This window comes from Polynucleobacter sp. MWH-HuK1 (assembly GCF_018881815.1).
Lineage (GTDB): Bacteria > Pseudomonadota > Gammaproteobacteria > Burkholderiales > Burkholderiaceae > Polynucleobacter.
This window is the reverse complement of the sequence record NZ_JACVPP010000001.1, coordinates 1,435,654-1,664,463: the sequence shown is the minus strand read 5'-3', so window position 1 is coordinate 1,664,463 and position 228,810 is coordinate 1,435,654. Positions and strand designations below refer to the sequence as shown.

At 44.7% G+C, this 228,810-nt stretch carries 233 protein-coding genes, 10 tRNA genes and 1 riboswitch (1 of these 244 only partly in view); of the genes, 138 read left to right on the top strand and 105 right to left on the bottom strand.

The annotated features are described in order from the left end of the window. From ICE93_RS08585 to mnmH, 15 genes are all read left to right on the top strand, one after another. Positions 1-666 carry the 3' portion of a c-type cytochrome gene (locus ICE93_RS08585; RefSeq protein WP_216187331.1) on the top strand. Its footprint begins 426 nt before the window's first position, so 666 of the gene's 1,092 nt are visible here — the last part of the coding sequence; its start codon lies off the left edge, out of view; the stop codon is at positions 664-666. A gap of 81 nt (positions 667-747) precedes the next feature. Further along, entirely contained in the window at positions 748-1,200 is a 453-nt protein-coding gene (gene soxY / locus ICE93_RS08580; protein WP_216187329.1) for a thiosulfate oxidation carrier protein SoxY, read from the top strand. A 54-nt stretch (positions 1,201-1,254) separates the two neighbouring features. Next, the gene (gene soxZ / locus ICE93_RS08575) at positions 1,255-1,563 is read left to right on the top strand and encodes a thiosulfate oxidation carrier complex protein SoxZ (protein ID WP_068321433.1); all 309 of its coding nucleotides are present in this window, start codon (positions 1,255-1,257) and stop codon (positions 1,561-1,563) included. Positions 1,564-1,615: 52 nt separating this feature from the next. Next, complete coding sequence (gene soxA, locus ICE93_RS08570) at positions 1,616-2,431, top strand: sulfur oxidation c-type cytochrome SoxA (RefSeq protein ID WP_216187327.1); 816 nt, start codon at positions 1,616-1,618, stop codon at positions 2,429-2,431. A gap of 19 nt (positions 2,432-2,450) precedes the next feature. Beyond that, a complete protein-coding gene (soxX, locus tag ICE93_RS08565; RefSeq protein ID WP_216187325.1) occupies positions 2,451-3,089 on the top strand; it encodes a sulfur oxidation c-type cytochrome SoxX in 639 nt (212 codons plus the stop codon). Between the two features lie 47 nt (positions 3,090-3,136). Continuing rightward, positions 3,137-4,867, top strand: a complete 1,731-nt coding sequence (gene soxB / locus ICE93_RS08560; protein WP_216187322.1) for a thiosulfohydrolase SoxB — start codon at positions 3,137-3,139, stop codon at positions 4,865-4,867. A 22-nt stretch (positions 4,868-4,889) separates the two neighbouring features. Next, the gene (locus tag ICE93_RS08555) at positions 4,890-5,327 is read left to right on the top strand and encodes a DsrE family protein (protein ID WP_216187320.1); all 438 of its coding nucleotides are present in this window, start codon (positions 4,890-4,892) and stop codon (positions 5,325-5,327) included. A gap of 10 nt (positions 5,328-5,337) precedes the next feature. Continuing rightward, positions 5,338-6,291, top strand: coding sequence for an MBL fold metallo-hydrolase (locus ICE93_RS08550; RefSeq protein ID WP_216187318.1), 954 nt, complete (start codon positions 5,338-5,340; stop codon positions 6,289-6,291). A 71-nt stretch (positions 6,292-6,362) separates the two neighbouring features. Then, complete coding sequence (locus ICE93_RS08545; protein ID WP_255554566.1) at positions 6,363-6,680, top strand: hypothetical protein; 318 nt, start codon at positions 6,363-6,365, stop codon at positions 6,678-6,680. Positions 6,681-6,701: 21 nt separating this feature from the next. After that, on the top strand, positions 6,702-7,823 hold the full coding sequence (locus tag ICE93_RS08540; protein ID WP_216187316.1) for a YeeE/YedE family protein: 1,122 nt from the start codon (positions 6,702-6,704) through the stop codon (positions 7,821-7,823). Between the two features lie 19 nt (positions 7,824-7,842). After that, complete coding sequence (locus ICE93_RS08535; RefSeq protein ID WP_216187314.1) at positions 7,843-8,280, top strand: YeeE/YedE family protein; 438 nt, start codon at positions 7,843-7,845, stop codon at positions 8,278-8,280. 1 nt (position 8,281) lies between these two features. Further along, a complete protein-coding gene (locus ICE93_RS08530) occupies positions 8,282-8,725 on the top strand; it encodes a YeeE/YedE family protein (RefSeq protein ID WP_216187312.1) in 444 nt (147 codons plus the stop codon). Between the two features lie 55 nt (positions 8,726-8,780). After that, positions 8,781-9,125 carry a TIGR01244 family sulfur transferase gene (locus ICE93_RS08525; RefSeq protein ID WP_216187310.1) on the top strand — a complete coding sequence of 115 codons (345 nt, stop codon included), beginning with the start codon at positions 8,781-8,783 and terminating at the stop codon, positions 9,123-9,125. A gap of 22 nt (positions 9,126-9,147) precedes the next feature. Further along, on the top strand, positions 9,148-9,567 hold the full coding sequence (locus tag ICE93_RS08520; protein ID WP_216187309.1) for a thioesterase family protein: 420 nt from the start codon (positions 9,148-9,150) through the stop codon (positions 9,565-9,567). 6 nt (positions 9,568-9,573) lie between these two features. Further along, positions 9,574-10,650 (top strand): tRNA 2-selenouridine(34) synthase MnmH, encoded by a 1,077-nt coding sequence (gene mnmH / locus ICE93_RS08515; protein WP_216187307.1) that lies wholly within the window; start codon positions 9,574-9,576, stop codon positions 10,648-10,650. On the opposite strand, the gene trxC is transcribed toward mnmH, so the two are convergent. Next, positions 10,647-11,192, bottom strand: coding sequence for a thioredoxin TrxC (gene trxC / locus ICE93_RS08510; protein WP_216187305.1), 546 nt, complete (start codon positions 11,190-11,192; stop codon positions 10,647-10,649). The two genes, mnmH and trxC, sit on opposite strands and share 4 nt — an antisense overlap. On the opposite strand from trxC, the gene ICE93_RS08505 reads away from it, so the two are divergent. From ICE93_RS08505 to ICE93_RS08495, 3 genes are all read left to right on the top strand, one after another. Next, on the top strand, positions 11,178-11,558 hold the full coding sequence (locus ICE93_RS08505) for a rhodanese-like domain-containing protein (protein WP_216187303.1): 381 nt from the start codon (positions 11,178-11,180) through the stop codon (positions 11,556-11,558). The genes trxC and ICE93_RS08505 overlap by 15 nt on opposite strands. 27 nt (positions 11,559-11,585) lie before the next feature. Then, on the top strand, positions 11,586-12,038 hold the full coding sequence (locus ICE93_RS08500; protein ID WP_216187301.1) for an OsmC family protein: 453 nt from the start codon (positions 11,586-11,588) through the stop codon (positions 12,036-12,038). 74 nt (positions 12,039-12,112) lie between these two features. Next, complete coding sequence (locus tag ICE93_RS08495) at positions 12,113-12,247, top strand: DUF3149 domain-containing protein (protein ID WP_216187299.1); 135 nt, start codon at positions 12,113-12,115, stop codon at positions 12,245-12,247. 62 nt (positions 12,248-12,309) lie between these two features. Here ICE93_RS08495 and ICE93_RS08490 read toward each other — a convergent pair whose 3' ends face one another. Beyond that, positions 12,310-13,488 carry an acyl-CoA dehydrogenase gene (locus tag ICE93_RS08490; protein ID WP_216187297.1) on the bottom strand — a complete coding sequence of 393 codons (1,179 nt, stop codon included), beginning with the start codon at positions 13,486-13,488 and terminating at the stop codon, positions 12,310-12,312. A gap of 103 nt (positions 13,489-13,591) precedes the next feature. On the opposite strand from ICE93_RS08490, the gene ICE93_RS08485 reads away from it, so the two are divergent. Further along, complete coding sequence (locus ICE93_RS08485) at positions 13,592-14,302, top strand: queuosine precursor transporter (protein ID WP_216187295.1); 711 nt, start codon at positions 13,592-13,594, stop codon at positions 14,300-14,302. Positions 14,303-14,406: 104 nt separating this feature from the next. Further along, positions 14,407-16,014, top strand: a complete 1,608-nt coding sequence (locus ICE93_RS08480; protein ID WP_216187294.1) for an ABC-F family ATPase — start codon at positions 14,407-14,409, stop codon at positions 16,012-16,014. Between the two features lie 40 nt (positions 16,015-16,054). On the opposite strand, the gene ICE93_RS08475 is transcribed toward ICE93_RS08480, so the two are convergent. The 4 genes from ICE93_RS08475 to ICE93_RS08460 all read right to left on the bottom strand — a co-directional run bounded on the left by ICE93_RS08475 (position 16,055) and on the right by ICE93_RS08460 (position 19,627). Beyond that, positions 16,055-16,324, bottom strand: coding sequence for a DUF1289 domain-containing protein (locus ICE93_RS08475; RefSeq protein ID WP_216187292.1), 270 nt, complete (start codon positions 16,322-16,324; stop codon positions 16,055-16,057). Further along, positions 16,321-17,493, bottom strand: coding sequence for a GNAT family N-acetyltransferase (locus tag ICE93_RS08470; RefSeq protein ID WP_216187290.1), 1,173 nt, complete (start codon positions 17,491-17,493; stop codon positions 16,321-16,323). Before ICE93_RS08470 ends, ICE93_RS08475 begins: the two co-directional genes overlap by 4 nt. 2 nt (positions 17,494-17,495) lie before the next feature. Continuing rightward, entirely contained in the window at positions 17,496-17,882 is a 387-nt protein-coding gene (gloA, locus tag ICE93_RS08465; protein ID WP_216187288.1) for a lactoylglutathione lyase, read from the bottom strand. 74 nt (positions 17,883-17,956) lie between these two features. Then, positions 17,957-19,627 (bottom strand): electron transfer flavoprotein-ubiquinone oxidoreductase, encoded by a 1,671-nt coding sequence (locus ICE93_RS08460; RefSeq protein ID WP_216187286.1) that lies wholly within the window; start codon positions 19,625-19,627, stop codon positions 17,957-17,959. A 158-nt stretch (positions 19,628-19,785) separates the two neighbouring features. Here ICE93_RS08460 and ICE93_RS08455 point away from each other — a divergent pair, with 158 nt between their 5' ends. The 16 genes from ICE93_RS08455 (at position 19,786) to ICE93_RS08380 (ending at position 33,862) form a co-directional block, all read left to right on the top strand. Next, positions 19,786-20,487 (top strand): CoA transferase subunit A, encoded by a 702-nt coding sequence (locus tag ICE93_RS08455; protein ID WP_216187284.1) that lies wholly within the window; start codon positions 19,786-19,788, stop codon positions 20,485-20,487. Between the two features lie 42 nt (positions 20,488-20,529). Next, entirely contained in the window at positions 20,530-21,180 is a 651-nt protein-coding gene (locus tag ICE93_RS08450) for a CoA transferase subunit B (RefSeq protein WP_068321494.1), read from the top strand. Positions 21,181-21,261: 81 nt separating this feature from the next. Further along, entirely contained in the window at positions 21,262-23,085 is a 1,824-nt protein-coding gene (locus tag ICE93_RS11500; RefSeq protein ID WP_216187282.1) for an alpha/beta fold hydrolase, read from the top strand. A gap of 21 nt (positions 23,086-23,106) precedes the next feature. After that, positions 23,107-25,137, top strand: coding sequence for a bifunctional (p)ppGpp synthetase/guanosine-3',5'-bis(diphosphate) 3'-pyrophosphohydrolase (locus ICE93_RS08440; protein WP_216187280.1), 2,031 nt, complete (start codon positions 23,107-23,109; stop codon positions 25,135-25,137). Between the two features lie 18 nt (positions 25,138-25,155). Then, positions 25,156-25,232: transfer RNA gene (locus tag ICE93_RS08435), tRNA-Val, on the top strand. A gap of 133 nt (positions 25,233-25,365) precedes the next feature. Continuing rightward, a complete protein-coding gene (thrS, locus tag ICE93_RS08430) occupies positions 25,366-27,288 on the top strand; it encodes a threonine--tRNA ligase (RefSeq protein WP_216187278.1) in 1,923 nt (640 codons plus the stop codon). Between the two features lie 42 nt (positions 27,289-27,330). Beyond that, entirely contained in the window at positions 27,331-27,855 is a 525-nt protein-coding gene (gene infC, locus ICE93_RS08425; protein ID WP_205627502.1) for a translation initiation factor IF-3, read from the top strand. 138 nt (positions 27,856-27,993) lie between these two features. After that, on the top strand, positions 27,994-28,191 hold the full coding sequence (rpmI, locus tag ICE93_RS08420; protein WP_215324428.1) for a 50S ribosomal protein L35: 198 nt from the start codon (positions 27,994-27,996) through the stop codon (positions 28,189-28,191). 25 nt (positions 28,192-28,216) lie between these two features. Continuing rightward, positions 28,217-28,582, top strand: a complete 366-nt coding sequence (gene rplT, locus ICE93_RS08415) for a 50S ribosomal protein L20 (protein WP_011902675.1) — start codon at positions 28,217-28,219, stop codon at positions 28,580-28,582. 25 nt (positions 28,583-28,607) lie between these two features. Beyond that, a complete protein-coding gene (gene pheS / locus ICE93_RS08410; RefSeq protein ID WP_216187276.1) occupies positions 28,608-29,654 on the top strand; it encodes a phenylalanine--tRNA ligase subunit alpha in 1,047 nt (348 codons plus the stop codon). 33 nt (positions 29,655-29,687) lie between these two features. Next, a complete protein-coding gene (gene pheT / locus ICE93_RS08405) occupies positions 29,688-32,144 on the top strand; it encodes a phenylalanine--tRNA ligase subunit beta (RefSeq protein ID WP_216187273.1) in 2,457 nt (818 codons plus the stop codon). A gap of 49 nt (positions 32,145-32,193) precedes the next feature. After that, a complete protein-coding gene (locus tag ICE93_RS08400) occupies positions 32,194-32,517 on the top strand; it encodes an integration host factor subunit alpha (RefSeq protein ID WP_068321512.1) in 324 nt (107 codons plus the stop codon). Then, positions 32,495-32,845: a MerR family transcriptional regulator gene (locus ICE93_RS08395; protein ID WP_216187271.1), complete on the top strand. Its 351-nt coding sequence runs from the start codon at positions 32,495-32,497 to the stop codon at positions 32,843-32,845. The genes ICE93_RS08400 and ICE93_RS08395 overlap by 23 nt, the downstream gene beginning before the upstream one ends. 25 nt (positions 32,846-32,870) lie before the next feature. Further along, positions 32,871-32,947, top strand: a tRNA-Pro gene (locus tag ICE93_RS08390). A gap of 34 nt (positions 32,948-32,981) precedes the next feature. Next, complete coding sequence (locus ICE93_RS08385; RefSeq protein WP_216187270.1) at positions 32,982-33,395, top strand: PaaI family thioesterase; 414 nt, start codon at positions 32,982-32,984, stop codon at positions 33,393-33,395. A gap of 182 nt (positions 33,396-33,577) precedes the next feature. Then, on the top strand, positions 33,578-33,862 hold the full coding sequence (locus ICE93_RS08380; RefSeq protein ID WP_216187268.1) for an H-NS family nucleoid-associated regulatory protein: 285 nt from the start codon (positions 33,578-33,580) through the stop codon (positions 33,860-33,862). Between the two features lie 85 nt (positions 33,863-33,947). Here the strand turns inward: ICE93_RS08380 and ICE93_RS08375 are convergent, their stop codons facing one another. Continuing rightward, entirely contained in the window at positions 33,948-34,646 is a 699-nt protein-coding gene (locus tag ICE93_RS08375; RefSeq protein WP_216187266.1) for an excisionase family DNA-binding protein, read from the bottom strand. Positions 34,647-34,945: 299 nt separating this feature from the next. Here ICE93_RS08375 and ICE93_RS08370 point away from each other — a divergent pair, with 299 nt between their 5' ends. The 9 genes from ICE93_RS08370 (at position 34,946) to bamC (ending at position 46,400) form a co-directional block, all read left to right on the top strand. Beyond that, on the top strand, positions 34,946-37,801 hold the full coding sequence (locus ICE93_RS08370; protein WP_216187264.1) for a 2-oxoglutarate dehydrogenase E1 component: 2,856 nt from the start codon (positions 34,946-34,948) through the stop codon (positions 37,799-37,801). 48 nt (positions 37,802-37,849) lie between these two features. Continuing rightward, positions 37,850-39,064 carry a 2-oxoglutarate dehydrogenase complex dihydrolipoyllysine-residue succinyltransferase gene (odhB, locus tag ICE93_RS08365; RefSeq protein ID WP_216187262.1) on the top strand — a complete coding sequence of 405 codons (1,215 nt, stop codon included), beginning with the start codon at positions 37,850-37,852 and terminating at the stop codon, positions 39,062-39,064. Positions 39,065-39,076: 12 nt separating this feature from the next. Then, positions 39,077-40,513 (top strand): dihydrolipoyl dehydrogenase, encoded by a 1,437-nt coding sequence (gene lpdA, locus ICE93_RS08360; RefSeq protein WP_216187260.1) that lies wholly within the window; start codon positions 39,077-39,079, stop codon positions 40,511-40,513. Continuing rightward, positions 40,514-41,617 carry a cell division protein ZapE gene (gene zapE, locus ICE93_RS08355; RefSeq protein WP_216187258.1) on the top strand — a complete coding sequence of 368 codons (1,104 nt, stop codon included), beginning with the start codon at positions 40,514-40,516 and terminating at the stop codon, positions 41,615-41,617. Between the two features lie 9 nt (positions 41,618-41,626). Next, the gene (locus ICE93_RS08350; RefSeq protein ID WP_216187256.1) at positions 41,627-42,478 is read left to right on the top strand and encodes a 3',5'-nucleoside bisphosphate phosphatase; all 852 of its coding nucleotides are present in this window, start codon (positions 41,627-41,629) and stop codon (positions 42,476-42,478) included. 51 nt (positions 42,479-42,529) lie between these two features. Beyond that, positions 42,530-43,732 carry a tryptophan--tRNA ligase gene (locus tag ICE93_RS08345; protein WP_216187254.1) on the top strand — a complete coding sequence of 401 codons (1,203 nt, stop codon included), beginning with the start codon at positions 42,530-42,532 and terminating at the stop codon, positions 43,730-43,732. A 6-nt stretch (positions 43,733-43,738) separates the two neighbouring features. Further along, positions 43,739-44,305 carry a bifunctional 2-polyprenyl-6-hydroxyphenol methylase/3-demethylubiquinol 3-O-methyltransferase UbiG gene (locus ICE93_RS08340; protein ID WP_216187252.1) on the top strand — a complete coding sequence of 189 codons (567 nt, stop codon included), beginning with the start codon at positions 43,739-43,741 and terminating at the stop codon, positions 44,303-44,305. Between the two features lie 77 nt (positions 44,306-44,382). Then, a complete protein-coding gene (gene dapA, locus ICE93_RS08335; RefSeq protein WP_216188347.1) occupies positions 44,383-45,255 on the top strand; it encodes a 4-hydroxy-tetrahydrodipicolinate synthase in 873 nt (290 codons plus the stop codon). Next, complete coding sequence (gene bamC, locus ICE93_RS08330) at positions 45,255-46,400, top strand: outer membrane protein assembly factor BamC (protein ID WP_216188346.1); 1,146 nt, start codon at positions 45,255-45,257, stop codon at positions 46,398-46,400. Before dapA ends, bamC begins: the two co-directional genes overlap by 1 nt. Before the next feature lie 61 nt (positions 46,401-46,461). Here the strand turns inward: bamC and ICE93_RS08325 are convergent, their stop codons facing one another. Together ICE93_RS08325 and ICE93_RS08320 are read right to left on the bottom strand one after the other, a co-directional pair. Further along, the gene (locus ICE93_RS08325; protein ID WP_216187250.1) at positions 46,462-46,662 is read right to left on the bottom strand and encodes a hypothetical protein; all 201 of its coding nucleotides are present in this window, start codon (positions 46,660-46,662) and stop codon (positions 46,462-46,464) included. Positions 46,663-46,771: 109 nt separating this feature from the next. Further along, positions 46,772-48,004, bottom strand: a complete 1,233-nt coding sequence (locus tag ICE93_RS08320) for a cupin domain-containing protein (protein WP_216187248.1) — start codon at positions 48,002-48,004, stop codon at positions 46,772-46,774. Positions 48,005-48,054: 50 nt separating this feature from the next. Here ICE93_RS08320 and ICE93_RS08315 point away from each other — a divergent pair, with 50 nt between their 5' ends. Further along, positions 48,055-48,648, top strand: a complete 594-nt coding sequence (locus ICE93_RS08315; RefSeq protein WP_216187246.1) for a peptidylprolyl isomerase — start codon at positions 48,055-48,057, stop codon at positions 48,646-48,648. A 73-nt stretch (positions 48,649-48,721) separates the two neighbouring features. Here ICE93_RS08315 and cysE read toward each other — a convergent pair whose 3' ends face one another. Both cysE and ICE93_RS08305 read right to left on the bottom strand, forming a co-directional pair. Next, positions 48,722-49,483, bottom strand: a complete 762-nt coding sequence (cysE, locus tag ICE93_RS08310; protein WP_216187244.1) for a serine O-acetyltransferase — start codon at positions 49,481-49,483, stop codon at positions 48,722-48,724. A 23-nt stretch (positions 49,484-49,506) separates the two neighbouring features. Next, a complete protein-coding gene (locus tag ICE93_RS08305) occupies positions 49,507-50,259 on the bottom strand; it encodes an RNA methyltransferase (protein ID WP_216187242.1) in 753 nt (250 codons plus the stop codon). A 142-nt stretch (positions 50,260-50,401) separates the two neighbouring features. On the opposite strand from ICE93_RS08305, the gene ICE93_RS08300 reads away from it, so the two are divergent. Next, positions 50,402-51,190 (top strand): inositol monophosphatase family protein, encoded by a 789-nt coding sequence (locus ICE93_RS08300; RefSeq protein ID WP_216187240.1) that lies wholly within the window; start codon positions 50,402-50,404, stop codon positions 51,188-51,190. A 29-nt stretch (positions 51,191-51,219) separates the two neighbouring features. Here the strand turns inward: ICE93_RS08300 and ICE93_RS08295 are convergent, their stop codons facing one another. From ICE93_RS08295 to ICE93_RS08285, 3 genes are read right to left on the bottom strand one after another with little or no spacing between them, the layout of a single operon-like run. Beyond that, complete coding sequence (locus ICE93_RS08295) at positions 51,220-52,002, bottom strand: UDP-2,3-diacylglucosamine diphosphatase (protein WP_216187237.1); 783 nt, start codon at positions 52,000-52,002, stop codon at positions 51,220-51,222. Beyond that, a complete protein-coding gene (locus tag ICE93_RS08290; protein ID WP_216187235.1) occupies positions 51,999-52,502 on the bottom strand; it encodes a peptidylprolyl isomerase in 504 nt (167 codons plus the stop codon). Before ICE93_RS08290 ends, ICE93_RS08295 begins: the two co-directional genes overlap by 4 nt. A 49-nt stretch (positions 52,503-52,551) precedes the next feature. Continuing rightward, positions 52,552-53,400: a M48 family metallopeptidase gene (locus ICE93_RS08285; protein WP_255554560.1), complete on the bottom strand. Its 849-nt coding sequence runs from the start codon at positions 53,398-53,400 to the stop codon at positions 52,552-52,554. Between the two features lie 60 nt (positions 53,401-53,460). Between ICE93_RS08285 and cysS the strand changes: the two genes are divergently transcribed. The 7 genes from cysS to ICE93_RS08250 all read left to right on the top strand — a co-directional run bounded on the left by cysS (position 53,461) and on the right by ICE93_RS08250 (position 60,365). Next, complete coding sequence (gene cysS, locus ICE93_RS08280; protein WP_216187233.1) at positions 53,461-54,882, top strand: cysteine--tRNA ligase; 1,422 nt, start codon at positions 53,461-53,463, stop codon at positions 54,880-54,882. Then, positions 54,882-55,556 carry a DNA-3-methyladenine glycosylase gene (locus ICE93_RS08275; protein WP_216187231.1) on the top strand — a complete coding sequence of 225 codons (675 nt, stop codon included), beginning with the start codon at positions 54,882-54,884 and terminating at the stop codon, positions 55,554-55,556. The genes cysS and ICE93_RS08275 overlap by 1 nt, the downstream gene beginning before the upstream one ends. Before the next feature lie 9 nt (positions 55,557-55,565). Then, positions 55,566-56,537, top strand: a complete 972-nt coding sequence (locus tag ICE93_RS08270) for an acetyl-CoA carboxylase carboxyltransferase subunit alpha (RefSeq protein WP_216187229.1) — start codon at positions 55,566-55,568, stop codon at positions 56,535-56,537. Further along, on the top strand, positions 56,503-57,801 hold the full coding sequence (tilS, locus tag ICE93_RS08265) for a tRNA lysidine(34) synthetase TilS (RefSeq protein WP_216187227.1): 1,299 nt from the start codon (positions 56,503-56,505) through the stop codon (positions 57,799-57,801). Before ICE93_RS08270 ends, tilS begins: the two co-directional genes overlap by 35 nt. Before the next feature lie 60 nt (positions 57,802-57,861). After that, positions 57,862-59,112: an aspartate kinase gene (locus ICE93_RS08260; RefSeq protein WP_216187225.1), complete on the top strand. Its 1,251-nt coding sequence runs from the start codon at positions 57,862-57,864 to the stop codon at positions 59,110-59,112. A gap of 72 nt (positions 59,113-59,184) precedes the next feature. After that, positions 59,185-59,279 (top strand) — tRNA-Ser (locus ICE93_RS08255). 132 nt (positions 59,280-59,411) lie between these two features. Beyond that, on the top strand, positions 59,412-60,365 hold the full coding sequence (locus tag ICE93_RS08250; RefSeq protein WP_370624626.1) for a Bug family tripartite tricarboxylate transporter substrate binding protein: 954 nt from the start codon (positions 59,412-59,414) through the stop codon (positions 60,363-60,365). 78 nt (positions 60,366-60,443) lie between these two features. Here the strand turns inward: ICE93_RS08250 and ICE93_RS08245 are convergent, their stop codons facing one another. Beyond that, a complete protein-coding gene (locus ICE93_RS08245; RefSeq protein ID WP_216187223.1) occupies positions 60,444-60,992 on the bottom strand; it encodes a hypothetical protein in 549 nt (182 codons plus the stop codon). Positions 60,993-61,193: 201 nt separating this feature from the next. Between ICE93_RS08245 and ICE93_RS08240 the strand changes: the two genes are divergently transcribed. From ICE93_RS08240 to ICE93_RS08215, 6 genes are read left to right on the top strand one after another with little or no spacing between them, the layout of a single operon-like run. Further along, entirely contained in the window at positions 61,194-61,373 is a 180-nt protein-coding gene (locus ICE93_RS08240; protein WP_216187221.1) for a hypothetical protein, read from the top strand. Position 61,374: 1 nt separating this feature from the next. Beyond that, a complete protein-coding gene (locus tag ICE93_RS08235) occupies positions 61,375-61,674 on the top strand; it encodes a hypothetical protein (protein WP_216187219.1) in 300 nt (99 codons plus the stop codon). 24 nt (positions 61,675-61,698) lie between these two features. Continuing rightward, positions 61,699-62,148, top strand: coding sequence for a Smr/MutS family protein (locus ICE93_RS08230; protein ID WP_216187217.1), 450 nt, complete (start codon positions 61,699-61,701; stop codon positions 62,146-62,148). 58 nt (positions 62,149-62,206) lie between these two features. Further along, positions 62,207-62,548, top strand: a complete 342-nt coding sequence (locus ICE93_RS08225) for a YqjD family protein (RefSeq protein WP_216187215.1) — start codon at positions 62,207-62,209, stop codon at positions 62,546-62,548. Between the two features lie 6 nt (positions 62,549-62,554). Further along, entirely contained in the window at positions 62,555-62,923 is a 369-nt protein-coding gene (locus tag ICE93_RS08220; RefSeq protein ID WP_216187213.1) for a phage holin family protein, read from the top strand. Continuing rightward, positions 62,920-63,201 (top strand): YqjK-like family protein, encoded by a 282-nt coding sequence (locus ICE93_RS08215; RefSeq protein WP_216187211.1) that lies wholly within the window; start codon positions 62,920-62,922, stop codon positions 63,199-63,201. Before ICE93_RS08220 ends, ICE93_RS08215 begins: the two co-directional genes overlap by 4 nt. Here ICE93_RS08215 and ICE93_RS08210 read toward each other — a convergent pair. After that, positions 63,198-63,716, bottom strand: a complete 519-nt coding sequence (locus tag ICE93_RS08210; RefSeq protein ID WP_216187209.1) for an adenine phosphoribosyltransferase — start codon at positions 63,714-63,716, stop codon at positions 63,198-63,200. The two genes, ICE93_RS08215 and ICE93_RS08210, sit on opposite strands and share 4 nt — an antisense overlap. 11 nt (positions 63,717-63,727) lie before the next feature. On the opposite strand from ICE93_RS08210, the gene ICE93_RS08205 reads away from it, so the two are divergent. Both ICE93_RS08205 and ICE93_RS08200 read left to right on the top strand, forming a co-directional pair. Next, entirely contained in the window at positions 63,728-64,282 is a 555-nt protein-coding gene (locus ICE93_RS08205; RefSeq protein ID WP_216187207.1) for a 5'-methylthioadenosine nucleosidase, read from the top strand. A gap of 57 nt (positions 64,283-64,339) precedes the next feature. Then, positions 64,340-65,932: a GMC family oxidoreductase gene (locus ICE93_RS08200; protein WP_216188343.1), complete on the top strand. Its 1,593-nt coding sequence runs from the start codon at positions 64,340-64,342 to the stop codon at positions 65,930-65,932. Between the two features lie 2 nt (positions 65,933-65,934). On the opposite strand, the gene ICE93_RS08195 is transcribed toward ICE93_RS08200, so the two are convergent. Genes ICE93_RS08195 through ICE93_RS08175 form a run of 5 tightly spaced genes read right to left on the bottom strand, consistent with a single transcriptional unit; the run spans position 65,935 to position 72,550 of the window. Then, entirely contained in the window at positions 65,935-66,387 is a 453-nt protein-coding gene (locus ICE93_RS08195; protein WP_216187205.1) for a DUF2147 domain-containing protein, read from the bottom strand. 27 nt (positions 66,388-66,414) lie between these two features. Next, positions 66,415-67,611 (bottom strand): acetyl-CoA C-acyltransferase, encoded by a 1,197-nt coding sequence (locus tag ICE93_RS08190; protein WP_216187203.1) that lies wholly within the window; start codon positions 67,609-67,611, stop codon positions 66,415-66,417. A 17-nt stretch (positions 67,612-67,628) separates the two neighbouring features. Further along, positions 67,629-70,070 (bottom strand): 3-hydroxyacyl-CoA dehydrogenase/enoyl-CoA hydratase family protein, encoded by a 2,442-nt coding sequence (locus ICE93_RS08185; protein WP_216187201.1) that lies wholly within the window; start codon positions 70,068-70,070, stop codon positions 67,629-67,631. A 10-nt stretch (positions 70,071-70,080) separates the two neighbouring features. Further along, positions 70,081-71,868, bottom strand: a complete 1,788-nt coding sequence (locus ICE93_RS08180; protein WP_216187199.1) for an acyl-CoA dehydrogenase C-terminal domain-containing protein — start codon at positions 71,866-71,868, stop codon at positions 70,081-70,083. A gap of 31 nt (positions 71,869-71,899) precedes the next feature. Then, a complete protein-coding gene (locus ICE93_RS08175; protein WP_255554557.1) occupies positions 71,900-72,550 on the bottom strand; it encodes a TetR/AcrR family transcriptional regulator in 651 nt (216 codons plus the stop codon). A gap of 234 nt (positions 72,551-72,784) precedes the next feature. On the opposite strand from ICE93_RS08175, the gene ICE93_RS08170 reads away from it, so the two are divergent. From ICE93_RS08170 to ICE93_RS08155, 4 genes are all read left to right on the top strand, one after another. Continuing rightward, positions 72,785-73,483: an outer membrane protein gene (locus ICE93_RS08170; RefSeq protein WP_216187197.1), complete on the top strand. Its 699-nt coding sequence runs from the start codon at positions 72,785-72,787 to the stop codon at positions 73,481-73,483. A gap of 144 nt (positions 73,484-73,627) precedes the next feature. Beyond that, on the top strand, positions 73,628-75,304 hold the full coding sequence (locus ICE93_RS08165; RefSeq protein WP_216187195.1) for a long-chain-fatty-acid--CoA ligase: 1,677 nt from the start codon (positions 73,628-73,630) through the stop codon (positions 75,302-75,304). Further along, entirely contained in the window at positions 75,301-76,275 is a 975-nt protein-coding gene (locus tag ICE93_RS08160; protein ID WP_216187193.1) for a nitronate monooxygenase family protein, read from the top strand. Before ICE93_RS08165 ends, ICE93_RS08160 begins: the two co-directional genes overlap by 4 nt. A 69-nt stretch (positions 76,276-76,344) precedes the next feature. Beyond that, positions 76,345-77,082 (top strand): 1-acyl-sn-glycerol-3-phosphate acyltransferase, encoded by a 738-nt coding sequence (locus tag ICE93_RS08155; RefSeq protein ID WP_216188341.1) that lies wholly within the window; start codon positions 76,345-76,347, stop codon positions 77,080-77,082. A 28-nt stretch (positions 77,083-77,110) separates the two neighbouring features. Here ICE93_RS08155 and ICE93_RS08150 read toward each other — a convergent pair whose 3' ends face one another. The 5 genes from ICE93_RS08150 to ICE93_RS08130 all read right to left on the bottom strand — a co-directional run bounded on the left by ICE93_RS08150 (position 77,111) and on the right by ICE93_RS08130 (position 82,158). Beyond that, complete coding sequence (locus ICE93_RS08150; RefSeq protein ID WP_216187191.1) at positions 77,111-77,536, bottom strand: DUF4442 domain-containing protein; 426 nt, start codon at positions 77,534-77,536, stop codon at positions 77,111-77,113. Between the two features lie 42 nt (positions 77,537-77,578). Beyond that, positions 77,579-79,321, bottom strand: a complete 1,743-nt coding sequence (locus tag ICE93_RS08145) for an IlvD/Edd family dehydratase (RefSeq protein WP_216187189.1) — start codon at positions 79,319-79,321, stop codon at positions 77,579-77,581. A gap of 90 nt (positions 79,322-79,411) precedes the next feature. Next, entirely contained in the window at positions 79,412-80,275 is an 864-nt protein-coding gene (locus ICE93_RS08140; protein WP_216187187.1) for a transporter, read from the bottom strand. 18 nt (positions 80,276-80,293) lie between these two features. Then, the gene (locus ICE93_RS08135) at positions 80,294-80,821 is read right to left on the bottom strand and encodes a hypothetical protein (protein WP_216187185.1); all 528 of its coding nucleotides are present in this window, start codon (positions 80,819-80,821) and stop codon (positions 80,294-80,296) included. Positions 80,822-80,850: 29 nt separating this feature from the next. Next, positions 80,851-82,158: a U32 family peptidase gene (locus ICE93_RS08130; RefSeq protein WP_216187183.1), complete on the bottom strand. Its 1,308-nt coding sequence runs from the start codon at positions 82,156-82,158 to the stop codon at positions 80,851-80,853. A gap of 283 nt (positions 82,159-82,441) precedes the next feature. On the opposite strand from ICE93_RS08130, the gene ICE93_RS08125 reads away from it, so the two are divergent. Continuing rightward, positions 82,442-82,801, top strand: a complete 360-nt coding sequence (locus ICE93_RS08125; RefSeq protein ID WP_216187181.1) for a hypothetical protein — start codon at positions 82,442-82,444, stop codon at positions 82,799-82,801. Between the two features lie 346 nt (positions 82,802-83,147). Here ICE93_RS08125 and ICE93_RS08120 read toward each other — a convergent pair whose 3' ends face one another. The 7 genes from ICE93_RS08120 to ICE93_RS08090 all read right to left on the bottom strand — a co-directional run bounded on the left by ICE93_RS08120 (position 83,148) and on the right by ICE93_RS08090 (position 87,244). Continuing rightward, positions 83,148-84,251, bottom strand: a complete 1,104-nt coding sequence (locus ICE93_RS08120) for a hypothetical protein (RefSeq protein ID WP_216187179.1) — start codon at positions 84,249-84,251, stop codon at positions 83,148-83,150. A 157-nt stretch (positions 84,252-84,408) separates the two neighbouring features. Continuing rightward, on the bottom strand, positions 84,409-84,717 hold the full coding sequence (locus ICE93_RS08115; protein ID WP_216187177.1) for a hypothetical protein: 309 nt from the start codon (positions 84,715-84,717) through the stop codon (positions 84,409-84,411). A 104-nt stretch (positions 84,718-84,821) separates the two neighbouring features. Continuing rightward, positions 84,822-85,268, bottom strand: a complete 447-nt coding sequence (locus ICE93_RS08110; RefSeq protein ID WP_216187175.1) for a hypothetical protein — start codon at positions 85,266-85,268, stop codon at positions 84,822-84,824. Further along, entirely contained in the window at positions 85,269-85,514 is a 246-nt protein-coding gene (locus tag ICE93_RS08105; RefSeq protein WP_216187174.1) for a hypothetical protein, read from the bottom strand. Between the two features lie 127 nt (positions 85,515-85,641). Further along, positions 85,642-86,076, bottom strand: coding sequence for a hypothetical protein (locus tag ICE93_RS08100; RefSeq protein ID WP_216187172.1), 435 nt, complete (start codon positions 86,074-86,076; stop codon positions 85,642-85,644). Further along, complete coding sequence (locus tag ICE93_RS08095) at positions 86,077-87,087, bottom strand: site-specific integrase (RefSeq protein WP_216187170.1); 1,011 nt, start codon at positions 87,085-87,087, stop codon at positions 86,077-86,079. A gap of 81 nt (positions 87,088-87,168) precedes the next feature. After that, a tRNA-Asn gene (locus tag ICE93_RS08090) sits at positions 87,169-87,244 on the bottom strand. A gap of 21 nt (positions 87,245-87,265) precedes the next feature. On the opposite strand from ICE93_RS08090, the gene thiD reads away from it, so the two are divergent. Continuing rightward, positions 87,266-88,150, top strand: coding sequence for a bifunctional hydroxymethylpyrimidine kinase/phosphomethylpyrimidine kinase (thiD, locus tag ICE93_RS08085; protein ID WP_216187168.1), 885 nt, complete (start codon positions 87,266-87,268; stop codon positions 88,148-88,150). Positions 88,151-88,156: 6 nt separating this feature from the next. Here the strand turns inward: thiD and thiE are convergent, their stop codons facing one another. From thiE to ICE93_RS08040, 9 genes are all read right to left on the bottom strand, one after another. Then, positions 88,157-89,083: a thiamine phosphate synthase gene (thiE, locus tag ICE93_RS08080; protein ID WP_216187166.1), complete on the bottom strand. Its 927-nt coding sequence runs from the start codon at positions 89,081-89,083 to the stop codon at positions 88,157-88,159. Positions 89,084-89,105: 22 nt separating this feature from the next. Then, positions 89,106-89,924 (bottom strand): thiazole synthase, encoded by an 819-nt coding sequence (locus ICE93_RS08075; RefSeq protein ID WP_216187164.1) that lies wholly within the window; start codon positions 89,922-89,924, stop codon positions 89,106-89,108. A gap of 23 nt (positions 89,925-89,947) precedes the next feature. After that, the gene (gene thiS, locus ICE93_RS08070) at positions 89,948-90,145 is read right to left on the bottom strand and encodes a sulfur carrier protein ThiS (RefSeq protein WP_216187162.1); all 198 of its coding nucleotides are present in this window, start codon (positions 90,143-90,145) and stop codon (positions 89,948-89,950) included. Further along, complete coding sequence (locus ICE93_RS08065; RefSeq protein WP_216187160.1) at positions 90,136-91,275, bottom strand: FAD-dependent oxidoreductase; 1,140 nt, start codon at positions 91,273-91,275, stop codon at positions 90,136-90,138. Before ICE93_RS08065 ends, thiS begins: the two co-directional genes overlap by 10 nt. A 23-nt stretch (positions 91,276-91,298) precedes the next feature. Continuing rightward, a complete protein-coding gene (thiC, locus tag ICE93_RS08060; protein WP_255554555.1) occupies positions 91,299-93,239 on the bottom strand; it encodes a phosphomethylpyrimidine synthase ThiC in 1,941 nt (646 codons plus the stop codon). Between the two features lie 37 nt (positions 93,240-93,276). Then, positions 93,277-93,384: riboswitch (TPP riboswitch) on the bottom strand. Positions 93,385-93,469: 85 nt separating this feature from the next. Continuing rightward, the gene (locus tag ICE93_RS08055; protein ID WP_216187158.1) at positions 93,470-94,303 is read right to left on the bottom strand and encodes an NUDIX hydrolase family protein; all 834 of its coding nucleotides are present in this window, start codon (positions 94,301-94,303) and stop codon (positions 93,470-93,472) included. Between the two features lie 202 nt (positions 94,304-94,505). Continuing rightward, a tRNA-Arg gene (locus ICE93_RS08050) sits at positions 94,506-94,580 on the bottom strand. A 178-nt stretch (positions 94,581-94,758) separates the two neighbouring features. Beyond that, positions 94,759-95,991, bottom strand: coding sequence for an MFS transporter (locus tag ICE93_RS08045; protein ID WP_216187156.1), 1,233 nt, complete (start codon positions 95,989-95,991; stop codon positions 94,759-94,761). 5 nt (positions 95,992-95,996) lie between these two features. After that, positions 95,997-97,217, bottom strand: coding sequence for a CaiB/BaiF CoA-transferase family protein (locus ICE93_RS08040; RefSeq protein WP_216187155.1), 1,221 nt, complete (start codon positions 97,215-97,217; stop codon positions 95,997-95,999). A 79-nt stretch (positions 97,218-97,296) separates the two neighbouring features. On the opposite strand from ICE93_RS08040, the gene ICE93_RS08035 reads away from it, so the two are divergent. Beyond that, the gene (locus ICE93_RS08035) at positions 97,297-99,285 is read left to right on the top strand and encodes a DNA topoisomerase IV subunit B (protein WP_216187153.1); all 1,989 of its coding nucleotides are present in this window, start codon (positions 97,297-97,299) and stop codon (positions 99,283-99,285) included. A gap of 104 nt (positions 99,286-99,389) precedes the next feature. Further along, positions 99,390-101,729 (top strand): DNA topoisomerase IV subunit A, encoded by a 2,340-nt coding sequence (gene parC / locus ICE93_RS08030; protein WP_370624625.1) that lies wholly within the window; start codon positions 99,390-99,392, stop codon positions 101,727-101,729. Positions 101,730-101,738: 9 nt separating this feature from the next. On the opposite strand, the gene ICE93_RS08025 is transcribed toward parC, so the two are convergent. Continuing rightward, entirely contained in the window at positions 101,739-102,698 is a 960-nt protein-coding gene (locus ICE93_RS08025) for an XdhC family protein (protein WP_216187151.1), read from the bottom strand. A gap of 53 nt (positions 102,699-102,751) precedes the next feature. Here ICE93_RS08025 and ICE93_RS08020 point away from each other — a divergent pair, with 53 nt between their 5' ends. Next, positions 102,752-103,411, top strand: a complete 660-nt coding sequence (locus tag ICE93_RS08020; protein WP_216187149.1) for an NTP transferase domain-containing protein — start codon at positions 102,752-102,754, stop codon at positions 103,409-103,411. 6 nt (positions 103,412-103,417) lie between these two features. On the opposite strand, the gene ICE93_RS08015 is transcribed toward ICE93_RS08020, so the two are convergent. From ICE93_RS08015 to ICE93_RS08005, 3 genes are all read right to left on the bottom strand, one after another. Continuing rightward, positions 103,418-103,876 carry a RidA family protein gene (locus ICE93_RS08015; RefSeq protein ID WP_216187147.1) on the bottom strand — a complete coding sequence of 153 codons (459 nt, stop codon included), beginning with the start codon at positions 103,874-103,876 and terminating at the stop codon, positions 103,418-103,420. Between the two features lie 66 nt (positions 103,877-103,942). Beyond that, complete coding sequence (locus ICE93_RS08010; protein ID WP_216187145.1) at positions 103,943-105,118, bottom strand: VWA domain-containing protein; 1,176 nt, start codon at positions 105,116-105,118, stop codon at positions 103,943-103,945. A 27-nt stretch (positions 105,119-105,145) separates the two neighbouring features. Next, on the bottom strand, positions 105,146-106,015 hold the full coding sequence (locus tag ICE93_RS08005; protein WP_216187143.1) for a MoxR family ATPase: 870 nt from the start codon (positions 106,013-106,015) through the stop codon (positions 105,146-105,148). Between the two features lie 162 nt (positions 106,016-106,177). On the opposite strand from ICE93_RS08005, the gene ICE93_RS08000 reads away from it, so the two are divergent. Together ICE93_RS08000 and ICE93_RS07995 are read left to right on the top strand one after the other, a co-directional pair. Then, positions 106,178-106,543 carry a cytochrome c gene (locus ICE93_RS08000; RefSeq protein WP_216187141.1) on the top strand — a complete coding sequence of 122 codons (366 nt, stop codon included), beginning with the start codon at positions 106,178-106,180 and terminating at the stop codon, positions 106,541-106,543. Between the two features lie 29 nt (positions 106,544-106,572). Next, the gene (locus ICE93_RS07995) at positions 106,573-106,926 is read left to right on the top strand and encodes a cytochrome c (protein WP_216187139.1); all 354 of its coding nucleotides are present in this window, start codon (positions 106,573-106,575) and stop codon (positions 106,924-106,926) included. Between the two features lie 74 nt (positions 106,927-107,000). Here the strand turns inward: ICE93_RS07995 and ICE93_RS07990 are convergent, their stop codons facing one another. Further along, complete coding sequence (locus ICE93_RS07990; protein WP_216187137.1) at positions 107,001-107,639, bottom strand: GntR family transcriptional regulator; 639 nt, start codon at positions 107,637-107,639, stop codon at positions 107,001-107,003. Between the two features lie 94 nt (positions 107,640-107,733). Here ICE93_RS07990 and scpA point away from each other — a divergent pair, with 94 nt between their 5' ends. Genes scpA through ICE93_RS07950 form a run of 8 tightly spaced genes read left to right on the top strand, consistent with a single transcriptional unit; the run spans position 107,734 to position 116,811 of the window. Further along, complete coding sequence (gene scpA, locus ICE93_RS07985) at positions 107,734-109,908, top strand: methylmalonyl-CoA mutase (protein ID WP_216187135.1); 2,175 nt, start codon at positions 107,734-107,736, stop codon at positions 109,906-109,908. A 14-nt stretch (positions 109,909-109,922) separates the two neighbouring features. Beyond that, the gene (gene meaB / locus ICE93_RS07980) at positions 109,923-110,948 is read left to right on the top strand and encodes a methylmalonyl Co-A mutase-associated GTPase MeaB (RefSeq protein ID WP_216187133.1); all 1,026 of its coding nucleotides are present in this window, start codon (positions 109,923-109,925) and stop codon (positions 110,946-110,948) included. A 10-nt stretch (positions 110,949-110,958) separates the two neighbouring features. Next, positions 110,959-112,491 (top strand): acyl-CoA carboxylase subunit beta, encoded by a 1,533-nt coding sequence (locus ICE93_RS07975; RefSeq protein WP_216187131.1) that lies wholly within the window; start codon positions 110,959-110,961, stop codon positions 112,489-112,491. A gap of 15 nt (positions 112,492-112,506) precedes the next feature. Beyond that, positions 112,507-114,543: an acetyl-CoA carboxylase biotin carboxylase subunit gene (accC, locus tag ICE93_RS07970; protein ID WP_255554550.1), complete on the top strand. Its 2,037-nt coding sequence runs from the start codon at positions 112,507-112,509 to the stop codon at positions 114,541-114,543. Between the two features lie 14 nt (positions 114,544-114,557). Further along, complete coding sequence (locus ICE93_RS07965; protein ID WP_216187129.1) at positions 114,558-115,025, top strand: VOC family protein; 468 nt, start codon at positions 114,558-114,560, stop codon at positions 115,023-115,025. A gap of 33 nt (positions 115,026-115,058) precedes the next feature. Next, the gene (tsaB, locus tag ICE93_RS07960) at positions 115,059-115,763 is read left to right on the top strand and encodes a tRNA (adenosine(37)-N6)-threonylcarbamoyltransferase complex dimerization subunit type 1 TsaB (RefSeq protein ID WP_255554549.1); all 705 of its coding nucleotides are present in this window, start codon (positions 115,059-115,061) and stop codon (positions 115,761-115,763) included. Continuing rightward, positions 115,763-116,293 (top strand): ribosomal protein S18-alanine N-acetyltransferase, encoded by a 531-nt coding sequence (rimI, locus tag ICE93_RS07955; protein ID WP_216187127.1) that lies wholly within the window; start codon positions 115,763-115,765, stop codon positions 116,291-116,293. Before tsaB ends, rimI begins: the two co-directional genes overlap by 1 nt. Further along, complete coding sequence (locus ICE93_RS07950) at positions 116,290-116,811, top strand: DNA polymerase III subunit psi (RefSeq protein ID WP_216187125.1); 522 nt, start codon at positions 116,290-116,292, stop codon at positions 116,809-116,811. Before rimI ends, ICE93_RS07950 begins: the two co-directional genes overlap by 4 nt. A gap of 17 nt (positions 116,812-116,828) precedes the next feature. Here ICE93_RS07950 and lplT read toward each other — a convergent pair whose 3' ends face one another. Then, positions 116,829-118,148 carry a lysophospholipid transporter LplT gene (lplT, locus tag ICE93_RS07945; RefSeq protein ID WP_216187123.1) on the bottom strand — a complete coding sequence of 440 codons (1,320 nt, stop codon included), beginning with the start codon at positions 118,146-118,148 and terminating at the stop codon, positions 116,829-116,831. A 74-nt stretch (positions 118,149-118,222) separates the two neighbouring features. On the opposite strand from lplT, the gene alr reads away from it, so the two are divergent. Further along, positions 118,223-119,314 (top strand): alanine racemase, encoded by a 1,092-nt coding sequence (alr, locus tag ICE93_RS07940; RefSeq protein WP_216188332.1) that lies wholly within the window; start codon positions 118,223-118,225, stop codon positions 119,312-119,314. Positions 119,315-119,363: 49 nt separating this feature from the next. Here alr and ICE93_RS07935 read toward each other — a convergent pair whose 3' ends face one another. Further along, entirely contained in the window at positions 119,364-120,251 is an 888-nt protein-coding gene (locus ICE93_RS07935; protein ID WP_216187121.1) for an outer membrane protein assembly factor BamD, read from the bottom strand. A 20-nt stretch (positions 120,252-120,271) separates the two neighbouring features. Between ICE93_RS07935 and ICE93_RS07930 the strand changes: the two genes are divergently transcribed. From ICE93_RS07930 to ICE93_RS07900, 7 genes are all read left to right on the top strand, one after another. Further along, positions 120,272-121,312, top strand: a complete 1,041-nt coding sequence (locus ICE93_RS07930) for an RluA family pseudouridine synthase (protein WP_370624608.1) — start codon at positions 120,272-120,274, stop codon at positions 121,310-121,312. Beyond that, entirely contained in the window at positions 121,309-122,070 is a 762-nt protein-coding gene (pgeF, locus tag ICE93_RS07925) for a peptidoglycan editing factor PgeF (RefSeq protein ID WP_216187119.1), read from the top strand. The genes ICE93_RS07930 and pgeF overlap by 4 nt, the downstream gene beginning before the upstream one ends. A gap of 116 nt (positions 122,071-122,186) precedes the next feature. Beyond that, positions 122,187-123,824 carry a class I poly(R)-hydroxyalkanoic acid synthase gene (phaC, locus tag ICE93_RS07920; protein ID WP_216187117.1) on the top strand — a complete coding sequence of 546 codons (1,638 nt, stop codon included), beginning with the start codon at positions 122,187-122,189 and terminating at the stop codon, positions 123,822-123,824. A 29-nt stretch (positions 123,825-123,853) separates the two neighbouring features. Then, the gene (locus ICE93_RS07915; protein ID WP_216187115.1) at positions 123,854-124,594 is read left to right on the top strand and encodes a 3-ketoacyl-ACP reductase; all 741 of its coding nucleotides are present in this window, start codon (positions 123,854-123,856) and stop codon (positions 124,592-124,594) included. A 118-nt stretch (positions 124,595-124,712) separates the two neighbouring features. Beyond that, positions 124,713-125,273, top strand: coding sequence for a polyhydroxyalkanoate synthesis repressor PhaR (phaR, locus tag ICE93_RS07910; protein ID WP_216187113.1), 561 nt, complete (start codon positions 124,713-124,715; stop codon positions 125,271-125,273). Between the two features lie 2 nt (positions 125,274-125,275). After that, positions 125,276-126,634 carry a 30S ribosomal protein S12 methylthiotransferase RimO gene (gene rimO / locus ICE93_RS07905; RefSeq protein WP_216187111.1) on the top strand — a complete coding sequence of 453 codons (1,359 nt, stop codon included), beginning with the start codon at positions 125,276-125,278 and terminating at the stop codon, positions 126,632-126,634. Between the two features lie 91 nt (positions 126,635-126,725). Beyond that, complete coding sequence (locus ICE93_RS07900; protein WP_216187109.1) at positions 126,726-127,910, top strand: acetyl-CoA C-acyltransferase family protein; 1,185 nt, start codon at positions 126,726-126,728, stop codon at positions 127,908-127,910. 30 nt (positions 127,911-127,940) lie between these two features. On the opposite strand, the gene serB is transcribed toward ICE93_RS07900, so the two are convergent. Both serB and mfd read right to left on the bottom strand, forming a co-directional pair. After that, positions 127,941-128,828: a phosphoserine phosphatase SerB gene (serB, locus tag ICE93_RS07895; RefSeq protein WP_216187107.1), complete on the bottom strand. Its 888-nt coding sequence runs from the start codon at positions 128,826-128,828 to the stop codon at positions 127,941-127,943. 18 nt (positions 128,829-128,846) lie between these two features. After that, entirely contained in the window at positions 128,847-132,392 is a 3,546-nt protein-coding gene (mfd, locus tag ICE93_RS07890) for a transcription-repair coupling factor (protein ID WP_216187106.1), read from the bottom strand. A 23-nt stretch (positions 132,393-132,415) separates the two neighbouring features. Between mfd and ispD the strand changes: the two genes are divergently transcribed. The 9 genes from ispD (at position 132,416) to ICE93_RS07845 (ending at position 141,664) form a co-directional block, all read left to right on the top strand. Next, a complete protein-coding gene (gene ispD / locus ICE93_RS07885; protein ID WP_216187104.1) occupies positions 132,416-133,165 on the top strand; it encodes a 2-C-methyl-D-erythritol 4-phosphate cytidylyltransferase in 750 nt (249 codons plus the stop codon). Between the two features lie 9 nt (positions 133,166-133,174). Then, a complete protein-coding gene (ispF, locus tag ICE93_RS07880; RefSeq protein WP_216187102.1) occupies positions 133,175-133,678 on the top strand; it encodes a 2-C-methyl-D-erythritol 2,4-cyclodiphosphate synthase in 504 nt (167 codons plus the stop codon). A 78-nt stretch (positions 133,679-133,756) separates the two neighbouring features. Beyond that, a tRNA-Leu gene (locus tag ICE93_RS07875) sits at positions 133,757-133,843 on the top strand. A 57-nt stretch (positions 133,844-133,900) separates the two neighbouring features. Next, positions 133,901-135,238, top strand: coding sequence for a trigger factor (tig, locus tag ICE93_RS07870; protein ID WP_216187100.1), 1,338 nt, complete (start codon positions 133,901-133,903; stop codon positions 135,236-135,238). A gap of 30 nt (positions 135,239-135,268) precedes the next feature. After that, the gene (clpP, locus tag ICE93_RS07865; RefSeq protein WP_216187098.1) at positions 135,269-135,898 is read left to right on the top strand and encodes an ATP-dependent Clp endopeptidase proteolytic subunit ClpP; all 630 of its coding nucleotides are present in this window, start codon (positions 135,269-135,271) and stop codon (positions 135,896-135,898) included. Between the two features lie 30 nt (positions 135,899-135,928). Further along, complete coding sequence (gene clpX / locus ICE93_RS07860; RefSeq protein ID WP_216187096.1) at positions 135,929-137,290, top strand: ATP-dependent Clp protease ATP-binding subunit ClpX; 1,362 nt, start codon at positions 135,929-135,931, stop codon at positions 137,288-137,290. A gap of 188 nt (positions 137,291-137,478) precedes the next feature. Continuing rightward, a complete protein-coding gene (lon, locus tag ICE93_RS07855) occupies positions 137,479-139,911 on the top strand; it encodes an endopeptidase La (protein WP_216187094.1) in 2,433 nt (810 codons plus the stop codon). 107 nt (positions 139,912-140,018) lie between these two features. Beyond that, positions 140,019-140,094: transfer RNA gene (locus ICE93_RS07850), tRNA-Val, on the top strand. A 106-nt stretch (positions 140,095-140,200) separates the two neighbouring features. Continuing rightward, the gene (locus tag ICE93_RS07845) at positions 140,201-141,664 is read left to right on the top strand and encodes a peptidylprolyl isomerase (protein WP_216187092.1); all 1,464 of its coding nucleotides are present in this window, start codon (positions 140,201-140,203) and stop codon (positions 141,662-141,664) included. A 1-nt stretch (position 141,665) separates the two neighbouring features. Here ICE93_RS07845 and ICE93_RS07840 read toward each other — a convergent pair whose 3' ends face one another. Continuing rightward, a complete protein-coding gene (locus ICE93_RS07840) occupies positions 141,666-142,337 on the bottom strand; it encodes an arylesterase (RefSeq protein WP_216187090.1) in 672 nt (223 codons plus the stop codon). A gap of 2 nt (positions 142,338-142,339) precedes the next feature. On the opposite strand from ICE93_RS07840, the gene ICE93_RS07835 reads away from it, so the two are divergent. Genes ICE93_RS07835 through ICE93_RS07825 form a run of 3 tightly spaced genes read left to right on the top strand, consistent with a single transcriptional unit; the run spans position 142,340 to position 147,840 of the window. Next, on the top strand, positions 142,340-143,014 hold the full coding sequence (locus tag ICE93_RS07835; protein ID WP_216187088.1) for an ABC transporter ATP-binding protein: 675 nt from the start codon (positions 142,340-142,342) through the stop codon (positions 143,012-143,014). A gap of 21 nt (positions 143,015-143,035) precedes the next feature. Then, positions 143,036-147,073: a phosphoribosylformylglycinamidine synthase gene (gene purL, locus ICE93_RS07830; protein ID WP_216187086.1), complete on the top strand. Its 4,038-nt coding sequence runs from the start codon at positions 143,036-143,038 to the stop codon at positions 147,071-147,073. Positions 147,074-147,084: 11 nt separating this feature from the next. Further along, a complete protein-coding gene (locus ICE93_RS07825) occupies positions 147,085-147,840 on the top strand; it encodes a spermidine synthase (protein WP_216187084.1) in 756 nt (251 codons plus the stop codon). 92 nt (positions 147,841-147,932) lie between these two features. On the opposite strand, the gene ICE93_RS07820 is transcribed toward ICE93_RS07825, so the two are convergent. Then, positions 147,933-150,518, bottom strand: a complete 2,586-nt coding sequence (locus ICE93_RS07820; protein WP_216187083.1) for a bifunctional aconitate hydratase 2/2-methylisocitrate dehydratase — start codon at positions 150,516-150,518, stop codon at positions 147,933-147,935. A 207-nt stretch (positions 150,519-150,725) separates the two neighbouring features. After that, positions 150,726-150,914, bottom strand: a complete 189-nt coding sequence (locus ICE93_RS07815; protein WP_216187082.1) for a superinfection immunity protein — start codon at positions 150,912-150,914, stop codon at positions 150,726-150,728. Positions 150,915-151,025: 111 nt separating this feature from the next. Here ICE93_RS07815 and ICE93_RS07810 point away from each other — a divergent pair, with 111 nt between their 5' ends. Genes ICE93_RS07810 through ftsB form a run of 4 tightly spaced genes read left to right on the top strand, consistent with a single transcriptional unit; the run spans position 151,026 to position 155,223 of the window. Then, positions 151,026-152,687 (top strand): CTP synthase, encoded by a 1,662-nt coding sequence (locus ICE93_RS07810; RefSeq protein WP_216187081.1) that lies wholly within the window; start codon positions 151,026-151,028, stop codon positions 152,685-152,687. A 9-nt stretch (positions 152,688-152,696) separates the two neighbouring features. After that, entirely contained in the window at positions 152,697-153,560 is an 864-nt protein-coding gene (gene kdsA, locus ICE93_RS07805) for a 3-deoxy-8-phosphooctulonate synthase (RefSeq protein ID WP_216187080.1), read from the top strand. Between the two features lie 52 nt (positions 153,561-153,612). Continuing rightward, positions 153,613-154,899: a phosphopyruvate hydratase gene (eno, locus tag ICE93_RS07800; RefSeq protein WP_216187079.1), complete on the top strand. Its 1,287-nt coding sequence runs from the start codon at positions 153,613-153,615 to the stop codon at positions 154,897-154,899. A gap of 18 nt (positions 154,900-154,917) precedes the next feature. After that, positions 154,918-155,223 (top strand): cell division protein FtsB, encoded by a 306-nt coding sequence (ftsB, locus tag ICE93_RS07795; protein ID WP_216187077.1) that lies wholly within the window; start codon positions 154,918-154,920, stop codon positions 155,221-155,223. 13 nt (positions 155,224-155,236) lie between these two features. Here the strand turns inward: ftsB and ICE93_RS07790 are convergent, their stop codons facing one another. After that, entirely contained in the window at positions 155,237-156,202 is a 966-nt protein-coding gene (locus ICE93_RS07790; protein WP_216187075.1) for an Hsp33 family molecular chaperone HslO, read from the bottom strand. A 65-nt stretch (positions 156,203-156,267) separates the two neighbouring features. On the opposite strand from ICE93_RS07790, the gene gltX reads away from it, so the two are divergent. From gltX to ICE93_RS07770, 4 genes are all read left to right on the top strand, one after another. Beyond that, positions 156,268-157,665 (top strand): glutamate--tRNA ligase, encoded by a 1,398-nt coding sequence (gltX, locus tag ICE93_RS07785; RefSeq protein WP_216187073.1) that lies wholly within the window; start codon positions 156,268-156,270, stop codon positions 157,663-157,665. A 78-nt stretch (positions 157,666-157,743) separates the two neighbouring features. Next, positions 157,744-157,819, top strand: a tRNA-Ala gene (locus ICE93_RS07780). A gap of 32 nt (positions 157,820-157,851) precedes the next feature. Then, positions 157,852-157,927 (top strand) — tRNA-Glu (locus ICE93_RS07775). A gap of 53 nt (positions 157,928-157,980) precedes the next feature. Further along, positions 157,981-158,057, top strand: a tRNA-Asp gene (locus ICE93_RS07770). Positions 158,058-158,138: 81 nt separating this feature from the next. Here the strand turns inward: ICE93_RS07770 and ICE93_RS07765 are convergent. Beyond that, positions 158,139-158,741: a hypothetical protein gene (locus ICE93_RS07765; protein ID WP_216187071.1), complete on the bottom strand. Its 603-nt coding sequence runs from the start codon at positions 158,739-158,741 to the stop codon at positions 158,139-158,141. Between the two features lie 150 nt (positions 158,742-158,891). Here ICE93_RS07765 and hyi point away from each other — a divergent pair, with 150 nt between their 5' ends. The 4 genes from hyi to ICE93_RS07745 all read left to right on the top strand — a co-directional run bounded on the left by hyi (position 158,892) and on the right by ICE93_RS07745 (position 161,943). Beyond that, on the top strand, positions 158,892-159,668 hold the full coding sequence (gene hyi / locus ICE93_RS07760) for a hydroxypyruvate isomerase (RefSeq protein ID WP_216187069.1): 777 nt from the start codon (positions 158,892-158,894) through the stop codon (positions 159,666-159,668). Between the two features lie 34 nt (positions 159,669-159,702). After that, positions 159,703-160,290, top strand: coding sequence for a YqiA/YcfP family alpha/beta fold hydrolase (locus ICE93_RS07755; RefSeq protein WP_216187067.1), 588 nt, complete (start codon positions 159,703-159,705; stop codon positions 160,288-160,290). Between the two features lie 82 nt (positions 160,291-160,372). Continuing rightward, positions 160,373-160,942, top strand: a complete 570-nt coding sequence (locus ICE93_RS07750) for an HNH endonuclease (protein ID WP_370624607.1) — start codon at positions 160,373-160,375, stop codon at positions 160,940-160,942. 206 nt (positions 160,943-161,148) lie between these two features. After that, positions 161,149-161,943 carry a DUF3108 domain-containing protein gene (locus ICE93_RS07745; RefSeq protein WP_255554547.1) on the top strand — a complete coding sequence of 265 codons (795 nt, stop codon included), beginning with the start codon at positions 161,149-161,151 and terminating at the stop codon, positions 161,941-161,943. A 3-nt stretch (positions 161,944-161,946) separates the two neighbouring features. Here the strand turns inward: ICE93_RS07745 and ICE93_RS07740 are convergent, their stop codons facing one another. From ICE93_RS07740 to mltG, 6 genes are all read right to left on the bottom strand, one after another. Further along, a complete protein-coding gene (locus ICE93_RS07740) occupies positions 161,947-162,504 on the bottom strand; it encodes an ion channel (RefSeq protein WP_255554546.1) in 558 nt (185 codons plus the stop codon). Positions 162,505-162,573: 69 nt separating this feature from the next. Beyond that, positions 162,574-163,281: an ankyrin repeat domain-containing protein gene (locus ICE93_RS07735; protein WP_216187065.1), complete on the bottom strand. Its 708-nt coding sequence runs from the start codon at positions 163,279-163,281 to the stop codon at positions 162,574-162,576. Between the two features lie 2 nt (positions 163,282-163,283). Beyond that, positions 163,284-164,069 carry a TatD family hydrolase gene (locus ICE93_RS07730; RefSeq protein ID WP_216187063.1) on the bottom strand — a complete coding sequence of 262 codons (786 nt, stop codon included), beginning with the start codon at positions 164,067-164,069 and terminating at the stop codon, positions 163,284-163,286. 30 nt (positions 164,070-164,099) lie between these two features. Continuing rightward, entirely contained in the window at positions 164,100-165,221 is a 1,122-nt protein-coding gene (locus ICE93_RS07725) for a DNA polymerase III subunit delta' (RefSeq protein ID WP_216187061.1), read from the bottom strand. Next, entirely contained in the window at positions 165,218-165,859 is a 642-nt protein-coding gene (gene tmk / locus ICE93_RS07720; protein WP_216187059.1) for a dTMP kinase, read from the bottom strand. The genes ICE93_RS07725 and tmk overlap by 4 nt, the downstream gene beginning before the upstream one ends. 11 nt (positions 165,860-165,870) lie before the next feature. Beyond that, positions 165,871-166,944, bottom strand: a complete 1,074-nt coding sequence (mltG, locus tag ICE93_RS07715; protein ID WP_216187057.1) for an endolytic transglycosylase MltG — start codon at positions 166,942-166,944, stop codon at positions 165,871-165,873. 20 nt (positions 166,945-166,964) lie between these two features. On the opposite strand from mltG, the gene ICE93_RS07710 reads away from it, so the two are divergent. Both ICE93_RS07710 and ICE93_RS07705 read left to right on the top strand, forming a co-directional pair. Next, positions 166,965-167,972 carry a folate-binding protein YgfZ gene (locus ICE93_RS07710; RefSeq protein ID WP_216187055.1) on the top strand — a complete coding sequence of 336 codons (1,008 nt, stop codon included), beginning with the start codon at positions 166,965-166,967 and terminating at the stop codon, positions 167,970-167,972. Between the two features lie 6 nt (positions 167,973-167,978). After that, entirely contained in the window at positions 167,979-168,836 is an 858-nt protein-coding gene (locus ICE93_RS07705) for an NRDE family protein (RefSeq protein WP_216187053.1), read from the top strand. A 2-nt stretch (positions 168,837-168,838) separates the two neighbouring features. Here the strand turns inward: ICE93_RS07705 and ICE93_RS07700 are convergent, their stop codons facing one another. Next, positions 168,839-169,321, bottom strand: a complete 483-nt coding sequence (locus ICE93_RS07700; RefSeq protein WP_216187051.1) for a PaaI family thioesterase — start codon at positions 169,319-169,321, stop codon at positions 168,839-168,841. 54 nt (positions 169,322-169,375) lie between these two features. Here ICE93_RS07700 and ICE93_RS07695 point away from each other — a divergent pair, with 54 nt between their 5' ends. From ICE93_RS07695 to ICE93_RS07675, 5 genes are read left to right on the top strand one after another with little or no spacing between them, the layout of a single operon-like run. Next, positions 169,376-170,842, top strand: coding sequence for a YdiU family protein (locus ICE93_RS07695; protein ID WP_216187049.1), 1,467 nt, complete (start codon positions 169,376-169,378; stop codon positions 170,840-170,842). A 25-nt stretch (positions 170,843-170,867) separates the two neighbouring features. Further along, positions 170,868-171,287: a peptide-methionine (R)-S-oxide reductase MsrB gene (msrB, locus tag ICE93_RS07690; RefSeq protein WP_216187048.1), complete on the top strand. Its 420-nt coding sequence runs from the start codon at positions 170,868-170,870 to the stop codon at positions 171,285-171,287. Positions 171,288-171,310: 23 nt separating this feature from the next. Beyond that, positions 171,311-171,859, top strand: coding sequence for a septation protein A (locus tag ICE93_RS07685; protein ID WP_216187046.1), 549 nt, complete (start codon positions 171,311-171,313; stop codon positions 171,857-171,859). Continuing rightward, positions 171,856-172,140, top strand: a complete 285-nt coding sequence (locus ICE93_RS07680) for a BolA family transcriptional regulator (RefSeq protein WP_216187044.1) — start codon at positions 171,856-171,858, stop codon at positions 172,138-172,140. Before ICE93_RS07685 ends, ICE93_RS07680 begins: the two co-directional genes overlap by 4 nt. Before the next feature lie 46 nt (positions 172,141-172,186). Continuing rightward, a complete protein-coding gene (locus ICE93_RS07675; RefSeq protein ID WP_216187042.1) occupies positions 172,187-172,981 on the top strand; it encodes a peptidylprolyl isomerase in 795 nt (264 codons plus the stop codon). A 13-nt stretch (positions 172,982-172,994) separates the two neighbouring features. Here the strand turns inward: ICE93_RS07675 and ICE93_RS07670 are convergent, their stop codons facing one another. The 4 genes from ICE93_RS07670 to ICE93_RS07655 all read right to left on the bottom strand — a co-directional run bounded on the left by ICE93_RS07670 (position 172,995) and on the right by ICE93_RS07655 (position 176,708). Next, the gene (locus ICE93_RS07670; protein ID WP_216187040.1) at positions 172,995-174,152 is read right to left on the bottom strand and encodes an MFS transporter; all 1,158 of its coding nucleotides are present in this window, start codon (positions 174,150-174,152) and stop codon (positions 172,995-172,997) included. A 13-nt stretch (positions 174,153-174,165) separates the two neighbouring features. Then, the gene (gene aroC / locus ICE93_RS07665) at positions 174,166-175,281 is read right to left on the bottom strand and encodes a chorismate synthase (RefSeq protein ID WP_216187038.1); all 1,116 of its coding nucleotides are present in this window, start codon (positions 175,279-175,281) and stop codon (positions 174,166-174,168) included. Positions 175,282-175,324: 43 nt separating this feature from the next. After that, positions 175,325-175,780 (bottom strand): CBS domain-containing protein, encoded by a 456-nt coding sequence (locus ICE93_RS07660; protein WP_216187036.1) that lies wholly within the window; start codon positions 175,778-175,780, stop codon positions 175,325-175,327. Positions 175,781-175,859: 79 nt separating this feature from the next. Beyond that, positions 175,860-176,708 carry a YhjD/YihY/BrkB family envelope integrity protein gene (locus ICE93_RS07655; RefSeq protein WP_216187033.1) on the bottom strand — a complete coding sequence of 283 codons (849 nt, stop codon included), beginning with the start codon at positions 176,706-176,708 and terminating at the stop codon, positions 175,860-175,862. Positions 176,709-176,730: 22 nt separating this feature from the next. Here ICE93_RS07655 and wrbA point away from each other — a divergent pair, with 22 nt between their 5' ends. The 4 genes from wrbA to ICE93_RS07635 all read left to right on the top strand — a co-directional run bounded on the left by wrbA (position 176,731) and on the right by ICE93_RS07635 (position 179,438). Next, the gene (gene wrbA, locus ICE93_RS07650) at positions 176,731-177,348 is read left to right on the top strand and encodes an NAD(P)H:quinone oxidoreductase (RefSeq protein WP_216187031.1); all 618 of its coding nucleotides are present in this window, start codon (positions 176,731-176,733) and stop codon (positions 177,346-177,348) included. 8 nt (positions 177,349-177,356) lie between these two features. Further along, positions 177,357-177,743, top strand: a complete 387-nt coding sequence (locus tag ICE93_RS07645) for a DUF2069 domain-containing protein (protein ID WP_216188323.1) — start codon at positions 177,357-177,359, stop codon at positions 177,741-177,743. Positions 177,744-177,746: 3 nt separating this feature from the next. After that, positions 177,747-179,162 carry an FAD-binding oxidoreductase gene (locus ICE93_RS07640; protein ID WP_216187029.1) on the top strand — a complete coding sequence of 472 codons (1,416 nt, stop codon included), beginning with the start codon at positions 177,747-177,749 and terminating at the stop codon, positions 179,160-179,162. A 90-nt stretch (positions 179,163-179,252) separates the two neighbouring features. Continuing rightward, positions 179,253-179,438: a hypothetical protein gene (locus ICE93_RS07635; RefSeq protein ID WP_015420997.1), complete on the top strand. Its 186-nt coding sequence runs from the start codon at positions 179,253-179,255 to the stop codon at positions 179,436-179,438. 64 nt (positions 179,439-179,502) lie between these two features. Here the strand turns inward: ICE93_RS07635 and ICE93_RS07630 are convergent, their stop codons facing one another. From ICE93_RS07630 to ICE93_RS07595, 8 genes are all read right to left on the bottom strand, one after another. After that, positions 179,503-180,396 (bottom strand): alpha/beta fold hydrolase, encoded by an 894-nt coding sequence (locus ICE93_RS07630; RefSeq protein WP_216188321.1) that lies wholly within the window; start codon positions 180,394-180,396, stop codon positions 179,503-179,505. A 146-nt stretch (positions 180,397-180,542) separates the two neighbouring features. Further along, positions 180,543-181,226: a DUF3313 domain-containing protein gene (locus tag ICE93_RS07625; protein ID WP_216187026.1), complete on the bottom strand. Its 684-nt coding sequence runs from the start codon at positions 181,224-181,226 to the stop codon at positions 180,543-180,545. 65 nt (positions 181,227-181,291) lie between these two features. Then, positions 181,292-181,621, bottom strand: a complete 330-nt coding sequence (locus ICE93_RS07620; RefSeq protein WP_255554544.1) for a hypothetical protein — start codon at positions 181,619-181,621, stop codon at positions 181,292-181,294. Between the two features lie 244 nt (positions 181,622-181,865). Then, the gene (locus tag ICE93_RS07615) at positions 181,866-182,384 is read right to left on the bottom strand and encodes an Rrf2 family transcriptional regulator (protein ID WP_255554543.1); all 519 of its coding nucleotides are present in this window, start codon (positions 182,382-182,384) and stop codon (positions 181,866-181,868) included. Positions 182,385-182,512: 128 nt separating this feature from the next. Continuing rightward, complete coding sequence (locus tag ICE93_RS07610; protein ID WP_062309796.1) at positions 182,513-182,809, bottom strand: hypothetical protein; 297 nt, start codon at positions 182,807-182,809, stop codon at positions 182,513-182,515. A gap of 37 nt (positions 182,810-182,846) precedes the next feature. After that, positions 182,847-183,212 carry a hypothetical protein gene (locus ICE93_RS07605; protein ID WP_062309798.1) on the bottom strand — a complete coding sequence of 122 codons (366 nt, stop codon included), beginning with the start codon at positions 183,210-183,212 and terminating at the stop codon, positions 182,847-182,849. 66 nt (positions 183,213-183,278) lie between these two features. Further along, complete coding sequence (locus tag ICE93_RS07600; RefSeq protein WP_062309800.1) at positions 183,279-183,701, bottom strand: hypothetical protein; 423 nt, start codon at positions 183,699-183,701, stop codon at positions 183,279-183,281. A gap of 27 nt (positions 183,702-183,728) precedes the next feature. Then, positions 183,729-184,223, bottom strand: a complete 495-nt coding sequence (locus ICE93_RS07595; RefSeq protein ID WP_062309802.1) for a hypothetical protein — start codon at positions 184,221-184,223, stop codon at positions 183,729-183,731. Positions 184,224-184,468: 245 nt separating this feature from the next. Between ICE93_RS07595 and ICE93_RS07590 the strand changes: the two genes are divergently transcribed. Then, complete coding sequence (locus ICE93_RS07590; RefSeq protein ID WP_216187023.1) at positions 184,469-185,368, top strand: hypothetical protein; 900 nt, start codon at positions 184,469-184,471, stop codon at positions 185,366-185,368. On the opposite strand, the gene ICE93_RS07585 is transcribed toward ICE93_RS07590, so the two are convergent. Continuing rightward, positions 185,361-185,927 carry a site-specific integrase gene (locus ICE93_RS07585; protein ID WP_216187021.1) on the bottom strand — a complete coding sequence of 189 codons (567 nt, stop codon included), beginning with the start codon at positions 185,925-185,927 and terminating at the stop codon, positions 185,361-185,363. The two genes, ICE93_RS07590 and ICE93_RS07585, sit on opposite strands and share 8 nt — an antisense overlap. Before the next feature lie 312 nt (positions 185,928-186,239). Here ICE93_RS07585 and ICE93_RS07580 point away from each other — a divergent pair, with 312 nt between their 5' ends. The 4 genes from ICE93_RS07580 (at position 186,240) to ICE93_RS07565 (ending at position 189,484) form a co-directional block, all read left to right on the top strand. Next, positions 186,240-187,463 (top strand): hypothetical protein, encoded by a 1,224-nt coding sequence (locus tag ICE93_RS07580; protein ID WP_216187020.1) that lies wholly within the window; start codon positions 186,240-186,242, stop codon positions 187,461-187,463. Between the two features lie 698 nt (positions 187,464-188,161). Further along, on the top strand, positions 188,162-188,623 hold the full coding sequence (locus ICE93_RS07575) for a DUF6641 family protein (protein ID WP_216187018.1): 462 nt from the start codon (positions 188,162-188,164) through the stop codon (positions 188,621-188,623). Positions 188,624-188,736: 113 nt separating this feature from the next. Next, complete coding sequence (locus ICE93_RS07570; protein WP_255554540.1) at positions 188,737-189,102, top strand: DUF6876 family protein; 366 nt, start codon at positions 188,737-188,739, stop codon at positions 189,100-189,102. Between the two features lie 22 nt (positions 189,103-189,124). Continuing rightward, the gene (locus tag ICE93_RS07565; RefSeq protein ID WP_216187017.1) at positions 189,125-189,484 is read left to right on the top strand and encodes a hypothetical protein; all 360 of its coding nucleotides are present in this window, start codon (positions 189,125-189,127) and stop codon (positions 189,482-189,484) included. A 49-nt stretch (positions 189,485-189,533) separates the two neighbouring features. Here the strand turns inward: ICE93_RS07565 and ICE93_RS07560 are convergent, their stop codons facing one another. After that, positions 189,534-190,223, bottom strand: coding sequence for a nitroreductase (locus tag ICE93_RS07560; RefSeq protein ID WP_216187015.1), 690 nt, complete (start codon positions 190,221-190,223; stop codon positions 189,534-189,536). Between the two features lie 114 nt (positions 190,224-190,337). On the opposite strand from ICE93_RS07560, the gene ICE93_RS07555 reads away from it, so the two are divergent. Continuing rightward, the gene (locus ICE93_RS07555; protein ID WP_216187013.1) at positions 190,338-191,255 is read left to right on the top strand and encodes a LysR family transcriptional regulator; all 918 of its coding nucleotides are present in this window, start codon (positions 190,338-190,340) and stop codon (positions 191,253-191,255) included. Here the strand turns inward: ICE93_RS07555 and ICE93_RS07550 are convergent. Genes ICE93_RS07550 through ICE93_RS07540 form a run of 3 tightly spaced genes read right to left on the bottom strand, consistent with a single transcriptional unit; the run spans position 191,252 to position 193,597 of the window. Next, positions 191,252-191,536, bottom strand: a complete 285-nt coding sequence (locus ICE93_RS07550; protein WP_216187011.1) for a YciI family protein — start codon at positions 191,534-191,536, stop codon at positions 191,252-191,254. The genes ICE93_RS07555 and ICE93_RS07550 overlap by 4 nt on opposite strands. Before the next feature lie 14 nt (positions 191,537-191,550). Beyond that, positions 191,551-193,185: a GMC family oxidoreductase N-terminal domain-containing protein gene (locus ICE93_RS07545; protein ID WP_216188317.1), complete on the bottom strand. Its 1,635-nt coding sequence runs from the start codon at positions 193,183-193,185 to the stop codon at positions 191,551-191,553. A gap of 25 nt (positions 193,186-193,210) precedes the next feature. Next, a complete protein-coding gene (locus tag ICE93_RS07540) occupies positions 193,211-193,597 on the bottom strand; it encodes an alcohol dehydrogenase catalytic domain-containing protein (protein WP_216187009.1) in 387 nt (128 codons plus the stop codon). 246 nt (positions 193,598-193,843) lie between these two features. Between ICE93_RS07540 and ICE93_RS07535 the strand changes: the two genes are divergently transcribed. Beyond that, on the top strand, positions 193,844-195,031 hold the full coding sequence (locus tag ICE93_RS07535; protein ID WP_216188315.1) for an ABC transporter substrate-binding protein: 1,188 nt from the start codon (positions 193,844-193,846) through the stop codon (positions 195,029-195,031). A gap of 55 nt (positions 195,032-195,086) precedes the next feature. Here ICE93_RS07535 and ICE93_RS07530 read toward each other — a convergent pair whose 3' ends face one another. Both ICE93_RS07530 and ICE93_RS07525 read right to left on the bottom strand, forming a co-directional pair. Continuing rightward, entirely contained in the window at positions 195,087-195,980 is an 894-nt protein-coding gene (locus ICE93_RS07530) for an EamA family transporter (RefSeq protein ID WP_216187007.1), read from the bottom strand. 2 nt (positions 195,981-195,982) lie between these two features. Then, complete coding sequence (locus ICE93_RS07525) at positions 195,983-196,483, bottom strand: acyl-CoA thioesterase (RefSeq protein WP_216188313.1); 501 nt, start codon at positions 196,481-196,483, stop codon at positions 195,983-195,985. Positions 196,484-196,749: 266 nt separating this feature from the next. Here ICE93_RS07525 and ICE93_RS07520 point away from each other — a divergent pair, with 266 nt between their 5' ends. After that, positions 196,750-198,243 carry a CoA-acylating methylmalonate-semialdehyde dehydrogenase gene (locus tag ICE93_RS07520; RefSeq protein ID WP_216187005.1) on the top strand — a complete coding sequence of 498 codons (1,494 nt, stop codon included), beginning with the start codon at positions 196,750-196,752 and terminating at the stop codon, positions 198,241-198,243. Between the two features lie 548 nt (positions 198,244-198,791). On the opposite strand, the gene ICE93_RS07515 is transcribed toward ICE93_RS07520, so the two are convergent. The 13 genes from ICE93_RS07515 to ICE93_RS07455 form a co-directional block, all read right to left on the bottom strand. Continuing rightward, positions 198,792-199,040, bottom strand: coding sequence for a hypothetical protein (locus ICE93_RS07515; RefSeq protein WP_216187003.1), 249 nt, complete (start codon positions 199,038-199,040; stop codon positions 198,792-198,794). A gap of 114 nt (positions 199,041-199,154) precedes the next feature. Then, the gene (locus ICE93_RS07510) at positions 199,155-201,158 is read right to left on the bottom strand and encodes a hypothetical protein (RefSeq protein ID WP_216187002.1); all 2,004 of its coding nucleotides are present in this window, start codon (positions 201,156-201,158) and stop codon (positions 199,155-199,157) included. A 993-nt stretch (positions 201,159-202,151) separates the two neighbouring features. Then, the gene (locus ICE93_RS07505; protein ID WP_216187001.1) at positions 202,152-202,694 is read right to left on the bottom strand and encodes an HPP family protein; all 543 of its coding nucleotides are present in this window, start codon (positions 202,692-202,694) and stop codon (positions 202,152-202,154) included. A gap of 39 nt (positions 202,695-202,733) precedes the next feature. Then, on the bottom strand, positions 202,734-203,324 hold the full coding sequence (locus tag ICE93_RS07500) for a nitroreductase (RefSeq protein ID WP_251368764.1): 591 nt from the start codon (positions 203,322-203,324) through the stop codon (positions 202,734-202,736). Continuing rightward, a complete protein-coding gene (locus tag ICE93_RS07495; RefSeq protein WP_216187000.1) occupies positions 203,314-203,988 on the bottom strand; it encodes a carbonic anhydrase in 675 nt (224 codons plus the stop codon). The genes ICE93_RS07500 and ICE93_RS07495 overlap by 11 nt, the downstream gene beginning before the upstream one ends. 14 nt (positions 203,989-204,002) lie before the next feature. Next, the gene (gene narI, locus ICE93_RS07490; RefSeq protein WP_216186999.1) at positions 204,003-204,704 is read right to left on the bottom strand and encodes a respiratory nitrate reductase subunit gamma; all 702 of its coding nucleotides are present in this window, start codon (positions 204,702-204,704) and stop codon (positions 204,003-204,005) included. After that, a complete protein-coding gene (narJ, locus tag ICE93_RS07485) occupies positions 204,701-205,378 on the bottom strand; it encodes a nitrate reductase molybdenum cofactor assembly chaperone (protein ID WP_216186998.1) in 678 nt (225 codons plus the stop codon). The genes narI and narJ overlap by 4 nt, the downstream gene beginning before the upstream one ends. Before the next feature lie 9 nt (positions 205,379-205,387). Then, positions 205,388-206,911 (bottom strand): nitrate reductase subunit beta, encoded by a 1,524-nt coding sequence (narH, locus tag ICE93_RS07480; protein ID WP_216186997.1) that lies wholly within the window; start codon positions 206,909-206,911, stop codon positions 205,388-205,390. 12 nt (positions 206,912-206,923) lie between these two features. After that, positions 206,924-210,697 carry a nitrate reductase subunit alpha gene (locus ICE93_RS07475; protein WP_216186996.1) on the bottom strand — a complete coding sequence of 1,258 codons (3,774 nt, stop codon included), beginning with the start codon at positions 210,695-210,697 and terminating at the stop codon, positions 206,924-206,926. A 19-nt stretch (positions 210,698-210,716) separates the two neighbouring features. Continuing rightward, entirely contained in the window at positions 210,717-212,099 is a 1,383-nt protein-coding gene (locus tag ICE93_RS07470; RefSeq protein WP_216186995.1) for a NarK family nitrate/nitrite MFS transporter, read from the bottom strand. 24 nt (positions 212,100-212,123) lie between these two features. Then, the gene (locus ICE93_RS07465) at positions 212,124-213,386 is read right to left on the bottom strand and encodes a nitrate/nitrite transporter (protein WP_216186994.1); all 1,263 of its coding nucleotides are present in this window, start codon (positions 213,384-213,386) and stop codon (positions 212,124-212,126) included. A 126-nt stretch (positions 213,387-213,512) separates the two neighbouring features. After that, positions 213,513-214,172, bottom strand: coding sequence for a response regulator (locus ICE93_RS07460; protein WP_216186993.1), 660 nt, complete (start codon positions 214,170-214,172; stop codon positions 213,513-213,515). Between the two features lie 33 nt (positions 214,173-214,205). Continuing rightward, positions 214,206-216,056 carry a type IV pili methyl-accepting chemotaxis transducer N-terminal domain-containing protein gene (locus ICE93_RS07455; protein WP_216186992.1) on the bottom strand — a complete coding sequence of 617 codons (1,851 nt, stop codon included), beginning with the start codon at positions 216,054-216,056 and terminating at the stop codon, positions 214,206-214,208. Positions 216,057-216,083: 27 nt separating this feature from the next. Between ICE93_RS07455 and ICE93_RS07450 the strand changes: the two genes are divergently transcribed. After that, complete coding sequence (locus ICE93_RS07450; protein WP_216186991.1) at positions 216,084-217,046, top strand: hypothetical protein; 963 nt, start codon at positions 216,084-216,086, stop codon at positions 217,044-217,046. Between the two features lie 6 nt (positions 217,047-217,052). On the opposite strand, the gene ICE93_RS07445 is transcribed toward ICE93_RS07450, so the two are convergent. From ICE93_RS07445 to ICE93_RS07430, 4 genes are read right to left on the bottom strand one after another with little or no spacing between them, the layout of a single operon-like run. Next, positions 217,053-219,470 (bottom strand): adenosylcobalamin-dependent ribonucleoside-diphosphate reductase, encoded by a 2,418-nt coding sequence (locus tag ICE93_RS07445; protein ID WP_223146624.1) that lies wholly within the window; start codon positions 219,468-219,470, stop codon positions 217,053-217,055. Continuing rightward, positions 219,451-220,671 carry a nitronate monooxygenase family protein gene (locus ICE93_RS07440; protein ID WP_216186989.1) on the bottom strand — a complete coding sequence of 407 codons (1,221 nt, stop codon included), beginning with the start codon at positions 220,669-220,671 and terminating at the stop codon, positions 219,451-219,453. The genes ICE93_RS07445 and ICE93_RS07440 overlap by 20 nt, the downstream gene beginning before the upstream one ends. A gap of 31 nt (positions 220,672-220,702) precedes the next feature. Next, positions 220,703-221,857 (bottom strand): NnrS family protein, encoded by a 1,155-nt coding sequence (locus tag ICE93_RS07435; protein ID WP_216186988.1) that lies wholly within the window; start codon positions 221,855-221,857, stop codon positions 220,703-220,705. An 11-nt stretch (positions 221,858-221,868) separates the two neighbouring features. Continuing rightward, positions 221,869-222,294 (bottom strand): PAS domain-containing protein, encoded by a 426-nt coding sequence (locus ICE93_RS07430; RefSeq protein ID WP_216186987.1) that lies wholly within the window; start codon positions 222,292-222,294, stop codon positions 221,869-221,871. Between the two features lie 176 nt (positions 222,295-222,470). On the opposite strand from ICE93_RS07430, the gene ICE93_RS07425 reads away from it, so the two are divergent. Continuing rightward, the gene (locus ICE93_RS07425; RefSeq protein WP_082784112.1) at positions 222,471-222,662 is read left to right on the top strand and encodes a DUF3079 domain-containing protein; all 192 of its coding nucleotides are present in this window, start codon (positions 222,471-222,473) and stop codon (positions 222,660-222,662) included. Positions 222,663-222,666: 4 nt separating this feature from the next. Further along, entirely contained in the window at positions 222,667-223,140 is a 474-nt protein-coding gene (locus ICE93_RS07420) for a hypothetical protein (protein ID WP_216186986.1), read from the top strand. A 141-nt stretch (positions 223,141-223,281) separates the two neighbouring features. Here ICE93_RS07420 and ICE93_RS07415 read toward each other — a convergent pair whose 3' ends face one another. Next, positions 223,282-223,620 (bottom strand): hypothetical protein, encoded by a 339-nt coding sequence (locus ICE93_RS07415; RefSeq protein WP_216186984.1) that lies wholly within the window; start codon positions 223,618-223,620, stop codon positions 223,282-223,284. A 155-nt stretch (positions 223,621-223,775) separates the two neighbouring features. Here ICE93_RS07415 and ICE93_RS07410 point away from each other — a divergent pair, with 155 nt between their 5' ends. Together ICE93_RS07410 and ICE93_RS07405 are read left to right on the top strand one after the other, a co-directional pair. Continuing rightward, on the top strand, positions 223,776-223,973 hold the full coding sequence (locus ICE93_RS07410; RefSeq protein WP_216186982.1) for a hypothetical protein: 198 nt from the start codon (positions 223,776-223,778) through the stop codon (positions 223,971-223,973). 2 nt (positions 223,974-223,975) lie between these two features. Continuing rightward, entirely contained in the window at positions 223,976-224,329 is a 354-nt protein-coding gene (locus ICE93_RS07405) for a hypothetical protein (protein ID WP_216186980.1), read from the top strand. Here the strand turns inward: ICE93_RS07405 and ICE93_RS07400 are convergent. Both ICE93_RS07400 and ICE93_RS07395 read right to left on the bottom strand, forming a co-directional pair. Continuing rightward, a complete protein-coding gene (locus ICE93_RS07400) occupies positions 224,326-224,637 on the bottom strand; it encodes a hypothetical protein (RefSeq protein WP_216186978.1) in 312 nt (103 codons plus the stop codon). The two genes, ICE93_RS07405 and ICE93_RS07400, sit on opposite strands and share 4 nt — an antisense overlap. Before the next feature lie 66 nt (positions 224,638-224,703). Then, a complete protein-coding gene (locus ICE93_RS07395; RefSeq protein WP_216186976.1) occupies positions 224,704-225,273 on the bottom strand; it encodes a phasin family protein in 570 nt (189 codons plus the stop codon). 143 nt (positions 225,274-225,416) lie between these two features. On the opposite strand from ICE93_RS07395, the gene ICE93_RS07390 reads away from it, so the two are divergent. Further along, positions 225,417-226,097: a response regulator transcription factor gene (locus ICE93_RS07390; RefSeq protein WP_304609451.1), complete on the top strand. Its 681-nt coding sequence runs from the start codon at positions 225,417-225,419 to the stop codon at positions 226,095-226,097. Between the two features lie 426 nt (positions 226,098-226,523). Here ICE93_RS07390 and ICE93_RS07385 read toward each other — a convergent pair whose 3' ends face one another. From ICE93_RS07385 to ICE93_RS07375, 3 genes are all read right to left on the bottom strand, one after another. Beyond that, positions 226,524-226,835, bottom strand: a complete 312-nt coding sequence (locus tag ICE93_RS07385; RefSeq protein ID WP_216186974.1) for a helix-turn-helix domain-containing protein — start codon at positions 226,833-226,835, stop codon at positions 226,524-226,526. Positions 226,836-226,907: 72 nt separating this feature from the next. Continuing rightward, complete coding sequence (locus ICE93_RS07380) at positions 226,908-228,284, bottom strand: sensor histidine kinase (RefSeq protein ID WP_216186972.1); 1,377 nt, start codon at positions 228,282-228,284, stop codon at positions 226,908-226,910. 174 nt (positions 228,285-228,458) lie between these two features. Beyond that, on the bottom strand, positions 228,459-228,810 hold a 352-nt coding region (locus ICE93_RS07375), incomplete at its 5' end, for a cation transporter (RefSeq protein ID WP_216186970.1).

Below are 228,810 nucleotides of genomic sequence, written 5' to 3'. Positions count from 1 at the left end.
TGGAATGCACCAAGATCCCTAACCCCGGATGAGACATATGCTTTAGTTGCATTCATCTTAAGTATTGGCGAAGTAGTTCCAGATGATTTCGTGCTCAGCAATACCAATATTGCTGAAGTGCAAGCCAAAATGCCTAACCGCAACGGTATGACAAGAAAGCATGGCTTCTGGAATGTTAAAGATAAGCCCGATGTCAATGGTTCTTCTTGTATGAATAATTGCATGGCATTTGTGCAAATCGGCTCTACATTGCCTGATTTTGCGCGTGATGCGCATGGCAATATTGCAGACCAGAACCGTATGTATGGGCCATACCGTGGTGCGGACACTACTAAGCCGCCGATTACAAAACTTCCTGGAGCATCGGGTGAGGGTTTAGCTCACGCTAAAGATACTCATTCCAACGCTCCAAAAGGTGCTGCTGCCTTGTTTAAAAACGAGAATTGCTCTGCCTGCCATGCGCCAAACGCTAAGCTGGTTGGGCCATCCATAGCTGATATATCGGCTAAGTACAAAGATCAAAGTGGCGCTGTAGATAAATTGATGACTAAGGTTAAGAATGGCGGAGCTGGAGTTTGGGGCTCAATACCAATGCCACCACAAGCACAATTGTCAGACGCTGATCGCAAGGTGCTGGTGGAGTGGGTGCTATCAGGGGGTAAATAAGGGGTGCTTAGGTAATAACCAGTATGGTTTATTAGAAAGCAGATAATATATTCATAGTAAGAGATTAATAAAGGAGTTTTTATGAATCAGCAGCGACGCAGTTTATTGAAATATTCAGCCGTATTTGGCTTGATGGCTTCTGCGGGTCTTATTAGCGTAGCCCAAGCACAAGAGTGGAATAAAGCCGCTTTTGAAGGCAAGAGCCTTGACGATGTATTTAAGATCTTGGGTGCCGGTAGCCCAGAGAAGTCTGGTGCAGTTACTTTGAATGCCCCTGACATCGCAGAAAATGGTGCGGTTGTGCCAGTCGGCATTACAACCACTCTTAAAGCAGAGCAAATGGTAATCTTGGTTGAGAAAAACCCAAGCGCCTTGGCTGCGCAATTCTTTATTCCTGCTGGCACAGAACCATTTGTTACTACCCGTATCAAGATGGGCCAAACTTCAAACGTATACGCTTTGGTAAAAGCGGATGGCAAGTGGAGTATGTCCGTTAAGGAAGTAAAAGTTACTCTAGGTGGTTGCGGCGGTTAATCCCCGAATCTATCTGAATACCATTAATTAATTACTAGATTACAAGAGGAAAACATGGCTGATCCAATGCGCGTTAGAGCTGCTGAGAACGGTGGAATTGTGGATGTAAAAATTTTGATGAAGCACGATATGGAATCTGGTCAGCGTAAAGACGCTTCCGGTAAAACAATTCCCGCTTGGTTCATCAGCACAATTAATGTCAAAGCAAATGGCAAGGATGTATTGAATGGTCAATTTGGTCCAGCAGTTTCTAAGGATCCATTCTTGAACTTTAAATACAAGGGCGCTAAGGGCGACAAGATTGTTGTGAGCTGGGTAGATAGCAAGGGTGACAAGCGCACAGATGAAGCAACCGCTTCTTAATTGCTTGTCTTAATCGATCTTTACTATCACCTGAGTTTTGAAAGGGTTGCAAATGCAGCGTAAATTAACTTTAGGGTTGGCCTCTGGATTGTTGGCTGCCTTACTAGCAGTGCCATCGTCAGTCTTTGCGCAAAAGAGTGCAACAGACGATATCGCTAAATATCGCGAGATGATCGCTGACGGCAACCCTTCGGAGCTCTATGAAGCAGCCGGTGAAGATCTATGGAAAAAACCAGCAGGCCCAAAAAACGCTACACTTGAGAAGTGTGATTTAGGTCTGGGGCCTGGTGTTGTGAAGGGTGCAGCAGCTCAGTTGCCGCGCTACTTTAAAGATACCAATAAAGTGCAAGACCTCGAGTCACGCTTGATGACTTGTATGCAAGTACTGCAGGGACGTGATCCTCAAGAAATGATTGATGCACCTTTCCAAAAGGGCCCTAAAAAAGATATGGAGGCGATTGTTGCTTACGTAGTCACCGCTTCTAAGGGCGACAAAATTAAGGTGAGCACCAATCATCCCAAGGAAAAAGAAATGTATGAGCTCGGTAAGCGCGCATTCTTCTTCCAAGGCGGCCCTATGGATTTCTCTTGCGCATCTTGCCATGCTGAAAACGGTAAACGTATTCGTTTACAGGATTTGCCTAACTTAACCGAGCAAAAAGGCGCTGCTATGGGTTGGGGTTACTGGCCAGCATATCGCGTTTCAAGCGGTCAGTTTTGGACGATGCAGCAGCGCTTAAACGATTGCTATCGTCAGCAGCGTTTTCCATTCCCAATTTACGGTTCAGATGTGACGATTGCATTGTCTATGTATATGGCCAAGACTGCCAATGGCGGCACAGTTGAAACTCCTGGATTAAAGCGTTAAGAGATAAGAGACAAAGATCATGAAAAATACAAATATCAAAAAGCTCTTAACTATCGCTGGATTTATTGTTGCTTCAAGCTTGTTTCAAAACGTAGCTTTGGCTCAACAAAAGAACGACCCAAAGTTCAACAAAATGATGACCGATAGCTTTAAAGCTCAAGGCATTGCAGGCTTGGATCGTATCGATCAAGATGCAACTCAGAAGTTTTGTTCAGACCCTGTATTTGCAAATAGCAAGCAGGGCGAGAAGATGCGTGAAAAGATTCAAAAAATAAATATGGATTCCATCAAGCAGCCGTCTGATGGTAAATATATTGGTGACTGGAAGAACGGCGAGAAGATTGCTCAAAGCGGTCGCGGTGCAACTTGGACCGATAAGGCTGATACCGTGATTGGCGGTGGTTGCTACAACTGTCACCAGATTGACGCCAAAGAGATCTCTTATGGAAATATCGGGCCGTCATTGACTGGCTACGGTAAGCTACGTGGTTACTCACAAGAGGTGGTTACTTACACTTGGAATCGCATCAATAATTCCAAAGCGTATAACGCCTGCAGCAATATGCCACGCTTTGCACACTTCAAACTCTTAAATGAGCAGCAGATTCAGGATGTCATGGCTTTACTGCTTGACCCTGCCTCTCCAGTTAATCAATAACGAATCAAAGAACAGGCCGACAGGCCTGTTTTCATAAGGGGAATGTTATGTCTTTAAGTCGCCGCGAATTTTTGCAGGCATTGGCTATTGCATCTGCAGGTGGAATGAGTCTGCAGTCTAATTTTGTTAATGCGCAAAGTAATGCACAAAAGTTTTATGACTTGCCTAAATTCGGTAATGTTCACTTCCTGCATTTCACGGATTGTCATGCGCAACTACTGCCTATTTACTTTCGCGAGCCTAATGTTAATTTGGGTATTGGTGCGCAAGAAGGCAAGACTCCACATTTGGTCGGCGAATATTTCTTAAAGGCTAACGGTATAGCGCCAGGCACACGTGATGCCCATGCATTTACTTACCTAGATTACGTTGCAGCAGCCCAGAACTACGGCAAGATGGGTGGCTTTGCGCATATGGCTACTTTGGTTAAGCAAATGAAAGCAAATCGTCCAGGCGCTTTATTGCTTGATGGTGGTGATACCTGGCAAGGTTCGGGTACGGCTCTATGGACCAATGGTCAAGATATGGTTGACGCTGCTTTGGCATTGGGTGTGGATGTCATGACTCCTCACTGGGAAATGACTTTAGGTGAGAAGCGCGTGATGGAAATCGTGAATGGCGATTTCAAAGGCAAAGTAAATTTTGTTGCACAAAATATTAAAACCGCCGATTTCGGTGATTCAGTATTCAATCCTTACGTCATGAAGGTGCAAAATGGCATTCAGGTTGCCATCATTGGTCAGGCTTTCCCATACACACCAATTGCTAATCCTCGTTATTTCACTCCAGATTGGACCTTTGGCATTCAAGAAGAAAACCTCCAGAAGACAATTAATGAAGTGAAATCTAAAGGAGCCAAGGTTGTGGTTCTGCTCTCCCATAACGGTATGGACGTAGATTTGAAAATGGCTTCTCGCGTAAGCGGTCTTGATGCCATCATGGGTGGACATACACACGATGGCGTACCTATTCCGGTTAAGGTTAAGAACTCTGGTGGTGTAACTCTGGTAACTAATGCTGGGTCTAATAGCAAGTTCTTGGGTGTGCTTGATTTTGATGTGAAGGGCGGTAAGGCTGTAGATTTCCGCTATAAGCTATTCCCAATTTTCTCGAACATGATTCCTGCAGACCCAACGATGAACAAACTGATTGCAAAAATCAGAGCTCCATATGAGGCAAAGTTGAATGAGAAATTAGCTACCACAGAGGGTTTGCTATATCGCCGCGGTAACTTTAACGGTAGCTTTGACCAACTGATCTTGGATGGTTTGATGGCACAGAAGAATGCGGAAATTGCTTTCTCACCTGGCTTCCGTTGGGGAACAAGCTTGCTACCAGGTCAGGCAATTACTCGCGAGAACCTATTGGATCAAACCGCGATCACATATCCGTACACTACGGTTACAAATATGAGCGGTGAAACTATCAAGACTATTCTTGAGGACGTAGCTGATAACTTATTTAACCCAGACCCGTATTACCAACAGGGCGGTGACATGGTACGTGTTGGTGGTATGCAGTACACCATTGATCCAGCGCAAACAGCCGGCAAGCGTATTACTGATATGCGCTTGAACGGTAAGCCCATTGAGGCAAACAAGATTTATAAAGTTGCAGGGTGGGCGCCAGTGAGTGAAGAGGCAAAGAATGCTGGTGGCGAGGCAATCTGGGATGTTATTGAGAGGCACTTGCGTGATGTCAAGGTAGTGAAAGCTGTTAAGCTCAACGAGCCAATCATTAAGGGCGTTTCAAATAACCCTGGTATGGCTCCAATCTAATAATATTGCCAAGGATGTGCGCATGAAAAAACTACTTTCCATCATTGCTGCCATTGCACTTGCATTTGGGTTTGCTGCTGTTGCATCAGCTCAGTCCACCGGCAATACAAAAGTGGTCTATCACATTGACGATGCTGAAACACAAGGCCTTAAAGGTCTGCGCAATATCCGCAATCATTTAGATGTCGCGCCACAAACCACCATTATTGTGGTGACACATGCGAATGGTGTTGACATCATGATGGAGGGGGCGAAGGATAAAAAGAATAATGTGGAATACGCACCATTGGTCGGCGCTTTAAAGTCTCGTGGTGTGAAGTTTGAGGTTTGCGAGATCACCCTCAAGAATCGCAATTTGAAAAAAGATCAGTTCACTTTAGACGCTGATTTCACACCATCAGGTGTGGTTCGAGTTGCCGATCTGCAATATAAAGATGGTTTTGCTTACATCAAGCCATAAGCCGTCTTCTATGAATTGCTTCAAAAGTCTTGCGGGGATCATGATGGGATCCCTTATCTTTTTGGGCTCAGCTTTCGCGCAGGGACATCCGAGCGATACGATTCAGCTAAAGCCAATAAAAGTAGCGCCCCATACTTATTTTGTACAAGGCTTTCCAGAAATGGGAAGTAGCGCTAATCAAAACTTTATTTCTAATGCTGGCTTTGTAGTGACTCCTGGCGGAGTGGTTGTAGTCGACGCCTTGGGCTCACCGATTCTTGCGCAGAAGCTCATAGCTGAAATCAAGAAAATTACTCCACAGAAGGTGGTTGCTCTAATCGTAAGCCATTACCACGCTGACCATGTTTATGGTTTGCAAGAATTTAAAAAGCTTGGCGCCAAAATCTATGCTCAAGGTGAGGGAAGAAACTATCTCTCCTCTGAAACCGCTAAGCAACGCTTGATCGCTTCAAGAATCGATTTCGCTCCTTGGGTTAATGCAAACACCAAATTAATCTCTGCAGATGTATGGGTGGATCAAAAAACTAAGTTAACTATTGGCGGAGTAGATTTCTTTGTTAGCAGGGTGGGACCTGCTCATGCCCCTGAAGATCTGATGGTGTATGTGCCGTCTGAAAAGGTGCTATTTGCAGGAGACCTGGTATTTAGGGGTCGCATTCCTTTTGTTGGAAACGCCGATAGCAAAGGATGGCTGATTGCTCTAGACGAGATTGAAAAGCTCAATCCCAATATCGTGATTCCAGGGCATGGTAATTACTCGGTTAAGCCAGCCGAAGATATTGCCTTTACAAGGGATTACCTCAAATATTTGCGTGAATCTATGTCTAAAGCAGCGATTAACCTAGACCCCTTCGAGGATGCCTATAAACAGGCCGATTGGTCTGAATACGAGGGGATGCCCCTCTTTAGGGCAGCCAACCGCATGAATGCCTATAACGTCTATTTGTCGATCCAGGCTGAGTAAGTCAGGCAACTAAGGCAAATTCAGCCATTGGGCCTTAAAATAGAGGATTAATGCTAAATCCTTGATTTGTAATGAAAATGACTTTTCTCCAATCTATCACCGCAATGGCATTCAGTGCGCTTATTAGCGCTCCAGCGCTTGCTTCTCCAGATTTGGCAAATGGCAAGACCATAGACCAGCAAAAGTGTTACGCCTGTCATGCCAAAAAAACTGGCTTTGGTAATGGTGACATGATTTACACCCGCTCTGATAGTAAGGTGAAATCTTTCGCCAATTTAAAAAAGATGGTATCTCTCTGTAATACAGAGCTCCGCCTTGATTTATTTCCTGAGGATGAAGCGGACGTTACTGCTTTTCTCAATCAACAGTTTTATAAATTTAAACCTTAATTTTTTCAAGATTTGATCGCTATGGATGTTGTAGATATTAGTTCTTTAAGTAAGTCCGTTCTCTGGGCTACTTTTGCCATCACCTTTTTTCTCGGCGCTGTTATGCAGAAAACTGGGTTTTGCAGCATGGGCGCAATTTCTGACATTTTCATCATGTCTAGTTGGGGTCGTTTAAAGCAATGGTTTTTGGCTATCGGTGTTGCCATTATTGGATTCACCTTGATGTCTTATGCTGGATTAATTGATCCACTCAAAAGTTTTTATACCAGCAGTAAATTTTTATGGCTTTCCACTATCGTTGGAAGTATTTTGTTCGGTTTAGGTATGGTGTTGGCATCAGGATGCGGCAGTAAGACTCTGATCCGTATTGGCGGCGGCAACTTAAAGTCGATTGTTGTATTCATGGTACTTGGATTAACGGCCTATATGACAATGCGCGGTTTCTTGGGTGTGGTACGTATCAATACTCTAGATACATTTTTTGTCGCCTTTAATACCTCACAAGATTTACCTAGTCTCTTGAGTGGGCCTCTTGGCATTGCTCGTCCACAACTTCATCTAGCTCTAGGATTGATCATTGGCGCAGCGTTCATTGCTTATGCTTTAGCTAGCAAGGTATTTTGGACAGCTGAAAATGTATTTGCAGGCATTGCCGTAGGATTGGCAATCTGTGCGGTATGGTGGGTATCAGGCAACCTAGGATATGTTGCGGAAGATCCAAATACTTTGGAAGAAGTATTTTTGGTTACAAATTCAGGTCGTATGGAAAGTCTATCGTTTGTAGCTCCATATGCTTACTCCCTAGATTGGTTGATGATGTATAGCGATACATCTAAAGTGCTCACAGTAGGCATTGTTGCTGTACTCGGCATGATTTTGGGTTCTGCTGTGATATCGATTGCCACCAAATCATTTCGCTGGGAGTCCTTCCGCAATACTGAGGACACTGCCAATCATTTAGTTGGTGCTGCGCTAATGGGTTTTGGTGGTGTAACTGCTTTGGGTTGTACAGTAGGGCAGGGTTTGAGTGGAATCTCCACTCTTGCTATTGGATCATTGTTGGCATTACCTGGATTTATCTTGGGGGCTTATTTAGGTCTGCGTTATCTACAAGTACGCCTTGCTCCTAACCCTTGCAGTTAATCTTAATTACGGCTAAATAATGCAAATTGATTGGATGTCTTTTACCCCCATTCCTTCCTTATTAGGTGGGATGATTCTGGGAGTTGCTGCGGCCCTTTATGTTTTATTGCATGGTCGCATTTTGGGTATTAGCGGAATTGTTTCTGGCTTGCTGCATCCTAAATTGACTGATTCAGCATGGCGTGTTGCTTTGATTTTGGGTTTAATCACCGCACCTTTTATGGCGGCGTTATTTTTTGGCATGTTTCCAGTGGTAGAAATTGAAGCGGATTGGATTGCTGTTGTGATTGCCGGGCTTTTGGTTGGCTTTGGCGCTCAATATGGCTCAGGTTGCACTAGCGGTCATGGTATTTGCGGTCTTTCACGCTTATCACCACGCTCATTAGTTGCAACACTCTCATTTATGGGTGCAGGCTTTATTACTGTTTACATACTGCGTCACTTGATTGGAGTTTGAGATGAGAAAACATTTCAACCTTCTTGGGCAATATGCCATTGGCGTACTTTTTGGCTGGGGTTTGATTATCTCTGGCATGAGTAATCCACAAAAGATCTTGGGATTTTTGGATTTAGCTGGCAACTGGGACCCTTCATTAATGTTTGTCATGATGGGTGCCGTGATTGTGGGCCTGGCGGGGTTCTATGTTGTTAGTAAGAGAACTGAAGCTTTCTTTGGTGGGGCGCTACATATTCCTACACGTAGAGACATTACCAAGCCGCTGATTATTGGAAGCTTGATTTTTGGGGCTGGCTGGGGAATCGCTGGCTTTTGTCCTGGTCCGGCATTGGTTGCTCTGGGCGCTGGCCACCTGAAGGCTTTGGTATTTGTGCTTGCCATGCTTGCAGGTATGGAGATTTGCGAACGATTTTTTACTGCTCACAAGGGCAAGCCAAGCCCCTGAGCAAACCCTGATTTAAAATCAACCCTGTTCATATTTATTCGATATAGAGGGTTTCATGAGTCTTCCAATTTCTTGCCATACTGCTCAGTTTGGTACTCTCGGTCAGATCGACCCAAGCCATCTGGCTGAAATCGCTAAACAAGGCTATAAGAGCGTAATTAATAATCGTCCAGATGGTGAGGGTGGTCCCGATCAACCAACCAATGCATCCATTCAGGCTGAAGCAGAGAAGCTGGGTTTGAACTACGTTTACTTACCGGTGGTTCCGGGTGCATTTACTCCAGCGCAAGTTCAAGAAATGGCGCGCCTTTTAAAAACATTGCCAGGGCCCGTTCTCGCATTTTGTCGCTCTGGCGCACGCTCAACGAATTTGTACCAACTTGCTTTGCAGCTCGGATAATTTACTGAGTATTCGCTGAACCATGCGTATCAATATTCCCGAAGAACGAAAATTAGTGCATGTGATGATCATGCCTATTCGTTGGGGTGATATGGATGCGTATGGTCATGTAAACAATACTGTTTACTTTCGCTATATGGAGCAGGCTCGTTGTGAGTGGATAACCGCTATGGGTTACGAGGTTGCCCCTGGTCGCGAATCTATGTTGATGCTCAATGGCTTCTGCAATTTTTATCAACAACTCTCCTTTCCAGGTGAGTTGATATTAAAGACCTCCATTGGTGCTATTGGCAGAACCAGTTTGGATGTCTATACCAGCATGGCTTTAACTACCTCGCCCGAAGTCGAGGCGGCTATTGGTGGGGCGACCATGGTGTGGGTAGATCTCACTACTAATAAATCAGCGCCTTGGCCTGAGCATATTTTGCAAAAGTTGCGCTAGTTCATTGTGCAACCCAGCAATCCTCACATCTTAAGAATTGATCAATTTCTATCTGAGTTAGATCAGTTTGATCTCATTATTGATGTTAGGTCACCTGCCGAGTTTGCTTTGGATCATATTCCTGGTGCGGTCAACTACCCAGTTCTTGATAATGAAGAGCGTGCCAAAATAGGAACACTCTACAAACAAGAGTCTCCATTTGCAGCCAAAAAACTGGGTGCAGCCCTAGTCTCTAAAAATATTGCCACTCATCTTGAAAATCACTTTCTGGAATTACCCCGTGAATGGCGGCCATTAATTTACTGCTGGCGTGGTGGTGAGCGAAGTGGCGCCTTTACTCACATTCTCAATCGGATTGGTTGGAAAGCTAAACAACTAGAAGGTGGTTATCAAAGTTTTCGTCGTACCGTGATTAATGGTCTAGACCAGGTAGCTACTCAATTTTCATTTCAGGTTATTTGTGGAATGACGGGCAGCGGTAAAACGCGAGTACTCCAGGAGATTTGCGCTCTGGGTGCGCAGATCCTTGATTTGGAGGGTTTAGCAGTCCACCGTGGTTCGGTGCTTGGTAATGAGCCTAATGAAGACCAGCCATCGCAAAAAGGTTTTGAGACTGCATTGTGGAATGCCCTGCGTTCGCTTGATCCTTCTAGGCCAGTATTCGTGGAGTCCGAGAGCAAGAAGGTAGGGGGCTTACACGTACCCGACGCCTTGATGGAAAAAATTCGTAATGGTGCCTGTATTGAGCTGAGATCGAGCACACAAACACGAGTGTCCTGGTTAATTCGTGAGTACCATCACTTCTTAACCGATACCGATAATTTCAAGCGCAAGTTGGCGTTGCTAACGGCTCATTATGGAAAAGTGCAGATTGCTAAATGGAATGAAGCAATCGATGCGGGTAATTTTCCGGAGCTGGTTGAAGAGTTGTTGGTAAAGCACTACGACCCTTCCTATCAATCATCCATTGTGCGTAACTTTCCTCAATACAAAGTGGAGAATTTCGTGCAACTAAAAAACGATAGTGACGATGCTTTTAAGTTATCGGCCAAAGAGATTCTTGCCAATAGCAGTGGATACTAATTTGCTAGATCTCTCACAAACTGTTCGAGCTGAGCTGGCGGCAACGCTCCACTGATACGCTTTAACTCAAGCCCATTTTTGAAGCCTGATAAGGTGGGTATTGATCGGATTGAAAACTCCTGCCCAATACCTGGGTTTGCTTCAGTATCCAATTTAATATGCAGAACCTGCTCACCATGTTTTGCAGCGCTGGCCTGAAAGATTGGAGCAAACATTTTGCAAGGTCCACACCATGGCGCCCAAAAGTCCACAATTACAGGTAGCTTACTTTGGCTTAGTATCTCTTTAAAGCTTGCCTGATCGGCATCGATGGGCCCCAATAACAAGCTGGCCTTACACACCCCACATATTGGTTTTTGGTTAACTCGTTCAAGGGGCAAGCGGTTGAACTTGTTGCAGCTTGGGCATTTAATCAACATATGTACTGAATTCCTTAAAGCATTTATATTATGCACAAAATTTGACTTTTTCTTTATAACATTATATAATAAAATATAATGATAGTACATTGTTTGAGGAGAATGTGAATGAAAACTGCTCATGAATTAGTTGCAATAGCTAAAGCATCAATTAATGAGGTTGCCTTAGTAGACGCAACTCGCGCCATTCAGGATGCGGACTTACTATTAGATGTTCGCGAGGCAGATGAATATACAAGTGGACACATTCCTGGGGCAATCCATATACCTCGTGGTCTTCTAGAATTTAAATTAAGTAACGATCCCAATTTAAGTTCCCGGGGTCTCAAAATAGTGTTGTATTGCAAAAATAGCGGTAGAGCAGCTTTGGCATCACAGTCGCTACATGAGATGGGCTATGTGCATATTCAATCTATTGCTGGTGGGTTTGATGCGTGGGCTCAGGCAGGCAACCCCATTGCCAAGCCAGAGCCAATCATATTTGATTAGGCGAACCGGCAAATAAAGGAGTTAATCATGGGTGGAAATCCAGCAGTAAGGCTGAAACAGCAGACTGACTATCGGTTTGCCATTTATTACAACGAGGACAAGTCTCCGATCATGGGGGATGAGCCACCACCCTTGGGTAAATCAGAGGGTGCAACTCCTTCGCAATTATTAATTGCAGCAGTGGCTAATTGCTTATCAGACTCATTACTATTTGCTTTAAGAAAATTTAAACAAAATCCTGAGCCCATAGAGACTTTGGCTACTTGTGAAATTGGACGCAATGAACAGAATCGTTTGCGGATATTGGCTATTCGGGTAGAGATTCATATTGGCGTGCTAGGCGATACACTTGAAAATCTTGATAGGGTTTTGGCTCAATTTCAGGAATTTTGTACTGTTTCATCAAGTGTTAGCGTAGGCATTCCGGTTAATGTGTTTGTGCTTGATAGTTCAAAAAAACAGCTCTATCCAGCAAGCTAATCGGTGTTTTTTTGATGTTAATCAAATAATCATTTTTTAAATACCCTATAGTGAACTTACTGGAGGGAAGAAAAATGAAAATGCTATTTGAGTTATTTGGATCGTTTGCGGGTCAATTAAGTTTGGCAGTGATTCTTTTTATGATAGGTATGGTCATTTTCTTTGCCCGTTTATTTATTAAAAAGAGTGCTGAGGGCGGCGAACAGTAATTGCCCACAAAAAAGCCCTTGAGTTTATTCAAGGGCTTTTGTACTAACTGGCTATGTTTTGTTTAGCTAAATGCCTGGATCCCTGTTTGCGCACGACCCAGAATGAGGGCGTGAATATCATGAGTACCTTCGTAGGTGTTGACCACTTCCAAGTTCATCATGTGACGCACAACGCCATACTCGTCAGAAATACCGTTACCACCATGCATGTCACGCGCCATCCGTGCAATTTCTAGAGACTTGCCGCAAGAGTTGCGCTTCATGATGGAGGTAATTTCTGGAGCGGCGATACCTTCATCTTTCATGCGACCCAGGCGCAAGCAACCTTGAAGTCCTAAAGTAACTTCAGTTTGCATGTCAGCCAACTTCTTTTGAATCAACTGATTTGCAGCAAGAGGCTTGCCAAACTGCTTGCGGTCCATAGTGTATTGGCGAGCCGCATACCAGCACCACTCGGCTGCGCCAAGAGCACCCCAAGCAATGCCATAGCGTGCTGAGTTCAGGCAAGTGAATGGGCCTTTAAGGCCTTCAATTTCTGGGAATTCATTTTCTGCTGGAACGAATACTTCGTCCATGACGATTTCACCGGTGATGGAAGCACGTAGCCCCATCTTGCCGCTGATTTTCGGTGCGCTTAAGCCCTTCATGCCTTTTTCAAGGATGTAACCACGAATGATGCCTTCATCATTTTTCGCCCAGACCACAAATACATCTGCAATTGGGGAATTGGAGATCCACATCTTGGATCCAGCCAAAGAAAATCCGCCAGGAACTTTCTTAGCGCGAGTAATCATGCCGCCCGCATCAGAGCCATAGTTAGGCTCCGTTAAGCCAAAGCAACCAATCCATTCGCCGCTTGCTAATTTAGGAAGATATTTTTGCTTCTGTGCTTCGCTACCAAATTCATTGATGGGAACCATCACTAAAGATGACTGCACACTCATCATGGAGCGATAACCAGAATCCACACGTTCGATTTCACGGGCGATTAAACCGTAAGAGACATAGTTTAGATTTGCTCCACCGTACTGCTCAGGGATAGTGATTCCTAAAAGACCAAGTTCACCCATTTCGCGGAAGATGGCGGGGTCAGTAGTTTCATTGCGATAGGCGTCATGAATGCGCGGCATTAATCGGCCCTGAGCATATTCAGCGGCAGCATCGCGAACCATGCGCTCTTCTTCAGACAGCTGGGTATCAAGAAGTAGGGGATCTGCCCAGTTAAAATTTACTTTACTCATTACCTTGTCATCCTCTATGCGGTGTTGTAGTTACTTTTAGCCTGCGCCCTGCGAATTTTCGGGAATGCAGATATTCTGTTCCTATTATCCATTTTCTGGACTTATGAACTCGCCTAGACGTCACCATCGCTATTACGACCTTATTCTGACTGCCTTCGTGGTGGTTTTATTGTGTTCGAACTTTATTGGTGCTGGTAAGGCGGCTGTTATTGATCTTCCCTATTTTGGGAGTGTGCCATTTGGCGGGGGAATTCTATTTTTCCCGATAGCCTATTTCTTTGGTGACATCCTCACGGAAGTCTATGGCTATGCATATGATCGTAGAGCTGTTTGGGCTGGGTTTGGTGCTCTCGCTTTTGCCGCAATAATGGCGCAGATTGTGATTGCTTTACCGGTTGCTCCTGGCGACTATATGGCTAATTATCAGCATGGACTAGAAACAGTTTTTGGAAACTCTTGGCGTATTGCCTTAGCCTCCATGTTTTCTTTCTGGTGCGGCAGTTTAGTTAACAGTTATGTGCTGGCAAAGATGAAGATCTGGACCCAGGGTCGTTTTTTATGGATGCGTACGATCGGTTCCACGGCGGTGGGTGAGATGGTCGACTCCTCCTTTTTCTATATGTTGGCGTTTTATGGCATTTGGCCAACCCATGAAATTATTCAGGTGGCCTTGGCGCAGTACGTTCTCAAGACCTCCTGGGAGGTCTTGGCAACCCCATTAACTTACTTGGTCATGAACTACCTCAAACGTAAAGAAAACGAGGATTTCTACGATATTCATACGAATTTCACGCCATTTAGGGTCAAAGTCTAAGTAAGGCCAGACTTCCTGCCAACAAAGACCCCTAAGCCGTTAAAATAACGGTCTTTGCCTCAGTCTGGGGTAACTATTGAATTTCAGAAAGTTAGAAAACATCCGTGCTGTCAGCATCTAATATCACTATGCAGTTTGGGGCAAAGCCCCTGTTTGAAAACATTTCCGTGAAGTTTGGCGGCGGCAATCGTTATGGCCTCATTGGCGCTAATGGTTGCGGTAAATCAACCTTTATGAAAATTTTAGGTGGCGAGCTTGAGCCAACTAGCGGTAACGTGAGCTTAGACCCAGGTATTCGTTTGGGTAAATTGCGTCAAGATCAATTTGCATACGAAGATGTACGCGTTCTTGACGTAGTGATGATGGGGCATGAAGAGATGTGGAAGGCTGCGGCAGAGCGCGACGCGATCTACGCTAACCCCGATGCTTCTGATGAAGATTACATGAAGGCTGCTGAGCTTGAAGGCAAGTATGCTGAGTATGGTGGTTATACGGCTGAAGCAAAAGCAGGGGAGTTGTTATTAGGCATTGGTATTCCTATTGAACAGCACAACGGTCCGATGAGTAACGTGGCTCCCGGTTGGAAATTGCGTGTATTGCTAGCGCAAGCATTATTCTCTGATCCAGATGTATTGCTGCTGGACGAACCAACCAATAACTTGGATATTCATTCCATTCATTGGCTTGAAGATATCCTCAATCAAATTAAGAGCACCATCGTCATCATTTCCCATGATCGTCACTTTCTCAATGAAGTCTGTACGCATATGGCCGATATGGACTATGGAACCTTGAAGGTCTACCCAGGAAATTATGATTCCTATATGCTGGCATCAGTGCAGGCGCGGACACAGCAACTGAGTAATAACGCAAAAGCCAAAGAGAAAATTGCTGAACTGCAGGCGTTCGTGGCACGATTCTCTGCAAATGCTTCAAAGGCAAAACAAGCTACCTCACGCCAGCGCCAACTTGAAAAGATTGAAGTTGTTGAGGTTAAGCCATCATCACGTCAAAACCCATTTATTCGTTTTGAATACGAGAAGAAGTTGCACAACATGGCGGTGGAGTGCAATGCTTTAACAAAAGCCTATGATCGCGTGATATTCAAGAACTTTAAACTGGGTGTGCGTGCAGGCGAGAAGATTGCCATCATTGGACAGAATGGTGCCGGCAAGACAACTCTACTTAAGGCTATTTTGAGTAAACGTTTTGAAGGCATTGCTGTAGATAGCGGTGATGTGAAGTGGGCTGAAAATGCTAACGTTGGCGTGATGCCTCAAGATAATACCGAGTTGTTCGCAAAAGACGAATTGCTCATGGACTGGATGAATAACTGGCGCAATACAGGTGACGACGATCAAGTGATTCGCGGTACCTTGGGTCGTCTCTTATTCTCGGGTGACGATATTGGCAAGTCAGTTAAGGTTCTTTCCGGTGGTGAGAAAGGCAGAATGATTTGGGGTAAGTTGATGCTCCAAAAATACAACGTTCTAGCAATGGATGAACCAACCAATCACATGGACATGGAATCTATTGAGAGCTTACAAATAGCACTCGAGAAATATGATGGCACTTTGATATTTGTTTCTCACGACCGTGAGTTTGTATCTGCATTGGCTAACCGCATCCTAGAGGTGAAGATGGATGGCACAGTGGTAGATTACTCTGGAACCTACGAGGAGTATCTGCGTAGCCAAGCCTTGGAAGGCTAGGGCAAATCCTCAGCAGTTGAAAAACGCTATAAATAAGCCCTTAAGCGGGCTTATTTTCTTTGATCTGTCGTTGAAAGCGGGTTGCTGTACCTTGTTCGCGGATACGCTTCCAAACTGCATCTTTTTCTTCTTGAGAAAAGAATACCCAATTACTTACTTCTCCAAGTGTGCGACCGCAGCCCTGGCAGATTTCATCGTAAAGAGTGGTGCACACACCAATGCAAGGGGAGTCGGACTCATTGTCCCCGGTGGATAGGGAATGAGAGCCATCTTGCGACGCTGATTTGGTATCGTTGCTTCCGGAATTCATGGCTGTACTTTAGACGATTTCAAAGGACTGTGCTCGGCTAGCTCATCAACATAAGCCCCAATCCCTTGGTGCTCACGATCTAAGAAGTGTTGCACTGCTTTTGCAAAACGTGGGTCAGCAATAAAATGGGCTGACTGAATCGTGGTTGGTAAGAAGCCACGCGCCATCTTGTGCTCACCTTGGGCGCCACCTTCAAAGGTCTGTATCTTATGTGAAATGCAGTATTCAATGGCTTGGTAATAGGCGGTTTCAAAGTGCAAGCAAGGAATGCGTTCAATCGCACCCCAATATCTACCATAAGCCTTGGAGGTTTTAGGGTCAATCACTAGTAATGATGCAGCAATAGGATTACCTGCGCGTTCAGCAATAATTAAATGAAGGTTCTCAGGCATTCGTTGTGCCCATAACTTAAAGAATGCCCCGTTCAGATATGGATTGGAGCGATGCTCTAAGTATGTATTTTCATAGCAGCGATAGAAAAATTCCCAATCGGCATCCGTTGAGGATTTTCCTGGTACGTGTCTAAAGCCAATAGACTCTCTAGCCACATGCTCGCGTTCACGCCGAATATTTTTGCGGCGCTTCATTGTGAGGGCTGCTAAAAATTGATCAAAGCTTTCAAAGCCCTGGTTGTGCCAATGAAATTGCACAGAGTCACGTAGCATGAAACCTTGCTCTTGAAAGCTTTTGGATTCTGAGGCGAAAGGAAATAAAACATGCGCTGAAGATAGATTGTTTTGAACAACTAAAGTTTTTAAGCCTTCAATTAAATGCTGCCTAACTATGTTGGTATCAACGTGACTGGCGCTCAGCACGCGCGAACCTTGAACAGGGGTAAAGGGGATGGCACAAAGTGCTTTTGGAAAGTACTGCATGCCTTGTTGCTCATATGCCTGCGCCCATGACCAATCAAACACAAATTCGCCATACGAATGTTGCTTTAAATACAGAGGCATTGCGCCTATCAACTGTTCTTGATCTTTTAGGAGTAGGTGCGCAACTTGCCAGCCAGTATCGCCTCCAACACAACCCGTCTCTTCTAGTCCGCTGAGAAATTCATGATGCAGAAAGGGTCCTGCATCAGCTGGGAGGAGGGTATTCCAATCTTGGCATGGGATGTCGCTTAAGCGATCGAGTATTCCTAATTGATAAGAATCGGGCTGGGCCACGATTAACGCTGAATCAGCTCTATTTTGTAGCCATCAGGATCGGTCACAAATGCAATGATGGTGTCGCCGCCAGCTACTGGTCCAGCTTCACGAGTGACATTGCCGCCAGCCGCTTTTATCTTGGCGCACGCAGCATACGCATCTGGAACGCCAATAGCGATGTGACCATAAGCTGTTCCCATTTCATAGCTAGTAACCCCATGGTTATAGGTCAGCTCAATTTCAGCCTGTCCATCTGCATTACCTTTGCCGTATCCCACAAAAGCGAGGGAGTATTTTTGCTCAGGACGCTCAGTGGTACGCAGTAAATTCATACCCAGTACTTTGGTGTAGAAATCAATGGAGCGATTTAAATCGCCAACGCGCAGCATGGTGTGTAGGATCATCATGAGCTAAATATAACGCTATTTATTAAATTGTGTGTTGAATCAAAAACCCCGGCAGGTAACCGGGGTTGTGCTTATTACATGGATGCGTAGTTCGGACCACCACCACCTTCTGGCGTAATCCAGATAATGTTTTGGGTCGGATCCTTAATGTCACACGTCTTGCAATGTACGCAGTTTTGCGAATTGATTTGTAAACGTGGCTTGCCGTCAGTTTCTATATACTCATATACGCCAGCAGGGCAGTAACGTTGCTCTGGTCCTGCATAAGTTTTGAGATTGATATCCACAGGTACGGAATCATTCTTCAAAGTTAAGTGAATAGGTTGATTCTCGGCATGATTCGTATTGGAAATAAATACGGATGAGAGGCGATCAAAAGTAATTTTCCCATCTGGTTTTGGATAATCAATTGGCTTATGCTGTGCTGCAGGCTCTAGGCATTCATGATCGGCATGTTTTAAATGGATAGTCCAAGGCATATTACCGCCCAGTAACTTTTGCTCTAAACCAACCATTAGGGTGCCCAGATAGAGGCCTTTTGACATCCATGGCTTGAAGTTGCGTGCTTGATTAAGTTCTGTGTGTAACCAACTATTTTGGAATGCAGTTGGGTAGGCTGATAAAACATCTTCAGACCGGTTTTCATTAATTGCTGCGACAGCCGCTTCTGCAGCCAGCATACCTGTTTTAATTGCGGCATGGCTGCCTTTGATGCGTGAGGCATTTAAATAACCAGCATCACAACCAATCAGCGCGCCACCCGGGAAGGCAGTTTTTGGCAGGCTGTTTAAACCACCAGCAGTTAACGCACGTGCACCATAAGCAATACGCTTGCCTCCTTCAAAAGTCTCTCGAATCTTTGGATGCAATTTATAGCGTTGGAATTCTTCAAAAGGAGAGAGGTAAGGGTTCTTATAGGAGAGCCCAACAACTAAGCCAACTGCAACCTTGTTGTCACCTAGGTGATAGAGGAATGAGCCGCCATAGGTATCGCTCTCCAATGGCCAGCCTGCCGTATGCACAACCAGCCCTGGCTTACTCTTGGAGGGCTCTACTTCCCAGAGCTCCTTGATGCCAATACCGTAGCTTTGTTGATCAGCATCTTTATCTAATGCAAATTTAGAGATGAGCTGTTTGCCAAGATGGCCGCGTGAACCTTCAGCAAAGAGGGTGTATTTGCCGCGTAATTCCATGCCAAGTTGAAATTGATCGGTCGGGTTACCTTCTTTATCTAAACCCATTGAACCAGTAATCACCCCGCACACTGCGCCTTGATCGTTATACAGAATTTCTGCTGCAGGAAAGCCTGGAAAAATTTCAACGCCAAGATTTTCTGCTTGCTGACCTAGCCACCGAGTCACGTTTGCAAGGCTAACAATATAGTTGCCTTCATTTTTAAAGCAGCGAGGTAACATCCAATTCGGAACTTGATAGGAGTTATCGCTTGTTAAGAATAAAAATTGATCTTGAGTAACTTCTGTTTCCAATGGTGCGCCCAATGCTTTCCAATCTGGAAATAACTCAGTAAGCGCCTTTGGATCCATTACCGCACCGGAAAGAATGTGCGCGCCGATTTCAGAACCCTTTTCCAGGACGCAAACGCTGATCTCTTTGCCGGAAGCATTGGCCAGTTGCTTGGCTTTAATGGCGGCCGATAACCCCGCAGGCCCACCTCCAACGATGACTAAGTCATAGTTCATGGAGTCTCTGGGACCAAATTGCTCTACCAGTTCAGCAGCATTCATTCAATTTCTCCGAAATTTCTAAAAAATAGGGCTTTTCAGCCCTAATATTTTAGTTCCAACTGACAAAAACCGATTTTGTGCCAAGACCGTCCAGATCAGCGGGCTTGAGGCGTTATGATTGCTTTTTTACCCATTTTGGCAATATTAGGACAAAAGTTATGAATAAAACTTACCCATCGGCAGTTGATGCCTTACGGGATATCTTAAAAGACGGACAAAAATTAGCTGTTGGTGGCTTTGGTCTTTGTGGCATTCCTGAAGCTTTGATCCAGGCAGTGAAGGATTTGGGCGCTCAAAACTTAACTGCTATTGCAAATAATGCTGGTGTTGATGGTTTTGGATTGGGCTTGTTGCTGAACTCACGCCAAGTCAAAAAAATGGTTGCTTCATACGTAGGCGAAAACAAAGAATTTGAGCGTCAGTACTTAGCCGGTGAGTTGGAGTTGGAATTTACGCCACAAGGAACCTTGGCTGAAAAATTACGCGCTGGTGGTTGCGGCATTCCTGCCTTTTATACAAAGACGGGTGTTGGCACTTTAGTGGCCGAAGGTAAAGAGGAAAAGGAATTCGATGGTGAGAGATACATCATGGAGCGCTCAATTGTTTCTGATATCTCTTTGGTGAAAGCTTGGAAAGCAGATAAGTCAGGTAACTTGGTCTATCGCTATACAGCACGTAACTTTAATCCAGTAGTAGCCATGGCTGGCAAGATCACTGTGGCTGAAGTAGAGGAGATTGTCGAGAACGGTCAACTTCACCCTGATGAGATTCATACACCTGGTATTTATGTACACCGCTTGGTGCTTCATACAACGCCAGAGAAGCGTATTGAGCAGCGCACACTGACTGCAAAAGCGTAGTTTCACGAATAGCAATAGAACAGAATATTTAGGAAGATCGATATGCCTTGGACAAGAGATGAGATGGCAGCACGTGCTGCTAAAGAATTAAAAGACGGTTACTACGTGAACTTAGGCATAGGTATGCCTACATTGGTTGCGAACCATGTACCAAAGGATATGGAAGTATGGCTCCAGTCGGAGAATGGCTTATTGGGTATTGGCCCATTTCCAACCGAAGAAACGATTGATGCCGACCTGATCAATGCAGGCAAGCAAACGATTACTACTTTACCTGGTTCATCCATTTTTTCTTCTGCAGATTCTTTTGGAATGATTCGTGGCGGCAAAATTAATATTGCGATTTTGGGTGCAATGCAAGTGAGCGAACACGGCGATTTGGCCAACTGGATGATTCCGGGAAAAATGGTCAAAGGCATGGGCGGCGCAATGGACTTAGTAGCAGGTGTAAAACATGTTGTTGTGCTGATGGAGCACGTCGCCAAGAAAAAAGATGGCACGGAAGAGCTCAAAATTTTGCCTAAGTGCACATTGCCTTTAACGGGTGTTGGCGTTATTAGTCAAATCATCACGGATCTTTGTGTCCTTGACATCACCCCTAAGGGCTTAAAGCTAACTGAGCTGGCTCCTGGTGTAACCAAAGAAGAGGTCATTGCCAAGACAGGTGCCCCTGTCGATACAACGGGTTTCTGAGCAATTTATCCAGATGAATGAAATAATGGAATCACTATGTCGGGATTCCATTTTTCTCATTCAAAGCCCTCGACGCCAAAGATGAACTCTGGCATGGATCCCGCACTCCACGCCCACAAAAAGGGCGATGCAAAGCACACCCATAGCAAGCAAGTCTCCAATCAAAATTTACTGTTAATTGCCCTAGTACTTACTTTAGGCTTTTCTGGTATCGAAGGAGCAGCAGCATACTTTGCAAATTCATTGGCATTGATTTCCGATGCGGGGCATATGGTGACTGATGCGGCAGCACTCGGATTGGCTTTGTTGGCACAAATTATTTCCCGCCGTCCACCGTCTCCAAAACATTCGTTTGGCTTTGGAAGGGCGGAAGCCCTAGCTGCATTTGTTAATAGTATTGTGATGCTGGCCTTAGTCGTATGGATTATGGTTGAGGCAATTAGTCGATTCTACGAGCCGCATAAGGTAGATGGTCTTACCGTAACAGTTGTTGCCGCTGTTGGTTTATTGATGAATATCGTGGTTGCATGGGTGCTATCGCGCGATAAGAAGAGTGTGAATACTCGCGCAGCCTTAGTTCATGTAATGGGTGATTTGCTCGGATCTATCGCGGCACTGATTGCTGGTGTAGTTATCCAATTAACCGGCTGGATGCCAATCGATGCCATTCTTTCCATTTTGGTATCGCTCTTGATTCTGAAATCCACCATCTCCATCCTTCATGAGTCATATCACTTCCTCATGGAGGGAGTGCCGCTCCATATCGATTATTTGCAGGTAGGCGCTGATTTAAGAAAAGTGCCGGGCGTACTTGCAGTGCATGATTTACATGTATGGGAGATGACCCCTAGCTTCCCGGCATTGATTGGCCATATTGAAATTGCCGATATTCAAGAATGGCCTCAGATCATGGCCAGAATTAATGAAATGCTTTTAGATAAGCACGGTATTGATCATGTGACCTTGCAGCCTGAAGTGATTGGTGAGGACCACGACCATGATCACGTAAGCCATGAAATTCACAATGAGACTCAGGCTTCCAACGTGTTCCATGATGGCGAAACGTTTTATGTAGATTGCACTAGTGGTGATGAAAAGCACCGCATGGCATATCACGCATGGGGCAATCCAAGCAATCCAGTGTTGATGTGTGTTCATGGCCTCACACGACGGGGCAGTGACTTTAAGACCCTGGCATTAGCGATGTGCAAAGACTATTACGTTGTCTGCCCAGATATTGTTGGCAGGGGTGATTCAGATCGACTTAGTAATCCTATGCTTTACGCCGTGCCACAATACGTTTCAGATATCGCTACGTTGGTTAAAAAGCTTGGTGTTTCACAAGTCGACTGGTTTGGCACATCCATGGGAGGTCTCATTGGAATGGTTTACGCAGCAATGCCAAATTCGCCAATACGCCGCATGTTGATTAATGATGTAGGTCCTCGAATTGAGCCTGAGGCTATAAAACGCTTGGGTTCTTATGTAGGCCAGCCATTTGCGTTTGCCAATCGCGAAGATGCTCTTACTCGCTTGAATGAAATCTGTGCCAGTTTTGGCGAACATACTCCGCAAGAGTGGGAAATCTATAACGGCCCTATGTTGATTCAGAAGGAGGGCAAATGGATCATGCATTACGACCCGAATATCTCAGTACCTTTTGCGTCAGTTAATCCAATCATAGCCAAGGCAGGCGAAATGGCAATGTGGCATGCCTTCAAGCAAATTCATATTCCGATGTTGATTGTGCGCGGTGGCAATTCTGATTTGTTATCTGCAGCAACGGTAGTAGAAATGTGCAAAGTAAATTCTTATGCGCGCAGCATTGAGATTCCAAATGTAGGCCATGCTCCTGCATTTGTAAAGCCTGAACAAATTGCGTTGGCAAAAGAATTCTTTAGTTAATTCCTTATTTCATTTTTGCCGATGGCAAATGCTTCCTCTAAACCCGAAAAGCTAGTCGTATTTCAGGATGCTTGGTATGGTGAGCCTGCTGAATCGCATGCACATGGAGTGTCGCAGATCCTGCAAGACCTCAACTTAGATGAAGCAAGCCTCATTGCAGCAACTAATATTGCGCGCACTCATGGCAAAGAAGCGCTTATCAAGCTTATTGGTGAAGAGTCCGCCAAGTTACTAATTGGTTATCGCGGTTTACGTCAGGCGCAAGCAAAATTGATGCGTGATGATGGAGGCCTCAGTGTCGCTGGCCAAGAAGAAATGCTGCGCAAAATGCTTTTAGCATTCGGTGATGACTTAAGGGTGGTGCTGATCTATCTCGCATCTCGATTACAGACTCTGCGCTGGATCACTCAGGAAAAAATCGAGATGTCAGCTGCTTGGGCACAACAAATTCTCAATATTGATGCCTCATTGGCAAATCGTTTGGGAATTTGGCAGATGAAGTGGGAGATGGAAGACTTGGCATTTCGTGCTCTATCTCCAGAAACGTATCGAGAGATCGCCAAGATGCTCGATGCAAAACGTATTGAGCGTCAATCCTTTATTGATCAAATTGTTTTACAGCTACAGGAAGAGCTTAAGGCTGCGCAAATAGATGGTGAGGTGCTTGGGCGACCTAAGCACATCTATAGCATCTGGAAAAAAATGCAAGGCAAGTCTTTGGATTTCGCAAACCTGTATGACGTGAGGGCATTTCGAGTATTGGTTGAGGATATAAAGTCTTGCTATGCTGTTTTAGGTATCGCGCATAACGTTTGGCAACCAGTGCCACGCGAATTTGATGATTACATTGCTAGGCCTAAACCCAACGGCTATCAATCCTTGCATACCGTAGTCATGAATGAAGACGGTACGGCATTTGAAATTCAGATCCGCACACAAGAAATGCATCAGCAAGCTGAGTATGGTCTGGCAGCACACTGGCGTTACAAAGAGGGTGCTTATGTTGGAATGGCCACACCACCCAATCTCGCTAAATCCCATAAGCCCAACGTCAATCATCAACAAGGCACTCATAGTGCTGAGGTTGCTTATGAAAGGCAGATTGCTTGGGCGCGTCAGCTCATCTCCTGGAAAGAAGATGCATGGGAGCAACTCAAGCACCATGAGATTGACGATCATATTTATGTGCTCACACCCTTGGGTAAGGTGATCTCATTGGAGAAGGGCTCAACACCAATTGATTTTGCTTATGCAGTACATACCAATCTTGGCCATCGTTGTAGAGGGGCTAGAGTAGATGGCGCTATGGTGCCGTTAGAGACATCGCTGCAAAATGGTCAAACAGTTGAAATCATTGCGGTGAAGCATGGTGGTCCATCGCGCGACTGGATTAGTCCTGATAAAAATTACCTGCGTTCGCAAAGAGCGCGCCAAAGAGTGCGCGCTTGGTTTAATGCTTTAGATGATGAGGGGGCGGGTCAGTCTAAGGTTGCCGAAAACAAACCAGACGCAACCCCAGAATTAAAAGTTGCTCCGATTAATCCAGAAATTATTTTGCGTAACAGCAGCCATAAAGCGGGTCGGGGTGGCGATGTTTTGGTGGTTGGGATAGATTCTTTACTTACCCAGTTAGCGCGTTGCTGCCGACCAGTGCCGCCGGATGCAATTGCTGGATTTGTGACGCAGGGTAGAGGGGTATCCATTCATCGGCGCTCATGCAAAACCTTCCGAGGTCTCCTCGAGCGCGCACCAGAACGGGTTATTCAAACCGCTTGGACTGCTTCAGCTGCGGATCCTATCGTCAACCAAGAGCAAAAACGGGTATTCCCAGCCGATTTGGTCGTAACTGGCCTAGATCGGCCTGAGCTCATGAGAGAGCTTTTTGAGATTCTCACGCGGCAGGGTGTTCATGTGATCGATTTGCGTAAATCAGGCAAAAAGGGCTTAGCTCAGATCCTTTTAACGGTTGAGGTGAAGGATTCTGAAGTGTTGCGAGTGGTTCAAAACAGCCTAGAAGTGGTCAAAGGGGTCACCCAAGTGCGTCGCCGGTGATAAACTCTATGGCTGTATAGGCTCGTAGCTCAGCTGGTTAGAGCACCACCTTGACATGGTGGGGGTCGTTGGTTCGAGTCCAATCGAGCCTACCAACGAATAAGACCCAAAAGGAAGTGCCGAAGTATCAATACGGGCTTCAAAGAGGCGCGGATGCCCATAAGCTACCGCGCTTTCTTTTTGGAAAAGAAGTCAGGAATGAAGTTCAGTAAATAAGATGGGATCATCATGCTAGTAGTTACTCTGCCCGATGGATCAAAACGTGAGTTTGAGGCATCTGTTCGCGTAGCGGATGTTGCGCAAAGCATCGGTAGCGGTCTTGCAAAAGCCGCCTTAGGTGGAATTGTTGACGGCAAGATGGTGGATACTAGTTTTGTTATTGATAAAGATAGTCAACTTGCCATCATTACCGATAAGAGTCCTGAGGCATTAGAGATTGTTCGTCATTCCACTGCTCACTTATTGGCGTATGCCGTAAAAGAATTGTTTCCTGAAGCGCAAGTTACCATTGGTCCAGTTGTAGAGAATGGTTTTTACTATGACTTCTCATATCACCGCCCATTCACTCCGGATGACTTAGTTGCTTTAGAAAAGAAAATGACTGAGCTCGCTAAAAAAGATGAGCCAGTAACCCGTACTGTAATGCCGCGCGATGAAGCTGTTGATTTTTTCAAGAAGCAGGGTGAAAACTACAAAGCAGAATTAATTGCAAGCATTCCGCAAGGCGAAGATGTTTCCCTTTATGCGGAGGGTAAGTTCACCGATTTATGCCGTGGACCACACGTGCCATCTACTGGGAAGCTCAAGGTATTTAAGCTCATGAAGCTTGCTGGTGCTTACTGGCGTGGCGATAGCAAGAATGAGATGTTGCAGCGTATCTACGGCACAGCTTGGTTGCATAAAGAAGATCAAGATGCTTACTTGCATATGCTTGAAGAGTCTGAGAAGCGTGATCATCGCCGCCTTGGCAAACAACTCGATTTATTTCATTTCCAAGAAGAAGCGCCAGGCTTAATTTTCTGGCATCCAAAGGGCTGGTCAATTTGGCAAGAGGTTGAACAATACATGCGTCGCGTGTATCAGCAAGAAGGCTACCAAGAAGTTAAAGCGCCACAAATTTTGGATCGTGGTCTTTGGGAAAAATCTGGTCACTGGGAAAACTACAAAGAAAATATGTTTACGACAGAGTCGGAGAATCGTGCTTATGCATTAAAGCCGATGAACTGTCCTGGTCATGTGCAAATTTATAACTCTGGTTTGCATAGCTATCGCGAGTTGCCATTGCGCATTGGTGAATTTGGTCAATGTCACCGCAATGAACCATCGGGTGCTTTACATGGTTTGATGCGCGTGCGTGGTTTTACACAAGACGATGGCCATATTTTCTGCACTGAAGATCAAATTCAATCTGAAGTGGCGGCATTTGATAAAGCAGTGCGTGCGGTTTATCACGATTTTGGTTTTTCTGAGGTTGCTGTCAAGCTGGCTCTGCGTCCTGCTAAACGCGTTGGCGATGACGCCATTTGGGATAAGGCCGAAGAAGCGCTGCGTGGCGCTCTGAAGGCTTCTGGCCAAGAGTGGGAAGAATTGCCAGGCGAGGGCGCTTTTTACGGTCCAAAGATCGAATATCACCTCAAGGACTCCATTGGGCGAACATGGCAGTGCGGCACAATCCAGGTCGATTTCTCCATGCCAGCCCGTTTAGGTGCTGAATATGTTGCTGAAGACAATAGTCGCAAGACTCCGGTCATGCTCCATAGGGCAATTGTGGGTTCTTTAGAGCGTTTTATCGGCATTTTGATTGAAAATCACGCTGGAAACATGCCTGTTTGGCTGGCCCCAACCCAGGCCGTAGTCCTCAATATCTCCGGAAATTCTGCTGCATACGCACAAAAAGTGCAGCAATTGCTGAAAAAACAAGGGTTTAGAGTTGAGTCTGATTTGCGGAACGAGAAAATTACGTATAAAATACGCGAGCACGCATTACAGAAGATCCCGTTTTTGCTCGTTGTAGGGGATAAAGAATCTGAAAGTAATACGGTGGCCGTTCGTGCCCGTGGCGGAGTGGATTTGGGTGTAATGCCCATTGATGCCTTCGTTGCCCGACTCCAGCAGGATATATCCCAGAAAGTCGGACCCGAGCCTAGCTAGGGTTAGAACGGTGTTTATTGTTTTTTTAAAGGAATTAAGAAGATCGCTACTGAAAAATTGCAACGCATTAACCGGGAAATTACTGCTCCTGAAGTGCGTTTGATTGGAATTGATGGTGAGCCCATCGGTGTAGTTAAGTTGAGTGAAGCCTTGGCTGCAGCAGAAGAGAAAGAAACCGACTTGGTTGAAATTGCTCCGACGGCTGTGCCACCTGTAGTCCGCATCATGGACTTTGGTAAATTCAAATACCAAGAAGCTAAGCGGATGCATGAAGCAAAGCTGAAGCAAAAGGTAATTCAGGTGAAGGAAGTTAAATTCCGCCCTGGTACTGATGATGGTGACTACGGTGTGAAGCTACGCAATCTAATCCGCTTTTTAGAGGATGGCGATAAGACAAAGATTACGCTGCGGTTTCGGGGTCGTGAAATGGCCCACCAAGAAATCGGAGTCAGAATGTTGGAGCGTTTGAAGTTGGATCTCGTTGAATACGGCCAAGTCGAACAGTTTCCAAAAATGGAAGGCCGCCAGATGGTGATGGTATTGGCTCCCATTCGTAAGGCTAAGTAAGAAGAAAATTCGCAGGAATTGTCTTTTTCTTATGTAGGGAGGTGCTGAAAGGCGCCGGTAGTTTGAAGTGCTTCTGGGTACAGGAAGAGTAACCGTCGGTTACCACCTATGTTGCACAAGTAATTGAAGGGGTGCTTTATGCCCAAGATGAAGAGCAAGAGTAGCGCTAAAAAGCGCTTCACGGTTCGCGCAGGCGGAACGATTAAACGAGGTCAGGCTTTCAAACGCCATATCCTCACCAAGAAGACCACAAAGAATAAGCGTCACCTCCGTGGTTCTGCAGAAGTTGCGAAATCTGACATTAAGTCAATTCGTTCCATGCTTCCTTACGCTTAACCTCAGACTAGATTAGGAGAATTAAATGCCAAGAGTCAAACGTGGGGTTACAGCAAGAGCCCGTCATAAGAAAATCACCGATGCTGCTACGGGTTACCGTGGCCGTCGTAAGAACGTATTCCGTATTGCTAAGCAAGCGGTTATGCGTGCTGGTCAATATGCATATCGTGACCGTCGCAACAAGAAACGTGTATTCCGCGCTTTGTGGATTGCTCGTATCAATGCGGCAGTTCGTCAGCATGACATGACCTACAGCGTATTCATGAATGGTATGAAGAAAGCCGCGATCGAGCTCGACCGCAAAGTACTTTCTGATATGGCCATTGCTGACAAAGCGGCTTTCGCTGCTTTGGTTACTCGGATCAAATCCGTAGTAAACGCTGCAGCTTAATCTTAGTTTTCTAAACTAAGCTGCAATGGTTTCTCTCGACCACATTGTCGAGGATGCTAGACGTGATTTCCTTGGGGCTGCCGATGCGGCAGCTCTAGAGGACGCGAAAGCCAAGTATCTCGGTAAGTCAGGTGTTCTCACTGAGCGCTTAAAAGCGCTTGGTGGAATGTCGCCTGAGGAGCGCAAGAGTGCAGGCGCCCAAATTAATCAAATCAAAACTCACGTAGAAGCTGCATTACAAGAGCGTCGCCAAGCTTTGGCTGATGCGGTATTGATGCAACGTCTTGCAGCAGAGTCTATTGACGTTTCCCTGCCTGGTCGTGGCCAAGCAGTAGGTAGCTTGCATCCTGTGATGCGCACCTGGGAGCGCGTTGAAGAGATCTTCCGCTCGATTGGTTTTGATGTAGCGGATGGCCCTGAAATTGAAACTGATTGGTTTAATTTCACTGCCTTAAATAGTCCCGAGAATCATCCTGCTCGCTCAATGCAGGATACTTTTTATATCGATGGCAAAGACTCCAATGAAAAGCCTTTGTTATTGCGCACGCATACCAGCCCAATTCAGGTTCGCTATGCGAGCGAACATGTTAAGAAATATGCCAACGCAGATGTGATGCCGCCAATCAAAGTTATTGCACCAGGTAGAACATATCGTGTTGATAGCGATGCAACGCATTCACCGATGTTCCATCAGGTTGAGGGTTTGTGGATTGCAGAGAGTGTTTCATTTGCAGATCTTAAGGGTGTCTATACAGACTTCTTGAGAACTTTTTTTGAAACAAACGAATTGCAAGTTCGTTTCCGTCCATCCTATTTCCCATTTACTGAGCCATCGGCTGAGATTGATATGGCCTTTGGAAGCGGCAAACTCGCTGGCCGTTGGTTAGAAATCTCTGGAGCAGGTCAAGTGCATCCAAACGTATTGCGCAATATGGGTATCGACCCAGAGCGCTATACCGGCTTTGCTTTTGGGTCTGGCCTAGAGCGCTTGACGATGTTGCGTTATGGCGTTGACGATTTACGTCTCTTCTTCGAAAACGATCTGCGTTTCTTGGCGCAGTTTCCCGCCTAACCAAATCTGTATTACTAAATCTTAGATCGCGCTATGCAATTTTCTGAATCTTGGCTCCGTCAGTATGTGAACCCATCACTTGATAGTGATGCACTTGGTCATGCAATGACAATGGCGGGTTTAGAAGTTGAAGAGCAGCATTCAGTAGCGCCTGCATTTACCAAAATTGTGATCGCGCAGATTCTGTCTGCTGAGCAACATCCCGATGCAGATCGCTTGCGGGTTTGCAAAGTAGACGCTGGTACAGGTCAAGAGTTACAAATCGTTTGTGGTGCACCCAATGCACGTGCTGGCATCAAGATTCCATGCGCTATGGTTGGCGCTGAATTGCCTCCTGCTGAAGCTGGCGGCAAACCTTTCATGATTAAAGTAGGCAAGCTGCGCGGTGTAGAGAGTCAAGGCATGTTGTGCTCTGGTCGCGAGCTTGGTTTGGGTGATGATCATGAGGGCATTCTTGAGTTACCTGCAGATGCACCAATTGGAAAAGATATTCGTGAGTATCTTAATCTCGATGATCAAATCTACGTCATTAAGCTAACGCCAAATAAGGCTGATTGCCTCTCATTAATGGGTATGGCAAGAGAAGTCTCAGCGATCACCGGTGCCGCACTCTGTGCGTCTAAGTGGACACCGCCTGCAGTAACAATCGAAGATAAGCGCAAGGTCACAGTTGAGGCCAAAGAGCTTTGCGGACGCTTTGCTGGTCGAGTAATTCGTGGCGTGAATCCGCAAGCCAAAACTCCTGAATGGATCGTGCAGCGTTTAACGCGAGCAGGTCAAAGAAGTATTTCTGCGCTAGTGGATCTTTCTAACTATGTCATGTTGGAAATCGGTCAACCTACCCACGTATTTGATATCGATAAATTAAGCGGTGATATCACTGTTCGCTGGGCTAAAGCAGGTGAAACCCTGGAGCTACTGAATGGTCAGACAGTGACTTTGCAAGACCTAGACTCTGCTGGAAGGATGCAAGATGCTGGAGTAGTGGCCGATCAGAATGGTCCGGTAGCGCTTGCAGGCATCATGGGTGGAAATCACTGTGCTGTATCTGATGACACTAAGAACATCTATGTGGAAGCAGCTTATTGGCTGCCTTCAGCTATTCAGGGTCGTGCACGTAGATTTAATTTTAGTACCGATGCTGCGCATCGCTTTGAGCGTGGCGTAGATCCGCAAAATACAGTGAATTGCTTGGAATATCTCAGTTCTTTAATTATTGAGGTTTGCGGTGGTCAAGCGGGCCCCGTGGATGATCAAGTGCTCAATGTTCCAGAGCGTAAGCCGGTCAAAATGCGTTTGGCTAGAGCAGAAAAAGTTATCGGCATTCCACTGACTAATGAGGTAGTGGCTGATGTATTTAAGCGTCTCGGTTTTGAATTTAAGCAAGAGGGCGATGCTTTTGTTGTGACTCCTCCAAGCTATCGCTTTGATATCGAAATTGAAGAAGATTTAATTGAAGAAGTCGCACGTATGTACGGCTTTGAAAATATTCCTGATCAACCACCGGTAGCTTCATTGAAGATGAGCGCTAAAGCGGAAGCGAAGCGTGGTATTCATCTACTACGTCAGCGTTTAGCATTGCAAGGGTACCAAGAGGCAGTGAACTTTGGTTTCACGGACCTTGAAAGTGAGCAGCGTCTTGCAGGTGCTAAAGAGCAAGATCTCATTAAGGTGCTTAATCCGATCGCCAATCAATATGGCGTGATGCGTAGCAATTTGTGGGGTGGCCTACTAGGCAATCTTAAAGCGAATTTAAACCGTGGTGCAGGGCGTGTTCGCTTGTTTGAGACTGGCCGCGTATTTAAACGTGACCCTAATGCGCAAGAAGAAGCCGGCAAAGTAGCGGGTTTTCATCAGCCTCAAAAAATTGGCGGCTTAGCTTATGGTTCATTCGTACCTGAGCAGTGGGCCAACGCAACTCGTGCAGTGGATTTCTTTGATGTCAAGGGTGATCTAGAGCGCGTCCTAGATCCTCTACATTTCGTGACCGAAGCTGCACAGCATCCAGCACTACATCCTGGGCGCTCAGCGCAAGTCTTTTTGAAGGCCGGCAAAAGCAATATTGCTATTGGTTGGATTGGTGAATTACACCCAGGCTTGCAGCAAGCTTACGAACTTCCCCAGGCACCAGTATTGTTTGAATTGGATTTAGAGCCAATTTGCGAACTTGGTTTACCTATGCCCGAAGAATTAAGTAAATTTCCTGCGGTGCAACGAGATTTGGCACTGGTGGTGAAGCAAAGTGTATCCGCACAGTCATTGTTAGATGTCATGGCTGCGAGCAAACAGAATTTTGTACGCAATATTGAGCTCTTTGATGAGTTCAAGCCAAAGGCGGGTTCGAGCAGCATGGCGGATGATGAAAAGAGTTTGGCTTTCCGTGTCACCCTCTTAAACCCTAATGAGACTCTGCAAGACCCTCAAATTGATGCTGTAATGGCTGCTTTATTGGGTTCCGTGGAGGAAAAGTGTGCAGCCCGTTTGCGCTAGGTTTAGTATTAGATATAAATCGAATAATTAGTTACCAAAGAGACTGGCAATGACCGAATTGATTTCTAACGATACCGTTACTAAGAATGAGCTTTCAGAGGCTCTCTTTGATCAGGTTGGATTGAACAAGCGTGAAGCGAAAGACATGATTGATGCTTTCTTCGATCGTATTGGCCAATCACTTGAGACGGGTGTGGAAGTAAAGATCTCCGGTTTTGGTAATTTTCAGTTGCGAAATAAATCGGCTCGTCCTGGCCGAAATCCAAAGACAGGTCAAATGATTCCGATTGCTGCTAGACGCGTAGTAACTTTTCACGCCAGTCAAAAGCTTAAAGATGTAGTGGAGTCACATGCTCGAGAAAACCGAGTTTGATGCCGGCTCAGTACTGCTGAGCACTCAACTTCCCCCAATACCTGCCAAGCGCTATTTCACCATTGGTGAAGTGGCGGATCTGTGTGGCGTTCGTTCGCATGTTCTGCGTTACTGGGAGCAAGAGTTTTCCCAGTTAAGTCCGCAAAAACGACGTGGTAATCGTCGCTACTATCAGCATCATGAAGTTGTCCTTATCAGAAAAATCCGCTCACTTCTCTATGAAGAGGGCTTTACGATTAGCGGTGCACGCAATCGCCTTGAAGAAGCTCGCGGCGTCCTTCGTCTACGCGAAGAATTGCAAGCAGTTCTGCAGATTCTCTCCAAATAGTTACTGATACAATTTTGTCTTTCGTCGGGGCGTAGCGCAGCCTGGTAGCGTACATGCATGGGGTGCATGTGGTCGGAGGTTCAAATCCTCTCGCCCCGACCATTCAATTTCATCCCACTCTTTCTAAACTCTTTCCATGACAAGCACTGATAAAACCACAGAGTATTTTGGTCTCAAAATTCCCTTTTTGGCGCACTTAGGTGTAGTTCCTGAATATGCAAAAGATGGCAAGTCTCGGATCAGCCTGGAGATTAGGCCTGAATATGAAAATAGCTTTGGTATAGCCCATGGCGGCGTCATTATGACCTTGCTCGATTTTGCGATGGGGGCAGCGGCTAGAAGTACTACCGATATTCCTCTTGGTGCAATGACGATTGATATGACCGTCAGCTTTTTGCGTCCTAGTGTTGGCAAAATCGCTGTTGAGGGCAACATTTTGAAGTCAGGTAAAACTGTTAACTATTGTGAGGCGATTGTTTTGAATGAGGCAGGGGAGATAACTGCTAAATCTAGCGGAACCTTTATGCTCAGAAAATCGAGTGCGCCTTAATTAAGCATAGTATTTATAAGGATTATGTCTTTTATTTAACTTTATAAATAAAACACTAATAGATATAGGTTAATAATCCAATAATATATATTGTCAGAGTGATTAATTTATATATAATCACCGTCTAATGCAGTTTATTTTCACTGCATATAACAACTTATTATTCGGAGAGTGAAAACAATATGCCTTCTTATAAAGAGCTTTTAGCCCAACGCGAGCAGTTGGATAAACAGATTAAAGAAGCAATTGCCCTAGAAAAGGCGGATGGTATCGCCAAGGCAAAGTTAATTATTGAGCAATACAACCTAACGGCTGCTGACCTATTTAGCCGTAAGGCGGGTGTTAAGAGCGCCGGCGCTAAGGTTGCCCCAAAATACCGTAATCCTTCTTCAGGTGAAACCTGGACTGGTCGAGGTAAGGCGCCTAAGTGGATTGAAGGTAGAGATCGCAGTAGTTATTTAATTTAAACCATTGTTTTATTTGGGATTTAATGTAAAAGGCCGCACTTAGCGGCCTTTTTTGTTATGTTGTGCTTTCCTCGTTAGCTCAATGCTAGGTGCACTTCCTGGCAAGGGCTTCAACAAATAGGGGCTCCAATAACTCATGTCTGCTTTCATGGACCCAGCTTCCTTCGGCCTCTGGATTAGTGGCTGGATAGCCAATAATGAGAGGATTGAGGTCAATAAGACCGTTTTCGAGCTCCTTTTTGATGTTTTCGCTTAATGGAGGCTTGCCGCCTGAATTCTCATCCACAAGAGTGACAACGCCAGGATGAAGCTTAATAAAACCTTCATCTACTAGAATAGGTATGCGCTGTGTGTCTTTGTTTTTACTTAAGTAATGGATTAAATGGACTTGCTCTACTGGTGGAATAAGGGCATCCAAAAAGATCAAATCAGGAGCTATGGAGACGGCTTTCATGAGGCCCTCTAAGCTATCTACTGCCATTTCCATATCCACCTTAAGCTGCCAATCGGCAATAGCCTCTATTAATTCTTGACCATTTTCAGATCTTCTAAATATGCCCATAGCAACGCAGTTTTGGGTTGTCTTTTGGCGCATAGCTCTCTTTCTACGCTGTAACTGTTGCTCCAGTGAACTGGCCAATATCCGGCGGTGCCCCCCTCGAGTCTTCCATGCAATTAATTCACCCAATTCCACCATTTTCTGAACGGTGCCCAAGGAAACTTGCAAAACCTTGGCGCTTTGGCGGGTGCTGAGATATTCTGTTTCTGGGGTAATTGATTTCATATTTCCCTTAATTTCATTTAATTGTTTGAAGATTTAGAGAATAAAAATCAAAATCATTTGAATCTGTCGGCAATCCTTTAAAGAGGGGTAGGAAAGTTCTTATTAAATTCCCAAAATAGGGGGATACCCCCAAAACCCCTTAAATCAGGGAAAGCCCTTTATGTATCAATGGTCATTCGTGTTAAATTACTGTCGTAGTACCGGTATTTGCACAGATCAATTCGTGAAGCGGTATAGCCGCAGAGCGGATGGTTTTAACCACAGTTTTTAATCGGGAAACCCGATGAAAGGTGAGCATCATGATGCAGGATCAAAGAGATAACTCCTATCTCTTCGGCGGAAACGCCCCTTATGTAGAGGAACTCTACGAATCTTACTTGCACGATCCAGCTTCCGTAGCTGATCATTGGCGAGATTATTTCGATAACGTGAAACAGGTTCCAGCAGTTGACGGTTCATCTCGAACTGACATCGCACACGGACCGATTGTTGCTTCATTTGCTGAGCGCGCTAAGCAAGGTCCTATCAGAACGATTTCTGATTCGGCTGACTCAGAGATGGGCCGCAAACGCGTTGCTGTTCAGCAGTTAATTGCTGCGTATCGTAACGTTGGCAATCGCTGGGCAAATTTGGATCCATTAAAGCGGACAGAGCGCCAGGATATTCCTGAGTTAGATCCCGCTTTCTATGGTTTTACTGACGGCGATATGGATATCGTCTTCAACACAAGTAATACATTCTTCGGCAAGAACGAAATGTCTTTGCGAGATTTGCTCCAAGCATTGCGCGAAACATATTGCGGCACGATTGGTGTCGAGTTTATGTTCATTGCTGATCAAAAGATTAAGAAGTGGTGGCAAGAAAAGCTAGAGTCCATTCGCTCAACTCCACAATTTAATGTAGAAGAGAAGCGTCAGATTTTGGACCGCGTAACTGCTGCTGAAGGTCTAGAGCGTTACCTCCAGGCTAAATACGTTGGTCAAAAGCGCTTCTCCTTAGAGGGTGGCGAGAGCTTTATTGCTTGTATGGACGAGTTGATTCGTGATGCAGGTAATAAAGGCGTGCAAGAGATCGTTATCGGTATGGCCCACCGTGGTCGTCTCAACGTATTGGTAAATACCTTGGGCAAAATGCCAAAAGACTTATTTGCCGAATTTGAGCACAAAGGCCCAGAAACATTGCCTGCGGGCGACGTGAAGTATCACCAAGGTTTCTCAAGCGATATTTCTACTCCTGGCGGTCCGGTTCATTTGTCTTTGGCATTTAACCCATCCCATCTAGAAATCGTTAACCCAGTCGTTGAAGGTTCTGCTCGTGCTCGTATGGAGCGTCGCGGTGACATGTTGGGCGATCAAGTTATGCCAATCTTGGTTCATGGTGACGCTGCGATTGCGGGTCAGGGTGTAATGCAAGAGACATTAGCGATGTCTGAAGTTCGTGGTTATTCCACTGGTGGCACAGTGCATATCGTGATTAACAACCAAATTGGTTTTACAACTTCCGATCCACGCGACTTGCGTTCTAGCTTGTATTGCACGGACATCATGAAGGTTGTTGATGCCCCTGTATTGCACGTGAACGGCGATGATCCTGAGGCGGTAGTCTTGGCAACTAAGTTGGCTGTTGAGTTCCGCATGAAGTTCCATAAGGATGTGGCGATTGACATCATCTGTTTCCGTAAGCTTGGTCACAATGAACAAGATACGCCTGCAATGACACAGCCATTGATGTACAAAATCATTACTGCACACCCTGGCACACGTAAGCTCTATGCTGACAAGTTAGAAGCTCAAGGCATATTGCCCGCCGGTACTGGCGACCTGATGGTTAAAGAGTATCGTGCTGCCATGGATGAGGGTAAGCAAACATCTGATCCAGTATTGAGCAACTTCAAAGGTAAGTTTGCTGTGGATTGGTCTCCTTTCTTGAATAAGAAGTGGACTGATGAAGCTGATACAGCTATTCCATTGACAGAGTGGAAGCGTTTGGCTGAAAAGATTTCGACTATTCCAGAGGGCTTTAAAGCACACCCGTTGGTTGCTAAGGTCTACAACGATCGTGCGGCGATGGGTCGCGGTGAAGTCAATATTGACTGGGGTATGGGTGAGCACATGGCTTTCGCATCTTTGGTTGCTAGCGGCTATCCAGTTCGTTTGTCTGGTGAAGACAGTGGTCGCGGCACCTTTACTCACCGGCACGCGGTATTGCATGAGCAAAACCGGGAGAAGTGGGATACCGGTACTTATATCGCTCTTCAGCACGTCACTAAAGATCAAGCACCATTTGTAGTGATTGACTCCATTCTTTCCGAAGAAGCTGTGCTCGGTTTTGAGTACGGTTATGCCGCAGCAGAACCAAATACCTTAACTATTTGGGAAGCCCAGTTCGGCGACTTCGCCAATGGCGCTCAAGTGGTTATTGACCAGTTCATCGCTTCTGGTGAAGTGAAGTGGGGCCGTGCAAACGGTTTGGTCATGATGTTGCCGCATGGTTATGAAGGCCAAGGTCCAGAGCATTCTTCTGCACGTCTTGAGCGCTTTATGCAGTTATGTGCTGATACCAATATGCAAGTGATTCAGCCGACAACCGCTTCACAGATTTTCCATGTGTTGCGTCGTCAAATGATTCGTCAGTTCCGCAAACCGCTGATCTTGATGACTCCAAAATCATTGCTACGTAATAAAGAAGCTGCCTCACCTTTATCTGAATTCACCAAAGGTGGTTTCCAAACTGTTATTGGCGAGCGCGATGAGTCTATAGATGCTAAACAAGTTACCCGTTTGATAATGTGCTCTGGTAAGGTCTATTACGATTTGGTAAAACAACGTGCTGAGAAGAAGATTGGTGATGTTGCCATTATTCGCTTGGAGCAGTTGTATCCATTCCCTCATAAAGCATTGACTGCTGAGTTGAAGAAGTATCCAAAGTTAGAAGAGGTTGTTTGGTGTCAGGATGAGCCGCAAAACCAAGGCGCCTGGTTCTTCGTGCAACACAATATCTTGGAAAACATGGCTGATGGCATGAAGTTAGGCTACGCAGGTCGTCCTGCATCAGCATCACCAGCTTGTGGTTATGCCCATCTCCACCAAGAACAGCAGAAGTCATTGCTCAATGCGGCATTTGCCAAACTTAAAGGTTACGTGATCACGAAATAATCGTCTTCATCGCTTAATAAACATACATACATATAAACAGGATTAATCATGGCTATTTTCGAAGTTAAAGTTCCCCAACTCTCCGAGTCAGTTGCTGAAGCAACTTTGTTGCAATGGAAAAAGAAGGTTGGCGACGCTGTTGGTCAAGACGAGATCTTGATCGAAATCGAAACAGATAAAGTGGTTCTCGAAGTTCCAGCTCCATCTGCTGGTGTTTTGACAGAAATCGTTGTTGCTGACGGCGGCACTGTTGTTGCCGAGCAGTTAATTGCGAAGATCGACAGCACTGCTGTTGCAGCCGCAGCTCCTGCCGCTGCTGCACCCGCACCGGCCGCCGCGCCTGCTACAGCTCCCGCGCCTGCTAAAGCAGCTACTCCTGCAGCTAAAGCTGGAGCTGCCGCAGCACCTTCAGCTGCAAAAATTCTGGCAGAGAAGGGTGTTGATGCTGGACAGGTTGCCGGTTCTGGACGCGATGGCCGTATCACTAAGGGCGATGCATTGAATGCTTCTGCAGGTGGCGCTAAGTCTGCTGCATTGCCAAGCGCACCAATTCCAACTGGCGATCGCCCAGAAGAGCGTGTTCCAATGAGCCGTTTGCGTGCTCGTATTGCTGAGCGTTTGCTCGAGTCTCAAGCTAACAACGCCATCTTGACTACATTCAATGAAGTGAACATGGGTCCAGTGATTGCTTTGCGTAACAAATACAAAGACCAGTTTGAGAAGACTCATGGCGTGAAGTTAGGCTTTATGTCTTTCTTTGTTAAAGCGGCAACGCACGCTTTAAAGAAATTCCCACTCTTGAATGCTTCTGTTGATGGCAATGACATCGTGTACCACGGTTACTTTGACATTGGTATCGCTGTGAGCTCACCACGTGGCTTGGTAGTTCCAATTTTGCGTGACGTTGACCAAATGAATTTGGCTGACATCGAGAAGAAGATTGCTGAGTTCGGTACTAAAGCTCGTGAAGGCAAGTTGTCTATTGAAGAGTTGACTGGTGGCACATTCTCCATCTCTAACGGCGGTGTATTCGGATCCATGCTTTCTACCCCGATCATCAACCCACCACAATCCGCTATTTTGGGTATCCACGCTACCAAAGACCGCGCTGTTGTTGAAAACGGCCAAGTAGTTGTTCGCCCAATTAACTATCTGGCTTTGTCATACGATCACCGCATCATTGACGGTCGCGAGGCTGTGCTTGGTTTGGTTGCCATGAAGGATGCGTTGGAAGATCCTTCACGCCTTCTCCTTGATTTGTAAGAAGGGAAGATCATGAGCCAAGCTTTTGACGTAGTAGTTATTGGTGGTGGCCCTGGTGGCTACATCGCCGCAATTCGTGCAGCGCAACTCGGTTTTAAAGTTGCTTGCGCTGAATCTAGTTCTTATGATGATCCTAAGGGTGAGCCACGTTTAGGTGGCACATGCTTGAACGTGGGTTGCATTCCTTCTAAGGCCTTGTTGGCTTCTTCTGAGGAATTCGAGAAGATCAATCATCATGCTGCTGATCATGGAATTAAAGTAGGTGCAGTTAGCATCGACTCTAAGAGGATGATCGCCCGCAAGGATGATATTGTTACCAAGATGACTGGCGGCATTCAGTACCTATTCCGCAAGAACAAAGTCACTTTGCTCAAAGGTCATGCCTCTTTTGAGGGTAAGAGCGCTGACGGTTATCAAATCAAAATTGATGGCAAAGATAAAGAAACAGTTACAGCAAAGAATGTCATCATTGCTACTGGTTCTAAAGCACGTCACCTTCCTGGTATCGCCGTGGATAACGTATTGATCTGTGATAACGAAGGCGCCTTGAAATTTGATTCTGCTCCTAAGAAATTAGGCGTAATCGGCGCAGGCGTAATTGGCTTGGAGTTGGGTTCTGTATGGCGTCGTCTCGGTGCTGAAGTAACCGTGCTCGAAGCTATGCCTTCATTCTTGGCTGCATGTGATGCTGGTATTGCAAAAGAAGCGCAAAAGTTGTTTGCAAAGCAAGGCTTGAGCATCAATACTGGCGTAAAAATTGGCGATGTGAAAGCTGACAAGAAGGGTGTAGTGGTCAATTACACTGATAGCGCTGGTAAAGCTGCTAAGTTGGAATGTGATCGCTTAATTGTTTCCGTTGGTCGAGTACCAAACACCGATAAATTAGGTTTAGATAAGATTGGCCTCAAAGTGGATGAGCGCGGTTTCATTCCTATTGATGACCATACTTGTGCAACTGCTGCACCTGGCGTTTACGCTGTTGGTGACGTTGTGCGTGGACCAATGTTGGCACATAAAGCAGAGGACGAAGGTGTCTTAGTTGCTGAAGTGATTGCTGGTCAAAAACCACATATCGATTACAACTGCATTCCTTGGGTTATCTACACTGATCCTGAGATTGCATGGGTTGGCAAAACAGAACAAGCACTTAAAGAAGCCGGTGTGGCTTATAAAGCAGGTCAGTTCCCATTTTCTGCTAACGGCCGTGCATTAGGCATGGGTCGTGCTGATGGTTTCATCAAAGTATTGGCCGATGCTAAGACTGATGAGATTCTTGGTGTTCACATCATTGGCGCCAATGCTTCTGACCTCATAGCTGAAGCTGCGGTTGCAATGGAATTCAAAGCCGCAGCGGAAGATATTGCTCGTATCTGTCATGCACATCCAAGTTTGTCTGAAGTGATGCGCGAAGCAGCGTTAGCGACAGACTCACGCGCATTAAATATGTAATTGAAAACCATTGAGTTTTACCAACAGGAGTTAAAAGCGCGCGGGTATCAAAGTGATCCCGCGCAGCTTCGCGCTATTGAGCGTCTGCAGAAATGCGAAGATGAGTGGATTGCTTATAAAGACATTCGCAGCAATAAACTTAAAAAGAAGTTATTTAAACCGAGTCTCCCTAGGGGTCTGTACCTATGGGGTGGGGTAGGTCGAGGCAAGTCTTTCTTGATGGACTGCTTTTATGCAGCATCCCCTTTAGAAAAAAAGATTCGCATCCATTTTCATGAGTTCATGCGTGAGGTTCACCGCGAACTCCATGAGTTATCAGGCTTATCCGATCCTTTAGAAGAATTAGCAAAGCGTATTTCTAAGCGCTATCGTCTGATTTGTTTTGACGAGTTTCATATTAATGACATTGCCGATGCAATGATTTTGTATCGCTTGCTTGATGCACTCTTTACAGACCGCGTACAGTTTGTGATGACATCGAACTATCGTCCGGATCAGTTATACCCAAATGGTTTGCATCGCGATCGATTGCTTCCTGCCATCAAACTGCTAGAAGAAAAGTTAGATGTGCTCAATGTTGATGCCGGCAATGATTACCGTCGTGTACAGATGGCACAAGTTGAAGCCTATCTAACTCCCGTAAATGCTGAAACACAAGCGACCTTAGGTCAAATGTTTCAAACACTGATTGGCAATCAAAAAGAGACTCGCAATCCTGTTTTGAATATTGAATCCCGCGAATTACGCCCCTTACATATGGCTGATGGCGTAGTTTGGTTTGATTTCAAAACCCTATGCTGCGGCCCGCGCTCACAAAATGATTATTTGGAAATAGCCAATCAGTTTCATACGGTGATTCTGTCGGGGGTGCCTTATATGCCTCCAAGAATGACCAATGAGGCCCGCCGCTTTATCTGGTTGATTGACGTCCTATACGACCACAAAATTAAGCTGATTATCTCTGCAGAGGTTCCAGCCCCGGATTTGTATACAGAGGGTCAAATTACCGCTGAATTCTCCAGAACCGTGTCCCGTTTGATCGAGATGCAGTCTCGCGACTACCTGGATGCCCCGCGCCGTGTAATTGATACCAGCTTGACCTAAAATAGGGTCATGAGCAGCTTTTCACCCATTAATGCCGATTTGCATTGCCATTCAGTCATTTCTGACGGCACTTTAACGCCTGAAGAATTGGCGGAGCGTGCAAAAGCGAATGGTGTGCATTTGTGGGCTTTAACCGACCATGACGAATTGGATGGGCAGAAGCGTGCTCGAGAAGCAGCCAGCGCTCTCAATATCGATTATCTCGGTGGTGTTGAAATTTCCGTGACTTGGATGGGTGAGACCATTCATATTGTTGGACTTGGTATCGATGCGGAGCATATCGGAATTATTGAGGGTTTACGTCAAACACGTGATGGTCGTGCAAATCGTGCGCAACTGATGGCAGAGCAATTACTTAAGGTAGGAATTCCTGGTGCGTATGAAGGCGCACTTCATTTTGCCGGCAATCATGAGTTGATTTCCAGAACTCACTTTGCTCGTTTTTTGGTAGAGCAGGGTGTGTGTCGCGATACCGAGCATGTATTTAAAAATTACTTGATTGAAGGCAAGCCAGGATACGTTCCTCATCAGTGGGCCAGCCTAGACAATGCTGTTAATTGGATTAAGTCTGCAGGGGGTGTAGCAGTGATTGCCCACCCCGGTCGTTACAGCAGATTAAACGCCATGCAAATGGATGAGCTCTATAAGCACTTTAAAGACCTGGGAGGTCTGGCGATTGAGGTTATTACTGGCAGTCACAGTCCAGATCAATATAAAACCTTTGCAAAAATCGCACAGCAGTACGGCTTTTTAGCTTCCCGTGGATCGGATTTTCATGATCCAAATGAAAGTCATATTGACTTGGGTAATTTACCGCATTTGCCAGATCATCTCACTCCAGTATGGTCTGCTTTTCATTAATTACCAACTACTTAATTCCTTATCCCTTAACTATTTAGAAAAAGAAAACAGATGTTTGCTGAACGCGTTCTCTCTGGCATGCGCCCAACCGGTAATTTGCACTTAGGTCACTACCATGGCGTTTTAAAGAACTGGGTCCGCTTGCAGTCCGAATACCCTTGTTTCTTTTTCGTAGCGGATTGGCATGCGTTAACTACTCACTATGAAACTCCGGATGTGATTGAGCAATCTGTGTGGGACATGGTGATTGATTGGCTGGCAACAGGCGTAGATCCTAACCAAGCTACTTTGTTTATTCAAAGTAAAGTGCCTGAGCATGCCGAACTATTTTTATTGCTTTCTATGGGAACGCCATTAGGTTGGTTGGAGCGTGTACCCACCTATAAAGATCAGATAGAGAAGCTCAAAGAAAAAGACCTCCAAACCTATGGATTTCTGGGTTATCCACTGTTACAGGCTGCTGATATTTTGATTTATCGTGCGCAGTTTGTGCCTGTGGGTGAAGATCAGGTCCCTCACGTAGAAATGACTCGTGAAGTAGCGCGTCGCTTTAATTATTTGTATGGCCGTGAACCTGGTTTTGAAGAAAAAGCTTTGGAGGCTGTCAAAAAGTTGGGCAGTAAACGTGCCAAGATGTATGCAGAATTGCGAGTGGCATTTCAGGAGCGTGGTGACGATGAAGCTTTAGAGCGGGCAAAAGCATTGTTGCAAGAAGCTCAGAGTTTATCTATGGCCGACCGCGAGAGACTCTTTGGTTTCTTGGAGGGTGCCCGTAAAATCATTCTGCCTGAACCGCAAGCATTACTTACTACATCATCACGCATGCCTGGTATTGATGGGCAAAAAATGTCAAAGTCTTATGGCAATACTATTAGTATTCGTGAGAATCCAGAGGAAGTAATTAAGAAGATTCGCACAATGCCTACAGACCCTGCGCGTGTACGCAGAACTGATGTGGGTGACCCAGCTCGTTGCCCGGTTTGGCAGCTTCACACCGTCTACTCAAATGAGGAGACAAAGCAATGGGTAGATAAGGGATGTAAGTCAGCAGGCATTGGGTGTCTTGAATGCAAGCAACCCGTCATTGATTCCATTTTGGCAGAGCAGCAGCCTATGTTTGAGCGTGCTCAGAAGTACTTGGATGACCCTAGCTTGCTGCGCTCCATCATTGCTGATGGTTGCGATAAGGCACGTAAGGTTGCGCAAGAAACTATGCGTGAGGTTCGCGAAGCAATGGGCTTGGCTTACGATTGAGAATTCATGTTATTCAATGCGCATGATGTGATTTCCAATGCCTCCCTGTGGGTGAGGCGTTTTTCTCCACTGATTCCGAAGGGTGGGGTTGTTTTGGATTTAGCTTGCGGATCTGGGCGTCATTCTGTGTGGTTGGCAAATGCTGGGCATCAGGTGTTAGCTGTAGACCAAGATGTTTCAGCCGTTCAGGCTTTAAATAACGCTCTCATCACCCCAAAGAATTATGATCTTGAGCAGGCTGAATGGCCTCTCGATAACTTTGAGTTCAGCGCCATTGTGGTGACTAATTACCTCTATCGCCCACATTTAGATCAGCTACCCAAAATGCTTCAAGAAGGGGGCGTCTTAATCTACGAAACCTTTGCCCTGGGGAACGGGGAATTTGGTAAGCCATCAAACCCAAATTTCCTGTTAAATCCAGGGGAATTGCTGGCATTTTCCGCTTCCCATGGGCTTAAAGTAGTAGCTTATGAAGACATTTATGAGGATGAGCCCAAACCAGCTATGGTTCAGCGCCTCTGCGCCGTAAAAGGTGAGCTAAAACAGCGCATTCCGTTACAATTTCAGGGTTAAGACAGCTAAAAATTGGTGCATATTCGGTGACAAATACAGCTCATTCCAAAGGTAGCAAAAAGCCCATTGCTGGCAGCATGCCAGCTATCGTTACTCCGATGTTTGAAGACGGGAGTTTGGATTACGCCACCTTGCGTTCTTTGTTGGATTGGCATGTCGCTGAAGGTACTGACGGAATTGTGATTGTTGGCACCAGCGGCGAATCTCCTACGGTTTCTGTTGAAGAACATTGCGAACTCATTCGTGTGACGGTAGAGCAGATAGCTGGACGCATTCCTGTGATTGCAGGCACTGGCGGCAATTCCACTATTGAGGCGATTGAGTTAACTAAATATGCTGCGCAAGTCGGTGCTGATGCTAGCTTGCAAGTAGTGCCGTATTACAACAAGCCTACGCAAGAGGGTATGTATGCCCACTTTAAAAAGATTGCTGAGTCAGTAGATTTGCCGGTAATTTTGTATAACGTTCCCGGAAGAACAGTTGCTGATTTGGCTGGGGATACCGTAGTTCGTTTAGCTGCTGTGCCAGGCATTATTGGTATTAAAGAGGCTACAGGTAGCTTGGAGCGTGGTACTTTATTGATCAATGATCTTAAGCGTGCCGGTCATCTAGACTTTTCAGTTATCTCTGGAGATGATTTAACAGCTGCTATGTTGATGTTGATGGGTGGCAAGGGCAATATTTCTGTTACAGCCAACATTGCCCCACGCTTAATGCATGAGTTGTGCGTTGCTGCTATGTCTGATGATGTAAAGCGAACACGTGAAATACAATATCAATTGATTGCGGTTCACAAGGCGATGTTTACAGAAGCAAACCCAATCCCAGTGAAGTGGGCCCTGCATGAGATGGGCAAGATTACTGCTGGCATTCGTTTGCCATTAACCCCATTAAGCAATTCTCTTCGTGAGCCATTAAAGGCAGCTTTAAAACAGGCCAACTTATTATGATGAATTTGCTTCAATCAATCCGTCGATATCTATCGATTCTTGCTTTAGCCACTTGTAGCATTGCATTGTTATGTTCATGCAAGTCGGTGACCAGCAGCGATACGGTTGACTATAAGAGTGCTGGCGCCGTTCGTGGCCCTAATCTGTCATACCCTCCTGATTTAATCACCGCACAAGCGGATCGACGTTACATTGTTCAAGACGGCACAGCCACCATGTCTGAATACAATGCAGCTGTTAAGAAATCAGCTCAGCTGCGTAGCAATGTTATGACAGGTATCCCTGGTATGCGCATTGCTCGTGATGGTGAGCGTCGTTGGTTGGTTGTAGAAAAGCCAGCGCCTGAACTTTATCCGCAGGTAAAAGATTTTTGGCAAGAAAATGGTTTCTTGCTAGTTGTTGATTCACCATCAACTGGCATTATGGAAACTGACTGGGCCGAGAATCGCGCAAAAATTGCGCAAGATTGGATTCGTTCAACTATTGGCGGTGCCTTGGATTCTGTTTACGATACTGGCGAGCGCGATAAGTACAAAACTCGCCTTGAAGTTACAAAGCCGGGTGAAACGGAGATTTACATTACCCAGCGCGGTGCAATCGAAAAATGTACTACTGATACAACAGGAGCTTGTTTATCCACAATCTGGACGCCACGCCCAAATGATCCTGAGTTAGAGGCTGCTTTCTTGGCGCGCTTGATGGAGCGCCTGGGCATGACTCAAGAGCAAGCAAAAGCAATGGTAGCGACGCCTCTTGGACCCAAAACTCCAAAAGCTAAGTTTGTGCAAGATGGCACGAATCAGGCTCACATTGAGCTCGGCGTAGGCTTTGATCGTTCTTGGCGCGATGTTGGATTGGCGCTTGATCGCTCAAACTTTACCGTTGAAGATCGTAATCGCACTGCCGGTGTTTACTACGTACGCTACGTCAACCCTAAGGAATTGGGTGATACCAAAGGCTTCTTCTCAAACTTATTTAGCAGTAAAGATGATTCAAGCTTGAAGGCTAAAAAATACCAAGTTGTTGTAAAGGGTACTGGTGAAAATTCTGCGAGTGTATACGTACAAAGCGCTGACGGCAAGCCAGAAAATACGCCCGCCGGATACCAGTTGTTGACCTTGTTAACAGAGCAACTCACAAGGTAATTCATTTTTTACAGCAAAGAAAAAAGCCGCTTTTCAGCGGCTTTTTTCTTTATAAAGAAGATTACTTCTTAGCGTCAGCAGCAGGAGCAGCTGGAGCAGCTGGAGCAGCAGGAGCAGCAGCAGGAGCTTCTGCAGCTGGAGCAGCAGCTGGGGCAGCAGCTGGGGCAGCTGGAGCAGCTTCAACAGGCTTTGCTTCTTCTTTCTTGCCGCAAGCGGCCAAGGCGATTGCTAACATAGCAGCGAATACGAGTGACTTCTTCATTTGTAAATTCCTTTAAAAAATTAACAACAATTACCGGTAATTGTTCTCTGGATAAACCAAGGGATAGCCCCTAGGTAGTTTCCAGTATTTATTATATCCATCTCTGACATCACTTCCCAAAAGTAAGCCAGCCAGCCAAATAAGCCTCATAAAGACTGGATTTATCAAGGTTGTGGAGTTTGGCTTTGGCAAGCAATTTAGATGCCGATAGGGTCTGCCAAGCGCGTGAAATCGAGGGACTCTGTGCCTTGGTCACATCCTCCCCGTTGCAATAAACCCGCCTATTGAGAGTCAAAATACGGGTTTGTGGATGGGGGATAAGCTTTCTTGCTTCAAGCGCCTTCTGAAATTGCTTTGGATTCAGTGGCTTACTTGGAGAATCAAAAATTGCTTGTTGCTTTGGTTCTGACAGGTAGCTTGTAATGCCAGGCAAGAAGCCATTAATTTGATCAAGTTTTAATTCTTTCAGTTTCGAGCGCAGCTGTTGGATCAACTCCTCGGGCAATTCTTCGGCGCTGTGAGTTGCCTTTTGTTTTGGGTCTGCAAATTTTTTCTCTAAAGTGGGAATATCCTCAAGGGATTCAGCTAATCGCCACAATCCCTCTTGCAGTAATTCTTTAAAACTGGGTGAGCGAAATCCAACTGACCAAGTCTGGCAGCCCGGATCTAGAGCGATGCCATCATGCGCAATGTGTGGTGGCAGATACAGCATGTCACCAGGTTCTAGTATCCATTCTTGCTCGGGCTTAAAGTGCTGCAAAATCTTCAGTGGTAACTTGGGATTTAGGCTGAGGTCTTTCTGTTCCGAAATACGCCACTGCCTTCTGCCCGACATCTGAATGAGAAATACGTCATAAGAATCAAAGTGTGGGCCAACACCACCCCCAACACCGGCAATGCTGATCATTAAATCATCAAGGCGAGCATCTGGGATGAAGCGAAACCAAGACAGGATTTTTGCGGCAGCAGGGTGGTGTGCCTCCATGCCCTGAAATAACAAAGTCCAGTTTGGCTTGTCTATAGAGGGTATTGCTTGCTTGGAAAATGGTCCTTGACCGAAAGTCCAAGGCTTGGTCTTAACTAAGCGTGACTCGATCTCTTTATTTTGAGCAAATTCCAGCAATTGTTTTGCTGGAATAGGGCTATCAAGTGGCTTACCCTGTTGGGCAGATAAGGTAAATGCTGGAATCGCCCCACGGATCAGCAGGGACTTTTTATGCCAATACTGCGTCATGAACTGATCAGGGCTAATTCCCCCAAATAGGGCCCAGGGATTACCTAGAGGGAGCTTTGCCGGGGCTTGGGGTGGTTGATAAGGTTTGCTCAAGTAAAATGAGGTCATAAAAGATGCTTTTAGAAACTGATTAAAACCGAATGTTCGACAAGTGCCGCATGAAGATTGAAAAAAATACTATCGTATCCCTTCGCTATAAGCTAACCGATGCACAAAATAATGTCATCGAAGAGCCAGATTCTCCGATGGTATACCTGCACGGCGGGTATGAGGGTACTTTTCCGAAAATTGAAACTTTGCTTGATGGTCAAGATGTTGGCTATGAGGCTACAATTCAGTTGGAGCCCAACGAAGCTTTTGGTGAATATGATCCAGAGCTTTTGAAGATTGAACCCCGCACACGCTTTCCGGAGCCATTGGAAGTGGGCATGCAGTTTGAGGGTGTGCCGGATGCTGAAGATGATGCGGCTGCAGATGATGCTGATGATGAGCCGCTCATTTATACGGTGACTGATGTGGCAGACAACCAAGTGGTTTTGGATGGTAATCATCCATTAGCCGGCATGGCTTTGCGTTTTTGGGTGCAGGTTGAAGATGTTCGCGCGGCTACTGATGACGAGATTGAAAATCGTCACCCAGAGGGTGGGGAGAGTTTTTCATTTGGTATGCCTAATGATGATGGTGACGACGATGAAGAGTTTCCAGGCGGTGTATTAGGTAGCAACGATGCGGGCCCGCATACGCTGCATTAATTTAAAATTCTATGAGCAAAATAAAAGGGATAGCACGCTATCCCTTTTATTTTATCGCTTCCTCAACTAGAAACTACTCTTTCAACCATTCTTTAATGGCGTCTAGATCACGCTTGGTGTCGCTTGAGCTAGCATCCCCACCATCAGGACTGTTGTTGAGTTTGGCAAGGGCTTTTTCTAATGCTGCAATTTTGGCTTCTTGCTCAATCGTTGCATCAATCAAACCTTTTAGTGCCATGGATACAGGGTCATCAATATTGGGTGTGATGCCATAAGCAGAAAAGTATTCTTTCGTTTTGCTATCCGCGCTTTGTGGTAAATCTGGATGCAATATGCGCGCAGGAATGCCAACCGCAGTAGCACCCGCTGGAATTTCTTTGAGTACTACAGCGTTGGAACCAACGCGTGCGCCGTCGCCCACAGTAAATCCACCGAGAACTTTTGCACCAGCACTCACCACGACGCCTTTACCCAATGTAGGGTGACGTTTGACGCCTTTATAGAGTGATGTACCGCCTAAAGTTACTCCCTGATAAATGGTGCAATCATCACCAATTTCGGTTGTCTCCCCAATCACAATGCCTAGACCGTGATCTAAGAAAACTCTGCGACCAATTTTGGCGCCCGGGTGAATTTCGATACCAGTCAAAAAGCGAGAAAACATGGAGAGTACGCGTGCTATCCATTTCAGGCCAAGATTCCACAAAAAGTGGGAGATGCGATGCAACCAAACTGCATGCAGGCCCTGGTAGCAAGTGATGACCTCGAGACGGTTCCGAGCTGCAGGGTCTCTGGCAATGATGGAGTCGACTTGGTCGAATAATGAATTTGACATGTATTGATTTTAACGGGATGCGCTTATTTTCTCAGGAGCATCTGTTTTGCTATCCCTCGCAAAAGATCGATTTCTTCCTTGTGCAGGCGACTTCTGGCAAATAATGCTTGAATACGCGGCATCAATTTCTTTGGGTTTGCAGGGTCTAGATAGCCGATAGCTTCGAGTCCCTCGCGCCAATGCTCCAGCATCGCGGCTACCGCTGCAGGATCAGCAAAATCAGCCATTTCTTCGCGGTTGACTAAAGTACTGCGTTTATCGTCATGCTGGGTAAGCGTTTCTCTGAGGGTGAAGGCGCAAACCATCAGCGCCTGGGCAAGGTTGAGGGATGGATAATCTGGATTGGCATCTAACCAGACTCTGTGGGTGCATAAAGCTAAATGTTCGTTATCTAGCCCTGTTCTTTCTGGGCCAAAGAGAAGGGCTACCTTCCCGCCGCTCTGGACGGAGGTCTCTGTAAGGGACTTAGCAGATTCCCAATCGATGGCAGGAGGGCCAAACTCTCTGTCACGGCTAGTTAGGCCCAGAACTAGCGAGCAACCCTCTACGGAGGCGGCTAATGAGTCGCCCTCTATTGAGCTCTCTAGAACGTCTGTAGCACCGCTAGCTAGGGCTATGGCTTCAGGATGTGAGGAAACCCCCTTGATCTTTGGATTAATCAATCTGAGTTCGCTAAAACCCATGGTTTTTAGGGCGCGAGCAGCTGATCCCACGTTTCCTGGGTGACTGGTTTCGACTAAAACCCAGCGGAGTAATGCGGATGTTTCGATATTCATCAAGGCGCTTTAGGCTGGTTAATGGGGTGTAATGAACGCTAATCGTTTAGAATCAATCTGTTAGCTTCGTATTGTCATGCAATTTACCCTAGTTGTAGGCGCTACAAGGAGCTTGTTCTTATTTAATTTGTCCATCAATACTATGCATCCCATGTTAAATGTGGCCGTTAAGGCTGCCCGTCGCGCTGGAACAGTCATTAATCGTGCTTCCTTGAATTTGGAGCGCTTGCAGGTTGACCGCAAGCAGCACAACGATTTCGTAACCGAGGTGGACAAAGCCGCAGAAGCGGCCATCATTGAAACGCTCAGTGAAGCCTATCCAACCCATGGATTTTTGGCTGAAGAAACTGGCGAACGTAATGCCGATGCAGAAAATGTTTGGATCATCGATCCCTTAGATGGCACTACTAATTTTATTCACGGATTTCCTCAGTACGCGGTTTCGATTGCGCTAGCAGTTAATGGCGTAACTCAACAAGCTGTTGTGTATGACCCAACACGTGATGAGTTGTTTACAGCGACACGTGGAGCCGGTGCGTATTTAGATCGTCGACGTTTACGTGTCGCCACACAAGATCGCTTGGCCAATTCTTTATTGGGAACGGGCTTTCCTTATCGCGAAGATCAAGACTTAGAAAAGTATTTAAAAATCTTTGCTGATATGTCACGTCAATGTGCGGGTCTGCGTCGTCCGGGTGCTGCCTCTTTAGACTTGGCTTACGTAGCAGCTGGCCGTTACGATGGTTTCTTTGAGAGCGATCTCAAACCTTGGGATATGGCTGCAGGCGCTTTGCTGATTACTGAAGCAGGTGGTTTGATTGGTAACTATCGCGGTGAAGAAGGCTTCTTAAAAAGCGGTGAAGCAATGGCAGCAAATCCGCGTATCTTTGCGCAAATGGTGCAAGCACTTTCTAAATATTCTGCTTCTTAAATAAAAATCGAATTGAGCAATCGATCTGTTTAATTTTTAATCAGGTCGATATATCGAGTGCCGGCATCATCAATGAGTAGGGCGCTTGCTCTTGGGCGACCGCTCTCTGGATGATCGAGATCCCAGTCAGATAAGACCCAACGCTGCCACTGCTGGCCATCCATCGACTCTTCATGGTGTGCTGGCATATGGGTATGCCCATGAATCAATAAATCCCCTGAGTGATCTCTTAGGGCTGTTGCACAAGCTTGTTTCGTGACATCCATCTTGAGGCGTTGCGCTCTTGATGCTTGTGTTTGTTGGTATTGGGCGTGGCTATTGCTGCGAAGATGCTGAGCAATACCCTTGCGCCAATTGAGTGGCAGGCTTAAAAAGATTTTTTGAATCCAAGACTTTCTTACACAGCCTCGAAAGATTTGATAGCCAATATCTGCTGTGCATAAAGCATCGCCATGGGCTAATACCCACTTCTTCGAAGCGATCTCAACAGTGGTTGGATCGGGTAAGAGTGTCATGCCAGTCTTTTTTATAAAACTATGACCAATTAAAAAATCTCGATTACCGCGTAGGTAATACGTTTTTACTTTGGTGGAGAGGTTGGCGATTGCACGTTGCACTTCCTGCTGAAAAGGAGAGTGTGCAGCAGCGTCATCGCCTACCCAATATTCAAATAAGTCACCGAGAATAAATATGGCCTCTACTTTTGGAGCCTCTTTTTCACAGAAGTCAAAAAAGCGTTGCGCCGTCAAGGGCATTGACGGCGTGAGGTGTAGGTCTGATATGAGCAGTGCGCTCGCGTGATGCGGAATCATTCCTCGAGAACGGTGGCTTTCTCAATCACAACATCTTCTTTGGGAACGTCTTGATGAAAACCTGAGCTACCAGTCTTTACCTTACGGATGGTGTCTACAACATCCATACCATTAGTGACTTTGCCAAATACGGCATAACCCCAGCCCTGAGCATTAGGAGCGGTATGGTTTAAGAAGTCATTGTCATTTACGTTAATGAAAAACTGTGCAGTTGCTGAATGTGGCTCACTAGTGCGTGCCATTGCTACTGTATAGCGATCATTCTTGAGGCCATTGTTGGCTTCGTTTTCAATTTCTGCGCCAGTTGGCTTCTGTTTCATGCCAGCAGACATGCCGCCACCCTGTATCATGAAGTTATCAATTACGCGATGAAAGATGGTTCCATCATAGTGACCGCTTTTGACATATTGCAAAAAGTTAGCAACGCTTTTAGGTGCCTTAGCGGCATCGAGTGAGAGGGTGATGTCACCCTTATTGGTTTTTAGAAGAACTTTCGCCATTATTAGATCTACTTTCTGGAAGGTTAGTGGATGGGTTATTACTTGGTAATCAATCCGTTGTATTTAAGGACGGACTCACTGTGCGATTCATTGGACGCTTTGCTGGAGGCTTCAAGACATCTAAGAGGGCTTTAGCGCGATTAGAGTACTGACGTTGATTGAGTTGAGCATTCTTGGCTGCATCTTCATATGCCTGGGCACCAAGGCGGATATAGATCTCGCCTAAATTGGCTGAGGCAATGGCATAGCTCGGTCGCAATTTGAGGGCAAGCTCAAGATAGTCTCGCGCCTCAATCCATTGTCCTTGGTTAGCAGCAATTGCCGCTAGATTGTTATAAGGCTCTGGCAGTTCTGGAAACTGCTGTGTGATTTCAATCAAAGTCTTTTTGGCTTGATCAAATTGGCGCATCTCAATTTGCAAACGCGCCTTTACGAAACGTAACTGCACATTTCGTGGAGTCTTTTTTAGATCAGCATTAATTTGAGAAACTGCATCTTGGTATTTGCGTGCCTTGATGAGTTTTTCAACATCTGACGGTACCGCATTCTTAGTAATGGGATCAGGCTCAATAATTAAGAAGGATAAAAAAGGTACCCCTACAGTTTCAGACAATTCTGGATTTAATGGGTCATATCCCATGTCAGCAGAAAGTCTTGGTGGATCAGTTGGGCTGTATCCGCCAAGGTAGGGTTGGGGGGCTAGCTGTCCAGCCTTCATTTCCTGAGCGTTTAATGCCGTAATTTCAGCGTCAGCCCGCTGCTGGGCGGGGGTGCTGCAGCCCGACAATAGAGCCAGGGTTGCCAAAGTGGCAAAAGCTGGGGCAAAGACCTTATTCAAGACTGGGCGTGGCGCTAGGGCGTTGTGGTGCATAGAGGAAGGGGTGTGAAACGGGCTCATTCGATATACTCAGCGCTCAGTCTAACAAATTGGCGCTACTTGCCCCACCTTTATAGCCCTATGCTGCAAATCTATAACACCCTTAGCCGTTCTAAACAGGTCTTTAAGCCCATAGTGCCGGGCAAGGTGAAGATGTACGTCTGCGGCATGACCGTTTATGACTTTTGCCATATTGGACATGCCAGAGTCATGATTGTCTTTGATATGGTAGTTCGCTGGCTCAGGGCGAGTGGCTATGAAGTTCTTTATGTTCGTAACATCACCGATATTGATGACAAGATCATTAATCGTGCCATTGAGAATGGTGAACCAATTTCTGTATTAACAAATCGCTTTATTGATGCCATGCATGCCGACTCAGATGAGTTGGGCTTAATGCATCCCGATCAAGAACCTCGCGCCACTGATTACATTGCGCAAATGCAAGGCATGATCGGCAAACTCATTGAAAATGAATTAGCCTATCAAGCCAATGACGGTGATGTTAATTTTGCAGTGCGCTTATTACCGCGTTATGGTCAGTTGTCTGGAAAAACTTTAGATGAATTAAATGCGGGGGAACGTGTAGCGGTAGTTGATGGCAAACGTGATCCCTTGGATTTTGTTTTATGGAAAAGCGCTAAGTCTGAAGAGCCAGCTGATACACGCTGGAAGTCGCCTTGGGGCGAAGGTCGCCCCGGTTGGCATATTGAGTGTTCAGCAATGTCTTGTGACTTGTTAGGTGAGCACTTTGATATCCACGGTGGCGGTGCTGACTTGCAGTTTCCGCATCATGAAAATGAAATTGCTCAAAGTGAGGGCGCCCTGTACGGCAAAGATCGCAAAGATGATGATGCCCCCTTTGTAAATTACTGGATGCATAACGGCCACATTCGCGTTAACGAAGAGAAGATGTCTAAGTCACTAGGTAACTTCTTTTTAATTCGCGATGTTCTCAAAAGCTTTGATCCTGAGGTGTTGCGTTTCTTTATGTTGAAGGCGCACTACCGTAGCCCTATTAACTATAGTGATGCACAGCTTGAAGAAGCTCGCTCGGGATTGGCGCGCCTATATACCGCTTTAGCGCAAGGCCCAAAAGCCCAGGCAATTCAGCTATATCCAAACAACCCATGGGCCAAGCGTTTTGCTGATGCCATGAATGACGACTTCAATACACCTGAAGCGATTGCTGTCTTGTTTGATTTGGCTAGTGAAATCAATCGTGCGCAAGGCGAAGAGAAGCAGTTGCTTGCCAATACATTGAAGGCTCTTGGCGCGACATTGAATTTCCTGCAACGTGATCCCACTGCATTTTTACAGGCGGGCTCAAAGGATCAAGATGGCTTGACCCCATCACAAATTGAAGAACAAATTGCAGCACGCGCGGCTGCTAAGCAAGCAAAAGACTTTGCTAAGGCAGACTTGATTCGTAAAACATTGTTAGAGCAGGGCATTGTTTTGGAAGACAAACCCGGCGGCTTAACAGAATGGCGTAGAGCTTAATGACGGCTTCAAAAACAGAGAAAGCAGTTAAAGCTGAAACAATTCTTGAAGAAGTTGCTCCAGAATATTGGGAGCAGGCTTGTAAAGAATTGATGAAGCAAGATCGGATTCTCAAAAAACTCATTCCTAAGTATGGCTCAGGCTTTTTAGTCACACGCGGCGATCCATTTAATACTCTGGCAAGAGCCATTGTTGGTCAGCAGATTTCAGTAGCGGCAGCACAATCCGTTTGGAATAGAGTGGTTTCTGCTAGCAAAAAGAAAGTCACGCCTAAAAATATTCTAGCGCTCTCAGTAGAAGAATTGCGTGCCGCCGGATTGTCTGGTCGCAAAGTTGAATACATCCGAGATCTGGCGGATCACTTTGATTCAGGGCGCCTTCATGCCAATCAATGGAAGGATATGGATGATGAGAGCGTTATCAAGGAATTGAGCTCAATTCGGGGGATTGGTCGCTGGACCGCTGAAATGTTCCTCATTTTCAACATGATTCGACCCGATATTCTCCCTTTGGATGATGTTGGACTCATTAAGGCCATTTCCCTCAATTACTTCAGCGGAGAGCCTGTCAGCCGCCATGAAGCCCGTGAAGTGGCGGCTAATTGGGCCCCGTGGCGTACAGTTGCCACCTGGTACATGTGGAGAAGTATCGACCCAATCCCAGTTGAATATTAAAATCAAGCTATGAAAACGACTTTCCTGGATTTTGAGCAGCAAATCGCCGAATTAGAGTCAAAGATTGAAGAGCTGCGTTTTGTGCAAGATGAGTCATCGGTGGATATCTCCGATGAGATCAAAACGCTTGCTGAAAAAAGTCAGCAGCTAACAAAAGATGTTTACGCCAATCTTACTCCTTGGCAGGTTTCTCAAGTAGCGCGTCATCCACAGCGTCCATACACCTTGGATTATGTTGGCGCTTTATTTACAGATTTCCACGAGTTGCATGGCGATCGCACTTTTGCAGACGATCAATCGATCATCGGTGGCCTTGCCCGTTTTGAAAATCAACCATGCATGGTGATTGGTCATCAAAAGGGTCGAGACACTAAAGAGCGGGCTCTCAGAAACTTTGGTATGAGCCGTCCTGAGGGTTATCGCAAAGCAATGCGCCTCATGCGTCTTGCTGAAAAGTTTGGCATCCCAGTATTCACTTTTGTAGATACGCCTGGCGCCTTCCCTGGTATTGATGCAGAAGAGCGTAATCAGTCTGAAGCGATTGGCCGTAACTTATTTGTACAAGCAGAATTAGAAGTGCCTATCATTGCTACGATTATTGGTGAGGGCGGCTCAGGCGGTGCTCTAGCAATCGCTATGGGTGACATCGTGTTGATGTTGCAAAACTCTACATATTCAGTAATCTCCCCAGAAGGTTGTGCTTCTATTCTTTGGAAGACGGCCGATAAGGCTCCTGAGGCTGCTGAGCAGTTAGGCCTCACAGCTCAGCGCTTGAAGGCTCTGGGCCTTATTGACAAGATTGTGGCCGAGCCTATTGGTGGCGCGCATCGTGATTACGACAATATGATGAGCAATATGCGCAAAGCACTTGCGGAATCTTTAAAAACCTTTGATGGCATGAAAGTCGATGCATTACTTGACCGTCGTCATGAGCGTTTGATGAGCTATGGCAAGTTCAAGGAAATCACAGCAAAGTCCTAAGTCAGGAAAACGTATTGCGGTTGCCTTAAGTGGTGGCCTCGATTCGGTTGTGTTGCTTGATACGGTTTGCAAAGCGCAAGCTAAAAACCAAAATCAAATCTTCGCATTTCATATCCATCATGGCTTGCAAAAACAGGCGGATGACTGGTTGATCTTTTGCGAAAAGCTCGCGAAACAATACAAGATTCATTTTGATTTCAGGCTGCTTCATTTAAAAGCTGAAGAGGCTAAGGGCAATATTGAAGCTAGAGCAAGAGCGGGGCGTTACGAAGCACTTGCTGATCTGTGTGAAGAATACGGCATCGAAGATTTACTATTAGCGCATCACCAGAACGATCAAGCAGAAACTGTTCTCTTGCAACTACTCCGTGGCTCTGGCGTGGCGGGCCTAGCGGGGATGCCGGCAAGCAGGGGGATCTCAATTAACCCAGGCATTACTCTTTGGCGCCCGCTCTTAAATCAAAGTAGACAAGAGCTAGAAGCATACGCCAAAGAACATAAGCTTAAGTGGATTGAAGATCCTAGTAATCAAGATACAAAATATCGTCGCAACGCTGTGCGAAAGAAAATTATTCCTGAACTTGAAAAGATCCAGCCTGAAGCTTTAGCTAATATGGCACGTAGCGCACAACTGCTTGGTGAGGCGCAAACTTTGCTGAACCGTCTGGCTGAGCAAGATGGCAAAAGTATTCTCAATAAGAATCAGCTGAAAGTAGCGCCGCTACTGGTATTAGCAGAAAAGAAGTTACCTGCAGCAAATAATGTCTTACGTTATTGGTTGCAAACACAGCGGTTGGCTATGCCATCTCAAGAGCGCTTGCAAGCATGGTGGCGTGATCTTGCACAAGTTAAAGCAGACGCTAATCTTGCGTGGCTACATGACGAAAGAAAGATTTACCTATGGCGCGGTATGTTGCAGGTAGGTAACGTGGAAGCGGGACGCTGGGTTTTAAAAACCTTGCCGGCCAACTCTAAGCAATTGGGACTTCCTGCTGACTGGGTTAAAGATGCCCAAGATAACAATGAAATTAGCCTTAGGGAGCGTCAAGGCTCTGAGAAGATACAGATTAAGCCTAAGACCCCCCGTAAAACCCTCAAAAACCTCTATCAGGAGGCTGATATTCCGCCCTGGGAGCGCCAAGCACCCTTACTCTACATCCATGATGAATTAATCGCTGTAGCGGGTATTGGGCTTAGCTATCCACACTTGGTAGCTTCTGGCAGGCGCGTACTCCCAGAATGGGTACAAAACCCTGTAAAATAAGCCCTTTTTAGATCCTCAGGGAAAATTTCCCTGTCACAAATAGTTAAATAAACGGTTTTTATGGCTCTTATCGTTCATAAATATGGCGGCACCTCAATGGGCTCAACGGAGCGTATTGCCAATGTTGCCAAACGCGTTGCTAAATGGATGCGTGCTGGCCATCAAGTGGTAGTCGTGCCTTCAGCCATGTCAGGTGAAACCAATCGCTTGCTAGGCCTTGCAAAAGAAATCAATCCTGACGCAAGCCCGCGAGAATTAGATCAAATTGCTTCTACTGGCGAGCAAGTCAGTTCCGGTCTCTTGGCCTTGGCACTCATGCGCGAAGGTATTGATGCGGTGAGCTATGCGGGCTGGCAAGTTACTGTTCATACTGATTCGTCTTTCACGAAGGCGCGTATCAAGAGTATTGAAAGCGACAAGATTCTTAAGGATCTTAATGCAGGTCGTGCGGTTGTGGTGACTGGTTTCCAGGGCGTTGATCCTGAAGGCAATATCACGACACTGGGTCGCGGAGGTTCTGATACATCGGCAGTTGCTATGGCAGCGGCGCTGAAAGCGGATGAGTGCCTAATATACACAGACGTTGATGGTGTGTACACAACCGACCCACGCGTTTGTGAAGATGCTCGTCGCTTAGACAAAATTACTTTTGAAGAGATGCTAGAAATGGCTAGCTTAGGTTCAAAGGTATTGCAGATTCGTTCAGTTGAGTTTGCTGGTAAGTACAAAGTTAAAACCCGGGTTCTGTCTTCTTTGACAGACCCATTGATGCCTTTAGCTGATGAAATGAGCTCAGGCACCTTGATTACATTTGAAGAGGACAGCACTATGGAAGCCGCAGTTATTTCCGGCATCGCCTTTGCGCGTGATGAAGCGAAGATTACCGTTCTTGGAGTTCCAGATCGCCCAGGCATTGCTTATCAAATCCTTGGCCCGATTGCGGATGCCAATATTGATGTGGACATCATTATCCAGAACCAATCTGTAGAAGGTAAGACTGACTTCACTTTCACAGTGCCACGTGCTGATTATCAAAAAGCATTAGACATTCTGAAGAACACTGTGCAAGCGCATATTGAAGCAAAAGAAATCTCTGGCGATCCAAAGGTTTCCAAAGTTTCAGTGGTTGGCGTTGGCATGCGTTCTCATGTTGGCATTGCCAGCAAGATGTTCCGCACTTTGTCAGAAGAGGGCATCAATATCTTGATGATCTCCACTAGCGAAATTAAGATCTCTGTCGTCATCGATGAGAAATACATGGAATTGGCTGTGCGCGCCTTGCACAAGGCATTTGAGTTGGACCAGAAGTAAGTAAAAATCATAATAAACCCCTCAGAAGCGGTTATCCGTTAAACTGTGGGGCGTTGTAATAGTAAGAAGTACGGAGACGTGGCCGAGCTGGTCGAAGGCACTCCCCTGCTAAGGGAGCATCGGGGCTAAAACTCTGATCGGAGGTTCGAATCCTCTCGTCTCCGCCAAGCACTTAAAGATAAAGGGGCCCATGGCCCCTTTATCTATTTCTGGAATCTGGTTAATGCTTTTATGGTTATTATTTCAAAAAGCCTTATAAATATTTACAACCACTGTAAAAAAGGATTCCTGTGAAACGAATTATCCATTTAGTGATTGCTACTTCCTGCTATATTTTTTCTAGCTTAGCGCTCGCCTATCCTACAAAACCCATAACAATTATTGTGCCTCAGGCACCAGGTGGAACAAACGACATTGTTGGTCGTGTTGTTGCACAGCGCCTTGGTGAGCAAATGAAAGCTTCAGTGATTGTCGAAAACAAGCCTGGAGCCGGCGGCAATATTGGCACTCAGTATGTTGCTAATGGACCCAAAGATGGTTACACGCTTTTAATGACCATCAGTAGTGCCCAAGCTATTAATCCTGCGCTTTATAAAAATCCAGGATTTGATCCGGTAAATGATTTTGTTCCATTGGCAATGATTGGTTCAGTTCCTAATGTCTTGGTGGTGAATCCAAACTTCCCGGCTAAGAATTTGGATGAATTCTTAAAGCTGGTTAAATCAAAGCCTCCAGAAACTTACCAATATGCTTCGGCAGGCAATGGCACCTTAAACCACCTACTTGGTGAAATGCTCAACCAGAGCTATGGAATCTCATTGCAGCACATTCCTTATAAGGGCGTGGCTCCTGCGCTCAACGATCTTTTGGGCGGTCAGGTGCAAATTGCATTTGCGAGTTTGCCTTCTGTGCTGCAATACATCAACTCACAAAAACTGATTGCCCTTGGCGTTAGCTCACCAAAGCGTTCGCCGATTCTTCCAGATGTGCCTTCGATTTCAGAAAAAGTTCCTGGATTCTCTGGATCCTTATGGATTGGCTTATTTGCGCCAAAAGGCACACCTAAGCCTGTAGTTGATAAATTGCAAAAAGAGATGCAGCTAACACTCGCAAACCCCGAGTTAAGAGAGAAATTACAAGCTTCTGGAGTAGAACTTGCAAACATGACGCCAACTGAATTTGCAAAACAGTTGCAAGATGATATCGCTCGCTGGGCCAAAATTGTTAAGGCATCCGGAGCATCTCTAGACTAGACTCCAGTAGATGCTCAAGAATGCAATAAAGATAAAGGGGCTTATAGCCCCTTTATTTATTTCTAGTGCAGCATCAGGTTAGTTCAATCCATTAACTGCTTGCATGAAGCCTTGGATGTATTGCGGAGGTACATAGAGTTCAGTCTTGATTCCAGTCTTGGAGGATACGGTCATGATGAAACCCTTCTTCATTTTATCTTTGAGGAATGCTTCAGTTAACTGAATTGAGAGCACTTCTCTAAAGATACATCCTCGTTCACCGCATGCACCAGCCTCTCTACCAACTACTTTAAAAGTGGTAGCGGGAATCCCTTCTTGAGATGCTGAATCGTAATAGCGCCATTGTGAGAAATACGTTAACTGTGCAACCAACTCATAGGTTTTTGCGCCTTGCTTTGGTTGCTCAGCTCTGAGACTAAACATTTCATAGGTATTGGCTTCATCCATCGTATTGATAGGAGGGCCCTGATAAATTTTTCCTCCTGTTACTGAGTTTGGTGTGATGATGGTTGAGTGATAAACATCATTAATTTCCCAGCCGCTAATTTTTTTGTCATTGTTGCTACAGGCAGCAAGACCGGTGCCAATTACCAGTAATAGAACTACTCGATAGATGATGCGATGCATAAAAAGCTCCTTAATATCACCAAATCATACTATTCCTAGACATTGATGACCTAGTTTTCTTATTCAGAACCGCATCCTATAGGGGATTCGTAACCCAATCCAATTGATTGCCCGCATTAGGGTATCTCACTACCCTTTTATTCTACTTCACAACTTCACAACTTCAGAAGTTGTGATATAGTCTTGGTACTGGGAGATGAAATGAAGAGACAAATACCAAAAACACATCAAGCCTTGGAGTGGGTGGGGAAGGGTCTAACTGCTGCTCAAGCAGCTAGAAAGATGGAGATTTCAGAATCCAGCGTATATGCCGCTCTTAAGAAGACCAGAGCAAAAGAAGTGGGTTGTTGTCCAACATGTGGTCACAAAATAAGGAACTAAGATGAAAAAGACTCTATTAGCAGCTGTATCAATTTCCGTTGCTGCGTTTGCGTATGCAAATACAAAGCCGTCGGATTCTTCTGAGTTGATGAATCAGCAGTGCAAGATATCTGCTGAAGCAGTGTCTACTCTAAAGGGACTGCGTTACGGTAATACGTCCATTCGTAAGGATGTTTCTACCTTGATTAATGCAAGCTTAAAGACCCCTGAAAATCGGGATCTTGCGCAAAAGACCCTTAACTTAATGGTTGACGACAAATTATCCGATGTCAGAAGCTTGGAAAGTAAGTACTGCTCTTAAGGGGTTCAGTTCAACCGATCTAAATTGGCAAAAAACGCAGAATGTCCTGATTGCGGGAATATGCGGGCATTGTTTGATCAATGTCCGCATTGCAGCTCTATTGCTTTACCTATCTTAAGTTCCGATACGATTGAACTTAATATCAAGCAAGATGGCCCTTATATAGATGAAGCTCTAGATAGGCTTACGGAATATTTACGCAAATCTCTCGAGGTTGGAATTAAAGCCATTGTGCTGATTCATGGCTATGGATCTAGTGGAGAGGGAGGCCGCATTAAATGGGCTATCCATGATGCGCTTGAAAATAATCGCTATTCCGATAGGGTGGATGAGTATTACTTTGGCGAAGATGTGGCTTATGGCAGCGAGGCATATCATGCTTTGCACAAACGTCGCCCGGGATTGAAGCGCTATCTCAAGCGCTTCAAAGAGGGTAATGCTGGAATGACGGTCTTATTGCTCAAGTCCTATTAGAAGTGCTTAGAATAGGGCTATATGTGTAATTGTTGCCTTACTAACTGGGAATCCCTCTATGACTGTTAAGAAACTAGACCATTCAGTTGTCCACGATGACAAACAGGCTGGTGCCGAAAGTCTGATTAGTGAATTCAAATCTCTCATGGCCGATGCTGAAGCTTTAATCATAGCCACCGAAGATCACCCAGGGGAGGCGATTAGCTCCATTCGAAATAAGGCTCTAGAAACTTTGGCTGGCGCTAAAGAAAGTCTTTCTGGAGTTGAGGGTAAGTTGCTTGATAAAGCAAAGATAGCAGCTGATGGTGCGGATGACTTTGTCCATCGCAACCCATGGGAGGCTGTTGGTGTTGCAGCAGGCTTGGGCTTGCTTATCGGTTTATTTATTGGCCGTCGTTAATACTATATGTCTCAAGAAAACTTACTTACCTCCATCAAGGGCTTAGCCTCTACGGGAGCATCTATTGCTCAAACGCGTTTAGAGCTTTTATCGCTCGATGTGCAAATAGCTAGAAGCAAATTCATTAGCTTGTTAGTGATGATTATTAGCGCCTTATTCTTTCTATTCTTTGGCTTAGTGATGTTAGCATTGCTGATTGTGATCTATAGCTGGGAAACAGACCGAATGATGGCGCTAGGTTTGCTAACTGCAGCATTCTTGTCTATTGGGGCGATTCTGGCATTCTTAATTACTCAGTCGCTGCGCAAGATGCCGAGATTATTCGAAGCCTCAATTACTGAATTGGCTAAAGATCGCGAAGCACTTTCAAAATGAACGACAAGCTTAAGGCCTTAGAGCATCGTCAGCATGAGTTAATGCTGCAAGCTAGTCGAGAGCGCAAGGCTTTTGCCGAACACTTTGAGGCCTGGGAAAAACCACTTTCGTGGGCTGACAAAGGGTTGGATGCGGTTCAATTCTTGAAAAGCAACCCGATTCTATGGACCAGTGCGTTTGCTGCTCTTGCACACTACAAACCCAAGCTTGCTAGTAAAGTTTTGGCAGTAGGTTGGGGCGCTATGAAAATTGTAAAGAGTGCTAAAAAGCTCATCTAGCTTTGTAATACAGATTGATGGCGAATACGATTCTGTTTTAGGAGTTCGTTGCCATTTAAGAAAGCAATTTCCAATAAGGTAATTGCACCGCTTACTTCAAATCCAGCCGAACGGATTAATTTATCGGCAGCTATTAATGTGCCGCCAGTAGCCAGCACATCATCTAGCAACAATACTTTGGCATCTTTGGGTAAGGTGGATTGCTGAATTTCTAAAGAATCATTGCCATACTCAAGACCATAAGCTTCGCGATGGCTAGCTAAGGGAAGTTTGTTAGGCTTTCTGGCCAATGCTAAACCCTTATGAGCGTGATGGGCTAGTGCAGAGCCAAAGATAAAGCCCCGTGATTCAATGCCCAGGATGTGGGTGTAATCAAATTGCTTGGCGATCTCATCCAACTGACGAACAGCTTCTTTAAAAGCAGCTGGATTGGCAAGCAGCGGGGAGATATCCCTAAAGAGAACCCCTGGTTTTGGAAAGTCAGGAACTCCGGGTAGATAATCTAATAAATTCATTGCCAACCAATATGAAAACAGAACTACTCATTATTACCGCATTAGAGTCCGAGCTCAAGCGAGAAGTATTACCAAGCTGTGTAGAGATCGTCTATACGGGGATTGGCAAAATTAATGCAGCTATCACCAGCATTAAAGCTATTCATCAATATTCGCCTAAAAGAATTCTCAATTTTGGTACCGCTGGAAAAATCAAATCAGAACTGCATGGTTTGCTGGAGATCGGTAAGGTGATTCAACGCGACATGCAAGCTGAGCCATTAGCACCTCGTGGTAGTACGCCATTCTGTATAAGACCACAAGAATATCTATCATCCGGACAATTTATTTGTGGCTCCGGCGACAGCTTTGTCACAGCACATGACCCATGGTTACATAACCTAGGGGTAGATGTGGTGGATATGGAATTATTTGCGATTGCTGCCGTTGCTCATGATCACCAAATTCCTTGGCAATCATTTAAGTACATTACTGATGATGCCAATGAAAGTTCTGGCGAGGATTGGCAAGCCAAAGTTCACTATGGACAAGATCTAATTTTAGAAAAGCTTAGTGACATTCTCTGAAACTGGATTATCAATTGACTAATTTACCCATATTTTCTCAAGGAATTATCCGAGATGATGCCAGAGAGCTTTGATTACATCGTCGTGGGCGGCGGCTCAGCTGGGAGTGTTATGACTGGACGCTTGAGTGAAGATGCTAAGTCTAGTGTTGTATTGCTTGAAGCTGGTGGTAGAGGCGATAGTTGGTTGGTGAGAACGCCTGCAGCTGCAGTAGCTATGCTGCCAACATCCATTAATAACTATGCCTTTGAAACAGTTCCCCAAAAAGGCTTAAATGGCCGCTGTGGTTACCAGCCAAGAGGTAAATGTCTAGGCGGATCTTCTGCGATCAATGCCATGATTTATACGAGGGGCCATCGTTTTGATTATGACCATTGGCATTCCCTTGGAAATCTTGGGTGGTCGTACGATGAGATGCTGCCGTATTTTATAAAAAGTGAAAACAATTCTGCCTTTAAAGATCAATATCATGGCAATGATGGTCCGTTATGTGTATCAAACTTGCAATCACATAACCCTTTTCAGCAAATTTATCTTAATGCTGCTAAAGAGGCTGGTTTCCCAATTAATCCAGACTTTAATGGCGCACAACAAGAAGGTCTTGGCATCTATCAAGTCACCCATAATAATGGCGAGCGCTGGAGCGCAGCACGCGGCTATTTACATCCTCATATAGGCAAACGTAAGAATCTACAAGTCCAGACTGGCGTGCAGGTTGATCGAATACTGTTTGAGGGTAAAAAGGCAAAAGGGGTGGTATGCACACAAAATGGCAAACAACAAGTCATATTTGCTAATAAAGAAATCATCCTCTGTGCTGGCGCTTTTCATTCTCCCCAGCTGTTGATGGTTTCTGGAGTCGGACCAAAAGATCAATTAAGTCAATTTGGCATACCGTTAGTTCATGATTTGCCAGGCGTAGGTCAGAACTTACAAGACCATCCAGATTTTATTTTCGGCTACTCAGCCAATAGCCTGGATCTCATCGGAATTTCTTTTGGCGGCACGGTTAAATTGGCTGGTGAAATTATCAAGTACATCCGCTCACGTGAGGGGATGATTGCTACCAACTTTGCAGAGGCAGGCGGTTTCCTTAAAACAGACCCCAGTCTTGAGGCCCCTGACGTCCAGTTACATTTTGTGGTTAGTCTAGTTGAGGATCATGCTCGTAAGTTGCATATGGCCCATGGCTATTCTTGTCATGTGTGCGTACTCAGGCCTAAAAGTCGCGGCCAAGTAAGTTTGGCGAGTAACAGCATGAAAGACGCCCCATTAATAGACCCTGGCTTTTTGAATGAAGAGGAGGATGTGGAGGCTCTGGTGAGGGGATACAAACTCACCAAACAACTGATGGATGCTCCTAGCTTAGCCAGCATCACAAATAAGAACATTTTTACTCCAGATGTAAAAACAGACGACGACATTCGAAAAATTATCCGGGAGCGGGTGGATACCGTCTATCACCCAGTGGGCACTTGCAAAATGGGTAATGACGCAATGGCAGTTGTTGACTCTAATCTAAAGGTCCATGGAATAGAGGGGCTGCGTGTAGTTGACGGATCTATCATGCCTACCTTGGTTGGGGGTAATACCAACGCCCCCATTATTGCTATTGCTGAAAAAGCAGCCGACATGATCCGCTGCGAGTAGCGTTATTGTTCAGCTTTGTACCAAACCTGAGTGCGGCCTAATAATGGAACGCCAATATAGCCACGCACATCCATCTTCTTGCCATCTTCAGTCGCAATCTTGACCTTATAAACTTCACCTTCTTTGGGGTCTAGGATTTTTCCACCAGACCATACGCCGGGTTGATCTTGTTTTAGATCTGTCATGATTTTCATGCCAACAATAGGCTTATCTTTTCTATCATCCTTGCAGAGATTGCAGTTCAACAGAGGCGTTTCATTAGGCTTGGGAAAGGTTTTGATAATGGTGCCTTCAAGCACGCCATTGACCTGCTCAATTTTGATTAAAGAAGCGGGTTGATTAGTTTTGTCATCAATTGTTTTCCACACCCCAATGGCAGGATCAGTTTGCGCATAGGCGGTAACGGAAAATGCAATGAGGCAGGTAGATATAGTCAGTAATTGTTTTGTATTCATGATGTCTCCTAATTAGTGCGCAAGTAATCAGCAACGCTCAAATATTCCGGCTGCACCCATGCCGGTACCAACGCACATTGTGACCATGGCATGCTTTAGGTTGCGTCGCTGCAAAGCATGGATAGCTGTAGCGGCTCGAATCGCACCGGTTGCGCCCAGTGGATGACCAAGGGCAATCGCGCTTCCTAGTGGATTGACTTTGCTTTGATCTAGACCAAGATCCCGTATGACCGCTAAAGACTGTGCTGCAAAAGCCTCATTCAATTCAATCCAGTCCATATCCTGCAGATTTAAACCGGCAAGTTTTAATGCGGCTGGAATTGCCTCTTTAGGGCCAATACCCATGATTTCTGGCGCTACACCTTTAACTGCAAAACTTACAAAACGAGCCAAAGGTGTGAGTCCAAAGGTTTTAATAGCTTTCTCGCTAGCTAGAATTAGTGCACCTACTCCATCAGAGGTTTGTGAGCAATTGCCGGCTGTAACGGTTCCCTTAGCAGCGAATGGGGATTTGAGTTTTGCCAAGCCTTCTAGTGATGTATCAACACGCGGACCTTCATCCTTTATAAATTCACGCCATTGCACTTCTACCTGGCCCTTATCTAGATTCATCGAGCGATGTGCTACTTTGACCGGGAATATTTCAGAATTAAATTCACCAGCAGCTTGGGCGGCCATTGCTTTTTGATGTGAGGCAAAAGCAAAGGCATCTTGATCTTCTCTGCTGATCTTCCATTGTTGAGCAACCTTCTCAGCTGTTAATCCCATGCCGTAGGCAATGCCTATATTTTCATCGCCCATAAAAATCTCCGGCGACATTGACGGTGTATTGCCCCCCATGGGAACCATGCTCATAGACTCCACGCCACCAGCAATCATGACATCAGCCTCGCCAACCCGAATGCGATCTGCAGCCATCGCAATTGCATTTAGACCTGAGGAGCAGAAGCGATTGACAGTAATACCGCCAACGGTATTGGGTAGGCCGCCTAGGAGGAGTCCAATACGAGCCACATTCAAGCCTTGTTGGGCTTCTGGCATGGCGCAACCAATAATGGTATCTTCAATTGCCTTTGGATCTAGGGTGGGGACTTGACTCAAGATATGCTGCAAAGCATTACCAAGCAAATCATCTGGCCGAGTATTTTTTAATGCTCCTCGTCCTGATCTACCAACGGCGCTACGAGTAGCTGCAACGATATATGCGTCTTGGATATTTTTCATATTTATATCTCAGTAAATTAGTTACGAACCGGCTTGCCATTTTGCAAAATGCCCATAATGCGTTCCATGGTCTTTGGGTGTCCAATCAGCTCAACAAACGCTTGACGTTCTAGCTTGAGTAGCCACTCCTCGGTAACCAGGGTGCCAGCATCGACATCACCACCACTAATGATGTCAATAATCTTCTTGGCAATAAATGCATCATGCTCTGATATAAAGCCGCCATCACGCATATTGATGACTTGACCCATTACTGTTGAAGCTACCGAACGTCCGCCAACGGGAATTAGGGCTGGTATGGGTGGTCTATAACCGGCATAGCGCATGGCTTTGACTTGATTTTGCGCAAGCGCCAACAACTCATACACATTGGGAACTATGATGTCTCCTTTTTGTAGGTAAGCCATCTTCATGGCATCTTGAGCAGAAGAGGACACTTTAGCCATCGCTGCATTTTCAAAAGAAGCTTTTGTGAAATCTAAATAATTGGTGTTACCAGCAAGTGCTACACCTTGTGCTGCACGAATAGACGCCTCTTTGAGACCGCCACCAGCTGGCAATAAGCCAACGCCGACTTCAACGAGGCCAATATAGCTTTCAATCGCAGCAACCCTACGAGCGGATTGCATCACCAATTCGCAGCCGCCACCAAGTGCGATACCGGATACTGCGCAAATGACCGGAACCTGCGAGTACTTCACTCGCATCATCGTATCTTGGAAGAGTTTCACAAATGGCTCAACTCCAGCAGGGCCGCCTTTCATTACCATTGGTAATGCTGCTTCTAAATTAGCGCCAGCAGAGAAGGGTCCACCAGGAGTACCCAGTTTTAGAGAGCTAGGTTGCCAGATGACAAGACCTTCATAATTAGCCTCAGCAATCTCAATTGCTTTTTGAATACCATTAAGTACATCTGGGCTGATCGTGTTCATCTTGGATCTAAATGAAGCGATCAGTACATCTGGTTGGGCTGGATCAACCCAGGCACGTAGATCGGGATTCTCATAGATGGTGGTGCCAGCAGTTTTAGGATCTGGTGATCCATCTCCCAACAGTGGTGCTCTAAATACTTGCTTTTGATATACAGGTAAGTTTGAGCGGGGTACGTATTTATTCTCCGAAGCAGACCATGAGCCCTCTGGAGTATGGAAGGCTTGCTTATCTACTACAGGCCCGCTAAAGAGCCATGCAGGTAAAGGCTCTTTGCTGAGTGTTTTGCCAGCGTCAATATCTTCTTTAATCCAGTTAGCAACTTGCGTTACGCCAGCTGCCTGCCAGTCTTCAAAGGGGCCTTTGTCCCAGCCGTAACCCCAGCGCATCGCAAAATCAATTTCACGAGCGGATTGGGCAATGTCACCCAAGTGAATTGCGCAGTAGTGGAAGATGTCACGATAAATAGCCCATAAGAATTGCGCTTGAGGTTCATCGGTATCGCGTAGTAACTCAAGACGCTCAGTAATTGGCTTTTTCAGAATACGTTCAATTAAAGGCTCAATAGTTGCGGTGGAAGGTTTGTATTCACCGGTAGCAGGATCCAGCACCAGAACATTCTTACCATCCTTGCGATAAAAGCCAGCCTTTGTCTTTTGACCTAAAGCGCCCTTGGCTATAAGTTGAGTAACGACCTCTGGAGTCTTAAATAACGCAGAGAAAGGATCTCCTTGCAAGGAGTTTTCCATGGTTTTGATAACGTGAGCCATGGTGTCTAGGCCAACAACATCACTGGTTCTGAAAGTGGCTGATTTGGCGCGACCTAATTTACTTCCAGTTATGGCGTCTACCTCATCAAATCCTAGACCAAACTTTTGTGCTTCGGCAAACACTGCCAGGATTGAAAAAACCCCCACACGATTACCAATAAAGTTTGGCGTATCTTTAGCTCTGACAACGCCTTTACCCATGGTGGACGTCATAAATGTCTCTAGTGAATCTAAAACTGCAGGATCAGTATCAGCAGCTGGAATCAATTCTAGTAAATGCATGTATCGCGGCGGGTTAAAGAAATGCACACCGCAAAAGCGTTTCTTTAGATCTCCTGAGAAACCTTTGGCAAGCTCACTAATCGGTAGGCCAGAGGTATTGGTAGCAAATAACGCGTGCGCTGGAATATGAGGGGCTACTTTTTCATAGAGAGCATGTTTCCAATCCAAACGTTCTGCAATGGCCTCAATAATGAGATCGCAGTCAGATAGCAAACCCAAGTCATCTTCATAGTTGGCCGCTTGTATCAAATTTGCGTCGTTAGCAATGCCAAGTGGGGCAGGTTTGAGTTTCTTGAGGTTCTCAATGGCTTTGAGGGCAATCGCATTTTTATGCACTGGTTTGCCATCATCAGATTTGCCTGGAAGGTCAAATAAGACAACTGGTAATCCGACATTAATACATTGGGCGGCAATCTGTGCGCCCATGACGCCAGCACCCAGAATTGCTACTTTTTTAATAATTTTGTTTTCATTCATGGTTCATCTTTCAGAAAAAATCAGCTGGCATTGCCATCAATGATTTGGAGCCGGCACGTGCTTGACGGATCAGCATTGTGGTCTCAGGCAGAAGTTTGTCAAAGTAAAAGCGCGCTGTAGCTAATTTCGCTTGATAAAAAGGATCGTTGCTAGATTTGTTGGCCAAAGCAATTTTTGCCATCCGTGCAAATAGGTAGGAATAGATTAAATGACCAACTACTCTTAAATAGGGTACTGCAGCAGCGCCTACTTCTTCGTGATTCATCATGGCTTTCATGCCAATCTCTTTGGTGAGTTTTTCAACCTTAACGGCGATATCAGAAAGAGGGTCAATAAACTCTTGCATTTCTTTGCGGACGCCTTCATCCTCAATAAACTTTTCAATAATTTTTCCAAATTTAGTGAGTTTCTTGCCCATATCACCAAGAACTTTGCGACCTAAGAGATCTAGTGATTGAATCGTATTGGTACCTTCATAGATCATATTGATACGAGCATCACGCACAAACTGCTCCATACCCCATTCCGCAATGTAACCGTGACCACCAAAGACCTGCATACCTTCATTAGTGGCTGCAAAAGCGTTATCAGTCAAGAAGGCTTTAATAATTGGGGTGAGTAAGGCAACCATTTCACCGGTTTCTTTGCGAACATTTTCATCGGGATGATTGAGTTCGGTATCAATCATAAGAGCTACCCAATAGGAGAATGCTCTGCCAGCTTCCGCATAGGCTCTTTGGGTTAACAACATTCTGCGAACATCGGGATGAACAATAATTGGATCTGCCGCCTTTTCAGGTGCTTTCGCTCCAGTTAGGCTGCGCATCTGTAAACGCTCTTTTGCATAGAGAACTGAGTTTTGATACGCAACTTCAGTTAATCCAAGGCTTTGCATGCCCACCCCAAGGCGAGCTGCATTCATCATAACGAACATGGCATTCAAACCTTTATGGGGTTCTCCCACTAGGGTGCCTATGGCACCATCAAAGTTCATGACGCAAGTAGCATTTCCATGGATACCCATCTTGTGTTCAAGAGATCCGCAAGAAACTGCGTTCGGCTTTCCAACCGAGCCATCTAATCCAATCTGAAACTTCGGGACCGCAAACAAGGAGATGCCTTTGCTACCAGCAGGGGAGTCTGGCAATCGTGCAAGGACAAGGTGCACAATATTCTCTGCAAGATCATGATCGCCGCTAGAGATGAAGATCTTTGTTCCAGTAATGGCGTAAGTACCATCTGCCTGCGGTTCAGCTTTGGTCTTTAGCAAGCCCAGATCAGTGCCGCAATGTGGCTCTGTTAAGCACATTGTTCCAGTCCATTGACCAGAAACTAATTTTTCTAAAAAGGTTTTCTTCTGCTCATCAGTTCCATGAGCATGTAAGCATTCATAGGCGCCATGCGATAGACCGGGATACATGGTCCAAGATTGATTGGCGGAGTTTAGAGTTTCATAAAGAACGGTATTGAGTAGTTGCGGTAATCCTTGGCCGCCATATTCTGGATCGCAAGATAAAGCGGGCCAGCCACCAGCAACATATTGCTGATAGGCTTGTTTAAAGCCTGTAGGCGTTGTTACTGAGCCATCTTCATGGCGCGTACAACCCTCTTTATCTCCAATCTGATTTAGCGGGAAGGCAATCTCACTAGCAAATCTTCCAGCTTCTTCAATGATCTGATTGATAGTGTCCTTATCCACTTCTTGATAGGCTGGCAACGCAGAAAACTCTTTACCAGCATCAAGCAGCTCATGAATCACAAAGTGAATATCGCGTAGGGGTGGGTTGTATTGCGGCATATCAGTTCCAGATTTGATAAAAATAAAAAAGTTATTTACTTGCTACTTGGTGATTTAGAAAAATATTCTTAATGAGCTTATTCGCTAGAGCTAAGCTCTTTGGGTTTTGTAGAAATCTTGAGTCGTGATGTGCCCCCAGCACAATGCTATAGAGATGAAAGAGTAATTCTTGGGGGGCAACAGTTTTCTTGAGGTGTCCAGCCGCAATGGATTCTTTGATAGCGCGAAGCAGGGCAGAGCGCCAGTCTTCTACGCTGCGCACCAATTCATCGCGAACGATCCCGGGGCAATCATCAAACTCAGCGGCGCCTGCAATAAAGAAGCAGCTAGAAGTATTTTTGCCAACGCTGATTTTTAGCCAGGCATCAATCATGAAGCGCAAGCGGGGTAAGCCTTTAGGCTTGGTGAGCGCTGGCGAAAATACGCTATCAGCAAAGTATTGGTAGTACTTGCGTATCACTTCAATCTGCAGTTCTTCGCGTGAGCCGAAGTGGGCAAAGACACCGCTCTTACTCATGCCAACCGAGTCTGCCAAGTGGCCAATGGTTATTCCTTCTAATCCCGACCTGCTGGCAATCTCAAGGGCAGCCTGCAAGATCGTTGATTTTGTAGCCAATCCTTTTTTAGACTCCGTTGAAAGGGCTGCAGAGGTAGACCTTGTATCAAGCATGGTTATCAGCATTTACTTTCATTGTTGTAAAAATAATACGATCGTTCGTTTATATTACATCAATATCCTACAGCCCAAAACCTCGTTATATAAGCGCTGAAGAATGCTTACTGCCTGTAGGGATAATTTAATTGTTGTGTTGCAAAATAAATAAAGGGAAAACCCGAGATACAAAACAAATTAAAACTAATTAAGATTCGACGAGTTGTTTCAGATTAATTAGAAAAACCAAACACAGGAAGACATATGAAAACAGTAAAGATTAGCGCCTTAGTTTTAGCAATGGCTGGTGCATTTGTAACAAGTGCCAACGCACAGTCGGCTAAAGCAAATCCATGGGAAGGTTTTTATGCTGAAGCTGCGGTGGGATGGGGGCAATTCAATCCTACTATTAGCAACGCTTCTCTCTATAGTAATAGAGCTAGAAGGTCCTCTCCAGTTACTACCCAACAAGACAATTTATCTTCTGGAATAAACAAAGTTGGTTTGGGTTACACATTTGGGTTGTCCGATAAATATACGCTGGGCCTTGCTGCAAGCTATTCTCTGGGCGCTTCATCGGCAGCAAATGGATCTTTTTATGCAACAGATTTCCGGTCAGGTACATGGTTTAAGTATCAACTAAAAGACATTTGGTCGGCAACCTTAAACCCAGGCTACGTTATTGATAAGGATAAATTGGCTTATGCAAAAGTGGGTATCACAGGCAATACCATGGGTATAAATGGTGGTACGGCCAATTACCAAACGACAAACTTTACTGGATACGTTCTTGGTTTGGGTTACAAACAAATGGTTACTAAATCCATTTACCTTCTTGGTGAGGTTAACTACGCCAACATGAGCTCAAAAACTGCAACAATTCAAACTAGTTCAGGCCCGCTTTCGGGTAACGTAGGAGGTTCGGGCGTTGACGTGCTAGTTGGTGTCGGTTATAAATTCTAAATAAAATTGCATTGTTAAATTTAAGCCCTCCTTGCACGGAGGGCTTTTCTTTTTGGATTTAATTGTCACGAGTGTATAGAATGGGAATTACAGATTTAATAATCTGACTACAAATATAAATATATCGAGACAGGAAATAACTTTATGGTTAATCCCTCAAAACCTTGGTTAAATAACTATCCTGAGGGTGTTCCATTTGATGTGGATATCTCAGAATATGATTCTTTGTTGGACATGTTCGATGAATGTTTTGAGCGTTATCCCAATCGCCGAGCCTGTGAGTATCTAGGTAAGTTTTTAACTTATAGCGAGCTTGATCAACACTCTAGACATTTTGCTGCCTACTTACAAAACTTAGGCTTAGAACTAGGCTCTCGTGTAGCCATCATGCTGCCTAACGTTATGCAGTTCCAGGTTACGATGTTAGGGGTGCTGCGTGCTGGTTTTGTAGTAGTAAATGTCAACCCTCTTTATACAGCCCGCGAGTTGGAGTACCAGCTAAAAGATAGTGGAGCTTCAGCCTTGATCGTTCTTGAAAACTTTGCACACGTCTATCAGCAAATTGCTGCAAATGTACCCTTAAAGAAGACAATTGTTACTTCGATGGGTGAGATGATTGGCATTAAAGGTGTAATCGTTAATTTCGTGGTACGAAATGTTAAAAAGTTAGTGCCGGCATGGGAATTGCCAGGACATATTCTTTTTACTCAGGCTTTAAGTGAGGGTAGTCGCCATCAATGGAATAGACCTAATACAACTCTAAATGACATTGCCTTTTTACAATACACCGGAGGAACCACTGGATTGTCTAAGGGCGCTATTCTGCTCCATAAAAATATTTTGTCTAATGTTATTCAAACGGACTTGTGGTTAGAGCCAGGACTGAAACGTAAACATGTAGAGCAATTAGTCTTTTTATGTGCATTACCGCTTTATCATATCTTTGCTTTAACGGCATGCGCACTGATGGGAATGCGCAAAGGTGGCCTTTTGATTTTGGTGCCCAATCCGCGTGACTTTGATGGCTTTATTAAGTTGTTGAAGAAGCATCCAGATATCAACATCTTCCCAGGCGTAAATACTTTATTTAATGCCTTAATGCATAAGCCAGAATTTGCTTCGGTGAAGTTCCCCAATATATTGGCCACCATCGGTGGCGGTATGGCAATGCAAAAAGTAGTTGCTGACCAATGGCAGAAAATGACTGGCGCCCCCATTGCAGAGGGCTATGGTCTCTCAGAGACTTCTCCAGTCGCTTGCGTTAATTCTGCTCTGATCGAGAGCTTCACTGGATTTATTGGCTTACCAGTCCCCGGCACTGATGTTGTCATTTTAGGTGATGATGGCAAAGAGGTGCCATTTGGAACCCCGGGTGAGATTTGCATACGGGGTCCACAAGTGATGGCCGGATACTGGAATAAGCCCGAGGAAACCAAGAATGTAATGACGGCAGATGGTTTCTTTAGATCGGGAGATATTGGCATCATGAATGCAGATGGTCTAACCAAGATTGTAGATCGTAAGAAAGATATGGTTCTGGTTTCTGGATTTAATGTATATCCAAATGAGGTAGAGGAAGTGTTATCTCTCATTCCGGGCGTATTAGAATGCGCGGTCATTGGTGTACCCGATGATGATTCTGGTGAGGCAGTAAAGGCGTTTATCGTCAAGCAAGATCCTGATTTAACAGAAGAGGCAATCTTGGCATACTGCAAAGAAAATCTCACAAACTATAAACGTCCTAAGCATATTGTGTTCCGCAACGATTTGCCCAAGACCAATGTTGGAAAAATATTGAGACGTGAGCTCAGGGATTTATGAGTCACATCCCTAAAGTTTTGCAAGGACTTCGATTGCCGATTATCTCGGCGCCGATGTTTACCGTTAGCTATCCCGAGCTGGTCCTTGCACAGTGCAAGGCGGGTATTGTTGGATCGTTTCCTGCCTTAAATGCCAGGCCCCAGGAGATGTTGGATGATTGGTTAAGTCAAATCCAAAGTGAGTTAGTGGATTTTCAGAAATCCAATCCAAATTCTAAGGTTGGTCCAATAGCTGTTAATCAGATCGTACATGTCTCCAATGCGCGACTAGAGCAGGACATGTATTCTTGTGTAAAGCACCGAATTCCGATTTACATCACTAGCCTAAGAGCGCCTGTTAAAGAGATTATTGATGCTGTCCATAGCTATGGCGGCATTGTTTTGCATGACGTTATTAATATTCGTCATGCTGAAAAAGCGTTGGAGGCAGGTGTTGACGGTTTGATATTAGTGGCTGCTGGAGCAGGTGGACATGCTGGTGCATTGTCTCCATTTGCGCTAGTAGGAGAGGTGAGAAGGATATTTCAAGGCCCACTCGTGCTGTCTGGGGCAATCTCAACGGGTGATGCAGTATTAGCCTCACAGGCGATGGGTGCTGATTTTGCATATATCGGGACTCGTTTTATTGCCAGTCAAGAAGCGCATGCGAGTGAGCAATATAAACAGGCCATTGTGACTGCGCAGGCAGCTGATATTGTTTACACAGATCATTTCACGGGGATTCATGGCAACTATATCAAGCAGAGCATCATTAATGCTGGCCTAGATCCAAACAATCTTCCAGAAGGTGATCCGCAAGCATTTGCCAAACTCTCCCAAGAGGGAAAAGATGGCTCTAGCGCTAAAGCTTGGAAGGATATTTGGGGTGCAGGCCAGGGTGTAGGTCTTATCGACGGTGTGCCCACTGTCACTCAGATCGTAGATCAACTCGAACGTGAGTATGAGGCAGCAAAGAAGCGTTTAGCCCTCTAAAATTTGCCTAATATAATGAGTAAATAATTATTTCTCTCAATTGTCTTACGTAGGTAACTGCTCATCGTGATTCTTTGGCTACGCTCACTGCTGTTTTACCTATTTGGCTTTGTATCAGTCACTATTTTTGCGACTGCGATTATTTTGGTAATTCCATTTACTAGTATCCGCACTCGCTACAAAATGGGTGTGGCTTGGTGTCGATTAATCCAGAAAGTTTTGTATTTACTCTGCGGCATTAGCTCTCAGGTTAGGGGGTTGGAGAACATTCCAAAAGACCCTAATAAACCATTAATCGTTTTGGGTAAGCACCAGTCTGCTTGGGAAACTTTTGTTTATCCATCGATATTTCTAAAAGAACTCTGTTTTGTATTTAAGCGAGAGCTTCTTTACGTGCCATTCTTTGGTTGGGCTTTGGCTTCGCTGCGCATGATCCACATTAATCGCGGTGATCGAGAAAATGCTAGAGAAGCTGTTGCTGCCCAGGGTAAAGTTGTTTTAAAAGAGGGCAGATGGATTGCAATTTTTCCAGAAGGCACTCGCACTCCTCGTGGTTCGTTTAAGCCCTATCGTAAGGGCGGCGTACGACTAGCCATCAGTACTCAAACCGATATACTTCCAGTAGCGCAAAATTCAGGAGCCATTTGGCCAAGAAAAACATTTCTCAAACGCCCTGGTTTGATTACCCTTTCTATAGGCCCAGTCATTTCGGTTCATGGAAAGACTGAAGAACAATTGCAGCTGGAGGTAGAAGCGTGGATTGAGGGGGAGATGCGCAGGCTTGATGCGCCTGCTTATAGCAATTAAGTAACGAGCAAAAAGTTAAAGGTGCGCCTTAGCTTTTCTTGAGCTTCTTGCGGATGTAGAGAGTCTTCGTAATACGCGCAACGACATCTTCTTCGCGATCCTTTACATTCACTACAAAGTCTTTTAATACCTTGTCGCCAGACTCTGCGGCACTAATAACGTCATCAATCTGCTCTTGAGTAAGCTCAAACGAGGCATGCACAGCACCTTTGCCAGGCTTCAGGAATTCAATCTTAGCTGCCTGATCCCAAACAATATAGCCTTTGCCGATATTTTGAGACACCATCATCATGAAAAAGGGGTCGGTCATTGCAAATAGACTTCCGCCAAAGTGAACGCCTAGGATATTGCGATTCAACAACCCATGCTTGAGTCGAACCTTGGCATGACGAAAATCTTTGGCAATACTTTCCACAGTAATGCCTGCCCCCAAGAATGGGGGCCATATATTCATACCCTTGCGTAGCAGGCTGGCATTCATCACAGTCTGCAATCTCTACTTTGACTGAGGAGTCTTGCCAACCATCTTGGCCGCTCGCAAGAAATCAAAGTCGACACCTTTGTCTGCTTGAGTAACGGTTTGCAAAAAGAGTTTCTTATACCCACGCTCTGCAGTTGGAGGAGTAATGGGGTTGTCTTTTATGCGCTGAGCTAATTCTTCATTAGAAATTAAAAGGCTTAACTCACGATTCTTCACGCTCAAGCGAATGCGATCGCCATTGCGTACATGGGCTAAGGGACCCCCAATGGCAGATTCAGGGGTGACGTGCAGCACAATGGTGCCAAAGGCAGTACCACTCATGCGTCCATCGGAAATGCGCACAATGTCTTTCACGCCTGCACGCGCTAATTTCATTGGAATCGGAATGTAGCCAGCTTCAGGCATGCCTGGGGCACCCTTGGGGCCAATATTTTTAAGAACCAAGATGTCTTCAGCCGTGACATCCAATTCTGGGCTATCAATACGGTTGGCCAAATCAGCAGCATTCTCAAATACTACGGCACGACCTTCATGCTCCATGAGGTTTTCATCGGCTGCAGACTGTTTGATAATGGCGCCACCAGGAGCAAGGTTGCCATGCAGCACAGCAATGCTGCCGCGCGGATAAATTGGTTTATTAAAAGGACGTACAACATCTTGCCTAAAGCTTGGTGGTGCAGCGTCAATTTCCTCGCCAAGAGTTCTGCCTGAGACCGTCATAGCATCAAGCTTTAATAAAGGTTTGAGCTCGCGCAGTAGAGTGGCCATACCACCTGCGTCATGGAAATTCTCCATGTAATGATCGCCAGAGGGTTTTAAATCAACTAGAACTGGAGTCTCCTCGCCCATCTTATCGAGAGCATCTAAATCGATTTCCAATCCCATACGTCCGGCAATCGCGGCAAGATGAACAATGCCGTTCGTTGAGCCACCAATGGCGAGTAAAACACGCATAGCATTTTCAAAAGCATCTGCAGTGAGCACTTTATCGATAGTTAAACCTTCTTTTGCCATCTTCACCGCACATGCACCAGTTTCTTCAGCAACGCGGATACGATCTGCTGTAACCGCTGGAGGGGTGGCGCCACCAGGGACGGTCATGCCAAGTGCTTCAGAGATGCAGGCCATCGTACTAGCGGTACCCATAACAGAGCAAGTGCCAACACTTGCTACAAGTTGATCATTGACTTCATCTTTTTCTGTTTCATCAATTTCACCAGCCCGGAACTTCCCCCAATAACGGCGACAATCGGTACAAGCGCCTACACGTTCACTGCGATGTGAGCCCGTTAACATGGATCCGGTAATGAGTTGAATAGCCGGCAAACCTGCAGAAGCAGCACCCATCATTTGGGCGGGTACAGTTTTATCGCAACCACCAATCAAGACAACGGCATCCATTGGCTGTGCACGCAACATTTCTTCTGTGTCCATCGACATCAAATTGCGTAAATACATGCTTGTAGGGGCTGCAAAACTTTCATGGATAGAAATCGTTGGAAATTCCATAGGCAAACCACCGGCTAACATGACTCCACGCTTTACGGCTTCTAGAAGTTGAGGCATATTGCCATGACATGGGTTATATGCACTACCTGTATTAATGATGCCAATAACAGGGCGGTCTAATGCGCTATTGGTATAGCCGGCCCCTTTAATAAAAGCCTTGCGCAAGAATAAAGAAAATCCTTTATCCCCATAACTGGTTAAGCCTTTGCGTAGGCCAGTTTCAGAAGGATCTTTTGGCTTATTACTCATGGATGTCTCAAGTCTTTATAGTCTTTTTGATGGATGTTACTGCTTTCCACTTGTTATTGATCAATTGTAGCGATGGAATGGTTAATTTGCCTATAGTCCGCCACCCCAGCGGTATTGCCAAGAGATACCAAGTGCGGTGTAGTCTGTAGTGGTATTGGAATACACACCCTTGCTACCAGTTAAGCGGATCGAATTATGCTTATTGACTGGGTATGAATAGGTACTGCCAAAGCGCCAGTTTTCTTGTGAGCCAGCAATAGATGTTCCATTAACGTACTTTTGGCCGCCTGTGAAATAAATGGCATCAGCAGACAGGTAGGCCATATTTTGAAAGTAATAAATGACATGGGCCTCAGATGAATACAAGGGATTTTGGGAAAGTGTATTACTCCCCAGGAAACTAGTATTGCTTGTATAGATGGTGGCCATGCCTGCTAATTCCAAGCGCCATGGGCCAACTGCTTGAGATGCTCCAATGGCGGGTTGAATCAGCGAGCGATTTGCGCCGACGTTTAGCATTTGTTCGCTGTTGTATTTACCCCAGGGAATTGATGCAGCAAGACTCGTACCAATAATTAAATCTTGTTGGTAATTTTTAAACTCTTCTAGCGAAAGTGCTGGTGCACCATAAAGATTTGCAGAGATTTTTACAATAGGGTCAGATAAGCCTTCTGCGGAAGCATTCACATTTTGAGCTCCCAAACTGCCGGTCCCTGAGAGTTGAGCATAAGGAACTAGTATGCTGATGCGTCCGGACTGTCCAAAGACATCGATGATGCGGGTGAGATTTACTGCTTCGGTTGTTAGTGTGTAAGAGCCGCTTTTTGCTTGTGCGATGCCGCCGGTAATAAAATTAATTCCAATTGGCGCATTGGAATACGCTCGAGCTTCAATTTCTTGGGCATTGGCAAGGTGGCAAAAGAATGCCAACAAGCAAAACCAAACAATTCTCACGCAATACAAGTAAACCAATTATTTTTTTGAACCAAATAGAATTGCAAGCGTTTCAGTATTGCCTAAAGCTTGGTTCACGCCCATAAAAATTAAGTATGGCCAAACAATTAACCAATAAAGAATGGACATGGCGAAGATTCTTAAGGGCTCACCATTGCCAAACGCTTTCATAGAAGCAATAAATTCTTTGCCATGGATTAATCCATCAACACCTGCTTCAAGAAAATTTAAGGCAAGCACGAAAACTAAATAAACAAAAGACTCAAACAAAAGTGAGTTGACAATTCCATACTCTTTATTGATCTTGATTGGATAGGCCGCTTGAGCAATCAACATAAATTTTGCGGAGATTCCAGCCTTGATTAGTGCAAAACCAAAGATCGACAATGGGATAGGGCGCTCCTCAAGAGCGGTCGCTGCTAAAAATGCGATTGCACAGAACCAGGCCCCGAAGTAAAGGGTTAAGGCAAAAGCATTCTTAGCCTCTTCCTTCAATTTTTCTTTTAAGCTGCGGTGGTTTGCTTGTGTAGCGTTATTATTTTGCATTAAAGGTCAATCAGAAAAATAGGGGTCGATTATTCACCGCAAGTAGCGCAAGACCCGCTATTTTCAACTGGCGCAGGTTCTTGTGTGTAGCGCGCAATAAATGCATGTTTGCTAGACATTGGAATCTTTAGCCAAACAAAGTGACCCGAGCCAGGCGCAACATCTATTGATTCTCCATTCGCATTCCACATTTCAGTTATAACTACATCAGTATTGCCACTAGGCTCAATGATCTCTAGCTTGTCACCAATCGAGAAACGGTTCTTAACGTCAACCTTGACACGACCTGAAGCTGTATCGATATCGAGAGTCTCACCAACATACAAGCTGCGCCCTGATAAAGAGTGGCCGCGCATATAGAGTTGATACTCTTTATCGTGGTGGCGCTCATAGAAGCCATCGGTGTAGCCTCGGTTTGCCAAACCCTCTAGCTGACCTAATAAAGCCGTATTGAATGGTCTGCCTGCAACCGCATCATTAATTGCTGCTCTGTAAGCTTGCACAGTACGTGAAACGTAATAAGGAGATTTGGTGCGACCTTCGATCTTGAAAGAATCAACCCCCATCTTAGTTAGGCGTTCAATATGCTCTACTGCTCGAAGATCCTTGGAGTTCATAATGTAAGTGCCATGCTCATCTTCTTCCATGGGCATCAAATCGTCCGGACGGCGAGCCTCTTGAAGAAGAACCACGTCACCACTGCCATTCTGTTGACCAGGTTTAACCTTGTAGTCCCAGCGGCAGGCATTAGTACAGGCGCCTTGATTTGAGTCGCGATGAGACATGTAGCCTGAAAGTAAGCAGCGTCCTGAGTAAGCAATACAGAGAGCGCCATGCACAAAAACCTCAAGCTCCATTTCGGGACAATCTTGACGAACTTCCTCGATCTCATCAAATGAGAGCTCACGAGACAAAATTACGCGGCTAATGCCAACGGAGCGCCAGAACTTTGCTGAAGCGCCGTTTACGGTATTGGCCTGAACAGATAAATGAATGGGCATGTCTGGCCAAGCTTCACGTGCCATCATGATTAGCCCAGGATCTGACATGATTAATGCATCAGGCTTTAATGCAATAACCGGATCCATGTCCTTAATGTAGGTACGCGTCTTGCCGCCATGCGGCAATAAATTTGAAACTAGGTAAAACTTTTTACCCATTTCATGGGCCGTATCAATGCCTTGCTTGAGAACCTCGATCTTGCCAAAGTCGTTATTGCGAACCCGTAGTGAATAACGAGGTTGTCCAGCGTAAATGGCGTCCGCACCAAAATCAAATGCAGTGCGCAACATATTGAGGCTTCCGGCTGGGGCAAGTAGTTCGGGAATCTTAGTCATAGAGTCTATTTTAGTGTGCTTAGACCTAATTTTGCTCAACATATAAATGGCTTCAAAAGAGTTCTATAGGCTGCTTTAAGCAATAAAAAAGCCCCTAGATTGCTCTAGGGGCTTTACTTATTTGGCTCCTCGACCTGGGCTCGAACCAGGGACCTACGGATTAACAGACACCTTTAAGACTCACTTAAGCTCCAAAATACACCATTTTTTAAAGCAGCTCGCAAGTATCATTATAAAAATTTGTAATAATAGATATGAAAATCTATTTAGATAAGGAAATATAATGAAAAAAGTTTATTTGCTGGCACCATTTTTGAGTGTTTTTTTACTGCTTCAGGGGTGTTCAGTTAAATCTATTTCTCATGGTTCTGAGATCACCGATCAGCAAATTGCTCAGATCGAAGATGGTAAAACTACAAAAAGCGATATTTTTGTACAGTTTGGAAATCCATCAAAAGTTATGGACGGAGAAAAAGCTTTTTTCTATAGCTGGACAAGGGGAAGCAAGAATTCCTTTTTAGGTATTGGGGCTGGCTCAGCTTACAGCTATAGTCTTGTTGTCATTTTTGATGATAAGGGTGTAGTCAAAAGTCATAAGTTGACGAGGGGTGCAACTGATAGTGCCGTAAATGTTGGCGACTAATATATGAGGTTATTTGCTCTACTTTTGATTTCTTTTTTGTTATGCTCATGCATGGCTCCTGAAGTTTGGAAAAAACCTGGGGCCGATACCGTGGAGGAGTCTAGGATTCGCAAAGAGTGCTACAAGATCTCCGAAGGCGATGGGGTGTCAACAAGTCTCGAAGTTACTGCAAGGTTTGATAGGTGCATGAAAAATGCTGGCTTTATAAAAACACCTCAATGGCAGCAAAATTAAAGCTATTTAAAACTAAAGATTCCTTCAGCTAATGAATCTTGGCCATAACATAACCACTCTTCGGAGTGGTTTTTTATTCGGATGAATACTCCGAAGGTAAATTTCGGTGTTTTTATTTTGCCTCTCTAATTTTGTGCTCGTGCAATCTAAGCCAGTCACCTATGGTTCCCTGTTTGACTATCTGCTCCCTAAGCTTGGGCTCAGGAAAGTTATTGGAAAGGCTTGAGTTGCAAGTTTTGCAGGTTAGGTAAAGATTATCAGGGTGATGCACTTTATCCAGCATAAAGGTAAAGGCAGAAGACCAGTTTTGGGACACAATGTGCCCAAATGCAATATCGCTATTCTTTAGTTCTCTAAATGGAATGTGGTCACATTTGCTGCCAGGGCACGATATTGAATTTCTTTGAGCCCACCTTTTAAGTTGCTTACCTTTTTCTGTGGAATTTATTTTGTCATAAGACCACTCACGAGCTAAAGCCTCAGGCAATTCAGCTCGAACATCTATATCGATGTTATCGCTATTTAAAGATTTAATTAAATTCAGGGTAGCAAAAGCCTCATGCCTTGGGATTAACTGCAATTTAAGTGGTCGATGAACAGATTCGTTTAGGTTTATGAGGTCCTCATCACAATCAATGATTTTTGCAGGTGCCAAAATAAACAGTTGGTTCATTTTGTTATTCAGGCGATATTCAAACCACATGATGACAAGAACCACATAAGGTACTTTCAGCTTTTGGCTTAGAAATTGACACCACCTATACCTCAACATGCCTGATACATCTCTTGGGGGTTGGTAGGTAAATCTGCCAAGTTCATCTAAGGAGTCTTCGTAATTGCCTTCGCTATGCCTGACCGCAAGAACTAATTTTTTTTCAGGGCCAAGAACCACACCTTGTTGTTCGCAAGATAGCAGCCGTGAATTATCGTTAACTGGAATTAGTTGGCCACCGTCATTTACAATTGCCTCAGCATCTTGCATGGAGAGTGTTTTAGACCTTAAGCCCCATGCTGTTCTGAAACCCTTTGGCGATGAGCACAATGCTATTGATGGCGAAAGCTCATTGAAATGGTCTTGGATTGAGTCTGACAGGGCTTTAATATCCTTGCCTTTGGTTAGCGTGCTAAATGCTGTTAGAACTTTATTCTTTGTTATATTCACCGACTCACTGGTCGAGCTTGATACAGGAATTTGTCTTATTCCATCCTCAATCAAAAGAATTTTTTTCTTAAATTCGGTGAGGCAAGATTCAAGCTCTTTGTCTAGGTGCTTCATTTAGGTTTTGATTTTTAACTGATTGTGTTTTCTGTAATCATTCTACGATAGCAAAACAGTACTACATTAAATTTAATACAATCGTTATGTTACTGATTTAATTAGATATATTTAAGCTGGCTATATCTTCTGCCTCTCTACCATCAGGCGCTACAAATACTATTTTTATTGTTCTTAATTCAGGTTCATCAATAGTCTCTAAGATATTTGCTTGCTTAGGCCGACCATCTAGCCTATCTGCAAGTTCTCTAATTGCCCAGGGCTCCCCATTTGAGGCTAGATTCAGTAGTTGTTCAACAGAGGCTCTTAAACGCACTCCATTGTCCTGTGCAATCGCTCTTCTTAGGGCGGCATTCCATATGTGTCCTTTATGTGCATTTCTATTTCCGAGAGGTGCGCCAGCCATATGCATGCCTTTCTTGAGGGTAGGGAAGGGGAATTAAAGACTTCAATCTTTACTTAGTCTAATTAGTATGACAACCTGCCGATACTATTGGTACAGCCTTGCTACTAGAGCAATACAGATTCAAAGCCTTCCTTTTTTAAATAATCAATCCATCCACTATTTATGTATGGAGCAATGTGGATTTCTCCATAAGCCCAATCCATCTTTTTGTGTATTTTGATTATTTTCTTAATGAATTCGGCTTTATTTATATGGGACGGCATTCCAATTGCTAGATGAAGATGAAGTCTTCTTTCAACTAAGCCTTTCTCAACTGAGCAGACTGTTCTCAGTTGCCTATGCTTGTATCTGTATTTTCTTCTTAAGAGATTTTCATTTAATCTGCTTATAAACCATCGGCCTGTTTTTTCCGCTATTTCAGGCGAGTTGTTTATATGGAAATTTGGATGCCTTTTTTTAAGGTTGACAGTTACAGCAAGGTCAAATGGCCCTTGTCTTATTAGAAAATTCGAAATCTCCTGATTTGTGGGGTTGAGAAATGCTTTAAGCATTTAATACCTTTTAGAATTTTCAATGTGAGTCTTTCCAATTTTCATCACGGCATCATCAAAATATTTTTCATTAATAAAAATGCGACCTGCAGGCATTACGAGTGCGGAACTCTCGATAAGAAAGGGCTTATTCTTTCTTATAAACCATTGAAGGCTGGAAAGGCTTGGAAAAATATGACTTCTCCCAGCATTCCTATATGCATCAAGGCTGATTAATGCGCCTAAGTTTTTATCAGTTTGACTCATTTATTGCACCAAATATTGTTGTAACGGAGCTTTCCGACTCCAAGGCTCGCATTTGTTTGAGCCTCAACGCAATCATGAGTGCTTATTCGAGTTAAATCACTACCAAAACCTCAGGGGTTTTGGTGTATTACTGCTTATGGGATAACTTGTTCTTGTTGAGCTGCCTGTCGATGGTTTTAATATCAACACCAAGCCTTTCTGCCTCCTTTTCAATCGCCTTGCTTTTGGAGATTTTTTGACCATCTATGCGTCTCTGAATATCCTGTTTTATAGCTTCACCCTGAATGGATGTAAATTTTTGAGGCTTACCTGACTTCTTGCCTATTAGTAGCGTCTTTATTGCTGAGGCAACGAACGGCATTAGTTTCGGATGAATTGGTATGGATTCATTGAAATGCTGCACCAAGTTATCAAACTTGCGTTTTTCTGTTGCCTCCTGAATTGCGGATAGATAGGAGTAAGCCGCAACATTCATTTCTGTAGAGATTCCCTTGGGCGCATCATGCTTTCCTTCTAGAATTTCATTTGCTAGTTCGTTAAGTGCAATCATTTTCTTGTTCATTTAGCTTATGTCTCCAAGAATGCGGTTAATGAGCGCTGATTTATGTTTTATGGCTAGGTGACTATATCGCTTAGTCATAGCCATGTTTCTGTGGCCAAGAACATCTGCAATTTCTAATAAAGTTGCATTATTTTGAGCTAGAAATGATGCGCAGGTATGACGCAAATCATGAAATCTAAAATTTTTGACATTCGATTTTTTTAAAGCTAACTTCCATACGAGTTCATGGTTATATGGTGTATCAGGCCTAACTCTAGATGCAAATACAAGCTGATTTCCTGGGGATGCAAATTTTTCTAATTCTTTGATAACAGTTGGGGTGAGTGGCAATGTTTTTCTGTCACCATTTTTGGTTATTCCTACGGAGGCTAGACCTCGCTCCAAGTCAATATCAGACCATCTTAGCTTTTTGATTTCGCCTTTGCGAGCCCCTGTGGTTATGCCAAGCAAGACCAAAAGATAAAGCTTTGGCCACTTTGATTCTTTGCAGGCTGTTAACAGGGAAAGCCTCTCAGCATCACTCAAGAAGCGTACAACTTCATTATTTTCAGGTTTGCTCTCTATTGCTTTGCAGGGGTGCTCCCAGCCTTTTGGAGTAATGCGCTTTTTGATGCACCAGGAAAATAATGCGCCAATAGCAGCTGCATAACGATTGATTGTTGCTGGTGCGTACGGTTTATTTTTAGATTTAAAAATGGATTTACCATCAGCATCTTTACCTGCGTAATATCGAGCCTTTTTATTTGAAAGCTCTTCGAGGGCAAAGTAAATGTGGTCCTCATCAACTTCGCTGAGAGTGAGTTGCCCTATCTTTTCTTCCCACCAGCTCATGCGCTGAGCACGAGACTCATCTTTGCCTTCATAGGCGGCCATATAGGCATTGATAGCTTGGGATATGGTTATGTAACCATTGCGCTCAGGAAGGGCAATTGGGCTGGTTTTAGGGCTTGTGGTGCCGGAAAACACCGACAAGCTTGCAAACGGTACTTCTAAAGACTCATAACGATTCATTTTTAACTCCAATTTAGGTGACCGCTTTTTCACCAGCGGACTAAAGTGGGAGTCTTAAAAGCCCCGTTACTACAAGGTATTTGGCTCCTCGACCTGGGCTCGAACCAGGGACCTACGGATTAACAGTCCGGCGCTCTACCGACTGAGCTATCGAGGAATAAGCCGATATTATAGCAAGATGAAATCACTACTTCCTACTTCTGTGCAGATACCCAAAGTGCTGACCATTGCTGGGTCCGATAGCGGCGGTGGGGCGGGGCTCCAAGCCGATCTCAAGGTCATCACTGCCTTGGGTGGCTTTGGTATGTCTGTGATTACAGCCATTACCGCCCAAAATACCCTGGGTGTGACGCGCATTCAGGATATTGATCTGGATGTCGTTGAGGCTCAAATTGACGCTGTTTTATTGGATATTGGGACTGATATTGTCAAAATTGGCATGTTAGCCAGCCCAGAAATCGTGAAAACGGTTGCTAGAACTTTGCGCAAACACGGTGTAAAACGTATTGTTCTTGATCCTGTATTGCGGGCTACTTCGGGTGCAAGCTTGGGTGGTGACGATACTGCGCAGGCAATGATCTCTGAATTGTTTCCAATTGCATCGCTAATTACGCCAAACTTAGATGAAGCTTCATTACTGCTCGGTCGTGAAATTAGTGGGCCTAATGATTTCAAGCTGGCAGCAGAAGAATTGCTCGAAATGGGACCGCAGGCAGTGCTGATTAAAGGCGGGCATCTTGATAGCACGCACACTCAAATTACAGACTATTTAATGTGGCGTACCATCGAGGATGGATTGGAGGTGGTTCAGACAAAAGAGTTCAAACACTATCGTGTTAATACCGTAAATACTCACGGCACTGGTTGTTCTTTAGCATCAGCAATTGCCACATACCTTGCTGATGGTCATGATCTGAGTCATGCGGTTGCAAAGGCAATTGCCTATGTTGAGGCAGGCCTTGAGGCGGGTCGTTTCTTAAGTATTGGCGAAGGTCCAGGACCTTTATGGCATATGCACGACTTCTATCCAACCGCACTACTGGATGAGAAAGAAAAGATTTAACTTTTCTTAAGCCTGCATTAACTCTTGTAAGTGTTTCACCGCAGCCTTTGGATCCTTGGCTTGGGTAATGGCCCGCACTACAGCCACAGAACCAACACCGCTTTTTGCGACGGCATGAATGCTATCTTGATCAATGCCGCCAATGGCTACCAGAGGGTAGTGACTCATTAACTTGGCATATTGATAGAGACGACCAAGTCCCTGAGGGGCGGTAGGCATCTTCTTGAGATTTGTCGGAAAGACTGCACCCATGGCAATATAGCTTGGGCAAAAACGATCGGCATGCGCAAGCTCTGCGTATCCATGTGTACTTAAACCTAAGCGCAAGCCGGCCGCGCGAATCTCATCTAAGTCAGCGACTTCTAAATCTTCTTGACCTAAATGCACGCCATATGCGCCAGCATCAATTGCCTCTTGCCAATAATCATTAATAAATAGCAGTGTTTTGCTATCTTTAACTGCAGCAACAGACTCCTTAATTTGTTTTCGGATCTTGGATCTGTCTTCGGATTTAAAACGCAATTGCACCGTCGGAATTTCTGCATCAACCATGCGCTTAATCCAATCAGCATCAGGCATAACGCCATACAAGCCTAAACGCTTCGGACATTCCTTAAATGCATTGGGATTCATATTGCGAGTCCAGGGAAGCAAGTCAAAATGCTCTGGTCTACATGGCCATTTAAAGGGATTGAAGCCACCATCTTGCAAAGTCATGCGTGACCAAGCTCTACCTAGGACGCGCGCATCAGATTCAATAAAACCCATCTCAATGGCAGCTAAGGCGCCAGCTAATTCGTAGTGATCAACTGCCACCTCATTATCAATTTGTGGTGGAGGCGCGTTAAGGCTAAAGCTCGGAATCGGAATGCAAAGATCCGCATTGCGATGCGCTGCAACGATTTGGTCGGCAAGATCACGAATCAGACTCATTGGTTCAGTGTACTTAACTTCATTATGAGTGGTGCCAAAAAGGTGTTCCCACTAAAGGCGTGCTGGCTTGAGCAGATTCTTGCGGTTTCATGGCGCCGGATAAATAGGCGGCACGTCCTGCATCTACAGCCATAGCAAATGATTTGGCCATGACTACAGGATCATCAGCTAATGCAACAGCAGTATTGAGGAGAACACCATCAAAACCCCATTCCATGACTGTACAGGCATGAGAAGGAAGACCTAAGCCAGCATCGACTAATAGGGGGACTTTCAAACGATCGCGCAAGAGTTTCATGGCATAAGGGTTTAATGGGCCCTGGCCTGTACCAATTGGAGCGGCCCATGGCATAACTGCTTGACAACCAACATCCACAAGACGTTGACATAAAATCAGATCTTCAGTGCAGTAGGGAAGAACTTTGAAGCCATCATTAATCAAAGTCTCTGCAGTTTGCACCAAACGCAAAACATCTGGCTGTAAGGTGTAGTCATCGCCAATGAGTTCTAATTTAATCCAATCTGTTTCAAAAACTTCACGGGCCATTTGCGCCGTGGTAACGACTTCTTGAGGGCTGTGGCATCCAGCGGTATTTGGTAATACCGGTACAGCCATCTTTTTGAGTAAATCCCAGAATCCACTATGCGCTTCCGCTGTCGAAGTTCCTTGGCGACGTAAGCTCACGGTGATCATTCCTGGATTGGAGGCTTGCACAGCATTTTCCAATATCTGTGGAGAAGGGTAACGTGATGTGCCCAGCAGCAAACGACTAGCAAAACTCTCACCGTACAGTGTAAGAGTATCGGCGCTATTGAGATTGCTAGGTAATGGAGCGTTCATATCAATTTTAGTTTGTTATTACATCAGCCGCCAGTAACGGGGGCGATCACTTCGATTTGGTCATTCTCACTTAAGGCAAACTCTGTATGTTTAGTCTTGGGAACAAAATTTAGATTTACGGCAACAGCATAGGGCGGCTTGGCATCAATTAATGCTAGCGCATCGCTGACCATACTATGGCTTGGCAATTCATATTCAACTTGATTGACGATTATGCGCATATAGTCTCTGCGTAATTGCTATTATGTGTGACGCCCAAACCCAATTCCAATGCGGTCTTACTGCTTCCCTGCGCAAGTATTTGCAAAGCACAATCGAGTACAGCTGGGGCAATCATAAAACCATGACGATATAGGCCATTGATCATGATCAAATCCGCTTGCCCTTTATCTTTTTTCATCCGGATTTCTGGAAGATTATTTTTTAGGGTGGGGCGGCATTGCGTTGCCATTTCTAAAATACGTGCCTCTGCAAAACCGCTATGTACGGTATAAACCGCGCTAAGTAACTCCATCGCAGATCGCACGCTCATCTCGGAAAGATCATCGGACTCAATCTCAGTGGCACCCACCACATAGACGTCGTTTTCCTTTGGAGCAATGTAGATTGGATAGCGCGGATGAATTAACCTCGTTGGACGGCGCAACTTTACCTCGGGAGCGTAGAGTCGTACAACTTCACCGCGAACACCGCGCAAGGTATTTAGATTATCTCCAAAAGACCAAACCTCTTTAGCACCAGTGCCGCGACAATCGATTACTGCCTGGTAGATCGACTGCTTACGTAATGCCTGAGGGTCAACCTCTGCATACCAGTGGCAATCTACCTGCAAGAGCTTGAGTTCAAGTGCAAGAGCATTGAGTAATTGACGGTTATCCAACTGTCCTTCTTTAGGCAAGTACAGACCCTGATTAAAGCGATCGGCAACACTTGGTTCTAAGTCACGCAAAGCATCATTGCTTAACTTTTGTGGAGCACTTAAATCAGGGTTGGCGCGACTATTCTTCTCTAGGTGAGCCGTAAAGCGCTCAGCCTCACTAGCATCTTGTCGATGCCAGAGAATCAAAGTGCCTTCTTGTTGAAAGAAAACCGGATTGGAGAGATCAGAAATCAGTTCTTTCCAGCGAGGCAGGCTATATAAGCCCATTCGCACAACAGAGTCTTCGGTAATGGCAGATTCCGCTAGAGGGGCCAGCATCGCTGCCGCAATACGTGCTGCAGCATGGTCACCATTGGTGCTGCCTTTATCAAATAACTCAACCTGAGCACCGCCCCTAGCAAGAGCAACTGCTAGCAGGCGACCCATCAGGCCGCCCCCAACAATTGCATATTTGCCCTTCAAGTGCCTCATTTATTCACCATTACTAAGCTTAATTACTGGTAAATCTCACTGCCGCGCTTACGGAACTCCGCAGACATCTCTTCCATGCCCTTGGATGCGTTAGCAACCTCAGCAATTGGAATGACCTTGGATTTAGGATTTCCATCAGCATCTAATGTCGCCGCATAGTCACGCACTTCTTGTGTGATCTTCATAGAGCAGAACTTTGGACCGCACATTGAACAGAAGTGAGCAATCTTCGCACCTTCAGCTGGCAATGTAGCATCGTGATATTCACGCGCACGTTCAGGATCTAAACCAAGATTGAACTGATCTTCCCAGCGGAATTCAAAGCGTGCTTTAGATAATGCGTTATCGCGGACTTGGGCGCCAGGCAAGCCTTTGGCCAAATCAGCGCCATGTGCAGCAATTTTGTAGGTGATGATGCCCTCGCGAACATCTTCTTTATCTGGCAAGCCTAAATGCTCTTTGGGTGTGACATAGCAAAGCATGGCTGTACCGTACCAACCAATTTGGGCTGCGCCAATGCCGCTAGTGATATGGTCGTAACCAGGAGCGATATCGGTAATCAATGGCCCAAGTGTATAGAAGGGAGCTTCTAAGCAGTGCTTGAGCTCTTCAGTCATATTTTCTTCAATGCGCTGCATTGGTACGTGACCTGGGCCTTCAATCATGACTTGCACGTCATGCTTCCATGCTTTGGCAGTCAATTCACCTAGGGTATGGAGTTCACCAAATTGAGCGGCATCATTGGAGTCAGCAATGCAGCCAGGGCGCAAGCCATCACCTAAGCTAAATGAGACGTCATAGGCTTTCATGATTTCGCAAATCTCATCAAACTTTGTATATAAGAAGTTTTCTTTGTGATGAGCTAAGCACCACTTAGCCATGATGGAGCCACCGCGAGATACTATGCCTGTAATGCGATCAGCCGTTAACGGAACATAGCGCAGCAATACGCCTGCATGGATAGTGAAGTAATCCACGCCTTGTTCAGCTTGCTCAATCAAGGTGTCGCGGAACATTTCCCATGTAAGATCTTCTGCAATGCCGCCAGTTTTATCTAAAGCCTGATAGATTGGAACAGTGCCAATTGGAACTGGTGAGTTACGAATAATCCACTCACGGGTTTCATGAATATGCTTACCGGTTGAAAGATCCATGATCGTGTCCGCACCCCAACGGATAGACCAAACCATCTTTTCTACTTCTTCGTTAATAGAAGAGGTGACGGCTGAGTTGCCTAAGTTGCCGTTGATCTTCACGCGGAAGTTGCGGCCAATAATCATTGGCTCTAATTCTGGGTGATTAATGTTGGCTGGAATAATCGCACGACCAGCAGCAATCTCTGAACGAACAAATTCACCGGTGACTATGTCCGGAAGATTGGCGCCATAGCCTTTACCAGGATGTTGCTTAAGGAGTTGCTTATAGGCTGGGTCTTTACGAAGTTGCTCAAGGCCCATTGACTCACGCAGTGCTACATATTCCATTTCTGGGGTAACAATACCTTTGCGTGCGTAATACATTTGGCTCACGTTATTGCTAGCTTTTGCAACACGTGGTGCGCTGATGTGAGCAAATCGTAAACTTTGTGTAGCTTCATCTTGAGAACGCGCTACACCATATTCAGAACTAGGGCCGGCCAATTGAATAGTGTCATTGCGTTCTGCAATCCAGGCATCACGTAGTCTTGGTAAACCTTTTTCAAGATTGATTACAACATCTGGGTCGCTGTATGGTCCAGAGGTGTCATAAACAGGAACAGGGGGATTGGCTAACAATTCTTCACCTACACGTGTAGGCAGCTGCTCAATCATGCGGATTGGCGCCTTGATATCCGGACGTGAACCTTGGAGGTAAGTTTTAGTTGAAGCTGGATAGGCAAACTTTTGCCCAAAGTCGCGCTCCAAGCTTTTTAAACTGGGAATCTCGTGTTTAGCGTTTTTTGTTGTGGGTTTGCCTGTACTCATGTCCATCTCCTAGCTGTTTTAGATGGACGAAACCGGGTGTCGGTCTGATGTAACTCCCCACGCCAGCATTACCTGGATCGGGTTAAAGGGTCTTTCTCAGCACCTTCAAACTAAAAACCTTTGAAGGGCACCCCTGTTTCATCCTTATGAGAGATTTAACCACGAATTAGGGGATTGATGCATGACTACCGTCAAGTAGGTGTCACCATAGTCAAATAAGGGCAAATCCCTTATTTATTGCGGCGCAATATGAAGTCTGCCGTCACAAACGCCGCATCAGAGGTGAATTCGTCAGCCAAAATCCTGGCGGCAGCCTCCGCTAGGGAGATTTCTATAAAACCGCTGACTTCACCGTCGTGATTCATCGGAACAAAGTTATCAGCTAATTCGAGGTCGTAAATGTAGAGCTGTTCATCATGAAAACCCCGGTTAAGGGATGGGCGGCGCATATGAATGCGTCCAACAGGCTCAATCTGTTCTGCAATTTGCTCTGGTACCCCAGCCTCTTCCCAAAGTTCACGACGTGCACTTACCCAAGGCGTTTCATCGGCGGTAATACCGCCAGCCGCTAAGTTATCTAACTTCCCTGGATCAGTGGGCTTGGTTTCACTACGTCTACCTAACCAAATCGTATTGCCTTGCGTGTAGCCGTTGATATGCGTTGCCATGCTACGAAATCCAAAGGTTCGAAATGCAGCACGCTCCAAGCGAAAGTACTTGTGGCCATTTTGATCTACCCATGCAAAGTCTTCATTTCGCCAGCCCGGAATAAAACCACCTATGCGCATGCGATTGGCTAACTGGTAAAGACTGTTTGATAAATCTCTTGGTTTGCCCAACTGAATTGTCAGCTTGTCATTACTAATTGCAATTAGTGGAATGAATTCTTTTTGTAATGACTCTTGTAAATAGGTAGTGAAATCTGGATTGAGATGCCCAATAAGTTGTTCGCCTATTACGCCGCGTGATAAATAGATTGGCAAAAAGTCTGCCGGGGCAGAACGCGTTGTATTTTGGAGCATCTCCTCAAGGGCGGCTATCGTACTGGTCGAAAGGCTGGTCATGGACCTTAGTGTAAGGGAACTTGGTGCTCTTAACACATAACTGCAGCTGCATTAGCTTAAATATTTGTAAGTAATAATGAAAGAAAGGGGGATACTTTTTGCACACAATTTAGGCAGGCTAGGTCAACCTATACAAATCTGTGACTTACAAAAACTTTTGAGGATTTATCCACAATGCCTGTGGATAAGTATGAAGAATTTTTGGTCCCGCCGACAGGAATCGAACCTGTATCCCACGCTTAGGAGGCATGTGCACTATCCATTGTGCTACGGCGAGACGGTATGAAAATTAAAAATGTGTTATGAAGATTCTAATGAATTACCAACCACACAGAGCCCATACTTGATTAGTAACGGCCACCATCATATCTGGTGAAAAGTACATTAAAAAAACAAAAAGCAATATAAATAAAACAAACCCATAGGAAATAATTTTCCAAAAGGCAGGTTTTTTCTCAAGCATTGGCAACCCGTTTAATAGCGCGTTCTTTCACAGGTAGGTTCACTAAGAAAGCAAAGACACCCAACCCAATGGCGATCTCCCAAACAATTAAATAGGATCCTGTTTGATCAAATAAATAGCCACCCAGGAATGCGCCACAGAAACTACCAAGTTGATGCGAGAAAAATACCAACCCAGATAGCATTGTTAAGTACTTCACGCCAAATATCTGCGCAACGATACCGTTGGTGAGAGGAATCGTCGATAACCATAAGAAACCCATGATTGCAGAAAAGATATAAGTGCTCATTGGTGATGGCGGTAACAATAAGAAAGCAGTAATGGCAATTGAGCGACCTATATAAATGGAGGATAGTAAATAGCGCTTTGGAAAGCGTTGAGCCAAGATTCCAGAGCTATAGGTGCCAAAAATATTGAATAGACCAATAAGAGCCAGGGCTGAAGTAGCAACTACTGGCGCGCCAACAGAGGGATAGTTTGCAGAAACGTCTTTAAGGTAGGGCGCTAAGTGAACCGCAATAAATACCACCTGAAAGCCACAAACAAAGTAACCCAAGGTTAAATAGCGAAAGCTAGGATTGCTAACGGCTTCCTTCAAAGCCTGTCTAATCGTTTGATCGCCCAAAGTATCCGGGTGGCTGAAATTTTTCTCACGCAACATAAAAGCAGTTGGAATCATGAGACTGGCCATCAACGCCAACATGAGAAGTGCATCTTGGGTGCCAAATGCACTAAGTAATCCTTGCTCTGCTGGAATCATCAGGAACTGACCAAATGAACCGGCTGCTGCAGTAATGCCCATTGCCCAAACGCGTTTTTCTGCTGGAACATTGCGACCTAAAATACCGTACACCACGCTGTAGGTCGTTGCAGTTTGCGCCAAGCCAATTAGTAAACCGCCAGCCAAAGTGAAATTCATGACGTCGCTTGATACGGCCATGCCTGCTAAACCTAATGCATACAAAATGCCACCAGCAACCATGATTTTGAATGCGCCATAGCGATCGGCTAAAGCGCCGGTAATGGGTTGCATTGCACCCCAGATAAGATTCTGTAGCGCAATCGTTAACGCAAAAGTTTCGCGTCCCCAGCCATTCGCTGAGGTAATCGGTAGATTAAACAGTCCAAAGCCATGACGAATGCCCATAGACAGTGTGACCATCAGTCCGCCATAAATGAGGACTTCCTTCAATGAAAGTCCAGCGTTGCTGATTGGCTTGGTCATGGGATTTAGATTATTCCTTTGCTACGCAACTCTTCAATGGCCTTATCGTCGAGCATAAGACGCTCATGCAAGATTTCTTCTGTATGTTGACCTAACGTTGGTGGCGCCATACGCACTTCAGTAGGTGTCCTTGATAAGCGCATTGGGCTGGCAACTAATTTCATGCTGCCGACAGTCGGGTGTGGGGCTTCAATCTGCACACCACGATGTATGACCTGTTCATTTTCAAAAACTTCTTTGAAGTTGTTAATCGGTCCGCATGGAACATTGGCTTTCTCTAGCAGCTCAATCCATTCGCCCTTAGTCTTTTTGCGCGTCATTTGCTCCAACAAAGGAATGAGTTGTTTGCGATGTTCTACACGCAGGGGGTTTGATATGTATAGTGGGTTATCCGCTAAATGGGCTTCACCACCCGCTGTCACAAAATGCCTAAATTGCCCATCATTGCCCGCTCCAACAATCATCCAGCCATCTGAGGTGGGGAAGGTTTGATAGGGAACAATGATTGGGGAGGCGTTACCCCAGCGTTTAGGTACTTCACCCGAAGTGAGATAGGCGCTTGATACATTAGCCATCACAGCAACTTGGGTATCAAGCAGTGACATATCGATGTATTGACCCTCGCCGGTATGGTCGCGATGGACGATGGCCGCGAGGATAGCTGTGCTGGCATACATACCCGTGAAGATGTCGGCGATAGCAACACCGGCTTTTTGTGGGCTGGCTCCCTCAAAGTCATGGGCTTCACCAGTAACACTCATGAAGCCACCCATACCCTGAATGATGAAGTCGTATCCAGGACGGTGAGCATAGGGCCCGGTTTGACCAAAGCCGGTAATAGAGCAATAGATTAGGTCGGGCCTAACTTTTTTAAGGCTTTCATAATCAAGCCCGTATTTGGCGAGGTCTCCAACCTTGTAGTTTTCAATCACCACATCCGATTCTGCAGCTAGCAGACGGATAAGTTCTTGACCCTCAGGCTTAGCAATATCCACTGTAATGGAGCGTTTATTGCGGTTGATGCAAATAAAATAGGCAGATTCTTCGGTTTCCTTGCCATTGACATCTTTGGCAAAAGGGGGGGCCCAGTGCCGGGTGTCGTCGCCAACACCAGGCCTTTCGACTTTAATAACATCTGCACCCAAATCCGCGAGATTTTGAGCGCACCAAGGACCTGCCAAGACTCGGCTAAGGTCTAAAACGCGAATATGACTTAAGGCTCCCATTCCTCAATTTTGGCATGGATGGCAGGGTAATTCCCGAAAAATTCAGCCTAGATCTCAGACATGACTACAATTTGCGCGCATGGCTACCCGTAAAACTTCCGAATACAGCGAATCGTCGATTCAGGTCCTAAAAGGACTAGAACCAGTCCGTCAGCGGCCTGGAATGTACACCCGCACAGACAATCCACTACATATTATTCAAGAGGTCCTCGATAACGCATCTGATGAAGCTTTAGGAGGGTTTGGTAAGCAAATCATCGTCACTATGCATACCGACGGCAGTGTGAGCGTAGAAGATGATGGCCGTGGCATTCCAGTGGGAATGCATCCAACGGAGAAATTACCCGTAGTAGAAATCGTGTTTACACAGTTACATGCTGGTGGTAAGTTTGAAAAGGGCACTGGTGGTGCTTATGCTTTCTCAGGTGGTCTACATGGTGTTGGCGTTTCGGTAACCAATGCTTTATCCAAGAGATTAGAAGTTACTGTATGGCGTGATGGCCAAATGTCGACCTTGACCTTTGCTGATGGCAAAGTGATTGAGAAGCTCAAATCTATTGTTTCTTCAAAAGAAGATAAGTCACACGGTACTCGCGTTCGTGTTTGGCCAGATGGTAAGTACTTTGACAGCTCGGCTATTCCGACGCCTGAGCTCATCCGCTTGTTGCGCTCTAAAGCAGTCTTGCTACCAGGTGTGAAGGTCACGCTGATTCAAGAAAAAACCGGCGATACCCAGACTTGGCAATATGCACAAGGCTTGCGTGGCTATTTAAATGAAGCTATTGCACAGGCAGGTCATGGCGCAGAAGTTATTCCACCGTTTGAGGGAGAGCAATATGCAACTGGCACAGGTGATGATGATTCCTTTGCCGAAGGTGAGGGCGCTGCTTGGGTGGTTTGCTGGACTGAAGATGGTGCACCAGTGCGCGAGAGTTATGTGAACTTGATTCCTACTCCTGCAGGCGGTACACATGAAAGTGGTTTGCGTGAAGGTTTATTCAATGCTGTTAAAGGCTTTATTGAAATGCACGCATTGCAGCCTAAAGGTGTGAAGCTCATGCCTGAAGATGTATTTGCCCGCGCATCCTTCATTTTGTCTGCCAAAGTATTGGATCCACAATTTCAGGGTCAGATTAAAGAGCGTCTTAACTCTCGTGATGCGGTGCGCTTAGTTTCTGGTTACGTGAAATCGGCTCTTGAGCTCTGGTTGAACCAGCACGTTGATTATGGTCGTAAGTTAGCTGATCTAGTCATCAAGCAAGCCCAGGTCAGAACCCGAGCAGGACAAAAAGTTGAGAAGAAAAAATCCTCTGGCGTTGCTGTTCTGCCTGGCAAACTTACGGATTGCGAGAGCCAAGATATCGGCATGAATGAAATCTTCCTGGTTGAGGGTGACTCTGCAGGCGGTTCAGCCAAAATGGGTCGCAATAAGGAATATCAAGCCATCCTACCATTACGCGGTAAGGTATTAAATACCTGGGAAGCAGAGCGCGACCGCTTGTTTGCTAATAATGAGGTACACGATATTGCGGTGGCAATTGGTGTCGATCCTCATGGTCCGAATGACAATCCAGACTTATCCAATCTACGCTACGGCAAAGTTTGCATTCTTTCAGATGCGGACGTCGATGGCGCACACATTCAGGTTCTGCTCTTAACACTTTTCTATAAGCATTTCCCTAAACTGATTGAGTTGGGTCATGTTCATATTTCTAGGCCACCACTATTTAGGGTGGATGCTCCAGCACGTGGCAAAAAGCCGGCGCAAAAGATCTATGCATTAGATGCCAATGAGTTACAAGCTATTGAAGATAAGTTGCGTAAAGATGGTGTAAAAGAAACTGCATGGCAGATCTCTCGCTTTAAAGGTTTAGGAGAGATGAGCGCAGAACAGCTTTGGGATACCACTTTGAACCCAGATACTCGCCGTCTGTTGCCTGTAACACTGGGCACTTGGACCGAGGATGAAACATTTAAAACAATGGATATGCTGATGGGTAAATCAGAGTCTGGCGCGCGTCGCGATTGGCTTGAAGAGCGCGGCAATGAAGTGGAGGCGGATATCTAATGGCAACTAAGAAGACTCCTGGAAATAATAATCCCGCTGATCAGGCAGACTTATTTTCCAACCCGATTGAGATGGAGGTTGTTGAAGTCGATGAGACGCCGGTAATGGTTGCTTCTGGCGGTGGTTCAGGTAACCATGATCCGAAAACCATAGATCTAAATGAAGATGGTAAAGACAGCTTAACTTTAGCGGTATATGCAGAGCGTGCCTATTTGGATTACGCAATTAGCGTCGTCAAAGGTCGTGCGCTTCCTGATGTATCAGACGGACAGAAGCCAGTACAGCGCCGCATCTTATTCTCCATGAGTGAAATGGGCTTGCGTGCAGATGCGAAGCCGGTGAAAAGTGCTCGTGTGGTAGGTGATGTATTGGGTAAATTCCATCCTCACGGTGATCAGTCTGCTTACGATGCATTGGTTCGTTTGGCACAAAGCTTCTCATTACGTTACCCATTAATTGACGGTCAAGGTAACTTCGGTTCTCGCGATGGTGATGGCGCGGCTGCAATGCGTTACACCGAGGCGCGCCTTACTAAGATCGCTAGCCTGCTATTAAGTGAGATTGATGAAGGCACGGTTGATTTCGCGCCAAATTACGATGGTTCATTCCAAGAGCCGAAGTTATTACCAGCGCGTCTACCATTTGTATTACTCAACGGCGCTTCAGGTATTGCTGTTGGTATGGCCACCGAAATTCCGTCGCATAACTTGCGTGAAGTAGCTTCCGCAGCAGTTGCTTTAATGAAGTCTCCAAAGATGAGTACTTCAGAATTATTGGAGATCATGCCCGGCCCTGACTATCCAGGTGGCGGTCAAATCATTTCATCTGCTGCAGAAATTGCCCAGATTTATGAGGCTGGGCGCGGCAGCATTAAGGTGCGTGCACGTTGGTCAATCGAAGAGTTGGCGCGCGGCCAGTGGCAGATTATTGTAAATGAATTGCCACCAGCCACTTCCTCTCAGCGTGTATTGCAAGAGATTGAAGAGATCACGAATCCAAAGGTAAAGGTTGGCAAAAAGACCTTAACTCCTGAGCAAAACAATCTCAAATCAACCATCTTGAATGTGCTTGATGGTGTACGCGACGAGTCTAGCAAGGACGCAGCAGTGCGCTTGGTATTTGAGCCAAAGAGCAAGAATATTGATGTTAATGAGTTCGTAAACCTATTGCTTGCGCATACCTCATTAGAGTCCAATGCGCCAATGAACCTGGTGATGATTGGTAATGATGGTCGTCCGCGTCAAAAAGGCTTAAAAGACATTCTTTCTGAGTGGATTGCATTTAGGGTTGCCACGGTTACTCGTAGAACCCAGCATCGCTTAGGTAAAGTCAAAGACCGCATGCATATTTTGGAAGGGCGCTTAACCGTTCTTCTTAACATTGATAAGGTCATCAAGATCATTCGCAATAGCGATGAGCCTAAAGCGGATTTGATTAAAGAATTTAAGTTATCGGACCGCCAGGCTGAAGATATCCTGGATATTCGTTTGCGTCAGTTGGCTCGCTTAGAGGGCATCAAGATTGAGCAAGAGCTTAAAGAGCTCAAAGCTGAACGTGATGATCTAGAAGGTCTATTGCAAAGCGATACCGTCTTGCGTAAGCGCATCATCAAAGAAATCGAATCCGATATGAAGGATTTTGGCGATGATCGTCGTACCTTGATTCAGGAAGATAAGCGCGCTGTTGCTGAGACTAAGGTGATTGATGAGCCAGTAACAGTAATTGTTTCCCAAAAGGGTTGGGTCCGAGTTCGCCAAGGCCACGAGCATGATCCAACACAATTTAGCTTTAAGGCAGGTGATACTTTGTATGCCACCTTCGAAGTGAGAACGGTAGACGTTATTCAAGGCTTTGGCAGTGATGGTCGTGTCTATACCGTTCCAGTTAGCGAATTACCTGGCGCTCGCGGCGATGGTTCACCATTAACCAGCTTTGTTAATTTGGCTGCTGGGTCACAGATGGTTGCTTACTATGCTGGCCAACCTGACGATTTGGTATTGCTATCAACTAAAGCGGGCTTTGGGTTCTTGGCCAATGTATCGGATATGAGTACCCGTAATAAGGCTGGTAAATCATTCTTAAGCTTGGATGCAAAGGTTCCGGGTGATGCTCCATTAGGCGCAGCAAAAGTCAAAGTTGGTATGAAACAAGTTGCTTGCTTGTCTGAGGCTTCTAAGTTATTAGTCTTCCCTCTGGATGAGCTCAAGCGCTTACCAACTGGTGGTAAAGGTGTAATCTTGATGGGCTTAGATGATAAAGAGCATCTGGCTTCAGCAATTGCTGTGGGTCCTGATGGAGCGACTTACTCCGGCGCAGGCCGTGCTGGCAAGCCAACCGAACTCAGTTTGGATGCAAAAACCTTGAAGTCTTTTGCCGGTAACCGTGCGCGTAAAGGTCACTTTGTAGAGCCACGCCTAAAAGACGGCAAACTCATAGCCAACTAAGAACGGCGTTTAGACCTTCTTCGGAACGCTGATTTCGTATTTGACCGCAATCACCTCTGCCAGGATCGAGACTGCAATCTCTGGTGGGGTGAGAGCCCCAATATAAAGTCCTACAGGACCATGCAATTTTTCTACTTGCTCTTGGCTAATATCGAACTCTAATAAGCGCTCTTTGCGTTTCTGAGTGTTCTTACGGCTACCTAGTGCACCAACATAAAAGGCAGGCGACTTGAGTGCCTCCATCAATGCCATGTCGTCTAATTTTGGATCATGTGTCAGGGCAACCACTGCAGTGTGAGAATCGACGCCTATCTCAAGCAATACATCGTCCGGCATGCCCTTAGAAAAGGTAATATCTGTGCGATTGAGGCCTTCTGCATATTCTTCACGGGGATCGATCACTATGACTTCAAAGTCAGAGGCTAAAGCAAAATCTGCTGTATACAAAGAAAGCTGGCCAGCACCTATGATGACCATACGCCAGCGCGGACCATAAGTCGTTTGCATTTCTTGTTCAGTACACACAAATTCATCGCTACGATCACCTAAGGAGAGTATAGATTTCCCGGTACTTAAGTTCACTGAGCGACGAGTAATTTGATGCGACGAAATATTCTCAAGTAGCTTTTCTAAAACAGCTAGCTCCGGTTTTGGCTCAACCAGCAGACGCAGTGTGCCGCCACATGGCAATCCAAAGCGAGCAGCCTCTTGTTGAGTTATGCCATACACCACCATTTCAGGTGTATTACGCGTCAAAATTTCAGTCTGTACGCGACGAATTAAATCATCTTCAACGCAGCCACCTGAAACTGAGCCGGCTACCTGACCATCAGCACGTATCGCCAACCAAGAGCCAACAGGACGTGGAGCGGATCCCCAGGTATGAACCACGGTCGCAATAGCCACAGATTGGCCTGATCGGAGCCATTTCACGGCTGATTTAAGAACGCTGAGGTCGGTACTGTTCATGCTCTTTCTTCTTTTGCTAATGCTTTGATGAATATCTATTTATTATCACTCTAATGACTGTTTCTAGTGAATCCATCAAAAACCCAAAATTACGCCTAGCCATACTCCTATTGGCGGCAGGCGAGGGGAGTCGTTTGGGTGGATTTCCCAAGGCATTGCTGAAGAAGGAGGGCGAAAGCTTATTAAGCCGCTTTCTAAAATATGTTCAAAAATTAAACCCAGTAGAAATATTGGTTGTCACAGGATTTTATGCGGATGCAGTTGAGGCGGAAATCAATTCAACCAAGCCAGAGACTTATAACTCTATTACCATAGCAAAAAACCCAAATCCATCAGAAGGTCAATCATCTTCGGTCCGCATTGGCTTAGAGTCGCTCAAATCTGACTATGATATTTTGTTGGTTGCTTTGTGTGATCAACCTAACATTGGTGTTTCCGAGATTGAAGCCCTGTTAGAGCAATTCAAACAAACAGGATTTAACAGGGAAATCGTGCTACCAATGGTGAACGGAAACCGTGGTAACCCGGTATTGTTTTCAAAAAAAGTGATTGAAGAAATCCTAGCAAAACCCGGGATGGTCTGCAGACCCTTTATGGACAAGCATCCAGAGTTAGTGAATGTATTTGAGACAAATAATCAGGCTTATTTATTAGATGTTGACACTCAGGCGGACATCCAAAAACTAGGGCTTGATAGACACCAATCTATTTGAAGTAAATTAAATCTCAGCGATCAATTCAATCTCAACGCAAGCGCCTAGCGGAATCTGCGCGACACCAAAAGCGCTACGCGCATGTTTGCCGTTATCACCAAATACTTCAAAGAGTAGTTCTGAGCATCCATTAACCACTAGGTGCTGCTCAGTATAGGTATCGGTAGAGTTAACCAAACCCATAACCTTAACAATACGCTTTACTTTATCTAAAGAGCCTAAGTGATTCTGCAAGGTGGAGATCAAATCAATTGCAATAGAGCGTGCTGCCGCTTTGCCTGTATCGGTATCCATGTCTTTACCAAGCTTACCTACCCAAGGCTTACCATCACGTTTAGCAATATGACCGGAGAGAAAAACAGTATTGCCAGTAGTGGTTGCCATGACATAGGCCGCAGCAGGAGGTCCTGGCGGGGGCAAATCAATACCAAGGGTTTTAAGGCGATCGCTAATGTTTGTAGTCATGATGAATAGAGTCAAGAGTAGAGTTAATTTAGATAAAGAATTAGGTCAAAAAGGAATAACTGAATCTTACTTGGAAAGTTGACGCATGGCACTCTCAAGACCATTTAAGGTTACTGGATACATGCGGTCTCTCATGAGGTTTTGCATGATGTCAATCGACTGACGATATTGCCAAATAGATTCTGGCTCTGGATTGAGCCAGGCAAAATGCGGGAAGTGATCAATTAAACGATTGATCCAGACTGCTCCAGCTTCCTTATTGTTGTACTCCACGGAACCATTTGGACTCAGAATCTCATAAGGAGACATCGTTGCATCACCAACGAATATTAGCTTGTAGTCCGATCCATATTTATTGATGATATCTTGGGTTGGCGTCACATCATCGCGTCTGCGACGATTGCTTTGCCAGAGGTTTTCATAAACACAGTTATGAAAATAGTAGTGTTCGAGATGTTTAAATTCTGCTTTAGCGGCAGAAAATAACTCAGCAATTCGCTGAATATGATCATCCATAGAGCCACCAACATCCATAAGCAATAACACCTTGACCTGATTGTGTCGCTCAGGACGCATTTTGACATCAAGCATTCCTGCATTAGCTGCAGTTGAATGAATAGTTTTATCCAGGTCCAGCTCTAAGGCAGATCCTTCTCTGGCAAACCGACGCAAACGACGCAAAGCAACCTTAATGTTGCGAGTGCCCAAAGCTAAATCGCTGTCATAGTCTTTAAACTCTCGTGCTTCCCAAACCTTGATCGCGGTTCTATTGCCGGCGCTCTCGCCACCAATACGTATGCCTTCGGGATGGTAGCCGCTATGACCAAACGGAGAGGAGCCGCCAGCGCCAATCCACTTATTGCCGCCACCATGCCACTCCTTTTGTTCTTTAAGTAGTTCTTCAAGACGCTTTTTCAGCGCATCAGGTCCGCCCAATTTTTTGAGCGCAGCTTTTTCTTCGTCGCTTAGAACGCGTTGGAGTTTTTTTTCAAGCCAATCCAGGGGGATATCTGGTGAGAGTGCAATGATTTGCTCGATGCCGTTAAAGTAGCCCCCAAACACCTGATCAAAACGATCAAAGTGTTGCTCATCTTTAACTAGAGTCATGCGAGCCAACTGATAAAACTCATCAATCGATGGGTTGATAACGCCTGATTTCAAAGCCTCTAAGAGAGTTAAAAACTCTCGTACTGAAACAGGCACTTTGGCCTCTTTCAGGTTTAGGAAGAATTGAATCAACATAAATACAGGACGTTATTGATCAATACATTAACGATGATTGCGATTCATCATCACCAAACGCTCAAACAAGTGGATATCTTGTTCATTCTTTAGTAAGGCGCCATGCAATGGAGGCACAACAATTTTTTCGTCGTTGCTATACAAAGCCTCTGGCGGGATATCTTCAGCCAATAGAAGCTTGAGCCAATCAATTAACTCAGAAGTAGAAGGTTTTTTCTTGAGCCCTGGTAATGAGCGTATTTGATAAAACGCCTTGAGAGCTGCATCTAAAAGATCTTGCTTGATATTAGGGTGGTGAACATCTACGATGCTTTGCATAGTCGTTGCATCGGGAAAGCTAATGTAATGAAAAAAACAGCGGCGCAAGAATGCGTCTGGGAGCTCTTTCTCATTGTTGGAAGTAATAATGACTAATGGACGATGCTTTGCTTTAATGAGTTCACGCGTTTCGTAAACATAAAATTCCATGCGATCAATTTCGCGCAGTAAGTCATTTGGAAACTCAATATCCGCTTTATCGATTTCATCAATAAGTAGTACAGTGGGTTCATCAGCCTCAAAAGCTTGCCAAAGTACGCCCTTAACAATGTAATTGCGAATATCTTTTACTTTCTCATCACCCAGCTGCGAATCGCGTAAACGGCTCACTGCATCGTATTCATAAAGTCCTTGTTGAGCTTTTGTTGTGGATTTAATGTGCCACTGTAAAAGCGGCATGTTGAGGGCGGCGGCGACTTCCTCGGCCAACATCGTTTTGCCAGTGCCTGGCTCGCCTTTTATCAAAAGAGGGCGTTGTAGTGCGATTGCCGCATTTACGGCCAATTTGAGATCCTCGGTGGCGACATAGCTTTGGCTACCTGAGAACTGGTTTTGAGTAGAGGGGTTGGATTTGCTCATATGCTGACCTAATTAGTGCTGGGTTAAGCGTTCCAGTATAGGTAAATGAGCTAAATTTTTCAGTGTTTCTACTAATTTTGGCCCTCAAAATGGCGGGAAGGGCGTCTGTCCGCTATACTCTTCCGAAATTGATCTAAATCAAACTCATTAATAATGATTTCTATGAAAAAATTCTCCATTCTTCCTCAATTGGCCGTAACCGCAGCTTTGGTTTTTGCTGGCTCTGTTGCTCAGGCTGATGAAGTTAAAGGTAATGCTGCGGCTGGTAACAGCAAGGTTTGGCTATGTATTGGTTGTCACTCCATTCCTGACTATCGTGCAGACTACCCATTGGTATACAAGGTGCCTATGATTGGCGGTCAAAATGCCGCTTACATTGCTAGCGCACTAGCTGCATACAAAAAGGGCGAAAGAAAGCATCCGACAATGCGTTCTATAGCTGCCAGCTTGTCTGACCAAGACATGGCTGATATCGGCGAATACTATGCTGCGCAAACTGCTAGCTCACCTAACAACCCATTGAAGTGATTCATTAATAAAGATACATAGAGACTTTTATGAAATTCGCCCTAATTACTGCAGTTTTGCTATCCAGCATTGGTTTGGTAAACGTAGCAAACGCTGCCAATAAAGAAAAAGGTCAGGCTTTGGTTGAGAAGGCTAATTGCGCCTCATGTCATGGCGCTGGTCTAAATGCTCCAATCTTGCCTGCTTATCCAAAGTTAGCTGGCCAGTATGCCGATTACCTCTACTACGCTTTAAAGGCATATAAAGTAGGCAATGGCAATGCGCAGTTTGGTCGTAATAACGCTGTAATGGGCTCACAAGTTCAGAGCTTTAGTGATGCTGACTTGCAAGATATGGCGGCTTACATTTCTTCTTTGCCTGGAAACTTTGTTGTTAAAAAGTAAATTCTAGTAGCATGGCTTCATATAAAAAGGCTTAGATTAATCATCTAAGCCTTTGTTTTTTATGCTTTTATAGTTTAGCGTAGCGCTTCAAGTCCTTGCTCTAGGTGCTTGCGCATGGCTAATTCTGCAGCGTGTTCATCACGTTTCAGTATGGCTCTGAGAATCTCACGATGTTCCACCAATGAGTTTTGCAGTCTGCCTGTGCTGGTCAGAGAATCTCTGCGATGAAGTTTTAGAACTTTGCGCAGATCTGCGATAACCCCATTCATCCATCGATTTCCGGCAATTTCTTGGATTAATTCATGAAATTTGCCATTTATCTCAAAGAATTGCTCAATATCTCGATCTGCAGCTGCTTTTTCAAGTCGATGATGAAGGTGATCTAAGAGGTTTAATTCAGCCTCCGTTGCTTTTGAAGCTGTTTCTTTTGCTGCTTGACCCTCCAGGAGGGAGAGAATAGTAAAAATCTGCTCCAAGTCTTTGCGGATAACTTCCGTAACGTAGGCTCCCCGGCGCATTTTGATGGTTACTAAACCTTCAGATGCCAGCACCTTGATAGCTTCCCGCATTGGGGTGCGGCTAATACCAAACTGATCAGCCAGTGATTGCTCGTCCAGCCAGCTTCCAGGTGCTAGTTGCTTGCTAAAAATTTGCTCCCGAAGTCTATCGGCAACTTCCTCATATAACGGTCTATTATTCAGTTTTGTATCCATAATTATGAATACATTATGTAGACAATTCTAAAATTGTCAAGCAAAATGAAAGGACATTTCGATGCAATGCAACAAAAATTAACCGGGAGTTTTTGTGAGTTCAAATGAAAACAATTCATGGCCATCTTTTCCAGATGCCAACCTTGATGCTTGGAAAAAATCAGCTCAGAAATCAGCCCCTAATGGCGATGTTGATTCCTTGGGTTGGAAAACACCAGATGGAATTCACCTAAAAGCTCTATACACATCATCGGACATTGAAGGACTCAATTACACCGATACATTGCCTGGATTTGAACCATTCGTACGCGGACCACAAGCGACGATGTATTCAGTTCGTCCATGGACCATCCGTCAATATGCAGGATTCTCAACCGCGGAAGAATCAAATGCTTTTTATCGCAAAGCGTTAGAAGCAGGAGGCCAGGGCGTCTCCGTTGCGTTTGACTTGGCAACGCATCGTGGTTACGACTCAGATCATCCGCGTGTTACTGGTGACGTAGGCAAAGCTGGTGTTGCGATTGATTCTGTAGAAGATATGAAGATCTTGTTTGATGGCATTCCATTGGACAAGGTTTCTGTTTCCATGACGATGAATGGCGCTGTATTGCCTGTATTGGCAGGTTACATCGTTGCAGGCGAAGAACAGGGCGTTAAGCAAGAACAATTATCTGGGACCATTCAGAACGATATTCTGAAAGAGTTCATGGTGCGTAATACCTATATTTATCCACCAGAGCCATCAATGCGCATCATCGGTGACATTATTGAGTACACCGCCAAGCACATGCCTAAGTTCAACTCGATTTCGATTTCGGGTTATCACATGCAAGAGGCGGGCGCTAACCAAGTGTTGGAATTGGCTTTCACATTGGCTGACGGTAAAGAGTATGTAAAGACAGCGTTAGCAAAAGGATTGGACGTTGACGGCTTTGCAGGTCGCCTCTCTTTCTTCTTTGCGATCGGTATGAACTTCTATTTAGAAGTTGCAAAATTACGTGCTGCACGCTTGCTGTGGTGGCGTATTATGAAATCCTTCGAGCCAAAGAATCCGAAGTCTTTGATGCTTCGTACGCATTGTCAAACTTCTGGCTGGTCTTTAACTGAACAAGACCCATACAACAACGTAGTGAGAACCACTGTTGAGGCGATGGCTGCCGTATTTGGCGGTACACAGTCGCTGCATACCAATTCATTGGATGAAGCAATTGCACTGCCTTCTGAGTTTTCCAGCCGCATTGCCCGCAATACTCAGCTGATTCTTCAAGAAGAAACCCATATTCCAAGCGTGATCGATCCATGGGCGGGTTCTTACATGATGGAAAACCTCACCCAAGAGATGGCTGATAAAGCCTGGGAAATCATTCAAGAAGTAGAAGCCATGGGTGGCATGACTAAGGCGGTTGAGAGTGGCTGGGCTAAGCTGAAGATTGAAGCGGCTGCTGCTGAAAAGCAAGCCAAGATTGACTCTGGTTCTGACGTAATCGTTGGCGTTAATAAATATAAGCTTGGCAAAGAAGATCTTGTTGACGTATTGATGATCGACAACGATAAAGTTCGCGAAGGTCAAGTGGCTCGTCTTAAAGAAATCAAAGCAAAACGTGATTCACAAAAAGTACAGGCTGCATTAGAGGCTTTAACTAAGGCTGCAGAGGATAACTCAGGAAATCTCTTGGAGCTATCCGTAAACGCAATTCGTTTACGTGCAACAGTTGGTGAAGTTTCTGATGCATTAGAGAAAGTTTACGGGCGCCATCGCGCCGATACTCAAAAGGTGACCGGTGTGTATGCAGCCGCTTATGACTCAGCCGAAGGCTGGGCAAAACTCCAAACAGAAATTAGCGATTTTGCAAAAGAGTTTGGTCGTCGTCCTCGTGTGATGATCGCCAAGCTTGGTCAAGATGGTCATGACCGCGGTGCTAAAGTCGTTGCCACTGCCTATGCAGACTTAGGCTTTGACGTAGATATCGGACCTTTATTCCAAACACCTGAGGAATGTGCTCGTCAAGCCATTGAGAATGACGTACATGCTTTAGGAGTTTCTACATTAGCGGCTGGTCATAAGACCTTGGTTCCAGCCATCATTGCTGAATTGAAAAAACAAGGCTCAGACGACATCATCGTATTCGTTGGCGGCGTGATCCCAAGGCAAGATTACGAATTCCTCTATGAGGCTGGCGTGAAGGGAATCTACGGACCAGGTACACCTATTCCGGCATCGGCCAAGGATGTACTTGAGCAAATTCGCAAGTCTGTTAAACCGGCTTAATACGGATCATAGGCATGCTCGAAGCTGCTGATCAGGCTCTGGTGAATGATCTGACTGGTGCGCCATCGCTTAAACAGCGTCGCGCACTGGCAAAGATCATTACTTTGCTTGAGTCAACACGTCTAGATCACCGTCATCGTGCTGATGACGTACTCAATTCTTTATTGTCTAAAACAGGCAAATCGTTCCGCCTCGGTATCTCAGGTGTTCCAGGTGTAGGCAAGTCGACTCTAATTGAATCCTTGGGCCTTTCCCTGATTGAAAAAGGTCATCGAGTTGCTGTCTTAGCGATCGACCCCTCTTCAAGTATTTCTGGGGGTTCGATTTTGGGTGATAAGACTCGTATGGAACGTTTATCCGTTCTCGAGAATGCCTTTATTCGTCCAAGTCCATCATCTTGCACCTTGGGTGGCGTAGCCGAGAAGACGCGCGAAGCCATGCTGGTTGCTGAAGCTGCAGGCTTTGATGTGATCATCGTTGAAACCGTTGGTGTAGGGCAGAGCGAAATCGCAGTTGCTGGCATGACGGATATGTTCTTGTTGTTGCAGTTGCCGAATGCCGGCGACGATCTTCAGGCAATTAAAAAAGGCGTGATGGAAATTGCTGATCTGATTGTTATTAATAAAGTGGATATCGATCCGGATGCTGCAATGCGCGCTCAATTATTTATCACGAGTTCATTGCGTCTGCTGGGATTCCAGGGCAATCCTGACCACGCATCACATGACAAAGAATTTTGGCATCCGCAAGTGATGACCTTAAGCGCCCTAGAAGGCAAAGGTGTGCCAGAACTTTGGGACAAAGTTTCTCATTTTGAAAAACTGCAAAAGGCGAACGGTAAATTCGAATCTCGTCGCCAGGAGCAAGCAGGCGCATGGATGTGGGATCGCATCGATGCTGGACTAAAAAATGCATTTCGTAGCAATGAAGCAGTGCAAAAACTTCTACCAAGTTTGGTTGCACAAGTAAATCAAGGAACTATGGCAGCTTCTGTAGCGGCAAGACGGCTACTGGAGTCCATGGGGCATGAATTTTTCTAAGGAGCAGGATATGAAGGAAATCATTCAACAACTGGAAGCCAAGCGTGAGCTTGCCCGATTGGGTGGCGGGCAAAAGCGTATTCAGGCTCAACATGCAAAAGGCAAGTTAACTGCGCGCGAGCGTATTGAGCTCTTGCTAGATGCTGGCACATTCGAAGAGTGGGATATGTTTGTTGAGCACCGTTGCCATGACTTTGGTATGGGTGATCAAACTGTTCCTGGTGATGGTGTTGTTACCGGTTACGGAATGATTAACGGTCGTCTGGTATTTGTGTTCTCACAAGACTTCACCGTGCTTGGCGGTTCTTTGTCTGAAGCTCATGCTGAAAAGATTTGCAAGATCATGGATCAAGCTCTTAAAGTTGGAGCTCCAGTTATTGGTTTGAATGACTCTGGTGGCGCGCGTATTCAAGAGGGTGTTGCATCTCTTGGCGGCTATGCTGAAATTTTTCAGCGCAACGTTACTGCATCTGGGGTAATTCCACAGATTTCCTTGATCATGGGCCCATCCGCTGGTGGTGCGGTTTACTCGCCAGCCTTGACCGATTTCATTTTCATGGTCAAAGATAGCTCATACATGTTCGTGACTGGTCCTGAAGTGGTGAAAACTGTCACCCATGAGGACGTTACCGCAGAAGAGTTGGGTGGCGCAGTAACTCACTCAACGGTATCCGGGGTATGCGACTTGGCATTTGATAACGATGTTGATGCGATCATGATGTTGCGCCGCTTCTTCAACTACTTGCCACTTTCTAACCGTGAGAAACCGCCTTTGATTAAGGGTGCTAATCGCACTGAAGAGCCGGATTTCTCATTGGATACATTGGTACCATCAAATCCAAATCAACCGTACGACATGAAAGAGTTGATTGAGAAGATTGTTGATGATGGCGAGTTCTTTGAATTACAGCCTGACTACGCGAAAAATATTGTGATTGGCTTTGCCCGGATTGAAGGTCGCTCAATTGGTATTGTCGCTAATCAGCCTTTGGTATTGGCTGGCTGTTTGGATATCAAGGCTTCAATTAAGGCGGCACGTTTCGTTCGTTTCTGCGATGCTTTCAATATTCCAGTAGTTACATTAGTTGACGTTCCAGGCTTTATGCCGGGAACTGCCCAGGAATACGGTGGCATCATCAAGCATGGAGCGAAATTACTCTATGCCTACGCAGATTGCACGGTACCTAAAGTAACCCTGATTACACGCAAGGCCTATGGCGGTGCTTATGACGTGATGGCTTCTAAGCATTTACGTGGTGACGTGAATTTCGCTTGGCCTTCAGCAGAGATCGCTGTGATGGGCCCTAAAGGCGCTGTTGAAATTATTTTCCGTGAAGAGAAATCTGATCCAGAAAAAATTACAGCACGTGAAGCCGAGTACAAATCTAAGTTTGCAAACCCATTTGTGGCCGGACGTCGTGGTTACATTGATGACGTCATCCTTCCTCACGAAACCCGCAAACGTATTGCTCGTTCACTAGCAATGCTGAAAGATAAAGACTTGAAGAATCCTGCGCGTAAACACGGCAATATTCCTCTGTAAAGGCGCTGACAAATTATGACTACAAAAATGTTTAAGAAAATTTTGATTGCTAACCGCGGCGAGATTGCTTGCCGTGTAATGGCCACCGCCAAAAAGATGGGCATTAAGACTGTGGCTGTTTATTCTGAAGCGGATAAAGAGGCGCGTCATGTGCAGTTGGCTGATGAGGCGGTATGTATCGGACCAGCACCTTCACGTGAATCCTATCTAGTGATGGATCGCATTATTCAGGCCTGTAAAGACACTGGCGCTGAAGCGGTACATCCAGGCTACGGCTTCTTGTCTGAAAATGAGCAATTTGCTAAGCGTTGCGAAGAAGAGGGCATTGTCTTTATCGGCCCTAAATATCAATCTATCGCCGCAATGGGTGACAAGATTGCCTCTAAAAAGCTTGCTCTAGAAGCCAAGGTCAATACCATTCCTGGTTATAACGAAGCGATTGATACTAATGAAGAGGCTGTGAAGATTGCCCAGGGCATCGGGTATCCGGTCATGATTAAAGCATCTGCAGGTGGTGGTGGTAAGGGTCTGCGCGTTGCTTTTAATGATAAAGAAGCTGCTGAAGGATTCGCTGCTTGCAAAACAGAGGCGATGAATAGCTTTGGTGATGACCGCATCTTTATCGAAAAATTTGTTGAAGGCCCTCGTCATATTGAGATTCAAGTTTTAGGCGATTCTCATGGCAACGTGGTTTACCTTAATGAGCGTGATTGTTCAATCCAACGTCGTCATCAAAAAGTCATCGAAGAGGCTCCGTCTCCTTTTATCGATCCGGTCACACGTAAAGCCATGGGTGAACAAGCGGTTGCATTAGCTAAAGCCGTTAATTACCAATCTGCAGGCACTGTGGAGTTTGTAGTTGGCAAGGACAAGTCTTTCTATTTCCTTGAAATGAATACCCGCTTGCAAGTTGAGCATCCAGTTACCGAAAGCATTACTGGCCTTGATTTGGTTGAGCAAATGATACGCGTAGCTGCTGGTGAGAAACTGGCATTTAAGCAAGAAGATGTGAAGCTTGACGGTTGGTCTATGGAGTGCCGTATTAATGCCGATGACCCATTCCGTAATTTCTTACCTTCTACAGGCCGCCTCGTTAAATACCGCCCACCAGAGTCTGTGAATGGTGTTCGCGTGGATACAGGTGTTTATGAGGGCGGTGAGATCCCGATGTACTACGACTCCATGATCGCTAAGTTGATCGTTCATGGCAAGGATCGTACAGGGGCGATTGAAAAAATGCGTGCCGCACTAAATGATTTCGTTATTCGCGGAATTCACTCAAATATTCCATTTCAGGCTGCTTTGCTACAGCATCCGCGCTTTGTAAATGGTGACTTTACAACTGGCTTTATTGCAGAAGAGTATCCAGAAGGATTTAAGAAGGACTCAGTACAGCCTGCAGATCCTAAACGCTTAGCGGCATTGGCAGCATTTATGCGCTATCGCTATCTTGAGCATATTCAAATGATCGATGGTCAGTTGGCTGGTCACGAAATGATTATTGGTAAAAAGTTTGTAGTTGTCACCGGTAAAAAAGCGGGCTCTATGAACGATCCAGTTGAGGTGCCGATTCGAGTTGAGCTTAAAGATGGGGTATATTCCGTTTATATCGATGAAGCAGACGGCGTAAGTCGTTATGACATTGTAAGCGATTGGCGTCCAGGCCAAATTTGTCTGAACGCTACTATTAACGGCACTCACAAGATCACCGCACAAGTAGAACGTCGTGGTGTGCGATATGTGTTGGTTCTCGATGGCGTTCATTACGAATGCATGGTGCTGAGCCCATTAGGTGCCGAACTACAGCGTCGTATGCCAGTCAAGTTACCACCAGATACCTCCAAGTTGGTGATGTCTCCAATGCCAGGACTTTTAACGAAGATTGCTGTCAAAGTAGGTGAGGCAGTTACCGCTGGTCAAAAGCTAGCCTCCATCGAAGCAATGAAAATGGAAAATACGCTATCAGCTGTTCAAGATGGTGTGGTTGCTGAAATTTGCGCCAAGGAGGGTGATAGCTTAGCGGTTGATCAGTTAATCATCCGCTTTGAATAAGAAAGTTGATGATTATGAGCGCTAAGCCATTCAAAATTTTAGGTATTCAGCAAATCGCTATTGGTGGTGAGAACAAAGATCGACTCAAGAAATTATGGGTTGATATGTTGGGCTTCGAATACAAGAGCACTTTTGTCTCTGAGCGTGAGAATGTGGATGAAGATATCTGCGCAATTGGAAAAGGTGCGCATGAGATTGAAGTGGATCTCATGCAGCCATTTGACATTGAAAAAAAGCCAACAGTGCATCAAACACCCCTAAATCACATTGGTTTATGGGTGGATGACTTACCTAAAGCGGTTGAATGGCTCTCTGCCAATGGACTACGTTTTGCACCTGGCGGCATTCGCAAGGGGGCAGCAGGCTATGACATTACCTTTGTTCACCCAAAAGGAAATGACGAGTTCCCAATTAGTGGTGAAGGGGTGCTTATTGAGCTAGTTCAGGCCCCTCCAGAAGTTATTGCAGGATTAAGTTCATAATTTGGACTGGTCAGCAAAATAACGGGATTTAAATTGGCAAATATATTAGCCATCGACACCTCCTCAGCATGGTGTTCGGTGGCTTTATCGTTAGAGGGTCAGGCAGTGCAATTTAGGCATCAAGCCGTCACAGCCGGTGCTAGCCAGTTGTTATTGCCTTGGATTGAGTTACTCTTAAGCGACACAAAATCATCTCTGAAAGACCTTGATGCGATTGCTATAGGCATTGGTCCTGGTGCATTTACTGGCGTACGTTTAGGTATAGCCGCAGTTCAGGGCTTAGCTGTATCGCAAAACATTCCGGTAGTTCCAATATGCAGTCTTGATGCTATCGCCGCACAAATTTTAGATACAGCAGTTTTCAAATCCTCTCACCCTCAGCATTTAATGATTGCGATTGATGCGCGCATGGAGGAAGTTTATTGGGCTTCCTATGATATTGAAGACAACCGCTTGCCAAAGCGTATTGGTGATATTTATTTGACTAAGCCAGAAGACCTTAATTTGGAAGGGGTGCAATTGCTTGCTGGTAGCGCCTTAAATGCCTATCCCCATCGCTTACCGCAATTCAATGGTGTAATTGATCCGGGTGTCTCCATTTCCGCACTAGGAATTTTGAAATGTGCACAACAGTCTTTACTAGATGGTTTGCAGTGCGAGGTTCGGCAACTAGAGCCTCTATACGTGCGTGATAAGGTTGCATTTACTACTGCTGAACGGGAAGAAGGCAAAAGCTAATGTCGGATCGCACAACATCTGAAGGCGCTGCAGAGCTTTCTTTTTTGCCCATGCAACAAGCTGACTTAGACGATGTTCTGAAGATTGAATTTGTTTCCCATGTTCATCCTTGGACAAAAGGTAACTTTTCTGACTCTCTCGCAGCAGGCCATTGGGCTTATTGCATTCGACCGCAAGAAGACCAAGTGGTTAAAGGCTCCTATTTGGATCCGGCTGTTCTTTGGGCCTATTGCATCTTGTTTCCTGCTGTAGATGAATTGCATCTCCTTAACATCACAGTCTCACCACATTTACGTAAGTTAGGTCTGGGAGAAAGAGTGATGGCGGCTATAGAGGGCGTAGCTTTCCAGCAAAAGATCCCGCGCATTATTCTCGAAGTAAGGCCAACCAATGAAGCAGCTTTGGCTCTTTATCAAAAATTGGGTTACGAGCAAATTGGCATTCGTAAAAATTATTACCCTGTAAGTCCAGAAACTGGTGGGCGAGAAGACGCCCTTGTATTGGCCAAATCGATTAAGCTAGAGGCATGAGCAATAATTCAAGCTTCTTAAAAGAAATGGGTATTACCGAGTGGATATCTCGTGATGCGATCCAAGCTCAGCCCGAAGCATCTATTGCAGCAAGTTCACAGGTCACCCCTCAAGAGATGCGAGCCTCTCCAAGAGCGTGTAATGGCATGTGGTGGTTTTTTGGAAATGAACCCCAGGGCGATGCCCAAATTTTGTTTAAAAACCTTGTTCGAGCGCTTGGGTTGGCCAAGAATGAGTGGTCCTGGAAAACTCCAGCAGAGAATCTGGGGCAACTGAGAATTCCAGATTCTCCAGTAGTAGCAGTGGCATTTGGTGGGCCAGTAGCTCAAAAGATTACTGGCGAAAGAGATCCGTTGCCGCAGTTGCGCGAAACCGTGCTTGCGCTAAGTACTGGTAATGATGAAGAAATCCCAGTGATCGCTTCTTTTGAGTTAAATCAGGTGCTCACAAAACCTAAAGAAAAGGCCATGCTCTGGCAAGATTTGTTGATGGCTCGATCGGTGCTGCAAAACATTTAAAAGTTTTATAGATAAGCTTAGTGCTTATGTGCCCCGATAAGATGCGTGGAGTCATACTCCGCTTGGTTTCTGGCGTGACGCTTGATAACCAGCCACATAATCAAACTCACAGCCACACCAAACCCAACGATCACCATTTGAATCGGTACATCCAACCAAATGAGTAGTGAGTAGATCAATAGCATCATCAATACTGAAATATTTTCATTGAAGTTTTGTACGGCAATGGAGTGTCCTGCTGACATGAGTACATGTCCGCGATGTTGTAATAGTGCGTTCATTGGCACTACAAAGTAACCCGCTAGCCAGCCCACCAAAATTAATAGTAAATAAGCTGGCAATAAATTCAGGGTAACGTCAAACTTACCAAAACTAAAAATACTCGTATTAGGCAGTAAATCAGAGTTGTAGACTGCCATCACGCAGACTACTAAGCCCATGGCAATGCCATAAGGCAGTACATCCAAAGATTTGCGCAACGGTATACGCCATGCGGCATAGACGGCACCACCAGCTACGCCTACGGCAGAGATCGCTTGCAAAATAGCGCCCTGAGACAAATTCATATGAAGAGCTACTTGGGCCCACTTAATCACAATAAATTGCAGAGTAGCGCCGGCACCCCAGAATAAAGTGGTTACCGCTAGAGAGATTTGACCAAGACGATCATTCCAAAGTGTTTTAAAGCATATGGCGAAATCTTTTACCAATTCAATTGGATTTGTCTTTTGAGATACGTATCGTGCGCCAGTATCTGGAATCTTTAAGTTAATGAGTGCAGCAACAACGTAAATCATCATGATGATCATGATTGCCGATTCAGCTGGTGTATCAATGCCAGTGTCAAAAGTTGGCATATCAAAAGCAAGCAGGCTTTGGGACACCGTGGCGCTAATCAGAACGCCGCCTAAAACCGTGCCCAAAATAATGGACCCCACCGTTAAGCCCTCAATCCAGCCGTTGGCAGCAACCAATTTTTCAGGTGGAAGCAGTTCAGTCAAAATTCCGTACTTTGCAGGTGAATAGGCAGCCGCCCCCAAGCCAACAATGGCATATGAGAGCAAGGGGTGACTTCCAAAGAGCATGGCCATACAGCCAACGAACTTAATCGTGTTCGTAATGAACATGACGTTGCCCTTAGGGCGAGAATCAGCAAAGGCACCCACGAATGCTGCTAAGAGCACATAGGACAGCACAAAGAATAATTTAAGCAAAGGAGTCATCCAGGCCGGAGCATGGAGCTGGGCCAGAAGGGCGATAGCCGCTATCAGGAGAGCATTATCAGCAAGCGACGAAAAAAATTGCGCCGCCATAATGATGTAAAAGCTACGGTTCATTCGTACAATCTAGTCATTACTACAATTAAAACATGAAAGGAGGGGTGATTATGGGTGATTCAACTAACGGTCTGATTAATAGACCAATTTTGGCCTCTATTCATACTGCCGCCTTTCAGCATAATTTAAACCGAGTTCGAGAATTGGCGCCACAGTCCAAGATCTGGTCGGTTATTAAGGCTCGTGCCTATGGACATTGTCTTGACGCTGCCCTAAAGGGTCTTGCTTCTACGGATGGTTTTGCCTTGTTGGATATCCAGGATGCAGCATGGTTGCGTCAGCATGGCTGGAAGGGTCGAATACTGCTTTTAGAAGGCTTTTTTCATGAAAATGAGCTCAGCCACGCAGAGGAATTGGCTTGTGATTTGGTGGTTCATTGCGATGCCCAAGTTGAGTGGCTTGAGCGTTTTAAAGCCAAAAACCACAAGCCATTTAATGTCTTTCTCAAGATGAACTCCGGCATGAACCGTTTGGGGTTCAAGCCAAATGCCTACCGAACGGCATTTCACCGGCTGCATGCTGCTGGCTATCACATGCACCACATGACTCATTTTGCGAATGCTGATCAAGTTGATCAATCTCCGTCCGTTGGTGCTCAGCAAGAGTTATTTAATCAAACAATTGAGGGCTTAGAAGGTTCTACCTCGCTAGCCAATTCTGCGGCTATTTTGTGGCATCGAAATGCGTTAGGCGATTGGGTCCGTCCCGGAATCATGCTCTATGGCGCTTCACCAACAGGACTTCATGTCGATATTGAGCATGCCAATCTACAAGCGGTTATGCAGTTACACAGTGAAATTATTGATATTCAGGAGATTCAGAAGGGCGATCGCATTGGATATGGGGGTCGCTATGAAGCAACAGAAGATATGCGCGTAGGTATCGTAGCTTGCGGTTACGCAGATGGATATCCGCGGCATGCTAAAGATGGTACACCAGTTTGGGTCGCCCAAGGAAAAGATGGGGTGATATGTCCTTTGGCGGGAAGAGTTTCCATGGACATGTTGGCGATTGATTTGCGCAAAGCGCCTGATGCAAACATCGGCACCTCTGTTCAGCTTTGGGGTGACAAAGTTCCGGTGGACGATGTTGCGCAAATGAGTGATACGATAGGTTATGAATTGCTCTGTGCGGTAGCGCCAAGAGTGCCATTAGCCATCAAATAAAAAATCCTCCAGTACGGAGGATTTTTACTATGTACACAATGTAAATGTATTACTTATTCCAGAACTGCCACCAGCTACGCTGTTTTTTAACGCGTTGACCAGTAACCATCATTTCGCTATCTGGGAAGTTCAGCTTAAATACACGCGCAGCATCATTGCTTAACTGAGTCATGCCAAGTTTTTCGTAAGACTTAGTTAAGATGTAAAGCGCCTCTTCAACGGCTGGTGCGCGGTCATAATCCCGAATGACCAATTGGGCACGATTGGCAGCAGCCAAATAGGCGCCACGCTGGTAGTAATAACGCGCTACTATGACATCTGCTTCAGCTAAAGAGTTAACGATATAGCGCATACGATCCAGGGCATCGGGTGCATATTTGCTATTTGGGAAGCGCTCAACAACTACCTTGAACGATTCAAATGCTTCTTTGGCTGCTTTAGGATCGCGTTCGCTCAGATCTTGTCCAGTAAATTTACCTAGCCATCCCAAGTCATCATTAAAGGTAATGAGACCTTTTAGATAGTAAGCGTAATCGAGGTTCGGACTACCTTGGTGCAATTTAATAAAGCGATCAATAGCCACGAGTGCTTGAGTTTGTTCCTGAGCTTTCCAGTAGCAATAAGCGGCATTAATTTGCGCTTGTTGAGAATATGGCCCAAATGGAAAGCGAGCCTCAAGCTTTTCAAAGTATTTTCCGCACTTAGCAAAGTCAGCGTCGTTTAACTTTTCTGTAGCCTCAGAATAAAGTTTTGCCTCTGACCAGATATCGGTGTCATCTTTTTGACCGTCACTGCCTGCGCAACCACTTAGAAGCATCAGAGCAAAAAGTAGGGCAAAAAGCAAGGCGATAGGCGGACTGCTTAAATTGCGACTCTTGTTTTGTGTGGAAGAATTCCCAGCAAGCCTTAAACTGGCGTCTGATATTACGTCGGACATAACTGAAAGGCTCTCTAAGCGTGGCATTGCCGCAAACTCCTGATTCGAATCCCATTGATTATATCGATGATGAGGATTTCATCTCCCTAGAAATACCTTTTGAGATGGCTGGCGAGCGCTTGGACAAGGTGCTGGCAGGCTCTTTGCCTGATTATTCGCGTAATCGTCTCAAGGCTTGGGTTGAGGCAGGGGCGGTCATGGTTGATGGGAAGGTCACCAAAGCCCGTTATCTTCTCCGGGGTGGCGAGAGTATTAAGGTGTTTCCACAGGAAATGCCCGAACAATTTGCCTTTAACCCAGAAAATATTGCCTTAGATGTGGTTTATGAGGATGAAGACATCATTGTGGTCAATAAACCTCCTGGTTTAGTAGTCCACCCAGCTGCCGGCAACTGGTCAGGCACTTTACTAAATGGACTCCTTTTTCACTACCCTGAGCTAAAGACGCTTCCTAGGGCTGGAATTGTCCATCGTTTAGATAAAGATACGTCAGGCTTGATGGTGGTGGCAAGAACGCATCTAGCGCAAACCTCCTTAGTACGCCAATTACAGGATAGAACGGTAGGGCGTCGTTATTTGGCTTGGGTTTGGGGGGATACACCAAGTCAAGGAAAGGTTTTGGCTTCTGTTGGTCGTGATCAGCGTGATCGCCTCAAAATGGCTACAGGCAGCCCTCAAGGTAAGCCTGCAGCTACTCTTTTTCGTCGTTTGGCTAAAGGGCTTGTAAAGGAGTCAGCAGTAACCCTATTGGAGTGTCGTCTGGAAACTGGGCGCACTCATCAAATTCGAGTTCACCTTGAGTCGCTGGGTTTTCCATTGGTGGGCGATCCTGTCTATCGCAAAAAAACACCAGGGGCAGCAAAAGATATTGAATTTAGTCGTCAAGCCTTGCATGCTTTTGCATTAAGTCTTCAGCATCCAGTAAAAAATGAATTAATGACTTGGTTTCGCCATCCTCCACAGGACATACTAGATTTGTTACCTCAATTAGATATGAGCGAGGCAGTCCTGCCAAAAGAGGTTGTGGTCCTAGCCTCTATAGAAAATGAATCACAAGCATGAGTTTTATAAATCCTCAGTGGCCTGTACCATCTTCAATACATTCGCTAATAAGCACGCGATCTGGTGGTGTTAGTAAACGCCCATACGACTCTTTAAACCTTGGCGATCATGTCGGCGACCAAATTGAAGCTGTATTGGCAAATAGAGCAATCTTCGCCAAGGGATTGCCTAGCAAACCACTATGGCTAAAGCAAACTCATAGTACGGTAGTAAGCACTCCTCAAACACGTAAAGCAAAGCTTAGCGATGTGATCAATGCTGATGCATCAGTCACTAATATCGCGAACGAGGCCCTGGTGATCATGACCGCTGATTGTTTACCAGTGTTGTTTACTAATTCAAAAGGGACTGTTGTTGGTGCTGCGCATGCTGGGTGGAGGGGGCTATGCGCTGGAGTTTTGGAAAATACGGTCGCTCAAATGCTGAACCTATCTAATGAAACTTCAGCATCTGATTTGCTGGTCTGGCTAGGTCCTGCAATAGGGCCGGCATCATTTGAGGTGGGCAAGGATGTTGTGGAGGCTTTCGGAGATTCTGGGTTACCTTTTTCTGAAAATGCATTTCAACCCATCGCTGGTAAATCTGGAAAATTTCTAGCTGATATTTATCGTTTAGCTTGCGATCGTCTTCAAGCTTGTGGAGTGACATCAATATTTGGTGGTGAATACTGCACTGTGAGAGATAGTAAACAGTTTTTCTCATACCGACGTGATGGTCAAACCGGGAGATTTGCTTCGGTTATCTGGATTGCAAAATAATTAACGCATTATTCTATGAGGGTAATTACTAGATTCTCTCTAGGGCTAGGGTTATTGCGTATAACTCTACAGCGCTTAAGGGCGGAGAATGTCTCTAATTAATTGAAGAGACTACTATGTTTGCAGGCATGAATACCGGTGCAACGCCATCTTTGGCGCCGCATCATATGGCGTTAATTCCGCCAGAGCGTTTATCTGAAATTCAAAAAGAATATTTCACTGAACTAGCGCACATCGCAACCAATCCTGAGGCGATTGAAGTGAAAGATCGCCGTTTTGCTGGCAAGGCATGGCATTCCTCTTGGAGCAAAGTAATTGCGGCAACTTACTTGCTGAATTCTAAGCATTTAATGGCCTTAGCTAAAGCAGTAGAAACAGATGAAAAGTCTAAGCAAAAAATTCTGTTCACAACTGAACAGATGATTGATGCGCTTTCACCATCTAACTTTATTGCAACTAACCCAGAAGTTCTGGAGAGCATCATCAGCTCACAAGGACAATCCATTCAAAAGGGGATTGTGAACTTATTGGGAGACATGAAAAAAGGCAAAGTCTCTCAAACAGATGAGTCTGCCTTTGAAATTGGAAAAAATATTGCCACAACCGAGGGGCATGTGGTGTTTCGCAATGAGCTCTTTGAATTAATTCAATACACTCCATTAACCGAACAAGTATTTGAGCGTCCTTATTTAATGGTGCCACCTTGCATCAATAAATACTACATTCTTGATTTGCAACCAGACAACTCTGTGGTTCGTCACATGGTGAGCCAGGGTCATACCGTGTTCTTGGTGTCTTGGAAAAATCCAGATGCCTCCATGGCCGAGGTCAGTTGGGATGATTATGTTGGTAAGGGTGTTATTAAAGCAATTGAGGTGGTTAAAGATATTGGCGACACCAAGCAAATCAATATTTTGGGATTCTGCGTTGGAGGCACCTTAACCACCTCCGCATTGGCAGTGTTAGCTGCGCGCGATGAGCATCCGGCTGCTAGCTTGACCTTATTTACTACCTTATTAGATTTCACCAATACCGGCATCTTGGATGTCTTTATTGATGAAGGCATGGTCGAGATGCGCGAGAACACCATCGGCGGTAAAGCTGGTAAGTACGGCATGATGTCGGGCTTGGACCTGGGTAATACCTTTTCATTCCTAAGGCCCAACGACTTAGTGTGGAATTACGTTGTGGAGAACTACCTAAAGGGTAATTCGCCACCACCATTTGACTTGCTTTATTGGAATGGTGACTCAACAAACTTACCTGGTGCAATGTATTGCTGGTATTTGCGTCACACCTATTTGCAAAATGATTTGGTTAAACCCGGCAAAGTCAAAATCTGTGGCGAGAAGATTGATCTTGGCAAGATTAAATGCCCGGCGTATCTATACGCCTCACAAGAGGATCACATCGTTCCTTGGCAATCTGCTTATGAATCCACTCATATTCTTCGGGGTAAGAACCGTTTTGTCTTAGGTGCATCTGGACATATTGCGGGCGTAATTAATCCGCCGGCAAAAAACAAGCGCTATTACTTTGAAAATAACAAGATTGCGCCGACAGCTGCAGAGTGGCTAGAGGGTGCCAAACAAATACCTGGAAGCTGGTGGCCTGATTACACCAAATGGCTTGAACAATTTGGTGGTGAGAAAAAACCAGCAAGCACTACCTTTGGTAATGCCAAGTACAAAAAAATGGAACCAGCACCTGGTGTGTACGTCAAAGAAAAAGCAACACCAGAAATCACAAACTAATTAACGAAGGTTTTTAAAAGGGGAAAGTAATGTCTCAAAAAGTCGCATATGTAACTGGTGGTATGGGTGGTATTGGTACCGCTATTTGTCAACGTCTTGCTAAAGACGGTTTTAAGGTTATCGCCGGTTGTGGTCCAAATTCACCACGTAAAGACCGTTGGCTTGGCGAGCAAAAGGCCCTAGGTTACGACTTTATTGCTTCAGAAGGTAACGTTTCTGACTGGGATAGCACCGTTGCTGCCTTTGATAAGGTTAAGGCTGAAGTCGGTCGCGTAGATGTTTTGGTAAATAATGCGGGCATTACACGAGATAGTGTTTTCCGTAAAATGACTCCAGATGCATGGAAAGCTGTTATTGATACCAACCTCAATTCATTGTTTAACGTAACTAAACAAGTCATTGATGGCATGGTTGATAACAACTGGGGTCGTATTATCAACATTTCCTCTGTGAATGGTCAAAAAGGCCAGTTTGGTCAATGTAACTACTCAACTGCAAAAGCGGGCTTACATGGTTTTACGATGGCTTTGGCTCAAGAGGTGGCCACTAAGGGCGTTACGGTAAACACTGTATCCCCGGGCTATATCGGCACAGATATGGTTAAGGCAATCCGTGAGGATGTTTTGGAGAAAATTGTTTCAGGTATTCCGGTAAAGCGTTTGGGCACCCCTGAGGAGATTGCTTCAATTTGCTGCTGGATTGCATCTGAAGACGGTGGTTACGCCACTGGTGCTGACTTCTCGTTGAACGGTGGTATTCACACTGGCTAATATTGCACTGCAGCATTTATTTGAGTATTTGTAGTCCGCAACACGGCGTATTTACCTTTTGGTCAAACTAGGAATAAACTACGCTGATGTTGCGATGCAGTAAAGAGTAAGGATAAAAATGGTAACCCGTGCAAAACGAGCAGGTGAAGATCGGCTCATCAAGAAATACCCAAATCGTCGTCTCTACGATACACAGACAAGCACCTATGTCACATTGTCAGACATCAAAAATCTAGTGATGGGCAATGAAGTCTTTAAAGTGGTTGATGCTAAGACTGAAGAAGACTTAACGCGAAACATCTTGTTGCAAATTATTCTTGAGGAAGAGGCTGGTGGTGCACCTGTTTTCTCTTCCCAAATGCTTTCTCAAATTATTCGCTTCTATGGAAATTCCATGCAGGGGTTGATGGGTAATTATCTGGAGAAGACCATGCAGTCTTTTGTAGATATACACAATAAGCTTGGTGATCAAACTAAAGGTTTGGGTGCTGGAAGTACTCCAGAGGCTTGGTCGCAGATGATGAATATACAAAATCCCCTCATGCAAGGCTTGATGGGGAATTACATAGAACAGAGCAAAGACCTCTTCATCAAAATGCAAGAGCAAATGCAGGGATCTCAGAATCTTTTTGGCAACTTCCCATTTACGCCTCAGCCTAATAAAACTGAAAAAGAATAGTTGTGGCTGGAAAAATTGGATTTGTATCCTTAGGGTGTCCTAAGGCGTTAGTAGATTCAGAGCTCATCCTGACACAACTCAGTGCCGAGGGCTATGAGACTGCCAAGGATTATTCTGGCGCAGATCTTGTGGTGGTTAATACCTGCGGCTTTATTGATTCTGCTGTTGAAGAAAGTCTTTCTGCAATTGGAGAGGCGCTTGCTGAAAATGGTAAGGTAATTGTTACAGGTTGCCTTGGTGCTAGAAAGAATGCAGACGGCTCTGATCTTATTCAGAGCATTCACCCTAAAGTCCTCGCCGTTACAGGACCACACGCTACTGATGAGGTAATGCAAGCCATCCATCTGCATCTTCCCAGGCCACATGACCCATTTACAGATTTAGTCCCGCCAGCTGGCGTAAAGCTGACTCCTAAGCACTACGCTTATCTCAAAATAAGCGAAGGCTGTAACCATCGCTGCACTTTTTGTATCATCCCAAACATGCGCGGCGATTTGGTGTCGCGTCCAATTGGTGAGGTATTGCTTGAAGCAAAGCGACTATTTGAGTCAGGCGTAAAAGAATTACTAGTCGTTTCTCAAGACACTAGCGCTTATGGTGTTGATATCCAATACCGCACTGGTTTCTGGGATGGTAAGCCTGTAAAAACCAAAATGTTTGATTTAGTACATGCCTTAAATCAAATTGCGCGGGAACATCAAGCCTGGGTGAGATTGCACTATGTCTATCCTTATCCGCACGTAGACGATGTTCTGCCGTTGATGGCTGAATTCTCAGAACATGGTTGCGGTGTTTTGCCTTACTTAGATATTCCATTGCAGCATGCCCATCCCGATGTTCTCAGGCGTATGAAGCGCCCTGCTAGTGGTGAGAAAAATATAGAACGCATCATGTCTTGGCGAGAAGCATGTCCTGATTTGGTCATCAGAAGCACTTTCATTGCTGGTTTTCCTGGTGAGACTGAAGAAGAGTTTGAGTATTTACTCAACTTCTTAGATGAGGCGCAAATTGATAGAGCAGGTTGCTTTGCTTATTCGCCAGTTGAGGGTGCTACTGCAAACCAGTTGGAGAACCCTGTCCCGGATGAAATTCGTGAAGAACGACGTGCGCGCTTCATGGCAAAGGCAGAGGAAATCTCTATAAAACGGCTTGCTAAAAAAATAGGCAAACGTGTGCAGGTGATCATTGACCGCGTAGATGAATCCGGTGGAATTGGTAGAACTATTGGTGATGCCCCTGAAATTGATGGTTTGGTGAGGGTTTTGCCTCCCAGCAAGCCCTCTAAGCGCTATCGTGCTGGTGAAATCATCCGTGCAATGGTCATTAGCTCCCAAGGGCATGACCTAATAGCCGAAACTTGACGAATCGAATAAAACTGATAGTTGGATTACTTTTTATTACTTATTTAGTGCAGTGTCAGCCTAATTATTGGGCTTAGTAAAGGGGATTGATATGAGTCGTGATGTCGTTGTCTTAAGTGCAGTTCGTTCCGCAATTGGTACCTTTAATGGTTCACTTAGTAGCCTGGAGCCATCAGAGCTCGGCGGCATTGTGATGAAAGAGGCGGTTGCTCGCTCTGGTGTAGATCCAGCATTAATTAATTACGTTACTGTTGGAAATACAATTCCTACAGATAGTCGTTACGCCTATGTGGCTCGTGTGGCGTCAATTCAAGCGGGTCTACCGATGGATTCTGTAGCTATGGCTTTGAACCGTTTGTGTAGCTCCGGTCTGCAAGCAATTGTTACTACAGCACAGCAAATTATGTTGGGTGATTGTGATTACGGTATTGGCGGTGGCGTTGAAGTAATGTCACGTGGCATGTATGGTTCACCAGCAATGCGCAGTGGTGCACGCATGGGCGACACAAAGATGCTTGACTTGATGGTTGCTGTTTTAACAGACCCATTTGGTGTTGGTCATATGGGTGTAACTGCAGAAAACCTGGTTGAAAAATGGAAGTTAACACGTGATGAGCAGGACGCTCTTGCGGTTGAATCTCATCGTCGTGCTGCGAATGCAATTAAAGAAGGTCGCTTCAAATCACAGATCGTTCCAATCACCATCAAAACTCGTAAGGGTGATGTAGTGTTTGATACTGATGAGCACGTAAAGCCAGATACCACCATGGAAACACTTGGCAAGATGAAGGCTGTGTTTAAGAAGGAAGGCGGCTCCGTTACTGCTGGTAATGCTTCAGGCATTAACGACGGTGCTGCATTCTTCGTCTTGGCTGATGCTGAGACAGCTAAGAAAGCCGGCCACAAGCCAATCGCACGTTTAGTGTCCTATGCTGTCGCTGGCGTGCCAAACCACATCATGGGTGAAGGCCCAATTCCTGCAACTAAATTGGCTCTCGAGCGCGCTGGCCTCAAATTGGATCAAATCGATGTGATTGAGTCTAATGAAGCTTTTGCTGCGCAAGCATTGGCTGTTACTAAAGGATTAGGTTTAGATCCTGCTAAGACCAATGTGAATGGTGGAGCGATTGCGTTGGGTCACCCAATTGGTTGTTCGGGTGCAGCGATTGCAACTAAAGCAATTCATGAATTACATCGTGTTCAAGGCAAATATGCTTTGGTGACAATGTGTATTGGTGGCGGTCAGGGTATTGCTACTATATTTGAGCGTCTCTAAAAGAATTACCCTGATCTCTTAGGTAAAAACTTAAGAGATCAGTAGTAAAGCAGCATCTAAGCCGACTCGGTCAAAAGCCGCGTCGGCTTTTTCTTTGACTACAGGTTTTGCTTGGTAGGCAACGCTAATACCGGAGCCATTCATCATGATCAAGTCATTCGCGCCATCGCCCATGGTGATAGCGTTGGCTTTCGTACAATCCAGTCGTGCGCAAGCGGCATCTAAATGAGCGGCTTTTGCTGCTCCATCGACGATGTCACCAAGTACTTTGCCCGTCAATTTGCCGTCAATGATTTCTAAGGTGTTGGCTTGAGTTTGTTTGAAGCCTAATTGCTGGCGCAACTTCTCTGTAAAGAAGGTAAATCCGCCAGAAACTAACAATGTATATATTCCTCGCTCATGAGCGCCTGCTAAAAGTTCTGTTGCGCCAGGGTTAGGGCGTAAGCGTTCTCGATAAACAGATTCAAGCGCATCTGCATGAACACCCTCGAGCAGTGCCACGCGTCGCCTAAGGCTCTCTTGGAAGTCTTTAATTTCCCCGCGCATGGTGGCTTCGGTAATTTCAGCTACAGCTGATTTCTTGCCAATGAAATCTGCAATCTCATCAATACATTCAATATTAATCAGCGTTGAATCCATGTCCATTGCCAGCACTCTAATATCTTGCGGCAAGAGATCTGGTTTCAAAAAGCAGAGGTCCGCATTAAAGTTTGCTGCTAAGGCGCGAAGTTGCTCACGTTGGGCTGTTTCAATATGCGCGCTTGATTCAAAACGCTCGGAATAGTAAGCGCCATTAGTGACTTGGTCGCCTATGGAGTGCAGCGAGACACCGTAATGTAAGGCTTGATCCTTCAATGAAAAGATTAGCTTTTCAGATAAAGGGTCTCTGGATATCGCTACAAGTACTTGGTTGCTCATGGCTTAATAATAATCTGATTATTGACCTGTCTTTATTGGGCTTAAAACAGCAGATTCATTCAGGCGTCTGAGGACTTGCCTTATGGCATCAAGGCGTTGCTCCAATTTCCCAAACTCGCGGTCTTTTTGCGGCAGAACTTTAAGTTTGTCTTGACCATTAAGTTGAATAAATTTCGATGATTGAATCAGCTGAATGATCTTCATTGGATTAATCGGTGGGTTCGGAATAAATTGAATCTGAATAGACATTGGTGTTGCGTCAATCTTTTTAATGCCAAAACCAGTCATTTCAAGGCGTAGACGGTGGGTTTCGTAAAATGACTTGGCTTGATCGGGTAGATCACCAAATCGATCTACTAATTCCTCGCGCAAGCCCATCAATTCAGAGAAGTCATGTGTGCTAGCAAAACGTTTGTATAACGAGAGTCGCTCATGGACATCGGGGCAATAATCGTCCGGCAGAAGAGCGGGTACCCCAAGATTCACATCCGTAGTGACTTGCATTGGAGAGAGGAGGTCTGGTTCTTTACCGCTACGCAGGGATTTCACGGCGCGATTCAGCATCTCGGTATAGAGCTGAAAACCAATCTCATGAATTTCACCAGACTGTTTGTCACCCAAAACTTCACCAGCTCCACGAATTTCTAAATCGTGCATCGCCAAATAGAACCCAGAACCCAATTCTTCCATTGCCTGGATCGCATTCAAGCGTAATTGCGCTTGTTTACTGAGCGCTTCTGGGTCCGGGACGAGCAGATAGGCATAGGCTTGGTGATGTGAGCGTCCCACACGTCCACGCAATTGGTGGAGCTGGGCAAGGCCAAACTTATCTGCGCGATGCATGATGATGGTGTTGGCCGTAGGAACATCAATTCCAGTTTCAATAATGGTGGTGCACAACAAGATATTGGTGCGTTGTGTCACAAACTCGCGCATAACAGATTCAAGCTCACGTTCATGCATTTGGCCATGAGCTACGCTAATCCTTGCCTCTGGAATCAATTCCTGTAGGGCATGTTTGCGATTTTGAATCGTTTCAACTTCGTTATGCAAGAAATATACTTGGCCACCGCGCTTAATTTCACGCAGAACTGCTTCACGTATAACGCCATCGCCTTCGCGACGAACGAAAGTCTTAATTGCTAAGCGTTTCTGCGGGGCGGTAGCAATGATGGAAAACTCTCTTAAGCCTTCCATTGCCATGCCGAGCGTTCTTGGGATAGGGGTGGCAGTAAGCGTCAAGATGTCCACTTCAGCGCGAAGTGCTTTGAGTGCATCTTTTTGGCGTACACCGAAGCGGTGCTCCTCATCAACAATCACTAAGCCCAAATTAGCAAACTGCGTTTCTTTGGAGAGCAGCTTGTGAGTTCCAATAATGATGTCAGCCTCACCTTTAGCAATGGCTTCTAAGGCTGCATTAATTTCTTTTGTTGTTTTAAAACGGGATAACTCAACAATGCGAACGGGCCAATCGGCGAAACGATCTTTCCATGTTGCAACGTGTTGTTCAGCAAGCAGGGTGGTCGGAGCCAAAATAGCTACTTGTTTGCCGCCCATTACAGCAACAAAACTAGCGCGCAAGGCTACTTCAGTCTTTCCAAAGCCAACATCGCCACAAACCAAGCGATCCATTGGTGTGCCGCTAGTCATATCGCCAATAACTGCAGCGATTGCATTGGATTGATCGGGGGTTTCTTCAAAACCAAAGCTTTCCGCAAAAGCGGCATAGTCATGGGCTGAGAATTCAAAAGCATGGCCTTTGCGAATGGCCCTTGCAGCATATAAACCTAGCAACTCAGCTGCTGTGTCACGAATTTGCTGGGCTGCCTTACGTTTTGCTTTGTCCCACTGACCCGAGCCTAATTGATGAAGAGGTGCCGAATCTGGATCTGAGCCTGCATAGCGAGTTACCATTTCTAACTGCTGAACAGGTACATACAAAGTAGCTTGGCCTGCATATTGCAAATGCAAGAATTCTTCAAATATTGGCGCTTCTTTAGGGGGCGCAAGATTTAAAAGTACCAATCCTTGATAACGCCCAATACCATGTTCAGCATGTACTACCGGATCACCAATCTTAAGCTCTGACAGATCCTTAAATAGCATGTCAGGATCAGCATTCTCATTAGCCTTTCCTTTGCGTCGCTGTCTTGCGGTAGTTGTAAATAACTCCGCTTCAGTAACTACAATTAAATTTTCTCTTGGCCAAGAGAAGCCGTTAAAGAGCGGTGCAGTTACCAAACCAAACAGCGAGTCACTCTTAATGAAATCGGCAATACTATCGAAGCCTTCTGGCTTTAATGGGTAGAGTGGTTTGCCATCTACCCCAGCAACCGAATTACTTTCCTCAAAAAGCTGTCGAATGGATTCTTTGCGTCCCGCACTATCGCTACATATTAGGATGCGTGTTTTTTCCGTTGCAACTATTTTGCGTAAACGGTTGATCGGATCTGCATCCCGACGATGTACTGCAATATCGGGTACTGCGGAAAACTCGTTTTGTTCAGAGCCTTCCTTTTCAAAAGCTAAACGTGCATACGGTTTAGAAGTTGTAAAAAATTCATCAACATCTAAAAACAATTCCTTAGGCGGAAGAATAGGGCGATCTAAATCATGCTTCAGAAACTCATAACGAGAAAGTGTATCTTTCCAAAATCCCTTAATAGTTTCCTCAACATCCCCAATGCTGACCAACCAAACGGGGTCACCAGATCTGGGGAAGTAGTCAAATAGATTGGATTGCTCTTCGAAAAAGAGTGGTAAGTAGGATTCAATTCCCGCGCTAGGTATGCCCAGGTTAGCGTCTTTGTATATGGAGCAGCGACTCGGATCGCCTTCAAACACTTCCCGCCAACGACCTCTGAACGCTGTTCGAGAAGCGTCATCAAATGGGAACTCATGTCCTGGCAGCAAACGTATCTCTTTTACGGGATACAGGCTGCGTTGCGTATCGGGATCGAATGCGCGTATCTGCTCAATCTCGTCGCCAAACAAATCTAAACGATAGGGAAGATTCGATCCCATGGGAAATAAATCAAATAAGCCCCCGCGAATACTATATTCACCTGGACGCATTACCGCGCTCACGGGATCGTAACCAGCTTGTTGCAACTGCAGCTTTAGTGCAGCTTCATTGAGTTTGTCACCTTGTCTGAAGAAAAAGGTGTGACCTGATAGAAAACCAGGAGGCCCCAGTCTTTGAAGAGCTGTTGTAACGGGGACCAAGACAATGTCACAACTGCCATTGAGTAATTCATAAAGAGTGGCAAGTCTTTCGGATACTAAGTCTTGATGTGGTGAGAAATGATCATAAGGAAGAATTTCCCAATCAGGCAGAAGTCTGGTCTTCAGTTGCGGGGCAAACGCAGGAATTTCTTCTAATAGGCGTTGAGCCTCTTGCGCTTGAGCACAAAAAATCACCATTACTGAGAATTTGTCCCGATAGCGAAGAGCGTTTTGCGCTATTAAGGCCGCATCTGCTGAGCCAACCAGCCCTGAAAAGGTAAAGCGCTGCCCAGCCCGGGGAGCGGGTATAGGGGGTGCTAGATTTAATGCGTCAGACATCTAAGCTCATTATAGAATCAGGTATGGCCTCCGGAAATTCCTCAAACAAGAAATGTCATGCGCTTTTGCCAACCGCTGGCACCGGTGCACGTCTTGGCGGTGAGCTGCCTAAGCAATTTCAGCAGTTGGCTGGAAAGCCGATGCTTTGCTATGCAATTGAAGCTTTTTTAAATACCCCACAAGTTGACACAATCTGGATTGGCGTCAGCCCCATTTTTATTGATAATCCCATTCTGCAAACGATTTCAAAGGGTGCCAAAGGAATTCAATTTCTACCAACCGGCGGCCCAACCAGGCAGGAAACGGTTAGAAATACTTTGGCGGCAATGCTCCAAGCCGGCATTGCAGAGGAAGACTGGATATTGGTTCACGATGCTGCTAGACCGGGAATCACACCAGCGCTCATTGAGAAATTAATTAACTCTGTTAAGTTGTCTAATGCTGGCGGTATTTTGGCCGTACCTTTGGCTGATACATTGAAGCAGGCTGATCTTGATTCAGTGATAGCTGGCAACATCCCGCACTCTGAAAAAACAATACCCCGCGAGCACTTGTGGCAGGCGCAAACCCCTCAGATGTTTGGATTAAAACAGTTACACGATGCTATCGTGAGCGCTATCCGTCTTGAGTCCGATGTTACTGATGAGGCTAGCGCAATCGAGTTGGCGGGTACTAAGCCTCTATTGATAGAGGGCGCTGCCCGCAACTTTAAAGTTACTCATCCCGCCGATTGGGAATTAATGCAATTGCTTTTAAGCTCTGCCACTCGATAAAGAACCAATATGACCCAAATTGCTCCCCACATCCCGCAGTTTCGTATTGGCCAAGGTTATGACGTTCATGCCCTGGTTGCTGACCGCAAACTCATTCTAGGTGGAGTTCATGTCACTTATGAGAAGGGCTTATTGGGTCATTCAGATGCAGATGCGCTATTGCATGCCCTTACGGATGCTTTACTGGGGGCTGCCGGTTTAAATGACATTGGACAGCTATTTCCGGATACGGATCCACAGTTTAAGGATATGGATAGCCGGATTTTGCTCCGGGCTGCACTTCAAAAGGTTCAGGCAGCAGGGTTCCATATAGGCAACGTCGATGCCACCATCATTTGCCAAAAGCCTAAATTGGCTGATTTTTTGCCTGAAATGGTCCGAAATATTGCATCTGATTTGGCTGTTACCCATAGCCATGTCAACCTCAAGGCCAAGACAAACGAATCTCTCGGGCACCTAGGCAGGGGAGAGGGCATTGCCGTTCATGCGGTAGCTTTGCTCTACAAGGCCTAAATCCATCTCTAAAACCCTAGGCATTGTAGAATTACGGTCTTTAGAGTGAAGTCTAAGCTTGGCAGTTTGCGGATATTCGCGAGGATGGCGAAATTGGTAGACGCACCAGGTTTAGGTCCTGACGCCAGAAATGGTGTGGGGGTTCGAGTCCCCCTCCTCGCACCACAAGATTGCTACTTGGCTTGGACTTCACATTTCCAGATCTTCAATTAAGAGACGAGAATGGCTGTGCAGATAGAAAATTTAGGTTCACTAGACCGCAAAATGACTTTGGAATTCGCTCGTGCCGATTTGGCAAAAGCGCGTGAAGCTCGATTGGCTAAAGTTGGTAAGACCATGAAAATGGCAGGCTTCCGCCCAGGCAAAGTTCCAAAGAACCTCGTTGAAAAACAGCACGGCATGCAAGTTGATTTCGAATTGCAATTTGATAAGGCCGCTGAAATGTTTTATGAGCAAGCCCAAAAAGAGGGTGTTGCTTTAGCAGGTCAACCACGTCTTGAGCCAAAGAGCGAGATTGATGCTGACAAGATCGTCTTCGATGCTTTCTTCGAAGTCTTGCCTGAAGTGAAAATTGGCGACTTTGCCAAAGCCGAAGTCACCAAATATACAACCGAGATTGGCGAGGCTGAAATTGATCGCGCAATAGATGTATTGCGCAAGCAACAAGTTCACTATCACCCACGTGGTGAGGCTGGTGCCCATGGCGACGGCGGCTCTAATACTGCAGCGCAAAATGGCGACCAAGTAGTTATCGATTTTGTTGGCAAAATTGATGGCGTTGAATTCGCTGGCGGCAAAGCTGAAAATTTTGAATATGTTTTGGGTGAAGGTCGCATGCTTCCTGAGTTTGAGGCTGCAACTTTGGGCCTTAAGGCAGGCGAAAACAAATCATTTCCATTGAGCTTCCCAGCCGATTACCACGGTAAAGATGTTGCAGGCAAAACCGCTGAGTTCACGATTACTGTGAAATCAGTTAACTGGCCACATATGCCAGCAGTTGATGATGCATTCGCATTGTCATTAGGTGTTACTGAAGGCGGCGTTGCAAAGATGCGCGCTGAAGTAAAAGAGAATTTAGATCGCGAAGTAAAGCGTCGCATTACTTCTTTGTTGAAAAATGAAGTAATGGATAAGCTCAATAGCTTGTGCGAATTAGACGTTCCTAAATCATTGGTTGCTTCAGAGCAAGAGCGTTTAGTTGAAGGTGCGCGTCAAGACCTGATGCAACGTGGTGTTCCTAATGCAAAAGATGCACCAATTCCTGCAGAGATTTTTGCTGAGCAAGCCACTAAACGTGTGCGTCTTGGCTTGATTTTGAGCGAGTTAGTTAAAAAGCAAAACTTGGCGGCTACCGCCGACCAAATTAAGGCTGAAATTGATGAGCAGGCAGCTACTTATGAGGATCCAAAGGAAGTGGTTCGTTGGTTCTACAGTAATCCAAGCCGTTTGAAGGATATCGAGAACCTAGTACTTGAAGATAATGTAATCAAATACTTCACATCTCAAGCTAAAGTAAGCGATAAGGCTGTGACCTTTGAAGAACTCAGCAAGCTAAACTAAGTAATTCACTTACCTATAAGAGGTTTCAAAATGATCCACAATCATTCTCAGTCTGAAAATCTAGAACCAAAGGGCTTAGGCTTGGTTCCAATGGTGATTGAAACCTCTGGTAGAGGTGAGCGCGCTTACGATATCTACTCCAGATTATTGCGTGAGCGTGTTGTCTTTTTGGTTGGCGAAGTAAACGACCAAACTGCAAACTTGGTAATTGCTCAGTTGCTGTTCCTTGAGAGTGAGAACCCAGATAAGGAGATATCTCTGTACATCAATTCTCCTGGTGGATCTGTTTCAGCTGGTTTGGCTATTTACGACACGATGCAATTCATCAAGCCACATGTGAGCACTTTGTGCATGGGTATGGCTGCAAGTATGGGCGCATTCTTGTTATGTGCTGGCGAAAAAGGAAAGCGTTATGCACTCCCGAATTCACGCGTGATGATTCATCAACCTTTGGGCGGTGCCCGTGGCCAAGCATCTGATATTGAAATTCAAGCTCGTGAAATTTTGTACTTGCGCGAACGCCTCAACAAAATCTTGGCTGACCGCACCTGTCAATCTATTGAAACAATTGCAAAAGATACTGATCGCGATAACTTTATGTCAGCTGATCAGGCTCGCGAGTATGGCTTGATCGACAAGGTTATCGAGAAGCGTCCTTAATTTTCTTATTCATTACTTACAGAGCCCATTTTGAGCGATACAAACACAACTAATTCACAGGATAAAGTTCTGTATTGTTCTTTTTGCGGCAAGAGTCAGCACGAAGTAAAAAAACTGATTGCTGGTCCATCTGTATTTATCTGTGATGAGTGTATAGACCTTTGCACCGATATTATTCAAGAAGAGATTGCTAAGCTCCCAAAGGAAGAGGGTGATGACTCCTTGCCAACTCCGCACCAGATTCGTGAGAATTTAGATCAGTATGTCATCGGTCAAGACCACGCTAAAAAGACTTTAGCTGTAGCGGTTTACAACCACTACAAGCGCTTGCAGTATCTACCCAAACCAAAAAAAGAAAAGCTTGATAAAGACGGTAAGCCGGTAGAGGGCTCAGATAAAAAAGAATCTAAGGTTCCGGCTAAAGCAATGGTGGACGGTGTAGAGCTTGCAAAGAGCAACATCCTATTAATCGGACCCACTGGTTCAGGCAAGACTCTTTTAGCTCAGACTTTAGCTCGTATGTTGGACGTCCCTTTTGTGATGGCAGACGCAACAACCTTAACTGAAGCTGGTTATGTTGGCGAAGACGTTGAGAATATTATTCAAAAGCTTTTGCAAGCGTGTGATTACAACGTTGAAAAAGCGCAACGTGGCATTGTTTACATTGATGAGATCGATAAGATTTCTCGTAAATCCGATAACCCATCGATTACTCGCGATGTATCCGGTGAAGGTGTTCAACAGGCATTGTTAAAACTTGTTGAAGGCACCATGGCTTCTGTTCCTCCGCAAGGTGGTCGCAAGCATCCAAATCAAGATTTCTTGCAAGTGGATACAACAAATATTTTGTTTATCTGCGGCGGCGCTTTTGATGGACTTGAGAAGGTCATTCAACAGCGCACCGCTAAAACTGGCATTGGATTTAATGCAACCGTTCCAGGCAAAGATGACCGCGGTGTAAGCGATCTCTTAATTGAAGTGGAGCCAGAGGACTTAATTAAATTTGGCTTGATTCCTGAGTTAATTGGTCGTCTGCCGGTTGTGGCTACTTTGGCTCAATTGGATGAAGAGGCTTTAATTCAGATTCTGACCGAACCTAAAAACGCTTTGGTAAAGCAATATCAAGCACTCCTGACCATGGAGGGCTCTGAGCTTGAGGTTCGTCATGAAGCCTTATCAGCCATCGCTAAAAAGGCAATTGTGCGTAAAACAGGTGCTCGCGGACTTAGATCCATCCTTGAAGGCTCTCTAATGGATGTGATGTATGACTTGCCATCTTTGAAGAATGTCCAAAAAGTCGTTATCGACGAAAGCAGCATTGCTGACGGTGGAAAACCACTTTTGGTTTACAAACAAGATGCCGAACAGGTGGATTTGAGTAAAAAAGCCTAAATTTTTAGGGTTTTTGCTATTTTAGAGGCGTTTTTGCTCCATTTTTGTCTTTTTACCCCTTGTTTTTCTCTAAAGCCTACCCATATAGGTAGTATGCTACTCATAAATAATGTCCCTATTTAGTGGTTGTTGAATAACTATCACTATTGAAGACTTTTGAGGATTGATTACTTTGGAGGATTTGCCCCATGCCTGGCCACTTATTACTACCCTCTGAACCGATTCAACTACCCTTGCTTCCATTAAGGGACGTAGTTGTATTTCCTCATATGGTGATCCCTTTGTTTGTGGGTCGCCCGAAATCCATTAAAGCCCTCGAGGCAGCCATGGAAACTGGCAAAAATGTCCTTTTAGTGGCCCAGAAAGCGGCCGCTAAGGACGAGCCTGTTATTGAAGATCTCTATGAGGTCGGCTGTATTGCCAATATTTTGCAAATGTTAAAGCTGCCTGATGGCACTGTCAAAGTATTGGTTGAAGGTGTTCAGCGCGCTGAAGTAAGTCAAATTGAAGATAGTCTTGGCTACTTCAATTGCGAAGCTACACCAACCGCTATCAATGCTATCGATGCGCATGAAACAGAAGCGTTGCGTCGCGCAATCATGGCCCAATTTGACCAATACGTAAAACTGAACAAAAAGGTACCTCAGGAGATTCTGTCTTCATTAGGTGGGATTGATGATCCAAGTCGCTTAGCCGATACTATTTGTGCGCACTTGCCAGTCAAGCTTGAGCAGAAACAGCGCTTGCTTGAGATGACTGATGTTGTGCAGCGTTTAGAAAGCTTGTTGGCTGATCTTGAAAGTGAGATTGATATTCTGCAGGTGGAAAAGCGCATTCGTGGACGCGTAAAGCGTCAGATGGAAAAGAGTCAGCGCGAGTACTACTTGAATGAGCAAGTGAAAGCGATTCAGAAAGAATTGGGTGAAGGCGAAGAGGGTGCCGATCTAGAGGAGCTAGAGAAGCGCATCAAGGGCGCCCGTATGCCTAAGGAAGCGTTGAAAAAAGCGGAATCTGAGCTCAAGAAGCTGAAATTAATGTCGCCAATGTCCGCTGAGGCAACGGTTATCCGTAATTTTATCGACACGCTGGTAAATTTACCTTGGAAGAAAAAAACCAAGATTAATAATGACCTCACTAATGCTGAAAAAGTGTTGGATGAAGATCACTATGGTTTGGACAAGGTTAAAGAACGTATTTTGGAGTACCTCGCAGTTCAGCAACGCGTTGATCGCGTGAAGGCTCCTATTCTTTGTTTAGTGGGCCCTCCTGGTGTTGGTAAAACCTCGCTCGGTCAATCTATAGCACGTGCTACGAACAGAAAGTTTGTTCGTATGGCTTTGGGTGGCGTACGTGACGAGTCTGAGATTCGTGGCCATCGTAGAACTTATATTGGCTCAATGCCCGGCAAGATTCTGACAAGCCTTACTAAGGTTGGCGTTCGCAATCCTTTATTCCTCTTGGACGAAGTTGACAAGATGGGCATGGATTTCCGCGGAGATCCTGCTAGTGCCTTATTGGAGGTTTTAGATCCAGAGCAAAACCATACATTCCAGGATCACTATGTTGAGGTAGATTTTGACCTCTCCGATGTGATGTTTGTGGCTACCTCGAATTCTTTGAATATTCCAGGTCCGCTATTGGATCGACTAGAAATTATTCGTCTTGCTGGATATACAGAAGATGAAAAAACTAGCATTGCTGTAAATTATTTGATTCCTAAACAAATCAAAAATAATGGCCTGAAAAAAGACGAACTCAAGATTGAAGATAGTGCCGTTAGAAATATGATTCGTTACTACACGCGCGAGGCTGGCGTGCGTTCCTTAGAGCGTGAAATTAGTAAGATCTGCCGTAAGGTAGTCAAGCTCTTGCTCTTGAAGAAAGAGGCAGCTCCAGTTGTTGTAAATGCTGATAATTTAGAGAAGTTTCTTTCAGTTCGTATGTATGACTTTGGTTTGGCTGGTAAAGAGAATCAAGTGGGTCAAGTCACTGGTTTGGCTTGGACTGAGGTCGGCGGTGATTTGCTGACCATTGAAGCCGCTGTTATGCCTGGTAAAGGCGTGATCACACGCACTGGCTCTATCGGTGATGTGATGAAAGAATCAGTAGAGGCAGCTCGTACCGTTGTTCGGTCTAGAGCCAAGCGCCTAGGTATTGCAGATGAGTCTTTTGAAAAGAAGGATATTCATATTCACTTCCCTGATGGCGCAACACCGAAGGACGGTCCATCTGCCGGTATCGCAATCACAACAGCCTTGGTTTCAGTATTTGCAGGTATTCCAATTCGATCAGATGTTGCCATGACTGGTGAAATTACTTTGCGCGGTGAAGTTCTTCCTATTGGCGGCTTGAAAGAAAAGCTCTTAGCTGCTCATCGCGGCGGAATTAAGCTTGCATTGATTCCGGAAGAGAACGTAAAGGATCTTATCGACATTCCAGATAACGTTAAAAATGCTATTGAGATTGTTCCCGTTCGCTGGATCGATAAGGTGCTGGAGTTGGCATTAGAGCGTATGCCAGAAGCGTTACCAGACCCAACGCCGGAAGAGCTTGCTAAAAAGGCGGTAGACGCCAGCAAGGCAAACGACAAAGGCGCAGCTGCAGACGTTCTTAAGCACTGAAAATAGGGCGGTTTTCCGTTAAATTGATCCCTTCTTTTGAGGTCAATTTAGCGGAAATTCCCCTCGAGATTCACGCTTAGGTTACAATCTCACCTTGTAATATTTTGGGGCGCTTAGCTCAGTTGGTAGAGCGTCTGCCTTACACGCAGAATGTCGGGAGTTCGAGCCTCTCAGCGCCCACCAAATTATTACTAGCACTACCCCCTCCAAGCCTGTTCAGGCGTTTCAATACTAAGCTCATTACCCTAGTACACTCCTAGTATTCATATTTTTTACTAGCGATTTTTTCATGTTTGATACCGTCCGTAAACACCAGCGAATTCTGCAGTTTTTTCTAATGCTTTTGATTGTTCCGTCATTTGCATTTTTTGGCATCTCAAGCTACTCCAGTTTTTTAGATAAAGAAACCGATTTAGTAAAAATAAACGGCAAACCTATTACTGCACAAGAAGTAGATGCGGCTGCAAAACGCCAAGCTGAGCGTGTAGGTGGTAATGCGCAGATTGCTCAGAGCCTCCAATTTAGACAGGCAATATTGAATGAGTTGCTGCAGCAGAGAATTTTAGGTTTTGCTGTTGGTGAACTTCGTTTGCAAGTGGGTAAAGAAGCTTTGGTTAAAAGCTTGCAAAACATTCCCCAGATTCGCGCTCTCTATAAACAGGATGGTAGTTTTGATGATGCACGTTTTAAACAATTGCTGGCAAGCAATGGTTTAAATGAGGAGCAGTTTTACGCTAGCCAAGCGTTTGATTTAAAGATTGGTCAGCTGGTGAATTCAGTTGCTCGTACTGAAATTGGTAGCCCTAAATTATCTGAAATCATTTCAACTCTGTACGAGACCGAGCGCCAAGTGCAAGCGATGTCTTTTGATGCTAAGGACTATTTATCCAAAGTAAATCCTTCGCAAGAAGAGTTGCAAGCCTTCTACACAGCAAACGCCAAGCTATTTGAGAGTCCTGAGTATGTGGATGTTGAGTACATTGTTCTTAAAGCCGATCCAAAGGAAGATGCCAAGGTTTTTGGCGAAAAGGCTGATCAGTTTGCCAATATGACTTATGACCAGTCTGATAGTCTTAAGCCGGCTGCAGATAAATTGAAGCTGAATGTTCAAACGCAAAAGGGCGTAACCCGCTCTGGCGCCTCTGGTGTTGCAAAAGATCATCCGCTTGCCAATCCAAAGGTTGTTCAATCTCTCTTTGGTGATGAGGCTGTTAAGAACAAGCGCAACATTGAAGCAGTGCAAACATCCCCGGGCGTTTTTGTTTCTGCTCGAGTGGTGACTTTTCATCCTGCGCAAACACTTCCATACAAAGATGTAGCAGCGGAAGTGAAGCGTCAAGTGAGCCAGCGTTTGGCTGAGAAGTTAGCAATAAATGCTGCAGCCGATCGTTATGCTGCATTGGAAAAGGATCCTAAAAGCGCCTCAGGTTTTACTAGCCCAGTCTGGGTTTCCAGAAACAAACCAGCCAATTTAGTTGGTGGTGCGCTTGATCAGATAATGTCAATAAGCCCTGAGAAATTCCCGGCCTTAGTATCGGTTAGCAACCCTGGTGTTGGGACTACCTTGTACCGCGTCGATCAGCTTCGCCAGCCTACAGGTGTCGATGAGAAAGTTCATAAAGCACAAGCCCAACAAATCCAGGCTCTAGCCGCCCAGTCTGAGTTTGCGGGATTTATGTCTTACTGGCGGGATGTAGCTGGAGTGAAGATAATTAATCCTCTCAAGCCGGTGTCTTCGGGTTCCGGAAGCTAGGCTAGTTACCCTTAAGCAATTTTTGATATGGGGCCATAGCGCCCCATACGTTTTTAAAGAGAATGGTTTGCGCCTTTTCATTGGGATGAATACGGTCAGCTTGGAATAGGCTGATATCGGATGCAACTCCGCTTAAAAAGAAGGGGATCAATTGCACATTCTCTTGAGATGCTAGTTTTGCGTAAAGATCTTTAAATTCTCTGGCGTACTCTTGCCCATAGTTTGGTGGAATTTGCATTCCAAATAAAAGTACTTTAGCCCCAGATTGTTTACTTATTTGGATCATCTTGCGTAGATTCCTATTGGATTCTTGGATAGATAAACCGCGTAGGGCGTCATTTGCGCCAAGCTCAAGAAATACAATGCCAGGCTTTTTTTGCTCCAATAATTTGGGAAGTCGGGAAAGTCCACCGGAGCTTGTTTCTCCGCTGATGCTGGCATTAAACACATTCCAAGGACTACCTTGTTCTTGAAGCTGCCCCTCCAAAAGCTTGACCCATCCGGCTCCACGTACAAGACCGTATTCTGCAGATAGGCTATCGCCCATCACTAGAATAGTCTGTTTTGTCTGCGCTAAGGTGCCAAATGAAATAAACAGGCAAAATAGAGCAATAGCCGACGTTAGGGCTTTCATTTTTTTACTCAAGAAGCTCAACCCAAAATATTGATTCATTTATGAGTAATCCAGTAAAGGTGCTTGGTGCAATACAACTAGGTAAACAAGTTTTATCTAGCGATGGAACGTTAACTATTTTGCACGACATTAGCTTCGATGTCTTACAAGGCGAGAGTGTTGCTATAACTGGTGCTTCTGGTTCTGGTAAGAGCACCTTACTTAGTCTTTTGGCCGGTTTGGATATTCCCTCTAGCGGTTATGTTGAGCTAGCCTCGCAAAACCTCAGCGAATTAGATGAAGATGGTAGGGCGCTCTTGAGGGGGCAAAAAGTAGGGTTTGTATTTCAATCTTTTCAATTGCTTCCGCATTTAACGGCTCTTGAAAATGTAATGTTGCCCGCCGAGCTCAATGGTCTGGATATGCCTAAAGAAAATGCGCTGCATTGGTTGGAGCAAGTAGGATTGAGGGAACGCGCCAACCATTTCCCAAAAACCCTATCTGGCGGAGAGCAGCAACGTGTTGCTCTGGCTCGGGCCTTCATCATGAAGCCTGCCGTCCTATTTGCGGATGAGCCAACTGGCAGCTTGGACGAGGCCAGCGGAAATAAGGTGATTGAGCTCCTTTTTGGGCTAAATCAGGCCAATAAATCGACCCTTATTTTGGTTACCCACGATCAAGCCTTGGCTGATCGGTGTCAGCGGCAACTACACCTTCAGGGCGGTCGTTTACTGTAGGCAAAACCTTATAATCTAGGGATGTCTTTTTTCCACTTTTTGCCTGGCGCTGATGCGCTTTCCCCTTTTCGCCAACAGCGACTTTTAGCCTCTTTGGCAGCCCAAGGCGTTGAACTTGAGTCCTTAGAGGCCCAATACCTTCATTTTATTTGGTCAGAGGCTGAATTAGACGCTAAGAACCAGGAAGTCATTGCTAGCCTATTGACCTACGGCCAGCCATTTCAATCCAGAATAAACCCCGGTAAGTCCTGGCTTGGAAAAGGCAAATCAGAAGATCAATCTGCGATTGTTATCCCTAGGTTTGGAACTGTTTCACCCTGGGCCAGCAAAGCAACTGATATTGCTCGTCAATGTGGATTGGACGTTCTGCGACTTGAGCGAGGTGTGCAGTTTTCATGGAAGAGTAAGAAGACTCTTACTCCTGAACTAAAGCAACTCGTTATTGCTGCAGTCCACGACAGAATGACCGAAGCAGTTATCGATTCAACCGATTCGGCTAATGCTTTATATCAATCTTTAGAGGACAAGCCGCTAGCACGCATTCCAGTCATGACCGAGGGTAGGGCTGCTCTTGATAGGGCTAATCAAGAATTAGGTCTCGCCTTGTCTGATGATGAAGTTGTTTACCTGGCTGAAAGTTTTGCTCGTCTTCAACGTAACCCATCTGATGTTGAGTTGATCATGTTTGCCCAAGCAAATAGTGAGCATTGTCGTCACAAGATCTTTAATTCAAGCTGGACAATTGATGGCGATGATCAAGAGCGCTCATTGTTCGCCATGATTCGTAATACTCATCAGCTGCATCCAGAGGGTACGATCGTTGCCTACTCCGATAACTCTGCCGTGATGGCTGGATGCGAGGCGGAAACTTGGGTTCCTAAAGGCGCGGATCATCGTTATCAAAAAGATATTCGTTTAGTTCATACCTTAATGAAGGTTGAGACGCATAACCATCCAACAGCAATTGCACCATTCCCTGGTGCCTCTACTGGTGCAGGCGGAGAGATTCGCGATGAGGGTGCAACCGGTGTTGGCGGTCGCCCTAAAGCAGGTCTTACTGGATTCTCTGTTTCCAATTTAAACATTCCTGGTACAGATCTTCCATGGGAGGCTGAAAAATACGGCAAGCCAGAGCGCATAGCCACACCATTGCAAATTATGATTGATGGCCCTTTGGGTGGCGCTGCATTTAATAATGAGTTCGGTAGACCAGTCTTAGGTGGATATTTCCGCGTGTTTGAGCAGACCTTAGATGGAACACGCCGCGGTTATCACAAGCCCATCATGATTGCGGGTGGTATTGGTAGCATTGACTCCATTCACACCGATAAAAAAGCAATTCAAGCGGGGCATTTGCTCATTCAACTTGGCGGCCCCGGAATGCGTATCGGCATGGGCGGTGCTACAGGTAGTTCTGTTTCTACAGGTACGAATACTGCAGATCTGGATTTTGATTCAGTGCAACGCGGCAATCCAGAAATGGAACGTAGAGCGCAAGAAGTGATCAATGCATGTCGTGCACTTGGCGATCGCAATCCGATTGTTTCCATTCACGATGTCGGCGCAGGCGGGTTATCCAATGCCTTCCCAGAATTGGCTGATGGTGCTGGTCTAGGCGCTGCTTTTAAACTCCGTAACGTGCCCCTTGAAGAGAGTGGCATGAGTCCTGCGGAGATTTGGTGCAACGAGTCTCAAGAGCGTTATGTTTTAGCAATTGATGCAAAAGATTTAGATTTATTTAAGTCATTCTGCGAGCGTGAGCGCTGTCCTTTTGCAGTTGTTGGAGAGGCTACCTCTGAGCGTCAGTTAACACTGAGTGATTCTAAGCAGGTTGCTGGTGCTGACGCTGCTTTACCAATTAATATGCCGATGGAAGTGCTGCTTGGTAAGCCACCGAAAATGCACCGGGACGTTAAACGTGTTACACAAGACTTTAAAGAGTTGGACGTAACTGATGCTGATCTTGCTCAATCAATTGCTTGGGTCTTACAGCACCCAACGGTTGCTAGCAAATCATTCTTAATTACGATTGGTGATCGTACTGTTGGTGGTCTTAATGCCCGCGATCAGTTTGTTGGCCCATGGCAGGTTCCTGTTGCTGACTGCGCCGTCACTATGATGGATTACAAGGGTTATCGTGGCGAAGCGATGTCTATGGGCGAACGGACGCCATTGGCGGTTATCGATGCTCCGGCAGCTGCCCGTATGGCGGTTGGCGAGGCGGTAACAAACTTGTTGGCTGCAGATATTGCAAATCTTCAGGGTGTGAAACTCTCGGCAAACTGGATGGCAGCATGTGGAGCCCCCGGTGAAGATGCCAGGCTTTATGACTCAGTTAAAGCAATTGGCATGGAGTTATGCCCAGCCCTTGGAATATCCATCCCGGTAGGAAAAGATTCCTTATCAATGTCCACTGCATGGCAAGAGGGTAACGAGGCTAAAAAAGTTATTGCTCCAGTCTCCTTAATTATTTCTGCATTTTCATCGGTGCAAGATGTTTGCAAGACATCAACTCCACTTCTGCAATTGAAGGGTCAAGCTGGATCTCCATTGGAGACTGAGCTTATTTTGATTGATTTAGGTCGTGGCAAGAACCGCATGGCTGGAAGTATCTTGGCTCAAGTTCTGGATCAATCAGGAAAAACAACTCCGGACGTTGATCATCCGGAAGACCTCAAATCTTTCGCCTCTGCAATCATTGAGCTTCGCAAAGAAGGTAAGTTGTTGGCCTATCACGACCGTTCTGATGGCGGATTGCTTGCTTGCGTTGCAGAGATGGCTTTTGCATCTCACTGTGGCATTTCCATTAACGTGGATATGATTGCAATGGATGCTGGACAGGAGTCTGATTATGGTGATGCCAAGAATTGGGCGCAACAAGTTTCAGGACGACGTCATGAGCAGACTATGCGCGCATTATTCAATGAAGAGCTTGGTGCTGTTATTCAGGTTCGAAAAGTAGATCGTGACGCTGTATTTGCCACTCTCAGAAAATTAGGTCTTAGTGCATATAGTCATGTTATTGGCAAGCCAAATAACAATGGACGTATTGAGGTCTGGCGTGATGCCAAAAATATTTTTGCCGAGCCACGAGAAGTGCTCCAAAAAATGTGGACTAACACCAGCTACCAGATTGCGCGTTTACGCGACAATCCAGCCTGTGCCGATAGCGAATTTGCGCTCTTAGACAATATCGCGGATCCAGGTATGAGTCCCAAGCTCACATTTGATGTATCGGAAGATGTTGCAGCACCTTTTATTGCTAAAAATGAGCGTCCCAAGGTCGCCATTCTGCGAGAGCAGGGTGTAAATTCTCACGTAGAAATGGCTTACTCGGTTAACTGGGCTGGATTTGATAGCTATGACGTCCATATGTCTGACTTGCTCAGCGGCAAAGCAAAGCTTGAGAACTTTAGAGGTTTAATTGCCTGCGGTGGCTTTAGTTATGGCGATGTGCTTGGGGCTGGTGAAGGCTGGGCGAAAACAATTCTCTTTAATCAACAGCTGCGCGATCAATTCTCTGCGTTCTTTAATCGCCAGGATAGCTTTGCTTTAGGCGTTTGTAATGGCTGCCAAATGATGAGCAATTTGTCTGGAATAATTCCAGGCGCTGAAGCATGGCCTAAATTTACTCGCAATCAATCAGAGCAATATGAGGCTCGCCTGGTGATGGCAGAAGTCATGGCTTCTCCATCGATTTTTACTCAAGGCATGGAAGGTAGTCAACTTCCTATTGCGATTGCACATGGTGAGGGTTATGCAAACTTTAGTCAGCAAGGCAATCTTGAGCAGATTCAAAAGCAGGGATTAGCCTCATTCCGTTTTGTGGATCATCAAGGCATCCCTACGGAAACTTATCCGATGAATCCCAATGGATCTCCAGGTGGCTTAACAGGGGTTACAACATCAGATGGACGCTTCATGGTCATGATGCCGCACCCAGAGCGTGTATTTAGGGCTGCACAGATGAGTTGGTGCCCACCAGAGTGGTTAGACACCCCTGATGGCGCTAGCCCATGGTTACGCCTTTTCCGCAATGCTCGTCGTTGGGCTAAATAACCTTTCTATAGATGGAACCGGTTACATTTTCTGAGAGTGGTGGCATACGCTATCTTCATTTTGGCACTGAATTAATTCAAGGGGCAATGCGTTTGCGCGACCCCGATGAGATTTACCTCGAGTACAACCAGCAAATGATGGCTTGGCTATTGTTTTTGGAAACTAAGCCTGGAATGCGGATTGCGCAGTTAGGTTTGGGTACTGGTGCATTGACTAAATTTCAGTATCGTTATTGCCCAGCAGTAAAGACGACGGTTGTGGAGTTAAATCCCGCAGTAATCGTGTCTGCCAGGTCGATGTTTTTTACTCCTGATGATGATCGCAAATTAGAAACACTTCAAACTGATGCAAAACAGTTTGTGAAGGATAAGAAATACCAGGGTTCGTTTGACGCCGTACAAGTTGATTTGTATGATGCAATTTGTGATGGTCCGGCGGCGAGCTCCTTGGAATTTTATAAGGGTTGCTTCAATATCCTTAGGGGGCCGGGCGTAATGACTGTCAACTTATTTTCACGTCATAAAAGTTTTGAGGTGAATTTAAAGAACATCTGCGAAGCATTTGATAATAGGGTGCTGCTATTTCCTGAGTCTCATGATTGCAATGTCGTTGCTATCGCTTTCAAGGGCCCTAGGCTTGAGGCTGAATGGAAAGATGTCTCCAAGCGTGCAAAATTGATTCTTGAGAAGACTGGATTGCCTACCAGTAAATGGGTTTCCGGCATTAGTCGTGAGAATGCACGTCAAGAATCAAAGCTTTATATTTAAACGATCAGAAATCTAAAACAACAAAAAAGGCGATCATCAGATCGCCTTTTTGCTTAGTCAGCCCCGCAAAGAGAGGCTGACACGTGACTTACTTAGATGGTTACAGTATCTGCAACATCACTAAATGATTTAATCTTGTCAAAATTCATGTAACGATACACTTCGGCAGATTTAGCATTCAAGGATTCCACTTGCTCCAAGTATTCCTTCGGTGTAGGCAGGCGACCTAAAAGTGCTGCTACAGATGCCAATTCAGCAGAAGCTAAGTAGACACGTGTATCAATACCTAAACGATTTGGGAAGTTACGGGTAGATGTAGAAACCGCTGTAGAACCCTTGCGGATTTGAGCTTGGTTACCCATGCAAAGTGAGCAACCTGGAGTTTCCATGCGAGCACCAGTGCGACCCAAAATGCCGTAATAACCTTCTTCAGTAAGAACCATCTGGTCCATCTTGGTAGGAGGAGCAATCCATAGACGAGTAGGAATATCAGACTTGCCTTCCAAGACTTTACCAGCCGCACGGAAGTGGCCGATATTGGTCATGCATGAACCAATAAATACTTCGTCGATTTTTTCGCCCTGAACTTCGGAGAGGAATTTAACATCATCTGGGTCATTAGGGCATGCCAAGATTGGCTCTTTGATGTCGCTCATATCAATTTCAATGATCTCAGCGTAGTCAGCATTAGCATCAGCCTTGAGTAATTCTGGCTTTGCAATCCATGCTTCCATGGCTTTAATGCGGCGACCTAAAGTACGTTTGTCTTCGTAGCCATTAGCAATCATCCACTTCATTAAAGTGATATTGGATTGCATGTATTCAATGATTGGCTCTTTATTGAGTTGAATTGCACAGCCACCAGCAGAACGCTCAGCTGAAGCATCAGACAATTCAAATGCTTGCTCTACCTTCAAATCAGGCAAGCCTTCAATTTCCAAAATACGGCCTGAGAAAATATTTTTCTTGCCTTGCTTTTCAACAGTAAGCAATCCTTTCTTGATTGCATACAAAGGAATGGCATTTACTAAATCACGCAAAGTGATGCCTGGCTGCATCTTGCCTTTGAATCGAACCATAACAGATTCAGGCATATCTAAAGGCATAACACCAGTAGCAGCAGCAAACGCAACCAAACCAGAACCTGCGGGGAATGAAATACCAATTGGGAAACGAGTATGACTATCTCCACCAGTTCCGCATGTATCTGGCAAAAGCAAACGATTTAACCAGCTATGAATAACCCCATCGCCCGGACGAAGTGCAACACCACCGCGATTCGTCATGAATGCTGGTAGCTCATGGTGAGTGCGGATATCAACTGGCTTTGGATAGGCTGATGTATGGCAGAAAGATTGCATGACCAGGTCTGCTGAGAACCCTAAGCAAGCCAAATCTTTCAATTCGTCGCGAGTCATTGGGCCAGTAGTATCTTGTGAGCCAACGGTGGTCATGTGTGGCTCGCAGTATGTACCAGGACGCACGCCTTGACCTTCTGGAAGTCCGCATGCGCGACCAACCATTTTTTGCGCCAAGCTGAAACCTTTTTTGTTATCAGCTGGGCTTACTGGAACGCGGAATTCAGTAGAAGCAGGTAAGCCCAGTGCGGCACGTGCTTTAGCAGTTAAGCCGCGACCAACAATCAATGGAATGCGACCACCGGCGCGAACTTCATCAAAGATCACTGGGGATTTCATTGTGAAAGAGGCAATTTCTTTACCATCTTTAAATGCTTTACCTTCGTATGGACGCAATTCAATAACATCCCCCATATTCATTTGGCTCACATCAAGCTCAATCGGTAACGCACCAGCATCTTCCATGGTGTTAAAGAAGATTGGAGCAATTTTGGTGCCCAAGCAAACGCCACCATAGCGTTTATTTGGAACAAAAGGAATATCTTCTCCAGTCCACCACAACACAGAGTTGGTAGCAGATTTGCGTGAAGAGCCTGTACCAACTACGTCGCCTACATAAGCAATTTGATTGCCTTTCTTCTGCAGCTCAGCGATTTGCTTCATTGGACCGCGAACACCGGTTTCGTCTGGTTCGATACCTGGACGAGGGTTCTTCAACATTACAGTCGCATGCAATGGAATATCAGGGCGGCTCCATGCATCAGGAGCAGGGGACAAGTCATCGGTATTCGTTTCGCCGGTAACTTTAAATACAGTGAGTTTTAAGCTCTCAGGCACGGCGGGACGGCTTGTAAACCATTCTGCATCAGCCCAACTTTGCATAACAGCCTTCGCATTGGCATTGCCTTTTTCTGCCAATTCTTGAACATCGTTGAAGTAGTCAAACATCAATAATGTTTTCTTTAGTGCAGCGGCTGCAGTAGCGCCGCAATCTGCATCACTCAATAACTCAACCAATGGCTTGATGTTGTAGCCACCAAGCATGGTTCCCAATAACTCGGTTGCTTTTACGCGAGAAATTAAGGGGGATTTTTCTGTACCTTTTGCAACAGCATCTAAGAATTCAGCTTTTACTTTCGCAGCCTCATCAACGCCTGCTGGAACGCGGTTTGTAATTAACTCTACAAGCTCAACTTCTTTGCCGGCTGGTGGATTTTTTAGCAATTTAACCAATTCAGCAGTCTGATCTTTGGTCAAAGGTAGAGCAGGAATGCCAAGGGTGGCACGTTCAGCAACTTGGGCGTTATAGGCTTCTAACATTGTGTTTCCTATGAGGTAAAAGTGGTCAATAGAAAGGCCAAAAGGGAATTTACTCCCGATTAAGGTAATTATAGTTACTTATTTAAGTCTTATATAAGACTTTAAATGGCTAATTTGCCTCGAAAACGCTAAATTATTGAAAATATGAGGGTTTTTACCCAAAATTACTATATTTCATATGAGGCAGTTAGGGGTATTCGAGCCGTCTTAAAGGACCTTCTCTTCTTTCATGGCCCAAACTAAGGCAACTACCCAGCCAACCAGCGACCAACCAAGGAATAAATTTAAGGCAAAGATGGCACCAGAATTCGCTCTTTTCTTGTTAAATGCGATGGCAAAAGGTAAAAAGTAAAAGAGTGAGAGCAGGGTAAGCAGTATGGCGAATAGAAGGCGCATGGAATCTAAAAATAAGTAAATTTTTATAAAAACTCACATATTACAGATTCTCAGTTTTCTCCTGAGGGACCCTCTATCGTTATAATTACTTTTTCCAACAGAGCTTAAGCGATGACCAAATACGTTTTTGTCACTGGTGGTGTGGTTTCTTCTTTGGGGAAAGGAATCGCAGCTGCCTCGCTTGCCGCGATTCTCGAATCCCGCGGCCTGAAAGTCACCCTCCTAAAATTAGACCCCTATATCAACGTTGACCCGGGCACTATGAGCCCACTCCAACACGGTGAAGTTTTTGTTACTGAAGATGGTGCAGAAACTGACTTGGATTTAGGTCACTATGAACGCTTCGTATCTGCGAAGATGCGTAAAAGCAATAACTTCACTACCGGACAGATTTATGAGTCCGTAATTAGTAAAGAGCGTCGCGGTGAGTACTTGGGTAAAACAGTTCAAGTTATTCCGCATATCACTAATGAGATTCAAGCATTTGTAGAGCGTGGTGCTAAAGCAAGTCATGATGGCAAAGCAGATGTTGCTATTTGCGAAATCGGTGGCACCGTTGGCGACATTGAGTCCCTCCCATTTTTAGAGGCTGCAAGGCAGATGAGCTTGCGCTTGCCTCTTCATGACTGCGCCTTTGTACATTTGACCCTGGTGCCTTATATCAACAGTGCTGGTGAGTTAAAAACCAAGCCTACTCAGCATTCGGTACAAAAGCTTCGAGAGATTGGCATCATGCCCACCGTACTGCTTTGTCGTGCCGATCGTCCGATTCCAGAAGATGAGCGTGCCAAGATTTCACTCTTCTCTAATGTTCGTGAAGAAGCAGTTATTTCAGTATGGGATGTAGATACGATTTATAAAATTCCTGAGATGCTTCATTCTCAAGGAATGGACGATTTAATTTGCCGTCAATTGGATCTCAAGGCAAAGCCTGCTGATCTTTCTGTATGGGCAAATTTAGTTTATGAGTTAGCTAATCCAAAACACGAAGTTACTATCGGAATGGTCGGGAAATATGTTGAGTTAACCGAATCCTACAAGTCACTGATCGAAGCTCTGCGTCATGCCGGTATTCATACTCATACTCGCGTCAATATCAATTACATCGACTCTGAAGCTATCGAAAAAGATGGCGTCGAATGCTTAAACAACTTAGATGCTATTTTGGTTCCAGGCGGCTTTGGCAAGCGCGGAACAGAAGGCAAGATTGCTGCGATTCGTTACGCCCGTGAAAACAATGTTCCATATTTAGGTATTTGTTTGGGCATGCAGCTGGCCGTGATTGAATTTGCGCGCCATGTAGCAAATCTTACAAAAGCAAACAGCACTGAGTTTGATCCTAAAGGCGAACAGCCAGTTGTGGCTTTGATTACTGAATGGCTTGATAGAGAGGGTAATGTGGAGAAGCGCTCAAATGATTCTGATTTGGGCGGAACAATGCGCCTTGGTTCACAGCGTTGCCCTGTAAAAGCGGGCACTTTAGCTCATCGTATTTATGGTGCTGAAGTGAATGAGCGTCATCGCCATCGCTATGAGGTTAACAATACTTATGTTCCTCGATTGGAGCAGTCTGGATTAATTATTTCTGCCAGAACACCAAATGAAGAGTTGCCAGAAATGATGGAGTTACCAGCATCAATTCACCCTTGGTTCTTTGGTGTGCAGTTTCATCCAGAATTTACCTCGACCCCGCGTGATGGGCATCCATTATTTTCAGCCTTCATCAGTGCCGCACTAGTTCATCAAGAGCTCACTGCAAAGCAGGCGGCATAAAGGATAAATATGAGCACATTTAAGCTATGCAACTATGACGTGGGTTTAGATCGTCGCTTCTTTTTAATTGCCGGACCCTGTGTGATTGAGTCAGAGCAATCTGCAATTGATATTGCTGGCCAATTAAAGGAAATTACTACTGCTTTAAAAATTCCATTCATCTATAAATCTTCATTTGATAAAGCCAACCGCTCATCCGGCACATCGTTCCGTGGTTTAGGAATGGAAAAGGGACTTGAGATTTTGTCTAAGGTAAAAAAACAGGTGGGTGCATCAGTTCTGACGGACGTTCATGACATTAGTGAAATCGAAGCTGTTGCTAGTGTTGTAGATGTATTGCAGACGCCAGCGTTTCTTTGCAGGCAGACCGATTTCATTCGCGCATGCGCTCAGAGTGGTAAACCCGTTAATTTCAAAAAGGGGCAATTCCTTTCTCCACATGAGATGTTGAATGTAATTGAAAAAGCCCGTGCTGCAGCATTAGAAAAAAATCTTCCAGACCAATTTATGGTTTGTGAGCGCGGCGCATCTTTTGGATATAACAACCTCGTTTCTGATATGCGCAGCTTGGCAATTTTGCGCGAATCTAATGCTCCGGTAGTTTTTGATGCAACTCATTCAGTTCAGTTGCCGGGCGGTCAAGGAAGCTCTAGTGGCGGTCAACGTGAATTTGTGCCAGTTTTAGCTCGTGCAGCAGTTTCGGTTGGCATCAGCGGCCTCTTTATGGAAACGCATCCAGATCCTGCCAAGGCCCTATCTGACGGCCCTAATGCTGTGCCATTGAACCGCATGAAGGAGTTGCTTGTCTCATTAGTTGCGATTGACGATGTTGTTAAATCGGCTGGATCTTTTTTAGAAGATAGCTTTAAGTAATTTTTTTGTAAATTCGTTAAACCCATTTCATATTGCTTTAAGGAGAAGGTGCATGAGCGCCATTGTTGACATCATCGGTAGAGAAGTTCTAGATTCCCGCGGCAACCCAACGGTTGAGTGCGACGTTTTGCTTGAGTCTGGTGTTATGGGTCGCGCAGCCGTCCCTTCGGGCGCATCCACAGGTTCACGTGAAGCAATTGAGTTGCGCGATGGCGATAAGGCTCGCTACTTAGGTAAAGGTGTACTAAAGGCAGTTCAAAACATTAATATTGAAATTGCTGAATCTATTCTTGGTTTGGATGCAAGCGAGCAGGCTTTCTTGGATCGCACACTGATTGAGCTGGATGGCACACACAACAAAGCACGTTTAGGCGCTAATGCGACCTTAGCCGTATCAATGGCTGTTGCTAGAGCAGCGGCAGAAGAGGCTGGATTGCCTTTGTATCGTTATTTTGGTGGTTCAGGCGGTATGCAGTTGCCAGTACCAATGATGAATATCGTTAATGGCGGTGCTCATGCTAATAATAGTTTGGATATTCAAGAATTCATGGTGATGCCAGTTGGCGCAGAAAATTTCCGTGATGCTTTGCGCTGTGGCGCCGAAATTTTCCATGAGCTTAAAAAGATTTTAGGTTCGCAGGGCATGCCAACTACTGTTGGTGATGAGGGTGGCTTTGCTCCAAACTTCAAGACTAATCATGAGTGCTTGCAAACGATTATGAAAGCAATTGAAGGCGCAGGTTATCAGGCTGGAGAAGATGTTCTATTGGCCCTTGATTGCGCTGCTAGCGAATTCTATAAAGATGGTAAATATCATTTATCTGGCGAAGGCTTGCAGCTAAGTTCAAGCGAGTTCTCAGACTATCTTGGTAACTTGGCAGATCAATTCCCAATCGTTTCGATTGAAGATGGCATGCATGAGAGTGATTGGGATGGTTGGGCTGATATTACCAACAAACTCGGCAAGAAGATTCAGTTGGTTGGTGATGATTTGTTTGTTACCAATACACGTATTCTGAGAGAAGGCATTGAGAAGGGTATTGCCAATTCAATATTGATTAAGATTAATCAAATTGGCACATTGACTGAAACATTTGCGGCCATCGAAATGGCCAAGCGTGCAAATTACACCGCAGTGATTTCTCATCGCTCTGGTGAGACCGAAGACAGCACTATTGCAGATATCGCGGTCGGAACCAATGCTGGCCAGATCAAAACTGGCTCATTGTCTCGCTCAGATCGCATTGCGAAATACAACCAACTCTTACGTATCGAAGAAGATTTGGGCGATGTAGCCACCTATCCAGGTAAGTCAGTCTTTTACAACCTTAAGCGCTAATCTTCAGATTTACAAGCGATGCGTATTGTTATCTACTCCATGCTGGTATTGCTGATAGCAATCCAGTACCCGCTTTGGTTGGGTAAGGGTGGATGGCTTAAGGTTTACGAGATGGAGCGGCAAGTAGAGCTTCAAGAGGCTAAAAATAGCCTCTTGGCCTTACGCAATGCAAAGCTTGCTGGCGATGTAAAAGACTTAAAGGATGGCACTCGAGCGATTGAAGAGCGTGCCCGTGTTGAGCATGGTCTCATCAAAGAAGGCGAGTTTTTTGTGCAAATTCTGCCAGCAGACAAATCAGCCGACACTAAGGATACAAAATACTAAGTCGAACTATTTCTTAGTGGCCGCTAGAGGGCGGCCTTGTAGCATCGCTCAATAAATCCGTTTTAAATACTTGTAGACAATCTACTGCATCAAAGCGATAGGGCTTTGCGCAAAAATCACAAACAGTTTCAACGGCGCCTTGTTCCTCAAGAATGCTCTGAACCTCTTCCTCTCCAAGCATGCGCAAGATATCTGCCACCTTACTGCGTGAGCATCTGCATGAAAACCGAATTGGACGGGCAGGGAAGCTGCGTACTCCGTTTTCAGCGGACTCTTCTAAAAAGAGGCGTCTCAAAATTGTCTCAGGTGGAAGCGTTAACAACTCTTCATTGGTGATTGTTTCACCAAGGGTTTGAATGCGAGACCATCCTTCTGCAGCAACCTGAGGATCAAGGTGAGCATGTCCACCTGAATTCGGTAGACGCTGAAGAAGTAAGCCGCCAACTTGGGTATCGCTTGAGGCAAGCCAAATCTTTGTGTCTACTTGCTCAGAATTTTGCATGTAGAGTGCAATAGCTTCCGCAGCACTAGAAACCGGCTTTATGACCCCGCCTTGATGGTCTTGCAAAGCCACAATCCCTTGATAGGGGGCTTGACCAGGCTCACGATCAGAGGGATCCAGAGTAATTACAAGTCTGCCACTCTGACCAACGTCCAAAAGTTCGGCCAAGGTTGCATCGGGAGTAATTTCAGAGGGGTCTACAGACAGCTTCACAGTTGCCCTCATAGATAAATCCGATTTGCATTCGACGACCAATAGCTGAATAGGTCCTTTACTTTGGGCTTGAATAATTAGGGTGCCATCAAACTTAAGGCTGGCACTCAACAAGGTGGCGGCGCCCACGAAATCCCCCAAAATTCGACGGACGGCTGGTGGGTCTTTACGGCGCTCTAAAACAGCCTGCCAAGCGCTACCTATAGAGACGATTTCTCCTCTAACTGGGGCGCCATCACACATAAATACAAGTAATTCATTCATAGGTCAAAGTATCCACTTTTTTTGGGTTTTAGTCATATAAAGCACGACCTGAGATAATGTGATTTATGCATATTCGTACACGTTTCGCCCCTAGTCCCACGGGCTTTATTCATCTGGGAAATCTTCGTAGCGCGCTCTATCCGTGGGCGTTTGCGCGACACAATAAAGGAGACTTCATTCTTCGGATTGAAGACACCGACCTTGAGCGCTCCACTCAAGAAGCTGTAGATGTCATTATCGAAGGTATGTCCTGGTTGGGTCTAGATTTTGATGATGGTCCCATTTATCAAATGCAGAGAATTGATCGATATCGCGAAGTTGTAAAGCAGATGCTCGAATCTGGTTTGGCTTATCCATGCTATATGAGCGAGGAAGAGCTTAACCAGTTGCGTGACCAACAAATGGCTAATAAAGAAAAGCCGCGTTACAACGGTCTGTGGAGGCCTGAGCCCGGCAAAACATTGCCTCCTGTGCCTGAGGGTGTGAATCCAGTTATACGCTTTAAAAATCCTATTGGCGGCTCAGTAATCTGGAATGATGCTGTTAAAGGTCAAATCGAGATTAGTAATGATGAGTTAGACGACTTAGTGATTGCTAGACCTGATGGAACGCCAACCTACAATTTCTGTGTTGTGATTGATGACATGGATATGAAGATTACCCACGTTATTCGCGGCGATGATCACGTCAATAACACTCCAAGACAGATCAACATTATGAAGGCGCTAGGTGGTACACCACCTGTTTATGCCCATCTGCCAACAGTTCTCAATGATTTAGGCGAGAAGATGAGCAAACGTAATGGCGCTATGAGTGTGCGCGATTATCAAAAGGCTGGCTATCTCCCGGAAGCGATTTTGAACTACCTGGCTCGCCTTGGATGGTCCCATGGTGATGCGGAAGTTTTTACCAAAGAACAATTTGTTAACTGGTTTGATTTGGAAAGTTTAGGGCGCTCTCCGGCGCAACATAACCCAGAAAAATTACTTTGGCTAAATCATCAATATATCCAGAATGCAGATCCTGAGAAATTGGCTGCAGCAACAAAGCCGTTTGCTCATGAGTTAGGCATCGATACTGAATCAGGACCAGATTTTGTAAAAGTGGTGAGCTTGCTTAAAGATCGCGCCAATACCTTGATCGAAATTGCGGAAGGTGCAAAGTTGTTTTATCTTCCCGCGCCAGATTTAACGCCCGAGCAGAGAAAAGAGAATATTTCCGAGACCATCATTCCAGCGCTAAAAGATTTGGTTGATGTTATTGCTTCAGCCGAGCCCACAAAAGAAGGGTATGCGGCAGCTTTTAAGCAGGTTTTAGCTAAGCATCAGATCAAGATGCCTGCCTTGGCTATGCCCGTTAGGTATGCTTTATTTGCCACAACTCAGACACCAGCCATCGATTCTGTCTTGGTCGTTTTGGGTAAAGAAGAGGCTGTGAAAAGGCTCTCCAAGGTCTTCCAGTAAGGAATTTGCGCACCTGCACAAAAATAGGATAAAATCTTGGATTGTTTTGAATGTCTTGTAGTTTTATTGCGAGATTTCGGGGGTATAGCTCAGCTGGGAGAGCGCTTGCATGGCATGCAAGAGGTCAGCGGTTCGATCCCGCTTATCTCCACCAAGCATTTAAAATAGTAGTTTGTTGTAGTCTAGGTCCCCATCGTCTAGAGGCCTAGGACATCACCCTTTCACGGTGAGTACGGGGGTTCGAATCCCCCTGGGGACGCCAGATATTTTGGTAGCGGTAAAATGTAGTTTGTGATGTTTCACTCGATGTATTTTGGAGCGGTAGTTCAGTTGGTTAGAATATCGGCCTGTCACGCCGAGGGTCGCGGGTTCGAGTCCCGTCCGTTCCGCCAAGACAATTAAAAAGCCCCCTAAATTGGGGGCTTTTTTTCTCCTTCAATTCTTTGATTAACTCAAAGAATGATATGTCGAGCTTATTTCTTCGGGGTGGTAATTGACGCAGCCATTGCATCAAAGTAGATAACCTTTACTTGCTCACCGACTTTAACATCAGCCAGAAGCGCGGGGTTTTTTACGGTAACAGTGGTGATCTTGCCGCTAGGCCCTTTAACAGATACCAACTTCTTCTCGCGATTTACTTCAACAATATCGGCAATGATAGTTGTCTGGTTGGTAATCGTTTCAGATGGCTTCTCATTGGCCTTTGATTTTGTAACCGTATTGGTTTCTACTTTAGTACGAACGCCATCGCTCTTTGTTTTGATCAACTCAATAGCAACAGCCAATTCATAGTTAACGTTAACGCGGTCTCCCTTTTTGATCTGATCAAAATTCTTAATATCTGGACCAGCCACAAATTTAGACTCACCCTCTTTATTTTTAAAAGTAATGGTGCGTGTTTTCTTATCAACCTTAACCACTTCACCTTCATATAGCTGATAAACATTATCAGTAACAGCGGCATCAATAACGGTTGGTTTTGCTGCTGGTGCAGCAGGGGTGGATTGGGCATTGGCAACTGTTGCCCCAAATAACGCTGCAAGTACCAAAGCTAAAGGCGCAAATTTCTTATTCATTTCTTTCCTTATATAAATAACCACTAAGACAATCTTAGCCTATTTTGATACGTAAATAGGCATATAAAGCAGGGTATTTCTTTGCAGGGCATGTACACCCTGGGTTTGTTAAGATCGATGATTACACAGGCTTACCCTCAAGGATATGAAATGCCCCAGTTTGCAGCCAATTTGACCATGCTATTTAATGAATATCCTTTTATGGAGCGCTTTGGGAAAGCAGCCAAATCAGGCTTTCAAGCAGTGGAATTTCTCTTCCCTTATGCATACTCGGCCCATGAAATCCGCCAACAGCTAGATCAAAATAATCTTCGCTTAGTTCTTCATAACTTTCCTCCAGGTGACTGGGATACAGGAGAACGTGGTATTGCTTGCCTGCCTGATCGTGTAGAAGACTTTAAAGCGGGCGTCACAAAGGCCATTGAATATGCAACGACGCTTGGGGTAAATCAACTCAATTGCTTAGCAGGAAAAGCTCCGGAGGGAATAGATCCCGAATTACTTCGAAAAACATTTATTGCAAACTTAAAATACGCTGCGGCTGCGCTTAAAAATGCAAATATTAAATTACTTATTGAGCCGATTAATTCGTTTGATATCCCTGGGTTTTATTTAACCAAAACAGATCAGGCATTAGACATCCTAAATGAAGTCGGTTCTGATAATTTATATATTCAGTATGACATCTATCATGCTCAACGAATGGAAGGCGAGCTTAGCAAAACACTAGAGAGAAATATTTCTAAGATTGCCCACATTCAGCTGGCTGATAATCCAGGCCGAAATGAGCCCGGTACAGGTGAAATTAATTACGCATACTTATTCAAATTGATTGATAAGATTGGCTATGCAGGATGGATTGGCTGTGAATACAAGCCATCAAATCAGACCGAGTCTGGCTTGGGCTGGATTAATACGCTCAACTAATTGAAATGAACCTAAAGACACTTGGATTTTTTATATGCCTTCGACATTAATCGTTTACCTTCACGGTTTTCGCTCTTCACCGCGCTCTAGTAAGGCAGTAATAACAGGTGACGCAATTAAAGCCTTGTCTACTACACAAAACCCCGTTGAGTGGTATTGCCCTCAGCTTGTAGCATCTCCTAAAGTAAGTATGGACATGGTTAACTCGCACATTAAAAAATCTCAGCACGATAGTCTAGTAGTTATTGGATCTTCTTTGGGTGGCTACTATGCAAATTACTTGGCAGAGAAGTATGGATGCAAAGCAGTCGCGTTAAATCCCGCCGTAAGAGCTCCTAGAGAGTTGGCAGCACACGTAGGAATGCTTACTTCCTACGATACTGATGAGCCTTACGATTTTCGACCAGAATATATTGATGAATTACAAGTCCTGCAGGTAGAGTCAATTACCGATCCTTCCCGCTATTTCTTAATGGCAGCCAAAGGAGATGAGCTTCTTGATTGGCATGAGATGGTGGATTTTTATAAGGGAGCCGAGCAGCTAGTGCTTGAGGGTAGCGACCATGGAATTGCAGATTACCCAGAACATCTACCCAAGGTATTAAAGTTCATTACCAATTAGGTTGATTGATTGCAGTAATCTTCTTCTGTAAGATGATCCAAATGACTGCTATCCACTTGATGCAGTCTAGAAAGGAGAGTTTGTGCTGAGCATCTTGAAATTAGACGCAGGTGGAATTCCCCAGGGCTGGGTTAATCCTGAAGAAGCTACGAAGCAATATGCTGATAGCAGTGTCTTATGGACTCTAGGTGACCCCATATTCAAAATGCGTGGTGGCATTTGTCGCGCAACCGGTAAGCAATCCCTCATCGAGCTTCATTCCATCATTGCAGTTAAAGGTAGCGCCAAAATTAATCTCTTTGATGTGGTACCTGTCATCACTAAACATAAACTCTATAAACGGGATAAAGGTTTATGTGCTTATTGCGGTGATGCAATACATGAAAATCATGCAGAAGCAGAGCACATCATCCCCAATAGTCGTGGTGGTCAATATAGCTGGATGAATTTAGTGATTTCTTGCAGGCCATGCAATCAGCGTAAGGGTAACCGAACTCCTGAACAGGCTGGTATGGGCTTGTTGTACGCACCCTATTTACCAAGCCTCTATGAAGACATGATTCTAAAGGGGCGCAATATTTTGGCCGATCAAATGGATTTTTTGGCAGCTAATCTACCTAAAACTAGCCGCCTCTTGGAGGGCTCGTCCTGAGTTTAGAAAGAGGGTGGGGTAGTGGTCATTGCTTTCCCAAAATTAAATCATTAAGAATTTTTCTTGCTGCCCTGCTACTTTCGATAGTTGGGCATTTCGTATTATTTTTTGGCATACTGTTTATCTCATTTAGAGATTCGCAGCCTATTGCGGAAGATCTGATCATTAAAACGGAGTTAAAGACGGAGCCCCCTAAAAAAATTCAAATGACTAGAGCTCCTAAAAGGAGGATAGAAAAGCAAAACGTCTCAAGCTCTCAAGCTGAAGCCAATTCAAGCGGCAATGGAAATCTAGGTGCAAATGGCAATCAGTCTGGAGTTGCATTCAAATTACCTGAATCGGGAATAATTTATTACGACACCTATGTCGATGGTCAACAGTATCAAACCGGTGAGATTGATTGGATTGTCGAGGGAAATAGCTATCGCCTATATATCAACATTCCCTATGCATTTGTTGGCCCATTTGTTTTTGAATCGCGTGGTTCGGTGGATTCCTATGGCATTGCGCCAAGTATTTACTGGACACAACGAGGCACTAAACCGCCACGCTATTCTCGGTTTGATCGAAATGAAAAGGGGGAAGGGCAGATGTTCTTTTCAGAAAAGCCTGAATTTACGCCAGCAATCTTGCCTGGCACCCAAGATCGTTTTAGTCTCATGTTTCAGCTTGCTTCGTTGCTAAATGGAGATAGCAAGATAGATGAGGTCGGTGCCATTCGATCGATTCCGGTTGTGGACTACAACACGCTTGAAATGTGGAATTTCAAGAGTTATGGCGAATCGCTTTCAGACGACATTCCAAGCATGGGCAAGACTGTCAATCGCCACTATGCGCTCATGCAGCGTGAAAATGATCCCTATAAACGTCAGGTAGATATATGGCTTGCCAAGGACCTCGAATGGCTTCCAGGCCGAATTCGCTCGCTAGAGTCAAATGGTAGGGTGCTAGAGCTTGTGTTTAAGCAAAAGAATCCGTTGCCCAATGGGGTTGGTCCCTAGAAACTAAAACCCCGAACCCGATTTTGGATTTTTATTGGTTCGGCCTAATAACGCTCCCATCATGGAATAAAGCGCTGCTCCAGACATTGAGACAGCGAAAATTCCTGAGAATGAAATAATGATGGGCAGGATTCTCCAGTGCTCTGAAAGTGTGTAATCGCCATATCCTACCGTTGTATACATTTCTCCGGCAAAGTAAAAAGTCTGCGGATTGGTTGTAAAGACCTTTAGGGCCACGCAAACATAGGCCCAAGCAATAATCTCTAAAAAGTGGCTCCCAATGATCAGCAGAATGGCGACAAAGTAGGATAGAAAATTTGCACCATAGATACGCTTGTTTTCGAGTTTTTGATCTATCCAATGAAATGTCCCTGCGATCATCAACACGGCAACACCATGCAAGGTCAACATTAAGCATGCCAGAAGCAATACGATCCAGATCTGACTATTACCCATATCTGTATTAATTTCTGAAAACAGGGTGTGAAAGCTAGGTAGATCAGCATTCTGAAAAAGGTTGATCAGGGGGAGTTTGTCGTCATGCAGAAAATTGATAGTCATACGATTGCTTGCTAAATGTTACAAAGATATCTTATTTTACATAATAATGATTATACGCAGAATGAATCACTAGAATTTAGGGGGCTCAACACCTTTGGGCCATTTATAAGGCTGCTTATAAAGCCTTTGCCAGCGTGATAACAAGCCTTCTGCAATCCATGGTTTCTCATAGATAACAGCTATATCAATCGCACTAAGACCCTGTGAATTTCTTAACTGCAAATCTGCGCCCTTATCAAGCAAAAGCTTTACCAAAACCTCATTTCCGGATTGAACGGCCATCATCAATGGCGTTGTATTTCCTTGGCTTAAGGAGTCTATAGTTGCACCGTTAGCAATGAGAAATTGTGCGACATCAAGATGACCTCTGGCGCACGCATAATGCAATGGAGTCCACCCAATATGGTCAATCTGAGCTTTGCGCTGCAAAACAAGGCTCTTTACGACAGGTAAATCTCCATTAATAGAGGCAATCATTAACGGTGTTTCCCCAGACTTATTGGATAAATCTACGTCAGTAGCATTGTTTGCGATTAACAGATTAATTACGTCCTCAGACTTATCCTTAATGGCTAAATTGAGCATTGGATCGCCCTTGGGATCCGTTGTATTCGGGCTAACGCCTTTTGATATCAAGCTTTTGACTGTAGCCACATCGTTGAACTTGGCCGCTTTTGCAAAATCTGTAATTTGATCTTCTGTTTGAGCATGTAAAACCCCAAAAAACAAAGTTGATGCAAAAAAACAGGAAGCATAAATATTAAACTTTAATCTCATAATTATGCTCTATCTATTTGAAAACAATCAAAAAAATTACTTGTAGTCTGGCTTGCCAACACTTCAATAGGCACCCCCTTTAAATCCGCTATGAATTCACCAACCTTAGAGACCCAGGCCGGTTCATTTGTTTTACCTCGATATGGAATTGGGGCCAAATAAGGAGAATCTGTCTCTATGAGCATTCTTTCAAGAGGAACTTGCTTGCATGTTTCTTGCAATTCTTTGGCGCTTTTGAAAGTCACAATTCCTGAAAAGGAGATGTAAAAGCCCATGTCCATTGCGGCCTTCGCCACTTCATAGGACTCTGTAAAACAGTGCATTACCCCACCAACTCTCTTGGCACCCTCATCATTGAGGATTTTGATGGTGTCCTCGGAAGCTGACCGTGTATGAATAATCAAAGGCTTTTTAGAGGCAACTGAGGCTCTTATATGCATCCTAAATCGGTCACGCTGCCATTCCATGGATTCGTAGCTACGTTCCCCCATGCGATAGTAGTCAAGACCAGTTTCTCCGATAGCAACTATCTTTGGGTGTTTTAGGGCCGTGTCTACCAAAAATTCTAGGCTTGGTTCGGGAGTATCCTCATAATCCGGGTGAACTCCAACGGAAGCGTAAAGATGGGGGTGATCCTGCGCCAGCTTTAATACATTCGGAAAGTCAGGAAGATCAACGGATACGCATAAAGCATGGCTAACGTTGGCCGACCTCATATTAGCCAGCACCTCGGGTAATCGTGACTGAAATTCTGGAAAATCAAGGTGGCAGTGGGAATCAATAAACATGATGCCTATTTTAGACCGCCCATGAACAGTCTAAGGTCCAAATATCTGTTGATATTGAGAAAGCAGCGACTCTAATTGAATTTTGTTTGCAAGGGGATGATTCTCATGTCGACGGGCCTGCACAAGAGATTTCCAAAAGTTATGCAACCTGTGCACATTAGCCAATTTAGACAGGCTTTGAAGCACGGTTAAATGCTTGGGGTAATAACGCGGCTCTCCACCTTGGGCTACAGACTGCAGATCGGAAACCCAACGTTGCATGCTGGCTAAAAGGAGGCCATATTGCGCTTTATGCGTTTTTTCGGCAGCATCAAGCCAGTTGAGTCTGGCTCCCTGGGCCATAGATTGGAGCAAATATCGAGAGGCTTGGATTGATATTGTTAGTTCATCCTTGTCGTCTTTATTGTGTCTTGCAATAATTGAACTGAGTACAGAAAACGGCGCCCCACCCTGCTCGTCATAGATAGTCTCCACATCCGCATCGGCTGCCTTCATTCCTGGGATTTCATTGAGTTGAGTTTTTAGCCAGGAAATGCCTTGCTCACGATTCGGTCGCGGGGCTGTTAAGATCCGGCAACGAGAACGAATGGTTGGCAATACACGATCCACTCTATCGGCAAGTAATATAAAAATAGTATTTTTTGGGGGCTCTTCCAAAGACTTCAGTAGCGTATTGGCGGAATCCGAACGAAGCATTTCGAGCGGATAAATTAATATCACACGATTTCCGCCGCGATGAGAGCCTATAGACAAATTTTCAATCGCATGTCGAGTTTCTTCTATCGAGATAATTTTCTTTTCTTTTTTTTCACTTGATTCGCTATCGTCTTCACGTGCAGCCTTGCCCCTCTTTGGCGCATCTTCGCTCTCATAGTCAGCGTGTGGCAAGAGTTTGCGATGGGTCTCAGGAACGAGAGAAATAAAGTCTGGGTGATTGCCTGCATCAAACCAATGGCAGGCTTCACAGTGGTTACATGGTTTTATAGATTGATCATTATTTTCGCAAAGTAGCGCTTTAGCTAGCTCAATCGAAAAAGGAAACTTACCGATGCCGGACTGGCCATGGAGCAATATGGCATTCGGCAATTGATTAAAGTCTAAGCTCCCCCAGAGAGGCTGAAGCCACGGCGCAATATGATTCTTTTGCTTCACTTAAAAGCAATCTGAATCTGTTTTAAACCGCTCCAAATTGCATCAGGCGTTTGTGTTGCATCCACCAGATGAAAGCGCTTGGGGTCTTCATTTGCTCGGCGTAAATATTCTTGGCGAACTCTTTCAAAAAAAGACAAGTCCATTTTTTCAAATTTATCTGGTACGCGAACTTTTGAGCGACGAGCTTCGGCAACCTCACCCGGTAAATCAAACAAAATGGTTAAGTTGGGCTGCAGGAGTGAGCCGTCAGGTTGGCCCTGAACCCAACGCTCTAAGGCGTTTAATTTCTCCAAACTCAAACCTCGACCGCCGCCTTGATATGCAAAGCTGGCATCGGTAAAGCGATCTGATATCACTATCTTGCCTGCTGTAAGAGCTGGCTCGATGACTTGGGCTAGATGTTCGCGACGTGCCGCAAACATGAGTAAAGCCTCAGTCTCTAAATTCATTGAAGCATCTAAAAGCAAGTTACGAAGCTGCTCGCCGAGTGTTGTCCCCCCAGGCTCACGCGTCATCACAACCTCTTTATCTGGATAACGTTCTTGCATCAAATTTCGAAAAGCATCGACATGCGTACTCTTGCCTGCCCCATCGATTCCTTCAAAGCTGATGAAATATCCTGTGTGCGTTGATGTCATATAAAGTGATTTTAGTTGCTGTTATTTTTAGGCATTATTTTCCGTTGATATCGATCAACTGCTGCTTCATGCTCTTTTAAGTTTTGTGAAAAATGACTACTTCCATCCCCTTTAGCAACAAAGAATAAAGCATTGCTTTTGGCAGGATGTGCTGCAGCCAGAATTGACTCTTTGCTAGGCATGGCGATAGGGGTTGGAGGCAATCCTTTGTGCATGTAGGTATTGTAGGGAGTGTCTTTACGTAAATCCGCTTTCTTTAAATTTCCGTCAAATTTGGGTCCTATTCCATAGATAATCGTAGGATCGGTTTGAAGTGGCATGCCTTTATTAAGTCGGTTGATAAAAACAGCAGAAACTAAATTCCTATCGCTTAGACGTCCAGTTTCCTTCTCTACAATCGATGCCAATATCAATAGCTCATAAGATGTTTTAAGAGGCATCCCTGAATCTCGTTGCTCCCAGATCTGCATAAGCTGTTTTTGCATAGCTTGTGCTGCTCGACGATAAATATTGAGATCAAGCTCATCTGGATCGAAAACATATGTATCGGGCAGAAAAAGGCCCTCATCGCTTGAGTAGTTCAAATTTAATTGTTGGAGTAGTTCTTTATTACTCATTCCCTTAGTTCTATGGATTAGAGCTGATTGCGAATCCATTAAAGATCTCAATTGCCAAATCGTCATACCAGGAATGATGGCAATACTTTCTTTAACGCGATCCCCACGGGCAATTTGCAAAAGCACTTTTCCAAGGCTCGCACTAAGAGGGAGTAAATAGGTTCCAGGCTTTAGTTTGGAGGCAACCCATAAACTTCTGGCACCCAAATGCAGGGCAACAGAATTAACCGTCAATCCTTGTTCGCTTAATTGATCGGAAATACTTGATAAGCCAGAATTGGGGTTAATTTTCACCCTATAACTAGCAGCATCAACAGTATTTGACTGATTTGGGACAATAGGGAGTAAAAAAATAGCCCCATAAAGAACGGCCAATAGAACCGCAGCGAGGGTTAGCCATTTTCTTAGGTCTTGATATGAGGGCCATCTCTTCTTAAAAAAACCCCTCTTATGAATTTTTCTACTCATCAGGCTATGATAAAAGGGTCATGACATATTCCACTCAATTCCAGCAAAACTGGCTAGAAAACAGCCCCTCCCTACCCTTTAATCTGACTCAATGGGGTCTTATCGTAGTGGAGGGCTCCGATGCTGCAAGTTTTTTGCAAAATCAATTAACAAACTCGGTTTTGGGGCTCAACCGAACGCTGCCGGGATCAATAGCTCAAGGTTACTCAGAAAGTCGTCTCGTAGGTTATTGCAACCCCAAGGGTCGTTTGTTGGCAAGTGCTTGGCTTGGCTTATTCCCATCTTCATCCGATGGAGAAGACCGCTTTGCATTATTTATCTCAAGGGATATTGCTGCTAGCACTGCAAAACGTTTGTCCATGTATGTACTGCGTTCAAAAGTTAAAGTGATTGACCTTTCTGCAAGTTTCTCAGTTGCGGGTCTTTATGGTACCGGTGAAATCATAAACAGTGCGAAGCTTCACGATCAGTGCCTAGCCTTGCGGCTGCCCGATGTTCTGGTTGGATCCAGTGCGATTGCACGTCTTCTATTGGCGTGCCCTCATCACTCTCAAATTGATACCCAGGACTCCGACGAATCAATGCGCTCGTGGAATGAGCTTGAAGTATTAAGTGCTATTCCACGTATTGTTGAAGCTACGCAAGAGCAGTTTGTGCCGCAAATGATTAATTTTGAATCCGTCGCCGGCGTAGACTTTAAAAAAGGTTGCTATCCAGGACAAGAAATTGTTGCTCGCAGCCAGTATCGAGGCGCAATTAAGCGAAGACTTCAGCTTGCGCACGGAATTGTTGCTGAGCATGATGAGCAATATGCATTACCTGGATCCGAACTTTTTCACAGCAACGATCCTAGCCAGCCTGCTGGAATGGTTGTTTTATCAACCAAGCACCCCGTCGACAATCGGCGCATTGATCTCCAAATTGAGTGTAAGCTAGAAGCACTTGAAGACGGCGATATTCACCTCGGTAGCTCTACAGGACCTGTGTTAAAAATAGATTCATTACCCTATCCTTTGATAGAAATTTAATTTTTTATGTGTCTTATTCTTTTCGCGTGGAACTCTCATCCAGACTACTCCCTCGTGGTTGCGGCTAACCGCGATGAGTTTTACGAGCGAGATACAGAGGGTGTTTCTTGGTGGCCAGAATACCCTCTCGTTCTTGCGGGGAGAGATCGTGCAGATGTTGTTGGAAGTCCAGGGACATGGCTTGGTTTTACTAAGACAGGTAAATTTGCCGCTTTAACCAATGTAAGGGCTCCAAGCGAAAAAAATCCAGATGCCAGAACTCGTGGCGAACTGTCTTTAATGTATTTGACTAGCAACGATCGTCCAGCGGAATTTGTCCAAAACAATTCGAAACGATTTTCGCAATATAACGGCTTTAATTTACTCATGGCTGATCTTAGTGATCCAGCAAAAGCAGAAATGCATTGGGTTAGTAATCGGATGATGATGGGCCAAAACGTTCGCCCCCGTAAAGTATTCCCTCCCAAATCCCTGGATCCAGGAGTCTACGGTCTATCCAATGCAATGCTAGATACCCCCTGGCCCAAGGTCAATCATCGTGTAGCAGCATTTGCCCAGACATTAGCAATGGATCAGGGCAATCTCAAGAATTCAGATCAATACTTAAAACTATTGGCTGATACCCATCATGCTAGTGATCATGAGCTCCCAAATACAGGTGTAAGCAAGGAGTGGGAAAAGGCGCTCTCACCGGCTTTTATTAAAACGCCCGCTTATGGAACGCGATCAAGCACTATTCTTAGAATACGAAAAGATGGGCAGTTCGAGTTAGTAGAGCGCCGCTTTGATTCATCTGGCACAGTTGGGCATGACGTTGTGACGGGAGCGCTTAGCTCGTCATCTGACTCTAATTTATCTGTTTAAAGTTAGTCGAAACGACCATCATCGTTAACAACTCGCTCACCATCAGCATTACGAGTTGCCAAGCGCTTCAGAAACTTAAAAGTCCCAGTTGCCATGCAACAAATTTCACCTTGATCGTTATAGAGCTTGGCTTCGCAGAAAGCCATAGTTGCAGTTCTTCGAACTGTATCTGCCTTAACGCGGAGTACCCCAGTTGCTGCCTGCATGAAATTATTTTTCATTTCAATGGTTACAACGCTGCGGTCGCTAGGATCGCCTGAGCGAGCGGCAACGGCCATAGCCACATCCATTAGCGTTAACAGTACGCCGCCATGGGCGACTTCCCAGGTATTGTTATGTTCAGGCTTAAGGGCCAGCAAAATCTCCCCTTTTCCCATTTCCGCGCTTAGACAGCGAACCCCAAGGAGCTTCAAAAAAGGAACATTTAATTCTTCCCCTAAATTGGCCAATTGGGTCTGTGGATTGATTTGGACTTGTTTATTCATAGAATAATTTTAGAGGCATGTACGTGTTTTGGTAAATCCCCCTAGAATAAGCCCATGGCCTTTATATTCAGTGGCGATGACGTTTGCCAAGCAACTATACCAACACCAATTCCCACACCCTACTGGGTTGCATTTTCATCTTCGTCGGCTAATCTCATTGGCATCGCATTAGATGAAAGTGGTCTACCAATCGACAAAGAATGGTTAGGGGTTTTATCTGGAAACCAATTGAATACTAGTGATCGTCAATTTTCCAATCCAATAGCAACCGTCTACAGCGGACATCAATTTGGCGTATGGGCTGGGCAGCTGGGCGATGGACGAGCAATCTTATTGGGTGACATTGCCGATCAAGAGTTACAACTCAAAGGCGCAGGCATTACTCGTTTTTCACGTATGGGCGATGGACGAGCAGTACTTCGATCATCAATTAGAGAGTTTCTTTGTAGCGAAGCAATGCATGCCCTAGGTATTCCGACAACAAGAGCCCTATCTATCGTTGGGTCTGACTTACCGGTTAGAAGGGAGAGCCTAGAAACTGCCGCAGTTTGTGCAAGACTTGCCCCTAGCTTTTTAAGGATCGGTCACTTTGAACACTTTGCTTCGCTGGATGATGTTGAGCGCTTGAAGGAGTTTGCGGATTATTTAATTCAATACCACTACCCAGATTCTCAAAATGCTGATGTGCCTTATTTAAGCCTCTTTCAAGAAATCTGCTCTCGCAATGCTAGGCTTGTAGCGCATTGGCAAGCCGTTGGCTTTTGTCATGGCGTACTTAATAGCGATAACATCAGCGTCCTTGGTTTAACCATGGACTATGGGCCATTCGGATTCTTGAATCAATTTCAGATTGATCACATTTGCAACCATAGCGATCAAGGTGGAAGATATGCATATCATCGCCAACCTCAGATCATGCACTGGAATATGGCGTGCCTTGCAAGTGCAATGATTCCTTTGCTGACAGATCAGTCTGATGAAACACTTTCGCAAGATCAATTACGATCTGCCCTCGAGCAGTTTCCGGTGATATATGCACAGACATGGCAATCCCTATTTAGAAAAAAACTTGGATTTACCACCTCTCATGAGGGGGATATAGCTCTAATAGAGAAATTGTTGCAGGCCATGCATGATTCGAAAGTAGATTTCACCAACTTCTTTAGAAGTCTGGGCAATCTGAAGATCGATGAAACTATCTCGCAAAACCCATTGCGAAATGAATTCATAGACAGAGACTCAATTGATCAGTGGTTCGGAGAGTATGTAGAACGACTAAAAATGGAATCTTCTCCTGATCTGTCTCGACAGCAAGCTATGAATCAAGTTAATCCAAAATACATACTGCGAAATCATCTGGCGCAGACAGCTATTGAGAATGCTCAAGATAAAGATTTTTCAGAAGTTACTAAACTTCTTAAAATATTGAGCAAACCCTTTGAAGAGCAGCCAGAATATGAATCGTATTCTCTAGCCCCGCCTCCCAATGCACAGGCAGTAGAAGTAAGTTGCTCATCCTAAATTTATCTAATACACCTTCCTCGGATTGCAAATGAAGAAAACCGACCAAGAATATAAGCAGTTACTTAGTGACATGGAGTATCGAGTAACGCGTGAAGCGGCAACTGAAAGACCATTCACCGGGAGGTATTGGGATCATTGGGATAAGGGTCGCTATAAGTGCGTCTGCTGCGATACACCACTCTTTTTATCAGAAACCAAATTTGATGCAGGGTGTGGTTGGCCCAGCTACAACGCACCAGAGGCTGCTTCTTCCATTAAGGAGATTCGAGATACCAGTCATGGCATGATTCGTACCGAGGTCCGCTGTGCTCATTGCGATGCCCATCTAGGTCACGTATTTGAGGATGGACCTATGCCAACTGGCTTACGCTATTGCATCAACTCAGCTTCTTTAAGTTTTGAGCCAAGCTCTAATACGGTTTCGGCAAAGACAGACAAGTAATTAAATACCGGGATAATCTACCTATGAAATTCTTATTCGACCTCTTCCCTATCATCCTATTTTTTGTCGCCTTTAAGCTTGCCGATATCTACACCGCCACCATTGTTGCGATGGTAGCCACGATCGGACAAATACTTTGGGTCTATTATCGCCACCGCAAAATTGATGCAATGCAATGGATCAGCTTAGTAATGATTGTGGTGTTTGGTAGCTTGACTATTTTTTTGCATGACAAAACATTCATTCAACTAAAACCAACGGCTCTTTATTGGCTTTTTTCTGGCGCTCTTTTTATTAGCGCCCAATTTTTTCAAAAAAACTGGATACAGGTATTGATGGGTAAACAGGTAACGCTCAAAGAAAAAAGCGCCCATTCTGTTTGGCATCAACTCAATATGGCATGGTCCGCATTCTTTTTTGTGATGGGGGCCCTCAATCTTTATATTGCCTTTGAATTTTCAGAGGAAACCTGGGTCAACTTTAAGTTATTTGGAAGCACTGGATTATTGCTGCTGTTTGTCATTATTCAAGGCGTTTGGCTCACTAAACATATGGAGCACCCCAGCGAATGAATGCGAATCAACAAAGAATTGCAGCTTTTGATCAAGACTTGCGCAAAGCTTTTCAGACCCAATCTTTGGTGATTGAGGATGAAAGCCATCTTCATGCAGGCCATGTCGGCGCAGCAAGCGGTGGCGGTCACTTCAGACTGGAAATTGTTGCCTCGGACTTTAAGGGTTTAAACCTAGTTGCGCGGCACAGGGCCGTTTATGCCGCCCTAAATCGCCATATTCCTAAGGAAATTCATGCTTTGACGATTATTGCATTAACGCCAGATGAAGTTTCTACCTAAGGCTACTTTAAAATGGTTGCATCTTTTATTTAATCTATCAAATACTATGTTCACTAAACATCAATTACTCTCACTCAGCCTGCTCACCGCCTCCCTTATGTCTTCAGGTGCATACGCACAAAATGCAGTCATCGTGAACGGCAAATCTATTCCAAAAGCACAGCTTGATAAATTGGTTCAACGTTCAGGCCAACCAGACAGCCCTCAAGTACGAGACCAGGCGCGAGAAATGCTCGTGACTCGTGAACTTATTTTGCAAGAGGCCGACAAACGCGGTGTTATTCAAAAAGAAGTTGTTCGTGAGCAATTGGAGCAAGCACGTATTGGCGTACTAGTATCTGCCGTGTTCGAAGATTTTGTTGAAAAAGAAGGAGTTGCCGAGTCCGATCTTAAGGCGGCTTATGAGTCTGTTAAAGCCCAATACACTGGCAAGGAATACCACGTAGAGCACATCCTAGTTGAAAAGGAGTCCGATGCAAAAGCAATCATTGCTCAATTAAAGGCTGGGGCCAATTTTGAAGAGATTGCTAAAGATAAATCAATCGATCCAGGCTCCGCCAAAAATGGTGGAGATCTTGGTTGGGTAAGCGATAAAGCACTAGTGCCAGAGTTTTCTAAAGCTATGGTTCAGCTGAAGAACGGTCAAATTACAGATAAACCTGTTAAATCTCAATTCGGTTGGCACATTATTAAAATGATCGACTCTCGTGATGTAAAAGCGCCGAGCATGGAAGAAATGAAGGATCAGCTTAAGCAAATGATCATGTCTGATAAGAATTGGCAGAAAGCGAAATTTGCAGAGATGATGCAAAAACTCCGCGCCAAGGCAAAGATTCAATAAGAGGCTTATAGTTTTATCTGGCGGAGTAACGTCGCGGTCTGAGTTTTTGGATTGCCATGCCCGCCAGACCGCATACAAATGCAGACATAACAAAAACATCTCTAGGCTGTGACGCCTCCCATATCCAGCCAGCGCATAGACCGCCTATCGTGCCACCCAAACCATACGAAATGGTAGCCATTAAAGCTTGGCCCCTAGCTTGCACGGGGCCAGTAAACCAGCGCTGTAATAATTTATTGGCAGCACTATGGTGAGCGGCAAAGGTGCCCGCATGCATTAATTGCGCCACAATTAAGACTGACGTGATAGGTAAGAATGCAATCAAAATAAAACGAATAACGCCAATACCAAAGGCTGCTTGCAAGATAACTTCAACATCCAGTCTGCTAAGCACCTTGCTTTGAAAGTAAAAGAAAATAACTTCAGCAGCAACCCCTAGAGCCCAGAAAAGCCCTATTTGAAATTTGTCGTACCCCAGGTCTGATAGATACAGGGAATAGAAAACATACAAAGCGGCATGCGCAAAAATCATAAAAAAACCGGACAGTAAAAACCAGCGGACATCAGGATTAAAAAGAACTATTAATAACTCCCCCTTCACCAATTTGCGTCGCTCCATCTTTGGTTCGTGCAGACAAAAGGTAATGAAGGCTAAGGCAAATAAAACTACCGTGCCTACGATTGGATATAACTCAATGGTTTTGCGCTGGAAAAGTTCGCCCGCAGCAAGAACCATGGCTATAAAGCCAATCGAACCCCATAAGCGCAAGCGTCCATAGCGTTTATCAAAAGAATTATCTTTGTATAAAGCATGAATAGTCGCTGACTCACCTAAGGGCATCAAACTACTCAGGATGGTGTGCAAAGCAAACATCCAAATGAAAAAACCAATGTAGTCTTGTAAAAAATAGATACATAAGAAAACAAGCGCGGCCAGGCAGGCGCAAAAACGAATAATGCTAATACGATTTGATAGATAGTCTGACAGCCAACCCCAAGAGAAGGGGCCAACAATTCTGGTGACTTGCAACATCGACATCAGCGCCGCTATCTCAATTACGCTAAAGCCTCTCTCTAAAAAGAAGAGGCTTGCATATGGAGATACCAATCCAACATAAGCAAAATATAAAAAGAAAAAGGACCCGAAGGCCCATCGAAGCGAAGGCGTCATTTAATCAGCCAAATCAATCGCGAAAAGATCCAGGTTGTGCAGCCGGAATGGACGCAGCGGATGCTGGCACATCAGCGCATTGAGCACGATGACGTAAAGCGTGATCCATTAATACTAGGGCTAACATTGCCTCGGCAATAGGGGTTGCGCGTATACCAACGCAAGGGTCATGTCGGCCCTTCGTTTGAACGATTATGGGCTTGCCATTCAGATCAACTGAATGCTTGGGGCTCATAATGCTTGAGGTGGGTTTGATCGCAATGGACACGCGTAAATCCTGCCCAGTGCTGATCCCACCAAGAGTTCCGCCTGAGTTATTGGTAGCAAAACCATCTGGATGCAACTCATCCCCATGCTCGCTACCACGCTGAGCAATAGATTTAAAGCCGGCGCCGATCTCTACGCCCTTCACTGCATTAATACCCATCATGGCATGCGCAATATCAGCATCTAACTTATCAAATAAAGGCTCGCCTAGACCTGCAGGAACATTGCGAGCACGAACCTCAATACGCGCGCCACATGAGTCCCCTGCTTTGCGCAAGTCATCCATATAAGTCTCAAGTTCAGGAATCATTTCTGCATTAGCAGCAAAAAACGGATTTTTCTCAATTTCTGCCGCATCTTTAAATGGGATTTCCAGCTCGCCTAATTGACTCATGTAGCCATAAAACTCGGTGCCATATTTCTCATGCAGCCATTTTTTTGCAATAGCTGCAGCAGCCACAACAGGTGCTGTTAAGCGCGCAGAAGATCTTCCACCACCTCTAGGATCACGAATCCCATACTTAGACTGGTATGCATAATCAGCATGACCTGGTCTAAAGGTCTGCAAAATATCACCATAGTCTTGGCTGCGTTGATCAGTATTTCTAATTAGCAACGCGATCGGAGTGCCGGTAGTCTTGCCCTCAAACACCCCAGAAAGAATTTCAACCTTATCTTCTTCCTTGCGCTGTGTAACGTGTCTTGATGTACCAGGCTTACGTCGATCTAAATCAAGTTGAATGTCAGCCTCAGAAAGCTCCATGCCCGGTGGGCAGCCGTCAACTACCGCTCCAATGGCCGGACCATGAGATTCACCAAAAGTGGTAACTGTAAAGAGAAGGCCTAATGTATTTCCTGACATATCGACATTATGTCATTTGTCAGAAAATGAGGGTCAGAATAGCTTAAGAGGCTGTTTTTTCAGCGTCTTCAGGCCAGTCACGAATATAGGCTTTGAGCATTGTGTTTTCAAAGTCTTGGGCTTCGACAACGGATTTCGCAACGTCATAGAAAGAAATTACGCCCATCAACATCTTTTGATCAACCACTGGAAGATATCGAGCATGGTCAACCAACATCATGCGGCGGACCTCATCAATCTCAGTTTCCATATTGCATGTCAAAGGCTTTTGATTCATAACAGAGCTAACTTGCAATCCATCAAGCTTGCCATGATGCTTTGCCAATGCAGCAATTACCTCCCGGAAAGTCAGTATGCCAGCTAACTTGTCATATTCCATGACAACCAAGGAGCCAATATCGTGTTCGCTCATTACCAGAACGGCTGTTTGCAGAGCTGTATCTGGAGTTACCGTAAAAAGGGTGCTGCCCTTAACGCGCAATATGTCACGAACTTTCATTTGATCTCCAAAAAACAATGCATATATGCATTTAATATAGACTTAAGACCACTCTGAATCAAGGGTTAGGCCTTCATATTTAGTAACGAATAACCCTAATGAAGCCGCTGCGGATTTCTGGCAGATTTGCCACAAGGACCGCACCAGTTAAGGTAATCCACCAGGTCATATAAATCCACATCAGCCCCAGGGGAAAGATGGCAAAAGCCCCATAAACGGTCTTGTAGAAGGCAGTATGACTTAAGAAAATAGCAAAGCCAAATTTCATCAATTCAAAAGCTAGAGCAGCCACCAAAGCCCCGGTGAAGGCATCACGCCAGAGGATTTTTGCATATGGCAGCACTTTGTATACAACCGCATAAACAACAATCGCCAAGCAAATGGGCGCTATAGTTGCAACAAGTTGAAAGCCAAAAGATACCGCACTGATCCAGCCTTCTGATGCACTAAATAAAACACCGCTGAGGTAGATGCCTATACCTAGGAGTATTGGCCCTAATATTGTTGCGCCACTATAAATAACAATTTTTTTGTAGAGCGGTCGACTTTTATTTACCTTAAAAATCTGATTAAAGGCACCCTCGATCACAGCCAAAGTCATAATTGTTGTAATGATTAAGCCTGCTAAGCCCACGAATGTTAAGCCCTTGGCCTGGGAAGAAAACTGATCCAAGTAAACAAATACTTGTTGATTGATTCCACCAGGCATATAAGTATCTAAAAGCCAGGATTTAAAGGCATTCTTAACTTGAATAACACTTGGCAAGTAGCCAATTAACATGGTCGCTATCGTCACCATGGGGACCATTGATAGGGTCGTTGTAAATGCTAGGCTCGCAGCAATTTGCTTTAAATTTTGACCACGATTGCGCTCCCATATCTCTTTTCCAAGAGAGAGCCATAATTGGGGGTTACGAATGAGGCGCATCGCCGTATCATAAGAGATCAATATGAGCCAACCTGATATTTTAGTTTTGTACTACTCCCGTTATGGTGCAACAAAGGACCTTGCTCGCTTAATAGCTGAGGGCATTGAAAGCGTTCAAGGGGTAAATGCCCGCCTAAGGACCGTACCCGCCATCTCTACCGTTTGTGAAGCAACAGAAGCCTTGGTGCCTCAAGATGGGGCACCTTATGTAGAGTATTCAGACCTGCAGGACTGCATTGGACTGGCATTAGGGTCCCCCACCCGTTTTGGCAATATGGCCGCCCCGATGAAATACTTCTGGGATGGCAGCTCATCAGAATGGATGAATGGCGCTTTAATTGGTAAGCCCGCCTGCGTCTTTACCAGTACTGGCAGCATGCACGGTGGACAAGAAAGCACTCTGTTGACGATGATGATTCCACTGTTTCATCACGGCATGCTGTTGATGGGCATTCCTTATAGCGAGCCAGACCTAATGTCTTCAAATACGGGTGGCAGCCCTTACGGCGTTACCCATCTTGCCCATGCAGACGGTCGTGCACCCATCAGTCTTGAAGAGCAACGTTTAGCCAAGGCTCAAGGAAAGCGTTTAGCCGAAACAGCTTTAATGCTGCACCTCAATAAAAAGCAAGGCATCTAAGACGCATGATGATTAAAAAGATCCTCGATAAGAACCCCTACCAGCTCATAGCCACCGCGGCCTTTATAGATTTATTCATTCTTTGCGCATCTTGGGAGTGGTTCATCTCACCCCTACGCCCTGGTGGATCATGGTTGATGCTCAAGGGTATTCCTTTGTTATTTGCCATTCCCGGCCTATGGAAGGGTAATGTTTACACCATGCAGTGGGCCTCAATGTTGATCCTACTTTATGTAACCGAAGGCTTAGTGCGCATTCTTGAAACTGGCGCCAACTTTTGGCTTGCTGCAATTGAAACACTGCTCGCAACTATTGGTTTTGTTTGCTTATTAATGTATTTAAAGCCAATTAAAAAAGAGGCTAAAGCTCTAAAGAAGATTTCTGCAGATAAATAAACAATGCAAAAATTCATCAATCAGCTATCTGAGGTTCTTGAGAGAAAATATATTTTGACTCAAGAGGAAGATAAGGCGCCCTATCTAACTGATTGGCGCAAACGATTTACTGGAAAGGCATTTGCTGTTTTATTGCCAAGCAATACTAATGAAGTTGCAGCAATCGTACGCTTGTGTTCTCAATACCAAATTACAATAGTTCCACAAGGTGGACATACTGGCTTCTGTGGCGGCGCAACTCCTGACAACAGCGGTAATCAAGTGATACTTAATCTCAAGCGAATGAATCAAATTCGCGAGATTGATATCGCAAACCAAACGATTACCCTTGAGGCTGGTTGCATCTTGCAAGTTGTCCAAGAAAAGGCTGCAGAGAATGGCTGTCTGTTCCCACTCAGTCTTGGTGCTGAGGGTAGTTGCATGATTGGCGGCAATCTCGCAACCAATGCAGGAGGCACTAATGTTTTGCGCTACGGCAACACTCGGGATCTTTGCTTGGGCCTTGAAGTAGTCACCGCCAAAGGAGAGATTTGGAACGGCATTAAGGGATTGCGCAAAGACAATACGGGTTATGACTTGCGTGACCTATTCATTGGGTCAGAAGGCACGCTTGGCATTATCACGGCAGCCGTTATGAAGCTTTACCCTTTACCCGTTTCACAATGGACAACCTTAGTTGCTTGCGAGAGTATTGCATCTACTATTACGTTGCTATCACTCTTTCAAAAACGGGCAAGTTCTTTACTTACGGGTTTTGAAATGATGACTCGAGAGTCGTTGGATTTGAATGAAAAGCACTTTCCGCAAATGGCTAACCCATTGCAAGGAAGTCCCCCTTATACAGTCTTGATTGAATTATCGGATCACGAAAGTGAAGATCACGTCAGGCAACTTCTTGAAACTATTCTGGAGGATGCCTTTGAGAAATCAATCATTAGCGATGCGGTAATCGCCAGCAATTTAACTCAAGCAAATTCGTTTTGGCACATGCGCGAACACATCACGCTTGCGCAGGCTGAAGAAGGCGCGAACCTGAAGCATGACATCACCATTCCCCTCTCTTCCCTTGATAGCTTTATTCGAGTGACTGATGAATTAATGAGAGAAAAGTTTCCTGGCGTCAGAATCATCAATTTTGGGCATCTCGGCGACGGGAATCTGCACTACAACATTGCCCCACCCTTAGGTGCAGACCCAAAAACCTTTAACGAAGCCAACGAGAAGCTCATACATGAGCTGGTCTATGGGCAGGTCGAGAGATGTAAAGGCTCTATTTCTGCGGAACACGGTGTTGGACAGCTCAAATTAGATGGCTTAAGGGCTCATAAGGGCGAGGTGGCTCATGACCTTATGAAGGCGCTCAAAACGGCACTGGACCCTAAAAACATCTTGAATCCCCATAAAGTGGTCTCAATTTAAGGAAATTCAGCAGTTTTTTGATAAATATTTTGTAATTTATGTCATCTCGCACCCTTTTCCATGCGTTGTATGGTCATGGAGGTGGCAAATATGTCAACAAGACTCAAACGTTGGGCCCGTGCAATTCAACAGATCGACTTGTCCAAAAGGACGCCTGAAGTAGCGATTGGCTATTTAGATAGCAAATATCGCGACATTGCTTGGCGCTACATCCGTATCCTAGGCTTTGAGCGTACGATCAGCTTCATGGCTAGTAACAACTTTCACCCAGAGTGATATTTAAAAACCCTAAATATTTGATTTTTGGGGTTTTTTGTTTTAGCACGGTAAGTTTCAGTTCCTACCTGAAAAACTCCTTGGCTTCATCTATCAATAGCTCCGGGATTTCTTCTGGGATGTAATGACCGCTGGGGACAGACCTACCAGTGACGCTCGTTGACACACCTTGCCAATCATCAAGTGGCTTAAAGCACTGATTGACTAGGCCATGCTCCCCCCATAGAACCTTCAGAGGCATTTTTAAGTGTTTGCCCTCAGCTCGATCTGAGCGATCATGTATCAAATCAATTGAGGCTGCAGCACGATAATCCTCGCACATTGCATGCATGCATTGTGGACTGCTAGCACTAGCCAAGTATTCAGCCCATCTTTCAGCAGAAAATATAACTGTTCCAGCATGACGACCCATATGGTTTTTTAACCAATACTCTGGGTTTGCACCAATCATCGTTTCGGGTACAGGCTCGGGTTGAATTAAGAAAAACCAATGCCAATACCCTTTTGCAAATGCCATTGTAGTTTTTTCATACATCGTTAATGTTGGAGAAATATCCAGAACCATTAAACGAAGTACGCTCTCAGGAAAATCTAGAGCCAAACGATGAGAAACACGCCCGCCTCTATCATGACCAAGCAAAAAGAATTGATTAAATCCCAATACTTTCATTAGCGAGTGTTGATCTGCAGCCATGGCTCGTTTTGAATAGGTGGAATGATCTTTTTTGCCATGCGGCTTAGAAGATGCGCCATAACCCCTTAGATCTGCAGCCACCACCGTGAAAAGTTTTGCCAGCTCAGGAGCAACTTGACTCCAAATGGCTTTGGTTTGGGGAAAGCCATGCAATAACAATAATGGTGGACCACTACCACCAATGAAATAAGCAATTTCAATTGGACCATCTTCCGATGAAACGGTAATTTTGCTTTCTGTAAATCCAGGAAAGAAAACTGCCATCATTTACCCAATAAAAAAGAGCCTAAACAGAGTCTCTTGTGGTTTTTTTAAGATTGTCTATTTGCGATTGCTTGAATCTTAGCAACAGTAACAGATCCCTTACTTGAATACTCAATATAACTAAAGTTGCTGTAGATGTGGGGCATTTATTTACCAGTTGGGGTTGGATTAGCAGATGTTTCCATTGCAGTGCGAACTACTTTTTTAGCCATGGCAATGAAAGAGTCTGCTGAGCCCGCATTTGTGCGGAAGGACTCACCTTGAATGGTGATTAAGCCTTCGCCCAATAGTTGCTTAGATTGACTATCCGTAATTTTGCTTTCGACTAAGAGTGCAGGTGTTTTAGCATTAACGCCGCCAGCATAAGCAGCAGCATTCATAGCCAAACCAATTGGAGTGAAGTTCCAGGGCTGCAAACTATTTGCTGAGCTTTCTGCGCCCGTAATGCCAACGGAAATGCGCGCTACTCCAGGGCCGGGCTGAGTAACAATACGAATATTGCCGCGCGCATTTACAGCCTCGACCATGGATTCCTGCAATGCTGCTTTTGCTTTATTAATCAACTCAAGACTGACATCTATAGTTGCATTTTGATTCAAGTAAATTGGATCAAGAATGACCGCAGTATATGCTCCTGGGTTTACGCCAGAAACACGATATCTCCATACGCGCGTGTCGCTATCGCTTGTCGCCACAGGCACCAAGAGGTTGTAATCAGGCAAGAATCCAGACCTTGGCATTGATTCAGTGGCTAATTTCGGCGCATTGCTACAAGCACCCAAAGTAATAACTGCAACAAAGGAGACCAACAATACATTCATTTTTTTCATAGCGTTTCCATGGGTTAATTGCTTGGTTAGAAGGTTCTAATACAGAAGATCGTGCCTACTTCAAATTATTCTAGTGCGGGGCACGGTAATGTGCCACCAGTCTTTTTATGTACCTGAGGCTTGCAATCATTTTGAGCGGGAATCATAGTCTTAGGCTCTGAAGCTTGAATTGCTTGTGCCTTTGCTACCGGAGTATTGGTGACGGTGCTATTTGCTACAGGCACAGCATTTGGAGGTGCTAACCCTACTTCCCTGTAGAAAGCCTTATCCGAACCGGGGCACGGCATGAGAGCACCTGTTTTTGGATTTACCACTTCTTTGCACTGTGGATTTGCTTCAAGCCTTGCCTCTAATTTCGCCACCGAACATGCACTAAGCAAAAAAATAAGGCTCATTAATGAGCAAATCTTTAAAGAAATAATGTTCATTGATGCATTCTAAGTCACAGCAAACCGCAAAATAGGCAGTTAGGTCACAATTTAGAGCATACGATCAACAGGAGGTGGCCTGCCCAGCAGGAGTCGAACCTGCGACCTACGGCTTAGAAGAAATCGTAGCTGCTGAAATTGCCAACAGATTCAAGTGGTTGTAGCTTATAAATTCGACTGTGTAAAAAACTGTGTAAAAGAAGTAAATCTTCTAAGTAGTCTTTAAATAAGATCCAAAAGCAAAAACAGAGTTTGGGCCTAGTTTGGGTTTGGTGATTTTTCGAGTAGGTTTGGGCTGGGCAACTCTAGGTGCACTAACCTTGACTTGAGTGATCCCTTTAGTGCTTTGCTCAATTTTGATTGGGGATTTGCTTAGTGCGGAACTTAGGGTAATTTGTTGCATCTGCACAATCATGTATGCATCCAAGCTAGCCCATAAGGTCATACTTAAATCGGCGCGATAATCATTACTTTCATTCATCAAAGACGCAACATCAAATAAGGTAATTTGGTCGGGGTTTTTGAGTAGAGAGTAGCCTCCTGCCGGACCGCGATGGCTACGGATAAAGTCTGCCGATTTGAGCCCACTAATAACAGCCTCTATATAAGAGTGGGAAAGCCCCTGCCTTTTACAAATAATGGGTATAGAAATGGCTCTACCTTGAGCTGTATGGGCAGCAATGTCCAAAAGGACTTGAAAAGCAATCATGCTTTTGCTTGAGATTCTCATAAGGCAAATATACAGCTAATTTATGCAAGGTAACAAGTAAAAAGGCCAACATTGAGTTGGCCTTAAGGGATGTTGAAAAGCAGTTAAGTTTGGCTGGGTTTTCGTAGACTGAAATTAAATTAGCATAACTAATGTGTCAGAGGATGAAAGTCAGTATTTTCTTTCAACCATTCCCGACCATAAAGAGCAATTTTCTTCTCTAACTCGCCTTTTTCTTGGTCGGAAAATTTGGCTTGATCATATCGTCCGTAACTAATAAGCGAAAATCCTTTGAAACGGCTTGCGCCCACAACACAAACAAACTCCTCCTCCCACTTCTTTCCCACCACCTTTTCTTCAAGATAGTCCTCTAAAGACTCCGTCTCAGGGTCCGATAGCGGAACAATCAACATATTTAAATTTGAGTCTGAGATAACTCGGTTCATAATTTTCCCTTTCTACAATATGCGTTAATCGTGAACATCAATGAGTAATAAGCTCGCTACCTACAGCAATGCAGACTTGAATCTCTTTACAGCCAGAATCCGGGAATTTCGCATCTAGGTAACCTGCTACTAGGTTGATAACCTCATAAGAAACTGCTGGAACTTCTTGCGCCCATTTAATTGAGACATTAGTGCCATCCCCAAAATCCTCTTCGTCATACTCGACCTCATATGGATCCTCAGAGAAACCAAGTGTGCGAGCGCTCTTGGCCCAATTGATAACAGATTCGATGAGCAACTCATCTGGGACCATACCTTCCTCAAACACCAAACAAATGCCGTTAGATTTTGTAGGCTCCATCAAAAATTCATGGGGTTCAACGTATAAGTTTTTGTGAATCATTTCATTCTCCTTTTGTTGTTTAATGATTAATATGGGTCAGCGTGTAGTGCTGACCCTTTCTACGGATTACTGCATAACAGGAATGCCATCAAGCAACACTGGCATCTGCCCGCTTGTTGCATCAAACTGCGCATGTTGAATTTGCTCGGCATAACACTGAGGGTGAATTAACTGCACCGGCTTCTCATGCAAATGCGCATCCAACAGGAATAGCAAAATGCAGTCATCACAAAAGTCAACCCAGTCTTGATTAGATTGAGTAATTAATTCAGGGTGCTTGTTGAAGTGCTTATCCTTAGATTGCAGAACCTGCTTGAGCATCAAGTACATATACCGCTTGCCGCGTCCATCACACCAAACATGATCCGGAGCTGTTTCATATTCATGCAAAATTTGCTCAATCTCTTCCTTGTCAGTCAAAATTACCGTAGAAATGCCAAGATCTGACATAGCCACAGCGCAGGGTTGGTTTTTAGTTTGTGTAAACATTTTTGTTCCTTTAAGTAAATTGTTAAATTAATGAGGTAAAGCTTGTTGAGGTTGTTGCGCATCTCGCAGACATCCATTTAGAGCGGGATGATTGTGCATATCAGCCACCCAACTCATATCGACATCCGTTCCAAATCCATAGCGATGAATCAAGCTCATCTCCCATGCATCAAGATCAGTGCGACCGTTGCCGAAGAACCATTTGCAGCTATGGCCCAATTCAGGCAATGCAGGCTGTTTAGTTTTTTCTTCAAAAACATCCCAATGGCCACAAGTGCTAATCTTGATGAGGTCGCTTGGTTTACGATTTAATTGCTCACACTTTTTGACGATTCGCTTAAAAAGCTTCTCATCAAAAAATGTAACTGCGTCAGACTCACGACAATTCACAGGAATTGCTAGATCAAAAAATTCCTGCGACTCACCTGTGCTATCTGGTGTATCAAACGTCAGAATCACATTGACACCCATATAAGAGCGCTTTGTTTTTCCGTTTACTGCTGGTTGAAAAATTGATTTCATATAAATCTCCTTGTTTAAGTAAAAAATTGGCAATACGGCAGCTGTGCGCTTTGAAATGGCACGGGCTGTTTACAGACTAGGTTTTTAAAGAACTGACTGTCACGCAGATGAGCGCTTAAAAAGCGGCTGCAGCGATGGCAAATACAGCTTGTTTTCACCATGAATCCAGCATATTCTTTTGTTGACTATTATTAAATTGACTTAGATAATTTCAAATAAATTAGTCAACAAAAAGAAGTCAAAATATGGCCAATAACCCTTTAGCCGTGCTCAAATCAGACTTTCAAAAGGATGGGAAGTTCGTAGAGATTCACCGCCTCTATCGTTTTTGGTTTGAGTTTTTGGCTCTTAGTCCTAGCTATGAATTAGCAAGACGCTATAGAGCAAAGAAAGGCAGGCTATCTAAGGTTGATCAAGATCGATTACCGGCAGACTTTGAGAGGGTGCTGGAGATTTATGATGCTTTTGGCGATGTGCAAAAGTATCTGTTTAAGACTTGGTGGGTTGAGCGTGGAGTTGATTTATTTGGAATCCAGGGAGCCCCTTCAAGAACAGTCCCCATTTATAAATTTGCAAGAGGAAGCAATCCTGACAAATCAAAGGTAAATGCATCGGTAGCCAAATTCTTGGATAGCACTAGACCAAAGCTGAACAAACCCCCTGCTATCCTGTTGGCCATCCCCTTGGACTCCACAAGACAAAAAGTCCTTAAAGAAATAAAAGCGCTATTAGATGAGCACATCCAAGAACCGCCAATTCCAGCAAAGCCTAAATATTCATTGGCAGAAAAAGATACACACATGGAAAATGTGATTGATGCAATGAGCGTTCTCTATATTAGATCGGCAAGACCCGACTGGAAACTGTGGCAGATCGGCGAAGAATGCAAGATTAAAAAGAACAGAAAAGGCAGAAGCCCTGATCCTGGTGCTTTTGATAGCCTGCGCACATTAGAGCAAATGACATCCCGCAAGCTTAAAACAGCAGCCTACATTGCTGAAAATGCTGCTCGAGGAGTTTTTCCATCACAATCTAAACCCAATTATTTCGTCAAATTTGATCCGGCGGAATTTAGTCAAATCATCACCGAAAAAAATGCGTGGATTAAGAAGGAAAAGTCTCGTATTTTGGCGACATCTAAATAAGCTCTACCGCATTACGCAACATATCGGGACGGGTATCGATATATCTTTGGGTTGTCGACATCTGACTGTGCCCAGCTAGCTGCATCATCACCCTGACAGATACCCCTTTCTCGCTAAGTTTTGATAAAAAGCCCCGTCTACCACTGTGAGTGGTTGCACCATTGAGTCCCGCCTGTCTATATAAACCATTTATTACGTGAGTTAAGGTATTTGGCGTAAATCCCGATGATCTTTGGGTGGGGAATAATGGTTTTGTAAGATCTCTTGGTGGATGTGCAGCAATGTAATGGGCAAGCTCGGCTTGCATACGCTCGGACAATAAAACCACCCTACTTTTGCTGCCCTTGGTTTGGTTAGCAGCTAAGTGGATTTCACTTAAAACCTGGTTATCGCTGCTTAAAACGTCGCAGTAGCGCACACTAGCGACCTCTCCTATGCGCATACCCGCTAAGTGCGTTAACAGCAATATTGCGCGATTACGCAGCCCTGCTTTAGTCCTTGCTGCGTAGTTCAATGCCTTTTCTAAATCATCATCATTTAGTGTTCTTGCTTGTGCCATATACCCTCCAAATAAGCCTTATATGTACTTATATTTTGTAGTCAGATTTGCCAAATTCCTACCGAAATTGGCCACAAATACACTCAGATTGATGGGTTTTTCAACCGAAATTTACTGAGAAATTACCGCTTGATTTTCAAGTGGTTACAAGCACTCAACACATTCCAGCTATTTTGTGTTGAGTACAAAAACCAGTGATTTTTAGGTATTTCTGTGGCGGATCTGCCACGATTTATAGGCAATTTATGGCATTTATTGGATATCAAGCACTACTGCTAAGATTTACAAGTATTACGCTAAGGAATACTTTTTATGCCCACTAAAAACACCAAAAAACAGCAGCAAAAAATCCTTAGCCAAGCAGCTCAAAAACGCCTTGAACTAGAACGCCAAGAAGCAGCCAAATCCAAAGTAGAAAAGCTAGCAGAGAGTATCAAGAGACGCAGCACAGTAATTGCCAAACACAATAGCGTCGCAACCCAAGTAAATGCTGTTAAAAATCGCAACACTCCTGTCAAAACAATTAAAGTGGTCCCTGTTAAAAAAACTAAAATACAGACTCCGATTAAACGTGATTCTGAGCATGATATTTTTCAAGCCCGCATTGCCGAACGAGATAAGCAACACCATCGCCTAATCAAGCAAGCTGAGACGATTCGTAATCGCCTAGACAAAATTTCTAAACGCGAAACAACCAAGCTATATGAAGCATTACGTGATTGCTATGGAATGTATGAATACATCGAAAGCAATAGAGAGCCCTACGAGTTCTATAGCATTTTGCGAGATTATTACAAAGTCAAAATGGAGCCAATTCAAAGTAATACGCCCGATGAAAGCTTGCTAGTACGCTTTATATTCTCCAACAAATCTACCAAACAAATTAGCGAATATGGGACTGTACTACGCTATGCTTTAGAAATTGGAGTGGCAAAAAAGGACTTCATTAAGTGGTACACATCAACTACCCAAACCCGTATATTGGCTTTAGCCCGTAAGTCAGCCACATCAGACAACCAAGAGAGGCTCAAACGTGCAAGAATTGCACTACTTCGGTATTTTGATATACAAGAACAATGGCCCTTAGGGCATTTCGACTATCCAGAGTTACTTGCAGCCAAGCAAGTGCATCTTCCCGACAATCTCATTATTGTGATTTGTCGTGGTGTACGCAAATTTAATCGAGACATTGAATTTAATCCTAATAATCCCGCTGCCTCAAGAGTGCCATTAGCTGAAATTTCAGCCCTGCACTTTATACCTCCTGATATAGATGTGGTCCATGACATGATTGAACGTTTAGCTAGATTTCTCGTTCCTCAAATAGATCAGATTGAAGAGGAAATTAAACAGAAAACAGAGCAAGTATGGGCAAATGATCTCACCAATTACCTCATGGAACGAGAATTAGGTACTGCATACAAATCCGCTGATCGTTGGGCAGATAGTCAACAAGCGGCTATTGCTGATGATCAAATGGCTTTTGAGGCTACGAGAAGAAAAATTCAGAAATTGAGGAATAAAGCTCGTAAGTGAGATTTAGTTAATTATGTATAGAGCGAGCTAAAGCTCGCTTGTGCCTTCGCTATCGCTTGGCACATTTTTTCTTTTTTGAATTAATGAATATTCTCTTTCACTAGGAAGCACAAGCCAAGCCCTGATAAAGGGCTTAACTCATGCAAGCCTCTTTCACTGAGGTTTTCAACTGATATACACACAACTTGCTAATGCAAGAAAGGCAGGTTTTGCTATCTCCTATTACGTGTCGTCATACGCAGCTAATTTGCGGTCTATATCAGGGAACCCTTGCAAACTAGCTTGTGGGTTTGTTTCATTGGCTTTCCCACTCACTTTCAGCCTATATAGATATATGCCTACATTCACGTATTTCTACGCTACCAACTCATACAACATCGCAAACGGTACTGCCACACTGAGGCGTCGTTTAAAGCATCCAAAACAGAGTCTTGGGTAGTGCAATGAGGCCAGATAGCAAGTGATCTGAATTGCGTACCGTCACACATCAGAACGGGTTTCGCAGCACTATTACCTTCGGCGTGCCAACCTTTACCTTACTGTTTTTACATCTTTCTATGAATTTATTTAGTCTGAACAGATAAAACCTGAAAATTATTTTGATCCTGTTCAAAGCCTAAAAAACCAGCCTTTTTTGGTTGTCCAGATGGGTTTTCTGGCCATATTGTTGTGTTGCCCACTTAATTTATGGAGAAAGCATGGCAACTACAAAGAGCACAACAGCATCAGACCTAGATATCCTGAATCTAGTCATATCCACCAAACCCATTCATCAGCCCCCTATCGTTGTACGGCGCAACAAATTACTGGCAAAGCTATGGGAGCAAGAACAGTTGCTGAAAGCCAAACTAGAAAACACTACTTTTTCCATCAAAAAGCACAAGACGGTAAAGGACCTAGAAGGCAATAGCCGGCGTATTGAAGTGAATAAGCGCCTAAAGCCCTGGTGGTTTCAAGATATTGATGGACAGCTGTGCTTTTGTATCCGGTATGGTGCTAAGCAACTAGAAATTAAGCCAGGCAGATCCACGATTGCAGTCAAAGACTTTGCAGAACTACTAACTACCCTGGCACTGATTAAAGATGCCGTGGCTAAAGGCAGCCTAGATGCGTCTATTGATAAGGCTAGTGGTGCACTCAAGGCGAACTTTGCCAAATAAGTGACGCAAATCGAAACCATTAAATACATCAAACGAGTCAAAATCGTATGGTTTTGCCTTGTTTCTAAGTATTACCGCAAGGAATACTTTTTTACCGATAAGGCATAGCAAAAATGAATATGACAAAACACCAGCTTTTGAATCAATTGGATCAATTTACGGGTACCGAGTATTACTACCCCTTATGGCCCAAAGTCTTGTTAACCGATGGCACCAAGTACTTGGCTGAAACTGTGGGCTGTTATTGGCTTATGGATGCAATCGCTAGCCATGTATTGCACTTATCCAAGAAAGAGACTTTTGCGGGTTGTAAGCTGGTTAAAGTCAAACAAGGTGCTGAGCTAGTCATTGATGATGGCAATGGTAACGTACTTGCCAAACAAAACATACGTTACACGGACTTTCCGCTAGATAGCATACGGCTTTACGCCTGCTGGGGTGAAGAGCGCTGGATCATCATGCTACCCAGTGAGTATTAAAAGCTGAATCGCTAAATACTTGATGCGATTTTATGAATTTCAAAATCTTAAAGCTCAAAAACCCTTAACCCCCGGTCAAGCACGAATTAAAAACCTTAAAGATCAAGTTAAACGAGCCCAATCAGCAGTTAAAGCTGAACGAGCTAGACAGAAGATTCAAGCTGGGCAGCAAGATCTAGCAAAAGTAGAAAGCAGCCATAGCAAGAAATCTCAAAGCTATAAGACTATCTACAAAATGAATAACCCATATACATCGTGGATGGTTGCCGGTACTTACGGTAACTTCAACGACGCACTAGCATCAGCGCTTAGAAAGAAAAAGTCTGGGGCTCTAGTGGTTAGAGTTGCGGATAAAAATAGGACAGTTGTTTATTCGGGTTAATAAAAAAAGCCGCCCAAAGGCGGCGTAAAGTCAGGAGACCCTAGTTTTGCTACTTTACCCAGGTAGTAAAGTCCTCAGCATTCACTCTAGGGGTAATAAAGGTGTTCACAATGTCGGCTTTATCGGCATACCCTAGTGCCATACCGCACACCAGCATCTCATTCTCTTGGGCACCAATAGCGGGCAAGATGATCTTTGCGTAATCATTCCAAGCTGCCTGCGGGCAAGTATCCAAACCCTCACCTCTTGCGGCGACCATGATGTTTTGCAAGAACATTCCATAGTCAAGCATTGAGCCTCTACCAAGCTCCTTGTCGATTGTGAAAAATAAACATACGGGAGCGCCAAATGCTTCAAAGTTTTTGCGATGCTGTGCATGCATCTTGTCTTTATCGCCCTTAGTAATTCCTAGCAGCCCATATAAACCCCAACCATTTTCACGACGTCTATCGATGTAAGGACTGAACCATTTCGCAGGGTAATACTCATAGGCTGGCTGATACTCTTTAGCTAGCTCTGGATTGGCGGCAATGCTGTCATATGCAGCACATACTTTCTCACATAGATCTCTGAGGGGAGCCCCCTCTACCACATAGACTTTCCAAGGTTGAGTATTGGTGCCAGAAGGTGCGCGTGCTGAGATATTAAGTAACTTAAGAATAACTTCTTTTGAAACATTCTCTTTTGTAAATGCGCGCACTGACATGCGTGATGTTATTGCCTCAGCCACTGTATTCATTTTTCTCACTTATGACCAAATTCTCAGTACTAATACTGATTAAGTTTCATAAAAATATAAATTACTAAAGGTTAAACTGGTATACAAACTTTTATAAACGACAATCTTCGATAAATGAACGCCAAAAAAACAGTCCAAAACTGGGACGATCTTCGGTATTTTTTAGCAGTCGTCAGAGCCAAAACTCTCTCGGGCGCGGGCGAACAATTGGGCACTGAACACACAACTGTTGCAAGACATATTAGAGCGCTCGAGGAAAGGCTAAAAACGCGGTTATTTTTAAAAAGTAATAGCGGATATGATTTAACGCCGGCTGGCGAAAAAATTCTGAACATTGCCGAAACCGTAGAGAGCGCACTCCTAACCGCAGAGGATGTAACAACCACCCGAAAACAGGACATAAGTGGCACTGTTCGCCTTGGATCACCCGATGGTTTATGTACCGTCTTCATTGCACCTCGTTTGAAAATGCTTTCCGCAGAATACCCAAATTTGCATGTAGAAATCATTTCATCCACCAGAATTTATAGCCTAACAAAACGAGAGGCTGACATTTATATTGGATTCTCGAGACCAGATTACGCACGGGTAGTATCCAGAAGGCTGACTGATTACAAATTATTTGTTTATGGCTCTAAAGAATATTTAAAAACTGCCGCCAAGATCATGAGCAAAAATGATGTATCAAAACATCCTTTCATTGGGTATGTAGAAGAATTCATTTTCTTTCCTGAATTGAATTACTTGGACATGGCAGGCACTGATCTAATTCCCCATCTGAGCAGCACAAATCTGATGACTCAGGTTTTTGCAGCCTTAGGCGGAGTTGGCCTGTGCATTCTTCCGTCATTTCTAGCCGAAAGCTTTCCTGATCTAGTGGCAGTTCTTCCCGATCAACTGTCAATCAACCGCTCCTTTTATATGAATATTCACGAAGATCATAGGAATGCGCAGCACATTAGAGCGGTTGCAGATTTTATTGCCTCAGAGATTGAAAAGAACGAATCTTTATTCCTAAAAATTCCCAATTAACGATTATCGATAGCCTTTACAAACCGTCTAATTTCTACGCTTTCAAAAACACCATTCATGCGAAATGGATCTGCATTACTAAAGGCAGTGGCTTGATCCAAGTTCTCAGCCTCAATAATTAGTAAACTACCAATCCTTTTTTCGCCATCGTCAGATTCAAGCGGGCCTGACATAACAACCTTCACCGGGGAATTTGCCAAATACGTACGATGCGCATCATAGTTAGCCATTCTTAATGGATAACCATCTGGGTAATCTAAGCAATATAGAGAAAATAACATTTATGTCCTTTCAATTATTGATAACCATTTTTAAAGTCATTCAGAATCATTTCGGCAGCTCTTTCCGCAATCATCATGGTTGGTGCGGCAGTGTTACCCGAAGTAATCGTCGGCATCGCTGAAGCATCGACAACACGTAGATGATGAATGCCTCTCACACGTAATTGAGGGTCAAGTACAGCCATCGGATCATCTGCGCGCCCCATCTTGCAAGTGCCCACCGGATGAAAGATCGTGGTTCCAATATCCCCGGCTGCCTTTACCAACTCTTCATCGGTTTGATATTGCTTGCCTGGTTTGTATTCCTCTGGAGCAAAAGGAGCAAGTGCTGCTTGCTCAACAATCTTGCGAGTTAAGCGCAAAGACTCTGCTGCTACTTTGCGATCTTCATCTGTCGACAAATAATTAGGACTAATGACTGGTGGCGCTTCTGGGTCAATTGAATTAATGTGCACACTACCGCGTGAAGTGGGACGTAAATTGCAAACACTCGCAGTAAATGCATTAAACGAATGCAAGTCCTCACCAAACTTTTCCAAAGACAATGGTTGAACGTGATATTCCACATTCGCACTCTTTTGCTCGGGCGAGCTATAAGCAAATGCGCCGAGCTGTGAAGGCGCCATCGACATCGGTCCAGAGCGCTTGAGTACATATTCCAAGCCAATCATCATCTTGCCCCAGAGCGTGTTGGCTTTGGTGTTCAAGGTTTTAATACCGCTTACTTTGTAAACCATACGAAGCTGTAAATGGTCTTGCAGATTCTCACCTACACCTGGTAGATCGGCAATCACTGGGATACCCAATTGTTTGAGATGTGCTGCAGAACCAATGCCTGAGCGCTCCAATATTTGTACGCTGCCAATGGCGCCAGCACAGAGCAATACCTCGCCACCATGATCAATATTGCACAAGACTTCAGATGTTTGACCATTCTTAATATATTGGACGCCGTAACAATTTTTAGTTGCGGGATCAATTTTCAATTTATTCACTACCGCCTCAGTCAATACAGTGAGATTACTGCGCTTTGCAGCGTCTCTTAAAAAGGCTTTAGAAGTATTTAAACGCCAACCAGCGCGCTGGCTCACATCGAAGTAACCAACACCAAAGTTATCGCCACGATTGAAGTCGTCAGACGCTGGTATGCCTGCCTGCACCGCGGCATCCTTGAAACGATCCATGATCGGCCAACGCAAACGCTGCTTGGATACAGTCCATTCGCCGCCCTTGCTGTGCCATTGATTGGCAGCGCTGTGATAATCCTCGAATGACATGTAACGCTTGAGCGCATTTTCCCAAGACCAAGCATCATCCCCCGTCGCCTGTACCCAAGACTCATAATCGCCCGCTTGACCACGCATATAGATCATGCCGTTAATCGAAGAGCAACCACCTAGAACGCGACCGCGTGGATATAGGAGTGATCTACCGTTTAAACCTTTTTCAGCAGCCGTCTTAAAGCGCCAATCTGCTCTTGGGTTATCAATGCAATATAAGTAACCAACTGGAATATGAATCCAGATGTAGTTGTCGTTCTTGCCTGCCTCTAGAAGTAAAACTTTGATTTTAGGATCTGCAGATAATCTATTTGCCATAAGGCATCCAGCAGTTCCACCACCAACAATTACGTAATCAAATGTACCAATATCGCGAGGCAAAGCATTCCCCTTATTATTCAACGGTTAAACCTTTAAAGATCAAACTTGCAGCAACTTCTGCCGAAATATCTTTTGGAATCTTTAGAGTACGGGCAGCCGGAACATTGCGCTCTTCAGAATAAGCCGCAGGAGGGCCGCCGGCATATGCTACACGGTCACCAACTTGGAAAGCAGTTACATCAGGCCCTACTGCAGTAACCACACCAGAACCTTCTACCCCCATGCCACTTGGCAGTGGAAGTGGATACGCCCCTGTACGGTGATAAATATCAATGTAATTAACTCCAATTGCCTCTTGTTTAATTTGCACCTCACCTGGACCTGGCGCTGGAATGGATATGTCTTCAAGAACGAGCACATCCGGAGCGCCGGTCTTATGAAATCGAATTGCTTTGGTCATCTTATCACCAATGAAAAATCTTTAAAAATCCGCATTATTTGCGGCTGTGATGCATTCTTTCAAAATTTAATGCCAATCAACAGAATAAATTTGCCCAGCGAATGTGCAAGAATTCAACAGCAAATTCGTTATAAACCCTAATGCCTTTTGCTATCAATACAAAACGGCTGGCGGTAATCTGTGTCAGCGTTCAATGCTGAGTTGAACCCTATAGATACTTAACACATTTACAGCAATGGAGATAGCATTAAGATTCGAAATAATGTTTTTGCAATAACGGCCGCTGCACTCATTTCATCTGCAGCCTATGCGGCAGATATCAAAATCGGACTTATGGGGCCCTTTACTGGAGGTTCAGCCTCTATGGGAGTAAGTATGCGAGATGGAGTCCGCTTGGCAGTTAAAGAAATTAATGCAGCAGGTGGAATTAACGGTGACAAAATTGTTTTGATTGAACGTGACGATGAAGCAAAAAATGAACGCGGTGTGCAAATTTCACAAGAATTGATTAACAACGAAAAAGTAGTTGCAACAGTTGGATATATCAATACTGGCGTTGCCTTAGCCTCTCAACGCTTCTACCAAGAAGCCAAAGTTCCGGTAATGAATAACGTAGCCACTGGATCCCTCGTAACTAAACAGTTCCCAAATGCACCTGAAAATTATGTTTTTAGGAATGCTGCGCCGGATAATATTCAAGCCCCTATGATCGCTAAAGAAGCAGTTGAAAAACGTGGCTTAAAGAAAGTTGCCATTCTTTCAGACGCAACAAACTACGGTCAGCTTGGTCGCGAGGATCTAGAGAAGGCATTGAAAATCTATGGCGTGACACCTGTGGCGGTTGAAAAATTCAATATTGGCGACGTTGATATGACCTCACAATTACTAAAAGCAAAAAATGCTGGCGCAGAAGTGATCCTCACTTACGCTGTTGGCCCTGATTTAGCAATGATTGCGAATGGCATGGCTAAGATAGGCTGGAAAAAGCCAATGATTGGCAGCTGGACCTTATCTATGGCAAGCTTTATTGATACGGCTGGAAAGAACGGTAATGGCGCCATAATGCCTGAAACCTTCATTCAAAATCCACCAACTACACCTAAACGTAAGGCTTTTGTCGACACGTATTTGAAGGAATTCAAGCCTAAAAATGGCCGAATTGACTCTCCAGTATCTGCAGCACAAGGCTATGATTCCGTTTACTTGTTAGTTGCAGGTATTAAGCAAGCTAAAAGCTATGAGGGCCCTAAGATTTTGGCCGCATTGGAGAATTTGAATACACCTTATGAAGGGGTTGTTAAGACCTATAACAAACCTTTTTCACCAACCAACCACGAAGCAATCAACCCAAGCGATTTGGTCATGGGCATTGTTGAAAATGGACGTGTGGAATACCTCAATAAAGAGGATGCCGAAAAGCCGAGCAAGAGGTAAGGCTACACCATAACTAAAACGCCGCATTTAATGCGGCGTTTTTTGTCTTTTCACCTCAGGAAACTCTTCTAACTCGCATTTTTTTTCCAATCACAACAATGATCAATACGACTAAGGCAAACCCCAAATTTGTCATGGTAATTGATTCAGTCAAAAGAAAGCTTGCAAATATCAATGTTAAAAATGGCTGTAGTAATTGAACTTGACCAATATGAGATATGCCGCCCAGTGCTAATGCACTATACCAATATACATTTCCAATATATGCTGGAAAAATGCTAACAAATAATAGCGCTGATATAGCAACGTACGGCAAATCCAACAAAGCAAAATCATGCCAACCAGCCTGATAAGCAAAATAAATTGATACTGGAATAGCTGGCACTAAAGATAGAACCATAGCCCAAGTCACAACTTCTTTGCCGCCCATAGTTTGAGCAAGATTTCCCGCTTCAGCATAACCATAGGATGCCGAAACTGCTGCAATGATCAATGCAATATCACTGATCTGTAAAGATCCGCCGCCCTCATACAAAGAGAACAGCACTACCAATGCACTTCCAGCAATTGCCGTCAACCAAAATGCCACTGAAGGGCGTTCACCAAATCGAATAGTGGCAAAAAATGCTGTAAATAACGGCGAAAGACCGAGCACAACCCCACCATGAGCTGATGGCAAATCCTTCATCGCTATAGCAATACCAACCGGAAATACAAAAGCTATTAATAGACCAATAATCGATAATGGAAGTACATCTTTGAGTTTCGGTACTGGTGGCTTGTATAGCCAAACATAAATTATGGCAATTATTCCAGCAATAGATGACCGGTAAAATGCGCTAGGAATGGCGCCAAATACAGGTACTGCTAGCTTGGTAGCAGGTAAGGTAAGGCTAAATGTGACGATACCAATCATCCCCATCCATATACCTTTGGTTAGGTTATTCACTATCAATTCCAATCATATTTAGACTCAGATTCTCGGATCCTATTAAATCGATCTTCAAATTCTCCTCTCATCTCTCGCCTTAACTCAGCAGCTCGGTAACGCCTTTGTTGATCCTCGGTCAAAGGTAGGAGTTTTGGAACTTCTGTCGGCCTCCTCTCTGAATCCATTGCCACCATCGTTATGAAACAGCTATTCACATGACGAACGACTTTAGTCAAAATATCTTCTGAAATAACCTTTACCCCGACTTCAATAGAAGTTCGGCCTGTGTAGTTCACAGAAGCTAAAAATGTTACCAACTCCCCAACATGTATTGGTTGATTGAAGATCACTTGATCGACGCTTAAAGTCACAACCTGATTACCAGCAAATCTACTAGCGCATGCATAGGCAACCTGATCTAAAAGCTTCAGTAAATCTCCTCCGTGTACATTTCCAGAAAAGTTTGCCTTATCTGGCGTCATCAATACTGTCATGGAAAGTTCATTTGAGTGAGGGAGCATTTGATAGATTCGATTAGTAATTTGGCGCCATAAAATGGCTAACATAGCAAGCTTTTGATTGAGCAATAAATTCCACGAATGATTTGCTAAACACAGATCGCGTGCATTACACATATTCTCGTTCAAAAGCACGCCGCAAAATCGTTCCCTTTGGACTCTTTTTGCACATCCACTGTGCAAGAAATGGCATTGATTGCTAATTTATAAGTTGCTATTCTACGACCCTATATCCCATCAACCATTTCAATGAAACCTAGGAAATCGATATGCAAGTTGTTCCACTGTTCATAAACGGTAAATTTGTTCAATCTAAAACACAAAATTTCAGAGATGTTGTTAATCCGGCAACTCAAGAAGTTCTAGCAAAGGTGCCGTTTGCAACGAAAGATGAAGTAGATGCAGCAGTTTCAGCCGCTTCTGAAGCTTTTAAAACATGGAAAAAGACGCCGATTGGTGCTCGCGCAAGAATCTTCTTGAAATACCAGCAGCTCATTAGAGAAAACATTAAAGATTTAGCCAAAACTCTCACTGCCGAACAAGGCAAAACATTGGCCGATGCAGAGGGTGATGTATTTAGGGGGCTTGAGGTTGTTGAACATGCATCATCGATTGGAAATCTTCAATTAGGTGATTTTGCAAACAATGTTGCCAACGCAGTTGACACTTACAGCATTCTGCAGCCTCTGGGTGTTTGTGCTGGGATTACCCCATTCAACTTCCCTGCAATGATTCCATTGTGGATGTTCCCGATGGCTATAGTGACAGGCAATACTTTTGTCCTAAAACCATCAGAACAAGACCCAATGGTTACTATGCGCTTGGTTGAATTAGCCCATGAAGCAGGCATACCCCCAGGAGTTCTGAATGTTGTTCATGGAGGTGAAGAGGTTGTTAATGCAATATGTGACCACCCTGTCATCAAGGCAATTTCATTTGTCGGATCAACTCGCGTGGGAACACACGTGTATAACCGAGCTCTTGCAAGCGGTAAGCGTGCTCAATGCATGATGGGTGCCAAAAACCACGCAATTGTTATGCCAGATGCAAACAAGGAACAAACCTTAAACAACCTCCTTGGCGCTGCCTTTGGCGCGGCTGGACAGAGATGCATGGCACTTTCAGTAGCCATCCTCGTTGGCAACTCCAAAGACTGGATTCCTGAATTGGTTTCTAAGTCCAAAACGCTTAAAGTTAGCTCTGGCACTGATGCTAATGTGGACGTCGGCCCACTAGTTTCAAAAGATGCACTCAAGCGGGTTACTGGCTTTATCGACAAAGGAACTAATGAAGGGGCCGACCTATTACTTGACGGCAGAGACGTCAAAGTTGTAGGTTTTGAAAATGGAAATTTTGTAGGTCCAACAATTTTTTCAAACGTAAAGCCAGGCATGTCAATTTATGACCAAGAGATTTTTGGTCCAGTTCTATGCCTCATGTTTGCAGATAACCTTGATCAGGCGATAGAAATGATTAACGCAAACCCCAATGGCAACGGGACCGCCATCTTTACACAATCGGGCGCCGCCGCCCGCAAATTCCAAGAAGATATCGACGTTGGCCAGGTTGGCATTAACGTACCTATTCCAGTCCCAGTCCCCATGTTCTCGTTTACAGGCTCCAGGGCATCAAAACTGGGTGACTTAGGGCCGTATGGCAAACAGGTTATTGCCTTTTATACCCAAACAAAGACTGTCACAGCTCGCTTTTTCGATGACAACACAGTATCAACAGGCGTCAACACAACAATCAGCCTTAAATAAGCTACCTGGGATTTGATTAAAAAGAGCTACCTTTAGTAGCTCATTTTAATTTCTGACGCAAGTCATTTAATAATACTGAAAGCCAGCTAGGTGATCTTTGGCAACAAGAGTGTCTTATCTGCAAAAACCCTTGTAATGCCTATTGACTTAGCGGAATTTGCGAATCGCCACGGGAATTCAAAAGGTAATTTGTAAAGGGCAAAATACAACCACGTTTGTCGGTTTTCCCGACAATCAAGTGCCCGGATACACGACACTCCAACACGACATTGTCGACAAAATTCGACTTCCACCTCAAGCCGATCTAATCCACAAGATCGGCCGCCGATACCGCGGAACTTTCAAGACAGGTTTAATGTAATGTCTTGACTACTGTCTATCTACAATCCCACATCTTTTAATCTGTTGGTCGCGAGTTCGAATCTCGCCCGACCCACCAGTTATACCCAAGCCTCTAGAGAAATCTAGGGGCTTTTTCTTTTGCGTGCTGACCCGCTTTTCATGAAAAACAAAACCATCCGAAGGTGGCTTTGTTTAATAAGTTATCACTACTTCATCAGATCTAAGAACTGAACATTGTTATTGATATTCCCAAAGGCAGCCGAGTCATACGCAAAATTACCATTTGTGGTGAACAAGAACATATAGGTTTTCATAGGGCCATCACCACCTGCTCGATCTTTTGGATTGACGTCACAAACTACCATCCAACCAAACTTAGGCGCCTCCAAAGCTTCGCCGTAATGCTTTATAAGACACTCATCATCATGCGGCATTTTTTCCAACCCAATAAACAATCCACTACAACCCCTTGTTAATCGAGAGATCTGAAGTTACTACGACCTCATCTTAGTTCGGATGACCTGCGGGACCGCACCCGGCTGAGCAGGTGCAATCCAATTGGTCAAGCCTTATGGTTTTCGTACCTCACCCATGCGCGGCGTTTGCACTGGTGCCGCGATACCGTAGATAACCGTAATGCCCGAACCTCCACCCCAAGTCGACGTAGAGTTCGCTGGCTTTTGGTCAGTCACCGCTTCAGCGAGGTTCCAGTTATTTGCTGCCCAGACGTTGCCTGCTGGATCGATGGCCACGTCGGTAATCATCTGAAGGTTACCGCTTTTGAATACGTGAATCAGGTCGCCAGCCTTAGTGCCTGCAGGATAGCCTTTTGTATCATCCCCGGCCATCAGCGCGACCGAGCGTGCCCAGAAGTTTCCAATCCAAACGTCATCATTGCCGTCGATGTTCAAACCCCAAGGAATATTGAGCGCTGGGCCAGTGAAGCCCATTGGCACGGGTTGAGTACCATCCGGGCGGATCATGTTGATGGCACCTGTAGTTCTTGTTGGTGGCCCCTCTAAGTACTTCACCATAGCATCAGCGGCAATCCTAAACTGATCCATGATCGATGCACCGTCAGGAATGACTGGCGGAGGTGTTTTCAGGTCCATGTTGCTTGCCACCCAGACATTGCCTTTGGAGTCCAACGCAAGAGCGCGAACTCCTATCCCGGCGCGAAAGGACTCGGCCTTGGAGGGATCGTCAGCGGGAAATCGCACGACAGTGTCAGATTGTGAGTTGCTGACCCAGACGCGATTCTGGGGATCAATGACGATGTCGAACGGTGACTTCAGCCCTGGGACTTCGACGATCTTTCCGTCCTTTAACCGTCCACCAGGGAAAAAGACCAGTTTGTTTCCCACGCCATCAGCAATCCAGACATCCCCATTAGATGCAACACCGATACCCATCAGTCCGAGCAACTTCTCCTTGAAAGGGAGATCACTCTCCTTGGCCGCGGGTTTGCCATCGAAATCTAGCACGAGGATCTTCCCGTTAAAGCTCGAGGCCCAGACCTTGTCAAGCGTCACGGCGGTGCCCCAGCCGACACCGTCAATGCCCATACCGGTAAAGCCAGTAATTGGTGGCGACAAAGCGGTTCCGTTTGGGGCGAGTTTGACCACGCCGCCGCCAATACTCTTATTGACTCCCGACTGTGAACCGGCCATCCAGTTCTGTCCGCTCCAGAGGTTGCCCTTGGCATCGAACATGAGCCGACCGGCAGAGTAAACACCACCGCCGGCAAATCTTAGCGACAGTGCGAAATCATCTGGAACGTAGGCGAGATATGGCGCAAAGGGCGTGCTGCGCCGAGAACCATCCTTGGGCTGCGGGTAGGCTTGGTCGAACAATCCGTAGATGTCTTTAGGAGCAACCCATGGCGCACGCGCGATACCAGCCATCGCTTCCAGCGTGTTCTTTGGTGTGACGCCAGAAGGCGGAGTCGCAGCCTTCAGGAAGCGAGCGCGCCAATCATCGTCTGCCACCGTGGCGAAGGCGCTAATGAGTGAAGCGAGCGTGTTCAACTTCACTAGTGTCGTGCTCTCGGTGCTGTTAAGCGGATCTAGTAGCACGCTGCCCCACGTACCCGTGACGGGGTCTACCAAATTGGGAGTGTTACCCGCAGCGATTTGCAGTCCAAGACGCTTTCCGGAGATCACTTCCCCATTTATAAAACGTGCAGCAGTAAATGTTGAGGCCACGGTAGTGAGTTCGTTGATTGTGACTTTCTTTGGCACCGAGGTTCCCAGCATCGAAAGTAACGCCAGAGCATCATTCGGTTTTTTATCCGCTGCGGCTGTGGGCGTGCCACCTTTAGCGATGACATAACGGACACTACCTGCCGAGGCATCCGTGAAACTTAACTTGAACGCGCCTTGGTTGTCGGTTTTGCTCTGAGCCAACAGCGTGGGAGCGCCAGTGCCAGCAGCAAACAAGGTTACCGTTGATCCGACAATAGGCTTGCCAGCACTTTGTACGTTGCCCTTGAGGTCTGCGGCTTGAGAGATGGTTGATGTAAATGCAGTCGCGCAGGTAAGCAAAACACTGAGTGAGACGGAGAATTTGTTCATTTTTATCTTTTATCTAATAGTTGTATTGAAATCTAACTTGTTTTTCGGTAGTTTTCAATCCTGCGTAGTACGCAAACTGCTTTTTAGGAGCCAGCCTAAGTACATCGGCCGCATCGGGGTCTTGAATGGCTGTGATGGCAGCGGCTTTGAGCTGACCTTATTATGAGTTTTAGGTCAAGTTTAGGTTCTCAGGTTATGAGAGCAGACAACCAAAGAAAACCATTAGGATTTCAAGAGGTTACGTCACCTGATTATCGGTGTGTAGCGTTTTGTGTAGTGAAATAACTCATCTTTTAAGAATTACTCTCTCAATCTTTGGTTTTCAAAACCAATGAATATTTGGAGCAACCATTTCACACTTCGTTGCTCCAAAGTGGTTTTATTTGAGGTTGGCGAGCGTTACTTTAAGTAACGCTCCCAAGTTGGATCTAGCCTTTTATTTTCTAGTTTTATTAGCTAGTGCTATTTTCTCAATACACCTGTGACAACGCAGCGTTTTAGTGATTCTGCCTCTACTGCGAGAGGTAATCATTTCCAAGCGATCAATTGGTATTAATGCTCGACAGCTAGGGCAAATTTTTGAGGCTTGATTAATTGCGACCATTAAATAATTTATAACCAATCATCCAACTTTAAGTTCTATCTTTTTTACATCGACAAAATTATTAGATCAAGATTGATCTTTAAAAATATGAGGTATTTGGTCAACTAATACTTTTTTGGAAATTGACACTGACTCGTTAAGGTCGGATTCAACAATCGCCCTAGCATTGGCGCAATTATCTCGATGTTGGCACTTAGATAAAGTTCCGTTATTTTTTTGATTATGGTATGTGGTACAGGAATCACGCATCCAACTACCGTCTAGCGGACAAGTGTCTTTCGACTCCATATCATCTCCTCCAATCATATATGCGCTGATATGTAAATTTACAATATTTACGAAAACCAAATTTGATCTAGATTAAATTTGTTGCGCTGCTTTTAAGCCTATTAAGCCTCTAACTTTGCTGGATATGGGTGCTTCGTAATTTTCCCATAGAGGTATGCAGTAATAACCAATACTACTGAGTCTGCAAAGATAGGATACAAAGCAAAGTAATAACTATTGATTTTTCCCGTTGATACAAACAATGCCAGCATTAAAGCGGTTGGTTGGAAGCACTTCAATGCATACATTGCAGCTGCTGAAGCAGAAACACTCAAAACCATCGCAATATTTGACTCGGGGAAAATATAAATGCTCGCGGAAGCCAGCAATGCAGAGACAACATTTCCCTCAATGATAGTTTTTGGGTGAAACATTGGGCTAGCTGGCATCAATAAGATCATTAAAGCTGTTACCAAAAAAACAGCATTAATTTCCATTGATTTATCTGCTGGCCCAACAAATTCATTAAAAAGGACAACGGCCATAATTAAGACATCTAGCCCAAAACAGACTCTTAAGATATCTAGCCAACTAAATCCATATGGATCCGGTGGGATGCATTTTTTTATATACGCACGCACCCTTTCCCATTCTATTTTCTTCATACCTGAAATGTATCAGATACCCCAAAGGAAAGACAAATGCTAATACTTGAGAGTAGTAACAAATTCAGTAGGGATCATTCGCGGTTTAGCAGGAGTTGCTCGATCAGGCGTTCCAATATTAATAAAGCATAAGGGATCCTCATGATCTTTTAAGCCAAACAGATCTCTAACAGGCTTCATATACATAGATTTACCGCTAGTAGGGCTGGCACCAAACCCCATAGCATTTGCCATCAGAAAAATATTCTGAATAGCACAACCCGCTGAAATAATGCGCTCACTAGGAGGAACTTCTGACTCTGTTCCCCTGGCATTGACAATTGCCAACATCACCAACGGCGCTCTATGCGCCTTAACCATAGCATCTTGAATCTGCTGTTCGGTGGCATCCGGATCGCGCTCAACAAGTGATTTTGCAAATGCATCAGCCAGCAGCCCCCTGCATTCCAATGGGCAAATTACAAACCTCCAAGGTCTAGTTAGATTGTGATCTGGAGCTGTAGCAGCCATAGAAAACATTAAATCCAACTGCTCTTGTGAAGGCCCCGGCTGGAATAAACGTTTAGGCAAGTATGACTGACGTGAAGAAATTAGCGCCGCGGCCATTTCTGTCATTGAATTATTTGGCATGCTTGATCTCTCCATCAAATTGATCGTCTAAATAAGGGCCTGTTCCACAGTTATCTGCAGAATGTGCCGGAATAAATTTGCCAGCAGTTACATCAAAAACTTGAACTTCGCCATCTTCGATAACGTAATACCAACCATGTAAAGTTAACTCTTTCTTTTCCACTTGTGCGCGAACCATGGGGTAGTCCATCAGCCGCTCAAGTTGCAAAACAATAGAGCGTTGCTCCACCCTCCTTAATGCCTCTGGAGTTTGCCTAACCGGCAAAAGCGCTTCCTTAATTAAGTCTAGCCATGCGGTTAAGTTAATCGCCTCTTTAGGCACGCCTTCATAGGCAGACCTTACCGCCCCACAATGACTATGCCCACAAACCACAATTCTGCTAACTTTCAATTGCATTACAGCAAATTCAATTCCTGCAGCCGTACCATGAATGCCATAAGAACCATCATATGGAGGAACAATGGCCCCAACATTGCGAAGAATGAATAAATCCCCAGGGCCAGTTCCAGTTAACAGGTAAGGAACAATTCTGGAATCAGAGCAACCTAAAAATAAAGTTTTCGGCGATTGCCCTTGCTCTATAAGGGATGCAAACTCTTGACGATGCGCAGGAAAGTATTCTGTACGAAACTTTCTGAGTCGCTCTAATAGCTCATCTGGCATCGTCAATCCAAACCTTACTTACGCCCAATACCGAGGCGGCGACTACGCACTATTTGATATGGTCTTACCAAATACGTTACAGATGCAAAGCCGCTCCAAATGTGCACTAAGCGAGTAAATGGGAAAATCAAAAAGATGGTCATACCTAAAAACATATGCAGCTTAAATACCCAATCAACCCCGCTCAGCAAAGCAACTGCACCGGAATTAAAGGTAACAATATCCTGAGCCCAACCAGCCAATTTCATCATCATTGAGCCATCTAAATGCTGGCCCGAAAGCGGGATAGTTGCAAGACCTAGCAACAGCTGGAACCATAAAATGACAGCAATCAAAATATCGCTTGTCTTAGATGTGGCACGAATACGATCATCCGTTAAACGACGATGTAACAGAATCGTCAGACCAATAAACCCAAACGTTCCAGCAATACCTCCTGTTGCCATAGCCATTACTTGCTTTTGCCCTGCGGTAATGAATGGCTCATACAAGAAGTGCGGCGTTAGCATTCCAAAGAAATGGCCGAAAAATAAGAATAAGACCCCAACATGAAAAAAGATGCTTCCTATGCGCAACTGTTTTTTACGCAATAGCTGACTAGAATCACTTTTCCAGGTGTATTGGTCTCGATCAAATCGAATCAAGCTACCTACAAAAAAAACTGTCAGGCAGATGTATGGGTAAATTCCAAAAATAAAAGTATCTAAATAGCTCATGACTGAACCCCTTCTAATTCTTTTGTGCGCTTCACAAAGTGCAGTGGCTGCGCCTCTCCTGGTTTTGATTGACCTCGCGTAGAGCAACCACTAAATGCTGGTGGCTCTGCCCACTCCTCATCCATGGAATTTTCTTCAGGCTTTAAATCAACAATCTTGAACTTTTCACCTGAAAACTCAATGGCAGCAGCAATTAGCCATGCATACTGATTATTACGAGATACCAAAGTTGAATACACTGCATTCAAAATGTGAGCCATTTCACCAATAAATTGCTTAGCCTGGTCCAATGGAAGCGTTGAAGCAAACTCAAGAATGATGGATAAATGATCAGGCAACTCATTGGCGCTTAATTGCAAACCACCTTCTTTATAGGTTTGCAGCAAATCCACCATTGCCTGACCTCGCTCACGTGAGTCACCATGGACATGCTCAAATAGATGCAAAGAGGTTGCTCTGCCGCGATCAAAGCACTCTACATAGTTTTCTTGTGAATCAAATAAATCAGATGTTTGTAAATTCTTTACAAAATCTACCAAACCGCTATGCACCTTCTTACTTAACTTTGGCATAGTGTATAAAGCCTCAGCAACTTCAGTTAAATGCTCCATCAATTCCTGATCAGGATATTGCAGCAATCTAGATAGCGCTCTTAAAGGTAATGAATGTTTCATTCTTGCTCCTTATACTGCAGGCTTAATTGGAATAGTCCGACGTTTTGAGCCCCCGAATAAACTTAATTCGGAGTCACCGTCAGAGCAGCCATTACCGAAGGTAAACCCACAACCACCTTTCATATCAAAAGTGTTTTCAGCGTACTCTCGGTGCGAAGTTGGAATCACAAACCGATCTTCGTAGTTTGCAATTGCCATAATCTGATACATATCCTCAACCTGATCTTCAGATATGCCGGCCTGTTTAATAGCTTCTAAATTTCTGGTTCCATCTACATGCTTATCCCGCTGCCATGCCCGCATTGCCAACATCTTTTCAAGAGCAGACACCACTGGCGCTTCATCTCCAGCCGTCAACATATTGGCCAGATACTGAACTGGTATACGCAATTGCTTCACATCAGGAATATGCCCATTGACACCAACATAACCAGCTTCGACTGCGCCTGTTACTGGAGATAATGGTGGGACATACCAAACCATCGGCAAAGTTCTGTATTCTGGGTGCAGAGGTAATGCAATTTTCCAATCCATCGCCATCTTGTAAACAGGGCTTTTCTTAGCTGATTCAACCCATGAAGGTGGAACGCCATCCAATAAGGCCTGCTTTTGAACTTCAGGATCGTTTGGATCTAAAAATACTTTTAATTGAGCGTTATAGAGATCTTTTTCATTCTCAACGCTTGCTGCATTTTCAATTTGATCTGCGTCATACAGCATGACACCCAAATACCGGATACGCCCAACGCAAGTTTCAGAACATACCGTGGGTTGACCAGCTTCAATGCGGGGATAACAGAAAATACACTTCTCTGCCTTGCCGCTCTTCCAGTTGTAATAAATCTTTTTGTACGGGCATGCAGATACACACATACGCCAGCCGCGACATTTATCTTGATCGATCAAAACAATGCCGTCTTCTTCGCGTTTGTATATTGAGCCTGACGGGCATGATGCAACGCATGCTGGATTTAGGCAATGCTCGCAAAGCCTTGGCATATACATCATGAAGGTATTTTCAAACTGACCCCATACATCTTTTTGCATTTGATCAAAATTGGAGTCTTTGCTTCGCTTAACGAACTCACCACCAAGAATCTCTTCCCAGTTTGGACCCCATTCAATCTTTTCCATCCGCTTGCCAGTAATTAAACTACGAGGACGTGCTGTTGGGGCCGCCTTAGATTCTGGTGCGGATTGAAGATGCTCATAGTCAAAAGTAAATGGCTCGTAGTAATCATCAATTTCTGGCAAATTCGGATTCCCGAAGAGGTTCATCCAAATCTTAGATCTACCGCCTTGTTTTGGTTCAATCTTGCCGTTACTTTTACGCTTCCAGCCACCCTTCCACTTCTCTTGGTCTTCCCAATTTTTAGGATACCCAATACCAGGCTTTGACTCCACGTTATTAAACCAAGCATATTCCATGCCAGGACGGTTAGTCCAAACTTGTTTACAAGTAACAGAACAAGTGTGGCAACCAATACACTTATCCAAGTTCAAAACCATGCCAATTTGTGCGCGAATTTTCATCTTATTTCTCCGTTACGCTTGAACTGTGTTGGCATTTTCACTATCAAGCCAATCAATATTTCGCATTTTCCGAACCTTCACAAATTCATCGCGATTCGTGCCAATCGTTCCGTAATAGTTAAATCCGTAACTTAATTGGGCATAACCACCAATCATGTGAGTGGGCTTAAGAACAATTCTGGTGACTGAGTTGTGAATGCCACCACGCATACCCGTAATTTCCGATCCAGGAGTGTTGATAATTTTTTCCTGAGCGTGATACATCATGATCATTCCTGGGTTTACACGCTGGCTGACCACCGCTCTAGCAGCGATAGCACCATTGGTGTTGTAAAGCTCAACCCAATCGTTATCGACAATGCCTGCTTTTGCTGCATCGTTTTCACTTAACCAAACCACTGGACCACCGCGGTTTAAAGTCAACATCATCAAATTGTCGCTATAGGTTGAGTGAATACCCCACTTTTGGTGCGGCGTAATGAAATTAAGCACTATTTCTTTATTGCCATTTGGCTTAATGCCCTGAACCTCACCAATGGTTTTCAGATCAACTGGCGGTCTGTATGAAACAAACCCTTCACCAAATGCCCTCATCCACTTGTGATCTTGATAGAACTGTTGACGACCAGTGAGCGTTCTCCATGGAATGTATTCATGGACATTGGTATAGCCTGCGTTATAGGAAACTTTTTCACTTTCCAAACCAGACCAAGTTGGCGAACTGATAATTTTTCGTGGCTGCGCTTGAATATCACGGAAGCGAATCTTTTCATCTTCCCGATGTAGCGCCAAATGAGCATGCTCACGGCCAGTAATTTTTGAAAGTGCATCCCAAGCCTTTACCGCAACATGGCCATTGGTTTCTGGGGCAAGCATTAATACCACTTCAGCAGCATCGATATCAGTAGAAATCTTTGCCATGCCAGCCATCTCGCCATGTTCAACTTTGCCATTAAGCTCACGTAGCTGCTCGACCTCAACCTTAGTATCCCAAGCTATTCCTTTACCACCATTGCCAACCTTATCCATTAGTGGGCCAAGGGCTGTAAATCGATTAAAGGTATTTGGATAATCCCTTTCCACCACTGTCATCTGTGGTGCAGTTTTCCCGGGAATTAAATCGCATTCTCCTTTTTTCCATTCCTGCACATCAAATGGCTGAGCCATTTCTGCAGGCGTGTCATGCATTAAGGGGGTAAGCACTATTTCTTTTTCAACCCCAAGGTGACCTACGCATACCTCGGAGAACTTTTTAGCAAACCCTTTATAAATTTCCCAGTCGCTGCGAGCCTCCCAGGCAGGGTCCACGGCTGTTGACAGTGGATGAATAAACGGATGCATGTCACTTGTATTCAAATCATTTTTTTCATACCAAGTAGCGGTTGGCAAAACGATATCCGAATACAAGCAAGTAGTACTCATCCGGAAATCAAGCGTAACCAATAAATCCAGCTTACCTTCCGGAGCCTTATCGTGCCATGCAACCTCAGAAGGCCGCGCTTCATCTTTACCCAAGTCCTTGCCTTGCACTCCATGGCTTGTGCCCAGTAGGTGCTTCAAGAAGTACTCATGCCCTTTACCTGATGAACCCAAGATATTCGAGCGCCACACAAACATATTTCGTGGCCAGTTACTTGGATGATCAGGATCCTCGCAACTCATTTGCAATGTGCCAGCCTTCAATCCTTTTACTACGTACTCTTTAGGATCAACGCCAGCTCCAACTGCCTCTTTAACCACATTTAATGGGTTGGTTTTCAACTGCGGTGCGGACGGTAGCCACCCCATCCGTTCGGCGCGAACGTTGTAGTCGATCATGCTGCCTTGGTATTCATTCTTATTTGCTAAAGGAGATAGCACCTCCTCCATCCCTAGCTTTTCGTAACGCCATTGATCTGTATGGGCGTAGAAGAAACTGGTGGAGTTTTGCTGACGTGGAGGGCGAATCCAATCCAAAGCAAATGCGAGTGCAGTCCAACCTGTTTGTGGACGTAGTTTTTCTTGTCCAACATAGTGCGCCCAACCACCACCGCTTTGGCCAATACAACCACACATCATCAACATATTAATAATGCCGCGATAGTTCATATCACAGTGGTACCAATGGTTCATGGCTGCGCCAATAATGACCATTGACTTACCTTTAGTCTTCTCAGCGTTTTCGGCAAATTGACGGGCTACAGCAATTACTTGCTCACGTTTTACGCCAGTGATTGATTCCTGCCATGCTGGCGTATAAGGGACATTGTCATCGTATGACTTAGCGCAATCACCGCCTAAGCCGCGATCGATACCATAATTGCCTGCCAATAAATCGAATACGGTAGCTACATATACTTCTTTTGGAGCTCCATTTTCTACAAAGGACATTTTTTTGGCAGGGATATTGCGTACCAAAACATCACTTTGTTTATTCACATCAAAATGCGGCGTATCAATACCACCAAAATATGGGAAGCCTACAGGCACCACATCGTGAATTGACTGATCTTCCATCAAAGATAATTTCAGAGTCACGTCTTTATCATGATGAGCTTCTTTGGACTCAAGATTCCATTTGCCTTGATCCTTGCGGCCTTCTTGACCCCATCTAAAACCAATTGAGCCGTATGGAACCACGGGTTTACCGGCAGTATCTAATGCTACGGTCTTCCACTCAGAACCATTGGTCTGACCTAAATTGCCTTCAAAGTCACTTGTACGAGCATAGCGTCCGGGAACCAATACTGTTCTACCGTCTTCAAGTGTCTTCTCTTCTAACACAACCAAGTTTGGCATGTCGGTATAGCGACGCACATAATCATCAAAATACTGAGTGCGTTTTTTGAAATAGAACTCTTTCAAAATCACATGGCCCATCGCCATGGCGATAGCAGCATCAGTACCTTGTTTAGGATGCATCCAGATATCAGCCAATTTTGAAACCTCGGCATAGTCTGGTGTAATCGCTACTGTCTTAGCGCCCTTGTAGCGAACTTCGGTGAAAAAGTGAGCATCAGGTGTGCGTGTTTGAGGAACATTGGAACCCCAGGCAATGATGTAAGTAGAGTTATACCAATCGGCCGATTCTGGCACGTCAGTTTGTTCGCCCCAAATTTGTGGACTTGCTGGCGGCAAGTCACAATACCAATCATAAAAGCTCATACATACGCCGCCAATTAGGCTTAAGTAGCGTGATCCAGCGGCATAACTGACCATTGACATCGCTGGAATTGGCGAGAAACCAATAATGCGATCTGGCCCATGCTTTTTGATGGTGTACACATTGGCTGCTGCGATGATTTCATTTACCTCATCCCAAGATGTGCGTACAAAGCCACCTTTACCGCGCATCTCTTGCCAGGTTTTTCTTTTGGCATCGCTTTCAACTAAAGTTGCCCAAGCATCTACCGGGCTTTTTGCAACTGCTCTTACTTCGCGCCATTGTTTTAGCAATTTTCCTCGAATCATCGGATACTTCACGCGATTGGCGCTATACATGTACCAGCTATAACTTGCGCCACGAGCACAACCGCGTGGTTCGTGATTAGGAAGGTCTGGTCTAGTGCGTGGGTAATCAGTTTGCTGTGTTTCCCAAGTTACGATACCGCCCTTAACGTAAATTTTCCAAGAACATGAGCCAGTACAGTTGGTGCCATGGGTTGAGCGCACGATCTTGTCATGCTGCCAACGTGAACGATAGGCGTCTTCCCACGTGCGGTCTTCGCCAGTGACCTGTCCATGTCCTTCTGAAAATGATTCAGTATCTGTAGATAAAAATTTCAGGCGATCTAAAAAATGGCTCATATCAATCCTTTAAGTTCTTTTAGCAAGGCATTGGTGCGTTTTTACGGCTGTAATACCACCAAGTAATCAAGGTGCATGTGACGTAAAAAATAATGAAGGAATACAAAGCAGCTTCAGGACCGCCAGTAGCAGCAATAGATGTTCCGTAGCTCTTTGGAATAAAGAATCCACCATAAGCGCCAACTGCAGAGCTAAATCCCAATACAGCTGCCGCTTCTTTATTGGCATCACGAATTGCCTGCTCTTTATCCGCTGGATTATTTCCGGCAGCACGTTGACGCTCAGTCAAGAAAATTACTGGAATCATGCGGAATGTCGAGCCATTACCAATACCAGATGTAGCAAATAGCAACATAAAGGCAATGAGGAACCCATAGAAATTACCGCCTGCGCCTTGCGAAGGCAAAAAATTCAAGACTGCAAATACGCCGGCGCCCATTGCAATGAAATTCCAAAATGTCACGCGAGCACCACCTAACTTATCGGCAAGCCAACCACCGAATGGGCGTGCTAAAGCACCGACTAAAGGTCCAAGCCAGGCATAACTCAAAGCATTGACGCCAGGAAATTGACTTTTAATCAGCAATGGAAATCCAGCGGAGTATCCAATGAATGAGCCGAAAGTACCTAAATACAACCAGCACATAAGCCAATTATGTTTACGCTTAAAAATGACTGCTTGGTCTGCAAATGATGCCTTTGCCTCAGCCAAATCATTCATCCCAAACCATGCAGCAATAGCTGCTACTGCAATAAATGGTACCCAAATAAAACCGGCATTTTGTAACCACATTGGAACTTGTTGGCCTGCCTTGGTTACGGTCTGTGGCTCACCACCCAATGCTCCAAACACCCCTGCAGTGATAACCAGCGGAACAACTAGCTGAACAATCGAAACACCCAAATTACCCAATCCAGCATTTAGACCTAAAGCTGTTCCTTTTTGCGCTTTTGGATAAAAGAAACTAATGTTAGACATTGAAGACGCAAAATTGCCGCCCCCAAAACCACAAAGCAATGCTAAGGTAATAAAAAATTCATAAGGGGTTGCTGGATTCTGAACAGCAAATCCAATACCTACCGCAGGAATTAATAAGGATGCCGTTGAAATAGCAGTCCAGCGACGTCCACCAAAAATGGGTACGGCGAACGAATAGAAGATGCGCAATGTGGCGCCACAGAGTGCTGGTAGTGACGCAAGCCAAAACAATTGATTTGTGGAAAATTTAAATCCCACGTTTGGCAAATTCACTACTACTACTGACCAAACCATCCAAACTGCAAATGCCAAAGTTAATGCAGGGATCGAAAGAATCAGATTACGCTTTGCAACTGATTTTCCGGTGGACTCCCAGAAATCTTTATTTTCTGGCTCCCAACGAGTAATTACTGTGGAGGACATTTTGTGCCTTTCTCTCTTAAATGATTAATGGGTGGGTTTAAGTGATTTCTCACCCATTACTTCAGTCTTACGAACTTCAGTTAAATACATCCAAATCAATGAAACCCAGACCACTCCATACATCAACATAAATGCGCTAGAACGTATGCCGGTAATATCTAAAATTGCACCGAACATGATCGGCAAAATAAATCCGCCTAAACCGCCAGCTAAACCAACAATGCCGGAAATGGTTCCGATGTTGTTTGGATAGTCATCGCCGATATATTTGAAAACGCTGGCTTTACCGAACGCCCAAGCAACGCCCAATATCGCCATCAAGGTTGTAAAGGCGTAGATATTTAAGCCAATGTGATAGGTCTGTGGACCATTGATCGTTTGAATGGTGAAATCAGTTTGTGGATAAGACAAAAGGAAGAGGCAAACCCAACTAACCCACATTACCCACCAAGTCACTTGGTGAGCGCCATACTTATCTGAAAGCCAGCCGCCAATTGCCCTTAAGACTCCGCCTGGAAGTGAAAAGCAAGCGGCCAATAACGCTGCAGTGCGAATTTCCAAACCAAACTCACCAACGTAGTACTGCACCATCCAAAGACTTAAACCAACATAGCCACCAAAAACAATGCTGTAATACTGGCAATAGCGAAGTACCTTTGGATCTTTAAGCGCCTTTAATTGATCTTTAAAAGAGATATTGCTTGATACTAAATGCGATGGATCGCTGGCGCTAAACATCCAAAACAAGATTGCCATCCCGAGCATCACTGCGGCATAAACCTGGGGAACCATCGTCCATCCAAAAGCCACCACTAGGGCTGGCGCAATAAATTTATTGACCGCCGCACCGGAATTACCTGCGCCATATACACCCATTGCAAAGCCTTGGCGATTCTTTGGAAACCATCTTGCAACATATGGAGTTCCAACGGAAAAGGATCCACCAGCCAAACCAACAAATAAACCAATAGTCAAAAAGTGCCAATACTCTGTTGCATGAGCCATCATCCAAATTGGGATGACAGTCGATAGCATCAAAATAAACATCACAATGCGACCGCCGTAACGATCAGTCCAGATCCCCAAAGGCACACGTACTAATGAGCCAGTCAGAATCGGTGTAGCCGTTAATAAGCCAAATTGGGTTGCATTTAGATTGAGTGCTTTCTTGATTGGGATGCCAATCACACCAAACATCATCCACACCATGAAACACACAGTGAACGCTAAGGTGCTCACAATCAGGACTGAATAAGCTTTATTACTGGTTTTGGTAGTCGCACTCATGAATATCCCCTAATCTCATGAGTGATTATCAAAACTAGAGGGTGCTGAGCATATCCCCCAAAAGACTACTTTTGAAAAGCAGTCGAACTATGTCTATAGACAGGCATAGTTCTAAAGAACTACTACTTAAGAAGTAATGCCCTCTGCGCTAGCAAAAACAGCAACCTGGACGCGCGATGATAGATTGAGCTTTCTAAGCACGTGCTGAACGTGAATTTTTACAGTTGTTTCAGCAATGCCTAGCTCTCTTGCGATTTCTTTATTACTAGAGCCAGTAGCAATGAGCTTTACGGTTTCAAGCTCTCGAGGGGAAAGGCTGGCTAATAATGAGGAACTAGTCGGGCGCTCATCTGACTTTTTGTTCGTCTTAAAGGCGCTTACAAGCTTATGCGTCATCTCTTTGCTGATGACAGACTCACCCGCGAAAGCCCTACGTATTCCCAACAATAAATCATCTTTTTCGCTAGTTTTGAGCAAATACCCTTGCGCCCCATTTTGCAGCGCTTGAATTAAATCCCCTTCATCCTCACTAACTGTGAGCATCATCACTGTTGATTCCGGGGATGCATGAAAAATATCTGGCAAGGATTGAATACCGCTTGCGCCTGGTAAATGGTTGTCTAGCAAAATGACATCGGGCTTCAAAGTTTTGCATAGCCTAATGGCTTCAATGGCATCCCCAGCCTCTCCAATCACTTCTAAATCTTGTGCTTGTGACAGCAGAGCAATTAAGCCGCGCCTAAATAAAGTGTGGTCATCTACTACCAGTATATGAATCTTTTCCATGTTTATACCCTCACACCTTTCAACTTAGGCAAATTATGCTGGCAATGTTAGCAGTACTTTGGCGCCAGCTGGAGTATTCGTCTCGACCTTTAAATCAGCGCCAATCTTCATTGCTCGTTCCTTCATAATACTCATACCCACATGCGTACTATCAATAGAAATATCATCCGGTAAAAAGCCAATGCCATCATCTATCACCTGGAAAATCCATTGTGGCGACTGATTCACAATAACTTTTACATTTTTAGCTTTGGAATGCTTGCGGATATTTGATAAAGCTTCTTGTATTACATGCATTACCTGTATTTGAACATCTGGCGCCAAAGGCAAGCCTTGCCCATGAATCTCTAATTCGCTATGAATATCTGATTGGTGTTCAAATTTTTGCAAAGTAGTTCGAATTGCCGTTTCAATATCTTCAGTGTTAGTTCTTGTTCTAAAGTGCAACAACAACTCCCGAACATCGCTGTAACTTTCACGCAAACCTTCATCAAGCTCGCCAAGAATTTTCTTCGCTTTAGTGGTGGCCGGCTCAACCAACTCATCCTTTAGCATACCCACTTGCAACTTCAGAAATGCTAACGATTGGGCAATCGAGTCATGTAACTCTCTTGCCAAAAGACTCCGCTCCTCAGATATGGCCGCTTCTTTTTCCATCGCTTTAATACGCACAGCCTCCATAGCCCCCGCCAGATGGTGGGCGAGTGTTTCAAACAATGACTTTTGATCTTGATCCAAATCTGTTGGATCAGAATAAAAAATATCGATCTCTCCTAGCAAGTCTTGCTGAAAGAGAATCGGAACAGTAATGAGCGTCTTATAGCCAGCTCGCACACAATGCCGCTCTGCTTCCGTTTTGGGATTAAACGTAACGACTTGAACTTCACTAAGGCCTGTAGATTGGCCGCAATAGCAATCTCCTGAAACAACACACTGCTCTTCATGTGTAATTGTTTTTGGAAGATTTGCGCCAGATAGTAAAAAGTATCGGCGGTTCGCCTCATCAGTCCAGCGAATGGCAATAGCAGAAGCATTACTCAAACTCATAATGCGCTCGGAAAATCCCTTGGCCAATTTTTCCAGGTTATCTTCACGCGATACAAATGAGCTTAAATCATATAAAGCTTGCAATCGATTTTGGCGCTCCTGCAAGTGCAAGGTCTTCTCCGCCACCTTAGCCTCAAGACCGCCGTACAAATCACTAATGGTGGAAGTCATTGAATTAAACCCAGCGGCCAAATCACCAAATTCATCCTGAGCATCAATCTTTACTCGGGTATTGAGTTTACCGGACTTAACACTCTCAAAACCTAAGCGTAACTTTTCCACGGGATCCAAAATAACCGAGTATCCCACATACATAATTAATAAAGTGGCAATGAGTGAAGTTGCTAACATTGCAAACTGAAATAAATGCAACAGATTAGTCCAGTAATCTACTTCGCCTTCGATTGAACCAACAAATCGATCAATACTGGAGACAAAATTATCAACTTGCGCAATCGAAACACTGTCCGATTTTTTACTCACTAAATCTGCTTTAATCGCGCTCCATTGACTAGAGATATTGGCAAAATAAATTCGATTGACTTTATTCCAAGGCACAAATAGCGGTCTTGATGGATCGCCGTTTTTAAGAACAATAATACTGTCATCAAATTTAGCAATCAGTTTTGAAGCGGCCTCTTTTTTGCCTTCACCAGCCAATAGCGCTAACTGATAAGTCTGCATACGCATGCGCCCTGCTTCATTAATAGCTGCAGCGCCGCCCTCTAATTTCCAAGTTACCCATAAAGTAAAGCTAATGGAAATCATGGCCAACACCAAAAGTGCAATACCAATGAACATTAACTTCTTTTTTAGGGTAAATTCTCTATTCATCATTTAATAAAACTATACATAAAAGCAATCATGCAAAGAGACAAAGAACCTAATTGGCTCCACCGCCTCCATCCTGGATTATTTGGAATGTCTTTAGGGCTGCTAAGCCTTTCATTTACGTGGAGCAAGTATTCCCACATCACATCAATTTCAACCTTCTGGATTGAGCGCTTCTTCCTTGGTCTTGGCCTGCTTATTCTATGCTTTCTAGCAACCCTCTGGAGTATTAAAGCAATTTTTTATCCAAAAGCGATTAAAGAGAAGTTTCTAAACCCAGTTTTAGGCCCCATGATGGCCTACTTTCCAATTAGCACAATGCTTGCCATTGCTTTGCTCTTTCCCAGATTTCCAGAGTACACAACATTTGCCTATACCTTAACTGCGATTGCGCTAATCACTCAGGTAACAATTGCCTGGCGAGTGGTATATCTGTTATCGATGGGCAATATGCCAAGTGATCAAGTAACGCCGGCGCTTTATTTGCCGATTGTTCCAGGCGGCTTAGTTGGAGGTGCCGCACTAACAGCAATTGGATTACCTGGATTTGGGTATCTGGTTTGGGGTATGGGTCTTGGGGGGTGGGCACTATTAGAGATGCGAATCTTGCATCGGTTATTTGCCGGCCCTTTGCCACCACAATACCGAGCAACAATAGGTATCGAAATGGGTCCTGCTGCAGTCAGTACTATTACCGCAGTAAGCATCTGGCCCAACATTCCTGTAGATGCTGTATTAGTTGGTCTTGGAATTGCCTCTGGGCCTATTTTTGCAGTGCTAACCAGATGGAGATCTTGGACAGCAGTTCCGTTTTCATTTGGATTTTGGTCTTTCGCCTTCCCCGCAGCAGCAACAACTTCTTGCATCATCGAAGCCGTCATTCGTGGTGGATGGCCCAATGTTGCCGCAACAATCGCAATTACATTAACTACTGCCCTCGTCTTTTATTTACTGCTACGGACTTTTGTTCTATTGATTAAAAGACAACTCTATTAAATTTGTTCATCCGCATGAACCAACATACCCGCAGCTAGTACAGTAATCGCAGCCATCTTTTTTGATCATGGCATGAGCTCCGCAGTCTGGGCACTTTTTACCAGCCATAAGACTGCCTGCTGCACTTTTTTGTGGATCGATTTCACCAATCGCAAAATCCTCAGAGGACTTGAACTCAGCAATTCCTCTCTTTGCCAAAATATTTTCTATTGCAAAAGCAACGGCAGCCACTTCAGAGTCATGCCACATCGGCGCTAGCGCACCATCTTGCTTTTTCTTGGTACCTAAGCGTACAGGTCCTCTATCCCAAGCTACTTTTTTCATATCGCTTAGCGCTCTGGCTAAAAAGCCCCCGCGAGCTGCCAATGAAAGCATCCGCATACTAGAAGTAATCCACTGCTGCGATTCACCGCTTTGACCTACAGGCATAAAAAATTCAATAGCCCTCTCAACGCTCGCTTTTTTACCGTCCACTAAACCTTCGACAGCCAAGAACGAAATAACAAGATAAAGCGTCTTTTTACCCTCTTGTGTCCAATAGGTAATTTTTTCAGCAACCGCTGGCAACTCCCCATCTGGGCGTCGATCGATTACTTTTCGAGATGGGTTGCTACGCAATTCATCTGTTTCAATGGCTGGCAAATTATTTTCTGTAGAAGAAGGGCTCACCTGTAAAACTGAACCCAAAATATTATTAGGTCTATAGGTTGCCAATCCCTTTAAATGAGATTTCCAAGCGGTGATATACAAATCTTTAAATTTGTCATATGGGTAGTCTGCAGGAACATTTACCGTTTTTGAGATCGCAGTATCAACGTATGGCTGTACAGCTTCCATCATCAATACATGATCTTCTGCGGACATTTCTAACGCAGTAACAAAGTACTCTGGAAGATTATTCACATCCCCACCTAAATCACGGTACACCCGCCAAGCATGATCCACTACTGCGTACTCTTTAGTAGTGCCATCGGCCTCTCTCTTTTTGCGGGTATAGGTCCACGAAAATGGCGGCTCAATGCCATTGGATGCGTTATCAGCAAATGCTAAGCTAACCGTTCCTGTTGGGGCTATAGAAAGCAAGTGGCTATTACGAATTCCATGCTTTCGAATATCTGCCTTTAAAACATCGCTCAAGCGACTCGCGAAATTACCACCAGATAGATATTGATCAATATCCAAAGCAGGGAATGAGCCCTTTTCCTTTGCCAATTCAACCGAAGCGCCATAAGCAATATCGCGAAGTTTCTCAGCAATTTCAGCTGCTTTAATACGTGCTGCTGCGCTATTGTAGGAAAGCTTTAACATGATTAAAGCATCACCAAGCCCAGTAAAACCAACACCAATACGCCTTTTTGCGCGAGCCTCTAAACCTTGCTCACCTAGCGGCCAATACGTAGCATCTAACACGTTGTCCAACATGCGTACTTGTACTTTGACAACTTGAGCAAATCGCTCAAAGTCAAAATAAGGCTCGCCATCAAAACCAAAGGGATGGACAACAAACTTTGGCAGAATGATCGGCCCGAGATCGCAGCAACCGTAGGGAGGTAATGGTTGTTCACCACAGGGGTTAGTAGCATCAATCCGTTCACAATAGTACAAGTTATTATCGCGATTGATATTGTCTAAAAATAGAATGCCAGGCTCCGCAAAGTCATAAGCAGATTGCATTACCGCATCCCAAATCTCTCTTGCTCTGACCTTTCTGTATACCCAGAACCGATCTGTTCTTTGATATGCTCCCGCTGCGATTAACGCCTCGCATGGTTTAGCTTTATGGCAAAGCTCGAGCTCGCCATCTGAGCCAACTAATTTCATAAACTCGTCAGAAACTCCTACGGAGACATTAAAGTTATTCCAGCGTCCAGGCGTTCTCTTGGCAGTAATAAATTCCAATACATCAGGATGATCAATGCGCAATACACCCATCTGCGCGCCTCTGCGTGCGCCAGCACTCTCTACGGTTGAGCAAGACTGATCAAAGACATTGATATAACTGCATGGCCCAGAGGCAATCGAGGCCGTTCCCTTAACCTCGGCACCTTTTGGACGAATTCTGGAAAAGTCATAGCCAACACCTCCGCCACGACGCATCGTTTCTGCAGCCTGCTTCAAAGCTTCATAAATGCCTGGATATCCATCTTCATCAGAATCTTGAATGCAATCCCCAACCGGCTGCACAAAGCAATTGATCAAGGTCGCCTTAATGCTTGTCCCAGCTGAACTCATAATGCGCCCAGCCCCAATTGCACCAGCATAGAAATTATCTAAAAATTGCTTTTCTACGACGTCTTGAATTTTGGAATCTTCAACTGCGGCTAGACTTTTTGCCACTCGCTTAAAAATTGTATCAGCGTCAGACTCTCCGCTTTTTAAATATTTTTCTGCTAATACATCAACGCTAATTGGCTGCATAACCATATTCGATTGGCTCCACATCAGATAAAAGTCTTGTAATTAAATCAATTACTGGGCGAATTTGAGTGCCAAATGGCAATGCACCTGCGCCTCTAAAAAAAAGTCCTTTTTGAACGCTACCCACTAATGCGCTTCCTAGAACTTTGTCAATGCAAAATTGACCCCACGAACTATTCCCATCCCTTAAACCACAGTCATGCAGACAATCAAATACCATTGTGCAGCGTGGTTTTTTGCGAGCCGTTTCTTTGAGAACACTCTCTACTTTGAGATATTTGCCAAGCCATGGAGTCTTCACTGCTCGGGCTGGTAGGCCTGCGACACTGAGAAACTCTACGATATCTTCTTTTTTCGCGTTAGCTAAGACATGTTTAAATGCATCGTCCGCGTCACCTTCAGTAGTAACGGCAAAGGCGGTACCCAACTGCACTGCTGATGCACCCAAAGCCTGAAGCCTCTTAATATCCTCAAGACTTGAAATACCTCCAGCAGCGATTAAAGGAATCTTTCCTGCAATTCCAGCTTCTTCAAAAAATTTGAGCACCTCTGGGATAACATTTTCAAAATCAAATTTAGTATTATGAATATCCGTAACGCTTGATGCTCCAACATGCCCGCCAGCTAAACGGGGATTTTCAATCACAATGGCATCTGGCAGGCGACCTTTTTTCATCCATTTCTTAACTAATAATTGAACACCTCTAGCCTCAGAAAGAATGGGGATTAAAAGAGCATCTGGATAATCTGCTGCCAAATCCGGCAAATCCAGCGGCAATCCAGCACCTACAACAATGATGTCAGCGCCGTTTTCTAAAGAACACCTTACATATTGAGCATATTCGTTGACGGCTTTCATCACATTCACAGCAATAAGACCAAACCCGCCAGCATCTTTCTTGGCCTGAAGAATCTCACGCCTCAAAGCCTCTATATTTGCCGCATTGATTGCCTCTCGACTTTCAGAACACGGCTTGAGATGCTGGGTTTGCTCCATTAAATCAGGATGTAGACGCCTCAAATCAATCGACGAAATCGTTCCTACACCACCGGCTTTCGCCACAGCACCAGCTAAACGATGAGCCGATACTCCAACGCCCATACCACCTTGCACTATAGGCAATATGTTTTTCCCTTTTATCACCAAGGGAGACACGCCACTCTTAGAAAGCAACTCCATAACGTCAGTCGGAATTAATGTTGTCATTGAGTTACCTAAGTAGTGTTGTGGCTATTGCTTAGCCAGGTTGCCCATCTAATCGAGGTTTTGTTAACCAAGGAAAATATTTAAACAAATACAAAATAAATGCTGTACACCAGCAAATTCCAGCCCAGCCAAGAGCGGAGTGAAACCATGTTCCACTGAAGGCATGAGCCAACATCCAAAATATTGCTGTAGCTTGTACCAATGTATAAGCAAGCGTTTCGATTACACCTGCAATTAATGGGCGGCCGGTATGCCCCATTGCAGTGCGCGTAATCATTCCAATGATGAGCCCTGCGGTTGCGCCAATCCCAAATGCATGAACTGGTATATAGATCGTCACAAAACCTAATGCAGAGAGCCCCAAGAGAATAAAGCCAAGTGGAATCCATAAATATGCAGCATGCAAAACCAATACGATTGGTTTAGAAACTGTTGCAAGGGGATTCCAACCCCACAACATCTTTAATTGAATCAGACCGGTAAATAGACAAACTATCGCAGTCAAATAACTTGCTGGAAAAAAAATCCACAGCAAGAAAGATGCGCCACAACAAGCAAGTACTAAGGTTGCTAAGTTTTTATTACGAATTTGCTTTATCCCAAAAAATGCGTTAGCCGTAAAACTTGGTATAACTCTGCCCCCAATCATGATCTCAATCATCACAATCAAAAACAAAGAAATAATCAAGACTTTATTGGCATCAATTTGAATTCGATTATTCGCCGAAAGATAGAACACAGCATTTAAAACACCCAATACACTCAAAATGAATGGGAGAAATAAATTTCTATACATACGCTGACGCAAAATCAATCTGCCAATAGCAAACGCAATTGCAGGCAAAAATAAAACATCTACAACTGCCAGGTAAGGACTCAATAATGGTCCTACTCTGCCAGCAATCCAAAGCAAAACCAATAGCATCAATGATGTGCCAGTTGGAGTATTCAAGCCCGTCCAAGCCCTTACTGCCGTAAGCGCAAAACCAGCTACAACCGTAGCGGCGAAGCCAAAGATCATTTCATGAGCGTGCCACTGAATACCAGGTATTGCGCTATTACCCCTGAAGCTATAGCCACTTAATTCGCATAGCCACTCAGCTACGGCAATCACAGACCAAAGCGCTGCCAGTAAATAGAATGGTCTAAACCCAAGAGCAAATAAAGGCATTGTCTTTTTGGACATGTCAATTAGCCTTAAGACTTCGCCTCTAACTCCGCAATGCGCTTCTTTAAAGCCCGATCATTTTGGAATCGCTCAGTATCATCTCTCACTACAGCGGCAATTCCAGTAACTTTGCCAGAGGCATCGGTCAACATGGCTACGGTAAAGGCAATAGACAAAGGCTTACCTTCTTTATGCAAGGCGGGTACTGTCAATAGTGTTGTGCCATAACGGGTGGTTCCTGTATCCATTGATTTTTTATAGCCATCCCAGTGACGCTCTCTAAAACGATCAGGCGTAATGATGTCCAGGCTTTTTCCCAAAGCTTCACTAGAGCTATATCCAAAAATGCGCTCTGCTGCAGCATTCCAAAAAACAATATCCCCTTTGGCATCGGAAATTACTACCCCATCGCCCATAACATTTGCTAGCTGTTCAAAATTCACCTGATTTGACATAGAAGCCTCTATCTAAAAATTACAAATTTGGAACATTTTCCTAATAATGGGTGGGGTTTGATATAGCCCGATAGAACTATGTAAAAAAGTAAGGTTTCTAATAAATCATCAAAACACCCTTTCATTTGCGATAGATCAAATGCCAATCCAGCTAATTGGAATTTAATGAGCACATCATGCAAAAGAAGTTTCCAATCAATCCGCCGCACCCTGAACGCGTCTGCTGGGGGTGTGAGAGGTATTGCCCTTCAAACTCAATGGCTTGTGGAAATGGCTCAGATCGAGCTCAACATCCATATGAACTATTTGGCGAGGGTTGGGAAACGTGGGGCATGGATAATCGAGAATTACTCAAGAACCCACAATAGCTCCATGAACGACTTAACTATCGCAAGAGCAATACATATTGTTAGCGTAGTGATTTGGATGGGTGGCGTTACTTTTGTTACGCTAGTACTTATTCCCACTCTTAGACGAACCTCGTTTCGCGTTGATCAATTGGCCATTTTTAATGCCATTGAAAATAGATTTGCCAATATCGCCAGAGTAATGGTCTTGTTAGCAGGCATTAGTGGGTTCTATATGATCTATAAACTGAATGCCTGGAACCGCTTTACAGAAATCCAATACTTCTGGATGCATGCCATGGTTTTTGTTTGGGCACTCTTCTTTCTTGCTCTTTTTATAGTGGAACCATTTTTCTTAAAAGATCATGGAAAGATGGTCAAGAATGGGCACAACATCACTAACCTACAAAAAACTCAAATTGTGCATGCAATTATTTTGCTATTAAGTCTAGTCACAATAATTGCCTCCGTTTTGGGTGCTCACGGATTTTTTTATTAAAAAATACCCGCCTATGAGCGGGTATAAACCATATACCAATATGGAGGAGACTAGCTAAATCCTACACTTGATATTTAGATGAGACAAGCGTTACTTAAAGTAACGCTCAAAAAAATACCAACCCGAAGGCCGCCATTTTAATTAAGATCTCAAACTCTTCTCCAAGCAATCAGACATAAATTTCACATACTTAATCGTAAGCTGAGTGGGGATTACGAATTTTTTACGAGCATCCGCTTTGTCAGAAATTAATTTAATGTAGCCTTGTGCAGACAGATTTTTAAGTCTGCCATGCAAGGTAGCTTGTGAGCCTAAATGGCTTAGACCAATCAGATCGCCAACCAATAAAGAATTGTTTTTCGAATTCTGCGCCATGATGTATTCAAGTAACTCAATCTCCAGGCAATCTAATGCGCGGCCGGGATTCATGCGATCGAGCGCATCAATGAGATTTAAAAAGCGAATATACGCACTTGACATTGAAAGATCTTATGCAATTTCTACATAGCAATCATTGACCACAGTCAAGTCAAACTCATACTCATTGAAAACGCACTTCGTTTTGCGGCGGTGCATTATAAAAATTAGAACCAATATCTTAAATCTGGGCGTATAGTCATTTTTAAGGGGGATAGATGAAGCGGATTGTCGATATCTACCGCAAAGATCAAAGAAGCCAAGTGCTCTGGACATACATCGTCTCATTAGGCGGTGATGGCTCGCATCCGAGCCTTGAAGACTTTAAACAAGAAGCTTTACGATTAGCTGTTTTAGATAAGCGCGACACAATGGCCAATTTAGACGCATACGTTCATCTGGAGATCATTCAATAGCCATGGCTTCTAGCACCCTACACGCTATAGCTGTTGCAGAGCTTCGGCATACCAATCCCGTCTTTTACAGGGAATATTGCAATCTCGTTGAAGGCATTAGCAATCTCATTCGGGATTTAGCGGATCAACACGCCCATGATTTGGGATTTACTTCATTTACCGAGACTTTTGATCACGCAAGTAATGAGCCCGTTTTACAAATAGTCATTGGCGCAAATAAGAATGAGCTTTATCTTCACATTTATATTCACAAGGAACACTACTTTGTCATTGGTAAATCAGGTAGTGGAAAGCCTGCTAAGACTGCTGAGCAGGCCCTCAAAATCATTGCAGAAAAGTTGAAGAAAGTTACTTAACTTACCTCAAACCAATTTCTTGCATCTTGGTAGACGTCTTCAGTAGCACTATCGCGAATCTCAAATAACTGCATGGCATTACGCATGACTATTACTGCGAGCACCTCTCGATTGTCATTAAAGTAACGATCCGCACCGTTACCCAATAGCCAATCTACCGCCAATTCAAAATTACCTTCCTGATCTGTCGCCCGTAACCACTCGCTTATCAATGCCCTGCCCTGCGCAAGAAAATCTACTTGCGCATCTATTGCCCGCTGATTAAGGCGGCTTACTAATGGATCAATTTTGCTTGTGATGGTTGGCATAGCCCATGAAGTCCAAAGAAAAAGCCGCCATTAGTGGGCGGCTTTCATTGAAAACAGAAAACTCAATTATGCAGTTTTACGAGCTTTAGCAGGCTTAGCGACGCCAGCTTGGGCTTGCAAAGTTGCCAATGCATCGTCAACATTCTTTTCATAAGTTGCAAATGCTTCAGTAGCATGTGCACGAGCAGCATCAAACTGTTGCAATGAAGTTTCAAAAGCAGTTTTAAATGCAGATACAAATGCTTCAGAACCTGCTGGAGCAGACTTAGTCGCTTCTTTAACGAACTTTACTAATTCAGCGCGAGCCTCATCAATAGAAGCGTCCACGATTTCAGCAACTTCATGGTTACCGTTTTGAACTACTTTCTTTACCTTAGCTTGATACTGAGCGGCATATTGCAAAGCTTCTTGAGCAGCTTCTGGCTGAGCCAATTTAGCCAATTGCTGTGGATCTTTTACGGCTAACAGCTTTGCGCTGGTTTCTTGAGCAGCAGCAACAGCATCTTTAGCAGCGGCTTGGTTAATTTCAGCCAATTCTTGGGCGCAGTTTGCGGCTACTTGAGCCAATTGTTTAGCGTTTTCAACAGCTTTAGCTTGTGCTTGTGCTACTTGGGCATTTACTTGGTTTTGAAACATGATATTTCCTTTAAGCAGAGTATAGGCAGCATTTTGCTGCGATGCACCATTTTAAAAGGGACTAGCACCAAAGGCAAGCATTTTTTGCTGCAAAGCAACATATTTTAGGGTAACTCCCAATTAATAGGCTTTAGAAGGCGCCTATGATGGTAATCCATCAAGTAAAGGTGTTAGTCATGCCTCTGAATGCTCAATCTATCCCCCTTAAAACTGGCGTCATTTATATAGTGGACGATGACGAGGATGCTCGGGAATCCTTAGTCTGGCTACTAGAAAGCAATGGATTTAAGGTGAGCCCCCATGAAAGTGCCGAGCGGTTTTTGCTTGCCCTACAAAATGCAGACCCAGCAATTCCAGCTTGCTTATTGCTTGATCACCGCTTGCCCGGAATGAGCGGTCTTGAACTATATACTCAGTTAATTAAACAGCGCTATTTACTACCAGCTGCTTTCATTACCGGCTATGCTGATGTTGCACTAGCGGTCCAAGCTATCAAACAAGGCGCTCAAGACTTTATTGAAAAGCCCTACAAAGAAGATCTCATTTGTAAGCTAGCAAATGAAATGCTGGATAAAGCATATAGCGACTATCAAAAACATATGGAATTAAATTCCATACGCAACAAACTCAAAACTCTCACCAAACGAGAGCGGGAAGTTTTGGAGTGCCTTACTGCAGGTTGCACCAACAAACAAGTTGGTCAAAATCTACACATCTCACTGAAAACCGTAGAAGCACATCGCGCTAATGTAATGGATAAACTTGGCGTCAATAGAGCGGCAACCCTTCTCAAACTCTCTATAACAAACCAGCAATATCATTAACAGGACAAAATCCGACCGCTGGATTCGAACTTTGCACCAAAAAGCAATCGCACAGTCAATCGCACACTCATTTTTTGGTCTCTCAAAGCCTTATGCTATATAGGTTTTTGAAGAGGCACGACTTCTTTTAATCCGTTGGTCGCGAGTTCGAATCTCGCCCGACCCACCAGTTATACAAAAGCCTCTGGAGAAATCTAGGGGCTTTTTCATTTGGTTCGCGTGAAAGTGGTTGCTGATGGAAACAATAAATGACCTTGTCAGGATTTAGTGGGTAAGGATGTTCTACGCTGGAGGACCGCTTGAACTATAAGCGTCTCTTTATGGGACGGTCATGGTGTTTTGTCGGGTAAGCCGACAAAATAAAACCACTTTAAGCTTTCACTGAAAGTGGTTAAACCCGTAGGAGCGGGCAAGCCGAAATAATAGTTATTTTTTTCTTAAAAAAGCTGGGATGTAGACCTCATCGTTTTGAGCATTTATTGTTACAGCCTCGGCTTTTTGTCTCCCTATACCCCCCAATTCAATATCTAATGCTTCGGCATAAATGTGAGCATTATTTAAAGTATCTTCGAGTGCTTGTCTGAATCCCAATAATTCACCATTCTCAATCCGAACAATTTCTTGAATTGCCAAACCGCACGAGCTTGCGATTGCAGGTAATGTCAGGCCACGCATCTCTCGCTCTTCGCGAAGACGCTTACCTAGCTGCCTGAAAGATTGAATGTGCGCTAAATTCATAAAACCCACAAGCTATAACAATTAGGGCTTTATGTTTTCACCATAGGCAAGCTTGGTCAATTAGCCATTGGGCTAATTTGCTGGCAACTTCACCACAAATTTCGCACCACCACCAATGGCATCCTCGTAATGAATAGAGCCGCCATATCTAGTAACAATATGCTTACACAACCATAGCCCTAGGCCCATACCAGTCTTCTTAGTGGTATTTAAAAGCTCAAAAAGTTGACTTTTGAATTTGTCAGGAACACCAGAGCCATTATCGGAAACGGCTAGCAGAACCTGTGCGCCAACTTTATTGGCCTCTATAGTGATCCTACGCTCTGCTGTATCGGAACTTGCTAGGGCCTGTGCTGCGTTATTAACTAAATTAAGAATCACCTGCTCTATTTCAGATGGGTTGACGCGTATTACACAGTCCTCGTCAACTCGTAACTGGATTTGAATATGCTTTGCTTTCAGTTCTGGCCTTGCAATATCTAATACTATTGAAATCGAATCACCCAACCGGACTAACTCAGAATTAGATTCGCTTTCTGTAAAAATTGATCTTAATGATTTCACAATCGTGGCAGCTCGTTGATTGTCGGCTTCGAGCGCCTCTAAAACTTCTTTACCCAATTCAGGATTTAGCACCCCTTTGTCTAATTTCATTTTTAGAAACTGAATATTAAGGTTCGATGCGCCTAAGGGTTGATTTAGCTCATGAGCAATTGAGGCAGATAAAGCACCAGTAGCAGCTGTTTTATTAGCTTTCAATAAGCTGGCAATGAGGCTTTCACGTTCTGTCAAAAGACGTTTGATTTGTTCTTTTTCCGTATTGATCAAATCATAGTGAATAGCAAAATAATTCAATTGCCGCAATATTGCCAACATTGCATTAATAGTTAATGTCAAATAGTTTGAAACATTGTCATCTATAACAAATTTAATATTGTGATTGACGGCAATGAAAATGTTAAACAACCATACAAGGGAAGTAGCTAAAAATAGATAAGCCATCACCCTTACAAACTTATTCGCACCTTCTCTATTCCACTTGATAATGATCAAGAAGAAACAGAAATTCATAATCGACCAAACGAAACTTAAATAGGTAGCCGTATATTTTTCAATTTGAAAATAAAACAGCATTTCAATTATTAACCCATGTAAAGCAGCAACTATGGGGATCCAATTTAGTGTAGTAGTCTTTTTAGTTAGTAAAACCTCAAGGGATACAAAAAATAAAAACCAGCCAAACAAAGTAAAAAAATTAGCTACAGAGTAAGTTAGCCAAGATGGGAAATTAGGCCTAAGTAATACTAAGCCCAAACCAAATGCTACGCTTAAACAACCATAGATCCACAATCTTGCGGATCTATTATTTTTAATCAACACAAACACCAGACCAGCGCATAGCACATATAGAGTAATTAAAACGGGAAAGACTGCTTTAGTGATAAACATTGTTTCCTAGGCTGCTATTTTTATTATTGAAAGTGTATTAGAAAATTAGAGCGATCCTGATACTTTTCGCAATTTCTCATAAAAATAAATTTGAATTTTTAATAAAAATTGATTGGAGTTTTCCCTCAATTATTTTGTTTTTCCATCATCCAATGACAGTCTTTGCCCCTAGCTTTACCTCAATCTCAAAATCCGAATAGCACCACTTAACACCAAGAATCCAATAGCTAAACCAATAATCCAATCGGGAATCGGACTGTTAAGCCAAGCAACTAATACGCCAGCAATAATTACACCGAAATTGGCTAGAACATCATTAGCGGAGAAGATATAGCTTGCCCGCATATGAACTCCGTCATCCTTTCGCTTGGATATTAAAAATAGGCAAGTTACATTCACTATTAAAGCCAATACAGAAATCCAAATCATCGCATTGGCTTCGGGCTCTGCCCCTGTATAAATTTGATAGCTAGCTCGCCAAATTGCGCCGGCGGCTAAAAAAAACTCAACGATGCCAGCTAATTTC

Bases quoted from the DNA above. Each gene is read 5' to 3' on its own strand.
- soxY (WP_216187329.1), top strand. From the start codon at position 748: ATGAATCAGCAGCGACGCAGTTTATTGAAATATTCAGCCGTATTTGGC.
- soxZ (WP_068321433.1), top strand. From the start codon at position 1,255: ATGGCTGATCCAATGCGCGTTAGAGCTGCTGAGAACGGTGGAATTGTG.
- soxA (WP_216187327.1), top strand. From the start codon at position 1,616: ATGCAGCGTAAATTAACTTTAGGGTTGGCCTCTGGATTGTTGGCTGCC.
- soxX (WP_216187325.1), top strand. From the start codon at position 2,451: ATGAAAAATACAAATATCAAAAAGCTCTTAACTATCGCTGGATTTATT.
- soxB (WP_216187322.1), top strand. From the start codon at position 3,137: ATGTCTTTAAGTCGCCGCGAATTTTTGCAGGCATTGGCTATTGCATCT.
- ICE93_RS08555 (WP_216187320.1), top strand. From the start codon at position 4,890: ATGAAAAAACTACTTTCCATCATTGCTGCCATTGCACTTGCATTTGGG.
- ICE93_RS08550 (WP_216187318.1), top strand. From the start codon at position 5,338: ATGAATTGCTTCAAAAGTCTTGCGGGGATCATGATGGGATCCCTTATC.
- ICE93_RS08545 (WP_255554566.1), top strand. From the start codon at position 6,363: ATGAAAATGACTTTTCTCCAATCTATCACCGCAATGGCATTCAGTGCG.
- ICE93_RS08540 (WP_216187316.1), top strand. From the start codon at position 6,702: ATGGATGTTGTAGATATTAGTTCTTTAAGTAAGTCCGTTCTCTGGGCT.
- ICE93_RS08535 (WP_216187314.1), top strand. From the start codon at position 7,843: ATGCAAATTGATTGGATGTCTTTTACCCCCATTCCTTCCTTATTAGGT.
- ICE93_RS08530 (WP_216187312.1), top strand. From the start codon at position 8,282: ATGAGAAAACATTTCAACCTTCTTGGGCAATATGCCATTGGCGTACTT.
- ICE93_RS08525 (WP_216187310.1), top strand. From the start codon at position 8,781: ATGAGTCTTCCAATTTCTTGCCATACTGCTCAGTTTGGTACTCTCGGT.
- ICE93_RS08520 (WP_216187309.1), top strand. From the start codon at position 9,148: ATGCGTATCAATATTCCCGAAGAACGAAAATTAGTGCATGTGATGATC.
- ICE93_RS08505 (WP_216187303.1), top strand. From the start codon at position 11,178: ATGAAAACTGCTCATGAATTAGTTGCAATAGCTAAAGCATCAATTAAT.
- trxC (WP_216187305.1), bottom strand. From the start codon at position 11,192: ATGAGCAGTTTTCATTCACATTCTCCTCAAACAATGTACTATCATTAT.
- ICE93_RS08500 (WP_216187301.1), top strand. From the start codon at position 11,586: ATGGGTGGAAATCCAGCAGTAAGGCTGAAACAGCAGACTGACTATCGG.
- ICE93_RS08495 (WP_216187299.1), top strand. From the start codon at position 12,113: ATGAAAATGCTATTTGAGTTATTTGGATCGTTTGCGGGTCAATTAAGT.
- ICE93_RS08490 (WP_216187297.1), bottom strand. From the start codon at position 13,488: ATGAGTAAAGTAAATTTTAACTGGGCAGATCCCCTACTTCTTGATACC.
- ICE93_RS08485 (WP_216187295.1), top strand. From the start codon at position 13,592: ATGAACTCGCCTAGACGTCACCATCGCTATTACGACCTTATTCTGACT.
- ICE93_RS08475 (WP_216187292.1), bottom strand. From the start codon at position 16,324: ATGAATTCCGGAAGCAACGATACCAAATCAGCGTCGCAAGATGGCTCT.
- gloA (WP_216187288.1), bottom strand. From the start codon at position 17,882: ATGATGATCCTACACACCATGCTGCGCGTTGGCGATTTAAATCGCTCC.
- ICE93_RS08460 (WP_216187286.1), bottom strand. From the start codon at position 19,627: ATGAATGCTGCTGAACTGGTAGAGCAATTTGGTCCCAGAGACTCCATG.
- ICE93_RS08455 (WP_216187284.1), top strand. From the start codon at position 19,786: ATGAATAAAACTTACCCATCGGCAGTTGATGCCTTACGGGATATCTTA.
- ICE93_RS08450 (WP_068321494.1), top strand. From the start codon at position 20,530: ATGCCTTGGACAAGAGATGAGATGGCAGCACGTGCTGCTAAAGAATTA.
- ICE93_RS11500 (WP_216187282.1), top strand. From the start codon at position 21,262: ATGAACTCTGGCATGGATCCCGCACTCCACGCCCACAAAAAGGGCGAT.
- ICE93_RS08440 (WP_216187280.1), top strand. From the start codon at position 23,107: ATGGCAAATGCTTCCTCTAAACCCGAAAAGCTAGTCGTATTTCAGGAT.
- thrS (WP_216187278.1), top strand. From the start codon at position 25,366: ATGCTAGTAGTTACTCTGCCCGATGGATCAAAACGTGAGTTTGAGGCA.
- rpmI (WP_215324428.1), top strand. From the start codon at position 27,994: ATGCCCAAGATGAAGAGCAAGAGTAGCGCTAAAAAGCGCTTCACGGTT.
- rplT (WP_011902675.1), top strand. From the start codon at position 28,217: ATGCCAAGAGTCAAACGTGGGGTTACAGCAAGAGCCCGTCATAAGAAA.
- pheS (WP_216187276.1), top strand. From the start codon at position 28,608: ATGGTTTCTCTCGACCACATTGTCGAGGATGCTAGACGTGATTTCCTT.
- pheT (WP_216187273.1), top strand. From the start codon at position 29,688: ATGCAATTTTCTGAATCTTGGCTCCGTCAGTATGTGAACCCATCACTT.
- ICE93_RS08400 (WP_068321512.1), top strand. From the start codon at position 32,194: ATGACCGAATTGATTTCTAACGATACCGTTACTAAGAATGAGCTTTCA.
- ICE93_RS08395 (WP_216187271.1), top strand. From the start codon at position 32,495: ATGCTCGAGAAAACCGAGTTTGATGCCGGCTCAGTACTGCTGAGCACT.
- ICE93_RS08385 (WP_216187270.1), top strand. From the start codon at position 32,982: ATGACAAGCACTGATAAAACCACAGAGTATTTTGGTCTCAAAATTCCC.
- ICE93_RS08380 (WP_216187268.1), top strand. From the start codon at position 33,578: ATGCCTTCTTATAAAGAGCTTTTAGCCCAACGCGAGCAGTTGGATAAA.
- ICE93_RS08375 (WP_216187266.1), bottom strand. From the start codon at position 34,646: ATGAAATCAATTACCCCAGAAACAGAATATCTCAGCACCCGCCAAAGC.
- ICE93_RS08370 (WP_216187264.1), top strand. From the start codon at position 34,946: ATGATGCAGGATCAAAGAGATAACTCCTATCTCTTCGGCGGAAACGCC.
- odhB (WP_216187262.1), top strand. From the start codon at position 37,850: ATGGCTATTTTCGAAGTTAAAGTTCCCCAACTCTCCGAGTCAGTTGCT.
- lpdA (WP_216187260.1), top strand. From the start codon at position 39,077: ATGAGCCAAGCTTTTGACGTAGTAGTTATTGGTGGTGGCCCTGGTGGC.
- ICE93_RS08350 (WP_216187256.1), top strand. From the start codon at position 41,627: ATGAGCAGCTTTTCACCCATTAATGCCGATTTGCATTGCCATTCAGTC.
- ICE93_RS08345 (WP_216187254.1), top strand. From the start codon at position 42,530: ATGTTTGCTGAACGCGTTCTCTCTGGCATGCGCCCAACCGGTAATTTG.
- ICE93_RS08340 (WP_216187252.1), top strand. From the start codon at position 43,739: ATGTTATTCAATGCGCATGATGTGATTTCCAATGCCTCCCTGTGGGTG.
- dapA (WP_216188347.1), top strand. From the start codon at position 44,383: ATGCCAGCTATCGTTACTCCGATGTTTGAAGACGGGAGTTTGGATTAC.
- bamC (WP_216188346.1), top strand. From the start codon at position 45,255: ATGAATTTGCTTCAATCAATCCGTCGATATCTATCGATTCTTGCTTTA.
- ICE93_RS08325 (WP_216187250.1), bottom strand. From the start codon at position 46,662: ATGAAGAAGTCACTCGTATTCGCTGCTATGTTAGCAATCGCCTTGGCC.
- ICE93_RS08320 (WP_216187248.1), bottom strand. From the start codon at position 48,004: ATGACCTCATTTTACTTGAGCAAACCTTATCAACCACCCCAAGCCCCG.
- ICE93_RS08315 (WP_216187246.1), top strand. From the start codon at position 48,055: ATGAAGATTGAAAAAAATACTATCGTATCCCTTCGCTATAAGCTAACC.
- cysE (WP_216187244.1), bottom strand. From the start codon at position 49,483: ATGTCAAATTCATTATTCGACCAAGTCGACTCCATCATTGCCAGAGAC.
- ICE93_RS08305 (WP_216187242.1), bottom strand. From the start codon at position 50,259: ATGAATATCGAAACATCCGCATTACTCCGCTGGGTTTTAGTCGAAACC.
- ICE93_RS08300 (WP_216187240.1), top strand. From the start codon at position 50,402: ATGCATCCCATGTTAAATGTGGCCGTTAAGGCTGCCCGTCGCGCTGGA.
- ICE93_RS08295 (WP_216187237.1), bottom strand. From the start codon at position 52,002: ATGATTCCGCATCACGCGAGCGCACTGCTCATATCAGACCTACACCTC.
- ICE93_RS08290 (WP_216187235.1), bottom strand. From the start codon at position 52,502: ATGGCGAAAGTTCTTCTAAAAACCAATAAGGGTGACATCACCCTCTCA.
- ICE93_RS08285 (WP_255554560.1), bottom strand. From the start codon at position 53,400: ATGAGCCCGTTTCACACCCCTTCCTCTATGCACCACAACGCCCTAGCG.
- cysS (WP_216187233.1), top strand. From the start codon at position 53,461: ATGCTGCAAATCTATAACACCCTTAGCCGTTCTAAACAGGTCTTTAAG.
- ICE93_RS08275 (WP_216187231.1), top strand. From the start codon at position 54,882: ATGACGGCTTCAAAAACAGAGAAAGCAGTTAAAGCTGAAACAATTCTT.
- ICE93_RS08270 (WP_216187229.1), top strand. From the start codon at position 55,566: ATGAAAACGACTTTCCTGGATTTTGAGCAGCAAATCGCCGAATTAGAG.
- tilS (WP_216187227.1), top strand. From the start codon at position 56,503: ATGGCAAGTTCAAGGAAATCACAGCAAAGTCCTAAGTCAGGAAAACGT.
- ICE93_RS08260 (WP_216187225.1), top strand. From the start codon at position 57,862: ATGGCTCTTATCGTTCATAAATATGGCGGCACCTCAATGGGCTCAACG.
- ICE93_RS08245 (WP_216187223.1), bottom strand. From the start codon at position 60,992: ATGCATCGCATCATCTATCGAGTAGTTCTATTACTGGTAATTGGCACC.
- ICE93_RS08240 (WP_216187221.1), top strand. From the start codon at position 61,194: ATGAAGAGACAAATACCAAAAACACATCAAGCCTTGGAGTGGGTGGGG.
- ICE93_RS08235 (WP_216187219.1), top strand. From the start codon at position 61,375: ATGAAAAAGACTCTATTAGCAGCTGTATCAATTTCCGTTGCTGCGTTT.
- ICE93_RS08225 (WP_216187215.1), top strand. From the start codon at position 62,207: ATGACTGTTAAGAAACTAGACCATTCAGTTGTCCACGATGACAAACAG.
- ICE93_RS08220 (WP_216187213.1), top strand. From the start codon at position 62,555: ATGTCTCAAGAAAACTTACTTACCTCCATCAAGGGCTTAGCCTCTACG.
- ICE93_RS08215 (WP_216187211.1), top strand. From the start codon at position 62,920: ATGAACGACAAGCTTAAGGCCTTAGAGCATCGTCAGCATGAGTTAATG.
- ICE93_RS08210 (WP_216187209.1), bottom strand. From the start codon at position 63,716: ATGAATTTATTAGATTATCTACCCGGAGTTCCTGACTTTCCAAAACCA.
- ICE93_RS08205 (WP_216187207.1), top strand. From the start codon at position 63,728: ATGAAAACAGAACTACTCATTATTACCGCATTAGAGTCCGAGCTCAAG.
- ICE93_RS08200 (WP_216188343.1), top strand. From the start codon at position 64,340: ATGCCAGAGAGCTTTGATTACATCGTCGTGGGCGGCGGCTCAGCTGGG.
- ICE93_RS08195 (WP_216187205.1), bottom strand. From the start codon at position 66,387: ATGAATACAAAACAATTACTGACTATATCTACCTGCCTCATTGCATTT.
- ICE93_RS08190 (WP_216187203.1), bottom strand. From the start codon at position 67,611: ATGAAAAATATCCAAGACGCATATATCGTTGCAGCTACTCGTAGCGCC.
- ICE93_RS08185 (WP_216187201.1), bottom strand. From the start codon at position 70,070: ATGAATGAAAACAAAATTATTAAAAAAGTAGCAATTCTGGGTGCTGGC.
- ICE93_RS08180 (WP_216187199.1), bottom strand. From the start codon at position 71,868: ATGCCGCAATACAACCCACCCCTACGCGATATTCACTTTGTGATTCAT.
- ICE93_RS08175 (WP_255554557.1), bottom strand. From the start codon at position 72,550: ATGCTGATAACCATGCTTGATACAAGGTCTACCTCTGCAGCCCTTTCA.
- ICE93_RS08170 (WP_216187197.1), top strand. From the start codon at position 72,785: ATGAAAACAGTAAAGATTAGCGCCTTAGTTTTAGCAATGGCTGGTGCA.
- ICE93_RS08165 (WP_216187195.1), top strand. From the start codon at position 73,628: ATGGTTAATCCCTCAAAACCTTGGTTAAATAACTATCCTGAGGGTGTT.
- ICE93_RS08160 (WP_216187193.1), top strand. From the start codon at position 75,301: ATGAGTCACATCCCTAAAGTTTTGCAAGGACTTCGATTGCCGATTATC.
- ICE93_RS08150 (WP_216187191.1), bottom strand. From the start codon at position 77,536: ATGAATATATGGCCCCCATTCTTGGGGGCAGGCATTACTGTGGAAAGT.
- ICE93_RS08145 (WP_216187189.1), bottom strand. From the start codon at position 79,321: ATGAGTAATAAGCCAAAAGATCCTTCTGAAACTGGCCTACGCAAAGGC.
- ICE93_RS08135 (WP_216187185.1), bottom strand. From the start codon at position 80,821: ATGCAAAATAATAACGCTACACAAGCAAACCACCGCAGCTTAAAAGAA.
- ICE93_RS08130 (WP_216187183.1), bottom strand. From the start codon at position 82,158: ATGACTAAGATTCCCGAACTACTTGCCCCAGCCGGAAGCCTCAATATG.
- ICE93_RS08125 (WP_216187181.1), top strand. From the start codon at position 82,442: ATGAAAAAAGTTTATTTGCTGGCACCATTTTTGAGTGTTTTTTTACTG.
- ICE93_RS08115 (WP_216187177.1), bottom strand. From the start codon at position 84,717: ATGGCTGGCGCACCTCTCGGAAATAGAAATGCACATAAAGGACACATA.
- ICE93_RS08110 (WP_216187175.1), bottom strand. From the start codon at position 85,268: ATGCTTAAAGCATTTCTCAACCCCACAAATCAGGAGATTTCGAATTTT.
- ICE93_RS08105 (WP_216187174.1), bottom strand. From the start codon at position 85,514: ATGAGTCAAACTGATAAAAACTTAGGCGCATTAATCAGCCTTGATGCA.
- ICE93_RS08100 (WP_216187172.1), bottom strand. From the start codon at position 86,076: ATGAACAAGAAAATGATTGCACTTAACGAACTAGCAAATGAAATTCTA.
- ICE93_RS08095 (WP_216187170.1), bottom strand. From the start codon at position 87,087: ATGAATCGTTATGAGTCTTTAGAAGTACCGTTTGCAAGCTTGTCGGTG.
- thiD (WP_216187168.1), top strand. From the start codon at position 87,266: ATGAAATCACTACTTCCTACTTCTGTGCAGATACCCAAAGTGCTGACC.
- thiE (WP_216187166.1), bottom strand. From the start codon at position 89,083: ATGAGTCTGATTCGTGATCTTGCCGACCAAATCGTTGCAGCGCATCGC.
- ICE93_RS08075 (WP_216187164.1), bottom strand. From the start codon at position 89,924: ATGAACGCTCCATTACCTAGCAATCTCAATAGCGCCGATACTCTTACA.
- thiS (WP_216187162.1), bottom strand. From the start codon at position 90,145: ATGCGCATAATCGTCAATCAAGTTGAATATGAATTGCCAAGCCATAGT.
- ICE93_RS08065 (WP_216187160.1), bottom strand. From the start codon at position 91,275: ATGAGGCACTTGAAGGGCAAATATGCAATTGTTGGGGGCGGCCTGATG.
- thiC (WP_255554555.1), bottom strand. From the start codon at position 93,239: ATGAGTACAGGCAAACCCACAACAAAAAACGCTAAACACGAGATTCCC.
- ICE93_RS08055 (WP_216187158.1), bottom strand. From the start codon at position 94,303: ATGACCAGCCTTTCGACCAGTACGATAGCCGCCCTTGAGGAGATGCTC.
- ICE93_RS08045 (WP_216187156.1), bottom strand. From the start codon at position 95,991: ATGACCAAGCCAATCAGCAACGCTGGACTTTCATTGAAGGAAGTCCTC.
- ICE93_RS08040 (WP_216187155.1), bottom strand. From the start codon at position 97,217: ATGGGAGCCTTAAGTCATATTCGCGTTTTAGACCTTAGCCGAGTCTTG.
- ICE93_RS08035 (WP_216187153.1), top strand. From the start codon at position 97,297: ATGGCTACCCGTAAAACTTCCGAATACAGCGAATCGTCGATTCAGGTC.
- parC (WP_370624625.1), top strand. From the start codon at position 99,390: ATGGTTGCTTCTGGCGGTGGTTCAGGTAACCATGATCCGAAAACCATA.
- ICE93_RS08025 (WP_216187151.1), bottom strand. From the start codon at position 102,698: ATGAACAGTACCGACCTCAGCGTTCTTAAATCAGCCGTGAAATGGCTC.
- ICE93_RS08020 (WP_216187149.1), top strand. From the start codon at position 102,752: ATGACTGTTTCTAGTGAATCCATCAAAAACCCAAAATTACGCCTAGCC.
- ICE93_RS08015 (WP_216187147.1), bottom strand. From the start codon at position 103,876: ATGACTACAAACATTAGCGATCGCCTTAAAACCCTTGGTATTGATTTG.
- ICE93_RS08010 (WP_216187145.1), bottom strand. From the start codon at position 105,118: ATGTTGATTCAATTCTTCCTAAACCTGAAAGAGGCCAAAGTGCCTGTT.
- ICE93_RS08005 (WP_216187143.1), bottom strand. From the start codon at position 106,015: ATGAGCAAATCCAACCCCTCTACTCAAAACCAGTTCTCAGGTAGCCAA.
- ICE93_RS08000 (WP_216187141.1), top strand. From the start codon at position 106,178: ATGAAAAAATTCTCCATTCTTCCTCAATTGGCCGTAACCGCAGCTTTG.
- ICE93_RS07995 (WP_216187139.1), top strand. From the start codon at position 106,573: ATGAAATTCGCCCTAATTACTGCAGTTTTGCTATCCAGCATTGGTTTG.
- ICE93_RS07990 (WP_216187137.1), bottom strand. From the start codon at position 107,639: ATGGATACAAAACTGAATAATAGACCGTTATATGAGGAAGTTGCCGAT.
- meaB (WP_216187133.1), top strand. From the start codon at position 109,923: ATGCTCGAAGCTGCTGATCAGGCTCTGGTGAATGATCTGACTGGTGCG.
- ICE93_RS07975 (WP_216187131.1), top strand. From the start codon at position 110,959: ATGAAGGAAATCATTCAACAACTGGAAGCCAAGCGTGAGCTTGCCCGA.
- accC (WP_255554550.1), top strand. From the start codon at position 112,507: ATGACTACAAAAATGTTTAAGAAAATTTTGATTGCTAACCGCGGCGAG.
- ICE93_RS07965 (WP_216187129.1), top strand. From the start codon at position 114,558: ATGAGCGCTAAGCCATTCAAAATTTTAGGTATTCAGCAAATCGCTATT.
- rimI (WP_216187127.1), top strand. From the start codon at position 115,763: ATGTCGGATCGCACAACATCTGAAGGCGCTGCAGAGCTTTCTTTTTTG.
- ICE93_RS07950 (WP_216187125.1), top strand. From the start codon at position 116,290: ATGAGCAATAATTCAAGCTTCTTAAAAGAAATGGGTATTACCGAGTGG.
- lplT (WP_216187123.1), bottom strand. From the start codon at position 118,148: ATGAACCGTAGCTTTTACATCATTATGGCGGCGCAATTTTTTTCGTCG.
- ICE93_RS07935 (WP_216187121.1), bottom strand. From the start codon at position 120,251: ATGTCCGACGTAATATCAGACGCCAGTTTAAGGCTTGCTGGGAATTCT.
- pgeF (WP_216187119.1), top strand. From the start codon at position 121,309: ATGAGTTTTATAAATCCTCAGTGGCCTGTACCATCTTCAATACATTCG.
- phaC (WP_216187117.1), top strand. From the start codon at position 122,187: ATGTTTGCAGGCATGAATACCGGTGCAACGCCATCTTTGGCGCCGCAT.
- ICE93_RS07915 (WP_216187115.1), top strand. From the start codon at position 123,854: ATGTCTCAAAAAGTCGCATATGTAACTGGTGGTATGGGTGGTATTGGT.
- phaR (WP_216187113.1), top strand. From the start codon at position 124,713: ATGGTAACCCGTGCAAAACGAGCAGGTGAAGATCGGCTCATCAAGAAA.
- ICE93_RS07900 (WP_216187109.1), top strand. From the start codon at position 126,726: ATGAGTCGTGATGTCGTTGTCTTAAGTGCAGTTCGTTCCGCAATTGGT.
- serB (WP_216187107.1), bottom strand. From the start codon at position 128,828: ATGAGCAACCAAGTACTTGTAGCGATATCCAGAGACCCTTTATCTGAA.
- mfd (WP_216187106.1), bottom strand. From the start codon at position 132,392: ATGTCTGACGCATTAAATCTAGCACCCCCTATACCCGCTCCCCGGGCT.
- ispD (WP_216187104.1), top strand. From the start codon at position 132,416: ATGGCCTCCGGAAATTCCTCAAACAAGAAATGTCATGCGCTTTTGCCA.
- ispF (WP_216187102.1), top strand. From the start codon at position 133,175: ATGACCCAAATTGCTCCCCACATCCCGCAGTTTCGTATTGGCCAAGGT.
- tig (WP_216187100.1), top strand. From the start codon at position 133,901: ATGGCTGTGCAGATAGAAAATTTAGGTTCACTAGACCGCAAAATGACT.
- clpP (WP_216187098.1), top strand. From the start codon at position 135,269: ATGATCCACAATCATTCTCAGTCTGAAAATCTAGAACCAAAGGGCTTA.
- lon (WP_216187094.1), top strand. From the start codon at position 137,479: ATGCCTGGCCACTTATTACTACCCTCTGAACCGATTCAACTACCCTTG.
- ICE93_RS07845 (WP_216187092.1), top strand. From the start codon at position 140,201: ATGTTTGATACCGTCCGTAAACACCAGCGAATTCTGCAGTTTTTTCTA.
- ICE93_RS07840 (WP_216187090.1), bottom strand. From the start codon at position 142,337: ATGAATCAATATTTTGGGTTGAGCTTCTTGAGTAAAAAAATGAAAGCC.
- ICE93_RS07835 (WP_216187088.1), top strand. From the start codon at position 142,340: ATGAGTAATCCAGTAAAGGTGCTTGGTGCAATACAACTAGGTAAACAA.
- purL (WP_216187086.1), top strand. From the start codon at position 143,036: ATGTCTTTTTTCCACTTTTTGCCTGGCGCTGATGCGCTTTCCCCTTTT.
- ICE93_RS07825 (WP_216187084.1), top strand. From the start codon at position 147,085: ATGGAACCGGTTACATTTTCTGAGAGTGGTGGCATACGCTATCTTCAT.
- ICE93_RS07820 (WP_216187083.1), bottom strand. From the start codon at position 150,518: ATGTTAGAAGCCTATAACGCCCAAGTTGCTGAACGTGCCACCCTTGGC.
- ICE93_RS07815 (WP_216187082.1), bottom strand. From the start codon at position 150,914: ATGCGCCTTCTATTCGCCATACTGCTTACCCTGCTCTCACTCTTTTAC.
- ICE93_RS07810 (WP_216187081.1), top strand. From the start codon at position 151,026: ATGACCAAATACGTTTTTGTCACTGGTGGTGTGGTTTCTTCTTTGGGG.
- kdsA (WP_216187080.1), top strand. From the start codon at position 152,697: ATGAGCACATTTAAGCTATGCAACTATGACGTGGGTTTAGATCGTCGC.
- eno (WP_216187079.1), top strand. From the start codon at position 153,613: ATGAGCGCCATTGTTGACATCATCGGTAGAGAAGTTCTAGATTCCCGC.
- ftsB (WP_216187077.1), top strand. From the start codon at position 154,918: ATGCGTATTGTTATCTACTCCATGCTGGTATTGCTGATAGCAATCCAG.
- ICE93_RS07790 (WP_216187075.1), bottom strand. From the start codon at position 156,202: ATGAATGAATTACTTGTATTTATGTGTGATGGCGCCCCAGTTAGAGGA.
- gltX (WP_216187073.1), top strand. From the start codon at position 156,268: ATGCATATTCGTACACGTTTCGCCCCTAGTCCCACGGGCTTTATTCAT.
- ICE93_RS07765 (WP_216187071.1), bottom strand. From the start codon at position 158,741: ATGAATAAGAAATTTGCGCCTTTAGCTTTGGTACTTGCAGCGTTATTT.
- hyi (WP_216187069.1), top strand. From the start codon at position 158,892: ATGCCCCAGTTTGCAGCCAATTTGACCATGCTATTTAATGAATATCCT.
- ICE93_RS07755 (WP_216187067.1), top strand. From the start codon at position 159,703: ATGCCTTCGACATTAATCGTTTACCTTCACGGTTTTCGCTCTTCACCG.
- ICE93_RS07745 (WP_255554547.1), top strand. From the start codon at position 161,149: ATGACTAGAGCTCCTAAAAGGAGGATAGAAAAGCAAAACGTCTCAAGC.
- ICE93_RS07740 (WP_255554546.1), bottom strand. From the start codon at position 162,504: ATGACTATCAATTTTCTGCATGACGACAAACTCCCCCTGATCAACCTT.
- ICE93_RS07735 (WP_216187065.1), bottom strand. From the start codon at position 163,281: ATGAGATTAAAGTTTAATATTTATGCTTCCTGTTTTTTTGCATCAACT.
- ICE93_RS07730 (WP_216187063.1), bottom strand. From the start codon at position 164,069: ATGTTTATTGATTCCCACTGCCACCTTGATTTTCCAGAATTTCAGTCA.
- tmk (WP_216187059.1), bottom strand. From the start codon at position 165,859: ATGACATCAACGCACACAGGATATTTCATCAGCTTTGAAGGAATCGAT.
- mltG (WP_216187057.1), bottom strand. From the start codon at position 166,944: ATGAGTAGAAAAATTCATAAGAGGGGTTTTTTTAAGAAGAGATGGCCC.
- ICE93_RS07710 (WP_216187055.1), top strand. From the start codon at position 166,965: ATGACATATTCCACTCAATTCCAGCAAAACTGGCTAGAAAACAGCCCC.
- ICE93_RS07705 (WP_216187053.1), top strand. From the start codon at position 167,979: ATGTGTCTTATTCTTTTCGCGTGGAACTCTCATCCAGACTACTCCCTC.
- ICE93_RS07700 (WP_216187051.1), bottom strand. From the start codon at position 169,321: ATGAATAAACAAGTCCAAATCAATCCACAGACCCAATTGGCCAATTTA.
- ICE93_RS07695 (WP_216187049.1), top strand. From the start codon at position 169,376: ATGGCCTTTATATTCAGTGGCGATGACGTTTGCCAAGCAACTATACCA.
- ICE93_RS07685 (WP_216187046.1), top strand. From the start codon at position 171,311: ATGAAATTCTTATTCGACCTCTTCCCTATCATCCTATTTTTTGTCGCC.
- ICE93_RS07680 (WP_216187044.1), top strand. From the start codon at position 171,856: ATGAATGCGAATCAACAAAGAATTGCAGCTTTTGATCAAGACTTGCGC.
- ICE93_RS07675 (WP_216187042.1), top strand. From the start codon at position 172,187: ATGTTCACTAAACATCAATTACTCTCACTCAGCCTGCTCACCGCCTCC.
- ICE93_RS07670 (WP_216187040.1), bottom strand. From the start codon at position 174,152: ATGACGCCTTCGCTTCGATGGGCCTTCGGGTCCTTTTTCTTTTTATAT.
- aroC (WP_216187038.1), bottom strand. From the start codon at position 175,281: ATGTCAGGAAATACATTAGGCCTTCTCTTTACAGTTACCACTTTTGGT.
- ICE93_RS07660 (WP_216187036.1), bottom strand. From the start codon at position 175,780: ATGAAAGTTCGTGACATATTGCGCGTTAAGGGCAGCACCCTTTTTACG.
- ICE93_RS07655 (WP_216187033.1), bottom strand. From the start codon at position 176,708: ATGCGCCTCATTCGTAACCCCCAATTATGGCTCTCTCTTGGAAAAGAG.
- wrbA (WP_216187031.1), top strand. From the start codon at position 176,731: ATGAGCCAACCTGATATTTTAGTTTTGTACTACTCCCGTTATGGTGCA.
- ICE93_RS07645 (WP_216188323.1), top strand. From the start codon at position 177,357: ATGATTAAAAAGATCCTCGATAAGAACCCCTACCAGCTCATAGCCACC.
- ICE93_RS07640 (WP_216187029.1), top strand. From the start codon at position 177,747: ATGCAAAAATTCATCAATCAGCTATCTGAGGTTCTTGAGAGAAAATAT.
- ICE93_RS07635 (WP_015420997.1), top strand. From the start codon at position 179,253: ATGTCAACAAGACTCAAACGTTGGGCCCGTGCAATTCAACAGATCGAC.
- ICE93_RS07630 (WP_216188321.1), bottom strand. From the start codon at position 180,396: ATGGCAGTTTTCTTTCCTGGATTTACAGAAAGCAAAATTACCGTTTCA.
- ICE93_RS07625 (WP_216187026.1), bottom strand. From the start codon at position 181,226: ATGAAAAAAATGAATGTATTGTTGGTCTCCTTTGTTGCAGTTATTACT.
- ICE93_RS07620 (WP_255554544.1), bottom strand. From the start codon at position 181,621: ATGAGCCTTATTTTTTTGCTTAGTGCATGTTCGGTGGCGAAATTAGAG.
- ICE93_RS07615 (WP_255554543.1), bottom strand. From the start codon at position 182,384: ATGAGAATCTCAAGCAAAAGCATGATTGCTTTTCAAGTCCTTTTGGAC.
- ICE93_RS07610 (WP_062309796.1), bottom strand. From the start codon at position 182,809: ATGAACCGAGTTATCTCAGACTCAAATTTAAATATGTTGATTGTTCCG.
- ICE93_RS07605 (WP_062309798.1), bottom strand. From the start codon at position 183,212: ATGATTCACAAAAACTTATACGTTGAACCCCATGAATTTTTGATGGAG.
- ICE93_RS07600 (WP_062309800.1), bottom strand. From the start codon at position 183,701: ATGTTTACACAAACTAAAAACCAACCCTGCGCTGTGGCTATGTCAGAT.
- ICE93_RS07595 (WP_062309802.1), bottom strand. From the start codon at position 184,223: ATGAAATCAATTTTTCAACCAGCAGTAAACGGAAAAACAAAGCGCTCT.
- ICE93_RS07590 (WP_216187023.1), top strand. From the start codon at position 184,469: ATGGCCAATAACCCTTTAGCCGTGCTCAAATCAGACTTTCAAAAGGAT.
- ICE93_RS07585 (WP_216187021.1), bottom strand. From the start codon at position 185,927: ATGGCACAAGCAAGAACACTAAATGATGATGATTTAGAAAAGGCATTG.
- ICE93_RS07580 (WP_216187020.1), top strand. From the start codon at position 186,240: ATGCCCACTAAAAACACCAAAAAACAGCAGCAAAAAATCCTTAGCCAA.
- ICE93_RS07575 (WP_216187018.1), top strand. From the start codon at position 188,162: ATGGCAACTACAAAGAGCACAACAGCATCAGACCTAGATATCCTGAAT.
- ICE93_RS07570 (WP_255554540.1), top strand. From the start codon at position 188,737: ATGAATATGACAAAACACCAGCTTTTGAATCAATTGGATCAATTTACG.
- ICE93_RS07565 (WP_216187017.1), top strand. From the start codon at position 189,125: ATGCGATTTTATGAATTTCAAAATCTTAAAGCTCAAAAACCCTTAACC.
- ICE93_RS07560 (WP_216187015.1), bottom strand. From the start codon at position 190,223: ATGAATACAGTGGCTGAGGCAATAACATCACGCATGTCAGTGCGCGCA.
- ICE93_RS07555 (WP_216187013.1), top strand. From the start codon at position 190,338: ATGAACGCCAAAAAAACAGTCCAAAACTGGGACGATCTTCGGTATTTT.
- ICE93_RS07550 (WP_216187011.1), bottom strand. From the start codon at position 191,536: ATGTTATTTTCTCTATATTGCTTAGATTACCCAGATGGTTATCCATTA.
- ICE93_RS07540 (WP_216187009.1), bottom strand. From the start codon at position 193,597: ATGACCAAAGCAATTCGATTTCATAAGACCGGCGCTCCGGATGTGCTC.
- ICE93_RS07525 (WP_216188313.1), bottom strand. From the start codon at position 196,483: ATGCTCCCTCACTCAAATGAACTTTCCATGACAGTATTGATGACGCCA.
- ICE93_RS07520 (WP_216187005.1), top strand. From the start codon at position 196,750: ATGCAAGTTGTTCCACTGTTCATAAACGGTAAATTTGTTCAATCTAAA.
- ICE93_RS07510 (WP_216187002.1), bottom strand. From the start codon at position 201,158: ATGAACAAATTCTCCGTCTCACTCAGTGTTTTGCTTACCTGCGCGACT.
- ICE93_RS07505 (WP_216187001.1), bottom strand. From the start codon at position 202,694: ATGAAGAAAATAGAATGGGAAAGGGTGCGTGCGTATATAAAAAAATGC.
- ICE93_RS07500 (WP_251368764.1), bottom strand. From the start codon at position 203,324: ATGCCAAATAATTCAATGACAGAAATGGCCGCGGCGCTAATTTCTTCA.
- ICE93_RS07495 (WP_216187000.1), bottom strand. From the start codon at position 203,988: ATGCCAGATGAGCTATTAGAGCGACTCAGAAAGTTTCGTACAGAATAC.
- narI (WP_216186999.1), bottom strand. From the start codon at position 204,704: ATGAGCTATTTAGATACTTTTATTTTTGGAATTTACCCATACATCTGC.
- narJ (WP_216186998.1), bottom strand. From the start codon at position 205,378: ATGAAACATTCATTACCTTTAAGAGCGCTATCTAGATTGCTGCAATAT.
- narH (WP_216186997.1), bottom strand. From the start codon at position 206,911: ATGAAAATTCGCGCACAAATTGGCATGGTTTTGAACTTGGATAAGTGT.
- ICE93_RS07475 (WP_216186996.1), bottom strand. From the start codon at position 210,697: ATGAGCCATTTTTTAGATCGCCTGAAATTTTTATCTACAGATACTGAA.
- ICE93_RS07470 (WP_216186995.1), bottom strand. From the start codon at position 212,099: ATGTCCTCCACAGTAATTACTCGTTGGGAGCCAGAAAATAAAGATTTC.
- ICE93_RS07465 (WP_216186994.1), bottom strand. From the start codon at position 213,386: ATGAGTGCGACTACCAAAACCAGTAATAAAGCTTATTCAGTCCTGATT.
- ICE93_RS07460 (WP_216186993.1), bottom strand. From the start codon at position 214,172: ATGGAAAAGATTCATATACTGGTAGTAGATGACCACACTTTATTTAGG.
- ICE93_RS07455 (WP_216186992.1), bottom strand. From the start codon at position 216,056: ATGATGAATAGAGAATTTACCCTAAAAAAGAAGTTAATGTTCATTGGT.
- ICE93_RS07450 (WP_216186991.1), top strand. From the start codon at position 216,084: ATGCAAAGAGACAAAGAACCTAATTGGCTCCACCGCCTCCATCCTGGA.
- ICE93_RS07445 (WP_223146624.1), bottom strand. From the start codon at position 219,470: ATGGTTATGCAGCCAATTAGCGTTGATGTATTAGCAGAAAAATATTTA.
- ICE93_RS07440 (WP_216186989.1), bottom strand. From the start codon at position 220,671: ATGACAACATTAATTCCGACTGACGTTATGGAGTTGCTTTCTAAGAGT.
- ICE93_RS07435 (WP_216186988.1), bottom strand. From the start codon at position 221,857: ATGTCCAAAAAGACAATGCCTTTATTTGCTCTTGGGTTTAGACCATTC.
- ICE93_RS07430 (WP_216186987.1), bottom strand. From the start codon at position 222,294: ATGTCAAATCAGGTGAATTTTGAACAGCTAGCAAATGTTATGGGCGAT.
- ICE93_RS07425 (WP_082784112.1), top strand. From the start codon at position 222,471: ATGCAAAAGAAGTTTCCAATCAATCCGCCGCACCCTGAACGCGTCTGC.
- ICE93_RS07420 (WP_216186986.1), top strand. From the start codon at position 222,667: ATGAACGACTTAACTATCGCAAGAGCAATACATATTGTTAGCGTAGTG.
- ICE93_RS07415 (WP_216186984.1), bottom strand. From the start codon at position 223,620: ATGTCAAGTGCGTATATTCGCTTTTTAAATCTCATTGATGCGCTCGAT.
- ICE93_RS07410 (WP_216186982.1), top strand. From the start codon at position 223,776: ATGAAGCGGATTGTCGATATCTACCGCAAAGATCAAAGAAGCCAAGTG.
- ICE93_RS07405 (WP_216186980.1), top strand. From the start codon at position 223,976: ATGGCTTCTAGCACCCTACACGCTATAGCTGTTGCAGAGCTTCGGCAT.
- ICE93_RS07400 (WP_216186978.1), bottom strand. From the start codon at position 224,637: ATGCCAACCATCACAAGCAAAATTGATCCATTAGTAAGCCGCCTTAAT.
- ICE93_RS07395 (WP_216186976.1), bottom strand. From the start codon at position 225,273: ATGTTTCAAAACCAAGTAAATGCCCAAGTAGCACAAGCACAAGCTAAA.
- ICE93_RS07390 (WP_304609451.1), top strand. From the start codon at position 225,417: ATGATGGTAATCCATCAAGTAAAGGTGTTAGTCATGCCTCTGAATGCT.
- ICE93_RS07385 (WP_216186974.1), bottom strand. From the start codon at position 226,835: ATGAATTTAGCGCACATTCAATCTTTCAGGCAGCTAGGTAAGCGTCTT.
- ICE93_RS07380 (WP_216186972.1), bottom strand. From the start codon at position 228,284: ATGTTTATCACTAAAGCAGTCTTTCCCGTTTTAATTACTCTATATGTG.